Source organism: Rhodococcus sp. WY5, from assembly GCF_018588185.1.
Taxonomy (GTDB): domain Bacteria; phylum Actinomycetota; class Actinomycetes; order Mycobacteriales; family Mycobacteriaceae; genus Rhodococcus_F; species Rhodococcus_F qingshengii.
In genome coordinates, this window is the sequence record NZ_JAAMPR010000001.1 from 562501 (window position 1) to 793186 (window position 230686).

General features: G+C 62.0%; 209 protein-coding genes, 4 tRNA genes, 3 rRNA genes, 1 other RNA gene and 1 pseudogene (2 of these 218 running past the window's edge). 84 read left to right on the forward strand and 134 right to left on the reverse strand.

Going from position 1 to position 230686, the window contains the following annotated elements; genetic code table 11:
* Window positions 1-2147 carry the 5' portion of a 4-hydroxythreonine-4-phosphate dehydrogenase PdxA gene (pdxA, locus tag G4D79_RS02520; protein ID WP_099699070.1) on the reverse strand. It extends 106 nt beyond the left edge of the window, so 2147 of the gene's 2253 nt are visible here — the first part of the coding sequence; it begins with the start codon at window positions 2145-2147; the stop codon falls past the left edge of the window.
* Between the two features lie 212 nt (window positions 2148-2359).
* On the opposite strand from pdxA, the gene G4D79_RS02525 reads away from it, so the two are divergent.
* Genes G4D79_RS02525 through G4D79_RS02555 form a run of 7 tightly spaced genes read left to right on the forward strand, consistent with a single transcriptional unit; the run spans window position 2360 to window position 9348 of the window.
* On the forward strand, window positions 2360-3937 hold the full coding sequence (locus G4D79_RS02525) for an ABC transporter substrate-binding protein (protein ID WP_007732494.1): 1578 nt from the start codon (window positions 2360-2362) through the stop codon (window positions 3935-3937).
* Between the two features lie 4 nt (window positions 3938-3941).
* On the forward strand, window positions 3942-4946 hold the full coding sequence (locus G4D79_RS02530; protein WP_180279729.1) for an ABC transporter permease: 1005 nt from the start codon (window positions 3942-3944) through the stop codon (window positions 4944-4946).
* Window positions 4946-5893, forward strand: coding sequence for an ABC transporter permease (locus G4D79_RS02535; protein WP_003941426.1), 948 nt, complete (start codon window positions 4946-4948; stop codon window positions 5891-5893). Before G4D79_RS02530 ends, G4D79_RS02535 begins: the two co-directional genes overlap by 1 nt.
* Window positions 5894-5896: 3 nt before the next feature.
* Complete coding sequence (locus G4D79_RS02540; protein WP_053062092.1) at window positions 5897-6730, forward strand: ABC transporter ATP-binding protein; 834 nt, start codon at window positions 5897-5899, stop codon at window positions 6728-6730.
* Complete coding sequence (locus G4D79_RS02545; RefSeq protein WP_099699071.1) at window positions 6727-7593, forward strand: ATP-binding cassette domain-containing protein; 867 nt, start codon at window positions 6727-6729, stop codon at window positions 7591-7593. The genes G4D79_RS02540 and G4D79_RS02545 overlap by 4 nt, the downstream gene beginning before the upstream one ends.
* On the forward strand, window positions 7593-8552 hold the full coding sequence (locus G4D79_RS02550; RefSeq protein WP_214514218.1) for an aldo/keto reductase: 960 nt from the start codon (window positions 7593-7595) through the stop codon (window positions 8550-8552). Before G4D79_RS02545 ends, G4D79_RS02550 begins: the two co-directional genes overlap by 1 nt.
* 34 nt (window positions 8553-8586) lie before the next feature.
* Window positions 8587-9348, forward strand: a complete 762-nt coding sequence (locus G4D79_RS02555) for an HpcH/HpaI aldolase/citrate lyase family protein (RefSeq protein WP_007732505.1) — start codon at window positions 8587-8589, stop codon at window positions 9346-9348.
* A gap of 63 nt (window positions 9349-9411) precedes the next feature.
* On the opposite strand, the gene G4D79_RS02560 is transcribed toward G4D79_RS02555, so the two are convergent.
* The 12 genes from G4D79_RS02560 to G4D79_RS02615 form a co-directional block, all read right to left on the reverse strand.
* On the reverse strand, window positions 9412-10836 hold the full coding sequence (locus G4D79_RS02560; RefSeq protein ID WP_007732506.1) for an aldehyde dehydrogenase family protein: 1425 nt from the start codon (window positions 10834-10836) through the stop codon (window positions 9412-9414).
* A gap of 377 nt (window positions 10837-11213) precedes the next feature.
* Window positions 11214-11330 (reverse strand): 5S ribosomal RNA (gene rrf, locus G4D79_RS02565).
* Window positions 11331-11483: 153 nt separating this feature from the next.
* Window positions 11484-14617 (reverse strand): 23S ribosomal RNA (locus G4D79_RS02570).
* A gap of 326 nt (window positions 14618-14943) precedes the next feature.
* Window positions 14944-16461 (reverse strand): 16S ribosomal RNA (locus tag G4D79_RS02575).
* The 16S, 23S and 5S rRNA genes sit together here, the layout of an rRNA operon.
* Window positions 16462-16975: 514 nt before the next feature.
* On the reverse strand, window positions 16976-17173 hold the full coding sequence (locus tag G4D79_RS02580; protein ID WP_003946112.1) for a hypothetical protein: 198 nt from the start codon (window positions 17171-17173) through the stop codon (window positions 16976-16978).
* Window positions 17174-17325: 152 nt separating this feature from the next.
* Window positions 17326-17748, reverse strand: coding sequence for a DUF2752 domain-containing protein (locus tag G4D79_RS02585; protein WP_007732476.1), 423 nt, complete (start codon window positions 17746-17748; stop codon window positions 17326-17328).
* A gap of 30 nt (window positions 17749-17778) precedes the next feature.
* Window positions 17779-18348 (reverse strand): RDD family protein, encoded by a 570-nt coding sequence (locus G4D79_RS02590; RefSeq protein WP_021342696.1) that lies wholly within the window; start codon window positions 18346-18348, stop codon window positions 17779-17781.
* Window positions 18349-18469: 121 nt separating this feature from the next.
* Window positions 18470-18542 (reverse strand) — tRNA-Thr (locus G4D79_RS02595).
* Between the two features lie 30 nt (window positions 18543-18572).
* Entirely contained in the window at window positions 18573-19802 is a 1230-nt protein-coding gene (locus G4D79_RS02600; RefSeq protein WP_214514219.1) for a DNA polymerase III subunit delta', read from the reverse strand.
* 33 nt (window positions 19803-19835) lie between these two features.
* The gene (gene topA, locus G4D79_RS02605) at window positions 19836-22772 is read right to left on the reverse strand and encodes a type I DNA topoisomerase (protein ID WP_003946104.1); all 2937 of its coding nucleotides are present in this window, start codon (window positions 22770-22772) and stop codon (window positions 19836-19838) included.
* A 169-nt stretch (window positions 22773-22941) separates the two neighbouring features.
* Window positions 22942-23526: a hypothetical protein gene (locus G4D79_RS02610; RefSeq protein WP_180279538.1), complete on the reverse strand. Its 585-nt coding sequence runs from the start codon at window positions 23524-23526 to the stop codon at window positions 22942-22944.
* Window positions 23527-23709: 183 nt separating this feature from the next.
* Entirely contained in the window at window positions 23710-23913 is a 204-nt protein-coding gene (locus tag G4D79_RS02615; RefSeq protein WP_003946117.1) for a cold-shock protein, read from the reverse strand.
* Window positions 23914-24369: 456 nt separating this feature from the next.
* On the opposite strand from G4D79_RS02615, the gene G4D79_RS02620 reads away from it, so the two are divergent.
* Complete coding sequence (locus tag G4D79_RS02620; protein ID WP_030535671.1) at window positions 24370-26658, forward strand: DEAD/DEAH box helicase; 2289 nt, start codon at window positions 24370-24372, stop codon at window positions 26656-26658.
* Here G4D79_RS02620 and G4D79_RS02625 read toward each other — a convergent pair.
* The 7 genes from G4D79_RS02625 to ssd all read right to left on the reverse strand — a co-directional run bounded on the left by G4D79_RS02625 (window position 26651) and on the right by ssd (window position 31264).
* Window positions 26651-27001 (reverse strand): Rv3654c family TadE-like protein, encoded by a 351-nt coding sequence (locus G4D79_RS02625; RefSeq protein ID WP_099696741.1) that lies wholly within the window; start codon window positions 26999-27001, stop codon window positions 26651-26653. The genes G4D79_RS02620 and G4D79_RS02625 overlap by 8 nt on opposite strands.
* Entirely contained in the window at window positions 26998-27357 is a 360-nt protein-coding gene (locus G4D79_RS02630) for a TadE family type IV pilus minor pilin (protein ID WP_099696742.1), read from the reverse strand. The genes G4D79_RS02625 and G4D79_RS02630 overlap by 4 nt, the downstream gene beginning before the upstream one ends.
* Complete coding sequence (locus G4D79_RS02635; RefSeq protein WP_007732448.1) at window positions 27357-27560, reverse strand: DUF4244 domain-containing protein; 204 nt, start codon at window positions 27558-27560, stop codon at window positions 27357-27359. The genes G4D79_RS02630 and G4D79_RS02635 overlap by 1 nt, the downstream gene beginning before the upstream one ends.
* Before the next feature lie 65 nt (window positions 27561-27625).
* Entirely contained in the window at window positions 27626-28210 is a 585-nt protein-coding gene (locus G4D79_RS02640) for a type II secretion system F family protein (protein WP_064689114.1), read from the reverse strand.
* Window positions 28207-28995 carry a type II secretion system F family protein gene (locus G4D79_RS02645; protein WP_099696743.1) on the reverse strand — a complete coding sequence of 263 codons (789 nt, stop codon included), beginning with the start codon at window positions 28993-28995 and terminating at the stop codon, window positions 28207-28209. Before G4D79_RS02645 ends, G4D79_RS02640 begins: the two co-directional genes overlap by 4 nt.
* Window positions 28992-30173, reverse strand: coding sequence for a TadA family conjugal transfer-associated ATPase (locus tag G4D79_RS02650; protein ID WP_003946116.1), 1182 nt, complete (start codon window positions 30171-30173; stop codon window positions 28992-28994). Before G4D79_RS02650 ends, G4D79_RS02645 begins: the two co-directional genes overlap by 4 nt.
* Window positions 30170-31264 carry a septum site-determining protein Ssd gene (ssd, locus tag G4D79_RS02655; RefSeq protein WP_099696744.1) on the reverse strand — a complete coding sequence of 365 codons (1095 nt, stop codon included), beginning with the start codon at window positions 31262-31264 and terminating at the stop codon, window positions 30170-30172. The genes G4D79_RS02650 and ssd overlap by 4 nt, the downstream gene beginning before the upstream one ends.
* A 312-nt stretch (window positions 31265-31576) precedes the next feature.
* Between ssd and G4D79_RS02660 the strand changes: the two genes are divergently transcribed.
* Window positions 31577-32395, forward strand: a complete 819-nt coding sequence (locus tag G4D79_RS02660; protein WP_003946123.1) for an HAD-IB family hydrolase — start codon at window positions 31577-31579, stop codon at window positions 32393-32395.
* Window positions 32396-32786: 391 nt separating this feature from the next.
* Here the strand turns inward: G4D79_RS02660 and G4D79_RS02665 are convergent, their stop codons facing one another.
* From G4D79_RS02665 to G4D79_RS02685, 5 genes are all read right to left on the reverse strand, one after another.
* Complete coding sequence (locus G4D79_RS02665; protein WP_003946100.1) at window positions 32787-33536, reverse strand: hypothetical protein; 750 nt, start codon at window positions 33534-33536, stop codon at window positions 32787-32789.
* A 56-nt stretch (window positions 33537-33592) separates the two neighbouring features.
* On the reverse strand, window positions 33593-35317 hold the full coding sequence (locus G4D79_RS02670; protein WP_099696931.1) for an ABC transporter ATP-binding protein: 1725 nt from the start codon (window positions 35315-35317) through the stop codon (window positions 33593-33595).
* A gap of 5 nt (window positions 35318-35322) precedes the next feature.
* Window positions 35323-36279, reverse strand: coding sequence for an ABC transporter permease (locus G4D79_RS02675; protein ID WP_019746638.1), 957 nt, complete (start codon window positions 36277-36279; stop codon window positions 35323-35325).
* Window positions 36272-37198, reverse strand: a complete 927-nt coding sequence (locus G4D79_RS02680) for an ABC transporter permease (protein WP_007732434.1) — start codon at window positions 37196-37198, stop codon at window positions 36272-36274. The genes G4D79_RS02675 and G4D79_RS02680 overlap by 8 nt, the downstream gene beginning before the upstream one ends.
* A 125-nt stretch (window positions 37199-37323) precedes the next feature.
* Complete coding sequence (locus G4D79_RS02685; RefSeq protein WP_007732431.1) at window positions 37324-38940, reverse strand: ABC transporter substrate-binding protein; 1617 nt, start codon at window positions 38938-38940, stop codon at window positions 37324-37326.
* Between the two features lie 364 nt (window positions 38941-39304).
* Between G4D79_RS02685 and acs the strand changes: the two genes are divergently transcribed.
* Window positions 39305-41236, forward strand: a complete 1932-nt coding sequence (acs, locus tag G4D79_RS02690) for an acetate--CoA ligase (RefSeq protein WP_007732429.1) — start codon at window positions 39305-39307, stop codon at window positions 41234-41236.
* Window positions 41237-41273: 37 nt separating this feature from the next.
* Here the strand turns inward: acs and G4D79_RS02695 are convergent, their stop codons facing one another.
* Window positions 41274-41699 carry a MarR family transcriptional regulator gene (locus G4D79_RS02695; RefSeq protein WP_042446697.1) on the reverse strand — a complete coding sequence of 142 codons (426 nt, stop codon included), beginning with the start codon at window positions 41697-41699 and terminating at the stop codon, window positions 41274-41276.
* 107 nt (window positions 41700-41806) lie between these two features.
* Between G4D79_RS02695 and G4D79_RS02700 the strand changes: the two genes are divergently transcribed.
* The 5 genes from G4D79_RS02700 to G4D79_RS02720 all read left to right on the forward strand — a co-directional run bounded on the left by G4D79_RS02700 (window position 41807) and on the right by G4D79_RS02720 (window position 47583).
* Entirely contained in the window at window positions 41807-42886 is a 1080-nt protein-coding gene (locus tag G4D79_RS02700; RefSeq protein WP_075831971.1) for a substrate-binding domain-containing protein, read from the forward strand.
* Window positions 42887-43008: 122 nt separating this feature from the next.
* Entirely contained in the window at window positions 43009-43629 is a 621-nt protein-coding gene (locus G4D79_RS02705) for an AmiS/UreI family transporter (RefSeq protein ID WP_003946099.1), read from the forward strand.
* 26 nt (window positions 43630-43655) lie between these two features.
* Complete coding sequence (locus G4D79_RS02710; protein ID WP_003946093.1) at window positions 43656-44693, forward strand: aliphatic amidase; 1038 nt, start codon at window positions 43656-43658, stop codon at window positions 44691-44693.
* Between the two features lie 10 nt (window positions 44694-44703).
* Window positions 44704-45762 (forward strand): AAA family ATPase, encoded by a 1059-nt coding sequence (locus G4D79_RS02715; RefSeq protein WP_063315185.1) that lies wholly within the window; start codon window positions 44704-44706, stop codon window positions 45760-45762.
* Between the two features lie 135 nt (window positions 45763-45897).
* Complete coding sequence (locus tag G4D79_RS02720; protein WP_003946122.1) at window positions 45898-47583, forward strand: cytosine permease; 1686 nt, start codon at window positions 45898-45900, stop codon at window positions 47581-47583.
* 55 nt (window positions 47584-47638) lie between these two features.
* Here the strand turns inward: G4D79_RS02720 and G4D79_RS02725 are convergent, their stop codons facing one another.
* Window positions 47639-49030: an MFS transporter gene (locus tag G4D79_RS02725; protein ID WP_063315960.1), complete on the reverse strand. Its 1392-nt coding sequence runs from the start codon at window positions 49028-49030 to the stop codon at window positions 47639-47641.
* A 173-nt stretch (window positions 49031-49203) separates the two neighbouring features.
* Here G4D79_RS02725 and nhaA point away from each other — a divergent pair, with 173 nt between their 5' ends.
* Genes nhaA through G4D79_RS02740 form a run of 3 tightly spaced genes read left to right on the forward strand, consistent with a single transcriptional unit; the run spans window position 49204 to window position 51995 of the window.
* Window positions 49204-50538, forward strand: a complete 1335-nt coding sequence (gene nhaA, locus G4D79_RS02730; protein WP_007732414.1) for a Na+/H+ antiporter NhaA — start codon at window positions 49204-49206, stop codon at window positions 50536-50538.
* A complete protein-coding gene (locus G4D79_RS02735) occupies window positions 50535-51044 on the forward strand; it encodes a phage holin family protein (RefSeq protein WP_007732413.1) in 510 nt (169 codons plus the stop codon). Before nhaA ends, G4D79_RS02735 begins: the two co-directional genes overlap by 4 nt.
* Window positions 51045-51059: 15 nt before the next feature.
* The gene (locus G4D79_RS02740; RefSeq protein WP_007732412.1) at window positions 51060-51995 is read left to right on the forward strand and encodes an alpha/beta fold hydrolase; all 936 of its coding nucleotides are present in this window, start codon (window positions 51060-51062) and stop codon (window positions 51993-51995) included.
* Window positions 51996-51998: 3 nt separating this feature from the next.
* Here the strand turns inward: G4D79_RS02740 and G4D79_RS02745 are convergent, their stop codons facing one another.
* Genes G4D79_RS02745 through nth form a run of 4 tightly spaced genes read right to left on the reverse strand, consistent with a single transcriptional unit; the run spans window position 51999 to window position 55347 of the window.
* Entirely contained in the window at window positions 51999-53189 is a 1191-nt protein-coding gene (locus G4D79_RS02745) for a MarP family serine protease (protein WP_003946095.1), read from the reverse strand.
* Entirely contained in the window at window positions 53186-53905 is a 720-nt protein-coding gene (locus G4D79_RS02750) for a CoA pyrophosphatase (RefSeq protein ID WP_058038253.1), read from the reverse strand. Before G4D79_RS02750 ends, G4D79_RS02745 begins: the two co-directional genes overlap by 4 nt.
* Window positions 53902-54555 carry a TlpA disulfide reductase family protein gene (locus G4D79_RS02755; protein ID WP_003943500.1) on the reverse strand — a complete coding sequence of 218 codons (654 nt, stop codon included), beginning with the start codon at window positions 54553-54555 and terminating at the stop codon, window positions 53902-53904. The genes G4D79_RS02750 and G4D79_RS02755 overlap by 4 nt, the downstream gene beginning before the upstream one ends.
* A gap of 6 nt (window positions 54556-54561) precedes the next feature.
* Window positions 54562-55347 (reverse strand): endonuclease III, encoded by a 786-nt coding sequence (gene nth / locus G4D79_RS02760; protein ID WP_003943471.1) that lies wholly within the window; start codon window positions 55345-55347, stop codon window positions 54562-54564.
* A gap of 80 nt (window positions 55348-55427) precedes the next feature.
* Here nth and G4D79_RS02765 point away from each other — a divergent pair, with 80 nt between their 5' ends.
* The 6 genes from G4D79_RS02765 (at window position 55428) to G4D79_RS02790 (ending at window position 60161) form a co-directional block, all read left to right on the forward strand.
* Complete coding sequence (locus G4D79_RS02765) at window positions 55428-55700, forward strand: hypothetical protein (protein WP_019746620.1); 273 nt, start codon at window positions 55428-55430, stop codon at window positions 55698-55700.
* Between the two features lie 255 nt (window positions 55701-55955).
* Window positions 55956-56630 (forward strand): Crp/Fnr family transcriptional regulator, encoded by a 675-nt coding sequence (locus G4D79_RS02770; protein WP_003943506.1) that lies wholly within the window; start codon window positions 55956-55958, stop codon window positions 56628-56630.
* A gap of 129 nt (window positions 56631-56759) precedes the next feature.
* Entirely contained in the window at window positions 56760-57230 is a 471-nt protein-coding gene (locus G4D79_RS02775) for a nuclear transport factor 2 family protein (protein ID WP_007732407.1), read from the forward strand.
* Between the two features lie 15 nt (window positions 57231-57245).
* Window positions 57246-57806, forward strand: a complete 561-nt coding sequence (locus tag G4D79_RS02780) for a TetR/AcrR family transcriptional regulator (protein WP_003943459.1) — start codon at window positions 57246-57248, stop codon at window positions 57804-57806.
* A gap of 85 nt (window positions 57807-57891) precedes the next feature.
* Complete coding sequence (locus tag G4D79_RS02785) at window positions 57892-59184, forward strand: carboxylesterase family protein (RefSeq protein ID WP_063315189.1); 1293 nt, start codon at window positions 57892-57894, stop codon at window positions 59182-59184.
* A 50-nt stretch (window positions 59185-59234) separates the two neighbouring features.
* The gene (locus G4D79_RS02790) at window positions 59235-60161 is read left to right on the forward strand and encodes a LysR substrate-binding domain-containing protein (RefSeq protein WP_003943516.1); all 927 of its coding nucleotides are present in this window, start codon (window positions 59235-59237) and stop codon (window positions 60159-60161) included.
* 58 nt (window positions 60162-60219) lie between these two features.
* On the opposite strand, the gene G4D79_RS02795 is transcribed toward G4D79_RS02790, so the two are convergent.
* The 9 genes from G4D79_RS02795 to G4D79_RS02835 all read right to left on the reverse strand — a co-directional run bounded on the left by G4D79_RS02795 (window position 60220) and on the right by G4D79_RS02835 (window position 67572).
* Complete coding sequence (locus G4D79_RS02795; protein WP_042446679.1) at window positions 60220-61578, reverse strand: MFS transporter; 1359 nt, start codon at window positions 61576-61578, stop codon at window positions 60220-60222.
* A gap of 184 nt (window positions 61579-61762) precedes the next feature.
* Complete coding sequence (locus G4D79_RS02800) at window positions 61763-62758, reverse strand: amidohydrolase family protein (RefSeq protein WP_042922846.1); 996 nt, start codon at window positions 62756-62758, stop codon at window positions 61763-61765.
* A gap of 3 nt (window positions 62759-62761) precedes the next feature.
* Window positions 62762-63283, reverse strand: coding sequence for a 3-hydroxyanthranilate 3,4-dioxygenase (locus G4D79_RS02805; protein WP_003943511.1), 522 nt, complete (start codon window positions 63281-63283; stop codon window positions 62762-62764).
* Complete coding sequence (locus tag G4D79_RS02810; RefSeq protein ID WP_007732394.1) at window positions 63280-63732, reverse strand: RidA family protein; 453 nt, start codon at window positions 63730-63732, stop codon at window positions 63280-63282. Before G4D79_RS02810 ends, G4D79_RS02805 begins: the two co-directional genes overlap by 4 nt.
* Window positions 63729-64502 (reverse strand): 2-keto-4-pentenoate hydratase, encoded by a 774-nt coding sequence (locus tag G4D79_RS02815; protein WP_099696932.1) that lies wholly within the window; start codon window positions 64500-64502, stop codon window positions 63729-63731. Before G4D79_RS02815 ends, G4D79_RS02810 begins: the two co-directional genes overlap by 4 nt.
* A 42-nt stretch (window positions 64503-64544) precedes the next feature.
* Entirely contained in the window at window positions 64545-66020 is a 1476-nt protein-coding gene (locus G4D79_RS02820; RefSeq protein WP_054781769.1) for a 2-hydroxymuconic semialdehyde dehydrogenase, read from the reverse strand.
* A gap of 126 nt (window positions 66021-66146) precedes the next feature.
* Window positions 66147-66932 carry an MBL fold metallo-hydrolase gene (locus G4D79_RS02825; protein ID WP_099696745.1) on the reverse strand — a complete coding sequence of 262 codons (786 nt, stop codon included), beginning with the start codon at window positions 66930-66932 and terminating at the stop codon, window positions 66147-66149.
* Window positions 66932-67402 carry a RidA family protein gene (locus G4D79_RS02830; protein ID WP_003943508.1) on the reverse strand — a complete coding sequence of 157 codons (471 nt, stop codon included), beginning with the start codon at window positions 67400-67402 and terminating at the stop codon, window positions 66932-66934. Before G4D79_RS02830 ends, G4D79_RS02825 begins: the two co-directional genes overlap by 1 nt.
* 5 nt (window positions 67403-67407) lie before the next feature.
* Window positions 67408-67572, reverse strand: coding sequence for a hypothetical protein (locus tag G4D79_RS02835; protein ID WP_003943454.1), 165 nt, complete (start codon window positions 67570-67572; stop codon window positions 67408-67410).
* Between the two features lie 53 nt (window positions 67573-67625).
* Here G4D79_RS02835 and G4D79_RS02840 point away from each other — a divergent pair, with 53 nt between their 5' ends.
* Together G4D79_RS02840 and G4D79_RS02845 are read left to right on the forward strand one after the other, a co-directional pair.
* Window positions 67626-68639 (forward strand): ArsA-related P-loop ATPase, encoded by a 1014-nt coding sequence (locus tag G4D79_RS02840; protein ID WP_037130910.1) that lies wholly within the window; start codon window positions 67626-67628, stop codon window positions 68637-68639.
* Window positions 68639-69817 carry an ArsA family ATPase gene (locus G4D79_RS02845; RefSeq protein ID WP_007732380.1) on the forward strand — a complete coding sequence of 393 codons (1179 nt, stop codon included), beginning with the start codon at window positions 68639-68641 and terminating at the stop codon, window positions 69815-69817. The genes G4D79_RS02840 and G4D79_RS02845 overlap by 1 nt, the downstream gene beginning before the upstream one ends.
* A gap of 18 nt (window positions 69818-69835) precedes the next feature.
* On the opposite strand, the gene G4D79_RS02850 is transcribed toward G4D79_RS02845, so the two are convergent.
* Entirely contained in the window at window positions 69836-70159 is a 324-nt protein-coding gene (locus G4D79_RS02850) for a WhiB family transcriptional regulator (protein ID WP_007732375.1), read from the reverse strand.
* 291 nt (window positions 70160-70450) lie between these two features.
* Here G4D79_RS02850 and G4D79_RS02855 point away from each other — a divergent pair, with 291 nt between their 5' ends.
* Window positions 70451-72820: a transglycosylase domain-containing protein gene (locus G4D79_RS02855; RefSeq protein ID WP_003943525.1), complete on the forward strand. Its 2370-nt coding sequence runs from the start codon at window positions 70451-70453 to the stop codon at window positions 72818-72820.
* Between the two features lie 79 nt (window positions 72821-72899).
* Here the strand turns inward: G4D79_RS02855 and G4D79_RS02860 are convergent, their stop codons facing one another.
* Window positions 72900-73376: a GatB/YqeY domain-containing protein gene (locus G4D79_RS02860; protein WP_003943491.1), complete on the reverse strand. Its 477-nt coding sequence runs from the start codon at window positions 73374-73376 to the stop codon at window positions 72900-72902.
* A 132-nt stretch (window positions 73377-73508) separates the two neighbouring features.
* On the opposite strand from G4D79_RS02860, the gene G4D79_RS02865 reads away from it, so the two are divergent.
* The 4 genes from G4D79_RS02865 (at window position 73509) to G4D79_RS02880 (ending at window position 75433) form a co-directional block, all read left to right on the forward strand.
* Entirely contained in the window at window positions 73509-74477 is a 969-nt protein-coding gene (locus G4D79_RS02865; RefSeq protein WP_003943461.1) for a metallophosphoesterase, read from the forward strand.
* A gap of 54 nt (window positions 74478-74531) precedes the next feature.
* A tRNA-Pro gene (locus tag G4D79_RS02870) sits at window positions 74532-74605 on the forward strand.
* A gap of 74 nt (window positions 74606-74679) precedes the next feature.
* On the forward strand, window positions 74680-75003 hold the full coding sequence (locus tag G4D79_RS02875; RefSeq protein ID WP_003943496.1) for a hypothetical protein: 324 nt from the start codon (window positions 74680-74682) through the stop codon (window positions 75001-75003).
* A 76-nt stretch (window positions 75004-75079) separates the two neighbouring features.
* A complete protein-coding gene (locus G4D79_RS02880) occupies window positions 75080-75433 on the forward strand; it encodes a VOC family protein (RefSeq protein WP_083059329.1) in 354 nt (117 codons plus the stop codon).
* Window position 75434: 1 nt separating this feature from the next.
* Here the strand turns inward: G4D79_RS02880 and G4D79_RS02885 are convergent, their stop codons facing one another.
* Window positions 75435-76991 (reverse strand): acyl-CoA synthetase, encoded by a 1557-nt coding sequence (locus G4D79_RS02885; RefSeq protein ID WP_099696933.1) that lies wholly within the window; start codon window positions 76989-76991, stop codon window positions 75435-75437.
* Window positions 76992-77180: 189 nt separating this feature from the next.
* Here G4D79_RS02885 and G4D79_RS02890 point away from each other — a divergent pair, with 189 nt between their 5' ends.
* Complete coding sequence (locus tag G4D79_RS02890) at window positions 77181-78212, forward strand: ABC transporter substrate-binding protein (RefSeq protein WP_099696746.1); 1032 nt, start codon at window positions 77181-77183, stop codon at window positions 78210-78212.
* A 57-nt stretch (window positions 78213-78269) separates the two neighbouring features.
* Here the strand turns inward: G4D79_RS02890 and G4D79_RS02895 are convergent, their stop codons facing one another.
* Complete coding sequence (locus G4D79_RS02895) at window positions 78270-78746, reverse strand: MarR family winged helix-turn-helix transcriptional regulator (RefSeq protein WP_003943458.1); 477 nt, start codon at window positions 78744-78746, stop codon at window positions 78270-78272.
* 120 nt (window positions 78747-78866) lie between these two features.
* Here G4D79_RS02895 and G4D79_RS02900 point away from each other — a divergent pair, with 120 nt between their 5' ends.
* Entirely contained in the window at window positions 78867-80483 is a 1617-nt protein-coding gene (locus tag G4D79_RS02900; protein ID WP_099696747.1) for a DHA2 family efflux MFS transporter permease subunit, read from the forward strand.
* 104 nt (window positions 80484-80587) lie between these two features.
* Window positions 80588-81256 carry a hypothetical protein gene (locus G4D79_RS02905; RefSeq protein ID WP_063315195.1) on the forward strand — a complete coding sequence of 223 codons (669 nt, stop codon included), beginning with the start codon at window positions 80588-80590 and terminating at the stop codon, window positions 81254-81256.
* A 5-nt stretch (window positions 81257-81261) separates the two neighbouring features.
* Here G4D79_RS02905 and G4D79_RS02910 read toward each other — a convergent pair whose 3' ends face one another.
* From G4D79_RS02910 to G4D79_RS02920, 3 genes are all read right to left on the reverse strand, one after another.
* Window positions 81262-83007, reverse strand: coding sequence for a cholesterol oxidase substrate-binding domain-containing protein (locus G4D79_RS02910; RefSeq protein ID WP_180279539.1), 1746 nt, complete (start codon window positions 83005-83007; stop codon window positions 81262-81264).
* Window positions 83008-83125: 118 nt separating this feature from the next.
* On the reverse strand, window positions 83126-83929 hold the full coding sequence (locus tag G4D79_RS02915) for a metal-dependent hydrolase (RefSeq protein WP_054187031.1): 804 nt from the start codon (window positions 83927-83929) through the stop codon (window positions 83126-83128).
* A 219-nt stretch (window positions 83930-84148) separates the two neighbouring features.
* A complete protein-coding gene (locus tag G4D79_RS02920) occupies window positions 84149-84613 on the reverse strand; it encodes a hypothetical protein (RefSeq protein ID WP_050656940.1) in 465 nt (154 codons plus the stop codon).
* A gap of 167 nt (window positions 84614-84780) precedes the next feature.
* Between G4D79_RS02920 and G4D79_RS02925 the strand changes: the two genes are divergently transcribed.
* Together G4D79_RS02925 and G4D79_RS02930 are read left to right on the forward strand one after the other, a co-directional pair.
* Complete coding sequence (locus G4D79_RS02925; protein ID WP_042922831.1) at window positions 84781-85485, forward strand: response regulator transcription factor; 705 nt, start codon at window positions 84781-84783, stop codon at window positions 85483-85485.
* Complete coding sequence (locus G4D79_RS02930) at window positions 85482-86861, forward strand: sensor histidine kinase KdpD (protein ID WP_099696749.1); 1380 nt, start codon at window positions 85482-85484, stop codon at window positions 86859-86861. The genes G4D79_RS02925 and G4D79_RS02930 overlap by 4 nt, the downstream gene beginning before the upstream one ends.
* On the opposite strand, the gene G4D79_RS02935 is transcribed toward G4D79_RS02930, so the two are convergent.
* The 8 genes from G4D79_RS02935 to G4D79_RS02970 form a co-directional block, all read right to left on the reverse strand.
* The gene (locus tag G4D79_RS02935; RefSeq protein WP_007732341.1) at window positions 86758-87747 is read right to left on the reverse strand and encodes an LLM class F420-dependent oxidoreductase; all 990 of its coding nucleotides are present in this window, start codon (window positions 87745-87747) and stop codon (window positions 86758-86760) included. The two genes, G4D79_RS02930 and G4D79_RS02935, sit on opposite strands and share 104 nt — an antisense overlap.
* A gap of 6 nt (window positions 87748-87753) precedes the next feature.
* Complete coding sequence (locus tag G4D79_RS02940) at window positions 87754-88440, reverse strand: HAD family hydrolase (protein ID WP_003943463.1); 687 nt, start codon at window positions 88438-88440, stop codon at window positions 87754-87756.
* Between the two features lie 269 nt (window positions 88441-88709).
* Window positions 88710-90161 (reverse strand): catalase, encoded by a 1452-nt coding sequence (locus G4D79_RS02945; RefSeq protein WP_003943483.1) that lies wholly within the window; start codon window positions 90159-90161, stop codon window positions 88710-88712.
* A gap of 31 nt (window positions 90162-90192) precedes the next feature.
* On the reverse strand, window positions 90193-90747 hold the full coding sequence (locus G4D79_RS02950; protein ID WP_003943517.1) for a Fur family transcriptional regulator: 555 nt from the start codon (window positions 90745-90747) through the stop codon (window positions 90193-90195).
* 285 nt (window positions 90748-91032) lie between these two features.
* Window positions 91033-91680, reverse strand: coding sequence for a hypothetical protein (locus G4D79_RS02955; RefSeq protein WP_007732330.1), 648 nt, complete (start codon window positions 91678-91680; stop codon window positions 91033-91035).
* Window positions 91664-93379: a GMC oxidoreductase gene (locus G4D79_RS02960; protein WP_099696750.1), complete on the reverse strand. Its 1716-nt coding sequence runs from the start codon at window positions 93377-93379 to the stop codon at window positions 91664-91666. Before G4D79_RS02960 ends, G4D79_RS02955 begins: the two co-directional genes overlap by 17 nt.
* A complete protein-coding gene (locus G4D79_RS02965; protein ID WP_099696751.1) occupies window positions 93376-94860 on the reverse strand; it encodes an NAD(P)/FAD-dependent oxidoreductase in 1485 nt (494 codons plus the stop codon). Before G4D79_RS02965 ends, G4D79_RS02960 begins: the two co-directional genes overlap by 4 nt.
* Window positions 94857-95381 (reverse strand): TetR/AcrR family transcriptional regulator, encoded by a 525-nt coding sequence (locus G4D79_RS02970; protein WP_202427151.1) that lies wholly within the window; start codon window positions 95379-95381, stop codon window positions 94857-94859. Before G4D79_RS02970 ends, G4D79_RS02965 begins: the two co-directional genes overlap by 4 nt.
* Before the next feature lie 183 nt (window positions 95382-95564).
* Here G4D79_RS02970 and G4D79_RS02975 point away from each other — a divergent pair, with 183 nt between their 5' ends.
* From G4D79_RS02975 to G4D79_RS02995, 5 genes are all read left to right on the forward strand, one after another.
* Window positions 95565-96275, forward strand: coding sequence for a LuxR C-terminal-related transcriptional regulator (locus tag G4D79_RS02975; RefSeq protein ID WP_007732315.1), 711 nt, complete (start codon window positions 95565-95567; stop codon window positions 96273-96275).
* Between the two features lie 167 nt (window positions 96276-96442).
* Complete coding sequence (locus G4D79_RS02980) at window positions 96443-96685, forward strand: LuxR C-terminal-related transcriptional regulator (protein WP_003943509.1); 243 nt, start codon at window positions 96443-96445, stop codon at window positions 96683-96685.
* A gap of 20 nt (window positions 96686-96705) precedes the next feature.
* Window positions 96706-97920 carry a sensor histidine kinase gene (locus G4D79_RS02985; protein ID WP_099696752.1) on the forward strand — a complete coding sequence of 405 codons (1215 nt, stop codon included), beginning with the start codon at window positions 96706-96708 and terminating at the stop codon, window positions 97918-97920.
* Window positions 97917-99029 (forward strand): hypothetical protein, encoded by a 1113-nt coding sequence (locus G4D79_RS02990; RefSeq protein WP_099696753.1) that lies wholly within the window; start codon window positions 97917-97919, stop codon window positions 99027-99029. Before G4D79_RS02985 ends, G4D79_RS02990 begins: the two co-directional genes overlap by 4 nt.
* A 47-nt stretch (window positions 99030-99076) precedes the next feature.
* A complete protein-coding gene (locus G4D79_RS02995; protein WP_099696754.1) occupies window positions 99077-99382 on the forward strand; it encodes a hypothetical protein in 306 nt (101 codons plus the stop codon).
* 6 nt (window positions 99383-99388) lie between these two features.
* Here G4D79_RS02995 and G4D79_RS03000 read toward each other — a convergent pair whose 3' ends face one another.
* The 3 genes from G4D79_RS03000 to G4D79_RS03010 are packed head-to-tail and all read right to left on the reverse strand — an operon-like array spanning window position 99389 to window position 103319.
* A complete protein-coding gene (locus tag G4D79_RS03000) occupies window positions 99389-100285 on the reverse strand; it encodes a hydroxymethylglutaryl-CoA lyase (protein ID WP_374223440.1) in 897 nt (298 codons plus the stop codon).
* 16 nt (window positions 100286-100301) lie between these two features.
* Window positions 100302-101516: a CaiB/BaiF CoA-transferase family protein gene (locus G4D79_RS03005; RefSeq protein ID WP_099696756.1), complete on the reverse strand. Its 1215-nt coding sequence runs from the start codon at window positions 101514-101516 to the stop codon at window positions 100302-100304.
* A gap of 36 nt (window positions 101517-101552) precedes the next feature.
* Window positions 101553-103319, reverse strand: coding sequence for a multicopper oxidase family protein (locus G4D79_RS03010; RefSeq protein WP_099696757.1), 1767 nt, complete (start codon window positions 103317-103319; stop codon window positions 101553-101555).
* A gap of 272 nt (window positions 103320-103591) precedes the next feature.
* On the opposite strand from G4D79_RS03010, the gene G4D79_RS03015 reads away from it, so the two are divergent.
* Window positions 103592-104908, forward strand: coding sequence for an HNH endonuclease signature motif containing protein (locus tag G4D79_RS03015; RefSeq protein ID WP_099696758.1), 1317 nt, complete (start codon window positions 103592-103594; stop codon window positions 104906-104908).
* Window positions 104909-104996: 88 nt separating this feature from the next.
* Here G4D79_RS03015 and G4D79_RS03020 read toward each other — a convergent pair whose 3' ends face one another.
* A complete protein-coding gene (locus G4D79_RS03020) occupies window positions 104997-105929 on the reverse strand; it encodes an oxygenase MpaB family protein (protein ID WP_080961232.1) in 933 nt (310 codons plus the stop codon).
* 1 nt (window position 105930) lies between these two features.
* Window positions 105931-107713 (reverse strand): annotated as a pseudogene (locus G4D79_RS03025) (acyl-CoA dehydrogenase).
* 149 nt (window positions 107714-107862) lie between these two features.
* Here G4D79_RS03025 and G4D79_RS03030 point away from each other — a divergent pair.
* Both G4D79_RS03030 and G4D79_RS03035 read left to right on the forward strand, forming a co-directional pair.
* The gene (locus tag G4D79_RS03030; protein WP_007731498.1) at window positions 107863-108513 is read left to right on the forward strand and encodes a TetR/AcrR family transcriptional regulator; all 651 of its coding nucleotides are present in this window, start codon (window positions 107863-107865) and stop codon (window positions 108511-108513) included.
* 43 nt (window positions 108514-108556) lie between these two features.
* Window positions 108557-108898, forward strand: a complete 342-nt coding sequence (locus G4D79_RS03035; RefSeq protein WP_003943507.1) for an Imm51 family immunity protein — start codon at window positions 108557-108559, stop codon at window positions 108896-108898.
* Window positions 108899-108960: 62 nt separating this feature from the next.
* On the opposite strand, the gene G4D79_RS03040 is transcribed toward G4D79_RS03035, so the two are convergent.
* Genes G4D79_RS03040 through G4D79_RS03055 form a run of 4 tightly spaced genes read right to left on the reverse strand, consistent with a single transcriptional unit; the run spans window position 108961 to window position 112635 of the window.
* Window positions 108961-109995, reverse strand: coding sequence for an aspartate-semialdehyde dehydrogenase (locus tag G4D79_RS03040; RefSeq protein WP_042447794.1), 1035 nt, complete (start codon window positions 109993-109995; stop codon window positions 108961-108963).
* Window positions 109996-110001: 6 nt separating this feature from the next.
* Window positions 110002-111267 (reverse strand): aspartate kinase, encoded by a 1266-nt coding sequence (locus tag G4D79_RS03045; RefSeq protein ID WP_003943494.1) that lies wholly within the window; start codon window positions 111265-111267, stop codon window positions 110002-110004.
* A gap of 49 nt (window positions 111268-111316) precedes the next feature.
* On the reverse strand, window positions 111317-112270 hold the full coding sequence (locus tag G4D79_RS03050) for a hypothetical protein (protein WP_054825738.1): 954 nt from the start codon (window positions 112268-112270) through the stop codon (window positions 111317-111319).
* Complete coding sequence (locus G4D79_RS03055) at window positions 112270-112635, reverse strand: hypothetical protein (RefSeq protein WP_099696759.1); 366 nt, start codon at window positions 112633-112635, stop codon at window positions 112270-112272. Before G4D79_RS03055 ends, G4D79_RS03050 begins: the two co-directional genes overlap by 1 nt.
* A 270-nt stretch (window positions 112636-112905) precedes the next feature.
* Here G4D79_RS03055 and leuA point away from each other — a divergent pair, with 270 nt between their 5' ends.
* Entirely contained in the window at window positions 112906-114714 is a 1809-nt protein-coding gene (leuA, locus tag G4D79_RS03060) for a 2-isopropylmalate synthase (protein WP_003943488.1), read from the forward strand.
* 240 nt (window positions 114715-114954) lie between these two features.
* Window positions 114955-115332, forward strand: a complete 378-nt coding sequence (locus tag G4D79_RS03065) for an SHOCT domain-containing protein (RefSeq protein ID WP_003943489.1) — start codon at window positions 114955-114957, stop codon at window positions 115330-115332.
* Between the two features lie 162 nt (window positions 115333-115494).
* On the opposite strand, the gene G4D79_RS03070 is transcribed toward G4D79_RS03065, so the two are convergent.
* Window positions 115495-116388, reverse strand: a complete 894-nt coding sequence (locus G4D79_RS03070) for a LysR family transcriptional regulator (protein ID WP_003943476.1) — start codon at window positions 116386-116388, stop codon at window positions 115495-115497.
* A gap of 89 nt (window positions 116389-116477) precedes the next feature.
* On the opposite strand from G4D79_RS03070, the gene G4D79_RS03075 reads away from it, so the two are divergent.
* Genes G4D79_RS03075 through G4D79_RS03085 form a run of 3 tightly spaced genes read left to right on the forward strand, consistent with a single transcriptional unit; the run spans window position 116478 to window position 119404 of the window.
* Window positions 116478-117419 carry an EamA family transporter gene (locus tag G4D79_RS03075; RefSeq protein WP_003943484.1) on the forward strand — a complete coding sequence of 314 codons (942 nt, stop codon included), beginning with the start codon at window positions 116478-116480 and terminating at the stop codon, window positions 117417-117419.
* Between the two features lie 25 nt (window positions 117420-117444).
* Window positions 117445-118698 (forward strand): MurT ligase domain-containing protein, encoded by a 1254-nt coding sequence (locus G4D79_RS03080; protein ID WP_003943457.1) that lies wholly within the window; start codon window positions 117445-117447, stop codon window positions 118696-118698.
* Window positions 118691-119404, forward strand: a complete 714-nt coding sequence (locus G4D79_RS03085; RefSeq protein WP_007731510.1) for a type 1 glutamine amidotransferase — start codon at window positions 118691-118693, stop codon at window positions 119402-119404. Before G4D79_RS03080 ends, G4D79_RS03085 begins: the two co-directional genes overlap by 8 nt.
* A gap of 6 nt (window positions 119405-119410) precedes the next feature.
* On the opposite strand, the gene G4D79_RS03090 is transcribed toward G4D79_RS03085, so the two are convergent.
* The 11 genes from G4D79_RS03090 to G4D79_RS03140 all read right to left on the reverse strand — a co-directional run bounded on the left by G4D79_RS03090 (window position 119411) and on the right by G4D79_RS03140 (window position 131046).
* Entirely contained in the window at window positions 119411-120574 is a 1164-nt protein-coding gene (locus G4D79_RS03090; RefSeq protein ID WP_099696760.1) for a low temperature requirement protein A, read from the reverse strand.
* Window positions 120575-120640: 66 nt separating this feature from the next.
* Entirely contained in the window at window positions 120641-121768 is a 1128-nt protein-coding gene (locus G4D79_RS03095; RefSeq protein ID WP_099696761.1) for an acyl-CoA dehydrogenase family protein, read from the reverse strand.
* 1 nt (window position 121769) lies between these two features.
* Entirely contained in the window at window positions 121770-122975 is a 1206-nt protein-coding gene (locus tag G4D79_RS03100; RefSeq protein WP_058038230.1) for an acyl-CoA dehydrogenase family protein, read from the reverse strand.
* Between the two features lie 17 nt (window positions 122976-122992).
* Window positions 122993-125203, reverse strand: a complete 2211-nt coding sequence (locus tag G4D79_RS03105) for an acyl-CoA dehydrogenase (protein WP_099696762.1) — start codon at window positions 125201-125203, stop codon at window positions 122993-122995.
* 27 nt (window positions 125204-125230) lie between these two features.
* Window positions 125231-126361, reverse strand: coding sequence for a steroid 3-ketoacyl-CoA thiolase (locus G4D79_RS03110; protein WP_099696763.1), 1131 nt, complete (start codon window positions 126359-126361; stop codon window positions 125231-125233).
* On the reverse strand, window positions 126358-127212 hold the full coding sequence (locus G4D79_RS03115) for an SDR family NAD(P)-dependent oxidoreductase (RefSeq protein ID WP_042447783.1): 855 nt from the start codon (window positions 127210-127212) through the stop codon (window positions 126358-126360). The genes G4D79_RS03110 and G4D79_RS03115 overlap by 4 nt, the downstream gene beginning before the upstream one ends.
* A gap of 1 nt (window position 127213) precedes the next feature.
* Entirely contained in the window at window positions 127214-128422 is a 1209-nt protein-coding gene (locus tag G4D79_RS03120) for a DegT/DnrJ/EryC1/StrS aminotransferase family protein (RefSeq protein ID WP_042922800.1), read from the reverse strand.
* Between the two features lie 32 nt (window positions 128423-128454).
* Window positions 128455-129636, reverse strand: coding sequence for a lipid-transfer protein (locus tag G4D79_RS03125; protein ID WP_099696764.1), 1182 nt, complete (start codon window positions 129634-129636; stop codon window positions 128455-128457).
* The gene (locus G4D79_RS03130) at window positions 129633-130046 is read right to left on the reverse strand and encodes an acyl dehydratase (RefSeq protein WP_030535712.1); all 414 of its coding nucleotides are present in this window, start codon (window positions 130044-130046) and stop codon (window positions 129633-129635) included. The genes G4D79_RS03125 and G4D79_RS03130 overlap by 4 nt, the downstream gene beginning before the upstream one ends.
* Window positions 130043-130471 carry a Zn-ribbon domain-containing OB-fold protein gene (locus G4D79_RS03135; RefSeq protein ID WP_099696765.1) on the reverse strand — a complete coding sequence of 143 codons (429 nt, stop codon included), beginning with the start codon at window positions 130469-130471 and terminating at the stop codon, window positions 130043-130045. Before G4D79_RS03135 ends, G4D79_RS03130 begins: the two co-directional genes overlap by 4 nt.
* Window positions 130468-131046 carry a MaoC family dehydratase N-terminal domain-containing protein gene (locus tag G4D79_RS03140; protein ID WP_099696766.1) on the reverse strand — a complete coding sequence of 193 codons (579 nt, stop codon included), beginning with the start codon at window positions 131044-131046 and terminating at the stop codon, window positions 130468-130470. The genes G4D79_RS03135 and G4D79_RS03140 overlap by 4 nt, the downstream gene beginning before the upstream one ends.
* A 65-nt stretch (window positions 131047-131111) precedes the next feature.
* Between G4D79_RS03140 and G4D79_RS03145 the strand changes: the two genes are divergently transcribed.
* Window positions 131112-131825, forward strand: a complete 714-nt coding sequence (locus G4D79_RS03145; RefSeq protein WP_175280092.1) for a TetR/AcrR family transcriptional regulator — start codon at window positions 131112-131114, stop codon at window positions 131823-131825.
* On the opposite strand, the gene G4D79_RS03150 is transcribed toward G4D79_RS03145, so the two are convergent.
* The 4 genes from G4D79_RS03150 to G4D79_RS03165 form a co-directional block, all read right to left on the reverse strand.
* Entirely contained in the window at window positions 131812-133284 is a 1473-nt protein-coding gene (locus G4D79_RS03150) for an MFS transporter (RefSeq protein ID WP_099696767.1), read from the reverse strand. The genes G4D79_RS03145 and G4D79_RS03150 overlap by 14 nt on opposite strands.
* A gap of 86 nt (window positions 133285-133370) precedes the next feature.
* On the reverse strand, window positions 133371-133940 hold the full coding sequence (locus G4D79_RS03155; RefSeq protein WP_099696768.1) for a TetR/AcrR family transcriptional regulator: 570 nt from the start codon (window positions 133938-133940) through the stop codon (window positions 133371-133373).
* On the reverse strand, window positions 133940-134560 hold the full coding sequence (recR, locus tag G4D79_RS03160; RefSeq protein WP_003943917.1) for a recombination mediator RecR: 621 nt from the start codon (window positions 134558-134560) through the stop codon (window positions 133940-133942). The genes G4D79_RS03155 and recR overlap by 1 nt, the downstream gene beginning before the upstream one ends.
* 12 nt (window positions 134561-134572) lie before the next feature.
* On the reverse strand, window positions 134573-134911 hold the full coding sequence (locus G4D79_RS03165; protein WP_003943929.1) for a YbaB/EbfC family nucleoid-associated protein: 339 nt from the start codon (window positions 134909-134911) through the stop codon (window positions 134573-134575).
* Between the two features lie 109 nt (window positions 134912-135020).
* On the opposite strand from G4D79_RS03165, the gene G4D79_RS03170 reads away from it, so the two are divergent.
* The 3 genes from G4D79_RS03170 to G4D79_RS03180 all read left to right on the forward strand — a co-directional run bounded on the left by G4D79_RS03170 (window position 135021) and on the right by G4D79_RS03180 (window position 137713).
* Complete coding sequence (locus G4D79_RS03170) at window positions 135021-135821, forward strand: Rv3717 family N-acetylmuramoyl-L-alanine amidase (RefSeq protein ID WP_099696769.1); 801 nt, start codon at window positions 135021-135023, stop codon at window positions 135819-135821.
* Between the two features lie 84 nt (window positions 135822-135905).
* Window positions 135906-136202, forward strand: a complete 297-nt coding sequence (locus G4D79_RS03175; protein ID WP_099696770.1) for a hypothetical protein — start codon at window positions 135906-135908, stop codon at window positions 136200-136202.
* Window positions 136202-137713, forward strand: coding sequence for an alpha/beta hydrolase (locus G4D79_RS03180; RefSeq protein ID WP_099696771.1), 1512 nt, complete (start codon window positions 136202-136204; stop codon window positions 137711-137713). Before G4D79_RS03175 ends, G4D79_RS03180 begins: the two co-directional genes overlap by 1 nt.
* A gap of 54 nt (window positions 137714-137767) precedes the next feature.
* Here G4D79_RS03180 and G4D79_RS03185 read toward each other — a convergent pair whose 3' ends face one another.
* Entirely contained in the window at window positions 137768-138202 is a 435-nt protein-coding gene (locus G4D79_RS03185; protein ID WP_003943959.1) for an SRPBCC family protein, read from the reverse strand.
* 338 nt (window positions 138203-138540) lie between these two features.
* On the opposite strand from G4D79_RS03185, the gene G4D79_RS03190 reads away from it, so the two are divergent.
* Together G4D79_RS03190 and G4D79_RS03195 are read left to right on the forward strand one after the other, a co-directional pair.
* Window positions 138541-139944, forward strand: coding sequence for an FAD-binding oxidoreductase (locus G4D79_RS03190; RefSeq protein WP_042447764.1), 1404 nt, complete (start codon window positions 138541-138543; stop codon window positions 139942-139944).
* A complete protein-coding gene (locus tag G4D79_RS03195) occupies window positions 139941-141242 on the forward strand; it encodes a class I SAM-dependent methyltransferase (RefSeq protein WP_003943932.1) in 1302 nt (433 codons plus the stop codon). Before G4D79_RS03190 ends, G4D79_RS03195 begins: the two co-directional genes overlap by 4 nt.
* 36 nt (window positions 141243-141278) lie before the next feature.
* Here the strand turns inward: G4D79_RS03195 and G4D79_RS03200 are convergent, their stop codons facing one another.
* From G4D79_RS03200 to G4D79_RS03230, 7 genes are all read right to left on the reverse strand, one after another.
* Window positions 141279-142316, reverse strand: a complete 1038-nt coding sequence (locus G4D79_RS03200) for a type IV toxin-antitoxin system AbiEi family antitoxin domain-containing protein (protein ID WP_099696772.1) — start codon at window positions 142314-142316, stop codon at window positions 141279-141281.
* Window positions 142317-142456: 140 nt separating this feature from the next.
* A complete protein-coding gene (locus G4D79_RS03205; protein WP_030535720.1) occupies window positions 142457-144598 on the reverse strand; it encodes a 3-hydroxyacyl-CoA dehydrogenase NAD-binding domain-containing protein in 2142 nt (713 codons plus the stop codon).
* 45 nt (window positions 144599-144643) lie between these two features.
* Complete coding sequence (locus G4D79_RS03210) at window positions 144644-145858, reverse strand: acetyl-CoA C-acetyltransferase (protein WP_214514220.1); 1215 nt, start codon at window positions 145856-145858, stop codon at window positions 144644-144646.
* Window positions 145859-146080: 222 nt separating this feature from the next.
* Window positions 146081-147922, reverse strand: coding sequence for a multicopper oxidase family protein (locus tag G4D79_RS03215; protein WP_099696773.1), 1842 nt, complete (start codon window positions 147920-147922; stop codon window positions 146081-146083).
* 88 nt (window positions 147923-148010) lie between these two features.
* Window positions 148011-149567, reverse strand: a complete 1557-nt coding sequence (locus G4D79_RS03220) for a hypothetical protein (protein WP_099696774.1) — start codon at window positions 149565-149567, stop codon at window positions 148011-148013.
* Window positions 149564-155674: a type I polyketide synthase gene (locus G4D79_RS03225; protein WP_099696775.1), complete on the reverse strand. Its 6111-nt coding sequence runs from the start codon at window positions 155672-155674 to the stop codon at window positions 149564-149566. Before G4D79_RS03225 ends, G4D79_RS03220 begins: the two co-directional genes overlap by 4 nt.
* A 677-nt stretch (window positions 155675-156351) precedes the next feature.
* Entirely contained in the window at window positions 156352-158565 is a 2214-nt protein-coding gene (locus G4D79_RS03230) for a DNA polymerase III subunit gamma and tau (protein WP_030535724.1), read from the reverse strand.
* Between the two features lie 162 nt (window positions 158566-158727).
* Here G4D79_RS03230 and G4D79_RS03235 point away from each other — a divergent pair, with 162 nt between their 5' ends.
* Window positions 158728-160041: an ammonium transporter gene (locus G4D79_RS03235; protein WP_003943791.1), complete on the forward strand. Its 1314-nt coding sequence runs from the start codon at window positions 158728-158730 to the stop codon at window positions 160039-160041.
* A gap of 6 nt (window positions 160042-160047) precedes the next feature.
* Here G4D79_RS03235 and G4D79_RS03240 read toward each other — a convergent pair whose 3' ends face one another.
* The 7 genes from G4D79_RS03240 to G4D79_RS03270 form a co-directional block, all read right to left on the reverse strand.
* Window positions 160048-160419, reverse strand: a complete 372-nt coding sequence (locus G4D79_RS03240) for a carboxymuconolactone decarboxylase family protein (protein ID WP_099696776.1) — start codon at window positions 160417-160419, stop codon at window positions 160048-160050.
* An 8-nt stretch (window positions 160420-160427) separates the two neighbouring features.
* Complete coding sequence (locus G4D79_RS03245) at window positions 160428-162017, reverse strand: long-chain fatty acid--CoA ligase (protein WP_099696777.1); 1590 nt, start codon at window positions 162015-162017, stop codon at window positions 160428-160430.
* Complete coding sequence (locus tag G4D79_RS03250; protein ID WP_081557243.1) at window positions 162010-162633, reverse strand: alpha/beta hydrolase; 624 nt, start codon at window positions 162631-162633, stop codon at window positions 162010-162012. Before G4D79_RS03250 ends, G4D79_RS03245 begins: the two co-directional genes overlap by 8 nt.
* The gene (locus tag G4D79_RS03255; RefSeq protein WP_099696778.1) at window positions 162633-163994 is read right to left on the reverse strand and encodes an MFS transporter; all 1362 of its coding nucleotides are present in this window, start codon (window positions 163992-163994) and stop codon (window positions 162633-162635) included. The genes G4D79_RS03250 and G4D79_RS03255 overlap by 1 nt, the downstream gene beginning before the upstream one ends.
* Before the next feature lie 95 nt (window positions 163995-164089).
* Window positions 164090-165142: a 3-keto-5-aminohexanoate cleavage protein gene (locus G4D79_RS03260; RefSeq protein ID WP_099696779.1), complete on the reverse strand. Its 1053-nt coding sequence runs from the start codon at window positions 165140-165142 to the stop codon at window positions 164090-164092.
* A gap of 51 nt (window positions 165143-165193) precedes the next feature.
* On the reverse strand, window positions 165194-166093 hold the full coding sequence (locus G4D79_RS03265; RefSeq protein WP_054780791.1) for a TauD/TfdA family dioxygenase: 900 nt from the start codon (window positions 166091-166093) through the stop codon (window positions 165194-165196).
* Window positions 166094-166123: 30 nt separating this feature from the next.
* Entirely contained in the window at window positions 166124-167098 is a 975-nt protein-coding gene (locus G4D79_RS03270) for a quinone oxidoreductase (protein WP_054780790.1), read from the reverse strand.
* 200 nt (window positions 167099-167298) lie between these two features.
* On the opposite strand from G4D79_RS03270, the gene G4D79_RS03275 reads away from it, so the two are divergent.
* Window positions 167299-168303, forward strand: a complete 1005-nt coding sequence (locus tag G4D79_RS03275; protein WP_007731570.1) for an AraC family transcriptional regulator — start codon at window positions 167299-167301, stop codon at window positions 168301-168303.
* Here the strand turns inward: G4D79_RS03275 and G4D79_RS03280 are convergent.
* Complete coding sequence (locus G4D79_RS03280; RefSeq protein ID WP_081557240.1) at window positions 168296-169342, reverse strand: YeiH family protein; 1047 nt, start codon at window positions 169340-169342, stop codon at window positions 168296-168298. The two genes, G4D79_RS03275 and G4D79_RS03280, sit on opposite strands and share 8 nt — an antisense overlap.
* Before the next feature lie 101 nt (window positions 169343-169443).
* Between G4D79_RS03280 and G4D79_RS03285 the strand changes: the two genes are divergently transcribed.
* Window positions 169444-170352: a LysR family transcriptional regulator gene (locus G4D79_RS03285; protein ID WP_007731572.1), complete on the forward strand. Its 909-nt coding sequence runs from the start codon at window positions 169444-169446 to the stop codon at window positions 170350-170352.
* 7 nt (window positions 170353-170359) lie between these two features.
* On the opposite strand, the gene G4D79_RS03290 is transcribed toward G4D79_RS03285, so the two are convergent.
* The 4 genes from G4D79_RS03290 to ffs all read right to left on the reverse strand — a co-directional run bounded on the left by G4D79_RS03290 (window position 170360) and on the right by ffs (window position 173847).
* Window positions 170360-170941, reverse strand: coding sequence for an HhH-GPD-type base excision DNA repair protein (locus G4D79_RS03290; protein ID WP_003943868.1), 582 nt, complete (start codon window positions 170939-170941; stop codon window positions 170360-170362).
* An 18-nt stretch (window positions 170942-170959) separates the two neighbouring features.
* Window positions 170960-172315 (reverse strand): glycosyltransferase 87 family protein, encoded by a 1356-nt coding sequence (locus G4D79_RS03295; protein WP_058227079.1) that lies wholly within the window; start codon window positions 172313-172315, stop codon window positions 170960-170962.
* Between the two features lie 98 nt (window positions 172316-172413).
* On the reverse strand, window positions 172414-173706 hold the full coding sequence (locus tag G4D79_RS03300; protein WP_003943985.1) for an aminotransferase class I/II-fold pyridoxal phosphate-dependent enzyme: 1293 nt from the start codon (window positions 173704-173706) through the stop codon (window positions 172414-172416).
* Window positions 173707-173747: 41 nt separating this feature from the next.
* An RNA gene (gene ffs / locus G4D79_RS03305) (signal recognition particle sRNA small type) lies at window positions 173748-173847 on the reverse strand.
* Window positions 173848-173983: 136 nt separating this feature from the next.
* Between ffs and G4D79_RS03310 the strand changes: the two genes are divergently transcribed.
* From G4D79_RS03310 to G4D79_RS03320, 3 genes are all read left to right on the forward strand, one after another.
* Window positions 173984-174071: transfer RNA gene (locus G4D79_RS03310), tRNA-Ser, on the forward strand.
* 532 nt (window positions 174072-174603) lie between these two features.
* Window positions 174604-175695 carry a Fic family protein gene (locus tag G4D79_RS03315; RefSeq protein ID WP_233272360.1) on the forward strand — a complete coding sequence of 364 codons (1092 nt, stop codon included), beginning with the start codon at window positions 174604-174606 and terminating at the stop codon, window positions 175693-175695.
* A 228-nt stretch (window positions 175696-175923) separates the two neighbouring features.
* Window positions 175924-176742: a pentapeptide repeat-containing protein gene (locus tag G4D79_RS03320; protein WP_099696780.1), complete on the forward strand. Its 819-nt coding sequence runs from the start codon at window positions 175924-175926 to the stop codon at window positions 176740-176742.
* Between the two features lie 22 nt (window positions 176743-176764).
* Here G4D79_RS03320 and G4D79_RS03325 read toward each other — a convergent pair whose 3' ends face one another.
* Window positions 176765-177073 carry a DUF6191 domain-containing protein gene (locus G4D79_RS03325; protein WP_007731580.1) on the reverse strand — a complete coding sequence of 103 codons (309 nt, stop codon included), beginning with the start codon at window positions 177071-177073 and terminating at the stop codon, window positions 176765-176767.
* Window positions 177074-177206: 133 nt separating this feature from the next.
* Between G4D79_RS03325 and G4D79_RS03330 the strand changes: the two genes are divergently transcribed.
* Together G4D79_RS03330 and G4D79_RS03335 are read left to right on the forward strand one after the other, a co-directional pair.
* A complete protein-coding gene (locus G4D79_RS03330; protein ID WP_054825629.1) occupies window positions 177207-177878 on the forward strand; it encodes a response regulator transcription factor in 672 nt (223 codons plus the stop codon).
* Between the two features lie 39 nt (window positions 177879-177917).
* Complete coding sequence (locus tag G4D79_RS03335) at window positions 177918-178697, forward strand: helix-turn-helix domain-containing protein (protein WP_099696781.1); 780 nt, start codon at window positions 177918-177920, stop codon at window positions 178695-178697.
* A gap of 22 nt (window positions 178698-178719) precedes the next feature.
* Here the strand turns inward: G4D79_RS03335 and G4D79_RS03340 are convergent, their stop codons facing one another.
* Complete coding sequence (locus G4D79_RS03340) at window positions 178720-180009, reverse strand: MFS transporter (protein ID WP_064073550.1); 1290 nt, start codon at window positions 180007-180009, stop codon at window positions 178720-178722.
* A 26-nt stretch (window positions 180010-180035) separates the two neighbouring features.
* Window positions 180036-181223 carry an acetylornithine deacetylase gene (argE, locus tag G4D79_RS03345; protein WP_099696782.1) on the reverse strand — a complete coding sequence of 396 codons (1188 nt, stop codon included), beginning with the start codon at window positions 181221-181223 and terminating at the stop codon, window positions 180036-180038.
* Window positions 181224-181334: 111 nt separating this feature from the next.
* On the opposite strand from argE, the gene G4D79_RS03350 reads away from it, so the two are divergent.
* From G4D79_RS03350 to G4D79_RS03370, 5 genes are all read left to right on the forward strand, one after another.
* Window positions 181335-182402: an Lrp/AsnC family transcriptional regulator gene (locus tag G4D79_RS03350; RefSeq protein ID WP_064073653.1), complete on the forward strand. Its 1068-nt coding sequence runs from the start codon at window positions 181335-181337 to the stop codon at window positions 182400-182402.
* A 51-nt stretch (window positions 182403-182453) separates the two neighbouring features.
* A complete protein-coding gene (locus G4D79_RS03355; protein WP_007731584.1) occupies window positions 182454-183014 on the forward strand; it encodes a TIGR03086 family metal-binding protein in 561 nt (186 codons plus the stop codon).
* A gap of 51 nt (window positions 183015-183065) precedes the next feature.
* The gene (locus G4D79_RS03360; RefSeq protein WP_019746515.1) at window positions 183066-183674 is read left to right on the forward strand and encodes a TetR/AcrR family transcriptional regulator; all 609 of its coding nucleotides are present in this window, start codon (window positions 183066-183068) and stop codon (window positions 183672-183674) included.
* Window position 183675: 1 nt separating this feature from the next.
* A complete protein-coding gene (gene gluQRS, locus G4D79_RS03365) occupies window positions 183676-184572 on the forward strand; it encodes a tRNA glutamyl-Q(34) synthetase GluQRS (RefSeq protein ID WP_099696783.1) in 897 nt (298 codons plus the stop codon).
* A gap of 255 nt (window positions 184573-184827) precedes the next feature.
* Entirely contained in the window at window positions 184828-185568 is a 741-nt protein-coding gene (locus G4D79_RS03370) for an EAL domain-containing protein (RefSeq protein WP_003943863.1), read from the forward strand.
* A gap of 44 nt (window positions 185569-185612) precedes the next feature.
* Here G4D79_RS03370 and G4D79_RS03375 read toward each other — a convergent pair whose 3' ends face one another.
* On the reverse strand, window positions 185613-186266 hold the full coding sequence (locus G4D79_RS03375) for a DUF4190 domain-containing protein (RefSeq protein WP_030535740.1): 654 nt from the start codon (window positions 186264-186266) through the stop codon (window positions 185613-185615).
* Window positions 186267-186396: 130 nt separating this feature from the next.
* Between G4D79_RS03375 and G4D79_RS35200 the strand changes: the two genes are divergently transcribed.
* From G4D79_RS35200 to G4D79_RS03390, 3 genes are all read left to right on the forward strand, one after another.
* The gene (locus G4D79_RS35200) at window positions 186397-187119 is read left to right on the forward strand and encodes an RDD family protein (RefSeq protein ID WP_064073552.1); all 723 of its coding nucleotides are present in this window, start codon (window positions 186397-186399) and stop codon (window positions 187117-187119) included.
* Window positions 187120-187127: 8 nt separating this feature from the next.
* A complete protein-coding gene (locus G4D79_RS34435) occupies window positions 187128-188093 on the forward strand; it encodes a hypothetical protein (protein WP_207624207.1) in 966 nt (321 codons plus the stop codon).
* 117 nt (window positions 188094-188210) lie between these two features.
* Entirely contained in the window at window positions 188211-188945 is a 735-nt protein-coding gene (locus G4D79_RS03390) for a queuosine precursor transporter (protein WP_030535741.1), read from the forward strand.
* Here G4D79_RS03390 and tgt read toward each other — a convergent pair.
* Entirely contained in the window at window positions 188936-190225 is a 1290-nt protein-coding gene (tgt, locus tag G4D79_RS03395; RefSeq protein ID WP_054188626.1) for a tRNA guanosine(34) transglycosylase Tgt, read from the reverse strand. The two genes, G4D79_RS03390 and tgt, sit on opposite strands and share 10 nt — an antisense overlap.
* A 192-nt stretch (window positions 190226-190417) precedes the next feature.
* Here tgt and G4D79_RS03400 point away from each other — a divergent pair, with 192 nt between their 5' ends.
* From G4D79_RS03400 to G4D79_RS03420, 5 genes are all read left to right on the forward strand, one after another.
* A complete protein-coding gene (locus G4D79_RS03400) occupies window positions 190418-191209 on the forward strand; it encodes an enoyl-CoA hydratase/isomerase family protein (protein ID WP_020723626.1) in 792 nt (263 codons plus the stop codon).
* A 26-nt stretch (window positions 191210-191235) separates the two neighbouring features.
* Window positions 191236-192207: an ABC transporter substrate-binding protein gene (locus G4D79_RS03405; RefSeq protein ID WP_007731596.1), complete on the forward strand. Its 972-nt coding sequence runs from the start codon at window positions 191236-191238 to the stop codon at window positions 192205-192207.
* A gap of 119 nt (window positions 192208-192326) precedes the next feature.
* Entirely contained in the window at window positions 192327-194663 is a 2337-nt protein-coding gene (locus tag G4D79_RS35205) for a CoA transferase (RefSeq protein ID WP_231917435.1), read from the forward strand.
* Between the two features lie 50 nt (window positions 194664-194713).
* Window positions 194714-195661, forward strand: a complete 948-nt coding sequence (locus G4D79_RS03415) for a zinc-binding alcohol dehydrogenase family protein (protein ID WP_007731598.1) — start codon at window positions 194714-194716, stop codon at window positions 195659-195661.
* 15 nt (window positions 195662-195676) lie between these two features.
* Window positions 195677-197200 (forward strand): AMP-binding protein, encoded by a 1524-nt coding sequence (locus tag G4D79_RS03420; protein WP_019746505.1) that lies wholly within the window; start codon window positions 195677-195679, stop codon window positions 197198-197200.
* A gap of 11 nt (window positions 197201-197211) precedes the next feature.
* Here G4D79_RS03420 and G4D79_RS03425 read toward each other — a convergent pair whose 3' ends face one another.
* The 15 genes from G4D79_RS03425 to G4D79_RS03495 form a co-directional block, all read right to left on the reverse strand.
* Window positions 197212-198114, reverse strand: coding sequence for an IclR family transcriptional regulator (locus G4D79_RS03425; RefSeq protein ID WP_007731601.1), 903 nt, complete (start codon window positions 198112-198114; stop codon window positions 197212-197214).
* A 167-nt stretch (window positions 198115-198281) separates the two neighbouring features.
* Complete coding sequence (locus G4D79_RS03430; RefSeq protein ID WP_007731603.1) at window positions 198282-199106, reverse strand: alpha/beta fold hydrolase; 825 nt, start codon at window positions 199104-199106, stop codon at window positions 198282-198284.
* Window positions 199106-199426 (reverse strand): DUF362 domain-containing protein, encoded by a 321-nt coding sequence (locus tag G4D79_RS03435; RefSeq protein WP_007731605.1) that lies wholly within the window; start codon window positions 199424-199426, stop codon window positions 199106-199108. The genes G4D79_RS03430 and G4D79_RS03435 overlap by 1 nt, the downstream gene beginning before the upstream one ends.
* Window positions 199427-199429: 3 nt before the next feature.
* Entirely contained in the window at window positions 199430-200440 is a 1011-nt protein-coding gene (locus G4D79_RS03440; RefSeq protein WP_099696784.1) for an NAD(P)/FAD-dependent oxidoreductase, read from the reverse strand.
* A gap of 182 nt (window positions 200441-200622) precedes the next feature.
* A complete protein-coding gene (locus G4D79_RS03445) occupies window positions 200623-201408 on the reverse strand; it encodes a class II aldolase/adducin family protein (RefSeq protein ID WP_083059282.1) in 786 nt (261 codons plus the stop codon).
* A 13-nt stretch (window positions 201409-201421) separates the two neighbouring features.
* On the reverse strand, window positions 201422-202258 hold the full coding sequence (locus G4D79_RS34440) for an ABC transporter permease (RefSeq protein ID WP_019746502.1): 837 nt from the start codon (window positions 202256-202258) through the stop codon (window positions 201422-201424).
* The gene (locus tag G4D79_RS03455; RefSeq protein WP_007731623.1) at window positions 202255-203118 is read right to left on the reverse strand and encodes an ABC transporter ATP-binding protein; all 864 of its coding nucleotides are present in this window, start codon (window positions 203116-203118) and stop codon (window positions 202255-202257) included. Before G4D79_RS03455 ends, G4D79_RS34440 begins: the two co-directional genes overlap by 4 nt.
* Window positions 203115-204098, reverse strand: a complete 984-nt coding sequence (locus G4D79_RS03460; RefSeq protein WP_007731624.1) for an ABC transporter substrate-binding protein — start codon at window positions 204096-204098, stop codon at window positions 203115-203117. The genes G4D79_RS03455 and G4D79_RS03460 overlap by 4 nt, the downstream gene beginning before the upstream one ends.
* Before the next feature lie 204 nt (window positions 204099-204302).
* A complete protein-coding gene (locus tag G4D79_RS03465; RefSeq protein WP_064443000.1) occupies window positions 204303-205259 on the reverse strand; it encodes an NAD(P)-dependent oxidoreductase in 957 nt (318 codons plus the stop codon).
* A gap of 109 nt (window positions 205260-205368) precedes the next feature.
* Window positions 205369-206241 carry an alpha/beta fold hydrolase gene (locus tag G4D79_RS03470; protein WP_099696785.1) on the reverse strand — a complete coding sequence of 291 codons (873 nt, stop codon included), beginning with the start codon at window positions 206239-206241 and terminating at the stop codon, window positions 205369-205371.
* Between the two features lie 30 nt (window positions 206242-206271).
* Window positions 206272-207228, reverse strand: a complete 957-nt coding sequence (locus tag G4D79_RS03475) for a catechol 1,2-dioxygenase (protein WP_054188629.1) — start codon at window positions 207226-207228, stop codon at window positions 206272-206274.
* The gene (locus G4D79_RS03480) at window positions 207228-208571 is read right to left on the reverse strand and encodes a M20 family metallopeptidase (RefSeq protein ID WP_007731632.1); all 1344 of its coding nucleotides are present in this window, start codon (window positions 208569-208571) and stop codon (window positions 207228-207230) included. Before G4D79_RS03480 ends, G4D79_RS03475 begins: the two co-directional genes overlap by 1 nt.
* 122 nt (window positions 208572-208693) lie before the next feature.
* Complete coding sequence (locus tag G4D79_RS03485; protein WP_007731634.1) at window positions 208694-209983, reverse strand: Rieske 2Fe-2S domain-containing protein; 1290 nt, start codon at window positions 209981-209983, stop codon at window positions 208694-208696.
* Window positions 209984-210064: 81 nt separating this feature from the next.
* Window positions 210065-210463 carry an acyl dehydratase gene (locus G4D79_RS03490; protein ID WP_099696786.1) on the reverse strand — a complete coding sequence of 133 codons (399 nt, stop codon included), beginning with the start codon at window positions 210461-210463 and terminating at the stop codon, window positions 210065-210067.
* Window positions 210460-210945, reverse strand: a complete 486-nt coding sequence (locus G4D79_RS03495) for a MaoC family dehydratase N-terminal domain-containing protein (protein WP_007731639.1) — start codon at window positions 210943-210945, stop codon at window positions 210460-210462. Before G4D79_RS03495 ends, G4D79_RS03490 begins: the two co-directional genes overlap by 4 nt.
* A 101-nt stretch (window positions 210946-211046) precedes the next feature.
* Here G4D79_RS03495 and G4D79_RS03500 point away from each other — a divergent pair, with 101 nt between their 5' ends.
* Both G4D79_RS03500 and G4D79_RS03505 read left to right on the forward strand, forming a co-directional pair.
* Window positions 211047-211898 (forward strand): alpha/beta fold hydrolase, encoded by an 852-nt coding sequence (locus G4D79_RS03500; protein ID WP_007731641.1) that lies wholly within the window; start codon window positions 211047-211049, stop codon window positions 211896-211898.
* A gap of 7 nt (window positions 211899-211905) precedes the next feature.
* On the forward strand, window positions 211906-213087 hold the full coding sequence (locus tag G4D79_RS03505) for a multidrug effflux MFS transporter (protein WP_099696787.1): 1182 nt from the start codon (window positions 211906-211908) through the stop codon (window positions 213085-213087).
* Between the two features lie 5 nt (window positions 213088-213092).
* On the opposite strand, the gene G4D79_RS03510 is transcribed toward G4D79_RS03505, so the two are convergent.
* The 5 genes from G4D79_RS03510 to G4D79_RS03530 form a co-directional block, all read right to left on the reverse strand.
* The gene (locus tag G4D79_RS03510; protein ID WP_007731643.1) at window positions 213093-213836 is read right to left on the reverse strand and encodes an IclR family transcriptional regulator; all 744 of its coding nucleotides are present in this window, start codon (window positions 213834-213836) and stop codon (window positions 213093-213095) included.
* 70 nt (window positions 213837-213906) lie between these two features.
* Window positions 213907-215838, reverse strand: a complete 1932-nt coding sequence (locus G4D79_RS03515; RefSeq protein WP_003943946.1) for an ABC transporter ATP-binding protein — start codon at window positions 215836-215838, stop codon at window positions 213907-213909.
* Window positions 215835-217568 (reverse strand): ABC transporter ATP-binding protein, encoded by a 1734-nt coding sequence (locus tag G4D79_RS03520; RefSeq protein ID WP_003943950.1) that lies wholly within the window; start codon window positions 217566-217568, stop codon window positions 215835-215837. Before G4D79_RS03520 ends, G4D79_RS03515 begins: the two co-directional genes overlap by 4 nt.
* A 114-nt stretch (window positions 217569-217682) precedes the next feature.
* Window positions 217683-220037, reverse strand: a complete 2355-nt coding sequence (locus G4D79_RS03525) for an MMPL family transporter (RefSeq protein ID WP_099696788.1) — start codon at window positions 220035-220037, stop codon at window positions 217683-217685.
* A 71-nt stretch (window positions 220038-220108) separates the two neighbouring features.
* On the reverse strand, window positions 220109-220738 hold the full coding sequence (locus tag G4D79_RS03530) for a TetR/AcrR family transcriptional regulator (protein WP_081557229.1): 630 nt from the start codon (window positions 220736-220738) through the stop codon (window positions 220109-220111).
* Between the two features lie 250 nt (window positions 220739-220988).
* Here G4D79_RS03530 and G4D79_RS03535 point away from each other — a divergent pair, with 250 nt between their 5' ends.
* Complete coding sequence (locus tag G4D79_RS03535; protein WP_020968182.1) at window positions 220989-222098, forward strand: GGDEF domain-containing protein; 1110 nt, start codon at window positions 220989-220991, stop codon at window positions 222096-222098.
* A gap of 12 nt (window positions 222099-222110) precedes the next feature.
* Here G4D79_RS03535 and G4D79_RS03540 read toward each other — a convergent pair whose 3' ends face one another.
* Window positions 222111-222566: an Rrf2 family transcriptional regulator gene (locus G4D79_RS03540; RefSeq protein WP_003943908.1), complete on the reverse strand. Its 456-nt coding sequence runs from the start codon at window positions 222564-222566 to the stop codon at window positions 222111-222113.
* A gap of 128 nt (window positions 222567-222694) precedes the next feature.
* Between G4D79_RS03540 and G4D79_RS03545 the strand changes: the two genes are divergently transcribed.
* Window positions 222695-223636, forward strand: coding sequence for a sterol desaturase family protein (locus G4D79_RS03545; protein WP_047271543.1), 942 nt, complete (start codon window positions 222695-222697; stop codon window positions 223634-223636).
* Here G4D79_RS03545 and G4D79_RS03550 read toward each other — a convergent pair.
* The 3 genes from G4D79_RS03550 to G4D79_RS03560 all read right to left on the reverse strand — a co-directional run bounded on the left by G4D79_RS03550 (window position 223602) and on the right by G4D79_RS03560 (window position 225098).
* Window positions 223602-223940: a DUF202 domain-containing protein gene (locus G4D79_RS03550; RefSeq protein ID WP_003943794.1), complete on the reverse strand. Its 339-nt coding sequence runs from the start codon at window positions 223938-223940 to the stop codon at window positions 223602-223604. The genes G4D79_RS03545 and G4D79_RS03550 overlap by 35 nt on opposite strands.
* Window positions 223941-224291, reverse strand: coding sequence for a YidH family protein (locus G4D79_RS03555; RefSeq protein ID WP_003943804.1), 351 nt, complete (start codon window positions 224289-224291; stop codon window positions 223941-223943).
* A 123-nt stretch (window positions 224292-224414) separates the two neighbouring features.
* Window positions 224415-225098: a YceI family protein gene (locus G4D79_RS03560; protein ID WP_003943876.1), complete on the reverse strand. Its 684-nt coding sequence runs from the start codon at window positions 225096-225098 to the stop codon at window positions 224415-224417.
* Window positions 225099-225344: 246 nt separating this feature from the next.
* Between G4D79_RS03560 and G4D79_RS03565 the strand changes: the two genes are divergently transcribed.
* Window positions 225345-225518, forward strand: coding sequence for a hypothetical protein (locus G4D79_RS03565; RefSeq protein ID WP_003943953.1), 174 nt, complete (start codon window positions 225345-225347; stop codon window positions 225516-225518).
* Between the two features lie 349 nt (window positions 225519-225867).
* Here the strand turns inward: G4D79_RS03565 and G4D79_RS03570 are convergent.
* The 4 genes from G4D79_RS03570 to G4D79_RS03585 form a co-directional block, all read right to left on the reverse strand.
* Window positions 225868-225958 (reverse strand) — tRNA-Ser (locus tag G4D79_RS03570).
* Between the two features lie 56 nt (window positions 225959-226014).
* Window positions 226015-226206: a CsbD family protein gene (locus G4D79_RS03575; protein WP_003943869.1), complete on the reverse strand. Its 192-nt coding sequence runs from the start codon at window positions 226204-226206 to the stop codon at window positions 226015-226017.
* Between the two features lie 138 nt (window positions 226207-226344).
* Entirely contained in the window at window positions 226345-226806 is a 462-nt protein-coding gene (locus G4D79_RS03580; RefSeq protein WP_003943976.1) for a nucleoside deaminase, read from the reverse strand.
* Window positions 226807-227346 carry a tRNA adenosine deaminase-associated protein gene (locus G4D79_RS03585; RefSeq protein WP_003943823.1) on the reverse strand — a complete coding sequence of 180 codons (540 nt, stop codon included), beginning with the start codon at window positions 227344-227346 and terminating at the stop codon, window positions 226807-226809.
* 48 nt (window positions 227347-227394) lie between these two features.
* Here G4D79_RS03585 and G4D79_RS03590 point away from each other — a divergent pair, with 48 nt between their 5' ends.
* Window positions 227395-228369 (forward strand): prephenate dehydrogenase, encoded by a 975-nt coding sequence (locus G4D79_RS03590; protein WP_030535747.1) that lies wholly within the window; start codon window positions 227395-227397, stop codon window positions 228367-228369.
* A 26-nt stretch (window positions 228370-228395) separates the two neighbouring features.
* Here the strand turns inward: G4D79_RS03590 and G4D79_RS03595 are convergent, their stop codons facing one another.
* Complete coding sequence (locus tag G4D79_RS03595) at window positions 228396-228983, reverse strand: putative glycolipid-binding domain-containing protein (protein WP_080712702.1); 588 nt, start codon at window positions 228981-228983, stop codon at window positions 228396-228398.
* A gap of 238 nt (window positions 228984-229221) precedes the next feature.
* On the opposite strand from G4D79_RS03595, the gene G4D79_RS03600 reads away from it, so the two are divergent.
* Both G4D79_RS03600 and G4D79_RS03605 read left to right on the forward strand, forming a co-directional pair.
* Window positions 229222-230367, forward strand: coding sequence for a DNA cytosine methyltransferase (locus tag G4D79_RS03600; protein WP_178377331.1), 1146 nt, complete (start codon window positions 229222-229224; stop codon window positions 230365-230367).
* Window positions 230364-230686, forward strand: the 5' portion of a protein-coding gene (locus G4D79_RS03605) for a hypothetical protein (protein WP_003943911.1). Its footprint extends 538 nt past the window's final position; 323 of the gene's 861 nt are visible here — the first part of the coding sequence; the start codon lies at window positions 230364-230366; its stop codon lies beyond the right edge, outside the window. Before G4D79_RS03600 ends, G4D79_RS03605 begins: the two co-directional genes overlap by 4 nt.

A 230686-nucleotide genomic window follows, 5' to 3' on the forward strand; every position in this document is an offset into this window, starting at 1 on the left:
CCGTGATCGACGGAGGTACGGATGACAGGTAACCCGACGGTGATGTTGACGCCGGCCTCGATCCCGAGAACCTTGACCGGGCCGTGCCCCTGATCGTGGTACATCGCAACGATCAAGTCGTAGTCCCCACGTCCAGCGAGGAAGAATGCCGTGTCCGCCGGCAGTGGGCCGTGGACGTCGATTCCTTCTGCCTTCAAGAGTTCGACGGCGGGAATGATCTTCTGCTCTTCCTCTCCGTACCCGAAAAGCCCGTTCTCCCCCGCATGCGGGTTGATCCCGCACACGCCGATTTTCGGAGATGGATTGCCCGTGCGCACCAAAGCTTCGTGACCTCGACGAATGGTCCTCTCGACCAGGCCGGGCTCGATCCTGGCAACTGCATCGAGCAGTCCGATGTGAGTGGTCACGTGAATCACCTTGAGCTTGGGGGTCGACAACATCATCGACACCTCCTCGGTACCGGTCAGGTGCGCAAGCAATTCCGTGTGTCCGGGATAGATGTGTCCTGCCGCATGCAGCGCTTCCTTGTTCAGCGGCGCCGTGCAGATCGACTGGACTTCACCGTGTACGGCGAGTTCGCTTGCGACGCGGATATATTGATAGGCCGCATCCCCCGCGACTGCCGACAGTTCACCCCAGGCGAGATCCTCGGGTAGCAAGTCCAGGTCGATGACGTTGATCCGTCCATCGATGAATTCAGCATCCTTGATCTCCTCGATCGCGACCACGTCGACGTCGATTCCGAGCACCGTGGCAGCCGATCGCAAACGCTTCGCGTCGCCGACAACAACAGGGCGGCAACGCTTTCTCGTTTCGGCGTCGAGGAGTGCGGGGACGATCACTTCCGGTCCGACGCCGGCGCCGTCGCCCATCGTGACAGCAATCAGCGGCAGTGGAGTGGATTCGATTGACATGGGATTGACCTCGTTGTCTGAAGGAGTAACTGAAGGTGGACTGTCCGGAGCGGCGACCGGGGTGGGGTGCGCGAGAAACTTCGTTATGGAGAAAAGACTGTGTGCATTCCCGAAACTGCCTGGCCGCGTGACGATGTACCGTCCGGTGCGATCGACGGAAAGTACGGCGCCGTGTTCGATTTCGTAAATCGGTGACAGCGTGTCGATCCGCAGGCGGTCGAGAACGCTGCGCGCGGTTTCGCCACCGGTAAGTACCAGGTCGATCGGGTACTCGTCGTGGGAGAATCCTGCATCGACGGCAGCGATCAGATCGGCGAGAGCCGAAACGAGGTGGACGGATTCTGCAGGCACGACAGGTCCACTTACCGAAACCACGACGTTTCCGCGATCCAGTGCGTTCAGAATCGGAAGCGGATCGACCGAATGCGCCAGCAGCTCAGCACTGTTCACTTCGATATGATGCGCCCCTGAATCCCGAAGCAATGCCACTTGGTCCCCGGCAGACGCATCCGCCGTCCCCACGACGACCAAGGTAAATCGAGAATCACGAAGAGATGGGCACGCGACGGGTGACTGCACGGTTCTTCGTCGTGCCACTGCCATCGCGAGCGCCGAGGTTCCTACCAATCGAGAACCCCGAACCTCCTGTGCTGCAGCCACAATCAGTTCCAGATCACTCTCGGTCTCGACGTCGCAGATCGCCACCGACCCGGCTTCTGAGATCGACGCAAGAACCTGGATCAAACGACCGGAGCGAATGTCATCCAGCGATACGCCAGAAGTGATTGCCGACGGGCCGAGCGCCTCTGCAATCGACCGAGGAGTCGGCTTCGACTCCGCGCGCCACAGGTCGGTGGAGTGCAACGCAACCCCATCGACCAACACCACGCCGTCTTGCACCGTGCGCCCTTGTCTGGGCAGTCCGGCGGCGACGATGACCGGGGATCCGTCGCGGGAGAGTTCTCCAACCTCCGCTGCTATGTTGCCCCTGAGCAGGGAATCGATCTTCTTGACGATCTCGGAGCCGTCAGACGATTGCAGAACTGATCTCACGTCCCGAGAGGCTCTGGCGGGGTCGGATCGCCGTGAGTGCAGATCGAAAACCGTCACTCCTGATCCGTCAGGCGCATCTGGGCCGAGCCGAAGCGATATGCCCGAACTGCGGAGCAGAAATCCTGAGGCCGACTCCGCTGCTCCGGAAAGATCATCAGCGATGATTACCAGTGGTTTCATCGAATTCCTCGACCCCCTTTCGGTCTGAATCGAGTATGCACAGCATCGCAACCGATGCGCGAAGTACGCAATCGAAGTTACGGGACTTGCGCGAAGTGCGCAACAGTGCCATTGTGAGCTGAGTTACAAGCGAGAGCCCGACGCGATTGTTCACCAACAGTCCGCTCGGAGCGTCGCCCCCACGCTGCCCCGTCAGGATCGAAAGGTCACCGATGACCAATACTCGTTTGCGAACACCACAGCTCTCCCGGCGATCCTTTCTGCAGTTCACCGGGCTGATCGGTGGCGCAACGCTTCTGGGCACGACTGCCGCGTGCGCCGGCCCTACCGGGAAACCGACACAGGACACCCTGGTGCTCGGGCTCAACCGCTCGCTCGTCAGCCTCGACAACAAACTCAATCAATTCGACGCAGCAGTCACGGCTCAACGTGGCGTCAGACAAGGTCTCACCCGGATCGGCGACAATCTGACACCGCAACTCGTTCTCGCTGACAGGTTCGAATCGACCGGCCCGACCGAGTGGACGGTTCGACTCCGCGAGGGCATCCGTTACTCCGACGGCACACCTGTGCTGATCGACGACGTCACGACGGCAATGCAGATGTACCAGCAGGTCAGCGGATCGTTTGTCGCACCGCAGTTCCCCGAGTGGCCGACGGTCGTCCCCATCGACGATCGCACCTTCATCCTTCGGACGAATTCCCCGGTGCCGGTTCTGGACTCGCTCATGTCCAACATCTTGATCACCCCGGCCGCTGCCAACGAACCCAACGAACTGCAGAGCGGAATCGGGTCGGGACCGTTCGTCGTCAGCGAATCGAACCGGGGCACCGGCGATTACACACTTGTCGCCAATGACAACTACTGGGGCCCGGCCCCCGGCGTTCGTCGTGTTCAGGTCCGCTTCATTCCCGAAGAGGCCGGCCGCGTCGTCGCGCTTCGGAGCGGCGAGGTCGACGTCATCGACTCGATCAGTCCCGATTCCGCCGAACAACTCGCCGATCTGCCTGGTGTCCAGGTGGACACAGTACCGAGCACACGCATCAACCAACTGTTCTTCAACTTCCGCAAGCCCGCCGATCACCCACTGTCCAATCCGCGTGTCCGAGAAGCTCTCACGTATGCCATCGACGGTGAGTCACTCGCTCGGGACGTGCTGATCGGTTCCGCAGTCCCGGCCACCGGCCCCGCACCGTCGACCTTGGACGGAGCCGTGAAAACCGGTACTTACCAATATGATCCACGGAAAGCGCGGCAAATGCTCGAGGCCGAAGGTGCCGACGACCTCGAACTCACCTTCATCTGGGAAACCGGAGAGTTCACCAACGACGTCTCGGTGATGGAATCGGTACTCGAAATGATGAAGGCCGTGGGAGTACGCGTCAAACTCCAGCAGTTCGAACCGGGCGGTGACATCTCGTCCTGGCGCCAGGGCAAGACCGGCGACTGGGATGTGCTGGGCAACGGCTACGGCAACCAGACCGGACTTGCACTGACCACGTTGCAGGGGATGTACGCCGGCACAGCGGAGAAGGAAGCAACTCGCGACACCTATCACGGGTACGTCTTCCCCGAAATCACCGCGAAGATCCAAGCCGCATCCAGTGAACCAGACCCGACCAAGCGCGCCGCTCTACTCGACGCCGCACAACAAGACATCTGGAACACCTGGCCTTGCCTGTGGAGCTTCGTACCCAACGCACTCCTTGCGAAACGCACTCGTGTACAAAATGTTTCACTGACCCCAATCAACTCCTACGACCTCGGCGCCGTCCGATTGGAGGCCTGAGGCGATGACTCTCACCGCTCCGAAACCGCAAACCGCTCTCGGAATCTCTCCGCGTCGACGCACAAGGATCAGCCCGACCGTCAAATACGTGCTCAAACGTCTGGCACAGAGCGCCTTGACGATCTTCCTCACGCTCACAACAGTGTTCGTCCTGATCCGAATGGCACCCGGCGATCCTGCCTACGCCCTGGCCGGACCTCTGGCCAGCACCGAGGATCTCGCACAGATCCGTGCTGACATGGGCTTGGACAAGTCGGTGTTCTCCCAATACCTGATCTACCTGTGGGACCTCGTCCACCTGAATCTCGGCACGTCGTACTCGTTCCAGGCGCCGGCCATGGACGTTGTCCTCGGCCGACTCCCGTACACCATCACCCTTGCCGTCAGCTCCATTCTGTTGACCGCCGTGCTCTCGATTCCGCTGGGCGTGTGGATGGCCCGTCACGCGGACACCAGACGTGAACTCGGTGCGAACGTCGTAGCCGTCGGCGGGCAGTCCATGCCGGAGTTCTGGAGCGGCCTGATGCTGGTGACGATCTTCGCGGTCTTGATCCCAGTACTCCCGGCAGCCGGTTTCACCACATGGCCGTCGTTGATCCTGCCCACCGTCACCATCGCCATCCTTCAGATCGCGTTGATCTCCCGGATGGTTCGACGCGAAATGGTCTCGGCCTTCGCTTCTCCGTACATCACGGTCGCACGTTCTCGCGGAGTATCGGAACGCGAACTCACCTGGCGATATGCGATGCGTAATTCGGCGATTCCGATCGTCACCGCGCTGGGCACCAGATTCGCCGGAATGCTGAACGGCGTCGTGGTGGTCGAGGTCGTGTTCGCCTGGCCTGGTGTCGGCTCGCTGGTGGTCCGCGCACTCGAGACTCGCGACTACCCGCTCATCCAGGCCACCGTGCTTGTCACCGCGGTTCTCGCAGTGCTCGTGCAACTGGCAGTGGACCTCCTCTACCCCCTCCTGGATCCACGCGTGCGACTCGGAAAGGGCGCCAACTGATGACTACCGTCTTGGAACCTCCAACAACTCCGCGCGCCAGCGCGGTCACCGAGGCAGACTTCGCACGCGCCGGAGCCACGCGCCGTAAGCGAGACAGCCGAGTCAAGATCTGGGCCGGCTCGATCTGCGCGCTCCTGGTGATTCTTCCTGTTGCATTGGCCGGGCTGCTCCCCCTTGCAGATCCGAACCAGACCAACCTGAGCAGTCGACGGCTACCGCCCCTCACCGACGGCCATCTGTTCGGCACCGATCAGTTGGGACGAGATCTGCTCTCACGGATCCTGCACGGCGGCCAGGTGTCTCTGACGATCGGTATTCTCGCCGTGATCGTCTCCGGCGTCATCGGCATCGTCGCCGGATCCGCCGCGGGGTACTTCGGTGGTTGGGTCGACACCGTGATCTCCCGCCTACTCGAAGCACAGCTTTCTCTGCCTCTGCTGATGATGCTGCTTCTCGTTGTTGCGCTGTTCGGCCCGTCCATTCCCGTCATCACGTTTGTCATCGCGATCGCACAGTGGCCCGAAGTCGCACGGTTGACTCGCTCATTGGTACTCGTCGAACGCGAAAAGCCTTACGTAGCTGCAGCTCGAGTCCTCGGACTTACCCGCATGGCCATCCTGCTTCGTCACGTCATTCCCAACATCGTCAAGCAGGCATCGCTCGTCGTCCTGCTGCTGCTCGCGCAGGCCGTACTGCTGGAAAGTTCGTTGAGCTACCTCGGCGCCGGACCGCAACGTCCATTCGCTACCTGGGGACGAATCATCGCCGACGGCCAGGACTACATCACCACGTCATGGTGGATCGTCACGTTGACCGGTCTGATGATCGTGCTGCTGGTCGTCGGAGTGAACCTACTCGGCGATGGTCTGCGCGATCGTCCTGCAGGTTCGAAACGACTGGGCGCAAGCCTGTTCGGGCGTGGCAGCGCCCAGAAAGCGAAGGCGTGAGACATGGGAAATCTACTACGGGTCGACGATCTCCAGATCGAACTTGTCACGGCGAACGGCGTCATCCGAGCCGTCGACGGGGTGTCCTTCTGCATCGACGCCGGTGAAACCGTCACCATCATCGGTGAATCCGGCTCCGGAAAGTCGACGACAGCCATGGGGATTCTCGGACTGCTTCCGGACGATCTTGCGGTTCTTTCCGGGAAAGCCGTGTTCAAGGGTCAGGACATTCTCGGAAACACGAAGATCCTGAACGATATTCGCGGAAAACACATCGCGCTCATCCCCCAGGACCCGATGACGGCTCTGAGTCCCGTCCACACCATCGGCAGCCAACTTCGAGAAGCAGTGCGCCACAGCGGTGTGACCGCGAAGAAGCAACAAATCGAGCGGGCAGTGCAACTGCTCGAGCAGGTACGCATTCCGTATCCGGATCAGCAACTCGACAAGTACCCGCATCAACTGTCGGGTGGAATGTTGCAGCGCGTCCTGATCGCCGGCGCTCTTGCTGCCGGCCCCGAACTGATCGTGGCCGACGAACCCACCAGCGCACTGGACGTAACCGTTCAGGCCGGGATTCTGGATCTATTGCTCGAATTGCAGGAACGCACCGGGATCGGAATGCTGGTCATCACCCACGACCTCGGAGTCGCCCGACTCGTATCCGATCGCATCTACGTGATGAAGGACGGACGTTTTGTCGAGACCGGTAACGCCGACGTTCTCGTCGACTCACCGCAAAGCGCCTACACACAAAAGCTTCTCGACGCCATACCGCACCTGGGGCCTTGGGATGGCGACCCCGCCCGTTCAACACAGATCGGAGCCTCGGCATGAACCCCCACGAAACGCCACTTCTCGCCGTCGAAGATCTCGTTGTCGAGTATCCGGTTCCCGACGGAGTTTTCCGAGCCGTGGATGCTGTGAGCTTCTCGGTGGAAAAGGGCAAGACCCTGGCCATCGTCGGCGAATCCGGATGTGGCAAGTCGACAATCGCTCGATCTATCGTCCGACTCCTCACACCGACCAGTGGACGCATTCTCGTCGACGGCAATGACATCGCGCAGATGTCGGAGAAGTCACTGCGCCCCTACCGCTCTCGCGTTCAAATGGTGTTCCAAGATCCGTACGGATCGCTGGACCCCCATCTGACTGCCGAGGACATCATCGGAGAACCACTGCGCCTCAAAGGTGTTCGGAGCAAGTCTGAACGCGCCAAGGCAGCAGCAGAACTCGTCGATCGCGTTGGCCTTCCCAGCTCGGCATTACACCGGCGTCCGGCGGAGTTCTCAGGAGGCCAACGTCAGCGCATCGGAATTGCTCGTGCACTTGCCAGCGGACCCGAGATCCTGGTCTGCGACGAAGCGACCAGCGCTCTCGACGTGTCGGTGCAAGCGCAGGTACTCGAGCTCCTACGTGAAATTCAGGCCGATACCGGTCTGACGTACGTTTTCATCTCACACAACTTGGGCGTCGTCCGAGAAATCAGCGAAACCGTAGTCGTGATGTCGAAAGGAACCATCGTCGAATCCGGTTCCACAGAAACAGTTCTCGCCAGCCCCCGCGAGCCGTACACCCGCGCACTACGTGGCGCGGCCCTCGACCCCACAACGATGGTGGGGATCAAACCACGCCACGTAGTGGCCGCACTGTCCAAAAACTTGCTAGCCAAGCAGACCGAATCACGAGGAGTTGCCTGATGACCGCCCCACTCAAGCTTCCGAAACTGGTGCTCGGCACTATGACCTTCGGAGATACGGTCGACATATCGGGTGCCGGATCGGTGCTCGACGCAGCACTGGACGCCGGAATCTCACACATCGACACGGCGAACGGCTATGCGGGCGGCGAGTCCGAGCGCATGCTGGCAAAACTGCTCCACGGCCGACGCGATTCCGTCACTCTGGCCACCAAGGCGGGAATGCCACACCCCGATGCCGGTGACAACAGCCCACTCTCGGCAAAGGGACTCCGAGCAAGCATCGAAGGAAGTCTGCGCAGACTCGACTCGGACTACGTCGACCTGTTCTATCTCCATCAGCCGGACCGAACCGTCACGCTGACCGAAACTCTCACCACCGTCGCGGAACTGGTTGCCGAGGGCAAGATCCGCACACTCGGCGTATCCAACTTCGCAGCGTGGCAAATCAGTGAAATCAACTACACCGCAGACACAGTCGGAGCTCCCCGACCGATCGTCGCACAGCAGCTCTACAACTTGCTCGCACGTCGCATCGAAGAAGAATACGCAGAATTCGCGGACGTGACCGGACTGACCACCATGGTCTACAACCCACTCGGTGGGGGCCTGCTCACGGGGCGCCACACCTTCGAGGAAAGTCCCGCCGACGGCCGATTCGGCGACTCACGTCTTGCGTCGATGTACAAGGAGCGATACTGGAACACACAGATATTCGACGCGATCGCTCAACTGACGGCAATCGCAGAGCAGTCGGGCATCTCCCTGACCGAGCTTGCGTTGCGCTGGCTGGTCAGCAAGCCCGTCGCCGGATCGCTGCTCCTCGGAGGATCCAAAGTAACGCACCTCGAATCCAATATCGCGGCCATCGGGCGAGGTCCACTCGACGCCTCGACCGTCGAAGAGTGTGATCTCGTCGGTGCCGCCCTACGAGGCCCCATGCCCAACTACAACCGCTGAAACACCCGACCTTCATCAGGAAGAGTTCTTCACTATGTCAGCACAGGAATTCGCCGCACGCATCCGAGGACGCGAACGCATACTCGGATATTGGTCCGTCATCGACAGCCCGATCTCGACCGAATGGATCGCGCACGTCGGCTGGGACTACATTGCCCTCGACATGCAGCACGGCCTGATCGGCTATTCGGGGATGGTCGCCGGGCTCACCGCCATCGACTCGTCACCGTCCACCGTCGGGATGGTGCGCGTCGAGGCAAACAATCCGACGCCCATCGGCCGTGCACTCGACGCGGGCGCTGTGGGCGTCATCGTTCCGCTGATCAACAACGCCGAAGAGGCAGCGGCCGCCGTGGCAGCCGCCAAGTATCCGCCTTTCGGCATCCGCTCCTACGGACCCATGCGCTCGCAACTCCGTATCGGCCCCGTTCCCGCCGACGCGAACCGCGACACCGTTGTATTTGCGATGATCGAGACCCCACAGGGTCTGGCGAACGTCGAAGAGATCTGCGCAGTGCCCGGATTGGACGGCGTGTACGTCGGGCCGTCCGACCTACGAATCGCCGTCGGAGGTAAGCACTCCAACGATCCGGACGTCGCCGAGGAATTCGAATCAGCGCTCACCAGGGTGCGCGAAGCTGCCGCCGTCAGCGGAGTCGCTGCGGGAATCCACACACCTTCCGGTCAGGTTGCGGCACAACGGCTCGGGGAGGGCTACACGTTCGCGACCGTGGCCTCGGACCTGACACATCTGGCGAACATCTCGGCTCAGCATTTGGATGCCGCCAAGTCCTGATCCGGGTACAAAAATGGCGATGCTCCCGCACTTGGTACGGGAGCATCGCCATTCTCGAACAAACTATCTCTGAATCGCCTTGATCTCGAGGAACTCTTCGAGCCCGAACGTGCCGGCCTCGCGCCCGACGCCCGACTGCTTGTACCCACCGAACGGAGCATTCGTGTTGAAGGCGCCGCCGTTCACCTCGACCTGCCCGGCACGCAGTTGCCGTGCGACGCGATCCGCGCGATCGGGGTCACCTGACCAAACGCCACCGGCCAGTCCGTACTCGGTGCCGTTAGCGATCCGCACTGCGTCGGCCTCGTCTTTGTAGCCCATGATCGAGAGGACCGGTCCGAAGATCTCCTCGCGCGCAATGGTCATGTCTTCGGTCACGTTCGCGAACACCGTCGGACCGACGAAATATCCACTGGCCAGACCGGTTTCGCGACCGTCGACAACCGCGGTGGCACCTTCCGACACACCCTTCTCGATGTATCCGCGAACGCGTCCCAGCTGATTCGCGTTCACCAGAGGACCAAGCACCGAAGTCGGCTGAGTCGGATCACCTACCGGGAAATGAGCGGCGACCGCAGCAGCAATTGCCGCTGCCTCATCCACCTTCTCCGCGGGAACCAACATACGCGTCAGCGCCGAACAGGTCTGGCCCGAGTTGATGAAGCACTTTGCGACGCCGTCCGTGACAGCCTTTTCGAGATCGGCGTCGTCGAGAATGACGTTCGCCGACTTGCCACCCAGCTCGAGCGAGACCTTCTTGATGGTGTCCGCGGCGACGATGGCCACTCGCTTGCCTGCCCGAGTCGACCCGGTGAAGGAGACCATGTCGACTTCCGGGTGGCCGGCGATGGCTTCACCCACTACCGGGCCGTAGCCACTTACCAGGTTGAATACACCTGCAGGCAAACCAATTTCGTCGAAGATGTCAGCGAGAGCGTACGTGATGAGTGGCGCAACCTCGGTGGGCTTGAGAACCACGGTGCAGCCCGCCGCGAGCGCACCGCCAACCTTCAAGACAACTTGGTGGAGCGGGAAGTTCCAGGGAGTGATAGCGCCGACAACACCCGCAGGTTCGCGAACAATCAGCGAATTCCCGACCTCGTGAGCGTCGAAATCATAAGTGCGAGCCAATTCGGCAAATGCATTCAAATTCGCGAGCGGCATTCCGATTTGCACGGGCTTCGCGAATCCGATCGGCATGCCCATATCCTGCGAAACCAGCGCCGCAAGATCATCGGTACGTTCGGCAATAATCGCCGCGGCTTTGGAAAGATATTCGGCTCGCTCGCCGCCGGATAGTGCAGACCAAGCGGGGAAAGCCTTTCGTGCTGCCTTCGCGGCCGCATCGACATCTTCGACAGTGCCTTCGGCGACAGTTCCTATCAGCTCTTCGGTAGCCGGATTGAGAACGTCGATCCGACCGCTGCCAGTGGATTCGATCCAGGCGCCATCAACATAGATTTTGGTGCGGTCGAGAATATCGGTCATCGAAGCCTCCGTAGTCATCACGCGTGCACAGGTGAGGTGGGCCCGATCACACGGGGCACCTCTTCCGAGCCTAGCCACGCTCGACGGGTTCCGTGGCAGGTTGGTGTCGAGATTGACCTTCGACTGACGAGACCTGTGGTGAGCGCACGCTTTTCAGTGATGGTGTGAACGTACCGTTCCCCTCGCCTAAGAGGGTGAGAGTGCCGTTCACTCGATGCGGGGGTGCCGGCGGGGGTGCTCCCCCTTTGATCGTGCGAACGGTACGTTCGGTCGATCTGAGGCGACGGACGTGCCGTTCGCTCGAAGTGAGGGTGGGGGTGTTTTGGGTACGAGAAAGCCCCCCAACCAGTACTGGTTGGGGGGATTCTCTAATGTGTGTTCGGCGGTGTCCTACTCTCCCACACCCTGTCGAGTGCAGTACCATCGGCGCTGAAGGGCTTAGCTTCCGGGTTCGGAATGGGACCGGGCGTTTCCCCTTCGCTATGACCGCCGTAACTCTATGAAACTGTCACAGTAACCTTCTTCTGATCACCTGGTTTCACCACCCGTCAACACCAGTTTCTGGTGTTGGGGGATGGAGAAAACAGGGTTTCTCATCAGTATCTGTGTGTTGTTTCAGATACCGCACAGTGGACGCGTAGCTTCTTTGTGGTAAGTCCTCGGCCTATTAGTACCAGTCACCTGCATGCATTACTGCACTTCCAGTTCTGGCCTATCAACCCGGTGGTCTGCCGGGGGCCTTACCCCCTCGAGGGGGTGAGAAACCTCATCTTGGAACAGGCTTCCCGCTTAGATGCTTTCAGCGGTTATCCCTTCCGAACGTAGCTAACCAGCGGTGCTCCTGGCGGAACAACTGGCACACCAGAGGTTCGTCCGTCCCGGTCCTCTCGTACTAGGGACAGCCTTCCTCAAGTTTCTAACGCGCGCGGCGGATAGAGACCGAACTGTCTCACGACGTTCTAAACCCAGCTCGCGTGCCGCTTTAATGGGCGAACAGCCCAACCCTTGGGACCTACTCCAGCCCCAGGATGCGACGAGCCGACATCGAGGTGCCAAACCATCCCGTCGATATGGACTCTTGGGGAAGATCAGCCTGTTATCCCCGGGGTACCTTTTATCCGTTGAGCGACACCGCTTCCACTTGCCGGTGCCGGATCACTAGTCCCGACTTTCGTCCCTGCTCGACCTGTCAGTCTCACAGTCAAGCTCCCTTGTGCACTTGCACTCGACACCTGATTGCCAACCAGGCTGAGGGAACCTTTGGGCGCCTCCGTTACATTTTGGGAGGCAACCGCCCCAGTTAAACTACCCACCAGGCACTGTCCCTGAACCAGATCATGGTCCGAGGTTAGAGGTTCAATTCGATCAGAGTGGTATTTCAACAACGACTCCACGATAACTGGCGTCACCGCTTCACAGTCTCCCACCTATCCTACACAAACCGAACCGAACACCAATACCAAGCTGTAGTGAAGGTCCCGGGGTCTTTTCGTCCTGCCGCGCGTAACGAGCATCTTTACTCGTAATGCAATTTCGCCGAGTCTACGGTTGAGACAGCTGAGAAGTCGTTACGCCATTCGTGCAGGTCGGAACTTACCCGACAAGGAATTTCGCTACCTTAGGATGGTTATAGTTACCACCGCCGTTTACTGGGGCTTAAATTCTCAGCTTCGCTCCCGAAGGAACTAACCGGTCCTCTTAACCTTCCAGCACCGGGCAGGCGTCAGTCCGTATACATCGTCTTACGACTTCGCACGGACCTGTGTTTTTAGTAAACAGTCGCTTCTCACTGGTCTCTGCGGCCCCACCCAGCTCAGACAGTAAATGTCGTCACCAGACAGGGCCCCCCTTCTCCCGAAGTTACGGGGGCATTTTGCCGAGTTCCTTAACCATAGTTATCTCGATCGCCTTAGTATTCTCTACCTGACCACCTGTGTCGGTTTGGGGTACGGGCCGTGTGAAAGCTCGCTAGAGGCTTTTCTCGGCAGCATAGGATCACTGAATTCGCCTCAATCGGCTACGCATCACGTCTCAGGCTATGTGCGACCCGGATTTGCCTAGGTCACGCCCTACACGCTTACACCAGTATTACCACTGACTGGCTCAGCTACCTTCCTGCGTCACCCCATCGCTTGGCTACTACCAGATCAGGTCCCATGCATCCACCAACTCGAGACCCGAAGGTCTTCTCGTGGCTTCAGGATGGTTAGTATCACTGATTCACCATGGGCGCGTTCACACGGGTACGGGAATATCAACCCGTTGTCCATCGGCTACGCCTGTCGGCCTCGTCTTAGGTCCCGACTCACCCTGGGCGGATTAACCTGGCCCAGGAACCCTTGGTCATTCGGCGGACGAGTTTCTCACTCGTCTTTCGCTACTCATGCCTGCATTCTCACTCGTGTGGCCTCCACGGCTAGGTCACCCTGCCGCTTCCATGGCCACACGACGCTCCCCTACCCATCCACACACCTGCCCAACACTCCGCAGAGTGAAGGGGGGCTATTGCGTGAATGCCGCAGCTTCGGTGGTGTACTTGAGCCCCGCTACATTGTCGGCGCAGGATCACTTGACCAGTGAGCTATTACGCACTCTTTCAAGGGTGGCTGCTTCTAAGCCAACCTCCTGGTTGTCTTCGCGACCCCACATCCTTTTCCACTTAGTACACGCTTAGGGACCTTAGCTGGCGATCTGGGCTGTTTCCCTCTCGACTACGAACCTTATCGCCCGCAGTCTCACTGCCGCGCTCTCACTCACCGGCATTCGGAGTTTGGCTGATTTCGGTAAGCTTGTGGGCCCCCTAGACCATCCAGTAGCTCTACCTCCGGTGAGAAACACGCGACGCTGCACCTAAATGCATTTCGGGGAGAACCAGCTATCACGGAGTTTGATTGGCCTTTCACCCCTACCCACAACTCATCCCCTCAGTTTTCAACCTAAGTGGGTTCGGTCCTCCACGACGTCTTACCGTCGCTTCAACCTGGCCATGGGTAGATCACTCCGCTTCGGGTCTAGAGCATGCCACTGACTCGCCCTATTCGGACTCGCTTTCGCTACGGCTACCCCACACGGGTTAACCTCGCGACATGCCACTAACTCGCAGGCTCATTCTTCAAAAGGCACGCCATCACCCCCAGCAGTAAACTGCTCGAAGGCTCTGACGGATTGTAAGCGCACGGTTTCAGGTACTATTTCACTCCCCTCCCGGGGTACTTTTCACCTTTCCCTCACGGTACTAGTCCGCTATCGGTCACCAGGGAGTATTCAGGCTTATCGGGTGGTCCCGACAGATTCACACCAGATTTCACGGGCCCGGTGCTACTTGGGTTTCCATTACAACAGTCACAAAGTTTTCGTGTACGGGATTCTCACCCTCTACGACAGGCCGTTCCAGACCACTTCCACTAACCCTGTGATTTCTTACTGTTGGCCAACACGGCAGTATTGACAAAATGAACCCCACAACCCCACGAATGCAACACCTGCCGGCTATCACACACCCATGGTTTAGCCTCTTCCGCTTTCGCTCGCCACTACTCACGGAATCACGGTTGTTTTCTCTTCCTGTGGGTACTGAGATGTTTCACTTCCCCACGTTCCCTCCACACGCCCTATATATTCAGGCGCGGGTAACACGACATCACTCGTGCTGGGTTTCCCCATTCGGACATCCTCGGATCACAGCTCGGTTGACAGCTCCCCGAGGCTTATCGCAGCCTCCTACGTCCTTCATCGGCTCCTGGTGCCAAGGCATCCACCGTACGCTCTTCATTACTTACAACAAAGATGCTCGCGTCCACTGTGCAGTTCTCAAACAACACACAAACAACCACCTCACGCAGACACCAACAAGAAAAAAATCTTGCGGTATGACTGCAGCAGTCATTTGTCGTTACTTCCTAGAGAGGAAACACTCGCGTGTTCTCTCAGGACCCAACAGTATGTCGATATATTGTTCGTCGGTTTCCCACAGAGGAGAAACCGTACGACGATCAAGTTTGTCAGCGATCCACCCATGAGCAACCGCCGGACAACATCGTGTCCGAAACGGTCTCTGCCAACCAGTAATTCACCTGTGTGAACCCTGACATTGGAGAAGCTCCTTAGAAAGGAGGTGATCCAGCCGCACCTTCCGGTACGGCTACCTTGTTACGACTTCGTCCCAATCGCCGATCCCACCTTCGACGGCTCCCTCCCACAAGGGGTTAAGCCACCGGCTTCGGGTGTTACCGACTTTCATGACGTGACGGGCGGTGTGTACAAGGCCCGGGAACGTATTCACCGCAGCGTTGCTGATCTGCGATTACTAGCGACTCCGACTTCACGGGGTCGAGTTGCAGACCCCGATCCGAACTGAGACCAGCTTTAAGGGATTCGCTCCACCTCACGGTCTCGCAGCCCTCTGTACTGGCCATTGTAGCATGTGTGAAGCCCTGGACATAAGGGGCATGATGACTTGACGTCGTCCCCACCTTCCTCCGAGTTGACCCCGGCAGTCTCTTACGAGTCCCCACCATAACGTGCTGGCAACATAAGATAGGGGTTGCGCTCGTTGCGGGACTTAACCCAACATCTCACGACACGAGCTGACGACAGCCATGCACCACCTGTATACCGACCACAAGGGGGGCCACATCTCTGCAGCTTTCCGGTATATGTCAAACCCAGGTAAGGTTCTTCGCGTTGCATCGAATTAATCCACATGCTCCGCCGCTTGTGCGGGCCCCCGTCAATTCCTTTGAGTTTTAGCCTTGCGGCCGTACTCCCCAGGCGGGGCGCTTAATGCGTTAGCTACGGCACGGATTCCGTGGAAGGAACCCACACCTAGCGCCCACCGTTTACGGCGTGGACTACCAGGGTATCTAATCCTGTTCGCTACCCACGCTTTCGTTCCTCAGCGTCAGTTACTGCCCAGAGACCCGCCTTCGCCACCGGTGTTCCTCCTGATATCTGCGCATTTCACCGCTACACCAGGAATTCCAGTCTCCCCTGCAGTACTCAAGTCTGCCCGTATCGCCTGCAAGCCAGCAGTTGAGCTGCTGGTTTTCACAAACGACGCGACAAACCGCCTACGAACTCTTTACGCCCAGTAATTCCGGACAACGCTTGCACCCTACGTATTACCGCGGCTGCTGGCACGTAGTTAGCCGGTGCTTCTTCTGCAGGTACCGTCACTTGCGCTTCGTCCCTGCTGAAAGAGGTTTACAACCCGAAGGCCGTCATCCCTCACGCGGCGTCGCTGCATCAGGCTTTCGCCCATTGTGCAATATTCCCCACTGCTGCCTCCCGTAGGAGTCTGGGCCGTGTCTCAGTCCCAGTGTGGCCGGTCACCCTCTCAGGTCGGCTACCCGTCGTCGCCTTGGTAGGCCATTACCCCACCAACAAGCTGATAGGCCGCGGGCCCATCCTGCACCGATAAATCTTTCCACCACCCACCATGCGATAGGAGGTCATATCCGGTATTAGACCCAGTTTCCCAGGCTTATCCCGAAGTGCAGGGCAGATCACCCACGTGTTACTCACCCGTTCGCCGCTCGTGTACCCCGAAAGGCCTTACCGCTCGACTTGCATGTGTTAAGCACGCCGCCAGCGTTCGTCCTGAGCCAGGATCAAACTCTCCGTTGAAGACTCTAGATATCACCAACCCGAAGGCCGGCTAATCAGTCATAGACAAAAAGAGTCAAATCACTAGCAAAAAAACTCAACTAGCAAAAAAGTGTCGGCAACCATTCAGACGGAAGAATGAACAATCACCGACGAAAAATACTCACACCACACACAAACCAACCAAACCCCAAGAGGCGGTTGATCATTCGCGGATGTGAAGTACCAAAAAAAATTTGGCACTGACATTCATCGACACACTGTTGAGTTCTCAAAGAACACGCACACACCATCACCACGACCCTATGGCCGCCGCTCCGGGGCAACTTTTCCAGCCTATCCCAACCAAGTCACCGGCGCAAACCGGAACCCCGTGAGAAAAACTGGATTGTGTTCGCCAGGCACTTCGTACAACCTCGTGTCACTCACCCTCGCAGGTGGGAGTCGGTGTCCGTGTCGCTCTGACCTGGACAAAGTTACGCGAAGATCAACACAACACCAAATCGCCAGGTCAGAGCACTGCGGTCGGTTAACTTCACGGAACCCAGTACCTCTCGGCCAGTTCTTCGACGATCGGATCGCCTTCCTCGGCCTGCTCCAACGCTTCGAGATCATCGTTGATCGACACCAACCGCGGATCGTCACCCTCAGCTTCCTGAATCGGGTGCCGACCGTCCTCGGCGAGTTGCCTCAGCAACTTTTCCTTGACGCGGGCTTTCAACGAATCAGCCATACCGCCAGCATGTGCCGCGCGGGCCCAGTTGTCGAGGCCTACTCGTCGTCCTTCTTGCCGAAGACACGTCGTGCCGTCGGAATCAGGATGATCAGCGCGCCGAGCAGAACGATGAGCGAAAAAACCTGCAGTGCCATGTCGACCTCTTACCGTCACGCCGGCGCGAGCCAGCTCCCCCACGGGGTGTTTCGAACAACCGTAAATGCAACGAGAACTCCGAGCACCACGATCGTCACAGTCGGCCGAAGCACGATCATGCGATCCCGCGTGCCTTTCCAACGGCGCACTGTCCAACCGATCCACGCGATCACCAACACCGCGATAAACGGCACGATCAAGGCATTGCTGGACACTGCGGCGCCAATATCCAGATTAGTCAGGTCATTGACCGCACGAAGGCCACCACACGCCGGGCACCACAATCCCGTCAACGCGTACATCGGACAAACGCCGTAACTACCCGCGCTGTGGGGATCACGGAAGTGGAGTACCGCGGCGGCCGTCACGGCCACTGCAGCAACACCGACGGGTGCGGCCAGCGAGCGTCTTCGACTTGTGACCGCTTCCAACTCCATGGCACCCACTGTAAGAGACCCCGGCCGCGACTAGCGGGCGCGAACGACTACCGACCGGACCACCATGTCGTGCCAGCACTGGTGCTTCGAGTCCCAGAGCGGCCAGAGATAGTTGAGGAAGCATGCCCCACCCAGGATCGCCATCATGATCCAACGAAGCAGCGCCATCACCGGGCCGAGCGGTACACCGTCGGACTCCCGAATCACCGAAATTCCCAGCCACTTCTTGCCGAGCGTCTGTCCGGTGTTCCCTTGTCTGAAGACGAGGTTCCATACCTCGATCAAGAAGATCGCCAGTATGCCGACGACCATGACGATCACCCCGACCGGATTACCGCCTTCAGCGCTCACGCTGCCGTCGTCGTATGTGGTCACTTCGGATCCGGAGAACGCGATCACTGCTCCGATGCCCGCGAGGATGACGCCGGGGAGCGGAACGACAAAGCCGTCGAGGATTGACGCAAACACCCGAGAGATCCAGCTTGCGTACGGATAGGCGGGCGTCGGCGGCTGATAACCCTGCGGCGGCATCGGCGGCATCTGCCCGTACGGCGGCTGATTCTGCGATGGTTGGCCTGGTCCCCAGTTCTGATCCGACATCGAGGTCTCTCCTGTTCAGGCACGTGTTCGCCGAACTCAGGATAAACCGCACATACGCAAGAATTGGGAACTAACGACAAGAGCCCCACATCCGGATTTCCGGGTGTGGGGCTTTTGGCTGAGCTGCCTGAGAGAATCGAACTCTCGACCTTTTCATTACGAGTGAAATGCTCTACCGACTGAGCTAAGGCAGCGTGCCTTTCGGCGGTGGCGAGTCTATCTGGTCAACCCCCGGATCGCGAAAACGGGGGTCGGAAAGCGGCTCCGATGGAGGCAACCATCGCATCGAGCGCCCACTGCAACTTGACGTTGAAGTCGACGGCCTCGCGGCATTCGAGCACCGCTTCGATGCACTTGAGCAACCCCTCCGGGGACGTTCGTGCAGCCAACTCGGCGGCCTGCCGAGCCATGTCGGGATGGGTCGCCGTCGACGTCGACCCCAGCGAATAGGAAAGCGCGTCCCGGTACATGCCGGCCAGGTCGATCAGCGTCCGGTCGAGAAGATCGCGGCGGGCCCGGGTGTCGCGCGATTTCTGACGCGCTTCGAGGTCCTTGATCAGACCAGCCGATCCGCGCAGAGTCCCGGCTGTTCCCTTGCCGGTTCCACCACCACCCAAGGAAACCTTGAGCTCCTCGAGCTCCTGTTCCTTGAGTTCGGCGTAGAACGCCTTGGTGTCAGCCTCGATCGACTTCACCAAGTTCTCTGCGGCCTTGTACGCCGTCGAAGCCCCGATCGCGTCTGCGGCAAGTCGAAGCGAACGCTGACGCTCGTCGCGCGCGCTCTCGTCGGTGGCGAGACGCCGAGCCCGGCCGACATGTCCGCCGCTGATCGATGCGGCGATTCTCGCCCGTTCCGGATCCAGCCCGTCGCGGTCGATCAGCACCTGAGCGATCGATTCGACGGACGGCGTCACCAACGGCATGTGCCTACACCGCGATCGGAGGGTGACAGACATGTCTTCCGGATCGGTCGTCGGCGCGCAGAGCAGGATGACCGTGCGGTCCGGCGGCTCCTCGACAACCTTCAGGAGGGCGTTGGCTGCGCCTTCGGTCAAACGATCGGCATCCTCGACCACGATCACCTGCCACCGCCCCGTCGTCGGTCGACGCGAAGCGATGTTGACTATCTCGCGCATGCCTTTGACGCTGATGCTCAGGCCGTCGGGGATGATCCGTCGTACGTCACCATGGGTTCCACCCATCGTCGTCGAACACGCATGACACTCACCGCACCCTGGTGCACCGTCGGAGGTGCATTGCAGGGCAGCGGCGAAGCAGAGAGCAGCCACCGAACGACCAGAGCCGGGTGGCCCGGTGAAGAGCCACGCGTGGGTCATCTCCGAGCCGCTGGAATCGCCACGAGCCGACAGTGCAGCATCACGCAGGCTCTGCTCGACGTCGTGCTGACCCACCAGCCGACCGAACACACCTCGTTCGGCCACTTCAGTACTCATGCAAAAACCCTAACCGTCGGCACCGACGAAGCCTTACGAGTCCTTCTTCGCCGGAGCCTTCTTGGCGGCGGCCTTCTTTGCCGGGGCCTTCTTTGCGGCTGTTTTCTTGGCAGCGGCCTTCTTTGCCGGAGCCTTCTTGGCCGCTGCCTTCTTCTTGACCGGGCCGCGCGCACGACGATCAGCCAGCAACTCCGATGCACGAGCATCGGAAATGGATTCGACGTCGTCGTCCTTACGAAGGCTGGCGTTGGTCTCGCCGTCGGTGACGTACGGACCGAAACGGCCGTCCTTGATCACCATCGGCTTCTCGCTGACCGGATCGACGCCCAACTCACGCAGCGGAGGCGTTGCCGACGCCTGACGCCCACGACGCTTCGGCTCGGCGTAGATCTTGAGCGCCTCGTCGAGCGTGACGGTGAACATCTGCTCTTCGTTGGCGAGCGAGCGTGAGTCCGTGCCCTTCTTCAGGTACGGACCGTAACGGCCGTTCTGCGCGGTGATCTCTTCCTTCGATTCGGGGTCGACACCCACGACGCGCGGAAGCGACAGCAGACGCAGCGCATCTTCCAAGGTGATCGTCGCCAAATCCATGGACTTGAGCAGCGATCCCGTCCGCGGCTTGGGGCCCGCGACCTTCTTGGCAGCCTTCTTCGCGGGTGCCTTCTTGGCTGCGGCCTTCTTCACCGCAGTCTTGGTACTGCCCGAACTGATTTCTTCCGGCTCGGGAGCGGTGACGGGAACGATGTCCGGTTCCGGCTCGGCCGGCGGTTCGGGCAGGATCTCGGTCACGTAGGGACCGAAGCGGCCTTCCTTCGCGACGATCTCGTGGCCCGTCAGTGGGTCGACGCCCAGCTTGCGGCCCTCTTGAGGTGTCGAGAACAACTTCTCGGCGTACTCGGGAGTGAGCTCGTCCGGTGGCAGGTCATCGGGAAGATTTGCCCGCTGCGAGATCAGATCGCCTTCGGGATCGTCCGGGTTCTGAACCATGCGCTCGAGATACGGGCCGAACCGGCCGACGCGCACGTGAACCTCGCGACCCTCGGCGTCGTCGAAGAGACGGATGGAGTTGACCTCGCGAGCGTCGATCTCCTCGAGATTGACACCGACCATCTTCTTCAGCCCGCCCTCGCGGGCGACCGAACCTTCAGCGCCTGTCTCGCCGCCGAAGTAGAAGCTGCTCAGCCAGTTGCCACGCTGCTCACGGCCGCCGGCGATCGCGTCGAGATCGTCTTCCATTCCTGCCGTGAAATCGAAGTCGACCAGCCGGCCGAAATGCACCTCGAGCAGCCCGATGACGGCAAACGCCACCCAGGACGGAACCAGCGCGCTGCCACGCTTGTAGACGTATCCGCGATCGAGAATGGTCTTGATGATCGACGAGTAGGTCGAAGGACGGCCGATGCCGAGTTCTTCGAGCGTCTTGATCAGGCTGGCTTCTGTGTAGCGAGCGGGCGGGTTGGTGCTGTGTCCGTCCGGATCGAGCTTGGTGGCCGTGACTTCCTGACCCTTGACCAGCACCGGAAGCCTGGATTCGGCGTCGTCGGACTGACCGCCGGCCTCTTCGTCGACGCTCTCGACGTAAGCCTTGAGGAAGCCGGCGAACACGATGGTGCGACCCGAAGCGGAGAACGTGCAGTCCTCGCCGGTGCCTGCCGTGCCGGAGATGCGAAGCGTCAACGTCGTACCGCGGGCGTCGGCCATCTGCGAAGCGACGGTCCGCTGCCAGATCAGTTCGTACAGCTTGAACTCGTCGGAATCGAGCTTGGAGTGCAGCTGACCCGGGGTCTGGAACACGTCGCCGGCGGGGCGGATCGCCTCGTGGGCTTCCTGCGCGTTCTTGACCTTGCGGGTGTACTGACGCGGCGTCGGATGGACGTACTCCGGACCGTACAACTCGGTGGCCTGCGCACGAGCGGCAGCGATCGCCGACTCCGAGAGAGTCGTCGAGTCGGTACGCATGTAGGTGATGTAGCCGTTTTCGTACAGACGCTGTGCGATGCGCATTGCACGCTCGGACGTGAAACGAAGTTTGCGTCCGGCTTCCTGCTGGAGCGTCGACGTCATGAACGGCGGGTAAGGCTTGCGCGTGTACGGCTTGTCCTCGGCGGAGGAAACCGTGAGGTCGACGCCCTGCAACGCTTCCGCGAGACGACGCGCGTACGCCTCGTCGAGCACGGTGACCGCGCTGCCCTTGAGCTTTCCGTCAGCTCCGAAATCGCGACCGGAGGCGACACGCGAACCGTCGACGGAGACCAGGCGAGCACCGAAACTACGCGGGCTGGCCTCTGCACCGGCGTCGAGCGTCGCGGAAATGTCCCAGTACGACGCCGACTTGAACGCCATGCGCTCGCGTTCACGCTGGACGATGACGCGAGTGGCCACCGATTGGACGCGGCCGGCCGAGAGCTTCGGCATGACCTTCTTCCAGAGAACCGGGCTGACCTCGTAACCGTAGAGACGGTCGAGGATGCGGCGGGTTTCCTGAGCATCGACGAGGTCGGTGTCGAGTTCGCGGGTGTCTTCGGCGGCAGCACGGATTGCCGGCTCGGTGATCTCGTGGAAGACCATTCGACGAACCGGAATCTTGGGCTTGAGAGTCTCGAGGAGATGCCAGGCGATTGCCTCGCCCTCGCGGTCGGGGTCAGTTGCGAGGAAGAGCTCGTCGGCGTCCTTCAACAGAGACTTGAGTTCGGCGACCTTGCCCTTCTTTTCCGGGCTCACGACATAGAGCGGCTCGAAGTCGTGATCGACGTTGACGCCGAGACGGGCCCATGACTCGCCCTTGTACTTGGCCGGAACGTCTGCTGCGCCTCGTGGCAGGTCGCGAATGTGACCGACCGATGCCTCGACGACGTAGTCCTTACCGAGGTAGGGGGCGATTTTGCGCGCCTTGGTCGGTGACTCGACGATCACGAGGCGACGAGGGTTACCGGACGCTCCCTGACCGCTGCCGTTGTCCGCTTTAGCCACCTGCTGCCCGAGCCTTCCTTTGGACGTTCACTGCCGTCGGCAGATCTTCAGAACTAGACGTGTGGAGCAAGTTATACCCCGTGTCTCTCTTTACAGAGTGACATACCCGCAAGACATTCGTGCAGATCAGTACAGTATGGGCTCCGTCGGACACGCGGCATGAGCACTGTCAGACGTGTGGCCAGGCGACCGAGGTGTCGACGTGTCTCGGCGCCTCACCGAGGTATTCGACGAGCTTTGTCAGTCTCTTCTTTCCCGACACACGGAGCCCCGGACCCGGTGTCCGGTTACCCAGTTGAGTCGGCGCGATACCAACCCTCATCAAGGCCTGAGCCAGCGGTGCGTGTGTCTCCTTCGCATGGGGGTCGAGGCCGAACACGAATCGTTCACCGCCTTCTTCGAGTCGGCCGGCGGCGACGGCCCACACTCGGAGTTGGCGAGAATTAGGAACCCACCCGACCGGCACCGCCTTCACTGCTCCCTTGGTCCATTGCACGGACAGCGGAAGGAGTGCGGGCGTCGACTGAGTTCGGACCAATGGGCTGCCTTCTTCACTACGCGTCACCTCGGCCCCGAGTCCGCACTGCGCGATCAACTCGGCAACGGCCTGCGCTCTCCAGTCCCGATCCACGACGATCGAGATCCGGGCACGGTCCTCCGAGGTCACGACCTGACCCGGTCCGGCCAGCATTCCGGCGAGGTCCGTCACGGCAGGTGGAATCGACTCGGCAGAGAAAAAGGACAGTTGGCTCACAGAGTGAAACGTAAGCCACGAAGGTACTGACGGCATAGACGACCGGCCGTGGTCGGACAGCTGCGTGCATTACCTCGGACAGAGAAAGACTGGCTCAGCCCGAAAAGATTTGTCCCCCACCGCACGGATGCGATGGGGGACAAATACTGTCCGAACTAATCGCTCAGCGAGTGAGCGGAAAAATCAGACCGCGCGAACGCCGGTAGCCTGGGGACCCTTGGTGCCCTGGCCGACCTCGAACTCCACACGCTGGTTCTCCTCGAGGGTACGGAAGCCGTTGCCCTGAATTTCGGAGTAGTGAACGAAGACGTCTGCGGAACCGTCTTCGGGAGCGATGAAGCCGAAGCCCTTTTCAGCGTTGAACCACTTCACAGTGCCCTGTGCCATGCTTTTCCTTCTCTTTCTAACACCGGATTCGGTGAACAGCCCTTACAGTCCACCGGGCCGGTTCCGACCGCTGTACGTCTTTATTTCCCCCTCAGGAAAGGCAGAGCACCGCGCCCGCAACAACGATCCTGCGAGCGTGCACTTTCTCAAGCCTACGAACACAGAAGCTGCGACCGATTGTCAGTCAACCATGTTCTCCGCGTGCACAACAGTCGAAAAGGGAACTAAAAACGTTAAAAGTTCGCTACGAGAAAAACAGCCCACGATCGTGGTTTCCCGCGCGCGCGCCGAGCACCCGGTTCCACCAAGACCGCCGACCGTTGCGTATCATCAAAACTGCAGGTAGCGACAGTTTCCGATTGCCGCCACACCCCAACGCCGAGCCCGGAGAGTCACGTGAACGCACCTTCCCCGATCCCCGCCCCGGGAGGGAAGCCTGGCGAGACCTACGGGCAGATGCTGCTCGATCGGGTCGTCGCCGGGGTCAGTGGAAGCGAAAAACCACTGATGTTCACCGCGCAGTTACCTGCTCGCGTAGCCGAGTTCACCGAATGGCCGGAGTGGGTGCACCCCAGCGTCGTACGTGCGCTCGCCGAGCACAGCGTGCGGTCCCCGTGGATCCACCAGAGTGAGGCCGCCGACCTCGCTCACGAGGGAAAACACGTGGTCGTGGCCACCGGTACGGCGTCGGGTAAGTCACTGGCGTACCAACTCCCGGTGCTGACGGCCATGGCGACCGATCCGCTCGCAACTGCCCTGTACCTCTCCCCCACCAAAGCGCTGGGCTCGGATCAACTGCGAGCAGTGCTGTCCCTCACCGACTTCGACGTCGAACTTCGCAGCACGAACGCCAGTGCGTACGACGGCGACACCTCGCAGGAACTCCGCACTTGGGCACGTGAGAACTCACGCTGGCTCTTCACCAACCCCGACATGATCCACATTTCTCTGCTCAGAACCCATCAGCGATGGGCACACTTCTTCCGCAACCTGAAATACGTGATCATCGACGAATGCCACTCCTACAGGGGAGTCTTCGGATCCAACGTCGCGCTCGTGATCCGGCGATTACGCAGAATTGCAGCCCGTTACGGCGCCGAACCCACCTTCATTCTGGCCAGCGCGACCACAGCAGATCCCGGCGCGGCGGCCTCGCGGCTCATAGGCGCACACTGCACCGAGGTCACGGAAGACGGATCGCCGCACGGCCCACGCACCGTCGCACTGTGGGAACCACCGCTACTGGAGGCATTGACCGGCGAAAACGGTAGCCCGGTACGACGTCCCGCGGGCGCGGAAGCCGCGCGGATCATGGCCGACCTCATGATCGAAGGCGCCCGCACTCTCACCTTCGTCCGCTCCCGCCGCGGCGCCGAACTGACCGCGATGGCCACCAAACGTCTACTCGCCGAGGTGGACCCGGACCTCGCCGAGCGAGTCGCGTCGTATCGCGCCGGATATCTGGCCGAGGACCGACGCGAACTGGAAGCTGCACTCGCCGACGGCACACTGCTGGGCGCAGCCACCACCAACGCACTGGAGCTCGGCGTCGACATCGCAGGCCTCGACGCCGTTGTCGTGGCAGGCTTCCCGGGCACCGTCGCCTCGTTCTGGCAGCAAGCGGGTCGCTCCGGGCGACGCGGTGAGGGTTCACTCGTCGTGTTGATCGCCCGCGACGATCCACTCGACACCTACCTCGTTCACCATCCGTCAGCGGTACTCGACAAACCAGTCGAGGCGACGGTGACAGATCCCGGAAATCCGTACGTCCTGGGACCACAACTTCTCTGCGCTGCAATGGAACTCCCACTTTCCGATGCCGAGGTGGACGCGTTCGGGGCTCTCGAGGTTCTGACGAGACTGTCCGAGGAAGGCAAGATCCGGCGCCGAAAGCACGGATGGTTCGTCACCGCCGATTCGAACCCCCACGGCTCTTTGGACATTCGCGGCGGCATCGGAACTCAGGTGGCCATTGTCGACGGTGAATCCGGCCGGATGCTGGGCACTGTCGACGCGGGCCGCGCTCCGGCCACAGTTCATCCCGGCGCCGTGCACATCCATCAAGGCGAGACCTACGTCGTCGACGAACTGGACCTCGACGTCGGACTCGCACTGGTGCACACCGAGAATCCGGACTGGACCACCTCGGCTCGCGAGACCACCGAAATCACGATCACCGAACAACTCGAGCACAAGAACTACGGCGACATCGCCGTCGCTCTCGTCCAGGTCGAGGTGACACATCAAGTCGTCGGGTACCTACGACGGTTGACTTCGGGTGAAGTCCTCGACTCGATCGAACTCGACATGCCCGCACACACTTTGCCCACCAGGGCAGTGATGTACACGGTCACGCCGGAACTCCTCGAATCCATCGGGGTCCCGCCCGAACGGTTCCCCGGATCACTGCATGCCGCCGAACATGCCGCAATCGGCCTGCTGCCACTGGTGGCGATCTGCGACCGCGGAGACATCGGCGGAGTGTCCACCGCGATGCACGCGGACACCGGACTCCCGACCGTCTTCGTCTACGACGGTCATGCCGGCGGCGCCGGGTTCGCCGACCGAGGGCACAGCGAACTGTCCCGATGGCTCACCGCGACGCGCGACGCCATACTCTCCTGCGAATGCGCTCACGGTTGCCCGTCCTGCGTCTATTCACCCAAGTGCGGCAACGGAAACGACCCACTCGACAAAGACGGCGCGGTCAAGGTTCTGACCGCCGTCATCGACACCATCAGCTGACCGGACCCGCACGCGCGTAAGCCTGCGCATCCCCGATCCCGAAGCCCGACAACAACACCGGTGCGCGTATCTCGACCAATACATCCCAACCCTGCACCTCGCACTCCTCGAGCACCGTGCGCATCCGCTCCGCGATCACCGCGGACATCTCACACGCCGACTCGTCGCCGCCGTCCAAGGCGCCCGCACCGCCGAGAGCCGAAAGATCAGCGGCCGACTGAGCCGTGTGCCGAGCCACCACTGCGGAACCGACATGCAGCATCCCACCGGTCAACATCACGATCGCTGCCAGACCGCAGCACGCCAGAACCGTGGCAACACCTTCGTCGTCACGTAGGTTCACCCCTCCTCCACTTCCGACTCCACAGCTGCCACCGCCTCGGAAGAGATGTCGACCAACGGCAGCAACGCACTCTCGGCGCTGACAACGGCAACGGCAAAACCGTCCACGATCTCCACCGAGATCGACGCATCTTCGGGTGCGATCCGGCGGGCCGTGGCGACCGCAGACTCACGATCACCACGTGCCACCAACCGCGCGGCCTCACGAGCGGCGTCGACACACCGAACCTGCATCGACACCGCCAGGACTCCACCGACACACAGCACGACCACCGTGACGATCGAAGCCAGAGCAATCGCGGCCTCCACCGTCACGGCGCCGTCGTCGGCTTGCCGAATACCTCTCGTGGACAACATCACACAGCTGTCTTGAGCGCCTTGTCGATGATGCCTGTCAGCGCCGAGACAATGGAGTCGCCAGTGACAACCGTGTACAGGACGGCACCGAATGCGGCAGCCGCAATCGTGCCGATCGCATACTCCGCGGTGGACATGCCGTCGTCCTCGGCAACCAACAGCGCAAATCTGGCCGACACCGTCCTCAACGTCTTCGAAATCATTTCTCCCCCTTCAATCGAAACCTGTGGCAGCACTTCTGCCGCAGGAGCTTTCACTCGGATCCGGCTCACAGCAGGCCGTTACCGAGCACAGTCGTGGCAAGCCCGATCACCACCGGGACGATGCCCAAGGCGATGAACGCCGGCAGGAAACACAGCCCGAGTGGACCGCTGATCAGCACTCCCGCGCGTTCGGCTGCGGCAGCAGCAAGATCCTCGGCGTCACCTCGACTGCGCTCGGCGAGTTCGGCCATGGACGAGGACAGCGACGAACCCGAACGGGCGGAACGCCGAGCCATTCTGGCGAGCGCCTCGGTATCGGGATCGAGAGCGGCTTCGCTCCACGCGGCGTCGGGATCGGCACCGAGCGCCAGAAGGTCGGCGACGCGACGAAGCGAGTCGGCCATCGGTTTCGGTGCCGTCGACGCCATCGCTGTGATCGCGGCGGAGACGGGAAGCCCCGCTCGTAGGCAGGCCCCGAGAAGGTCGAGACTTGCGGCAACTGCGAGTGGATCCGGCTTGTCCGGGACTGGAACCGAATCTTCTGATGTTGTGTCCGCGAAGAGAATTTCTGCCGCCCTGGCCGAAGCACCGCGACGAGCGGGAATGATCGCGAACGCCAACGCCATCATCGCCACGGATGCCCAACTCACGACGTGACCTTCGCAGTTATCCGGTCGGTCCAGAGCAGACCAGCTGAGACACAAGCGGTTCCGATCACCAGGAGCACGCCGCCGAGCCCACCTCCGAACAGCACGCGCAGCGGCGAAGCACCCATCAATTGCCCGAGACCGATCCCCAACAGCGGGAGAAAGGCCAACACCGCAGCGGTCGCCCGAGCGCCCGCCAACCCGGCCTCGGTACGCTGACGAAAGCGTCTACGTCCCAACATGTCCGTCCGGACGGCGCCGAGTAGTTCCGCCAGTGCCAGCCCGTGTTGGTCGGCGACCCGCCAGACGGATCCGATGCGGGAGAACTCACGCTCGATGCACGAATCCGGTACCGCGAAGGCCGCTGCGGCAGAACCACCGAGACGCGCCCTGGCCCCAGCGGAACGGAATACGGCACTCACTTCTCCGGTACATTCCTCGCCTGCAACAGAACTGGCCGCTGCAGGATGCGCGCCGACGCTCAGCTCGGCGATCAGCACCTCCAGACCGAAGAGCAGCATCTTCTGTGAGAGATCCCGGGTTTCGGCTGCATTCGCGCGTCGGCCACGGAGGATCAGGGTCCCGGCGAGGACGACAGCCGCACACCCTGCCGGAAGACCTCCGAGGATCCACGCGGCCGAAATCGCGAGAAATGCGGCGACGAACTGCCACGGAATCTGCCGGGAGGACTTGCGGACGCTCGGGGTGTACGTAGCGAGCCGAGCACGTGAATCCCGCACCGGCGCAATCGAGACCGCCAACGCGAAGGCCAAGAGGGAAACCGTCACGTCCCGACCTCTCGATTGCGAAGCCGGAACATCCGCTCGAGCCGCTCACGACCCGAACCGCCGTCCGGCCACGCCTGCATGATTCGTACATACCCGTCCGCACCGCGGTCGATGACACCGATCTGTTCGAGACGCCTCGATCCGTCAGCCAATCTGTGCACGTGCAGGATCACTTGAACTGCCGCGGCAAGTTGACTGTGCAACGCGTGGCGATCCATCCCGCCGAGCGCCGCCAACGCCTCGAGTCTGGCCGGCACCTCTTCGGGAGAATTGGCGTGAACGGTGCCGGCGCCGCCGTCGTGGCCGGTGTTCATCGCCGTGAGCAGATCAGTCACCTCTGCGCCGCGGACCTCACCGACGACGATGCGATCGGGACGCATTCGTAGTGCCTGCCGAACCAGATCGCGCACCGTCACCTCTCCGACGCCCTCGACGTTGGGAGCTCTGGCGACGAGGCGGACGACGTGCGGATGCGGCGGCGCCAGTTCGGCCGCGTCCTCGACACAGACGATTCGCTCGCGCGGGTCGACCGCGCCGAGCATGGCGGACAACAACGTGGTCTTTCCCGCACCGGTCCCGCCGATCACCAGAAAAGCCAAGCGACAAGAAATGATGCGATTGAGGAGCTCCCGCGCGTCCGGTTCCACGGCGCCGTGGGCGGACAGGGCGTCGAGACCCTGGGTCGCGGGCCGCAACACTCGCAGTGACACGCAGGTTCCACCCTGGGCCACGGGTGCGAGTACGGCATGAAGTCGTACCCCGAAGTGCCCGTCGCCGACGCCCCGCAGGCGGCCGTCGACCCACGGTTGGGCGTCGTCGAGGCGTCGACCTGCCGACAGTGCCAACCGCTGCGCCAGTCGACGCACGGCTGCCTCGTCGGTGAACCGGACCCCCGACCTTTCGAGGCCGACCCCGCGGTCCACCCAGACCTGATCCGGCGCGGTCACCAGTACGTCGGCGACCCCGGGTTCGTGCAGTAGAGGTTCGAGCGGCCCCGCGCCTGTCAGTTCCGTCTGGAGCACCCTGACGACCTCCAACAGATCCGTGTCCGCCAGAACGCCGGAGGACTCGGCTCGCACGGCATCGGCAACGGTGGCCGCCGTCGGCTCGGCGACCGACGACGCCGTCAATCGCTCGCGAACTCGGTCGAGCAGTTCGGCCGTGACCAACGCACTCATGCCGCAGCCCTGCGCGGGCGTGTGCCGGATTCGACGGCGTCGAGTACCGCTGTTGCCGCCACACTCAACGGACAACCGCGGGTCAATTCGAGGCCACCACGCTCGAGCATCGGCGCCAGCGATCGGTGGCCGCGCATCACGGCCGTCAGGGGCAGGCCGAGCATGTCTGCCACATCGGCGCCGCGTAGGCCTCCCGGTGCCGGCCCACGCACGACGAGCCCGACGTTGGAGTTGTGTCGCACCACCCAGGCTCCGACCTTCTCGGCCGCGACGCATGCGGCCACGGTGGCCGGAACCACCACGAGCACCGAATCCGACATCTCCAACACGGCCTGACCTACCTCGCTGGGATGACGTGGCACGTCGCAGACCACGAGCCCGCCGGAACTGCGACCTGCGTCAAGCACGGCGCGAACGGCGGTCACTGTCGGACCGTCGATCTCCCGGCGACTGCTCGCCAGAACCCTCAGAAACTTTCCCTTTGCCGGCAGTGCATCGCGCAGCGCCTCCGGGGACAACCGCCCGCACTCGACGGTCAGTGCACCCCAACGTAATCCGGGAGCAGTCTCGATACCCAACAGCACGTCGGCGCCGGAACCGAGTGCGTCGACGTCCACCAACAGCGTCGGGACGTGACGTGCCGCCGACGTCAACGCGACAGCCGCAGCAGTTGCCGAGGCTCCGCCGCCGCCACAACCACCCACCACGCTCACGACGGTGCCGTCACCACTGACGTCTACGTGATCGGCCAGAACTGCGACCAGCGCGTTCTCTTCCTCGGGCAAGGACAGAACGCTGTCGGCTCCGATCGCGGTGGCGCTCTTCCAATCGTCGACGGTCGGTGTGCCGTCGCATACGAGGAACACTCGCGTTCGTTTGGGGGAACGAGCCAGAGCATCTCGCGCCGCCGACGCGTCCAGTACCACCGCCGAGGCCCGGTTCCACTGTTGCCGGGACACGGGATGTTCGGCCTCGTCCAGCCGGCGGTCCACCGCGGCAGCGACGCGTCGCACGCTCGCGAGGATTTTCGCGTCGTCGACGAGAACCAGAATGGGAGCCCCGGTTTCCTGAGAGCTGATCGTCGTGTTCATGACTGCAGAGCCTGAACGAGCACCGGCACCGAAAACAGTGGGCCGAACAACCCTGTGGACAACTGGGAGGTTGGGGAGAAACAGGCCTGAGACAGAGGACGGCCCCCGCCAATGGGGGGAGGAGGCGGGGGCCGTCTGAGTTCAGCCCCGGGGGGTCGGGCTGAACTAGTTCGAACGAATCGAACAGCAACGATCTTACACCCGCCATCGGCGAGAAATGCAAGCCTGAGCTGCACTGAACTGCTGTTTTTCGCCGAAAGAGGACGCTTGCCGAAGAGCACACGAACCGCCTGTCGGACTATCCTCAATCCTGTGACCGACAAGCCTGCGAACGGACTGAATACCGGGCGGACAGCCGCTTTCTTCGATTTGGACAAAACGATCATCGCGAAGTCGAGCACCCTGGCGTTCAGCAAGCCATTCTTCGCACAGGGTCTGATCAATCGACGCTCGGTTCTCAAGAGCAGCTATGCGCAATTCCTGTTTCTACTGTCCGGCGCCGATCACGATCAGATGGAGCGCATGCGCGAGCATCTGACGGCGATGTGTGCGGGCTGGGACGTGGAACAGGTGAAGGCCGTCGTCGCGGAGACTCTGCACGACATCGTCGATCCACTCGTCTTCGCCGAGGCGGCCGATCTGATCGCAGATCACAAGCTGCGTGGACACGACGTCATCGTCGTGTCTGCTTCGGGTGAAGAGATCGTCGCACCGATCGCCCGCGCCCTCGGCGCCACCCATTCCGTCGCGACGTCGATGAGGGAGGAAGACGGCCACTACACCGGCGAGGTGGACTTCTACTGCTACGGCCCCGGCAAGGTCGAAGCCATGGAAAAACTCGCCGCGGAGTACGGTTACGACCTCGCCGCCAGTTACGCCTACTCCGACTCGGTGACGGATTTACCCATGCTCGAGGCTGTCGGACATCCGACCGCAGTCAACCCCGATCGAGCGTTGCGCAAGGAAGCAGCCGTAAACGGTTGGCCCATACTGACTTTCTCGAATCCGGTCTCACTTCGTGCCCGATTGTCGGCCCAGTCCACGACCACGGTGGCCACTACCGCTGCGGTGGGAATCGCAGCTCTGGTGGCCGGCGCCATGACCTTCGGGCTACTGCGCCGGAAACGCTGAAATCCAAGGCCCACAAACAAAAATTGGTACTTGCTGTGAGCCCGGACACAGGGTACAAAGGAGTTACGGAAGAACGGAAGGCCAGGAACGGCTCGGAAGAGAAGGACCGTTTCCCCAACCGAAATTCCTAGCACGGGCACTAGGGCACCCACGCGGAGCACAAGCCACTATAAGGGCAGAAGCGTTGTGGGCCTGCGAGATTCGTTCAATTTGAGCGAGGACCCCGCACAGGTTGCGGGGACGACCTCAGAAAGCGCGATCCCTCGCCGAGGCCACCCACACAACCCACCGAGCACGCTTGGTAACGAGTAGTCCGTGCTGACGGGCGGCGAAGTCGATTTATCGGCAGCGCCGCCCGTTCGTTATGTTCCGACAGGCGGAATTTGCCGGACTATCCGGTAGCGGCGTCGGCAATCGAAGTCGCCTCTCGCGCACCGGCTTCGAGAGCACCACAGCACAGAATCACCCAGCTGCCGACGCCCGCCGGATTTCCCGAAGCAAACCCTGCCGCGCCGTCCGTGTACGCCTGTGGCCGCCGAAGCCAACTGACCTCGGGTACCCCGAGATTGTGCGGATCCAGCCCCGACGAGACCGCAACCAGACGCGAGGCCGCGCGGGCGACGATGCCGTCAGCGGTGCCGAACGGGCTCAGCGCCAAGAGTTCTCCGTGAACGACGGCCGCCAGAACAGGTGCCGGTGCACTGGTTCCGCCTGTAACGAGTTGGGCGAGAGCGTCCAACCGCTCCCCCACTCCGCGATCCGACCGTGGCCGCCCCAGTTGATCCGCGTCCTCGACGAGATCCGCCGCGGCCAACAGGTGCAGCCGGGCCAGAGCCTGAAGTGGGGCGCGCTTCCACGTCGACTCCATGAGCGGAAGGCTGTCGCCGTCGAGAGCCTGAGCCACGCGCAGAGCACCCGCGAGAATCGGGTCACCGGCCATGCCCTCGGTCGGCAATTCGGTGGTGCCACCGGCGAGCGATGCGGAAGCGCGCGCGGCACGAACCGCGGCTTCGGCGGCAGTGGTGGGCCAACCGCGACGGTTGGTCTTGTGCCGATGAACCTCACCCAGAGCGTCGCGCGCATGATCGGCGGCGGCGCGTACGCCTGGAAGATCGACGAGGGGCTGCAAGGGGTCCGTCACGATCAACGACGGTACCCTTGCAGCCCCTCTGCGGACTTGCCTACCTACCTGTTGCGTCAGCTTCCCAGCTTGATGGACCCACCGGGAATCGCGTCGAGCAACTTGCGGGTGTAGTCCTGTTGCGGATTACCGAACACGTCGTCGATCGGTGCCGATTCGACGATCGAGCCACGCGACATCACCAACACGTTGTCCGCGATCTGACGAACCACGGCCAGGTCGTGCGTGATGAAGAGGTACGTCAACCCGAACTCTGCCTGCAGGTCGTTGAGCAGGGTCAAGATCTGATCCTGCACGAGCACGTCGAGAGCGGAGACCGCCTCGTCGCAGATCACGACCTCCGGTTGCAAGGCCAGTGCTCGCGCGATCGCGACGCGCTGACGCTGTCCACCGGAGAGTTCGTTCGGGAACCGACGCATGACCGACTGCGGTAGACCCACCTTGTCGAGAAGTTCGCGGACGCGAGCCTCACGCTCGGCTTTGGTCCCGACCTTGTGGGTACGCAGCGGCTCCTCGATCGTGCGGTAGATCGAGTACATCGGGTCGAGCGTGCCGTAAGGGTTCTGGAAGATCGGCTGCACTCGGCGACGGAATGCAAAGGTTTCCTTCGCACCGAGTTTCGCCACGTCCTGACCGTCGAAGACCACGTTGCCTGCGGTGGGCTCGAGCAGACCGAGGACCATCTGCGCGACCGTCGACTTACCGGAACCTGATTCCCCGACGATCGCCGTTGTGGTTCCGCGGCGGACCTTGAAGGACACGTCGTTCACGGCTGTGAAGTCGGTGGTCTTGCGGAAACCCTTGCGCAGCTTGAACACCTTGGTCAGATGATCGACGACAAGAACGTCGTCGGTCGCCTTGCCGAAGGACTCTGCCGTACTTTCCTCGGCCTTCACCGCTTCGGCGACCTCTTCCGCCTGTTCGCGAATCTCGGCGCGTGCCACCGACGAGCTGAGCCGCTTCGATGCCAACGACGGCGCAGCAGCGACCAGCTTCTGCGTGTACGGATGCTGCGGGCGCTTCAGAATCTCCAGTGCCGGACCGGATTCGACGATACGACCCTTGCTCATCACGATCAGATGCTCGGCACGCTCGGCGGCCAACCCCAGATCGTGGGTGATGAGCAGAACGGCGGTGCCGAGTTCCGTAGTCAGACCGTCGAGGTGGTCGAGGATCTGACGCTGGACGGTGACGTCGAGCGCCGACGTCGGCTCGTCCGCGATCAGGAGCTTCGGACGAGCGGACAACCCGATCGCGATGAGTGCGCGCTGACGCATACCGCCCGAGAACTCGTGCGGGTACTGCCCCAACCGGCTCTCGGCTTCGGCGAGTCCTGCCTCCTCGAGCAGTTCGGCGGCCCGAACCTTGGCTGCCTTGCCCTTGGCGATCCCGTTGGCGGCCAGAGCTTCCTCGATCTGGAAGCCCACTTTCCACACGGGATTCAGATTCGACATCGGGTCCTGCGGAACCAAACCGATCTGGCTGCCCCGGATGTGGACGAAGTCCTTCTCCGAAAGTTTCGAGATGTCCTTGCCGTCGAAGATGATCTCGCCTGCCGTCACCTTGCCGGTGCCGGGAAGCAGATTGATGATCGAGTGCGCGGTGGTGGATTTACCGGAACCCGATTCGCCCACGATGGCGACCGTCTGACCCGGATACACGGTCAGGCTGACGCCTCGAACTGCCGGGACCGGACCGGAATTGGACTGGAACGACACCTCGAGATCACGAATCTCGAGCAACGGAGTTTCCTCCGAGGTGAGAGTTTCCTTGGTGGTCATCGTGCTCACCGCTTCCGCGACTTGGGATCGAGGGCGTCGCGCAGAGCGTCACCCATCATGATGAATCCGAGGACGGTGATCGCCAAAGCCGTTGCCGGGTAGAACAGAATGGTCGATCCCTGACGCAGCGTCACCTGAGCGTTGCTGATGTCGCCGCCCCACGAAACCTCGGTGGACGGAAGTCCGATACCGAGGAAGGACAGCGTCGCCTCGGCGACGATGTACGTGCCGAGCGAGATGGTGGCCACCACGATGATGGGCGCCAACGAGTTCGGGATGACGTGGCGGATCAGTGTCTTGAGCTTCGAGACACCCAACGCTTCCGAAGCCATGACGTAGTCGTTGTTCTTCGCCGAGATCACCGCGCCTCGAGCAATTCGTGCCATCTGCGGCCAACCGAACAGTGCCAGGACGCCGACGACGGTCCAGATGGTGCGATCGGTGAACAGCTGCATCAGGACGATGGCAGCCAGGATCAGCGGGATGCCGAAGAAGATGTCGGCGACACGGGAGAGGATCGAATCGGTCCATCCGCCGTAGAAACCGGACAGCGCACCGAAGATCACGCCGATCACCAGCACCGACGCAGTGACACCGACGCCCACGAGTACGGATGCGCGAGCACCGTAGATGGTGCGCGAGTACACGTCACAGCCCTGGCGGTCGAAACCGAACCAGTGCCCTGAGGTCGGCCCCTGCATGCTGTAGGTCAGGTCGCAGAACCGCGGATCGGTGCTCGTGAACAAGCTCGGAAACGCTGCGATGACGATGACCGCGAGGATGATGATCGTCGAGATGATGAACAGGGGGCGCTTGCGTAGGTCGCGCCACGCATCGGTCCACATGCTGGTCGGCGCCTGATCGAGTTTGACGGCGTCCGTCTCCCCGGGTGCCGCAACTTCGGGCGGTGCCACGAAATGACTTTGCCGGACGGCGCGTCCGGTCTTCACGGTCTCAGACATAGCGGATCCTCGGATCGAGCGCGGCGTACAAGAGGTCGACGAGCAGATTTGCGATCAGGTAGATCACGATGAGAATGGTGACGAACGAAACCACCGTCGGCGCTTCACCTCTGGTCACGGCCTGGTAGATCGTGCCGCCGACGCCGTTGATGTTGAAGATGCCCTCGGTGACGATGGCGCCGCCCATCAACGTTGCGAGGTCGGCGCCCAGGAACGTGACCACGGGGATCAGCGAGTTGCGCAACACGTGCACGCGAACCACTCGTCCACGGGAAAGTCCCTTGGCGGTGGCAGTGCGCACGTAGTCGGCACTCAGGTTCTCCGCCACGGACGTTCGGGTCAGTCGCAGTACGTAGGCGAACGAGACCGAACCCAGAACCAGGGCGGGGAGCAGGAGATTGGTGAAGCTGGTGTTGCCACCGACCGTCGGCGGGACGATGCCCCATTTGACGCCGATGAAGAACTGAGCCAGGAAGCCGATCACGAAGATCGGGATGGCGATGAGAACGAGGCTGAACAGCAGGACGGTGCTGTCGAAGAATCCGCCCTTACGCAGGCCGGCGATGAGGCCGAAGCCGACACCGAAGACGGTCTCGACGATCAGTGCCATGAAGGCAAGTTTCATCGTGATCGGAAATGCCTGTGCCAGAACTTCACTGACAGGTCGTCCGGAGAACGATGTGCCGAAGTCCAGCGTGAAGATGCCCTTCAGGTACAGCAGGTACTGCTGATAGAAGGGGAGATCGAGGTGGTAGCGCTCCCGAAGCTGTGCTGCCACAGCCGGACTGAGCGCCTTGTCGCCCGCCAACGCGGCAATCGGATCACCGGGAAGCAGGAAGACCATGGCGTAGATCAGAAGAGTGGCCCCGAGAAAAACCGGGATCATTTGAAGCACTCGGCGACCGATGTACCAGAGCATCGGATCACCTCCTTGTCGATGATCGTGTACGTCAGCGGACAGTCCGGTGTGAACACGAGTTCGGGACGGCAGGCAGGGCGCCTGCCGCCCCGAACTCACGTTTCAGATGCGGATCGTTCTACGCGTCAGTTCTTTTCGATGTCTTCGTAGACCGGAACACCGTTCCAGCTGATGGTCACGTTGGAAACGTTCTCCGACCATCCACTGGCAGCGTTGCGGTACCACGTCGGAACTGCGGGCAGGTCCTTGAGCAGGACTTCCTGGGCCTGATCGAGCAGTTCCTGAGCCTTCGCCTGATCGGTCTGGCCGGCCGATTCGCGCAGGAGGCGGTCGAACTCGGGGTTGGAGTACTCACCGTCGTTGGAGCTGCCGCCGGTCTGGTAGTTCTGCGCCAGGAAGCCGTACTGCTGCGGGTAGTCGCCCTGCCAACCGGAGCGGAAAGAGCTCTGGATGGTGCGGTCGGTGGCTTCGGTGCGGATCTGAGCGAAGGTGGCGTACTGCTTGCCCTTTGCGTCGATACCGAGGGTGTTGCGGATGCTGTTCGCCGTGGCATCGACCCATTCCTGGTGTCCGCCGTCGGAGTTGTAGGCGATCTCGAAGCTGCCGGACCACGGTGCGATGGCGTCGGCCTTGGCCCAAGCAGCCTTGGCCGCCTCGGGATCGAACTTCACGTTGCTGTTACCGGTCAGCGAGTCGTTCCAGCCCTTGATTGCGGGGCTGGTGAAGTCGAGTGCAGGCGTCCTGGTCTTGTTGAAGATCTGCTGGGTGATCTGATCGCGGTTGATCGCCATCGAGATCGCCTGACGGCGGAGCATGCCCTCTTCGCCGCTGAAGTGCGGCAGGCGACCCGGGATCGTGAACGTCTCGATGGTTGCCGACGGCTGGTTGACGGTGCGTCCGGGCAGGTCCGACTCGAAGGTCGTGACGGCGCTCGGCGGAACCTGGTCGAGAACGTCGACGTTGTTGGCCAGGAGATCGGTGTACGCCGTGTCGAGGCTGTTGTACATGATGAAGTCGACGCCGGCGTTCTTCGGCTTACGGTTGCCGTTGTAGTCCGGGTTCACGACGGTGTCGATGCGGACGTTGTGCTGCCACGCGCCGGTTCCGTCGAGCTTGTACGGGCCGTTGCCGATCGGGTTCTCACCGAAGGCGGTCATGTCCTTGAACGCGACCTCGGGCAGCGGGTAGTACGCCGTGAAGCCGAGGCGATCGGGGAACGCCGACTCGGGCTGCTTGAGTTCGATGGTGAAGGTGGAGTCGTCCACAACCTTCAGACCCGACATGGTCTGTGCCGTCGGAACCTCGGCGGCAACTTCGTCGTAGCCCTTGATCGGATCGAAGAACGATGCCTGAAGCTGAGCGTTGGTGGAGAGGGCGCCGTAGTTCCACGCGTCGACGAACGACTTCGCGGTGACGGGGGTGCCGTCCGTGAAGGTCCAACCGTCCTTGAGCTTGACGGTGAAGTTCTGACCGTCGGTGCTCTCGATGGACTCGGCAACCTCGTTCTCCGTACCGCCGTCTGCGGTGTACGAAACGAGACCGGAGAACAGCGAGTCGAGGACGCGGCCGCCCATGTTCTCACTCGTGTTCGTGGGGATCAACGGGTTCTGAGGCTCGCCCGCCCAGGCGTTGACGACGCCACTGGACGATCCGCCCGACGAATCGCCGGACGAACATGCCGTGATCAGCACTGCCGTCATTCCGAGCGCGACCGCGCCCGTCGCTATGCGTGAGATACGCAAAGGAATTCCTTCCACATCTAAGTGACCCCGAGCATGCTCGCGGCCTGCCGACAGCCGTAACTGCCGGCGTCGTGTCGCCTACAACTGAAAGTGAACGTGACTTCGAGTTGTGGTCGAATAATGGTTTGACAATAGACACATCCGACGCGGGGCGCGCATCGCACCCATTGTCCGCAATTCCGAGGGAAATCTGTCCGCGCCCATTCACTCGTCGGCGGAAGCGACCACCCGTCGCATCAATTCGACCGATCGTCGCAGGACAACGGGTTGCAACGTGATGCAACGGTGCGTTTACGCGAGCTTGTGACTACCCTCACACGGAGTCAGAAAAGTGTCGATCAAAGTGGAAAGAAGGCCGTCAGCCATGACAAGCGCAGCCGAAACAGACGTCCCCCAGGCATATCCGCCGAGCGCAGAGTTCGCTGCGGCCGCCAACGCGGGACCGGAGTTGCAGGCTGCCGCAGATACCGACCGCCTCGCTTTCTGGGCGAATCAGGCTGAGCGCCTTCACTGGCACGAGAAATGGACCGACGTCCTCGACTGGACCGACGCCCCCGTCGCCAAGTGGTTCGTCGGCGGAAAACTCAACGTCGCCTACAACTGCGTCGACCGCCACGTCCTCGCCGGCAACGGCGACCGCGTCGCCATCCACTTCGAAGGCGAACCAGGCGATTCCCGCGACCTGACCTACAACGACCTCCTCGCCGAAGTCAGCCGCGCCGCAAACACTTTCACTGACCTCGGCCTCGTCGCCGGTGACCGCGTCGCGATCTACATGCCGATGATCCCCGAAGCGATCGTCACCATGCTCGCCTGCGCCCGCCTCGGCCTGACCCACTCGGTCGTCTTCGCCGGATTCTCCGCCACCGCCCTACGCTCGCGCATCGACGACGCCCAAGCCAAACTCGTCGTCACCGTCGACGGGCAGTGGCGACGCGGCGCAGCAGCACCCATCAAAACAGCGGTCGACGAATCCGTCGCCGGCGCCGAATCCGTCCAGAACGTGTTGGTGGTCAACCGGACCGGCATCGACGTCGACTGGACCGACGGCCGCGACCTGTGGTGGCACGAAACCGTCGCACAGGCCTCACCCGAGCACGAGGCGCAGGCCTTCGACGCCGAACATCCCCTGTTCATTCTCTACACCTCCGGCACCACCGGAAAGCCCAAGGGCATCATCCACACCTCCGGCGGCTACCTCACCCAGGCCTCGTACACCCACCACAACGTCTTCGATCACAAAGCGGGACAAGACGTCTACTGGTGCACCGCCGACATCGGCTGGGTCACCGGACACTCCTACATCGTCTACGGACCCCTCTCGAACGGCGTCACCCAGGTCGTCTACGAAGGCACCCCCAACTCCCCGAACGAGCACCGCCACTTCGACATCATCGAGAAGTACGGCGTCTCCATCTACTACACCGCACCCACCCTCGTGCGGACGTTCATGAAGTGGGGCCGCGAGATCCCCGACGCCCATGACCTGTCCTCGATCCGCCTCCTCGGATCTGTGGGCGAGCCCATCAACCCCGAAGCGTGGCGCTGGTTCCGAGAGGTCATCGGCGGCAACAAAGCCCCCATCGTCGACACCTGGTGGCAGACCGAGACCGGCGCGATCATGATCTCCCCACTCCCCGGTATCACCGCCACCAAACCCGGATCCGCCATGGCACCACTGCCCGGCATCTCCGCGAAGATCGTCGACGACGACGCCAAGCCCCTCGGCCCCGGCGGCAACGGCTACCTCGTCCTCGACGAGCCGTGGCCGGCGATGCTCCGCGGCATCTGGGGCGACATGGACCGCTACCGCGACACCTACTGGTCCCGCTACGCCGAAGAAGGCTGGTACTTCGCCGGTGACGGCGCCAAGTACGACGACGACGGCGCACTCTGGGTCCTCGGCCGCGTCGACGACGTCATGAACGTCTCCGGTCACCGCATCTCCACCTCCGAAGTGGAATCAGCACTGGTGAACCATCACGGAGTCGCCGAAGCCGCCGTCGTCGGTGCCGCCGACGAGACCACCGGACAGGGCATCGTCGCGTTCGTCATCCTCCGTGAAGGCGTCGAGAACACCGGCGACGTCCTCATCGCCGAACTCAAGGCTCAGGTCTCCACCGACATCAGCCCCATCGCCAAACCGCGTCAGATCACGATCGTGCCGGAACTGCCGAAGACCCGATCCGGCAAGATCATGCGCCGCCTCCTGCGCGACGTCGCCGAAGGCCGCGACCTCGGAGACACCTCGACCCTGGTCGACCCCAAGGTATTCGACGCCATCCGCGGCAAGTAGGGCCTTCGGCCCCTGTGCGCCTTTTTGGTAGTCCCCACTACCGGAAAGGCACACAGGGGCGAAGCCCCTCTCGCAACTTCACTTCCTCTTTCGACGTCAGCCAGGACTCCTCGGCTACGCGGATGTCTGCGGCAACCCTCTTGTGCAAGGACTTTCCGCGCGAGGAGAGAAACACGCGTACCTTCCGACGGTCGTCCTCACCGACCTCGCGGTAGATGAGCGCCAGCGAGACCAACTTGTCCGCAACTCGCGTCAGCGTCGGAGCCGGTGTTCCCGTTCGATCGCGCAGCTCAGCCATCGTCAGCCCCTCGGTCGACGCCAGGGCTTCGAGCGTCATCCAGTGATCAAGAGTGAGATTCTCTGCCGCCAGCGCCTTCTCCGCCGCTGCCGCGGCCATTCGAGCTGCTCGGACCAGCGCAGTCGTCAGCGACGCATCAAGAATTCCGGAGTCACTTTTTCCCACTGATCGCTCCCCCGCTGTTGCGCAGTTCACACTTCTCGGGCAATACTTTCAAATGAAATGATAGTAACCCAGGCCAGGCCGCTGACTCCCGATTCCGGCGGCGACGCATGAGCGCTACCGGCGCGCTCGAACGCGCGCGTAGCGCGGTGTGGCGCCTGGGCATGGTGGTTCCCCTTCAGGGGCCGGCCGGACTGTTCGGCCCCTCCTGCGAAGCAATCAGCGAGTTGGCCGCCCGCGACCTCAACAACTCCGGTGGCGTGCTGGGACGCGAAGTCCAGATCGAAGTGATCGACGGCGGCGCTTCGCCGAGCGTCGTCGCCGCCAGCGTGGGACAACTACTCGACGCAGGCGACATCGACGCCGTCAGCGGTTGGCACATCTCCTCTGTCCGCCACGCTCTTGCACCCGTGGTCGCGGACCGCATTCCGTACTCGTACACCTCGCTCTACGAGGGCGGCGAGGTCAGGTCCGGCATCTACTGCTCCGGCGAAACACCACGGCAGCAGATCGCGCCGGCGCTGAAGTGGCTGCGCGACAACGTCGGAGCGCGTAAGTGGTTTGTCGTCGGGGACGACTACATCTGGCCGCACAGCTCTCTCGGAGCCGTGAGGCAATTCGCCACCGAACTCGATCTCAGCCTTGTCGGCGGTTCGTTTGTCGACCTGGGGCGCGGCAACATGAAACAACTGGTCGAGACCGTCTCGAACTCCGGTTGCGACGGCGTGATCATGCTCCTCGTCGGCCAGGACGCCGTCGATTTCAACCGCGCCTTCGCCCGCCGCGGCCTCGACGAGTCGATGATCCGGTTCAGCCCGTTGATGGAAGAGAACATGCTGCTCGCGAGCGGGCCGAGGGCAACCCGCAACCTGTTTGCCTCCGCCGCGTACTTCCGTTCGATGGTCGACGGCAACTCCATGGATCTTCTCGGGCGCTACGTTGCACTGCACGGCGCGCACGCTCCGGCGCTGAACAATGCCGCCGAATCGTGTTACGAAGGGATACATACCCTTTCGGCCCTGGTGCGGCGCGCCGACAGCACTCATCCGCGTGACCTGGACGCCGTCGTCGAGGGTGCCGCGTACGACGGGCCTCGCGGAACCGTCGAGTTTCGTGATCGTGTTGCACGGCAGAAGATTCAGCTCGCCGTCGCCGACGGACTCGACTTCTCGATCATCGCAACGCTCTGAGATTTTCCCTGAGATCTCCCTCTTGACTTCTGTGGCGCGCATCACTTAGTTTCATTTGGAATCATTTCATTTGAAAGTAACCCGTTCCGCAGTAACCGTCCCGAAGTAACCGGAGGTGCCCGATGGGCAGTGTTGGTTTGCTTTACGTGGGAGCCGTCCTCTTCGTCAACGGACTGATGCTGCTCGGCACAGTTCCCGTTCGATCCGCCTCGGTCCTCAACCTCTTCGTCGGCGCACTTCAATGCGTCGTCCCCACCGTCATGTTGATTCAGGCTCAGGGAGATTCGAGTGCCGTCCTGGCGGCCTCAGGGCTCTATCTGTTCGGATTCACCTATCTCTACGTGGGCATCAGCAATCTCGCCGGCTTCGAGCCGGAAGGAATCGGGTGGTTCTCGCTGTTCGTCGCGTGCGCCGCGCTCGTGTACTCCTTCCTCTCTTTCACCGTGAGCAACGACCCCGTCTTCGGGGTCATCTGGCTCGCATGGGCAGCGCTGTGGACGCTGTTCTTCCTGGTACTCGGGCTCGGCCGCGAGAATCTCAGTCGCTTCACCGGCTGGGCAGCGGTCCTCCTGAGCCAGCCCACGTGCACGGTCCCCGCATTTCTGATCCTGACCGACAACTTCCACACCACACCCGCCGTCGCGGCCGGTTGGGCCGGAGCGCTTCTGGTTCTCCTGGGCCTGGCCAAGATCCTCGCTGCACCCAAAACCGCAGTACCCCAATCCCGTCCAGTCTTCAACTGATCGACACAACCAAGGAGTGAAAGACAATGCGACACGGTGACATCTCCTCGAGCAACGACACGGTCGGCGTAGCAGTGGTCAACTACAAGATGCCCCGCCTGCACGATCGCGCCGGCGTCCTCGAGAACGCGCGCAAGATCGCCGACATGATGATCGGCATGAAGACCGGCCTCCCCGGAATGGATCTGGTGGTCTTCCCCGAATACTCCACGCAGGGAATCATGTACAACGAAGAGGAGATGTACGCGACAGCAGCCACCATCCCGGGCGACGAGACCGCGATCTTCTCCGCAGCGTGCCGCGAAGCCGACACGTGGGGAATCTTCTCCATCACCGGCGAACAGCACGAAGACCACCCGAATAAGCCCCCGTACAACACGTTGATCCTCATCGACAACAAGGGCGAGATCGTTCAGAGGTACCGAAAGATCCTGCCCTGGTGCCCCATCGAAGGGTGGTACCCGGGAGACACGACGTATGTCACCGAAGGCCCGAAGGGGCTGAAGATCTCGCTCATCATCTGCGACGACGGCAACTACCCGGAGATCTGGCGCGACTGCGCGATGAAGGGTGCGGAACTGATCGTCCGTTGCCAGGGATACATGTACCCCGCCAAGGACCAGCAGGTAATGATGTCCAAGGCAATGGCCTGGGCCAACAATTGTTATGTGGCAGTTGCCAATGCGGCCGGATTCGACGGCGTCTACTCCTACTTCGGACACTCCGCGATCATCGGATTCGACGGCCGGACGCTGGGTGAAACCGGCGAAGAAGAATACGGAATCCAGTACGCGCAGCTTTCCGTCTCAGCCATTCGCGACGCACGCGAGAACGATCAGTCCCAGAACCACATCTTCAAACTCCTCCATCGCGGCTACTCCGGTGTCCACGCAGCAGGTGACGGAGACAAGGGCGTCGCGGACTGCCCGTTCGAGTTCTACAAGCTGTGGGTCACCGACGCCCAGAAGGCTCAGGAACGCGTCGAGGCCATCACCCGAGACACAGTGGGTGTAGCGGATTGTCGCGTCGGAAACCTGCCGGTCGAGAAGACAATCGAAGCGTAAGGATCTCACTGTGCCTTATATCACCGACATGCTCCATGACCGGAACAGTGCAGCAGCACCACCGCCGGCCGAGGAACGAACCGAACCCGTACCGGTCGGGGCCTTCGACGCTCGCAAGCTCTCGAAAGCCCTGAGTTCCAAGATCGTCGGACAACAGGCCGCCGTCGACGCAGTGGTTCGTGCGATTTCGATCGCGCATGTCGGTGCCACGGATCCGACGCGTCCGCTCGCAAACATCCTTCTCGTTGGCCCGACCGGCGTCGGAAAGACGGAATTGGTGCGGCGCGTGGCCGCAGAACTACGGTCAGGACCCGATGATCTGTGCCGCATCGACATGAATGCTCTTGCGCAAGAGCATTATGCGGCGTCATTCTCCGGGGCTCCACCTGGATATGCCGGTAGCAAGGAGTCCTTCACGCTGTTCGACAAGAACACCGTCGAGGGCGATCCGTACACCCCCGGAATCGTCCTGTTCGACGAAGTGGAGAAGGCCGACCCCACCGTGCTGCGTGCGCTCCTGCAGGTCCTCGACAACGGCGAACTCCGGTTGGCGAACGGTCAGCAGAAGATCTCGTTCCGCAACAGCTACGTGTTCCTGACCTCGAATCTCGGCTCTGCTGCGGTGGCAGAACGTCGGCGCTCTCACCTGCGGCAGCTCGCCGATCGCGTCCGGATCGATCGACCGCGCCATGGTCATCATCTGGTGCAACGCGCGTTGGAGAAGTTCTTCGACCCCGAATTCTTCAACCGCATCGACGAAACCGTGATCCTCGACGAGTTCGACGAACAGACCGCGGAACAAGTGACCCGTCTCGAGATCGAACTGATCACGACTCGGTTGGCCAGGAGAGGCATCGACGTCGAGGTGGAGGACTGCGCCGTCGCCCTGTTGCAACGGCGCGGGTTCGACCCGGTGTACGGAGCACGTGGCCTGCGCCGCACCATCCGGAACGTCTTGGCCGACCCGGTGGCCGCCGCCGTTCTCGACCTTCGGCCGGTCGGGACGCAACCACTCGCCTTGCAGGCGCGGGCAGTTGGTGATCAGATACAGGTAAAGAAAGTCCCATGAGTGCTCGCTCACGTTGCGGATCGAATCCGCAACGTGGGCGACACATTTCAAACATGTCCGCGTAACGCCACCTCCCTAGGTTGGGTGCCTGCACCACAAAGTGCACATGCACAGGCACCCAGGGGAAGTGACGTCATGACAGCAGTGAACGAGCAGGTGTCCGCCGGCGCACCGGACAGGGCAGATCTCGGTGAGAATGCCGCACTGAAGGAGACTCTGGAGGACTACACCCTCCGATTTGCGCCACGCAGCTACCGCAAATGGGGAACCGGCGTCGTCGCGACCTCCGCGCTCGGCGGAATCGCGTATCTCGCAGACTTCTCGATCGGCGCCAACATCGGCATCTCGTACGGCACCGGTAACGCATTGCTGGGCATCGCCGTGTTTGCCGTCGTCATCATGGCGACCGGCTTCCCACTTGCCTACTATGCCGCGCGATACAATATCGACCTCGATTTGATCACTCGCGGAAGCGGTTTCGGCTACTACGGCTCGGTGGTCACCAACGTCATCTTCGCGACGTTCACCTTCATCTTCTTCGCGCTCGAAGGTTCCATCATGGCCCAGGGTTTGAAACTGGGGCTCGGGATCCCACTCTCGATCGGCTACGCGGTCTCGACCCTGATGGTCATTCCACTGGTCATCTACGGAATGAAGGCTCTGGCAAAGCTCCAAGTGTGGACGACGCCTCTGTGGCTCGTCATGATGGTGCTGCCGTTCCTGTATCTGCTGTTCAAGCACCCTGATTCGGTGAGCGCGTTCTTCGCCTTCGGCGGTGAGGACGGCGCAAACGGCAAGGGCGTCAACTTCGGATCGGTGATGCTGGCCGCGGGTGTCTGCTTGTCGCTGATCGCACAGATCGCCGAGCAGATCGACTACCTACGCTTCATGCCGCCCAAGACGCCGGAAAACACCCGCCGTTGGTGGGCTGCAGTAATTCTCGCCGGCCCCGGCTGGGTGATCTTCGGCGCGTTCAAGCAGATCGTCGGACTGTTCCTCGCCGTGTACATCATCGCGAACGTCGTCGACGGATCCTCGATCGCCAACCAGCCCGTGCACCAGTTCCTCGAGATCTACCAGGACATGATGCCGCACTGGCTGGCCATGACGCTGGCCGTGATCCTCGTGGTCATCAGCCAGATCAAGATCAACGTCACCAACGCGTACTCCGGCTCACTGGCCTGGACCAACTCGTACACCCGCGTCACCAAGACCTACCCCGGACGCATGGTCTTCGTTCTGGTCAACCTGGCGATCGCACTGATCTTGATGGAAGCCAACATGTTCGACTTCCTCAACACGATCCTGGGCTTCTACGCCAACTGCGGTATCGCCTGGGTCGTGGTCGTCGCCTCGGACATCGCGATCAACAAGTACTGGTTGAAGCTCTCCCCGAAAGTCCCCGAGTTCCGACGCGGGATGCTCTACGACGTCAACCCCGTCGGCTTCGTGTCGATGCTGCTGGCCGCGGGAGTGTCGATCCTGGTGTTCTTCGGCGCTTTCGGTTCGACGATCAAACCGTTCTCCCCGATCGTCGCGATCGTCATCGCACTGGTGATGCCGCCGGTCCTGGCCGTCGCCACCAAGGGAAAGTACTACCTACGACGCACCGACGACGGCATCGATCTGCCGATGTTCGACGAGTACGGGAACCCCTCCGGTGAAACGCTTCTGTGCTGCGTCAGCGGAATCGAATTCGAGCGTCCCGACATGCTCGCGTCGAACGTGCCCGGCCCGAACGGCGAGAAGCAGTACATCAGCTCCCTGGCCTTGAGCACCGACAAGACCGGTGAGCACGTCCTGCCTGCTCAGCTTCCCTGACAACTGCTGTGCGCCTTTATTAACCGCCGGGGGTTAATAAAGGCGCACAGCAGGGTTATGCCCCTACATCGTCGAGCGACTCACCCTTCGTCTCACGCATGACCAGCAGCGCGACAAAAGTCAGCGTCGCCGCTACGAGAAGATAGATGCCGACCCAACCGACGCCGTAGTTCTTCGCGAGGTAGACGGCGATGAACGGCGCCACCGCTGCGCCCAGAATACTGGCCGTGTTGTACGCGATTCCCGAGCCCGTGTAGCGGACGTTGGTCGGGAAGAGTTCCGGGAGAACGGCACTCATTGGGCCGAAGGTCAGGCCCATGAGCAGCATGCCCACGATGAGGAACGCCAACATGCGACCGTCGTTCATTCCGTCCGGTTCGAGGAAGACACCGAAGGTCAAGCCGAACACCATGATCAGACCGGTGATGATCAGCAAGGTGATACGACGCCCGTAACGGTCGGCGAGCCAACCCGAGACCGGCACGGCGGCAGCGAAGAACACGACTGCGATCAACTGCAGGACAAGGAAATCGGTGTACTTGAAGCCCGCACCGGTTCCACCGTCGGCCGGCGTCTTGCCGGTTCCGTGGCTGAGAACCCAGGTGGTCATGATGTAGAACAGCGTGTACGTCGCGAGCATCACGAACGTACCGACGATCAGCTGACGCCAGCTGGTCTTGAATACCTCGGCGACCGGAGTCTTGACCTTCTCGCCGCGCTCGACTGCACGCGCGAACACCGGGGTTTCCTCGAGCTTGAGCCGGACGTACAGGCCGATCATCACCATGATTGCGCTGAGCAGGAACGGAATTCGCCATCCCCAGCTCAGGAAGGCGCCCTCGAGGTCCGGGCTGGAATTGTCGTGGTTCATGAACAACGTGATGATCAGGAACAGTCCGTTGGCCATGAAGAAGCCGATGGGCGCACCGAGTTGCGGCCACATCGCCGCCCAGGCCCGCTTGCCTTCCTTGGCTGTCTCGGTCGCGAGCAGCGCCGCACCCGACCATTCGCCGCCGAGCCCGAGACCCTGGCAGAAACGCATGAGCGCCAACAACGCCGGGGCCAGCAGTCCGATCTGGTGATAAGTGGGCAGCAGTCCGATGAGGAAGGTCGCGATGCCCATCGTCAGCAGCGAGCCGACCAGCGTTGCCTTGCGTCCGACGCGGTCACCGAAGTGTCCGAAGAGAATCGAACCGAGGGGACGGGCGACGAACGCGAGTCCGAACGTCGCCAACGACGCGAGAAGCGCGGTGGTGTCGTTGCCCTTCGGGAAGAACAGGTGCGGGAACACCGATACTGCCGCTGTTGCATAGATGTAGAAGTCGTAGAACTCGATGGACGTACCCACCATGCTGGCGACCACGATTCGGCTGCGCGGCACTCCGGCGACGGTATCTGCGTCGCCGCCCTCCGGCTTGGGTGGATTCTCACTGACTGACGTGCTCAAAACATGCTCCTGCGCCGTTATACGAAAGATGTCCAATTGGTGGGATAGTGTCCCAATCAGTAGGAATTGAACACCCGCGGGGTTTTCCGACGCAAATTCGGTTCGCGAATTCGGCTCAGCGGGCAATCCGCGATAAAATTCCGTAAAGGTGAGCCGGGAAGTCTGGTCGGCACGTGCATTCGATGCGTCACAACGTCGATCACGTTCATGTCTGTTGCATCCGAATTCGGTTGCACGAACAAAGGTCGTCCCCACGCGTGATCTCCACCCTGCGTTCCGAACTGTCCCGCTACCTCCGCACCGAAACGGTGGGCGGATCGATCCTCCTGATCGCTGCCGCCCTCGCTCTGATCTGGGTGAACTCTCCTTTCGGTGAGAGTTACATCGCACTACGTGACTTCCAGATCGGTCCGTCCGCACTCCATCTCGACCTCAGCTTGGGCACGTGGGCGCAGGACGGACTGCTTGCCGTCTTCTTCTTCGTCGCCGGCCTCGAACTCAAACGTGAACTGGTGGTCGGCGAACTCGCGGACCGCAAAGCCGCGATGCTCCCGATCATCGCGGCGTGCGGCGGCGTCCTGGTTCCCGCGATCATCGCGGCGTCCATCGGTTTCGGCACGCCCGGCATGGACAAGGGCTGGGCCATTCCCGTCGCGACGGACATCGCTTTTGCCCTCGGCGTGCTCGCGCTGACCGGCTCGAAGATCCCGGCGAGCGCCCGAGTTTTCCTGCTCAGCCTGGCCGTCGTCGACGATCTGCTCGCGATCATCCTCATCGCCGTACTGTTCACCGGTTCCCTCGCGATGTTGTGGCTGCTGACCGCGGCCGCAGCCCTGGCTGCCTACGCCTACGCCCAACACAAACGCATCACGACGCCGTTCCTCTACGTCCCGCTGGCACTACTGACCTGGTACGCGATGCACGAAGCGGGGATACACGCCACACTCGCGGGCGTCGCGCTCGGCTTACTCACCCGGGTGAGGCGCGATCCGGACGAGGAGTACGCGCCCGGTAGCCGTCTCGAGCACCGCATTCAGCCTTACTCCGCAGGCTTCTGTGTCCCCGTCTTCGCACTGTTCGCCTCCGGTGTTCCGATCAACGCGGCGGTACTCGGCGACATTTTCACCGACCCAGTAGGGCAATCGGTCGTCGTCGGTCTTCTGGTCGGCAAAACCGTCGGAATCTTCGGAATTTCCCTGCTCGCGATCAAATTGGGGATAGCAACCAAACCCAAGACACTGGAATTGAGAGACATGTTTGCCCTCTCAGTTCTCGGTGGCATCGGGTTCACCGTTAGCCTGCTTGTAGCAGACCTCGCATTGGACGGGGTCGGCGATGGCAGCGAGGCCGAGATAGCGAAGGCCGCAGTTCTCGTGACATCGTTGGTGGCATCGCTGATCGGATCAGCGCTGCTGTGGCGACGTGGACGAGTTCATGCGGCTCGAGACGACGCTTCCACCGCCATTGCCACGGACGCGAGAGAACTACCTGGAGAGGTCGACAAGTGAGCTTGACCAACGGAGAGAGCCAGCGCTTCACCGGAGATGGAGTACCGAACACGGTCTCTTCCATCCCTCTCACCGATGTGGACGCCCGCACGCCGGGCGAGGCCACCATCGGGGCCCTCGTCAAGGACGCGACCGCACAGGTCTCCACCCTCGTGCGCGCCGAGGTCGAACTTGCCAAGGCCGAGGTGACGGGCGAGGTCAAGAAGGGTCTGCAGGGCAGCGTCTTCTTCATCCTGGCCTTCACGGTTCTGCTGTTCAGCTCGTTCTTCTTCTTTTTCTTCCTGGCCGAGATGCTCGACACCTGGGTGCCGCGCTGGCTGGCGTTCCTCATCGTCTTCCTGATCATGGTGGTGACCACCGCGATTCTGGCGCTGCTCGGTTATCTGCGCGTGCGCAAGTTGAGGGCTCCGGAGAAGACGATCGAATCGCTCAAGCAGGCCAAGAACGTCATCCCCGGCAGCCATGACGACGCAAAGCCGTCGGTCGATTTCAACGCGCGCCGGTAGCGAGTCTGATCGAAAGTGGCAGCCCCAGATCCATCCACCGTCAGGTTCGACGGCCCCTGGATTCACCGGGACATTCACGCCAACGGCATCCGGTTTCACGTCGTCGAGGTAGGCGACGCGGAGCCGGATGCTCCGTTGGTGGTGCTTCTGCACGGATTCGCCGACTTCTGGTGGTCCTGGCGCCATCAATTGACGGCACTGTCCGAGCAGGGCTTCCGCGTCGTCGCGATGGACCTTCGTGGGTACGGCGACTCCGACAAGCCCCCTCGTGGCTACGACGGTTGGACGCTCGCCGGTGACGTAGCCGGCCTCATTCGTGCGATGGGTTACGGCAAGGCCACGCTGATCGGTCATGCCGACGGCGGGTTGGTGTGCTGGGCGACCGCGCTCCTGCATCCACGCCTGGTGCGGTCGATAGCGCTGATCTCGTCTCCACACCCGATGGCGCTCAAGAAAGCAGTCGTCCGCGACCCCTATCAGCGCCGCGCGCTTTTGCCCTCGTTCCTGGCCTATCAGGTACCGCTACGCCCGGAACGTCGGTTGACGGCCGACAACGGCGCCGAAGTGGAGCGTCTGGTTCGCTCGCGGTCGGGCCCCACCTGGCCGCAGCAACCCGAATTCGCAGACGTCATGAGCAAGATGCGGTCCGCGATCCGGATCCCGGGCGTCGCGCATTCCACCTTGGAGTACCAGCGTTGGGCCTTCCGCAGCCAGCTCCGCCCCGAGGGCCGACGTTTCATGCGTTTGATGGATCAGGTTCTTCGCATTCCGATCGTCCAGATTCACGGCGAACTCGACCCGTACGTGCTCACCCGTACCGTGCGTCGCGACAAGCACTGGGCTCCCGGCGAGAAACTGCGCACCATTGCCGGAGTCGGTCATTACGCGCATCAGGAAGCCCCCGAGCGCGTCAATCGCGAACTCGGGGACTTCCTCCTTACGGAGAAGTGACCGCTACAGGATGCACGCGCCCGTCGGTACGGGCGTCGATGCCGAGGCAGCCGCGTTCAACTGGCGCGAGACTTCCTGCGCGGTGAGGACGAATCCGGTGTCACTGTCGTCGACGGCAGCACCGAACACGACGCCGAGGACCCGCCCCTGATCATCGACCATCGGTCCACCCGAGTTGCCCTGCCGGATGGATCCGCGCACGGTGTAGACCTCACGCTGGGTGGTTCCGGCCTTGTAGATGTCCGGCCCGTTCAGGTTCAGGACCTCACGAACGCGGGCTGCGCTGGCCGTGTACGGACCACCGCCGGGGTAACCGAGCACCAACGCGTTGTCACCGGTCCGAGCCTGCTCCGGAGCGAACGGCAGCACCGGCGCGTCCAATCCGGGAACCGCCAGAATCGCGATGTCCACGGCGGAGTCGAAGAGCACCACCTGCGCGGGCAGTGCGCCCTCCATGGTGTCCACGGTGATGCTCTCGGTTCCGGCAACCACGTGGGCGTTGGTCATGACGCGTTCGGGGGCGACGATGAATCCGGATCCCTCGAGCGCGCGCTGGCAACTCGGTGCGACGCCGTTGATGCGGAGAACACTCGGACGCAACTGCGCCGCCAACGGACTGGCGAGAACGCTCGCGTCGGGTGCTTCGACCTCGGTGATGGGCGTGCGCCCGAACGGGCCGATGACGTCAGGCAGGCCGGAGGTGTCGAGCAGCGCCGAGAACTCGGTCGGGATGCGGCGCAGCCACTGCGGCGCCACTTCGTCCACGCTGGCGAGAACGTCCGAACCACGAACAGCGGCGGCAATATTCGGCTGCGACGAGGAAGTGAGCGGAATCGCGAGCAACCACGCCGCGACCACGACAGCCACCGCCTGTAGACCCGCACCGATGACGCTGTCGACGGATCGCGCCGTCGGACTGTGCATTCCGCTGCGCGCCGCGCGTCCGAGCACCATGCCGGCGACCTCGCCGATGATGACCAACACGACGATCAGCGAGATGCCCGCGAGGATGCGCAGCTTGCCTTCGGTGACGTGCACGAGCAGGTGCGGCGCCAACAGAATCCCGGCGACGGCACCGAGGATCACGCCGACGAACGCCAGCGCCGACGCCACCGCGCCCTGACGCCATCCGGACGTGGCCGCGATGAGGGCGACCAGAACGATGGCGATGTCCACCCAACGAGAACCTGTCATCGCGGCACCGCCGAATCCTCGACACCTTCACCGAACTCGGACAGCGCTGTGTCCAGGTCTCTCACGTCCTCGTAATTCCACGGAATCTCCCAGCCCGACACCGTGAACAGCGCCGCGAGGATTCCTGCTGTGAACCCCCAGACCAGCATGCCGTCGGCGCGGAACGCCGGGCCCTGGTATCCGAGGGGATGTCGAACCTGAAACCGGTTGTCTGGGTCGAGCAACGTGCGCAGCGGCACCCGGGCCACCCGTCCGACCTCGCCCTCGTCCTGAATGCCCACCGTCGTCGGCTGCTCCCAGTAGCCGAGCACCGGCGTCACGTCGAAACCCGACGGCGGGATGAAGATCTCCGGCAGCACGGTGAGCGGCTGAACTCCGCTCGGATCGAGCCCGGTCTCCTCCTGCGCTTCACGCAGCGCGGTGCCGATGGGGCCGTCGTCGCCCGGATCGGCGGCACCGCCGGGGAATGCGACCTGTCCGCTGTGCTGACGCATCGTCGACGCCCGTTGGGTCAGCAGGACGTCTGCGCCCTCCGGCAAGCCGCCGACGGCGAGAGGGTCGGCCTCACGCGGTCCGCCGAAGAGCACGAGCACCGCGGCCGGACGCGTCACGGTGCCGCGCGGCGCGCGACGCTCGAGGACGGGGTTGATCCGATGGGGATCGGTGGGCTGGGTGCTGGCGACAGCGCGCAACCACTCGGGAACCGGTGTGCTCATACGACGACTCCCAGATATTGCGCCGCAGCGGCGGCGATCTCGTCCGCACTGCGGAAGGGTTGGGGCAAGACCTTGGCGACTGTTCCATCCGCGCGCACGAGCACCGACACCGGCAGCACCGGCGGTGCGCCCACTGCGATCCGTACCTTGCCGTCACCGTCCTGGACGCCGGGCAAACGCACCGAGTAGTCGATGAGTCGCGTCAAAGCGTTCTCCTGATTCGGATCCGAATGCACGGTCAGCACGTTGATGCTGCCGTCGGCGCGCTCCGCGAATTCCTGAAGGTACGGAAGCTCTTCGGCGCATGGCGCGCACCAGTACGCCCACAGATTGAGCAGAGTCGGCTTTCCGCCCACCGCTGCGGCAAGGTCGACGGGCGCTCCGTCGGAGACGCAGTCGAGGGTGATTCCGGCGAGAGCCGAGCCGGCAGGCGCTTCGCCGGTCGGAGTCGGGCAGGAGGCCAGAGCCGCCTGGCTACGGAGTTGATCGAGCGATTCCGACGACGGAGTGAACGTCGGCGGCTGATACGCGGACGAGGACGGGCCCGTCGAGGTGGGCGTCGTGTCGTCTCCTCCGCGCGGCCAGATCGCCACGACGAGAGCCGCGACGACCACGAGCGCAGCGAGAGACCATCTTCCGGCACTTGTCATCGGTGATCACAACCCTGCCAGGGCGAGCAGATGATCGGTCTCGGGGCCTTTCACCAGGGCCGCGGCCTCGGTTTTGTCGGTCGGGCCGAGACCGTACGACGGGCAGTCCTTGGCCAGAACACACACACCGCATGCGGGCTTGCGCGCGTGGCAGACCCGTCGGCCGTGAAAGATCACGCGATGCGAGAGCAGAGTCCATTCCTTACGTTCGATCAGTGCCCCGACGGCGTGTTCCACCTTGACGGCATCTTCTTCCTCGGTCCACTTCCACCGACGCACGAGCCGACCGAAGTGGGTGTCGACGGTGATTCCCGGAATGTCGAAGGCATTGCCCAGCACGACGTTCGCGGTCTTGCGTCCGATGCCTGGGAGTTTCACCAGATCTTCGAGCTTGTTCGGGACCTGCCCGTCGTGGCGTTCGAGTAGCGCCTGACCGAGTCCGATCAGCGACGTCGTCTTGTTCCGGTAGAAGCCGGTGGAGCGGATGTACTCCTCGAGTTCGGTCCGATCGGCTTCCGCGTATGCCTTTGCGTCGGGATAACGGGCGAAGAGTGCCGGCGTGACCATGTTGACGCGGACGTCGGTGCATTGCGCCGACAGGATTGTCGCCACTGCCAGTTCCAACGGAGTCGTGAAGTCGAGTTCGCAGTACACGTGTGGGAAAGCCACAGCGAGCTCACGATTCATCCGACGCGCCCGGCGTACCAATCCGAGGTGTGATTCTTCCTTCCGCGCACCCCCCGAACGCGGTTTCTTCCGCTGCTCTGAACTGCCTGTCGGGGTGGTCTGCACTCAGACAACTGTACGGATACGACATGAGTGGAGACTCCGTCGTGTCGATTCTGAGACCTTCGACGTGTTTACTTCCCCCTATGCAAGGACTCGCAGTAATTCTCTTTCCGCTACTGCTTATGCTCTTTGCCCTGGCGATGGAACGAGTCGAAGGGCGATTGCGTCGGCTCTCGGTCCAAGAGCATGAAGTAGAAGACTTCCTCGACCAGGCAAGTCACGACGACGTCGCCCGCCTGGCAAGCGATGGGTTTCCCCATGCGTTCGCCCGCTTCCACCGGAAGCGTAAGGGCCGTCAGTCGGAGGCTCCCGAGAGCGCCAGCCTGGGCGAAATCCGGACACAACGGGCAAGTTGACGGCCATACAAAGTAGTCACCGCAGCGGATTCCGGAAGAATTTTCGGCTCTTACGTGGCATCAATCACTCGTCGCGAGCTAACGGGACGTAGACTTCGATGCCGTACCTGTTGCATTGAACACAGATTGCATTGGACACAGTGTCTCACTCATGAGGGCTGAGCCTGTGTACGACGGTTTGTGCACAGCGAGGGTACAAAGATAGATAGCGCAAAAATGACACCACAAACGAACAAATCCCAACAAGGAGCGCACGTGGACGACGTCCTGGCAAGAGCCGGCATCTTCCAAGGAGTCGAGCCCTCAGCGGTAGCGGCGCTGACAAAGCAGCTGCAGCCCGTCGACTTCCCCCGTGGACATGTCATCTTCAACGAAGGTGAACCCGGTGACCGCCTGTACATCATCGTGTCCGGCAAGGTGAAGATCGGTCGACGCTCACCCGACGGTCGCGAGAATCTGCTGACGATCATGGGCCCGTCCGACATGTTCGGCGAACTGTCCATCTTCGACCCCGGCCCCCGCACCTCGACGGCTACGACCGTCACCGAGGTTCGCGCCGTGAGCATGGACCGCGACGCTCTCAAGGCATGGATCCAGCAGCGCCCCGAGATCGCCGAGCAGCTTCTGCGCGTTCTCGCCCGCCGTCTGCGTCGTACCAACAACACCCTGGCCGACCTGATCTTCACGGACGTTCCCGGCCGTGTCGCCAAGGCGCTCCTGCAGCTCGCGCAGCGCTTCGGCACTCAGGAAGGTGGCGCCCTGCGCGTCACTCACGACCTCACGCAGGAAGAGATCGCCCAGCTCGTCGGCGCTTCCCGCGAGACCGTCAACAAGGCGCTCGCCGATTTCGCACACCGCGGATGGCTTCGCCTCGAAGGCAAGAGCGTCCTGATCTCGGATTCCGAGCGCCTCGCTCGTCGCGCGCGCTAGCTCTTCCTGTTCGACTCTTTCGGCCGCTCCCGCTTCTGTGGGGGCGGCCGAAGTCGTTCACTGGACTCTTGTTGTACCTATCGGTAAAGTCTGTACCGATAGGTACATATCTGATCGAGAGGCCCCGCAATGACCGTCCGAGCACCGATTCCGCCCTTCACTCACGAAACTGCCGTCCAGAAGGTCCGCCTCGCCGAGGACGGATGGAACTCCCGCGACCCGCACAAGGTGTCACTGGCCTACACGCCGGACAGTTGGTGGCGTAATCGGTCGACGTTCGTGACCGGCCGATCCGAGATCGTCGAACTTCTGACCGAGAAGTGGACCCGCGAACTGGACTACCGGTTGATCAAAGAGTTGTGGGCACACAGCGACGACCGCATCGCAGTGCGATTCGCGTACGAGTGGCACGATCACGACGGGCAGTGGTTCCGCTCCTACGGCAACGAGAACTGGGAATTCGACGCCGACGGACTCATGCACCACCGTCATGCCAGCATCAACGACGTTCCCATCGAGGAGTCCGAGCGAAAGTTCTTCTGGGATCCGACCGGACCACGCCCGCACGATCATCCGGGCCTGAGCGAGTTGGGTCTGTGATGAAAGGATGAATCCATGGCCAGACAGGTAGCTGAACGCTCGGACACGATTCCCGCTCTCGCGAACGTGTTTCGAACCTACGGGTTCGACGGAGCAAGCCTGGCCGTCATCACCGAACACACCGGTTTGGGCAAAGGCAGTCTCTACAACTTCTTTCCGCGCGGGAAGGAAGAGATGGCCGAGGCGGTGCTCGACGAGGTCGACGGATGGTTTCGCAGCGAAGTCTTCGAACCTCTTCGAGCAGAATCGGTTCCACCGAGGCAGCGCATCCAGAGTATGTTCGCTACCGCGGGCGACTACTTTCGGTCAGGGCAACGCATTTGCCTGTTCGGCGCATTTGCACTCGGTGAAGAGCGAAACCGCTTCGGCGCCAGGGTGCGAACATACTTCGACGAATGGACAGCGGCTCTCGAGGCGGCACTCGTCGGTGCCGAAGATTCCATCGGACTCGCCGAAGAAGCCGTGGCCGGGATCCAAGGGGCGATCGTGATGTCCCGGGCCCTGGACGACGGTTCCGTATACAGCCGAGTGACGACGCGACTCGAAGATCGACTGGTACAGGCACTCACGCCGTAACGCATACCGCACGACCACAAAGGCATTTGTGCCGCGGCATCCACCTGGCATGCTCGAAAAAGCATGCACAAGAAGAAAGGAACCCATGCCCTCGTTCGAGACGGTGATCGCATCCACCCCTTCGGGGAAGGTCCGCGGCCGAAAGCGTGACGGTTCCTACTACTTCGGTGCGATCCCCTACGCCAGCGCACCGCGCTTCGAGAAGCCGCGACCGGTGGAACCGTTCTCCGACGTCTTCGACGCCACAGCGCTTGGAACGGTCTTCCCCCAACCACCTTCACGACTCGAACGCATCATGGGGCCACCGCTCCCCGAACCGGGGCACAGCGAGGACAGCTTCACCGTCACCGTCACAACCCCGTCGCTGACCGGTCATCGCCCGGTGATGGTGTGGCTTCACGGTGGCGGGTACTCCAGTGGCGGCGGCTCACTCCCCTGGTACGACGGCGGCGCTTTGTCAGCCGAGGGCGACGTCGTCGTGGTGTCGGTCAACTATCGCGTCGGCGTGCTCGGATACCTCCTCCTCGACGGCGTCAGCGAAGGCAATCTCGGGGTACACGATCAGATCGCGGCGCTCGAGTGGGTGCGCGAGAACATCGAGGCATTCGGCGGCGACCCAGACTCGGTCACCGTATTCGGGCAGTCGGCCGGCGCCCATTCCATTGTGAATCTGTTGAGCAGTAACAACTCTCGAACCCTGTTCCATCGAGCAATTCTGCAGAGCACCCCACGGCCGGACCTCAACTTCACGCAGGCTGCCGCGATCGAGAACGGGGAGACGTTTGCCCGACTGCTCGACGGAGATCCTCGGACCGCACCGCTCTCCCACATTCTCGACGCATTCCGCGGCACGGCTGTCGAGTTCAGCCGGCGGTCCCCCAATGTCGTGCAACCGCCCTTCGCGCCGATCTCCGAACTGGAACCGGTGATCCGAACTTTCGAAACAGCGCCTGACGTCATCGTGGGATACACCCGAGAGGAGGGATCTGCTTTCGTGCGCGACGTAGCGGGAGTACCCGATCCCGAACACGTCGCCGAAAAGGCACTGACACAGAACATGTTTGCCGAACCGGCAATGGAGCTGGCCGAGACCTTCACAGCGGCCGGCGCGTCGGTGTACACGTACCGCTTCGACTGGGCACCGACGGACGACGTCTTCGGAGCAACTCACTGCATAGAACTACCCTTCGTGTTGGGAACCGAGCAGTCCTGGCAGGGCTCACCGATGCTGGGCAGCAGCGACTGGCAGAGCATCGACGCACTGGGCCGTCGGATACGCCGGCACTGGACGTCGTTTGCGCACACGGGAAGTCCGGACAGCAGCGAAACCTGGGAGAAGTACACCTCGTCCCAATCGATCGGAATCACCTTCTCCTGAGCAACTTCGGGCGCCTACCCACCCGGAGAAATCCCGTCTAGGATTGCTCCATGGACATGCCCAAGCTCCTCGACGGGCGACTCAAACTCCGCCATCTCCTGCTCGTCGACGCATTGAGCCGTCAGGGCAGTGTGGTCGGCGCCGCTGCCGCACTTCACATCACGCAACCTGTCGCGACTCGGAGTCTGCACGACATCGAGTCCATTCTCGGCGTCTCGCTCTTCGACCGCGGCCCTCGCGGCATCACCCCGACCATTTTCGGCGAGGCCTTCACAACTCATGCACGGGCCGTGATCGCGCAGCTGACCGAAGCCGGGCGACACGTCGTCGAACTTGCCGACGCCAATCGCGGAACCGTCATCGTGGGAACACATCTCGCCGGATCCAACGTGCTGCTTCCCGGCGCTATCGCGCGCCTGAAGGTTCACCACCCGTTGCTCACCGTCGTCGTGCGCGAAGGTACGCCAGAGCAGTTGCTCACCGATCTGGAAGCGGGCCGAATCGACCTGATCGTCGGCCGGCTCACCTCACCTACCGATGACACCGCGACAAGACGGAACCTCTACGCCGAATCCGTCGAACTCGTCACCCGCGTAGATCACCCGCTCGCTCACCGCGAGGACGTCCAACTCGAAGAACTACGCGGCTTCCCCTGGATCCTTCCCGGGGTCGAGACAGTGCTCCGCCGCGAACTCGAGGAGTTCTTCGCCCGCAACGGCTTGCCGTTGCCCGAAAATCGGGTCGAGGCAACCTCTTTCCTCACCGTGCGTCAGCTACTGGTCGAGACCGACATGATCGCGGTACTACCGAGCCTCATCCCCCGCGACGATGCGCGCTTGACCACCCTGTCCATCACACTCGATCCGATCGGGCACAGCGTCGGCATCACCTCGTCGGCGACTCGCACGTCGAGTCCGTCCGCGCAGGCCCTGATCGCGACGCTGGAGTCCTTTGCAACTGAGCTCATGCGACCGTGAAACGCCGATCGGCCCGTTCCCTCCAGAGGGAACGGGCCGATGTCGGATCAACCAGGACTCAGGCGTTTTCGGAGACGCGAATCTCCTCGTGCTCCAAGCCCCGCGACGAATCGGGGACAATCTTGAACAGTGCGATGGCGCCGACCAGGCTGATCGTGCACACCCCGGCGAGATACCAGGTCACACCGACCGAAGATCCGGTGGCGTCGAGCAGAGCCGTGGCGATCATCGGTGCCAGTCCACCGCCGAGAATTGCACCGCTCTGGAGGATCAGAGACGAGCCGGAATAGCGGACCTTGGCCGGGAAGGTATCGGCGATGATGCTGCCCTGGACACAATGTGTGACCGGAACGATCAGGCCCATGCCCAGGAACGCGATGACGGCGACCATTTTGTTCTCGGTGTTGAGGAGCGGGAAGAACACGATGCACCACAACAGGATTGCGGCAGATCCGCCGATGAACATGTGCCGACGCCCGTACTTGTCGGCGATCTTTGTCCAGAACGGGATGGAAAGGAACCACAGGACTGCTGCCGCGGTCACGCTGAGCACCAGGAATTGCTTGTCGTAGCCCAGATGTTGAGTTCCGTACGACAGGGTGAACACCATGAAGGCGTACGCCACGGCGGAGTTCGCCAAGCACGCGGCAAGCGTGAGAGACAAACGGGGGAAGCCGACCTTGAGCGACTCACGCAGCGGGAAGCGGACTATTTCGCCCTTCTCCATGATCCCGGCGAATGACGGCGACTCGGTGACGCGCAGGCGAATCACCAGACCGATCGCCACCAGAACGAAGCTGAGCAGGAACGGGATTCGCCAACCCCACGAAGCGAATGCCGAGTCCGACATCACGGCGTTGGTCGTCAGGAAGATGCCGTTGGCGAGAACCAGTCCGGCGGGTGTGCCCATCTGAGGGAAACCTGCATAGAGATTCTTCTGCCCCGCCGGCGCGTGCTCCATCGACATAAGTGTCGCGCCGGCGCCTTCACCGCCCAGACCGATGCCCTGAACGACGCGCATCGCCACCAGGAGGACGGGCGCCCAGAAACCGATGGAGTCGTAGTTCGGGATGAGGCCGATGAGTGTGGACCCGATGCCCATCATCACCAATGAGACCACGAGCGTGGCCTTGCGCCCGATCCGGTCACCGAAGTGCCCGAACACGAGTCCACCCACCGGCCGTGCAATGAACCCGACGGCGAAGGTGCTGAAGGCAGCCAGCGTGCCGGCCGTGGGGCTCAGGCTCGGGAAGAATTGTTTGTTGAAGATCAACGCGGCGGCTGTGCCGTAGAGGAAGAAGTCGTACCATTCGAGAGTTGTGCCGGCCAGGGTTGCCATGGCAACTCGGCTACGGGCCGCTTTCTCCGGCAACGGCTTTCCGTCGCTCGTAGTGCTGTTGGATATCTTGTCTGACATCGCGGAACCTATCGATTGGATGGGGCAGGCGGACGATGAAGTCTGTAGTCACCGACCCCGTCTTCGGGATTGTCGGTATCACGAGCGTCGTCGATCGTTGTGTTTGGAATTGTGCTCGCTCGAGACATGACTCACAAATGCCGAATTCACCGTCCGCCATACCGGAAAAGGTATAGCCGGGGCCTCAGACGAGACCCAGGAAGCGTTCGGCATTCCCCCGCGAAATCAGTTGGCGCGCAGTATCGTCCAAGAACTCACTCTTGCGAACCACCTCACCGACCGGACGCTCCCCCAAGGGGTACGGGTAATCACTACCCACCATCACACGGTCCACCCCCACCGTGTCCACCAACAGTCGCAGCGCACGCTCGTCGAAGACGACGGAATCCACGTAGAACCTTCCCAGGTAGTGCGACGGCGGGAACTGCGACGTACCGATGATGTCGTTGCGGCCGTGCCAGGCGTTTTCCATCCGTCCCAACCAGAACGCGAAAGATCCACCACCGTGCGCAAATCCGATCTTGAGACGATCGTCGATCTTGTCGAACACCCCACCGAGAATCAGTGCGAGTATCGACAGGTGCGTTTCGGCCGGCATCGCAGTGAGCCACTGCGCCATCCAGCGATCGAGGCGCGGAGAGTTGGCCATGTCCCACGGGTGCACGAATACCGGCACGTCCAGCGACGCGCAGTGCTGCAGGAACGTCACCACGCCCTCGCTGTCGAGGTCCAGATCGCCGACATGATTGCCGATCTCGACACCGCGGTGCCCGTTCGCGATGCACCGCTCCAACTCACGGCACGCCGCGTCGGTGTCTTGCAGAGGCACCTGGCAGAAGGGAATCAACCGATCCTTCGCCGGCTCCACGATCTCGAGTGCGAGGTCGTTGAAGATCCGTGCAATGCGACTTGCCTGCTCACCGCTCCGGCCGTAGTTGAAGAACGCCGGAGTAGGTGAGACGACCTGCGTCTGCACGCCGTCGGCATCCATGTCCCGAAGCCGCACCTCGGCGTCCCAGGCATCGGACTGGATGCGACGGAACTCCTTGGTGCCCATCATGATCATTGCTTCGGTTTCCGACTCGACCTTCAGCCACGGCGCTTGCGGCCCCGCGTCTTCGGTCAGATCCGGCCACCCGTTGGGCACGTAGTGGGTGTGGATGTCGATCAGGTTGCTCATAGCTCAGCCCTTGCCGGGATGGAGCGTGCCGCACTTGTCACACGTGCGGGCTTCTTCGCTCTCGTAGAACTTGACGAACACCGGCGGAAGGTCGGCCACGATGTCGCGCACCTGAAGTTCGACCTCGTGAATCTTGTGATCACATTCGAGGCAGTACCACTGGAACTTCTCGAGCGTGCCTTCCTTGCGGACGCGTTCGATGACCAGGCCGATCGAGCCCGCGGTGGGACGCTGCGGCGAATGCGGAATGTCTCCTGGCAGCAACCAAGTTTCACCCTCGCGAATGTCGACGCGCTGAGGACCGTCTTCGGTCATGACATTGACGTGGATGTCGCCTTCGAGCTGGTAGAACCACTCCTCGTACGGATCGAGGTGGTAGTCGGTCCGCTGGTTGGGGCCGCCGACGACCTGCACGATGAAATCGTCTCCGAGCGCCATCGTCTGATTGTTGACGGGCGGCTGCAGGAGGTGGCGGTTGTCGTCGATCCACTTCTTGAAGTCGATGACGGGAGGAATCGTGGTCATGATGCATTCTCCGTATCTTCGGACGCCGAGCGTCGGGAGGCGGGCACGTACGCCACGCCGGAAATTTCGATGAGCAGGTGAGGGTGGGGCAGCTGGTGAACAGCCACAGTCGTTCTCGTCGGACCGTTTTCGTCGAACAGTTCGGCGTACACCTCGTTGTATCCGCCGAAGTCGTTCATCGACACCAGGTAGGAGGTGACCTGAACCAGATCACTCAGTTCTCCGCCCACTTCGGCGAGAATCGCCGTGATGTTCTCGATGACGGCACGCGTCTGCGCCCGAATGTCGAGCGCCGTGGTCCCCATCTCGTCGACCTCGACGCCGACAAACGTGTTGTCGGGTCGACGCGAACTGGTCCCGGAGACATAGACGAAATCGCCGACCACCTTGACGTGGGGGAACTTTCCGCGCGGCTTCGCCAGCTTCTCGATGACCTGCGCCCCACTCATCGCTTCACACCTTTCACCGTGACGGTTCCGAGTCCGTCGATCGTGCACTGTGCGACGCCCTCGTCGAGTCGCACAGCTGCTGTGGCGGCACCGGCCAGAATTACCTGCCCGGCGCGCAACGGGATTCGGCGTCGACGAGCGATGTCGAGCAGTGCATGCAGAGCTCGCACCGGATCGCCGAGAATGGCCGACGTGGAACCGACTACCGTCTCGCCGCCGACTTCCATACGTACGGAACGGTCTTCGACGTTCTGTAGCGGCAGCCACCTCCCGATCACGTACCCGGCAGCGCTGGTGTTGTCAGCGACGACGTCGGTGTAGGTGAAGCGGAAGTCGCGATAGCGCGAGTCGATGATCTCCATTGCGGGAGCCAGCGCGTCGACGCAGGTTTCGATGTCGACGTTCGGATCGTCGAGATCGACGTCCTTCGACAGGCGGTATGCCACTTCGGGTTCGATCTTGGGATGAATGAACGTCCTCAGGTCGACTTCGCCGCCGTTGCTCACGCACATCGCGTCGGTCAACTGACCGACGATCACTTCGGAGACACCCATCTGCGCCATCTTCGCTTGGCTTGTGAAACCGAGCTTGATACCCACAATCGATTCGCCACGGCTGGTCCGCCGTTCGAGGAGTTCGTTCTGGATCCGGTAGGCCTGGTCGATGTCGATGGTGTGTTCGTCGGCGAGGCTCGGGGTGTCGGTGCGAGTCTGCGCAGCGTCGTCGAGGCGACGCGCGAGCGCGGATACGGTGTCTTCGGGGGCTGTCATCACGCCTCGCTCATTTCTGGAAAACTTTTGCGGTTTCGATGTTCACAGTTGCACACATACATTCGTCGGTTCGGTGTAGAAGTGCAGCGAGGACTCGCCGCCCTCACGTCCGATGCCGGACAGGCCCATGCCGCCGAAGGGAGATCGCAGTTCGCGGGTGAACCACGTGTTGACCCAGGAGATTCCGACGTTCATCTTCTGCGCGACGCGGTGTCCGCGGCGCAGGTCGTTGGTCCACACGGAGGCAGCAAGGCCGTACTCGGTGTCGTTTGCGAGGGCGATTGCCTCGGCTTCGGTCTCGAACGGAATGAGTGCTGCGACGGGTCCGAAGATCTCCTCACGCACGACGCGATCCTTGTTGGTCAAGCCAGTCCACAGGGTGGGTTCGATCCAGGATCCGCCCGACAGTTCCTGTCCGAGGTCCGGAATACCGCCGCCGGTCAGCACTTTCGCGCCTTCCTGCTCGGCGATCTCGAAGTAGTCGAGTACCTTCTTCCGGTGTGCCTGCGAAATGAGCGGTCCGGTCGTCGTTGCATCGAGCGTCGGGTCGCCCAGACGCAGTCCTGCTGCCCGCTCGACGAGTCCACCGGCGATGTTTTCGAAAATGCTGCGGTGCACGTACACCCGCTCGGTGCACAGGCAGACCTGGCCGGTGTTGGTGAACACCGACTTGGTCAGACCCGTCAGAGCCTCGTCGATGTCGACGTCGTCGAACACGATCGCGGCGTTCTTGCCGCCGAGCTCGAACGAGACCGGACGGACCCGCGGGGCAACGGTTTTCATGACATGCGAACCCGTTGCCGAAGATCCGGTGAAGGTGACGCCGTCGATACCGGGGTGCGTGGTGAGGAACTCGCCGGCCGAGTTCGCACCGAATCCATGGACGACGTTGTAGACGCCGGCAGGCAGGCCGACCTCTTCGAGCACCTCGGCCAGCAACGACGCAGTCGCCGGGGTTTCCTCGGAAGGTTTGACCACCACGGAGTTTCCGCACGCGAGCGCGGGCGCAACCTTCCAGGTCAGGAGAAGCAGCGGCAGGTTCCACGGAACGATCACGGCGACGACGCCGAGCGGCTTGCGGATCGCGTAGTTCAGCGCCTGCTTGCCGCCCGCGAGGTCCGTGACAAACGATTCCTGTCCCGCCGCGGCGACGATGTCGGCGAAGGTGCGGAAGTTCGTCAGGGCGCGCGCGACGTCGAGTTCGCGTGCCTGCGTGATCGGCTTGCCGGTGTCCGCCATCTCTGCGGCGACGAACTCTTCGAATCGCTCCTCGATCCGGTCGGCGGCGCGTCGCAGCAGAGCCGTCCGCTCTCGAACCGGCGTATCGGCCCAACCGTTGTCCAGAGCACGTCTGGCAGAGGTCACGGCCCGATCGACCAGGGCCTTGTCGGCCTCGTGGACCCGGGCGAGAACACGGCCCGTTGCTGGGTCGACCTGATCGAAGCTCGACGACTCGTCGGGTTCGACATAGGAGCCGTCCACGTAATTGCGGATCCATCCGTCGCATTGTGAGGTCATGGACTAACTATTGGCCCGTGACCCATATCAAACAAATGCAAAAACTGCCGCCAGCTATACCTCGATCGGCATAGACGGCGGCAGTTCGGCCACACAACTCAGCTCTGCATGTCGGCGCCGAGCGCCTCAGCGTCGCAGATACGCCAACTGCACGTTGACGGATTTCTCCGCGACCGGCCACAACTTCGGGTCCACGTCGGAGTAGACGTGTTCGACTACGTCGCGCACCGAGGCCGACTCGCCCAACGTCGACAGAGCGGCCCGCACCTGATCCAGACGCTCCTCGCGGTGGGCGAGGTACTGCTGCGAAATCGCCTGCAGATCGGGTAGGTCCGGACCGTGCCCGGGAAGAACCGTCAGTCCTTCGCCGAGTGCGGCCAGCGATCGCAGCGAGGTGAGGTAGTCCCCCAGATCGCCGTCGGAGTCGTCGAGAACTGCCGTGCCGCGGCCCAGAATGGTGTCGCCCGTCAGCACGCTCGCATCGTTCTCGATGACTATCGACACCGAGTCCGCGGTATGGCCCGGCGTCGCGAGGATCCGCAACTTCAGGCCCGCTACCACGATCACTTCACCGTCGACAAGCGCCGAAGCGCCCCCGCGAAGAAAAGTTGGGTCGACGGAACGCACTGGAGCCGAAGTCAATTCGTGGAAACGGTCCACCCCGCCGGTGTGGTCGTAGTGCCGGTGCGTGATCAAGGTCAGCGCTACCGGACCGATACCAGCGACACGTTGCAGGTGTTCCTCGTCGTTGTCGCCTGGATCGACGACAACACACTCGACGCTGCCCGGAGCATGCAGAATCCAAGTGTTCGTACCGTCCAGCGTCATCATGCCCGGATTGTTCTCGAGCAAGACCGAAGCGATGTCGGTGACGCGGCGAAGCTGCGCGTAGGCGGGATGGACCGTCGACATCAGCGAACTTCGACGATCAGTTCCACCTCGACCGGAGAGCCGAGGGGAAGTTCTGCCACGCCGACTGCCGAACGGGCGTGAATACCGGCGTCGCCGAGCACCTCACCGAGGAATTCGGACGCGCCGTTGATCACGCCGGGCTGACCGGTGAATCCTTCGGCGGATGCCACGAAGCCGACAACCTTGACAACGCGAACGACGTTGTCGATGCCGACCAGGGCGTCGATGGCAGCGAGAGCGTTGAGCGCGCAGGTGCGAGCCGCGGCCTTGGCGTCCTCATCCGACACGCCCGCGCCGAGCTTGCCGGTCAGCGCCAGTTTTCCGTCGACGAACGGGAGCTGACCCGACGTGTACACGTGGTTGCCGCTGCGAACCGCGGGAACGTACGCAGCGACGGGTGCCGCGACGGCGGGAAGTGCAATGCCCAGTTCGGCGAGACGCTCCGACCAGGTCTGTGTTGCCTCTGCCATGTGATTCAGCCCTTCGGACGCTTCATGTACGCGACGTGCTGCTCGCCCGACGCGCTCGGCAGGACGGCGACGAGTTCCCAGCCGTCGACACCCCAGTTGTCGAGAATTGCCTTCGGATTGTGGACCAGCAACGGAGTCACGGTGTATTCCCAGGAAGTTATTTCGCTCATGCGGTGAGCCTATCCCGCGTACATCTTCGGCCCCAGACTTATAGGCTCGCGGTGTGGTTGCATCCCAAGATGAGCTGAGCAGGACCTGGCCCGAGTCTGCGACGAAGGCCCGCCTGCACTTTGTGTCAGGTAAAGGCGGAACCGGTAAGTCCACGGTTGCCGCCGCGTTGGCGCTCGCGTTGGCCGAAGGCGGCAAGCGCGTTCTCCTCGTGGAGGTCGAGGGCCGCCAGGGAATCGCGCAGCTCTTCGACGTACCACCGCTTCCACCGCAGGAGACCAAGGTCGCGGCCGCCGAAGGTGGCGGTGAAGTGATGGCTCTGGCCGTCGACATCGAGACCGCGTTCCTCGAATACCTCGAAATGTTCTACAACCTCGGCTTCGCCGGCCGGGCGATGCGTAAGTTCGGCGCCATCGAATTCGCCACCACAATCGCTCCAGGCCTTCGCGACGTTCTGCTCACCGGCAAGATCAAGGAGTGCGTCATCCGCACCGATCGAACCGGCAAACGCGTGTACGACGCCGTTGTCGTCGATGCTCCCCCGACCGGGCGGATCGGAAGCTTCCTCGACGTCACCAAGGCGATGGCCGACCTCGCCAAGGGCGGCCCGGTGCATTCGCAGAGTGAAGGCGTCGTTCGGCTGCTGCACTCGCCGGAGACCGTCGTACATCTTGTTGCGCTTCTCGAAGCGCTGCCCGTTCAGGAAACCGCCGACGCCGCCGCAGAACTGGCGCGTGACGACCTCAACCTCGGTGCCATCATCGTCAACCGCGCCAGCCCGAGGTTCTTGCCCGAAGACCAACTCTCCGGTGCTGCAGCCGGCAACATCGATGCAGCTTCGATCCGGTCGACGCTCTCCGATGTCGGCATCGATCTGTCCGACGACGACTTCGCCGGCCTGCTCACCGAGACGATCGAGCACGCGTCGGTGCTCGAAGCTCAAGAATCCAGTGCGGAGAAGCTCCGCGAGATCGACGGCGCGCGGGTGCAACTTCCCGCACTCGCCGACGGCGTCGATCTCGGTGGGCTCTACGAGCTGGCCGAATACCTCACGGAACAGGGCGTGTGATGACCGAGACCACCGAGAACGTGACGGTCGGCAGTTCCAGGACCGGCCGACGCGCAGCTCCTGCCCTCGATATTTCGGCGATCATCAAGGACCCGACGGCCCGGATCGTGGTGTGTTGCGGCGCAGGTGGCGTCGGCAAGACCACGACGGCTGCGTCGCTGGCGTTGCGGGCAGCCGAAGAGGGCCGACGCGTAGTCGTCCTCACCATCGATCCGGCCCGTCGCCTCGCACAGGCCTTGGGTGTGGCCGAACTCGACAACACTCCGCAGCCGGTGAAGCTGGGTCCCGAGGCCACGGGCGAACTCCACGCGATGATGCTGAACATGCGTCGGACTTTCGACGAGATGGTCATCGAGCATTCGAGCCCTGAGAAGGCCGAGCAGATCCTGGCGAATCCCTTTTACCAAACCGTTGCCACATCGTTCTCCGGAACGCAGGAGTACATGGCGATGGAGAAGTTGGGGCAGCTGGCGTCGAACGACGCGTGGGATCTGGTGATCGTCGATACCCCGCCGTCGCGCAATGCGCTCGACTTCCTCGACGCTCCACAGAGGCTCGGAACATTCCTCGACGGACGGATGATCCGGCTGCTCTCGGCACCCGGCCGTGGCCTGACCAGGCTCGTGGCCGGCGCGATGGGATTGGCCCTGAAGGGTGTCTCGACCATCGTGGGAAGCCAAATGCTTTCGGATGCATCGGCATTCGTGCAGTCGCTCGACTCGATGTTCGGCGGTTTCCGTGAACGCGCCACGAAGACCTACGAGTTGCTGCGTCAGCCGGGGACTCATTTCCTGGTGATCGCAGCGGCCGAGCCCGACGCTCTCCGTGAGGCGGCGTTCTTCGTCGATCGCCTTGCGGGTGACTCGATGCCGTTGGCCGGTCTGGTTCTCAACCGCACTCACCCGACGTTGACGGCTCTGCCTGCCGATCATGCGGTGACCGCCGCCGACAAACTGGAAGCGAAGGAAAATGCGACCGAGGCCGAGGCCCTCACCGCAGCCGTTCTCCGCATCCATGCCCATCGGGCAGTGATCGCGAAGCGAGAAATCGCCTTGCTGAGTCGATTCACCGCAGCTCACCCGAGGGTGCCGCTGATCGGTGTTCCGTCGCTACCGTTCGAGGTCTCGGACCTCGAGGCGCTGCGCGCGGTGGGAGATCAGCTCACTCGTAAGGGCTGATCCCCCGATCGACCTGGATCAGACTGCTGAGTGATGCTGGCGCTGGTCTTCGAAGAACTCGGACCAGGAGTCGACGTCGGGGTGCTGCTTGAGCAGTGCACGGCGCTGACGTTCGGTCATTCCGCCCCACACACCGAACTCGACACGGTTGTCGAGAGCATCTGCTCCGCACTGCATGAGGACCGGGCAGTGACGGCAGATGGTGGCTGCCTTGCGCTGTGCGGCGCCACGAACAAAAAGTTGGTCGGGATCGACCTCGCGGCATCGCGCCTGAGTTACCCAGGCAATTCGTGCCTCGGCCTGCTCGATGTCCAAACGGCTACTCGGGGTGGCTGTGTACATTCTGGGTCCCCTCTACAAAGTCTGACCGTCGCCATGAGGCGAGCAGCGCACCATCTCAGCCGTCTCGCGGTAGCACGTGAAAGCTGAGACACATTCGTGATCGAGTGTTACGTCGATCACACTGATCACAATTTAGGTAAAGAACGCCCCTAACGCAAGACGGTCGGGAGCATTTTTTGGTACGGCAGTACAAAGCGCGTGTTCAGGAGGTTTTGAACACCCGCAAAACACTGAAACCGGTTCCAATGGGTGGGCACACGTACTCTGTAGATCGTGTCGATTGCAAAAACAGTGGCGAAGCTCGCCGGAAGCTCCGCATTGGCGGGTGTCCTGGTCGCAGGGGTGATGTTCCCGGTGGCCGGCGGATTCGGATTCGCGTCCAATCGCGCTGCCGATACCGTCGACAACGTCTCGGCCGAACTGGTCGAAGGCACGGTCCCCGCGGTGTCCACCATGGTCGATGCGGCAGGCAATCCCATTGCCTGGCTGTACGACCAACGACGCTTCGAAGTCCCGAGCGAGAAGATCTCCAACAACATGAAGTTGGCGATCGTCTCCATCGAGGACCGCCGGTTCCCCGACCACAAGGGCGTCGACTGGCAGGGAACGCTGCGCGCCTTCCTCACCAACACGACGACCGGTGAAGTGCAGCAGGGCGCGTCGACACTCGATCAGCAGTATGTGAAGAACTACCAACTGTTGGTCGTGGCCAAGACGGATGCCGAGCGCCGCGCTGCCATCGAGACCACCCCGGCCCGAAAGATCCGCGAGATCCGGATGGCGCTGACGCTGGACAAGGAACTCACGAAAGACGAGATCCTCACCCGGTACCTCAACCTCGTACCGTTCGGCAACGGATCCTTCGGCATTCAGGACGCGGCTCAGACCTACTTCGGCGTCGACGCCGCAGATCTGACCGTTCCGCAGTCCGCGATGCTGGCCGGCATGGTTCAGTCCAGCTCCGCGCTGAACCCGTACACGAACGTCGAGGGCGTGACCGAGCGTCGTAACACCGTGCTCGACACCATGATCACGAACATTCCGGATCGTGCCGACGAGTTCCGTGCAGCCAAGGAAGAGCCCCTCGGCGTCCTCGAAACCCCCAACAACTTGCCGCGCGGCTGCATCGCTGCAGGCGATCGCGGATTCTTCTGTGATTACGCACTGAAGTACCTCTCGGATGCCGGAATCACCCGCGACCAGATCAACGAGGGTGGTTACCTCATCAAGACCACTCTCGATCCGCAGGTCCAGGCGTCCACCAAGGCCGGACTGAACGCGAACGCGAGCGCCAACCTCGACGGCATCGCGAACGTGATGAACGTGATCAGGCCGGGCCAGGATTCACACAAGGTCATCGCGATGGCCAGCAGTCGCACGTACGGACTCAATGCCGACGCCGACGAAACCGTCCAGGCGCAGCCGTACTCCCTTGCCGGTGACGGTGCGGGTTCCGTCTTCAAGATCTTCACGACCGCTGCGGCGATGGAGAAGGGCCTCGGCATCAACGCGACCCTCGACGTGCCCAAGCGCTTCGAAGCCAAGGGCATGGGTAGCGGTGGTGCGGCAGGCTGCCCGGTCTCGACGTACTGCGTGGAGAACGCCGGCAACTATCCGCCGACGCTGTCCGTGACCGACGCCCTGGCACAGTCCCCAAACACCGCTTTCGTCAAGCTCATCGAGGCGACCGGCGTCACGCCGACCGTCGACATGGCTGTCCGTCTCGGCATGCGCTCGTACGCCGATCCCAACACCTCGGGCTTCGACGAGCGCAGCATGGCCGACTTCCAGAAGGAACAGAACCTCGGTTCGTTCACCCTCGGCCCCACCTGGATCAACCCGCTCGAACTCTCCAACGTCGCGGCCACTCTCGCCTCGCACGGCAAGTGGTGCCCGCCGAGTCCCATCGATTCGGTCTTCGACCGCTACGGCAAGCCCGTGGCCGTCACCGAGCAGGGCTGTGAGCAGGTCGTCGAGCCCGGCTTGGCAGACACACTCGCCAACGCCATGAGCCGTGACGACGTCGGCGCCGGTACGTCTGCCGGTGCCGCGAGCAGCGCCGGATGGAGCCTGCCGATGTCGGGCAAGACGGGTACCACCGAGACCCACAAGTCCTCGGCGTTCCTCGGTTTCACCAACAACCTCGCTGCGGCCGTCTACATCTTCGGCGACTCCCCGACACCCGGCGAGATCTGCTCGAGCCCGCTACGCCCCTGCTACAGCGGCAACCTGTACGGCGGTACCGAACCGGCGAGATCCTGGTTCGCGGCAATGAACCCGGTCGCCAACAACTTCGGGCCCACCTCGCTGCCCCCGATCGACGAGAAGTACGCACGGGGATCACAGAACGGCCAGGTTCCCGAGGTTGTCGGCCTGAGCCAGTCGGCGGCGACGTCGAGGTTGCAGGCGTCCGGCTTCACGGTCAATTCCGTGACCACGGCATCCGGAGCACGGGCGGGAACGGTCACCGGAGTTTCGCCGTCCGGGTCCGCGATCCCGGGTTCGACCGTCACGATCTACATCAGTGACGGGTCCGTAAGGGCTCCGGCAGCACCCGCATCCCCGGCAGCTCCAGCAGCTCCGGCACCGGGCGCGACTCCCCCGGATGCGACTCCGCCGGGAGGCGAACCCGCACCGCCTGCGGGGACCCCACCGAACTGACGGCCCTGAAAACAAGAACGGCCGCGATCTCCGAGTGACTCGGAGTTCGCGGCCGTTTTCGGTTTCCGGTGGCGCGCTTCTACAGGCGGGACTTCACTGCTGCAGAGATACGTGCGCCATCGGCCTTGCCCTTGGCCAGCGCGCTGGCGGCCTTGATGACCTGGCCCATCTGACGCATACCCGGACGCTCACCGAGCTCCTCGGACACCTGAGCGAGGGCGGTGTCGACGACGTCGACGAGTTCGGCGTCGGTCAACGGCGTCGGCAGGTACTCGTCGATGATCTGAGCTTCGGCGCGCTCTTTCGCGGCAAGTTCACCGCGGCCGTTCTCGGTGTAGATCTCGGCCGATTCGCCGCGCTTCTTCGATTCCTTTGCAAGGACTTTGATGATTTCTTCGTCGGTGAGGACCCGTGCTTCCTTACCGGCAACCTCTTCGGTCTGGATGGCTGCCATGAGCATCCGAAGGGTGGCTGTACGTAGCGGATCCTTCGCCTTCATGGATGCAACCATGTCGGTTCGGAGGGTGGCTTTGAGCGATGGTGTCGTGTCGGACATGGTGGAAACGCTACGCGCTCGGCGTTTCGAGCGTGCCGATAGTTACCTCCGCCCGGACACAATTCTCTGTGGAATAGCTGTAAAAGGCAGCGAGAGCGACGCAGAAGAACGCCACACCCGTATCCTTGAGAGGTGTCTTCCCAGTTCCGCACCAATCTGACCCGCACCGCACTTGGTGCCGCGGGCGCCGCTGCACTAGGGATCGGGTACGCATCCGGCATCGAACGCAATGCATTTGCACTGCGTGAGGTGACGATGCCAGTCCTGGCGCCCGGTTCGTCGTCGCTGCGGGTCCTCCATCTCAGCGACCTGCACATGATGCCGAACCAACGGTTGAAACAGAATTGGTTGCGTGAACTCGAAGGCCTCGACCCCGACCTCGTGGTCAACACCGGCGACAACTTGTCGCATCAGCGCAGCGTCCCGGCAGTGGTCCAGGCGCTCGGCGATCTGTTGGCTCGGCCGGGTCTGTTCGTCTTCGGCAGCAACGACTACTTCGCTCCGAAACCGAAGAATCCACTGAGCTACATCTTCAACAAGGACAAGCGCATCACCGGCGATCCCCTCCCCTGGGGCGATCTGCGGGCCGCGTTCACCGAACGTGGATGGCTGGACATGACCCACGTGCGCCGCGAACTCGAAGTGGCCGGTATTCGCATTGCTGCCGCCGGCGTCGATGATCCGCACCTGAAGCGCGATCGCTACGACACCGTCGCCGGAACACCCAATCCCGTCGCCCAGCTCAAGCTCGGCCTGACGCACTCACCCGAACCTCGAGTTCTCGACCGGTTCGCCGACGACGGCTACGACCTGGTGCTCGCCGGCCACACGCACGGTGGTCAGCTGTGCCTTCCGTTCTACGGCGCGCTGGTCACCAACTGCCAGATCGACCGATCCCGGGTCAAGGGACCGTCGAAGTGGGGCGCGCACACCCAGCTGCACGTCTCAGCGGGCATCGGCACTTCGCCGTGGGCTCCGGCACGCTTCTGCTGCCGCCCCGAGGCAACTCTGCTGACTTTGGTTCCGGCGACCAGGCGCGAACCGGAGCATGTCTCCGCACACAGTTCCGCAGAGTCTCCAGCGTCGGTTCTACGCAACTGACCTGCGGATTTAATGTCAGTCGACTCGGTAATGTAAGCTAACCGAGGTTCGACACGGGGTGTGGCGCAGCTTGGTAGCGCGCTTCGTTCGGGACGAAGAGGTCGTGGGTTCAAATCCCGCCACCCCGACAGTGAAGAACAGAAATCGAGGCCCTTCCGCTTACGCGGGAGGGCCTCGATTTCGTTGACGATAAGGTGAAGCCGTGGCATCCGAACCAGACTTCGCGCACAACGACATGGCGAGCCGTAGCCGACGTGAGAAAGCTGTCGGTCTTGCCAAGTTCGCCTGGGATCGCGATATCAGTAGTGCAGAGTTGCTCGACATGCCCGACGATCGGCTGCGCAAGCTTGCGCGGGCGGCGGGCGCCAATCCGCCGAGCACGCGGGAGACCTGGACGATCGCGGCCGGACTGCTCGACGAGAAAGCCGTGTGGGCAGCAGCCAACCCAGACCGTCCCGAAGCTCGGCGTGAGCATCCGGACGAGAAGATCATGTGGGTGAAGAAGCCGATCGAGCCCTGGCTGTGACAGCCGAATTCAGCGCAGGTGTGACAGCCGAATTGAGTGCAGCTGTGACAGCCGAATTCAGCGGAGCTGTGAAGCGGTGATCGGGCAGGTCGATGAAGTAGTTGTGGATTGCTCCGCACCAGCCCAGTTGGCGACCTTCTGGGCCGGAATCCTCGGTGGGCAGCCGGTGGAGCGGAGCGCGGAGTGGGCGTTTGTCGACCCTCCAGGATGGACTCGCCTCACCTTCCAGCGTGTACCGGAATCCAAGCTGACGAAGAATCGTCTACACATCGACGTCAGTGTGGATGACGTCGTCGCTGCGACCGAAGCTGCCGAGCGCCTCGGCGCAACTCGGGTCGGTACTGTCCAGCAGGACCCGGCCGGCACCTTTCAGGTGCTACTGGATCCCGAGGGAAACGAGTGGTGCGTCGTCCGAAGTGCCGGAAGGTGAATTACGCTCCGGCTACGGTTTCGCGAGCCCAACGGTAGTCGGCCTTACCGCTGGGCGAGCGGAGGATGGTTGGTACGAGCACGATCGAGCGGGGGATCTTGTACCCGGCGACGTGGGTGCGGCAATGCTCCGACAATGATTCCGTCGCAACATCTTCGAATCCCGGTCGAACCTGCACCACCGCGGCGACCTTCTCACCGAATCGAGTGTCGGGCGCACCCGCCACCAAAGCGTCGAAAATTGCCGGGTGAGTTTTGAGTGCCTGCTCCACTTCTTCGGGGTAGACCTTCTCGCCGCCGGAGTTGATGCACATCGAACCGCGCCCGAGCAGCACGATGGTTCCGTCGGCTTCCATCGTGCCCATGTCCCCGAGTACCGCCAGACGCACCCCGTCGACGACAGGAAAAGTTGCAGCAGTCTTGGCAGGGTCGCCGAAGTAGGCAACGGGAACATGGCCGGCCCGGGCGATGAAACCGACTGTGTCCGAGCCTGGTTCGATGCGACGGAATTCGTCGTCGACAAGAATCATGTTGGGGTTGGATCGAATTCGCTTGGAACCGTCCTCACCGAATTCGACGACGCCGTCGTTGCCGGATTCCGAAGCACCGAATGCATCCTTGATCACCAACCCCGGTAGTCGGGTTGTCAGTTCTGCTTTCAGGTTCGGGGAGAACAACGCGCCACCCGACCCGATCAGTTGGAGAGTCGAAAGGTCGTAGCGCCCTTCGCTTGCGGTAATGGCGTCGGCGATCGGCCGAGCAATTGCGTCGCCGACGACGGTGATTCCGGTGATCTTCTCGGCCTCGACCAGTCGCAACACTTCCATCGGATCGAAGCTGCGGGTCAGCACTCGGGGAGCTCCCATGAGGAATGCCGTGAGCAGTGAATAGATTGCGGCTCCATGCATGAGCGGCGGGATGAGTAGCAGCACAGTTGGATTGGTGTTCGCTACAGCTGCATCCACAACCTCTTCGAGGCTACGACGCGGCGGCCCGCTGAGGTTCGCTCCGGACAGGGCGGCAAAGAAGAAGTCCTCGTGCCGCCACACCACACCCTTGGGCATTCCGGTTGTGCCGCCGGTGTAGATGATGAAATGGTCGTCGTTGCTGCGAGGGCCGAAGTCGCGGGTATCAGTCTGCGCGGCAAGGGCGTTCTCGTAGTCTTCGCCGACGATCAGCACGTGGGTGATCTCCGGACACTGCGGAACCACGGCCAATGCCGTCGGCGCGAATTCCTCTTCGACCAGCAGTGCCACCATTTGAGAGTTGGTGTAGATGTACAGGAGTTCTGCATCGGTATAGCGGAAGTTGACGTTGATCGGTACCGCTCTGATCTTCAAGCAAGCCAGGAGCGCTTCGACGTACTCGACGCAGTTACGCATGTGAATACCGACGTGCTGCCCAGGCTCGACGCCCACCGACTGCAGGTGATGAGCGAGTCGGTTCGATCGCAGTTCGAGTTCGGCGTAGCTCAATCGCACGTCTTCCAGAATCAAGGGAACTCGATCGGGGATCGCATCGGCAACGGCCTCGAACAGATCGGCAATGTTCAGGGTCATCGAAATCCTCACTACACGCGTCTTCGCTTACCAGTACAGGTCTTTCGCGAAGCTAACACGTTGGTCGCACCCTGTAGTCCGAATTGCGTAGCGGTCCCGCTGAGCGAGACCTGACGCGCCGCTCACCTGGCATCAACGGTGCGGATACCTCCCTGACCAAGCCCGATAGCCGAAAGGTAGGGTAGCCTAATGCACTCACGCACCACTCTCCGGAGCCGCACGTCGGTCCGGGTCGCCATGGTTGCCCTGGCGACTGTTTTTGCCGCTACGGCCTGCGGCTCTTCCGACGCCGGCGGCAACGCAAACGGCAACACCGATGTCGCGACCGGCGGCAAGCTGTTCAGCACCGCCGACACGGAAACCGCGAAGCTCGGCAGCGATGCCGCGCCAGGCGAGTTCCCTCGCACCATCACCCATGCCCTGGGCGAGACCACCCTCGAGGCCAAGCCGACCCGCGTCGTCGTCCTCGACAGCGGTGAACTCGACGAGGTTCTCTCGCTCGGGATCACCCCGGTCGGCATCGCCAGCCCGGAAAGCGCCGCCGGTCAGCCGTCGTACCTGGCGGACAAGTTGGTCGGTGTCCCCGACGTCGGCACGACCAACAACCTCAACCTCGAGGCGATCACCGCACTGCAGCCCGATCTGATCCTCGGCAGCAAGCTGCGCCAGGACAAGCTTTACCCGCAACTCGCGGCAATCGCTCCGACGGTCTTCAGCATCCGCCCCGGCTTTCCGTGGAAGGAGAACTTCCTCCTTGCCGGTGACGCACTCGGCGAGGAGACCAAGGCTGAGCAGGTTCTCAACGACTACCAAGAGCACGCCGACAAGGTACGTGAGTCGATCGACGGCTCCCCGACCGTTTCACTGGTTCGTTTCATGTCCGGGAAGCTGCGCCTGTACGGCAATTTGTCGTTCATCGGCGTCATCTTGAAGGACGTCGGCCTGCCCCGCCCGGCGATCCAGGACATCGACGAACTGGCCGTCGAGGTCAGCCCCGAAACGATCACCGAGGCGGAGGGTGACCGAATCTTCTACTCCAGCTACGGAAATCCCGCCGACACGGGCCAGACCACGGTTGTTGCCGGACCACTGTGGGCCAGCATGGGCGCAGTCAAGGAAGGACGCGCCACCGAGGTGAGCGACGAGACCTGGTTCCTGGGCCTCGGCCCGACAGGTGCCGGCCTGGTTCTCGACGACCTGCAGGCCAAGCTCGGCAAGTAGCCGTCACCGGCACAAAGAACGCCGCCCGACTCTCCGGAGTCGAGCGGCGTTCTTTGTTCAGCGGTTGTCCTGCTCGAGATGTTCGTTCATCGTCGAGTGAAGGTCGACGAGAAATTCCTCGAATCGACTGAGCAGTTCGGGCGGGTACTTCGCCATCATGGCGTCGAGTCGCACGGCAAGGGGCCCGAAGAACTCGTCCGCCAGGTCCTGCACATGCGCACTGCTGTGCAGCGTGACCACTCGCCGGTCGGCATTCTCTCGGGTCCGGACGATATGTCCCGCCTTCTCCAGGCGGTTGAGCAACGCGGTGGTTGCACCCGACGTCAGCGAGATCCGCTCTCCGAGGCGGGCGGGTGAGAGCGGCGTCCCCTTCTCCTCGGCAGCGGTGATTTCCATCAAGGCAGTCGCGTCGGTGGAATGCAGGCCGAGCCACGACGCGAATCGATGGCTGAATTCGGTGAACGTGCCACCGTACGCGCGGAATTCGTCCATCAGCCGCTCCCGCTCCACGGAGATGTCGCGCGGTGCCTCCACCTCGGTGATCCCACCTTTCCTGTGCCAGACGGCGGCCGGTCGAACCCAGCGCGCACGTTGACAACTTACCGCCTCAAATATACCTTCATAATGAAGTTACTTCACAATGGAGGTTTATTCGTGAACATCTCACCCACCACCCGCAAGTGGTTGGGCCTGATCGCCATTGCACTCGGTGTGGCACTGATCGTCGTCGACACCACGATCGTCAACGTCATAGTTCCCTCGATCATCGAAGATCTCGGGATCAATTCCGTTCAGGCTCAATGGATCCAAGAGTCCTACGCAATCGTGTTCGCGGCACTCCTGCTTCTGGTCGGCAGAGTTGCCGACCTGGTCGGCGCCCGTCGCATCTTCATCGCCGGTGTCGTCGTGTTCGGCGCAACGAGCCTGCTGGCCGGACTGGCGCCGAACGGCGGTCTGCTCATCCTGGCGCGCTTCCTGCAGGGCGCCGGCGCGGCCATGATCCTGCCCACGTCACTGTCGCTTCTGAACGCGATGTTCACCGGAAAGGCGCGCGGCCAGGCCTTCGCGGTCTGGGGCTCCACCATCGGCGCTGCATCCGCCCTCGGCCCATTGCTCGGCGGCTGGCTTGCCGAACATGCCTCATGGCGTTGGGCATTCGGGATCAACATTCCGCTTGCTGCGCTCATTCTCATCGGCGCAGTGCTGTTCATCGCACCCTCGACGCGCACCGCAGGGCGCGTCGACGCCACCGGAGCGGCACTGTCCATCGCCGGCCTGGGCCTGCTGGCCTTCGGACTCGTCGAGGGACGAACGTACGGGTGGCTGACCACGAAGGAACCCTTCGATCTGTTCGGTCTGTCATGGTCCAGCGGCCCGTCGCCGGTTCTGGTGGCGCTGGTTCTCGCCGTTCTGTCGCTCGGTGCGTTCGCCTACCGTCAAACCATGCTCACCCGCAGCGCCGATCCGTCGCGGGCACTGATGGACGTACGGTTGTTCTCCATCTCGTCGTTCCGCAACGGCAACATCGCGACGCTGATCATCGGACTCGGCGAGTTCGGAATCGTTGCGGTGCTTCCTCTCTGGCTCCAGTTCACGCTCGGATACAGCGCCCTCCAGGCAGGGCTCGCGCTGGTTCCCATTGCCATCGGCAGCTTTGTCGCCAGTGGTGCGAGCTTCGGGCTGGCATCGAAGGTCTCGCCGTTGGGCTTGGTCCGTATCGGCCTGGCTCTCGAAGCGCTCGGTCTCGCCGGTCTCGGATTCATCGCTGCGACAGACAGCCCCTGGTGGACTATCGCCGCAGTGCTGTTCTTCTACGGAATCGGCGTCGGTTTTGCGACTGCCCAGGTGACCAACGTCGTGCTCGAGGAGATTCCCGAGCAGAGCGCCGGTCAAGGCTCCGGCATTCAGAGCGCGTTCCGCCAACTCGGATCCGCACTGGGCATCGCTGTCCTCACCACGGTCTTCTTCAGCAGTCTCAATTCGACGCTGAACAACGACCTCACCGGATCCGGTATCGACCAAGCTCAGGCTGATCAGTTGACGCGGGCAGTCACCGACAGCGCAGGCGCCGCCATCGACTCGCTGGCCGGTTCACCGAACACTGCCTTCGTCGCCGACGCTGCCCAATCTGCGATGACTCACGGCATCACACTCGGCGGATACCTTGCGGCCGGATTTGTCGTGGTGGGCCTGATCGCCACGGCGCTCATCCCGAACAAGCCGGCCCCGTCAAACGAGGAGGAAACGAAAGCAGCAGCCGACGTCGCCTGACGGTCGGATCGGTGCAGTACGGTGCCGGTATGCGATTGCCCTGGTCACGGTCAGCACAGTCACGGTCAGCACAGTCACGGTCTGCACAGTCACGGTCAGCACCGGTGCTCAGTGAGGCCGACATCGTCGCCGTACGTGAGCAAGCACGCGAACTGGTAGTCCCAGGTTTCGCTACGTTCGACGAAATCTGCGAAGCCGCCCGAGACTGTGTCGAGGGCGGCTTCGAGAACGACGAACTCGGCAGACAGATCGACGCAGTAGTGCGTGAGGTCTGGGACCGAAGAGTCGAGGAGCAGACCCAGTGGACGGCTCCCGGAGACTTCGAGCGCCTCTCCGCAGCCTTCGCCGAACTCGAACGCAACGGCATCGTGGCCCGGATGAACTTCACCTGCTGCATGCAGTGCGGCACTACCGAAATCGACGACGAACGCACGCCGTCCGAACCCGACGAGAACGGGTATCCCTTTGCTCAGTGGGCGTACACGTTCTTCCACATGCAAGATGCGGAGCGTCTCGGCGACGAGCCGTCCGATCTCTACTTGTCCTACAGTGCGTTTCGTCCGGCCCACGATCTCGATCCCGCGCTGGTCGCCGCTGCCTTCGGCGGCGACGAAACCGCCAAGGCACATATGATTGCGCACACCGATCAGACCGTCGGGCGCCAGGTAGCCGACGCACTCCGAACTCAGGGACTGAGCGTCGATTGGAACGGTGACAACAATCAGCGTATCCGTGTCACCGACGTATGTTGGCGCAAACCGCTTCCGCAGTAGGAGATTCAGCTGGGTGGCAATACGCGGTCGAGGAACGTATTGCTGAAGACGCGGTGCGGGTCGTGTTCGTCGAGAGTGGCGAGAGCGAAGTCCCAATTCCCGTCGCCACCGGCACGAAAGGTGGCAGGCACTGTGCTGGTGAGGAATTCGTCGTCCTGGTACGCCGCCTGATCGGTGAATGCCCACCCCTTGGACCACTCCGGACGGAAGGTCGCGTAATCGCCGGAGTAGTTCGCGACCATCCACCGTTCCATTTCGCGAAGGAAGGCAGGCAATCCCGCGGTGCCGGGAATCGAGACTACGTTCATCCAGATCGCTGTGTCCCAGTCCTGACGATCCGCCCGCGGCCGCACCGCTGACAGGTCCGGCGCTCCGGCGCTGTCGACCAACACCTCGCCGTCATCGTCGACACCGCAGAGACGCACTTCGAACGGCATGTTGACGGGATACTGCCCCAGCGACGCGTAGTGCGTCATTCGTTCGTTCAGCCAACTCGTCATCTCGTGGACGACTCGGCCGATGTTGGACCGCTTGGTGATCACGGCCCCGCCCCCGGCTACGACGCGCAAGGTCGTGTGCCGGAGGTAGAACAGAACGTCTTTCGACCAACCCCAGAGATCGTCGGTGTCGGTCAGCACCAATCCTGCTGCTACAGCGCCGAACTGAGAGGCGCCGAACAGCGGCGTCGCAGCTTGGAGACCCTGTGCCACCATCCCCAACGGGGTGGTGACTTCTTCGGGAATCGCGTCGGAGAAGAAGTAGTTGTACGGCCCGCTCACCTCTCGGGACTCCGGCGGTTTGACCGGGGTCGGTGTCCAGACCTTGAGCCACGGTGTTTGCGTGAACGGGAACCAGATTGCTTCCACCCGTCCGGATTTCTCGACGAAACTCTCGTAGGTACGCCCTGGCGACCCGGGAGCAGCAAAGAGTTCTTGCCACGGAATGTCGGTGAAACTCTGGCACCGCAGCCGATAATTCTCCCCGGCTTGCAGCGTCACGGAGGTGACGAAGGTTCGACCCAGATGGGTCAGGAAGGCGGTGCTCTCGACGTCCGATCGGTGAAATGTCTTCAGTGCGTATCGATTGATGCCTTCGTCCCACGCCACCACCGTGATCTCGGTGATCAGGTTGCTCAGCGAACCATACGATTGACCAGGGGTGATCGTCTCCCCCACAGCCGGATAGGTTGCCCCGTGAGCACCGATCGCCAGCGCGCCGGCGATGGACAGCTCACCGATCGCCGGAGAGTTGGCCCAGCCGAGCCCTTCTCGCTCGAGCGCTGTCAGAATCGCTTCGATACTGGCGCCGGCGCCCGCCGTGACCGTTGCGGGCGTGCCGTGCTGCACCACAACCGAATTCAAGTTGGCCATCGTATCGACCAGCAGAACTCGATCCGAAGGCGCGCCGGGCACCACCGTCAACGGGCTCCACCCGTGCATCGTTCCCTTCGCACGCACTGTGTACCCGTTGTCGAACGCCCAGTTGGCGAGGGTGACGACGTCGTCGCTGTGACGTGCCGTGGCCGTCCACACGCTGTCGAGCATGATTTCTCGCGACCAGTTCGCGTACGCCTGCTGTGACAACGGAATGTCCGACGGAAATCCGGGCGGTGGCGCGATGGTCGATGCCGAACCCCAGGGAACTGCTCCAGCCGGCGCCCAGGAAATGCCCGCGAGAGCAGCTGCGCCGGCACTCGCTGCGAGAAATCCGCGCCGGCTCACACCGTCTTCGCTCGAGCTGTGCTCTGCCATGCGCTCTGCTTGATGCACCACTGCTCACTCCGTCAGCCGACTCGGTTCATGTCAGGGACGAACGTAGAACAAATATGATTACGATGCCAGTGGTTCCGTAATAAAAGTTTTCCGAAGCTCACTGCACCATCGGAGCGAAGACCGCGTAGATCGCTTCCGGGGCACCGTCGAACGCACTGATGATCAACCAGGCAGTCAGAACCGTCAACGCCGGCCCGATCAGGATCTTCTCGAGGTTCCCACCTGCACGGATGGACAGGAATGACGGCAGCCGTTGTTCCCACCATCGTTTGCCGCCGAGCGGAATCAGGGGCGCGAGAAACGGCACCCCTTCCTTGGTGATCGCATCGCCGAGACAGTGCGTGGCGCAGCCCAAGGCCACCGCAACACCTAGCCCCGTGGATCCAGCCTCACTCGGATACCACTGCCAGGTGAGGGCAGAGAGCACCAACGCAACGGCGGAGACCGCGAGCCAACCCTTCTCCTTGGCCAATTCACCCGCCAATCCACGGATGGCCAACCCGAGGCAGAAGAACAGGGTGATGATGATGGCTGGCTTCCCGAACTGAACAACCAGCGCCGAGACCCCGGCACCCAACCCGGCGGCGAACAGCGCGGTGTGCGTGAGCGTCCGATGCCCACCACGACGCTTGCCGTCCTTCTTGCCTTTGGTGATGCGGTAGAAGGTCACCGAAAGTGCGTCGATGCCTTTGGCCAGAGCCTTGCTGAGCGGACCGAATGATCGCGAAACCGTCGACTGACCGGTATCGAGGTCGGGAAGCAAGGCGGCTCCGGCGCACACCCCGGCAAAGGTCAAAGTTTCCGCAGTGGATGTGGGCCCTCCCCAGTCGAGAGGCAACAACTCCGCAACCACCAACCCCACAGCAGCACCGGACATCGCGTGGGTGGGGCCCATGACCATGAAACACAACACCTTTCGAAACGCGCCCCGCATCAGGCCGTACCGCACCTCTGCAAGACACCACACACATGACGCCGTCGGCGACGGCCCCGGCATGCTCGCCGAGACCGCCCCGAACGTAGCAAGTGCTACCGACAGGCTTGACCAACCTCCAGACCCAGTTGAGTACGGCCGTACCGTTCCAGGTCAAAGCGGTTCATGCGGAGCTTTTTTCGCTCGTCAGCCCGCGGCAACCGTGCATGACAGGGCAACGCCTTCCTCCAGCGGAGCGACACCGGCCATGTCGAGCACCTCTGCCGGAACACCTTCGGTGGTCGGAGCCCACTCGACGGTCGGCAACGCCGGCACCCCTTCACGCGCAACGAATGTCGCAGCTTCGCTCGGCACTTCGATAGTGACTGCGGCCGTACCGGCCTCCTCCGCGCGCACGACCTTCCCCTCGTCGATGAGCTTCTGCAGCTCCTCGTCGGAAATCGGCGCCGCGACACCACACGCTACTTCGGGAGCCACACCCAACTCGGACGGAGCGGTCGCGATCGACCGCACCGCCACCGGTGACCCGTCGGAAATCGGGTTGGAAGCCCAGGCGATTCCCGGCGCCACTGCCATACCGAGGACCGCCACGGACGCCACCACCACACCGGTCCGGCGGGCCCGCTTGCCGTTCACTTTCAATCGCGTCATCGTAGTTCTCCTTGATCGAACGTTCTCGAGTTCTCGGCGCGGTCGCATCCGAGAAACCCGAGGTTATGAAGCCAACACTGCAGATCTGTTGTCGGTTTCTTAGGAGTTGATGAGAATGCGACGGCCCTCGCTCCGAGCGAGGCCCCAGGCCTTGATCCGATGGCACCATGGCTGGGGTGAGTACACGCGAGCGCATCCTGATCGTTGACGACGACGCGAAGGTTCTGAATTCGCTCGAACGTGGACTCCGATTGTCGGGCTTCGACACGGCAACTGCCGTCGACGGACGATCGGCCTTGTCATCGGTGAACAAGCAATGCCCGGCCGCGCTCGTTCTCGACGTCAACATGCCCGGCCTCGACGGCGTCGGGGTGGTGACCGCCCTGCGCGCGATCGGCAACGAGGTTCCGATCTGCGTGCTCAGCGCCCGAAGTTCCGTGGGTGATCGCATCGCGGGGCTGGAGGCGGGCGCCGACGACTACCTCACCAAGCCCTTCGAGTTGGCCGAGCTCGTCGCCAGACTCCGCGCATTGCTTCGACGCACGACGCGAGCCACCCCGTCGGTCGACCATCCGATCACGGTGGGACCGCTGACGGTCGATCTCCGTGGCCATCGAGCGCACATCGACGGTAGACGAATCGAACTCACCAAAAGAGAATTCGACCTGTTGTCGGTACTCGCCGAGCACGCCGGTGTCGTACTCAGTCGCGCACAACTCCTGCGACTCGTCTGGGGTTACGACTTCGCTGCCGACACCAATGTCGTCGACGTCTTTGTCACCTATCTACGCAAGAAACTCGAAGTCGACGGGACTCCCCGCGTGATCCACACAGTGCGTGGGGTGGGCTTCGTCCTGAGGGCCGAACGATGAAGCGGCCGCTGTCACTTCAGACTCGCGTAGCCATCGCCTCGGGCCTGGCCGCCGGAATCGTGATTGCCGCGATCGGAATTGCGTTCGCGGTCTTTCTGCGTGTCAACGGATCCGAACAACTCGAACGCACTCTCGATTCCGTCACCCTGGGCGTCGCGGCGAGTGCGCCGAGCCCGCTATTCATCGAGACACCAACTGCAACAACAGAACCATCCGTGGTCAGCCCCGGATTCAACGCCGCGACCGTCAGCGCCTTGGCTACCACCGATGTTCGCAGTCGTGATGTTCTGGTGCCCGGCGACAGCGGCGCCGCACTGGCCGTCAGCATCCCCGAAGACCCGCTGACCCAGGCAATCCGTGAGCAGCAGTTCCAAGTGGCCGCTGCAGCAGTGGTCGCCATCCTTGCCGCGGCCGGGCTCGGTTGGTTCCTCACCGGCCGAGCCGTCCGGCCACTACAGCAATTGACCGAGACCACCAGTTCGATCGGCAACAACCTCGACGTCGACGGACTCTCGCGCCGGGCGCCGTCGGTACGTGGAACGCGAGAAGCCGAAGAACTGTCGGAGGCAATCCACAGCATGCTCAGTCGCATCGAAAGCGATCGAAGCCGCACCGAGGAGGCGTTGGAGTCGGCACGCGATTTCGCTCGCGTCTCCGCCCACGAACTGCGCACACCTCTCACGTCGATGCGTACCGATCTCGAAGTTCTCGCAACACTCGATCTCACGGAAAGCCAACGGCGCGAACTGTCCGGCGAATTGTTGGAAGCGCAGCGCCAGATCGAGCGCACCCTGACCGACCTCGAGACTCTAGCCCTGGGTGACGTGGCCGATCCCGAGGATTGTGCCGACGTCGATCTCGTCGAGGTTGCCGATCGCGCCGTCGCTGACGCCGGCCGTCTGCACCCGCAGGTCGACGTTCGTTTGAAAGCACCGGAAGAACTTTCGGTTCAGGCCTTTCCCGCGGGTATCCGTCTGGTGCTGACCAACGCCGTCACCAATTCCGTTCGGCACGGCAATGCCGACGAAGTCGAGATCACCGTCCGATCAGGGGCTGCGACGGGTTCGGCGACGGTATTCGTCGACGACAACGGCACCGTGATCGCGCCTTCGGAACGCGAAGCGATGTTCGAGAGATTCGTTCGTGGTACCGGTGCGGGCGACGACGGAAGCGGTTTGGGACTGGCCCTCGTCGCGCAGCAGGCGAGGCTGCACGGCGGTAGCGCGCGACTCGACAAGAGCCCACTCGGCGGAACTCGATTGATCTTCTCGATCAACCCAATTCGACGTGCAGAGCCTCGAGCAGCGGCTTGGCCGCCTCGTCGAAGAATCGGTCTTGGGTATCTCCACCGATCTGTACCAGTGCCACATCGGTGAATCCGGCGTCCGTGTATGCCTTGACCGCTTCGACGATCACATCGAGATCGGGACCACACGGAATGCTTTCAGCTACATCCTCTTTGCGCACGAACTGAGTCGCACCCGAGAAGCTCGCCGGCGTCGGCAGTTCGGAGTTCACGGACCACCCTCCGCCGAACCACCGGAACTGCTGATGAGCTCGTGCAATTGCCGTGTCGCGATCAGGGTCCCACGAGATCGGAATCTGACCGATGGTCCGGCCTGCGGGAGCCAATCCGTATGCTCGGCCGTGCACGTGCTTCCACAAGTGCACTAGCTCCGAATCCGGTTGCACGGCAATCAGATCGTCGGCCATCGGACCGAAACGCTCGACGGACTTGTCTCCGGACATGGCCAGCGCCAGCGGAACCGGGTTCTCGGGGAGATCCCAGATCCTGGCGGACTGGACGTCGAAGTACTCCCCCTTCCAGCTCACCAGATCTCCGGCGAGCAGTGCGCGAATGATGCTCACCGCCTCCTGCAGCATGTCCTGGCGGGTGTCGATGGACGGCCAACCCTCGCCGACCACATGCTCGTTCAGGCTCTCGCCACTTCCCAATCCCAGGGTGAAGCGTCCGTCCGCGAGGATCTGGATCGTCGCAGCTTTCTGAGCGACGACGGCGGGGTGGTACCTCACGGTCGGACAAGTCACGTACGTCATCAAACCGACTCGCTCGGTGGCGTGGGCGACTGCCCCCAACACCGACCAGGCGTAGGGCGCATGCCCCTGCTCGGTCAGCCACGGCGAGTAGTGATCACTCATCACTTCGAAGTCGAAGCCGACTTCTTCGGCCCGAACTGCATGGCGAACCAGTTCTTTCGGACCTGCCTGCTCCGTCATCAAGGTGTAGCCGAATCGTGCCATCACTGATCAACTCCCGGTATCTAGGCCTGAAACGAGTTCGGAAATCACACTGCCGTCGAGGTGGTCGAGGAGGTCGCGGGCGTCGTCGTACACGGCAGCCGCACCCGCACCTTCGAGTTCGTCGGTCGACATGCCGCCGCTGCGCACTCCCACAGCCACAACGCCCGCCCATGTCGCCGCCTTCATGTCCCAGACGGCATCCCCGACCATGACCGCATTGCCCGCGTCGACACCTGCCTTCGCGAGCGCGACCTCGATCAGGTCCGGATCAGGTTTGGCCTCGTCGACGGATTCCGAAGAGGTGGCGGCGTAGATCATTTCGTCGATGTCGAGCGTCCGGCGTAGCAACTTCAGTTCGTCGTCCGGCGCCGAGGTAGCGAGCACCACGTGCAGTCCGAGCGAGTGAACTCGGCGGATCAACTCGCGCGCTCCCGGCAGTACTCGGAGACGGTCGGCCGACTGCCGGTAGTACGTGGTGTGAAGTTCTTTGGCTCGCGGTCCGCACCCGTCGATGTCTTCGCCGAGCAAGGACTCCAGTAGTTGGTCTCCGTCCATGCCGATGCTGCGGTGTACCCGCCACGCGTCGACCGGGCGACCTACCTCGAAGAAAGCTCGCGACCACGCTTCTACGTGCAGATAGTTGGAATCGACGAGCGTTCCGTCGATGTCGAAGAGAACCGCACCTATTGCCATGGGAATTGACTGCCCAACACCTCGGTTCGCGAAACTTGTGCCCCGAGCATTCTCAGCTCGAGAAGCGGATCATGGAGAGTGCGAACAGCAGAAGTGCACGTCGAACAGGGGTGTCGTCATGGAGTCAGTCGTTGTATTCCTTCTCGCATGCTTCGTCTATTGGTTTGCGCTTCTGTAGTTGGGTAGACGGAAACGGACCGCTGCCGGGAAGTGATTTCCCTTGCAGCGGTCCGCATTCGGTAGACCTAGGCGATGCTCATGTCAGCGGGTCACTGACCTGCGCGTACACCTTCTTCGACGCGCTTGCCCAAATCTGCGTCGACGTTCTTCCAGTACTCGAAGACACGCAACAGAACTTCCTCACTGACGCCGGCAAGGGCGTGGCCGACGATGTTGCTCACCAGGCGCTCACGAGCTGCGTCGTCGAGAACTTCACGGACCAGCGTTCCGGCCTGCGTGAAGTCGCCGTCCTCGGCGTGCTCGATGTATCCGGCGCGCACTGCCTTGCCGTCGAACGCCCACAGTCCTTCGTCACCGGCAACCGACGGATCGGCATGCGGTCCGCCGTACGAGTTCGGTGCGTACACCGGCGTCGACGGGGAATTGAAGCTGTAACGCATGGCGCCCTCCTTGGAGTAGGAGTTCACCTCGTTCTTCGGGGCATTGACCGGCAGGTCGGCGTAGTTGGTGCCGATGCGGTAACGATGTGCGTCGGCGTAGGAGAAGACGCGGCCGAGAAGCATCTTGTCCGGGCTGAATCCGATGCCGGGCACCACGTTCGACGGCTCGAACGAAGCCTGCTCGATCTGCGCGAAGAAGTTCTCCGGGTTGCGGTTCAGCGTCCACTTGCCGACCTCGATCAGTGGGTAGTCCTTCTGGGACCAGACCTTGGTGAGGTCGAACGGGTTGAAGCGGTATCCTTCGGCCTCGTCGACCGGCATGATCTGAACCTTGAGTGTCCAACTCGGGAAATTACCGGCCTCGATGGCGTTGTACAGATCCGCGCGGTGGTAGTCGGGATCGCTACCGGCGAGGCTGTCTGCTTCGGCCTGCGTCAGGAACTCGATGCCCTGATCGGTCTTGAAGTGGTACTTCACCCAGAAGCGTTCACCCGCAGCGTTGACCCACTGGTAGGTGTGCGATCCGAAGCCGTCCATGTTGCGCCAGGTCTTCGGGATACCGCGGTCACCCATCAGCCAGGTCACCTGGTGAGCGGTCTCGGGACGCAGAGTCCAGAAGTCCCACTGCATGTCGTGGTCACGAAGACCGGAGCCGGGCAGTCGCTTCTGCGAACGAATGAAGTCGGGGAACTTGATGGCGTCCTTGATGAAGAACACCGGGGTGTTGTTGCCGACGAGGTCGTAGTTTCCCTCTTCGGTGTAGAACTTCATCGCGAAACCGCGCGGATCGCGCCAGGTGTCCGGGCTGCCCTGCTCACCGGCGACGGTGGAGAAGCGGACGAGTGACTCGGTCTTCTTACCCGGCTGCAGGAACGCGGCCTTGGTGTACTTGCTGACGTCGTGTGTGATGACGAGTTCACCGAAAGCGCCGCCGCCCTTGGCGTGGACGATGCGCTCCGGGACACGCTCGCGGTTGAACTGCGCGAGCTTCTCGATCAGGTAGTGGTCGTGAAGGAGCACCGGCCCCTGAATACCCGCGGTCAGCGATTCGTCATCACTTGCGACCGCGATACCGAAATTGTTGGTGGTGGGCTTGGTCATGGCGAAGCCTCCTAGCGTTGTGGGCTGGGCGTCAGAGGAGCGGGGCTGCATCCGAGTCGAACGCATGGGCTGCATGCGAGGTGGCTGACTCGGAGGTTCTGGACGCATCAATTCGATTCTGCGAGACCGCGTCCGACTCGGTGTCGGATTCGGCAGAATTCTTCAGGCAATCTTCGCAACGGCCCCAGAACACGACCTCGGCTTCGTCGATTTCGAAGCCGTGATTATCGGAAGGTTCGAGGCAGGGAGCTTGGCCGACAACACAATCGACGTCGACGACCTTGCCGCAGCCGCGACAGACGAGGTGATGGTGGTTGTCACCAGTCCTCGTCTCGAACCGTGCGGGCGAACCCGCCGGCTCGATGCGTCGCAGCAATCCTGCGTTCACGCATGCCTTCAGCACGTCGTAAACGGCCTGTGTGGATACCGATCCGAGCTGCTGCCGCACGAGTGCTGCAACAGAATCGGCGTCTGAATGCGGTTGGGCTGTAACCGCATCCAGCACGGCGAGGCGCGGAGCAGTGACCCTCAACCCGACGGCGCGCAATTGCGCTCGGGGGTCGAAGTCATGCTCTCCGTCTCGCATGTTTCCCAGTATGCCGCTTTTCTGGAATTAGTCAAGAAAAGGATTGCCTAAGTTGAATCGAGACCGGTGTCACATATCAAGGACGGGAACAAATCCGGGGAGACCGCCGTTGAACACCCTGTCGGCGTCCGAACAAGCCCCGGGCCCCACCCCTTTTGTCGCTGCGAGCGACCACCCGCCGAGAGGCGCCTGTGGGACGTCGACACCTGACTTTCACACCACACGACCAAGGCCGCCCGGTCACTGACGGGCGGCCTTGGTCGCTTTTCGCAGGTCAAACCCCCGTTACCGACGCCTGGCCGCTCCCGTAGTCATTTTTCCGCCCAGAATCACGACGCCGTGATGGGTGCCCGCAGCCAACCAGTCCGGCAGGGTCTGCCCCTCTGCCTCGACGCTCACGCGCGCGTATCGGAACGATCCCGTCAGCCTTGCCGACGCGATCGCCAGACCTCCACCGGACTCCGGCTGCGCAAATCCCAACGCCCCGGCAATCGGCAGACGCGGCCCGAGCATCCGCGTATCCGAACGCACCCGCCATCCGTCGCCGGTCGCAGTGAATTTCTGCTGCACGTCTCCGTCGAACTCGGCCAGAACCTTGGGTAGTTGCCAGTGGACTCGCCCACCGTGCACCGACGGTTCCGAATCCACCGCGATGAAAGGGACCGCCATCCGCGGCATAGGCCCGATCCGTTTCCCTGGCGCATGCAAGACCGGACTGGCGAGGATCTCGCGATACGGGCCGACCGGCGAATCGAGGTAGTCCACCATCATGGCCACCGTCATCGGAATCGTTCGACCATCCGGGCCGAGCTCCCGCGCCGCCGACGTACTGCGGTGCCACCACAGTGTCGCGCGAACGCGAGCCGGCCACGGCGGCGGATCACTCACCGGCCAGTCGACGCGGTCACTTGTCGATTCAGGCACGCTCCACATCGGACACCTTCTCAGCTCGAATGGTCAGGGGAAGCCGCAAAGCGCCTGGTGCATGCGTCGGCACCACCGGATCGGACGGCAAAGTCGGATCGATACGTACGTATGGCTCGCCGGTCTTCGGGCGGGAGTCCGCGCCACCCTTGTTCGGCCACATCGCGCACGCTCGTTCCGCCTGCGCAGTGATGGTCAGGGAAGGATTCACTCCGAGATTTGCGCTCACCACCGAACCGTCCATGACGTGCAGTCCCTCATGACCGTATGCACGCAGATACGGATCGACGACGCCACTCGACGCGCTGTCACCGATCGCGCAGCCACCCAGAAAGTGTGCCGTCATCGGGATGTTCACGATCTCGGCGATGGAACCACCCGGGTCGCCGTCGATCTTCTCGGCGACCTTGCGAATGGCTGTATGACCCTGCGGAATCCACTGAGGAGGTGGATCGCCCGGTCCCGGTCTACTGGTGAGGGAGCGCCCGAATCGTTTGGTGTTCTTGGAAAGTTCGAGGGAGTTGTCGTCGGTCTGCATCACCAGCGCGATGACGGTTCGCTCGGACCAGTTCCGTACCGACAACGATCGCAAGAACGCTCCTGGGTGCCGGGCCGCGACTGCCAGAGTCTTCAGCACCCGGGGAGTTCGCCCACCGCCGTCACTCAGGACGGTCTGCAGAAGTCCTATTGCATTGCTGCCCTTGCCGTATCGCACCGGCTCGATGTGCGTGTGATCATCCGGGTGAAAGGACGACGTGATGGCTACGCCCTGCGTGAAGTTCCGTCGACGCGACTTCGACGTTGCGGCCAGTACGGCTTCGGAATTGGTACGTACGACGGTGCCGAGAGTGTCCGACAGGCCCGGCAGGGCACCGGATTCCTTCATACCGAGCAGCAGTCTCGCCGTTCCGTACGTTCCGGCGGCAACCACCACCTGATCGGCGGTGAACCGAACTTCTCGCCGGCGGACGCCGTCCGTTCGCCTCGCGAGCAGGCGGTAACCACCGCTTGCCGCCGGCCGAAGGTCGGTGACGGTCGTGAGCGGATGAACCCTGGCGCCCGCTTGCTCGGCGAGATGGAGGTAGTTCTTGACCAGCGTGTTCTTCGCACCGACTCGGCAGCCGGTCATACATCCCCCGCATTCCGTGCAACCTGTGCGTTCGGGTCCTTTTCCGCCGAAGAACGGGTCCGGCACGGAAACTCCTGCCTCCCCGAAGAAAACACCGACGGGGGTGGACGTGAAGGTCTCCCCCACGCCCATCTCTTCGGCTACGTCCTTCATCACCGCATCGGCAGGAGTGAAGGACGGATTGGTGCGAACACCCAACATCCGTTTGGCCTGGTCGTAGTACGGCGCCAGTTCGTCGTGCCAGTCAGTGATGTGCGCCCACTGACGGTCTTCGAAGAACCGATTGGGTGGCTGATACAACGTGTTGGCGTAGTTCAACGACCCACCTCCGACGCCGGCCCCCGCCATCACGAGCACATCCGGAAGAAGATGGATGCGCTGAACCCCATAACATCCGATCCACGGCGCCCACAGGTACTTTCGAAGTCTCCAACTGGTTTCAGGCAACTCGTCGTCGGCAAACCGTCGACCGGCTTCGAGCACCCCGACGCGGTAGCCCTTCTCCGTCAGGCGAAGAGCGGCGACACTGCCACCGAATCCCGAACCGATAACCACCACGTCGTAGTGCGTCGCGGTCATGCCTCGACGCTTTCGATCTTGCGAGCGGAGTAGTTCTCCCGATCGAAATGCTCCAGCAGCGAACGGAATTTGAAAGTGAACGTCGGCCACTGCACCGAGTTGCGCCCCTCCGGATCGATGTACCAACTCGAGCATCCGCCCTTGTTCCACACCGTGTGCTGCAACTCGTGCTGAATTCCCTTGTTGTAGTGCACCTGCACCGTCTCGTTCACGTCGAGGGCATCGATCCGCTCTCGCTTCATGGTGTTCAAGGCGTCGTTGACGTACTCGGCCTGGGACTCGAGCATGTACACGATCGAACTGTGTCCGAGGTTGGTGTTCGGACCGTACATGAGGAACAGATTCGGGAACCCGCTGACCGCAGTACCCTTGTACGCGTTGGGACTACCGTTCCAATGTGCGGCCAGCGTCTCGCCACGTTTTCCGGTGATCAGATGCGCAACAGGCGGTTCCGTCGGCGTGAACCCCGTGGCGAAGATGATGGTGTCGACCTTGTGCTCGACTCCGCGTCCGTCGACCACTCCGTTTTCGGTGACCGAGACGAGCCCACTGTCGACCAGACTCACGTCCGCGCGGTCAAGGGTGCGCAACCAGTCGTTGGACAGAAGCATGCGCTTGCAACCGATCGTGAAATCGGGAGTCAGTTTCCGGCGCAACTCCGGATCTTTCACCTGTCTGCGCAGATGAAGGCGCGCGGCCGCCTCGAAGGCATGCAGCACCCACGTCGCGTGCGACATCGCGGCACCGAGTAGCTCGCGGAAGCCGTAAACCCACCCTCGAATCACCTTCTGTGTAACGGGAATCCGCGAGTACACGGCCTTCTGTGCAGCAGGCAGGGTGCGATCCATCCGCGGAATCACCCAAGCCGGAGTTCGCTGGAACACGGTGACATGGGCAGCAGGGTCGGCAATTTCGGGAACGAACTGAACCGCCGACGCTCCCGTTCCGATCACGGCTACGCGCTCACCACGCAGTTCGTGTTCGTGGTTCCACGTCGCCGAATGGAAAGTGGTCCCCGAGAATTGGTCGAGACCGGGGAAATCCGGGATCTTGGGCGTCGACAACGCTCCGGTCGCGGCGACCAGAGCTTTGGCCGTCAACGACCCTCGAGATGTCCGAATACGCCACAGCGCCGCATCCTCGTCCCACACAGCAGCTTCGAGTTCGCAGTTCAGGACTACGCGTTCCACGACGCCGGTGTCTGCGGCCACCTTCTTCAGATAGTTGTAGATCTCGGGTTGACGAGCAAAGGTATGACTCCAATCGGCGCTCGGCGCAAAAGAATACGAGTACAACGCCGTCGGCACGTCACAGGCACAGCCTGGATAGGTGTTGTCGCGCCAAGTGCCGCCGATGTCAGCTCCACGCTCGATCAACACGACGTCTGCAGCGCGGTTGTCGCGAAGCATTCTGGCGGCCAAGCCCATACCGGCAAATCCGGCACCGACGATCAGCGTTTCGACATGTTCGGGAAGCTTCACTTCTTCTCCACTCGGGATTGCCAGGCCGGCAACAGTCGCGCTCTGAGCGCGTCGTCGGCTTCGGATGTACGAAACAGGGCTGAGACGGCAAGCCCACGAACGAGTTCGATGGTGAGTTCGACCGACTCGGAATCGAACCGATCACCGAACAACTCGGCGCTGCCGAACTCGAGCGCCTCACTCACCTTGCGTTCGAGGGGCACCGTCGCCGCATGCAGAACGGGATCGGTCCGCGCCGCGACCCACAATTCGAGGGCGGCATAGAACAGCGGCCCGGAGAACGCGTCCGACAGGACCTCGAGGCCTCGACCACGATCCACTTCAGCGGTGAGGATTTCTTCCAGCCGCTTGTCGACCAGATACTCGACGGCCGCGACGACCAGCGATTCCTTGGTCGGAAAATGATGCAGTTGCGTACCCCGCGAGACGCCTGCGCGGCGGGCGATCTCTTGCGTGCTGGTCCGTGCGTAGCCCAGCTCGACCAACGATTCGACGGCGGCGTCGAGGAGGCGCCCACGCATCGCCGCTGTACGTTCGGCCTGGGTACGGCTTACTTTCGCATCGGAAGTGGTCTCGGTCACAAGATAACTGTAGAGCCGAAACGTAAAACAGTCCAGGCTGACTTCAAATCTTGACACGTAACATACCGGTCAGTCAGCTCTGCCTGATAACGTCCTCGCATCGAGCGGAGGGAAACAATCGCTATGCCAGAGCAAACAGCATTTCCACACCGCCGTGTCGGGTTGGTGGAAGACCACGAGTCGGTAGCAATCGGCGTGTCCGTGATGCTCGAGGACGAGCCGGACCTCGAATTGGTGTGCATCGCGACCACTGTGTCCGAGATGCTCGCTCAGAACGTCGCCTTGGATCTGGCAATCCTCGACCTCCGGCTGGCCGACGGTTCATCGCCCAAGAGCAATGTCGAGCAACTGCGGGCCGCCGGGCTCGAGACATTGATCTTCACCGGGGCGGAAAACCCGTACCTCGTTCGCTCGGCCGCCCGTGCCGGCGTACTGGGTGTTGTACGCAAGTCCGAACCGACTGCCGTCGTGGTTGATGCGATACGCGCCGCCGCGTCGGGAAGGCAGGTGGTGACGACAGAGTGGGCTGCCGCAATCGACGGGGATCCAGGTCTCGACGAAGTGGGTCTGAGCCCTCGACAACTCGAGGTCCTCGAACTTTACGCATCCGGAGAGAAGGCGGATCGAGTTGCGCGACTCACCGGTTTGGCGCCGCAGACGGTTAACGACTACCTCCAGCGCATCAGGCAGAAATATGCGGCTGTCGGACGACCCGCACCGACAAAAACGGATTTGTACAAACGCGCGGTCGAAGACGGGGTGTTACCAATTCCTGAACGGCCTACTTCCGGAAAAAAGCTGACTTTGACTAACAATGAGGTTCGGCAACAATAACTCTCTTAGCGCTGCCCCTGAAAATATGGGCAGAGGAATTGATGTCTGGGAAAAATTTCCCTCTTCGAATTACATTCATCTGACAAGAAGACGGCACTGTCGGGGGTCTGTCATTCCGCTACAGAGAAGTAAGGACGAAACTCATGACAGTCACTGTGGAAAACTGCATGGCACAGGATCCCGTAGGACCGCACCTTTCGGAGCGCGAAATCGAGGTTCTCAGGGAATGGCTACTGAGTGATTCGAAGTCACGCGTTGCTCAAAACCTCTACATCAGCGTGGGAACGGTGGGGACCCACCTGTCGCGGATTCGCGAGAAGTACGCCGACGTTGGAAGGAACGCACCGACGAAATGCGAATTACTCGTGCGAGCGATACAAGATCAGATAGTGACGATCGACGAACTCTGATCAGACTGCCTCACCCATCCTTGGCGAATGATTCAGCAGAGAGTCAATCAAGTACTACCGATTCCACCTTCACCGACAAGATCCTTCGTCTGTTCGGTAGATTCGTGTGCGCCGGCTACCTGTTCTACCTGCTCATCCTGATTCCGAATATCAGAGACGCAGCGGCAACCACCGCGGCCTGGTGGACACCTGTGGCCATCTTCGCGATATTCGGAACAGCCATGGTGTTGGGACTTTCGACGTTCCTGCCCCAGACAATCTGGATTCGTCGAGCTGCCGCAATTAATGCGATTGCCTATATTCTCGTTGCGTGCGCGTGGTGGCCTGCCTGGACCGGTGAACATGTCCAAGGCTTCGGGACGTGGCTCGCCAACATCCCTGGTGTCGCCGGGCTAGCAGCCGCAGCTGCATGGCAGCCTGCCTGGGCTCTGCTATACCTCGGGGTGGGAGTCACGCTCGTCCAACTGATCAATCACGCCATCCGCGAAGCACCCCTGTTCTATCTTCTGATTCCGGATCTCAGTGCTGCGCTGATGTTCTGCACAGTTTTTGTTGCAGCATCTGTTGTCGCACTTCGCACCGGGCAAACCCTTGACGCCACCATCGCGAGTACCCACGCTGCGGCCGCCGGAGCCGCGGCTGCAGCTGCAAAAGACGTCGAACGCGAACGCTTCAACGCCCTGATCCACGACACCGTGATGTCGACCTTGTTGGCTGCTGCACGAACGGACTCCGACTCCACCGTCGCCGGACAGTCACGGCGCACACTGGCCCGCCTGGACCATCTTCGTTCGGGAGTCGAGACCGCAGAGCGATTGGACCCGGATGCGGTTCTTGCTCAACTCCGTTCGGCAGCCTCGGAAGTCGATGAGAATGTCACCTTCACATCACACGTGGAGTCAAACGCCAACACTGCCGAGTTCCCGTCGGAACCGGTGAGTGCTCTCGCAGGAGCCTTGAGTGAAGCACTGCGTAACAGTAAGAAACACGCCGGGCCGGACGCACGTCGTTCGGTCGACGCAATTGTCGAAGAAACTCGAATGGAGGTGACGGTTTGTGACAACGGAATCGGTTTCGATCCTCGCACCGTACCGACGCATCGACTCGGCATCGCCGTGAGCATTCATGCCAGGGTACGCAGTATCTCCGGAGGGGCAGCAGACGTCGCGTCTTCTCCAGGAGCAGGAACCAAAGTCACTCTGTCCTGGCAACGAGCTGAGAAGGCTCCTCGATGAACTTCGATGCGGGAAACATCGCCGTAGGCAAAGACATCCGCGACCTACTCGGAATGCGTAGTAGATCCGCTCTCCTTCTCGTTGCCTGCTTCACCGTCACGTACTCGATTTCCGCCGCGTACGGGACAAGCGGAGTCAGGTCCTCGTGGCCGCTGGCAGTCGCGGTACTCGTTGGGTCAGCAGCTGCTTTCTCCATCGTCCTGACTGACGGGGACCCCATGCCCCTTCACCAGAGCATCCTGCTCAGTGCTACCGGCTTAGTCGCCTGCGGCGCGGTGTTCATGGTATTGCCGGTACCTGTGCATAATCCGGCCCAACTCTGGCCTTTCGGAATGTGTACTGTCGTCTTCACCTTCATGTGTGTGCGGGGAAGGACGGGCTACGCCTGGCTTGGCGTGATTCTTTTGATTGCCTCCTCGGTTGCCTGGGCGACTGTGACAGGTCAAGGACCGTTGTACGGCTTCGCCGAGTCCTTCGCCAACGTCGGACCAGTTCTAATGTCGACGGTCTTCGCACTTACGATTCGGCCACGAGCCAAGACGATCTTCGAACTACGCCAAGCGTCTACCGAACGCATCGCCGCAGGAGCAGCCACGTCGGCAGTCATCGAAGAAAGAGACGCCCAACTCGACAGACTCAACATACTGGCCCGGCCTCTGCTCGAGCGGATTGCTTCAGGCGTGCCAATGGATTCCACCGAGAAATTGGCATGTGAATTACTCGAAGCTCAACTACGTGACTCGCTCCGAGCGCCGGGATTTCAGAAGAATCACGTGATCGATGCTGTGCGTGCCGCTCGAAACCGCGGCGTCGAAGTAGTCTTGCTCGACGACCACGGAATGGATGGCGCGAACCCCGACGTGCGCGACCGAATCCACTCGAGCATCGTCCGGGAACTCACCGCGATCACGCGAGGAAAAGTGACCATACGGATCCTTCCACCTCGGCGTACCGCTATGGCCACGATGCTGGTCGACACTGAAGACGTTCGACGAATCGAGTTCGATCACAACGGAATGCAGCTGCTACGGCAGGGAGACCGGGAGGAACTCGGCACCTCGTCCATGTCCGTCGATCCGACTACAGACAGCGCCGTCGAACCCGAATAGCTTTCGAGGAGAGTGAGATTCACCGCGTCGATCACCAGGAGAAATGAATGATCTTCGAACTGCGTCCAGCGCATGTCGCACGTGCCCTCGCCGCACTGTGCGCCCTTCCGATTCTGTGGACCTTCGCAGTAGAGGGAATCACCACGACAACGGAATACGACTACAGCACGGGCGAAGTGTCCTCGTCGAGCGACCTGGGCTCTCAGATCGGAAGCGTCGCGATCTGGATCGTCCTCGCGATCGCATTTGCCGCCGGTGCATGGTATCTGGAGAAGCAGCGCATCGGTTGGCCGGCCGCGGCGCACGAGCAGCTGGTTAAACTGCAGCTGGCATCACCCAACCGAGAAAAGTAAAGGTCCCTACCGCTTCCGATCGCCGGCGCGGAGAAGATTACTGGGAACCGTATGGCCCACTATCTCCTCTGCAACGGCAGCGGCACGAATGCTCGCATCCAGGTCGATACCTGTCGCGATGCCCATGTCTTCGAGCATGTAGACCAGTTCCTCCGTCGCGATATTGCCACTGGCACCGGGAGCGAACGGACAACCACCGAGACCTCCGGTGGACGCGTCGAGGTTTCGAACACCGTGCTGCACAGCCGCAAACGCGCACGCAAGACCAGCGCCACGCGTGTTGTGGAAGTGCGCACCCAAGCCGAAGTCACCTACTCTTTCGCCCACAGCGTCGATCAATCGTCCGACACGTCCCGGCGTGGCAGTGCCGATGGTATCTGCGATCGAGAATTGATCAGCACCGAACTCCTTGGCCTGCTCCGCAATCCGCAGAACACGATCCGGGTCGGTTGGACCGTCGAACGGACAGTCCCAGGCTGTGGCCACGATGACCTCCACCCGTCCTCCGGCGTCGTGGACGATCCGGACGACCTCTCCGATACGTTCGGTCGCTTGCTCCGTCGTCGACCGAGTGTTGGCCTCGCTGTGGCCATTCGATGCCGACACAACATATTCGACGGTTTTCATTCCTGCCTCGACGGCCCGTTTCGCTCCACCGATTCCGGCGACCAATGCCGAGAACTCGATGCCGGGCCACTGGTGCAGTTCTGCGGCCAACAATTCCGCGTCGGCCAACGCCGGCACAGCGCGCGGTGAGACGAACGACGTCGCCTCGATACGCGAAACACCCGTCGCAGCCAGAGCGTCGACAAGACGAAGTTTCTCCGCCAGCGACACCGGGTCTTCGATCTGCAACCCGTCCCGTGGTCCGACTTCACGAATACTGACTGCTGGAATACCCACGCCAGGTACCGACATGTCAGATCACGCCCTTCATCTTCAGTTCTGCCTGCTCGCCGTCCGAGAGTCCGAGGAGCCCGCCCCACACCGAGGAGTTGTCGTGACCCGGCGCCGACGCTCCCGCGTTGCGCACGGATCCGGGTGTCTCACTGAAGGTAGGCACGACGCCCAAGCCGAGGACGTTTTCACCGATCCGCTCGTCGTAGTGGTCGACGAGCATCCCCCGCTCGATCAGCTGCGGATCCTTGACGACATCTTCAACCGTATTGATCGGCCCGGCAACAACTCCCACTTCGGTGAGGCGTTCCACCAGGCTGGTGGGATCTTGGAGCGCGACCCAGGCGCTGATCAGTTCGTCGAGCTCGTCCTGATGTTTGCCACGGGCAACATGATTGGAGAAGCGGTCGTCATGCGCTAGTTCCGGTCGCCCCATGATGGTGCACAGACGCACGAAGAGCGTATCCTGATTGGCTGCGATCACCACCCAGTTTCCTTCAGAGGTCTGATAGATGTTGGACGGCGCAATACCCTCCAATCTCGTTCCCGAGGGCTGCCGGATGATCCCGCCCCGATCGTAATCCGGGATCGTGGATTCCTGCACCGCCAGACAGGATTCCGTGAGGGCAACGTCGACCACCTGACCACGGCCGGTCCGCTCTCGTGAGAGCAACGCCGCCAGCACTCCCTGAACGGCGAACATCCCGCCGAGAGAATCTCCGAGCGAAAGGGCAATACGCGGAGGCGCCTGCCCTGGATAACCGTTCAGATGCCGAAATCCGCTGACCGCTTCGGCAACCGAGGCGTAGCCGGCGCTCTTGGCTTGCGGTCCGCTCTGCCCGTAACCGGATACCCTGGCCAACACCAACTTCGGATTGCGCGCACTGAGAACGTCGAATCCCAGGCCCCACTTCTCGAGGGTGCCCGGCCGGAAGTTCTCGACCACCACATCGGCATGTTCGATCAGATTCAGAAACAGGTCTCGTCCCGCGTCGACGCGAAGGTCCAACGTCACACACCGCTTGTTGCGGGCGTGAACCGTCCAGAAGAATCGATGACCGTCCTGCTCGGCCTGACCCCAGGTACGAAGCGGGTCCGGGCGGTCCGGCGATTCGATCTTGATCACGTCGGCGCCCATGTCGCCGAGCAGTTTCCCGGCGAAGGGCCCGGCGATCAAGGTTCCGAGTTCAATCACCCGATATCCGTCCAGGGGCCCGGTGGGCGCACCTTCCGACACAGCTGCCTCCTCTGGGAACTTTTCTCCCCTTGAAGGCTACGTCACCACCCGATATCGCAACATCATGTCGTGGTCTTCGTGATCGAGCATGTGGCAGTGCCAGACGTACCCCTGCAGGTCCCCCATACCGGCTTCTCCGTGTGCCGAGTGGTCTGCCATGGAACCTCTCGCGAAAGTTGCATCCGGATCGAAGCCCAACTCGTCGGCCGTCGGAAAGCGCACGATCACGCGGGTGATCGAGTTGGCATCCACGATGACAGTGTCCTTCTCCCCCGTTTCCCACACTTCGGGAGGCCGCAGCGAAGAGGTCACGAATTCCTCTGCCGACGGCGTCCACCGGACCCCCAAGTCAGGCACCGGATACCGCTGCATCAGTGCTGCAGTGTCGAGGCTTTGGCGTCCCACAACGCGGAACGCCACCAGGTGCAGATGAATCGGATGTGGTTCCGTGGTGATGTTGATCAGATTCCATTGCTCGATGGTTCCCTGACGCGGCAGTTCGATATCTGAATCAGTGAACCTCAAATTGTTGAGCGACATGGTGATCGACGGGTAATCCGAGGGACGCGACAGCTGCATGATCGTGAGATTTCGCACCATATCCGGGGACGCCGGTTCGGCAGCAACGGAATTCAGCTGCTGCGGGATCGAGCCGGTGAATCCCTTTGCGCTGCCCACGTCGAACCGACAGAAGACCGGCATCACCTGTGTGCCGCGTTGCGCCACCGCAAGGGGTACCGGTTCGTCGTTGCGCAATTCCACCGTCGTGCCCGGCTCGAGCATGCTGAAGTCGACCAGCAGATCAGCGCGTTCACCCGGACTCAGCCGGACGTGATCCGTCGGCGCCGGAGCGGCCAAAAAACCGCCTTCGGAACCGATCACCCAGAACCGCATACGATTTGCGAAGTGCAGATTCCACACCGAATAGGTTGCGGCATTGAGCAGTCGCAATCGATACAGGCCGCGGGCAACCTCCACTTTCGGCCACACGACGCCGTTCACCACGCCAACGTCACCGGGGGTCGCCGGATCCCAGGAACCTTGCGGAGTGAGCCACGTGGAACGGACACTCTGTTGACCGTCGGAGGTGAAGACCTTGTCCTGCAGAATCATCGGAAGCTCGAATTCGCCGGACGGCAAGCCGAGAGAATTCCCGGTGGTGCCTGTATCTGCGTCGTCACGGAGAAAATACATCCCGACCAGCCCGGCGTAGACGTTGAGGCGCGTCATTCCCATGGCGTGATCGTGATACCAAAGATTGCCGGCGGCACGACCATTCGTGTACTCGTGAACCAAACCTTCGCCCGGACGCTGAATCAGCTCCGGATGCCCGTCGAACTGCGGTGCAGTAACTCCTCCGTGCAGGTGAAGCGAGGTGGGGACCTGTGTGCGGTCGAGGTCGCTGACGCCGTGCAGACCCGGATCGACATCCGCGGCAAGCGGATACGCAGAAATGTCATTGGCATATCGGACTGTGACGAGCTGATCGACGTGAGCTTCGATGGTGGGGCCCAGATAATCCATTCCGCCGTAACCCAGCGACGGCGACGACGGTAGGTCCGGATGGAATCGGTGCATCGACGATGCCGCACGAAGCTCCAGGTTGCCACCCGAAATGCCCGGCAGGACAGGAAGGGTCTCCCGAAACGGTTCCAGACGGGGCGACGGAAGTTGGAACGGGCGCAGTGGATCGACATCAGGTGGTCGAGCCGTCGCTGATCCAGCCGACAACGCGCTCAGACCGGCCAGCAGGCCAAGCCCTTGAACAAACGATCGGCGACGGATCTTGTGTGACTCGTCCACTCACGGCCCCCTCACGCTGACGGCATCCGGAGCGGGTTACCCGTGTGCCCGCACGGTCAAACACCGACCACCTTCTCCAACCAAAGCTCGAAAATCGGCGACCTTACCCCACCGCACCGGTCGCCGTACTCGACGACCTCCTCCGTCCCGACGAAACACGTTTGCGGACAACGGATGCACTCTTGCAGCTTTGCGAGAAGCCGAAGATTCGAAAACGCTCTTGACTCGAACGCATGTTCGAGTATGATTTGGGGAGGGGATCGGGGGATTCAATGAGTGTCTTGTTGTCGGACGTGGTGTCTGGTTCTGCGGTGGGGTTACGCGGACGCCTGTGGCGGTTGACTGCTGCCGAGTTGCGTGAGGCTGCTGTCGAGGCGAGTGCGGAGATTCTGCGCCTGGAAGCCGTTCGAGTGGCAGTGGTCGACGAGTTGTCGTTGCGCCCGGATGATCAGGTGATCGCCAGCCGCGGAGTGGGTGCGTGGTTGGCGGCCAACACGATGCTGCAGGTTCGGGACGGGAAGAAGATCGCCGCTCTCGGTGCAGCGTTGCGGCCATTTCCGGCGGTGGCTGCTCGGTTCGATTGCGGGGATTGCTCGTTCGAGCATGCCGTGTTGATCGTGGCGTTCTGCGAATCACCACCGAAAGGCATGCCGGACGCCGCGCTCCCTCGCTGTATCGACCTACTGCTTGCGGCTGCGTCGGGCGTGGAAGCGACGACCACGAAAGTGCGGAACGTGATCGCGACCTTGGAGCGGTTGTTCGAGTCGGATGAAATTCCACCCGCCGAAGACGTCGACCGGAATGAGCTGCGGATCGCGTCGACATTGAACGGTCGAGTGGTGGTGCGCGGCGATTTCGATGCCCTGACCGGTGAAATGTTGTTGTCGGCGTTGTCGAATCTGACGATGCCCACCCCGGCACCCGATGGAACCCCGGATTCTCGGTCGGCAGCGAAACGAACTGCCGACGGGTTCACCGAACTGATCCGCCGCTATCTCGACTGCGCCAAAACAGGCACAGACGGTGGTCAACGCCCGCACGTGAACGTGCACATCAATGCTCGTGATTTGGCTGAGCATCGGGATTGCGCCGCGTCGCCTTCTGATGTGGACGACGAAGGCTCACCCGATCTGGACTTGTCGGATCTTGATGTCGGGCACATGCCCTGGCTCGGGCCACTGTCGGTGTCGCAGACCCGACTTCTCGGGTGTGATTGTTTCCTGTCGACCGTTCTGCTCGACGATCACGGCGCGCCCTTGGATGCGCAACCAGGGAAGAGGTTGGTCACCGCCGAACAACGCGTCGCCCTCATCGCCCGAGACAAAGGCTGCGCCTTCCCGGGCTGCACATGCGTGCCCGCCTGGACGGATGCGCACCATATCCGGCACTGGGCAAACGGTGGCCCGACGGTGATGAACAACCTGGTCCTGCTGTGCCGTTCACATCACCGGCTGATGCACCGCAAATCCGGGTTCGTCGGGAAATGGGAAATCCGAATAGGAGTCGACAACAAACCCTGGTTCATCCCGCCGCCCTCGATCGACCCCGGGCAGCAACCGCGCCCAGCGAACACCACATTCAAAACCTGAGAACGAACCTCAGGCACAACAGAACACGGCCGAGCACCGCATCGAAGGGATCCCCCCGATGCGGTGCCAACAGGCCGTGGCGAACCCGTCAGACGGCCTGCGCAACCTTGGCGGCTCGCGGGAATCGCTCCCGAATCTCCGCTGGCGTGACAACTCTCGGGTCCAGGGGTTGCTCGTCACGCAGGTGGCGCTCCAACACCTTGCCCGTCATCGGCGCAATGACTTTCAGAGCAGTGGTCATGTTCTTCGGTGAACTACCCAACCGGACTGCCGTTCGCACCGCGGGCGCAATTGCTCTGTCCAACAACGCTGGCTGATCGAACCCACCCATCGTTCGCATCCAGCCGGGCAAAGTCGCGATAGTGGCCGGCGCGACCAATCGGCTGAATGTCGCGAACTTCGTCTTCCCCTGCGCTCTCGGTGTTCTCAACAAGTAGTGCATCGCCCGGTTGGCACGCTCGGAGGTACACAATCTGGGCCTGACTTCAGCGAAGTACTCACGTACCTCGTCTCGGGAGCGTGGAACGTCGGAGGTCTTGCATGTCTGTAGTTCGGCAGCGATCACGCATTCTTCCCAGTACCGCTGCTCTTCGACAGCTGAAAGCGGGCCCGGCCCATACATCTCGTAGCACTTGAGCACCGAATGCCAACCCGTCACGTGGATCCAGAGTTGTGACGCCGGATTGTTTGCGCTGTAACGAGTTCCGGTGATCGGTTCGATGCCCGTAGCCTGAGCATGAACTGTCATGAGGTGGTCGGACAAGGCCAATGCCGTCCGCCCGTCGGCAGTGGCGACGGTCAGGAAGTACGCCAAGGTTCGGTCGAGTCGCCCGGCCGGATCGCTGTAAATCCCGCTCATGTCTGCCACTGCGGCAGCCAAGAAGGGGTCGAAGTGCTCGAGCACCACCGACCGCTGGAACCCGATCAGCGCTGTCGGCGCGGCCCAGATCTTCCAACTGGGTGATCCTGGGCCGAAGAAGCCGTAATCCTCACGCGGTCGATTCATCGTCAGTTCAGACATTTCATTCCTCCCCGTTCGTTGAGCCTGCACCGTTCATTTCGTAGGCACCAGACAATGCGACTACTTGCTGCCAGACGTACTCGAATCGCTCCGCCGCAAACGTGGGGCGCCGGATAGATGCCAGTGCCAACCGTTGCTGATCTTCACTGGCGCTGGGTTTTCCGTACAACTCCACCGCTGCAGCACTGAAGTCGCGGACCAGGACATCGAAGATCTGATCCAGCACCCCACCGTTCCGCTGCCCCTCGTCCAATCCCAAGATCTCGGCTTGTTCGAGGATCAACTGGCCGTAGACGACGAGGGTGAAGAGTTCGGTGATCGCCAGGCCGAAGTCCAAGTCGACCTGCTGCGCCGCATCCGGTGCAGCTTCGGCCAAAAGGGTCACGAGCGCTTCTGCCTGCTCCACGAACAACGCGACGTTGGGAACATCCGCGAACTTCGCGTACACCGCTCGCCAGTCGTCGAATCGAACCTTGGACAACCCCCGTGCCGGGCCCTGACGGAACAGGAACTCGTCGTCGGCTGCGTCGTTACGCGTCGGAATCGCCGGAAACGACTCGGGGGGCAAAGAGGTACGCCGGCATGAACTTGGCGATCAGGGCGAGATTGACGGCGACGGTCCCCTCGAGCTTGGGCAGCCCGTCGACATCCATCTTGGCCACCGCGAGGTAGCTGTCCTTCTCGAAGCCCTTTGCCGCAGCGATGTCGGAGAGCAGTCCGATCACCTTCTGTGCCTCGGTTGTCACCTTCATCTTGGTGACAGGATTGAACAAGAGGTAGCGGCGGTCCTCGGGCGATGCGGTGCGGAAGTAGTCCACCGCACGATCCGAGAAGAGCCTCATCGCCAGCAGGCGCGCGTACGCGTCGACGAATTCACGTCGTACGTGTGGGAACGCCGTGACGGGATTGCCGAACAGGATTCGATTGTGCGCGTGGGTAATCGTCTCGTACAAGGCATGAGTCGACATACCGATTCCGCCGAAACACAGGTTGAATTTTCCGATGTTCACGGTGTTGAGTGCGGCACTGAATGCTGCCTCGCCGGTATGCAGGATATCCTCTGCCGCAACGGGATAGTCGACGAGTGAGAACTCCGCTACGTACATCTGCGCCGGGACGATGTTCTTCACCACGGTGAATGCCGGATGGTCCGAGTCGGCGTAGAAGAAGACGTACTGATCAGTGCCCTCCACTCCGTCGACACGACCGAAGACAGAGACCGTGTTGGCGCAGTTGCCATTTCCGATGTAGTACTTCGAACCGCTGGCCAGGTACCCGCCGCTGCCGTTGGGCGTCAAGACCATGTCGGTGGAGTAGACGTCCGCGCCATGCTCTTTCTCGGACAGTCCGAATGCCGCAACGCCTCCGGAAGCCAAAGCGGAAGCTGCTCGCGCCCTTGCCGTCTCGTTGTCGCTCTGCCACACCGGCCCGAGACCGAGGATGGTCACCTGCCACGGGTACCAGTAGTTGAGTCCGTAGAAGCCGAGGATCTCGGACAGCGCGGCGATACGGCTGGTATCCCAGCGCTTGTCGGAGTCACCGCCGCTGTCGCGGGCGGGCGTCAGAAATGTGGCGAACAGACCTTCCTTCGCCGCGAAATCGAGGAAATCGGAGTAGAAGATCTTGTCGTGATAGTCGGCCAGGAGTCGGTTCTTTCCACGCGCCTCGAACCAGTCGACGGTCGCGCCCAGCAGTCTCCGCGTGGTCGCGTCGAACTCCGGCCGATCGTACGTGGAGGGATGGAGCAGCAGATCATTCGGCACTAAAGAGGTCGACGCTGTCATAGCGGTTGTTCTCCTCGATATCTCGGCAGAGGCGCCTCACTGAGCACCATTCGAATACAACGCCACCGTAACAATTGCAGACGATGAATACAACGGTTGCGTATTATTCACGAAGAAGTGGCAGGCAGATTAGGGTGAGAGCGGAGGTGATGCACACGATGACCAGGTCACAAGCTGACGCAACGGATACACCGCGGCGCAAGTACGCCCCTCGCATGGCGCCGGAGCAACGTCGCGAGCAGCTCCTCGACGCAGCATTCGAGGTCACCGGCCGCGTTGGCCTGCACAACCTCAGCATGGAATCCGTCGCTGCCGAAGCCGGTGTCGGCAAGCCCGTCCTCTACACGATTTTCGATACCAGGACCGATCTCGTCGCTGCACTGCTGCGCCGCGAGCACGAGCGAGCCATCGCTCAGGTGCTCGAAACCATGCCGACAGATCTGAGCGAACTCGGCCCAGCGGCGTCGTACACCGGGACCGTCGGCGCCTTCGTCGACGCCGTACTGGAGAACCCGACGCGCTGGCGCCTGATTCTGACGTCTGTCGAGAACGCCCCCAGCGAGTATCACGGCTTGTTGAAGCTCTCTCGCGGAGCTGTCTTCGCCCGCGCCGAAGAACTGGCCCGCGCCGGGATTGCCCTCGAGTCGAAGCTCGAAGGCCTTGATCCGGTTCTCCTCGCACACACCATGATGTCGTTCGCCGAAATGCTCGGACGACTGGCCGTCAGTGATCCCGAAACCTATACCCGAGAACGACTTTCCAGTTTTGCCGTGGCTCTCGCACAATCGGTCGGGCGTTAGCGGCCGACTGAAACCTGTCGGTCGGATCTGCTTCAATACACGCATGACATCACCATCGATCGAACCGCTACAGCTTTTCGAAACGTCTCCGGGCAACTGGTCACTGATGCTCACCGACCAGCATTTCGGCAAGGTGGCATCGATATTCGAGCAGGTAGAGGGTTTCGAAGGCTCCGGTTACGACTGGGCGTCGGTCGCCCACGCAGTGGTAGGCCGCGATGCACCGCATCTGGAGGGCCGCTTCGGCACCGATCCCGAAGCGGGCATGTTTGTTGCGTACGGCAGCGACAACGGAGCTCTCGGTGAGCTCGGAGCGCTACTCGCCAAAGCGTATTCGGATGCCGAGTACCTCGGTGGCCTGGTCGCCATTTCCGAACTCGACTAGAGCGCCTGTCGAAACGACACCGGCCCCACACCTAGGTGCGGGGCCGGTACCGAACGAAAGATCTAGCCGACCAACAGCTCGGCAATCTGAATCGTGTTGAGCGCGGCACCCTTACGCAGGTTGTCGCCCGAAACGAAGAGCGCGAGTCCGCGTCCCTCCGGGACACCCGGATCCTGACGGATACGACCGACCAGCGACGCGTTGCCACCGGCAGCGGCCAGCGGCGTCGGAACCTCGACCAGCTCGACGCCCGGAGCGTCGGCGAGGATCTCCTTGGCGCGAGCAACCGAGAGCGGGTTGGCGAACTCTGCGTTGATCGCGAGCGAGTGCCCGGTCACGACGGGAACGCGCACGCACGTACCCGAAACCAACAGATCGGGAAGTCCGAGGATCTTGCGGCTCTCGTTGCGGAGCTTCTGATCCTCGTCGGTCTCGCCGCTTCCGTCGTCGACCAGCGAACCTGCGAGAGGCAGGACGTTGAACGCGATGGGGGCGACGTAGTTGTTCGGGGCCGGGAAGTCGACGGCACTGCCGTCGTGAACCAGCTTCTCCGCGTCTCCGACTACGGCGCGCACCTGGCCGAGGAGTTCCTCGACGCCGGCGATGCCGCTACCGGACACGGCCTGGTAGCTGGAGACGATCAGACGCTGCAGACCGGCTTCGTCGTGCAGAACCTTCAGCACCGGCATCGCTGCCATGGTGGTGCAGTTGGGGTTCGCGATAATGCCCTTGACCAGGTTCTTCGTGTCCTGCGGGTTGACCTCGCTGACCACGAGGGGAACCTCGGGATCCTTGCGCCATGCCGAAGAGTTGTCGACAACGGTCGCGCCGGCAGCAGCGAAGCGCGGAGCCTGGGCGCGCGAGAGCGTCGCACCGGCTGAGAACAGGGCGATGTCGATGCCCTTCAGGTCCTCATCCGATGTGGCGGCCGCATCCTCGACGATGATCTCTTCGCCGCGGAAGGGCAGCTTCTTACCGGCGGAGCGTGCAGATGCGAAGAACCGCACCTTGTCCGCGGGAAAGTTCCGCTCTTCGAGCAAAGTGCGCATGACGATGCCGACCTGACCGGTCGCACCGACAACAGCGATAGTCGTCATGAGAAATTACCGTCCCGTTCCAGCGTGTACTACTGCTTCTTCTTCGCCACCGAGCCCGAAAGCGTCGTGGATGACACGTACAGCGTCGTCCAATTCGGTGTCCTTGACCAGCACTGAGATGCGGATCTCAGAGGTCGAGATGAGGTCGATGTTGATGTCTGCCTTGGCCAGCGCCTCGCAGAACGTAGCGGTGACGCCCGGGTGGCTCCGCATTCCGGCGCCGACCAGGGAAACCTTGCCGATGTGGTCGTCGAACAAGATCTGCGTGAAACCGATGTCTTCCTGACGCTTGGTCAGGATCTCGACGGCACGGGGGCCGTCGGCCGTCGGAAGCGTGAAGGTGATGTCCGTCTTGTTGGTCTCCACCTTGGAGATGTTCTGCAGCACCATGTCGATGTTGATCTCGGCATCGGAGACTGCGCGGAACACCTTGGCAGCGTGTCCCGGTGTGTCCGGCAATCCGACAACGGTGATCTTGGCTTCGCCGCGATCGTGCGCGACTCCGGTGATCAGGGCCTCTTCCACAGGAATGTCCTCCATCGATCCGGACACGATTGTTCCGGGCTTGGTGGTGTATGACGAACGGACGTGCACAGGCACGTTGTAACGACGGGCGTACTCGACGCACCGGAGCATGAGCACCTTCGCACCACACGCTGCGAGTTCGAGCATTTCCTCGAAGGAAACCGTCTCGAGGCGGTGAGCGTCGGGGACGATGCGCGGATCGGCGGAGAAAACGCCGTCGACGTCGGTGTAGATCTCGCAGACGTCAGCGTTGAGTGCAGCTGCCAACGCCACGGCAGTGGTGTCCGAGCCACCGCGTCCGAGCGTCGTGATGTCCTTGCTGTCCTGGCTGACGCCTTGGAATCCGGCGACCAGAACGATCGAGCCTTCGTCCAGCGCAGTGCGAACACGGCCCGGCGTGACGTCGATGATCTTGGCGTTTCCGTGGCTGCCGGTCGTGATGACTCCGGCTTGTGAGCCCGAGAACGAACGAGCTTCGGCGCCGAGGGAGTGAATTGCCATCGCTACCAAGGAGTTGGAGATGCGCTCACCCGAGGTCAGCAGCATGTCCATTTCACGGGCCGGCGGGGAAGGGCACACCTGCTGAGCCAGATCGAGCAGCTCATCGGTGGTATCGCCCATCGCTGACACCACGACGACGACATCATTGCCGGCCTTCTTGGTCTCGACGATCCGTTCAGCGACTCGTCGGATGCGCTCGGCGGTTGCCACCGAGGATCCGCCGTACTTCTGGACGACGAGAGCCACGCGTTTCTACCTCCAGGTCGAAATTGTTTACAGATACCAGAGGTCGAGCTTACCGAGGTGGTCCTGGGACTTCCCGATGCGTACTGCTGTTCGCCTCAGATCCGCGCGGGATCAGTTGCGAGATCCGCGCTCGCATCAACGTCGCAGAACGCGAGCCACCGGCAACGTAACCGACCACCGCGACGGCAACTCCGCAGGCGAGAAGCACGCGGATACTGCTGACCAGCGAAACTGCCAGCGCGTCGTACACCGCGACTGCCGCCTCGGATGACGGTATGTCTGAATTCTGTAAATAGACCCGCCGCACGACGGCCAGCGCCACCAACAGGGCGATCATCGCCACCGCCGTCGCCAGCCCGACCAGGGACAGTGCGCGCATTCGCCTCGGCGCAACTGCGACGGCCGCGATCGCACAGGCCAGCGACACCCACGGCAGCCAGGCCGCTGCCCGGTCGAGAGTGTTCGAGAGGTCCTGGGCCCGCACCAGCTCGTCGGATTGCAGGATCTCGAACTGCGGATCGAACGTCGGGAGACGATCGACGACGGTGAATCCGCGATCGCGGAGGTTCGTCCGCAGTTCTGTCATGATCGGCTCGAGGGACAAGGTGACTGTTCCGCTGTCGTCGGACCGAACGATGCCGTCGGTGGCTCTGCCGGTCACCATCGCAGCAAGTTGCGCGTGCGCCTGACGGTTGGCCGCGGTCCAGAGCGTCGCGAACTGGTCGCTGGAGACCAACGACTGAGCCGCCTCCCGAACAAGTTTCTCGGCTTGTCTCGTCACCACCTGCGGAAACCGGTCCAACCGCTGCGTCAGTTCCTCGGTCAGCCGATCAACGACAGCCGCTTGGACAGCAGGTTCGGAAGCCAACGGGGCAACCGTCTCGACGTAACTGTCGGTGTCGTTCACCTGGGTGTGGACGAACAGCGCGAGCACCGAGCCGGCAGCACCGAGACCAGCGAGAACGATCAGCAGTGAACAGACGATCCAGCGGATCGAGCGCATCACGTGTGCTTGGCGCGCGCCGGTCGAATCTTCGCGGTGATGTGGTGAATGCGGTGATCGTCAGCGGGTATCCGGAAGGTCTCGGTAACCCGAACGGTCATCAGGTTCCGCCCGAACAACCCGGCGTCGAGGAGGTAGTCAGCCGTCAGGTCGTCCCCGTCGACCGTCCACTCCACCTCACGAATTTCGCGGATCACGCGATACTGAGGACCTCCGGAAAGGCTGCGCCGCAAATGATTCCCCGAAAATCCGGTCTTGAGCCCGACCTCGTGGCGTACCGCGTCCGGAGCCAGCGGTACGGAACTGCCATCGTGACTGCGGAGCGCGTCGAGGTACGTGCTCGCCACGGCGATTCGGGGATCCATGGACGACAGTCCACCATTTTCGGGGCCGAAACGGCAGCACAATTCGGCGACAAATTGGACATGAGGGCGAACCCCACCGATTTCTCGCGAAATCCAGGAGTAGAGTGCTGTGCATGCAGCGCGCACTCCTTCTTGGTTGCCGCGACGGGGTCTGATCCAGACTGGCCTCCCGCCGCGGGGTTTTTGTGCGCCGGTCGACCAAGCCTTCCGGACTCATGGTCTTGACCAACAGGTCAACAGGCCGGGTCCACAATCCTGGAGATCACACCCATGTCCCCCGCTGACGCATTCACCACCGGCACTCGCACCATCACCCCGCCCACGAAGCCGGCACCGTCCGACCAGCCTGCGTGGAACACGCAGAAGAACTCGTCGATGCCGACGTTCCGCTACCGCCCGTTCGCCGAAGAGGTCGAGACGGTCACGCTGCCCGACCGCACCTGGCCGGACAAGATCATCGACCGAGCACCCCAGTGGTGTGCCGTTGACCTGCGCGACGGCAACCAGGCGCTGATCGATCCGATGAGCCCGGCGCGCAAGCGTCGTATGTTCGATCTCCTGGTTCGTATGGGCTACAAGGAGATCGAGGTCGGCTTCCCGTCCGCGAGCCAGACGGACTTCGATTTCGTTCGCGAGATCATCGAGGACGGCGCCATCCCGTCCGACGTCACCATCCAGGTGCTGACGCAGTCGCGTCCCGAGCTGATCAAGCGCACGTTCGAGGCCTGTGAAGGTGCCGAGAACGCGATCGTGCACTTCTACAACTCCACCTCGATTCTGCAGCGCCGCGTCGTGTTCCGCGCCGACAAGGACACGATCAAGAAGATCGCCACCGACGCCGCCGAACTGGTCCTCGCCGAGTCGAAGAAGTACCCGGACACGAACTGGCGCTGGGAATACTCGCCCGAGTCCTACACCGGCACCGAGCTCGAGTACGCCAAGGAAGTATGTGACGCCGTCACCGAAACCCTGGGTGCGACGCCGGCCAACCCGGTCATCCTGAACCTGCCCGCCACCGTCGAGATGGCTACACCCAACGTGTATGCCGACTCCATCGAGTGGATGCACCGCAACCTGGCCCGCCGCGATTCGGTCATCCTGTCGCTGCACCCCCACAACGACCGCGGCACGGGTGTCGCTGCAGCCGAGCTGGGCTACCAGGCCGGCGCGGACCGCATCGAAGGCTGCCTGTTCGGCAACGGTGAGCGCACCGGCAACGTCTGCCTGGTCACTCTCGCTCTGAACATGTTCACGCGCGGCGTCGACCCGCAGATCGATTTCTCGAACATCGACGAGATCCGTCGCACGGTCGAGTACTGCAACCAGCTTCCCGTCCACGAGCGTCATCCGTACGGCGGCGACCTGGTCTACACCGCGTTCTCCGGCAGCCACCAGGACGCGATCAACAAGGGCCTCGACGCCATGAAGGTCGACGCCGACAGCCAGAACTCCGACGTCGACGACATTCTCTGGCAGGTCCCCTACCTGCCGATCGACCCGAAGGACGTCGGCCGCAGCTACGAGGCCGTCATCCGTGTGAACTCGCAGTCCGGCAAGGGCGGCGTCGCATACATCATGAAGGCCGATCACGGTCTGGTGCTGCCGCGTCGTCTGCAGGTCGAGTTCTCGCAGTCGGTCCAGAAGATCACCGACGGCGAGGGCGGCGAGGTCTCGCCGAAGGAAATGTGGGATGTCTTCCACGAGGAGTACCTCGCTCCCATCACCCCGCTCGAGCGCATGAAGCAGAAGGTCACCGCGTCCGAGGAGGACGGCGGCACCGATGCGATCACCGCGATCGTCAAGGTGAACGGCAAGGAGCAGGAGATCTCGGGTACCGGCAACGGCCCACTCGCTGCCTTCGTCGACGCGCTGGGAAGCATCAACTTCGACGTTCGTGTCCTCGACTACTCCGAGCACGCGATGTCCGCCGGTGACGACGCCCAGGCCGCGGCCTACGTCGAGTGCGCCGTGACGGGCCCGGAGGGTCAGAGCACCGTCGTCTGGGGTGTGGGTATCGCCACGTCGATCACGACGGCCTCGCTGCGCGCTGTGGTCTCGGCAGTGAACCGCGCCAGCTGACACTCAGCTCCTGACTCGTGAACAATCCCTGGTCTCACCCGATTTTCGGGTGGGGCCAGGGTCGTTTTCAGAGCACTGAAGATTTTCGGTCGATGTTTTCGATTCGGCATGACATTGGTCCCGAAAGAGTCGGTTAGCGAAGTTAACAAAAAGAATTCACCCATCGAGGATGATGCAGACGCCACGTGCGCGTGAGATAGTCAGCTCAGACAAATCCGACTTGTGAAATGGAGCTCGACAATGGATTCCTTTTGGGACTTCCTCTGGCTGATCATCATCAGCTTCGCGTTCATCGCGTACTTGATCCTGCTCTTCTCGATCATCACCGACCTGTTCCGCGATCACAAGACCTCCGGCTGGGTGAAGGCAATCTGGATCGTCTTCCTGTTCTTCATTCCGCTGCTCACCTCGCTCGTCTACCTGATCGTTCGCAGTGACGGAATGGCACAGCGGTCCCTCGAGGCTGCGCAGCAGGTCAAGAACGCACAGGACAGCTACATCCGTGAGGTTGCCGGAAAGTCCCCGGCCGAATCCATCGCAGATGCAAAGGCACTTCTCGACGCCGGCACCATCAGTGAAGAAGAATTCGCAGCACTGAAGGCCAAGGCTCTCGCCTGATACCGGCCCTCACTAAGCGACCCTCACTAAACCGTGAGGATTGCACTACCGAAACGGGAGCGACACTAATCGTGTCGCTCCCGTTTTGTGTTCATTCACCAACAGCTGCTCATTCACCGACAGCCGTTCATTCACCAACGGCCCTTCATTCACCGACAGCCTTCATTCACCGACAGCACGCGCGACGTCACGAAAGGCGTCGAGCACGACTCCGATAGCCGGACTGCGGTTGGCGTGTAACCGAGTTGCCAATTCATAAACTCGTGCAGCGCGCACTCCCGCCACCGGTTTCCTCGACACTCCGGGATGCGTGATCGCGTATCGCGGCATCAAAGCCACGCCGTGGCCCGCCGCCACCAGTTCTTCGATGACGCGGAAATCGTTTATCCGATGAGCGACGCGAGGCTGGACGCCGGTTACCGACGCAACCGACAGCAGAACGTCGTCGACCGGAAACCCGCCGCGCACGCTTATCCAGTTCTCGTCGGCCAATTGTTCCAGCCGGACCGAATCCTGCTCGGCGAGTGGATGATCAGGCCGCAGCACCAGATCGATCGGTTCACGCATCAGCGGTTGCACGCTTACCCGGGGAAACGACGTCTCGGCTCCGCGTTCGTCACGGTGAGTGAGGATCACATCGTGATCGGCCAACAGCCCAGGGACGGCGGACGCCGGTTTGTCGACGTCGTAGGCGTCGATGTCCACGTCCGAGTTCTTCAGCGCCGTCAGGACACCGGGCAGCAGGAGCGCCGCGCCGGAGGGAAAGAACGCGACTCGCACCTTTCCCCGCGGCGAGCCTCGGTACGACGCCATCTCGTCCGCCGCCCGGTCTAGCGCCGCCACCACGTCGTCGGCGCGAAGCACCAGCGCTCGACCCGCGTCGGTGAGGCGCAGCGTGCGCCCGTCCGGTTCGAGGAGCGAGACCCCCGCTTCTCGTCCGAGGATCTTGAGTTGTTGCGAGACGGCGGACGGCGTCATCGAGAGGGCGAGAGCAGTAGCGCCGACGGTTCCTCGGTCGGCGAGCTCGCGGAGGATTCGCAAGCGCGTGGCATCCATACGGTGACGAATATCCATGTAGCAAAACTACATGGATAGTGCATCTATATTCGCTTGTTCTGATGCTTCGTAAGGCTCACGATTAACGCATGACTCCCCGCGACCGTCTCCTCGGCCTGACCGTGATCGTCTTGTGGGGTCTGAACTTCCTGGCCATTCGCGTCGGCCTGGATCATTTCCCGCCGTTCTTCTTCGCAGCGCTGCGGTTTCTGATCATCGCGATTCCGGTGGTCATCTTCGTGCCGCGTCCACAGGTGCCGCTCCGCTGGCTGCTGCTCTACGGATTCGGTTTCGGATTCGGCCAGTTCGTCTTCCTCTTCTGGGCGATGCATTCGGGGATGCCGACGGGCCTTGCATCACTTGTCCTGCAGTCGTCAGCACCGTTCACCGTCCTACTCGGCGCTTTCCTGCTCCGCGAGAAGCTCAGCGTCTGGCAAGTCTCCGGTATCGCCGTCGCCGTTGGCGGGATGTCCTTGATCGGCTGGGACCGCTCGCACCACGCGGCACTGCTGCCCGTCGTCCTCACACTCCTCGGCGGCCTGTCCTGGGCGTTCGGCAATCTCGGCAGCCGCTTGGCTGCGGCAAACACCGTCGGCGAGCCTGCACCGATGCGCTTGATGTTGTGGATGTGTGTCATCCCGCCGTTACCGATGCTCGCACTGTCAGCCGTGGTCGAAGGCCCCACAGTCGGCTGGCACGCACTCGGCACCGCATTCAGCGCCGACGCCTGGCCGTCGCTGGTCGGACTGGCCTACATCATTCTGCTCGGCACCATCGCCGGATCCGGGCTCTGGACGATGCTCATGGGCCGCTATCCCGCCGGCATGGTGGCGCCGCTCTCCTTGCTGGTGCCAGTCGTGGGAATCGGCGCGTCCTGGCTGTTCCTGCACGAGGATCCGAGCCCGTTGTCACTGGTCGGGGCGGTCATCGTGATCGCCGGAGCGAGCGCCGCACAGATGAGGCGTAAGCCCGCGAACACTGTTTTCTCGGACACACCTGCAGCCTCACCACCGGCGCGACTCGGCGTCTGACGACGCCCTGTGCCAAACTCGGGCCGTGGGAACTGGACTATCGATCACAGCGCGCGGAAAGCTCGCCATGCGAGCTGCCGCAGCAGCATCTTGGGCATCGCAGAAGGCCGGTCGCGGCAAGGGTTCGATGATCGGCGGGCTGATCGCCCTCAAGATCGACCCGACGCTCATGACTCAGCTCGGACGCGGCAAGCGCACCGTCGTGGTCACCGGCACCAACGGCAAGTCGACGACCACGCGTATGACCGCCGCAGCGCTCGCGACACTCGGTGACGTCGCCACGCAGGCCGACGGCGCCAACATGGATGCCGGGATCGTGGCCGCCCTGGCCGCGCGTACCGATGCGACGCTGGCGGCACTCGAGGTCGACGAACTGCACGTCCCCCACGTAGCCGACGCCGTGAACCCGGAAGTGATCGTGCTGCTCAACCTCAGCCGCGATCAACTCGACCGGGTCGGCGAGATCAACATGATCGAACGGAAACTGCGCGCGTGCGTCAACGCGCATCCGAATGCGGTGATCGTCGCCAACTGCGACGACGTACTGGTCACCTCCGTGGCATACGACGCCACCAACGTCGTGTGGGTTGCTGCCGGCGGCGGTTGGGCCGGCGATTCCGTCAGCTGCCCGCGCACCGGCGAACCCATCGTGTGGGAGGGAAAGCACTGGCGCAGTACCGGTTCCGACTTCGCGCGGCCCGAGCCGACCTGGTGGCTCGACGACGACAATCTCTACGGCCCCGACGGCCTGAAGATTCCGATGACGTTGACCCTCCCCGGAAAAGCCAACCGCGGCAACGCAGCTCAGGCCGTAGCGGCTGCAGCGGCTTTGGGTGCAGATCCGGTCGGGGCAGTTGCCGCCGCATCGACGGTTCAAGAAGTCGCAGGTCGATACAGCACCGTCGAGGTCGGACCGCACTCCGTTCACATGCTGCTCGCGAAGAATCCCGCCGGCTGGCAGGAAGCGCTGTCGATGATCGATCCCACGGTGGACGGTCTGGTCATCGCGGTGAACGGTCAGGTGCCGGACGGCGAGGACCTCTCCTGGCTGTGGGACGTGAAGTTCGAGCACTTCGAAGGTGTCAAGGTAGTGGCCGCCGGTGAACGCGGAACAGATCTGGCAGTTCGCCTCACGTACGCGGGCGTCGAGCACACTCTCGACCCGGACCCGTTGCGCGCCATCGCTTCCTGCCCTCCCGGACGTGTGGAGGTACTGGCGAACTACACGGCCTTCCGTGACCTCAACACTGCCATCGCGAAGGAGTCTCGCAATGTCTGACTCGACAGTTCGCATCGGTCTGGTACTCCCCGACGTCATGGGCACCTACGGCGACGGCGGCAATGCCCTGATCCTGCGTCAGCGTCTACGGATGCGCGGCTACGACGCCGAAATCGTGGACATCACCCTCAGCGATCCGGTCCCCGATTCGCTCGACGTGTACACGTTGGGTGGCGCCGAGGATTCCGCTCAGCGCCTCGCAACGCGTCACCTCGCGAAATACCCTGGTCTGCAACGCGCCGCAGAGCGTGGCGCACCGGTTCTGGCGATCTGCGCTGCCATTCAGGTGCTCGGCAACTGGTACGAAACCTCCAGCGGCGAACGCGTCGACGGTGTCTCGATGCTCGACGTCACAACCTCGCCGCAGGAGAAGCGTTCCATCGGCGAAGTCATCACGAAGCCGCTGATCGACGGACTCACCGCGCCCCTCTCAGGTTTCGAGAATCACCGCGGCGGAACAACTCTGGGTAGCTCAGCCTCTGGATTCGCACGTGTCACCCATGGTGTCGGAAACGGCGTCGGCGACGGATTCGAAGGCGTCGTGCAGGGTTCGGTGATCGGGACGTACATGCACGGACCCGCTTTGGCTCGCAACCCCGAACTCGCGGACCTCCTGCTCATGCGCGCCTTGGGTGTGAACGAGCTTGAACCCCTGCATCTGCCCGAGGTCGACAAGCTCCGCAAGGAGCGACTCGCGATTCGCTGACCCGGTTCAGGCGGTTTCGGATTTGCCCTCGGTCAGAATCAGTTCCACGGCCAACAGCGCGGCGCAGGCCAGTCCCGCGACCAGTTCGGGCACCGCGGTGTAGGTACCACCGAGCACGACGACTATCGCGACCGAGAACGGCACGAGGGTGCGTACCGAGGAGTCGTGTAGTCGAATGTGGATGAACCACAAGGCGGCAAGGATGACCGCGACCGGAACGGTGACGGCAGCACCCGTCACCAACGCGCTGCCGTCACCGTGATGAGTCCAGAAGTCGACGCGCGAGGCCAACCCCGCACCGATGGCGGCAGCGGCGGCGAAGATGAAGTAGTGACCGAACCCCCAGACGAAGGGTGAGACGTTGTCACCGCCGATCACTTCGCCTGCATTGCGTTGGAAGTACAACCACCACAGGCTGAAGACAATCAGAATGCCGCCGATCACGACGTAGGTGACCTGCGCTGCCGGATGCTCACCGTCGACCGCGTCCTGAATCGCGATGGTGGTCGAAAGGATCGTCTCGCCCAGAACGATGATGAAGAACAACGAGTACCGCTCCGCGATGTGATGCGGGTGCCACGGCGTCATGCCCGGCTTCTCCGACCAGATCGGTACCGCGAATTCGCACAGAACCAACACCAGGAACGTCGGGACGTAAACGGCGGACGGCACGAAGTAGAAACCGATCCAACCGATCTGGACCAACACTATTCCGAGAGCGTATCGACGCGCCGTGAGCGCATGTTCGGGGTCGTTCCGCGAGACCCTGAGCCATTGGATGACCAGGGCTATTCGCATGATGACGTAGCCGACGATGATCAGCAGGGCGTCGTCGTTGAAGAAGCGGACGATGCCGGCTGCAAGGACCAGCGATCCGAGGATCTGGAAGATGGTCAGCAGCCGGGCGATTCCGTCGTCGTTGTCGTACGCCGAGGTGAACCACGTGAAATTCAGCCACGTCCACCAGATCGCGAAGAAAGCCATCGCGAAGTGCCCGACGCCCGAAGCCGCATGCCCTTCGCTGATCGCGTGGTGCAGACCGGTGGCCGCTTGAGCGACCGCCACGACGAAGCAGAGGTCGGTGAGCAGTTCGAGCGGCGTCGCCACCCGGTGCGGCTCGTGCGGGTCCCGCGGAACCAACGGCCTGATGAACGAACTAGTGCGATTCACGAAGGGCAGAGTAGCGCGATGATTGCCGACGCGCTGCCCGTGACTGGAACCTGTCGTCTCAGATATTCACGCCGACGCCCCGATCTGGGCTCGGATCTCCAACTGATCGGCGAGTTCGGCGCCTATCGCCCCCGCGCTCCCCAAAGTGAAGGCGATCTGCCGTCCCCACAGGAAATAGCGGTGAATCGGATAGTCGACATCCGCGCCGATTCCGCCGTGCATGTGCTGGGTCGCGTGCACCACGCGCAAACCGCCGCGCGACGCCCACCATTTGGCGACCAGCGCAGCCGCTTCCGCTTCACTCTCGACTCCGCTGTCCATCAGCCAGGCAGCGCGGTGGGTGGTCAATCTTGTGCTCTCGGTGTCGAGGTACGCGTCGGCGGCCCGGACGGCAACTGCCTGGTTGGTCGAGAGTGGACGTCCGAATTGCACTCGCTCGGAGGTGTATTTCGCCGTCATCGCCAGCGCTTCCTCGCAGACGCCGGTAGCCAGGGCCGCCAGAGCGACCCGCGCACGTCGTAACGTCCAGTCTCGAACCACCGCGCCGTCCGCGGGAAGTGCGTCAGCTGCAGTAACCGCAACCCCGTCGAACTGCACAGCGCTGTTGCTCTCGCGGTTCGTCACCGCAAGCGGTGTACGCACCAGCGCATCCCGGTCCGTCGGCACGATCATGACGCTGACACTGCCGTCCGGCATCGTCACCGGAACCACCAGCGCGGCCGCGAACTCGGCGGCCGGTACGGAGTCGACGCGGCCTGACAGAACCCAACCGTCAGGCGCCGGCTCGGCGCGAACCGCCGTCTCGGCGTTGTAGCCGGTGTCGAAGGCGCCGGTGACGATCACCGAGCCGTCGAGCAGTCCCGGAAGCCACGACGCTTTCTGCTCCTCACTGCCGAACTCGGCAATCGGCAGCGCTGCCGTCGAAATCACCGACCAGAGCGGCACCTGGGCGACCCGGCGGCCTTGTTGTTCGAGCACCGCTGCCAGGCCTAGCATTCCGAGTCCCGCTCCCCCGACTTCCTCTGGCAGAGGAATTCCCAGAACGTCGGAGTCGGCGAGGAGCTTCCACAGTTCGGCGTCGAAACCGCCGGCGCCCTCCACTTCCCGCAGGCGGTCCACTCCGGACTTCGCCGAGAAGATCGATTCACTCAGATCCCGCACGGCGGACAAGTTGTCGTCGAATTCGAATTCCATGTCAGCTCTTTTCGTTCTGTGCAGCGGGCCGGCGACGCGCAGCAAGCGCCATGCCCAGACATTTTGCGGCGACAATTTCACGCATCACTTCGTTGGTACCACCGCCGAAGGTGTTGTTCTGGGCGCGTCGACCCAGGTTCTCGACCCGCCCTTCCAATACCGCTCCGGGTGTGCCGGGGCGCAGTAAGCCCTTGGCGCCCAGCACTTCCTGCAGCATGCCGTACGCACTGACGACGGCTTCGGTACCGAAGATCTTGGCCGCGGCCGAATCCCCGCCGCCCAAGGTGTTGGCGGCGACGTCCGCCACCAGTCGCAGGTTCATCAGGTCGGCAGCACTGAGCAGCGCGTAGACTTCCGCCAATTTCTCACGTACCCAACCGATGTCGTAGACGTGGCCGTCACCGGCGGGTTCGGTCTTTGCCCATTCGACCACCTCGGCAAAGAGCTCGTTGGCTATACCACCGCGTGCGGCCAGGGCAACACGTTCGTGGTTGAGCTGGTTGGTGATGAGCTTCCACCCTTGATTGAGCTCACCGACGACATTGGTGATCGGCACCCGAACATCTTCGTAATAGGTTGCCGAAGTGCTGATTCCGCCCACGGTGTGAATTTCGGTGACCGAGAACCCCGGCGAATTGGTCGGTACCAGGACCACGGAAATGCCCTGATGCGTAGGCGCGTCAGGATCAGTACGAACGGCAAGCCAGACCCAGTCGGCAAACACACCGGCGCTGGTGAAGATCTTGTTGCCGTTGATGACAAGCTCGTCACCCTCGATGCGGGCGCGTGTTTCGAGGGCCGCGAGATCGGTGCCCGCATTGGGTTCGGTGTAGCCGATGGCAAAGATCAACTCGCCCGCCAGGATCGGACGCAGGAAGAAGTCCTTCTGAGCTTGCGTCCCGTGCTTGATCAGAGCGGGTCCGACGGTGTTCAGCGTGACCAGCGACAGCGGCGCATTGGCGCGAATCACCTCGTCGTAGAACACGTACAGAGCTTCGGGGTTCTCACCCCGACCGCCGAATTCCTCCGGCCACCCCAAGCCCAGCCAACCGTCTTTACCCATTCGGCGCAGAATGCGATCGAAGACGGGGCCGCCTTCGGTCTGATCCACGAGAGCACGGCGGTCTTCGTCGTTGATGATCTCCGCGAAGTACGCCCGCAATTCCTTGCGCAGAGTCTTCGACTCCTCCGACAAATCCAAGTACATGGTGAAACTCCTAAGATCTACGAACGCGGCAGGCCGAGTACGCGCTGCGCGATGACGTTGAGTTGAATTTCGACGGTTCCGCCGCCGAACAGAATCGAGGGAAGTCCGATGTGGTCTATCGCGTAATTCGCCGACGGGTCGACAACGGCGGCACGAGGTCCGAGCAGTCGCAACAGATCCCGCGAGCCCTCACGCTGCGCCAGGGCGTTGTACACCTTCGACACGCTGATCTCGGAGCCCGGTTCCTGACCCGCCAGTCGCGCCGACACCCCGCGTAGATTCATCGCGGACAGTGCCAACTCACGAGAGATACTGCGGCCGAGGCCCTCCACTGCGTCTTCGCGAGGGCAGTCGTGGCTCGCGTCGGCAATAACCTGACGGAACAGCCGACTCGAACCGTGGTGCAGCGTGCTGCCCATACTCAGGCGTTCGTTGGACAGCGTTGTCGCAGCAAGCTTCCACCCTTGCCCCGGCTCCGCCACCAGGCAGTCGTCCGGGACGAAGACGTCGTCGAGGAATACCTCGTTGAACTCCGACTTACCGGTGGCTTGTTTCAGCGGACGTACGTCGATACCTTTCGAGGTCATGTCGACCAGGAAGTACGACAGCCCACGATGTTTCGGAGCGTCGGCGTCCGAACGCGCCAGGCATACTCCCCAATCGGCCTCGTGCGCGCCCGAGTTCCACACTTTCTGACCCGACAGGACCCAGCCACCGTCGACCTTGCGCGCTTTCGTGCTCAGACCGGCCAGGTCTGATCCCGCGCCCGGCTCACTGAACAGCTGGCACCAGATGATGTCGGCGCGCAGCGAAGGCTCGACGAACCTGTCCTGCTGCTCGGCGTTGCCGTGTTCGAGAATCGTGGGCAGCACCCATTCCCCGATCACCGTGGACGGTTGAGCCCAACCTCGCATCGCGAATTCGTGTGCGATGACGGCCTGTTCTCTCGGTCCTGCTCCCAGCCCGTACGGCGCCCGATAGTGCGGGGCTACCAGTTTGGCGTCGGCAAATCGGGCGCGTCGAGCGCTCCCCTTGGCCGGCGCCCAACTGGCGCTGGTGGTTCCGTCGTCGGGCAGCAGCGCAACCTCGTCCAGAACCCTGCGAACCTGCTCTCGTAGTTCAGGCAGCATGTCCGGGTCGACAAAGGAGAAATCCCGTTCCGAATCGGCGGACCGGTCTCCCAACGTGTGTGCCCACTTCACCTCGGAACCCGCCACCGCAGCGATACTGATTGCCCGGCGCCAGTACAGATGCGCGTCATGCTCCCAAGTGAATCCGATTCCGCCGAGCAACGTGACACATTCGAGGGCGTTCTCGATGCCGACGGGCAAAGCGGCCAACGCAGCTTGAGCCGAGACAAGTCTGTGCTGATCCTCGCCGTGCTCTTCGGACCGAGCTGCGTCCCACGCTGCGGCACAGGCAATCTCGGAGCGGACCAGCATCATGGCCGCCTTGTGCTGAACTGCCTGGAAGCTTCCGACCGGACGGCCGAACTGCTGCCGGGACTTCACGTAGTCGACCGCGGTGCGTAGCGCCCACCCGGCGATACCGCTCGCCTCCGCAGCCAACACCGTGTTGACGATCAGTTCGACTCGGTGCGCCTGGAGACCCTCGACGATCAGCCCAGCGTCGACCTTGTGGTCGGTCAACGTCAGTGTCCCGATCGAGCGTGTCAGATCCACTCCGTCTTCGACCTCCACCGCAGCGGAAGACGACTGCTCGAGCCGGAACCACAACTCGCCGTCTTCGCTGTTCGCTTGCACGAGAACGACATCGGCTCCGGGCAGACCTAGAGCCGGGTCGGCAGAACCGCTCACGGTCCACCCTGCATCGCTGCGAGCCGCGCGCAATCCCACGCCGGTGCAGACTGCTCCGGTTGCGCCGGCAGCCAATTCGATCAACATTGATTCCGCAGCCGGGCCGGCAGCTGTTGCGAGGATCCCACTGGCGATGACCGTCGGAACGTACGGTCCCGGGTAAAGCGCATCACCCAATTGCTCGACTACCACCGCCAGTTCGGCAAGACCTGCCCCGTCACCGCCGTACTGCTCCGGCAGGTGCACTGCGTGCAGTCCCTGACGGACCAATCCATCCCACGAGTCCGGCCGATCACCGGCGGCGTACCGCTTGACGTTGCTGCGCGTGTCGGCGATTCCACCGAAGCGGTTCGCGAATGCGGCTACCGCTTCCGCCAGGTCACGGTGATCTTCGAGCAGGGGCAGTGCCATGGCAGGTTCCTCAATCTTCGGTTCTTGTCAGATGCGTTCGAGAATCAGGCAGGTTGTTGCGGCGGACGCGCAGATCGCGATCAGTGCGATGGACTTGTCCCGACGCTCCAGTTCGTCGATGACATTGGCCAACAGTCTGATTCCGGTTGCACCGGCCGGGTGGCCCAGCGCGATTGCACCACCGTTGACGTTCAGCAATTCGGGATCGACGCCGTGAACCTGCGCGAACGACATCGGTACCGAAGCAAATGCCTCGTTGACCTCGAACAGGTCGATGTCGTCGATCGTCAGACCGGTGCGGCCGAGCACGATGTTTGCCGCGTCCACGGGACCGTCGAGCATGAACTCGATGTCTCCGCCAATGACGCACTGCGCCAATATCTTTGCCCGCGGCCGCACCCCGAGCATCCTGGCTCGATCCTCGGACATCAGCAGAGCGGCACTCGCACCGTCCGAGACCTGCGAAGACGCTCCAGCGGTGTGCAATCCGCCCTCTTGAACGGTGCGCAGCTTTGCGAGCCCTTCGAGACTCGATTCGCGCAGACCCTGATCCCGATGAACCGGAACGTCAGAGCCCGGAGCGACCACATCGATGATGTGCGAGTCGAAGCGTCCTGCCTCCCATGCTGCTGCGGCTCGCTGCTGCGAGCGCAGCCCGAAGGAGTCGAGATCCTCGCGGCTGAAACCGCGCTTGACAGCAATCCGATCGGCCGCGGTGTACTGGTCGACGGTATCGAGTGACCACGACTCCGGACGTGGTGTTCCGAGGCCGGTACCCACCTTGTAGGTGAGTGGTGCCCGCGACATCAGTTCCACACCGCACGCCACACCCACGTCGACTGCACCGATGGCAATCTGCCCGGCAATCAACTGCACCGATTGCTGCGCGGTTCCGCACTGCGCGTCGATCGTGGTGCAGCCCGCTTCCAACGGAAGGCCCGCATGCATCCAGGACGTACGCACGATGTTTCCGAACTGCTCACCGAGAGGCGTCACACAGCCGCCGATGACCTGGTCGACCGCGCCAGGATCCACGCCCACCCGATCCAGCACGCCTTTCTGCGCATAACCCAACAGTTCCGCCGCGTGGACTCCGGACAGCCAACCCTCACGCTTGCCGAACGGCGTTCGTGCTGCGTCCACGATGACGGGCTTCATGCCAACTCCTCGGTTCGTAATGCCGGGTTCTCCGGTAATGCTGCGCCGTCCAGACCACGCACGGTCAGGGACCACTCGTCGATCAGGTCCAAGCTGACGCTCGAGCGCGCGGTGAACTCGGTGTCGCAATCACACAGCGCTGTGACCGCTTCCACCATTTCTTCCATAGATTCGACCTGATCCGGCCGGATAGTCTCACCGACCAGGACTCTGGCGCCCTCACTGAGCACCGCTGCCCGCGGTTGAACCGTGTTGACGCGAACCCCCTGGCCGTAGAGTTCCACGCCCATGCCGTTGCTCATCCTGTTGAGCGCTGCTTTGGACGCGCCGTACACGGTCATGGCAGTTCCCGGTTCGACCCACGTGAACGGCGGGCCATGCCACGGTTTGACGGTGCCACTGGACACGTTCACGATCCAGCCGTATCCGTTTGCCACCATCCCCGGCACCACGGCTTGCATCAGATCGAGCGGTGCATGGACATTTGCCTCGAACATCAACCGTCGCCGCCGCAGTGGGTAATCCGAGAGCGGCTGATAGATCGCCGCTGCCGCGTTGTTCACCAGGATGTCGATCGTCCCGCCAAGCTTCTCGATCGCCAGCGGCACAACGGTGTCGCGCTGCTGCTCGTCCGTCAGATCTGCGACAACTATCTCGACTTTGTTTCCGTACTTGGCAATTCGAGCCGCAGTCTCTTCGAGACTGCCCGGCAGGGTTGCGTGTGCACCGAGCGTCCGGGCCACGAGAGCGACGTCAGCGCCTTCCGCTGCCAGCCTCTCTGCGACGCCTGCACCGATTCCGCGGCTGGAACCGGTGACAAGCGCTCGGCGTCCTTCGAAGCGATCGGTCATGCTACTTCCACTTCGCGGCGAAGCGATTGATGCTCTCCGCAATCCGAGCAACTTCGTCGTCACGCAAACCGTGGCTCATGCCGAGTGTCATGCCGCGGGCAAAAACTGCGTCCGCTTCCGGCAAACCTTCGGCCGGCTGGCGAAATTCGATGTTGTTCATCATGGGGTGACGAGTGACGTTGCCGCTCCACACGGTTCGGGTGTCGATGCCGTCGGCCTCGATGGCTTCCTGCAGGTCGCTGCGCGTGAAGGGGGCGTTCTCGTTGATCATCACCGGGTAACACAGCCACGCCGTGTCGAGACCGTCGAGTTCTACCGGCGTCGTGAAGAATTCGGGGTGGGCGCCGTATGCCGTCGTGAAGGCCGCAAATGTGGCCTTACGCGTCTTGTAGTTCTGTTCCAGCTTGTCGAGCTGCACGACGCCGTAAGCTGCGCCGAGTTCGGAGGGCTCGAAGTTCCACGACATGAGCTCGAAGATGAAGTCGTTGTCGTAGTCGACGCCGTCGAGTTCTTCACGGAAGACTCGGCCGGACTTGGTACTGCCGAACAGGTTCGGCTCGCTACGACGGCCCCAGCGGCGAAGCAGCAAAGCCTTGTCACGGCTGGCTTCGTCGTCGACGCACACCATTCCACCGGTTCCCGCGCACGTGATGATGTGTGCCATCGAGAAACTGGTGACGACGATGTCCGCCCGAGACCCGGTGGGAGTACCGCGGAGCGTGGCGCCGATCGCGTCACACGAATCCTCGATCACCTTGAGTCCATGGCGATCAGCGATATCACGAATGACGTCCCAGTCCGGGCAGTTGCCGGCGAGGTTCGGCATCAGGATGGCACCGGTCTTCTCGGTGACCATTGCCTCGATCTTGGTGACGTCGACGTTGAACGTGTTGGGTTCCACGTCCACGAACACCGGCACCAGACCGGCACGCACGATCGGTGCGATATCGGTGGAGAACGTCAACGGCGACGTGATGATCTCGCTTCCCGCAGGCAGTCCGAGCAGCTCGACTGCCAAGTACAAACCCGAGGATCCCGAGTTGCACATGACGCCGAACTTCTTGCCGGCCAAGGCCGCGATACGTTCTTCCATCTCGAAGACGTTCTTGCCGATGCGCAATCCTTGATGCCCGCTGCGCAAGACGTCGACAACAGCCTGTATTTCTTCCTCGCCGTGGGTGGCCCTGGCGTAGGTGATCCGCTCGCTCATCTTGTTCCTGCTTTCTCGAATAGGCGGCAGATTCAGCGATCTGCCGAGAGGACGAGCGCACTGTGCGGGACGGGAGAGCCGCCGGTCACGAGCACGTTGTCCAGAGTCTTGGTCGGTTGATTGGTGGAGGTGCCGCGGATCAGGCGAACACCTTCGGCAATACCGTTGACGCCGTGGATGTATCCCTCACCGAGTTGACCGCCGTGGGTGTTGATCGGCAGGCGACCGTCCAGCTCGAGATTGCCGTCGGCGATGAAGTCTTTTGCCTCGCCCCGACCGCAGAATCCGTACTCCTCGAGTTGAAGCAGAACCATCGGGGTGAAAGCGTCGTAGAGAATTGCGGCATCGATGTCGTCCGGCCCGATACCGGCCTGGTCCCACAGTTGGCGCGCCACGAGTTCGACTTCCGGCATGCTGTCGATGTCGTCGCGGTAGTAGCTGCTCATCGAAATCTGTTGCGGACCTACACCTTGCGCAGCGCCACTGATGACCGCAGGTTTGTGCGGCAGGTCGCGGGCGCGCTCCGCACTGACGATCACCAGCGCCTGTCCGCCGTCACTTTCCTGGCAGCAGTCGAGCAAGCGGATGGGATCGGCGATCATGCGTGAGTTCTGATGGTCCTCGATAGTGATCGGGCGTTCGTAGAACCAGGCCTTGGGGTTGTTCGCCGCATGCTTGCGTGAGAGGACCGAGATCTGGCCGAAGTCGGCGCTTGTTGCCCCGTACTTGTGCATGTACAGCTTGGCGAGGAAGGCTTCCTGCTGCGCCGGGGTCAGAAGCCCGTACGGGTTGATCCAGTTCCGATACTCCTGGTCCGTCGACGCGTTGTACGCAAAAGGTGGCGGGCCGGCGCCGAATCGGTGACCTGATCTTTCGTTGAAGGCACGATAGACGACCACGACGTCTGCGACACCACTGGCGACGGCAAGCGCTGCTTGTTGAACCGGTGCGCAGGCACCGCCGCCACCGTGTGGAATACGACTGAAGAACGTCAGTTCCGGGATCCCGAGGGCGCGTGCGACCGCAATCTCGGGGTTGTTCTCCATGGTGAACAGCGCAAATCCGTTCACCTCTTCTGCCTCGATGTGAGCGTCGTCGAGCGCGGCGATCACGGATTCGCACGCCAACTGCCATTCACTGCGGCCGGAGTTCTTGGAGAACTCGGTGGCGCCGATTCCGGCGATGGCTGCTTGCCTCGAAAATCCTCGTGTCATGCGATTACCCTTTCCACCGGTTCGAGAGTCACGTCGGCCGTCACGTGTGTTCCGCGGGCGTTTTTCCCGAGAACCGTCACGGTGAGCGCCCGGCCGTCTGTGGCGGTGACCTTGCCGGTGAATGTCATGGTGTCTCCGGGGAAGTTCGGAACACCAAGCCGTAGTGATGTTTTGACGATCCGTGACGCCGGACCGGACCAGTCGGTGATGTAGCGGTCGATGAGCCCGTTGGTGGTGTTGATACTCATGAAGATGTCGGGAGTTCCGCGATCCTGTGCCTTGCCCGGATCGTGATGCACGTCCTCGAAATCCTGAGAAGAGATCGCGGTGGCGACGATCAGCGTTCGATCCAACGGCAATTCGAGGCTGGGGAGGACCGAACCCACTTCGCAGTCAATCAGTTTCGTCATTGCACCGAACCCCGTCGCCTCAGTTGCGGCAGCATCTCGCCGTGAGCGTGCTCGGAGAAGGTCACTTCGAGTTCCATGCCGAATTCGAGTTCCTCGTGATCGATCCCCGCGATGTCGGCAACCAGACGCGTGCCTTCTTCGAGATCGACGAGTCCGACGGCGAGTGGGTACTCGAAAGCAGGATCCTTCGGGTGATGGATGACCGTGAAGCTGTGCAACGTGCATCGCCGCGTGGATTCGACTGTGTCCCAACTGAACGAGCGACATTCCGGGCACGCGGGTGCGGGTGGGTGGCGCAGTGTCTTGCAATCCCCACACCGTTGGATCTCGAGGCGACCCTCTTTGGCCGCGGAGAAGAAGAAATCGTTGTCGTCGGTGACGGTCAGTCTCGGAACAGCGGTGTTGCGGGAGCCAGTCTCGCTCATGCGATTACCTCCTGGACTTCGAGTTGAGTATCTGTCTGGGCATCTGGTTTGAACCTGAGCAATCGAAAGCGCTCTTCGACCAACGTCTTTCCGTCCTGGTCGACGTACTCCTTGAACAGAGTGATGAAGCACCCGTGACCGAGGGCAGTCTGTTTGAACGGCGAGATCGCTTCGATGGTGAAATGCGCGGTGATGTGGTCTCCGGGGCTCAGCTCCGCGAAATACTCCTGCTCGACGTTGGTCGCGACAACGGAGGTGTATCCGGCCTCGTCCAACAGCGCCAGCAGTCGTGAATAGGCGAAGCCCTCGGAGACTCCGTCGGCACGAAGTTGCTGGACCTGCCGATAACGTCGGTAACCCGCCATCACCCAGGTCGAGATCATGGCGGGCGGACAGACGACGTCTCGACGGCCGGTACTGCGGGCGGCCTCGGCGTCGACGTAGATCGGGTTGCGGTCGTCGTGCGCCTCGACCCAGTTGCGGATCATCGCCTCGTTGACGGCGTAGCGGGCGACGCGGGGTGGTTCGGCCTCTGCGCCGATGAAATTCGGAAACTGCGTCTGCAGGCTCTGCACTGAAATCCTCCGTGAACGAAAGTTGAGCAAGCGCTTGATTCTGAAGCTAGCATAGGAATCCGGAAGTGGAAACACGCGATCTCACCGACGAATTGGTTCGAGCCGGAGCTATCGGGCAGGATTGCGCTACGTTCGACGCCGGCAGCCCGGCACCCCCGAAACCCTGCCCTGAGCAGGACCGACAACCAGTGGAGATTTCAGTGGCATCACCAGATCGTCGGGAGAAGATCCTGGAGAGCTCAGCCGAGCTGTTTGCCAGAAAGGGTGTCGCCACCACGACCGTTCGCGAGATCGGCGACGCCGCCGGTGTGTTCTCGGGCAGCCTCTACCACTACTTCAAGTCGAAGAATGCGATAGTTGCCGAGCTCATGCGCGGCTTCATCACCGACATTCAGCTCCGCTTCGATCAGGTGGAGAAGACGGCAAACGACCCCGAGGAAGTCCTGCGCGGCTTGATCCGCGAGACGCTGGTCGTCATCGAACTACACCCGCACCCGACGGCGATCTACCAGAACGATCGGGCTTATCTTCGCGACAACGATCTCCTGCAATCCGTCGACGGGCCTTCCCGCCAAGTCCGCGAGCATTGGATGAAAGCGATTGCCGAAGGCGTCGATCAGGGAATCTTCCGCAAGGACGTGGCACCGGAAATTTTCTATCGATCGGTACGAGACACCTTGTGGTCGACAACGCATTGGCCGGATCGCCAGAAGTACACCACCGACGAGTTCGCGGATCTGATGATCACGCTCTTCCTCTCGGGATTCAGGGTCGCCTGACCAGATCCGGCAAATCCAGATGTTTCGGGGTTCGTCCCTGCGGCAACAGGATCGACACCGCGAACACGACCACCGCGCAGCCCGCGCACACCAGGTAGGCGACGGAGAATCCGGTCCACGACGTGGAATGTTCCGAACCGCTGATCACGAATGCAGCGAGAATGGTTGCCACCGTCGCACTGCAGATCGTGCTTCCGGACGTCCGCAGAAGTGAGTTCACCCCGTTGGCAGCCGCCAGTCGCTGACGAGGTACGGCAACCAGAATCAGCAGCGAGAGCGTGCTGTACACGATGGCAGTCCCGACCGCTGTGATACCCAGTGCTGCAACCACTCCCCACAGCGGCTTACCGGCAACGGCGTGAATCCCGTACCCGCCGGCGAGGAACACGGCGCCGGTCAACATCGCGGTCCGTGAACCGAAGCGGTCGGTGATACGCACCGCAACCGGTGAGAACAGCACCATCGCGATACTCGCCGGAATCTGGCAGAGCGCTGCCGCGATGATCGACAGGCCGTACCCGGCACCCGGCCCCTTCATCCCCTGCAGCAGTTGTGTCGTGATCAGCGTGTTCCCGAAAAACGCGAACCCGACCAGCAGAGCCGCCAGATGCGGGATCAACACCGCACGTTTCACGAGAGCACGGACGTCGACCAGCGGATTGACGTTGCGCCGCTGTTGAATTACCCAGAGCGTGAACAGCACCGCCGACGCGGCCAGCATGGAGATCACCGCTCCACTGGTCCACCCCCAACTCGACCCCTGAGTGATCGGCACAAGCAGAGCAATCATCGCGGCGCTCAGACCAACCGCCCCGACGCCGTCGAATCTTCCCGACGGATTCGGCTCGGACTCTCGAATGAACAGCACCGCAGCAAGAGTCACGGACAGCCCGATGGCGGTGGTTACCCAGAACAGGACGTGCCAGTTCGAGTACTGCGCGATCATCGCGGAAAACGGTATGCCCAAAGCGGTTCCGACGCCGAGCGTCGAACTCATCGTGGCCACTGCGCCGTTGACCTTGTTGCGTGGCAATTCGTCACGGAGCATGGAGATTCCGATGGGGATGACTGCCGACCCGGCCCCCTGCAACGCTCTCGCGAAGATGAGGACAGCGATGTCCGACGACAGCGCACACAACATCGAGCCGAGAGTCATCATCGAGAAAGCAACCAGAAGCATCTTCTTCTTGCCGAACATGTCGGCGAGTCGACCGAAGATGGGAGTGACGACAGCGCCGACCAGCAGCGTGACGGTCACCAGCCAGGACACGGCCGTGCGTCCAGCGCCGGTGAAGTGCGGCAACTCCGGCAGCAGTGGAACGATGACCGTCTGCAGAACAGCCTGGAACACTGCGGCGGCGACAACGATGGGGAACAGGAAGCGGGAGCGCGGCTGCGCGAGTCCCGCGTCGGAGGTGGTGACTGCAGGCGTGCCCGGCGGACGGTCGAGCGTCGTCACCCCACACCGCCTGTTCTCACTAGGTAAATATCCGTTCACCTACATTAGGTGAACGGATATTTACCTAGCAAGAATTGTGACGCCGCTCACCCGTCGAGCAGCTTTTGCACCAGCGGTGCGTACAGCGCAACCACCTCGTCCTGGGTGCCGGTGGCATGGCCGGCCATCATCCGTCGGCGCATGATCGCCACTCCGACCACCATCGACATCGCCAGTTCCGCGCGCAATCTCGTGTCGGGGCCGGACAGGCGAGCGGCGAGGGTGTCGATCATCTGCGTCGAATAGTTCTCGCGCAGCTTGCGGTTGCTCTCTTCACTGACGCCGCTCATGAACAACAAGCTCATGGACAGCGGCTTGTACGACTCCAGCGGCTTGGTGAACAGCGAGACCATGCGCTCGCCGAGCGAATCGTTCGGGGCGTCGAAGACCGTGACCGCCGCTGCCCGGAAGTCGACCAACTCGTCGTACAACTGCTCTTTGGAACCGAAGTACTTGATGATCAGAGGCGCGCTGACGCCTGCGTCTTCGGCGATGTCCTTGAGCGTGATTTCGCGGTACGGCCGAGTCGCGAATGCTTTCCCGGCCGACGCGATGATCTGCGCACGCGTCTGCTCGGACGTACGACGCACCTGCTGACCTTGCTCCGTGCCGCTCATCAAGCGTTCCGCGACAATTCACGACGGCCGGACAATGCGCGACCCAGCGTCAACTCGTCTGCGAATTCGAGATCGCCACCCATCGGAAGACCCGAAGCCAACCGAGACACCGTGAGCCCCGGAATGTCTCGCATCATGCGAACGAGATAGGTAGCTGTCGCCTCACCCTCGGTGTTGGGGTCAGTGGCGATGATGACCTCGGACACGTCGACGCCGTCCTCCTGATTTGCGATGCGAGCCAACAACTCCCGGATACGCAACTGGTCAGGCCCGATCCCCGAGAGCGGATTGAGCGCACCGCCGAGCACGTGATAGCGACCCTTGAACTCACGGGTGCGCTCGACGGCCTGGACGTCCTTCGGTTCCTCCACGACGCAGATCACCGTGCGATCGCGACGTGCGTCGGCGCAGATGCGGCACTTCTCCTGATCGGAGACAGTTCCGCACACCGTGCAGAACTGAACGCCGTCACGGATGCGCTGCAATGCATTTTTCAAACGGTCGATCTCGGGAGGCTCCACGGAGAGCAGGTGAAAAGCGATGCGTTGAGCGCTCTTCGGCCCGACTCCGGGAAGCTTCCCGAGTTCGTCGATCAGATCCTGAACCGGACCTTCGTACACGCGTTCTCGTTTCTAGAAGCCGGGGAGACCGGGAAGGCCTCCGCCGAGTCCGCCGGCCAACGGGCCGAGCTTCTCAGCAGCGACTTCCTGTGCTTTGCGCGAAGCGTCCTCGATCGCGCCGATCACCAGATCCTGCAGCGTCTCGACATCTTCGGGGTCGACGACCTTGGGATCGATCTGCAGACCGACAACCTCGCCGGTGCCCTTGACCGTGGCGACAACCAGTCCTCCACCGGCCTGACCGGTCACTTCGGCCTGAGCCATTTCCTGCTGCGCCGCCATCAATTGCTGCTGCATCTGCTGAGCCTGAGCCAACAGAGCAGACATGTCGGGTGCTCCACCTGGTTGCACGAGCGGTCCTTTCTACAGAGTTATCCCCACCAGCGTAGTCGGTGCGCGCTACCGTGAGCGGGTGCGCCGGAACCAGTCAGACACCGTAAAACCGTCAAGAGGGTCAAACATGGCATCACGTGTGTTCCGCTCCACTGCCCTGATCGCCATGGTCGGGGCCGGGCTTCTGAGCGCTGCGTGCACGATTCCGACCGAGACTGCCGAGGCCACGACTTCGGTCGAGGTGTCTCCGCTGAGCACTGTCGCCGCTGACGTCCCCGCTGCGCTCACCGGCAAGGTCGTCTTCCTCGATCCCGGGCACAGCGGGGCGAACGACGACAGCATCAACACCCAGGTCCCCACGGGCCGCGGCGGCACCAAGAACTGCCAGACCACCGGCACCAACACCGATGCCGGGTTCCCCGAGCACACCTTCAACTGGGAAGTCGCGAGCCTGGTCAAGAGCGAACTCGAAGGCCAAGGCGCCACAGTGGTCCTGAGTCGACCCGATGACGTTAGCGTCGGATCATGCGTCGACGCACGTGCCGAAGCCGCCAATTCCTCCGGCGCCGACGTAGTGGTGAGCATTCACGCGGACGGCGCAGCGGCCGGGGCCGAGGGCTTCCACGTCTGCTACTCCGCGCCCCCGCTGAATACGGTGCAGGCCGGCCCGTCCGTCACCTTTGCCGAAACCATGCGCGACTCACTCGTCACAGCCGGACTCACCCCGTCGACCTACATCGGTGACGACGGGCTGGCACCACGCGCCGATCTGACGGGACTCAATCTGTCGCAGCGGCCGTCGATTCTGGTCGAACTCGGCAACATGCGAAATGCCGACGAGGCAGCGCGCATGACGAGCCCGGACGGTCAGCAGGAATATGCGTCCGCCGTCACCAGCGGAGTCACCGCCTTCCTCACAACCCCCTGACCTGTCTTCTGTGGAGAAATTCCACTTGTCCACAGGTATGTCGGCACCGCCGAGGTAGCCCGCTCACCTGGATACGGTTCTGCCATGGGGCCGATACTTCAGGTAAATTTCGCTGCTCTGCAGCAACTTTCAGCTGATCTGTCGCGAATTGCGGATCAGATCTCGGGGATCGATTCCGCCGGCCCGATTTTCGAAGCCGCGGCGGCCCTGAACTCGTCCGCCGTCGCGGCTGTGTCGACTGGGAATGCAGGCGTCATCGCCGACGCGTACCGGCACCTGGCTACGCAGTTGGGACTCATGGCGTCGGGAACCGCTGCCGCAGCACGTCTGTACGACGCTGCCGAGGGCGAAGTGGTGTCCGAACTGCGCGGAGCCTACTGATGCAGCCCACCGTCTCTCAGCTTCGAACGTGGTCACCGGAGAAATTGCGCACAAGCGCTTCGGAATTGATCGACATCGACCGGCAGATCGAAGTCCTCGGCAATGACGCCGGACGCAGCATCGACGCCGTCCGCGAATTCTGGCAGGGACAAGCGTCGAGCGCGGCGGCAGCGCAATGGTCTGGTATCTCGCTTTCCTCGTCGCGGCTGTCGGTTGCGGTTCGCGTAGTTGCGGATCTGTATGCCGGAGCGTCCAATACGATCGGTGCGGCGCGAAAATCAGTTCTGGACCTGGTCGAGGAGGCGACTCTCGAACACGGCTTGACGGTGTCAGACAGTGGAGCGGTATCGGCACCTGAGACGAAGCAGCCGTGGAATCTGGCCGACGCCATGCAAGATTCCGAAAACGACACGGCTGCACAGGTTTTTCAGCAGAAGATCTCCACTGCATTGACGGCACTCGACGACGAAGACAACCGGGCCGCGACTGCTCTGGGTGCGGCATTCCGAGAGATCGGATCACTCCTTGGCAATCAGCCTGATCGCCTCGACCGCACTGTCCTCGACATCCTCGACGGGAGGTCGACACTCCCCGGGACACCAACGGAGCTACACCGACTCTGGGAATCGCTCACGCCCAACGAGAAAGACGCGTTGGCGAGGTGGGATCCGTCCATCGGTAGCCGGGACGGCCTTCCCGCTCTGGACCGGGACTACTACAACCGGCGGTACCTCTCTGCGCTCGAGCAGTTACCGGATCGAACGGTAGCTGCCGGATACACGGCCGTGCGCGGCGAACTTCGACCGGACACGTTCCTTCTCTCGGTCACGGATGGGCATGCCGTCGTGGCAGTCGGTAATCCCGATGCCGCCGGCAACGTCGCAACACTGGTTCCCGGAACCGGCTCCGGGCTGTCGGGCGTCGGCGGAGACCTGCAACGAACCAAGGCCATGTACGACGCGGCGGTCAGGGCGGCGCCAACGGAAGCCGCATCAGTGATCCTGTGGTCCGGATACGACGCTCCCCCAGGCATTCCCGACGCAGCCTCGGATCGGTACGCCAACTCCGCAGCGCCGAGGCTCGACAGCTTCCAGGACGGGTTACGAGCCTCGCATGACGGCCCGCCTTCGCACAACGTGGTGATCGGTCATTCCTACGGCAGCACCGTCGTCGGTGCCGCGACTACCCGTGGCGCTTCTCTCGACGTCGATGAACTGGTTTTTGTCGCAAGCCCCGGCGTCGATGCCGAGCGCGTGAACGAACTGAGCCTGGACGGCGTCGACTCCGCCGAGATGGCTCACCATGTTCATTCGACGACGGCCTTCTGGGATCCGGTCCAATTGATCCCCAAGATCCTCGGAGTCCACGGGTTCGACCCGTCGGATCCGGAATTCGGCGCGCAGGTATTCACCGGATCTCCCGGGGAGCCTGGGTTCGGAGTTCACAGCGATTACTGGGAAAGCGGAAACCCCGCACTCACCGAATTCGGACGGATCATTACCGGCCCATGAAAGAAGGCGCCGTACCGGTGAAGGTACGACGCCATCTCAGTGATGCAGGATCGGTTAGACGAGTTCGCGCTTGAGGTTGTCCAGGACCTGGGCCTGGATGCGCTGCAGACCCTTCGGAGCGAACGTGCGCTCGAAGAAGCCGCCGATACCGGTGGCACCCTGCCACTGGGTGAGCGTCGTCACCGTCGTTCCGGTGCCGTTGGGGGCAACGGTCCAGGTGGTGACGAGGCTGGAGTTCGCGTCCTTCTCGGTGATGACGTTGCCGTCGACCGTCACTGTCGCCTTGACGTTGCGCGAGCGCTTTTCCGTCGCCTTGAGCGTCCACTGCGCGACGGTTCCGTCACCCTGGCCACCTTCGACGACCTTGTAGTCGAGGTACTGCTCGGACAGGATTCGCGGGCGAACCGTCTCGTAGTCCGAGAGCGCCGCGAGCACCTTGTCGGGTGCTGCTGTGACGACTGTCGAACTCATTGCATTGACCTGACCCATATGCCCTACGTCTCCTTGCTCGACCAACGCGGCTCGATACCGCGAATGACTACCCGAATCCGCACCTCGAACTGCGCAGATATTCCTTTCCATACTGCCTGCTGCGCCCGGGTATCTCGACCATCTACCCATTCCGTGTGAGCTGGTTCACCACTCGGAGCATTTACCGAGTTCGATTGCAACAACTCGATCAAATTCGGGCATTAATACCCCTCCGGATAGCTTGCACACGCAACTACCGATAGCGTCAGGGTGTGACTCTCTCGTTCAATGGGGTAGTTCAGAAGTTAGATCGAATCCGGACAAAGCAAGGCCCGGGTTCCGATGCTGCGCGTGAAATGGGGTTCGAGCAGCACAGAGAAGGCGTCGAACGCCTACTCGCGTCATACCGCGCCATTCCCGCCGATGCTTCTGTACGCCTGGCAAAGAAGACATCCAATCTGTTCCGCGCTCGCGCCAAGACGTCGGCCCCCGGCCTCGACGTCAGCGGTCTAGCAGGTGTCATCGCCGTCGATGCGCAGGCGCGCACAGCCGACGTCGCCGGCATGTGCACGTACGAGGACCTCGTCGACGCGACGCTGCCCTACGGGCTGGCGCCCCTGGTCGTGCCTCAACTCAAGACCATCACCCTGGGCGGTGCGGTGACCGGCCTGGGCATCGAGTCCACCTCGTTCCGTAACGGCCTGCCGCACGAGTCGGTACTCGAAATCGACGTACTGACCGGAAGCGGCGAGATCATCACCGCAACACCGGACGGCGAACACGCCGAACTGTTCTTCGGTTTCCCCAATTCCTACGGCACCCTTGGCTATTCGACGCGATTGAAGATCGCACTCGAACCCGTCAAGAAGTACGTCGCCTTGCGCCACGTGCGCTTCGATTCGTTGAAGAAACTCGAAGAAACGATGGATCGCATCGTCACCGAGCGCGAGTACGACGGGATCGCCGTCGACTATCTCGACGGGGTGGTCTTCACCGATTCCGAGAGCTACCTCACACTCGGCGCGCAAACCGACGAGGAAGGCCCGGTCAGCGATTACACCGACCAGGACATCTTCTACCGGTCGATCCAGCATTCGTCACTCACCCAGCCCAAGACGGATCGCTTGACCATTCGCGACTACCTGTGGCGCTGGGACACCGACTGGTTCTGGTGCTCACGAGCTTTCGGTGCACAGAACCCGAAGATCCGGCGCTTCTGGCCCAAGCAGTACCTGCGCAGCAGCTTCTACTGGAAGCTGATCGCCCTCGACCACAAGTACGACATCGGAGATCGCCTCGAAAAGCGCAAGGGCAAGCCCCCGCGCGAACGCGTCGTCCAGGACGTCGAGGTACCCATCGAACGAACCGCGGACTTCGTCTCGTGGTTCCTCGAGGAAATCCCGATCGAACCACTGTGGTTGTGCCCGTTGCGTCTTCGTGAGCCAAGCCCGGCCGCCGCTTCTGCATCACGGCCGTGGCCCCTCTACCCCCTCGAACCCAAGCGCACCTACGTCAACATCGGCTTCTGGTCTTCGGTGCCGATCGTTCCCGGTGAGCGCGAGGGGGCAGCAAATCGACTGATCGAAGAAAAGGTCAGCGATTTCGACGGACACAAATCGCTCTACTCCGACTCCTACTACTCGAAGGAAGACTTCGAGGAGCTGTACTACGGCGGCGACCGGTACATCGGACTCAAGGAACGCTACGACCCGAAATCCCGTTTATTGGATCTATTCTCTAAGGCGGTGCAACGTAAATGACCACGTTCAAAGACTCCAAAAGCCAGGACAAGCTCTCTATTGCCGAGATTCTCGAGACGCTTTCCGACGGCATGCTGCCGCTTCGATTCACCGCGTACGACGGCAGCACCGCCGGCCCCGAAGATGCCGACTACGGACTGCACCTCAAGTCGACTCGCGGAACCACTTATCTCGCAACAGCTCCCGGTGACCTCGGCATGGCCCGCGCGTACGTCTCCGGCGATCTCGAAGCCGAGGGCGTCCACCCCGGTGATCCGTACGAGATCCTGCGCATCATGGGTGACGAACTCCACCTCAAGCGCCCGTCCGCACTGACGCTCGCCAGCATCACGCGCTCCCTGGGCTGGGATCTGTTGCGGCCCATCGCCCCGCCGCCCCAGGAACATCTCCCTCGCTGGCGTCGCGTCGCAGAAGGACTGCGTCACTCCAAGACTCGTGACGCCGAAGTCATCCATCACCACTACGACGTCTCCAACACCTTCTACGAGTACGTCCTCGGCCCGTCCATGACGTACACCTGTGCCGCTTACGACAATGCGGAACAGACGCTCGAAGAAGCCCAGGAGAACAAGTACCGCCTGGTGTTCGAGAAGCTCGGACTCCAGAAGGGTGATCGACTTCTCGACATCGGCTGCGGCTGGGGCTCGATGGTCCGCTACGCGGCCAGACGCGGCGTCAAGGTGATCGGCGTGACTCTCTCTCGCGAGCAAGCGGATTGGGCACAGAAGGCCATCGAGGACGAGGGCCTCGCCGATCTCGCCCAGGTCCGTTTCTCCGACTACCGCGACGTGGCCGAGACCGGATTCGACGCAGTGTCCTCCATCGGCCTGACCGAGCACATCGGCGTCGGAAACTACCCGGCGTACTTCGAGTTTCTCAAGGGCAAGCTGCGTGAGGGTGGGCGTCTGCTCAACCACTGCATCACCCGTCCGGACAATCGAAGCAGCGCCAAGGCAGGCGGATTCATCGACCGGTACGTCTTCCCCGACGGGGAGCTCACCGGTTCGGGTCGCATCATCTCCGAGATCCAGAACGTCGGCCTCGAAGTGCGTCACGAAGAGAACCTTCGCGAGCATTACGCACTGACGCTCGCCGGATGGTGCCAGAATCTCGTCGACAACTGGGACGCGTGCGTCGCCGAGGTCGGCGAAGGAACCGCCCGCGTCTGGGGCCTGTACATGGCCGGCTCACGACTCGGGTTCGAGCGCAATGTCGTTCAGCTGCACCAGGTTCTGGCCGTGAAGCTCGGCCCCAAGGGTGAGGCGCATGTGCCGCTTCGCCCGTGGTGGAAGGCCTAGGGGCAAAGCCCCTGTGCGCCTTTTTGGTAGTCGGCACTACCAAAAAGGCGCACAGGTGCCGCAGGCACCCGACTGCGTCCTCACCCAGCCTCCCCGCCGCAAGACCGTCTCCACCTCGTGCGCAACCTGGCACGGGGTCTTCATCACCTCGTCGAATCCGTAGACCAACCGCGGACGACCTGCCAGCTCTGCCGCATTGTCACGGCGGCGATCACGAAATGCCACTTCTGCCATGGAATGCGCCCACCGACCGTCGAGACGCACGATCAGCGGCACACTGACTTCGCTGTAGTCGCAATCCTCGTACAGCGTGCGGCCGTCGACGCGGACCGGAGACTGGCGTCTGGCCGACGGCAACCCGTGCGCCTGCTCCACGTCGACCGCATAGTGGTATTCGAGCGTTGACTGCACCCCGTCTGCCAGGAGTCGTACCGCATCGGAAAGCGCACCCTTGAATCGATGTGGTGTTCGTTCGTCAATCCGACGACGCACATCGTTCAACGGAATTCGCGCATTTGTCACTGTGGTGATGAGTGAAACGTAGGCGCTTCGCGCTGTGGATTCGGCGGTCGCAAGATCAATCGCGGTATCCGCCCGCGACGTTCGAGGTATGACTGACGGCACGCCGATGTATCGGTGGGCTCGGGATCGGTGGACGACTACCCCGGGGTGAACCACGCCACCCACTCTGACAAGTGCACCCGACGTTCGCGCTGGAACTCGGCGGATTGTCGCGGACTGACAGCGAGCGGACTTGCCGTAGGGCACGGTGACATGGACTGGCTTGTCTGCGTCGATGCGACGCATCCCCCATTCCTCAGCTGCAGTGTCGTGGCTCAGAATCGCTTGCGGGCCACCATAAAGCCAAGCGGCGTTCAAGATCATTTCTCTGGTGAGCGGGCCAGCGGTCACTGCATACACGCCTTGTAGAACGCGCTGCCATTCGCCGCGGTCCAGAAAGTTCCGCAGCATCCCTCGGTTGTATCCGAATGACGAGAGTTGCTGTTGCCGTACCAGACCGGATTGCGCATCGAGAATCCGGAGAAACTCGCTTCCAACATGAGACGTAGTCATGGCACCAAGCGTCAGGCCGAACTCCGACAGGACTGACGTGAAATTCGCTGTCGGAGTTCGTCTGTGGATAACTCACCAGCTGGGGATAAACCCCTGTGCGCCTTTTTGGTAGCCGTAACTACCAAAAAGGCGCACGGGGGCTATGCCCCTAGCGAAGCCGGCGGGGTGAACCGCGGGCCGTACTGCGCAGCGAGTTCCTTTGCACGAGCGACGAAGCCGGCCGTGCCGCCCTCGTAACCGACGATGAACTGGTGAACGCCACCGGTCCAGGCCGGGAATCCGATGCCCATGATGGAGCCGATGTTGGCGTCCGCCGTGGTGATCAGGACGTTCTCGTCGAAGCACTTCTGCGTCTCGATCGCCTCGATGAACAGCATGCGGTCGATGAGGTCCTGGATCGGGGCGTCGGAGGTTCCGGAGTTGAAGTTCTCGCGGAGTCCGGACCACAGGCCGGTGCGCTTGCCCTCGGCGTAATCGTAGAAGCCGGCTCCACCGAGCTTGCCCTTACGATCGAACTTCTCGACGAGGGTGTTGATGACCTCGCCGGCCGGATCTGCCGGCAGTTCCTTGCCTTCGGCCTTGGCGGCGTCGGCAGATTCCTTGCGGATCTTCTGCATGAGGGTGAGGTTGAGCTCATCCGAAAGCTGAAGCGGCGCAGCCGGGTAACCGGCCTGCATACCGGCCTGCTCGATGGTGGCAGGCTCGACGCCCTCGGCGAGCATGCCGATGGCCTCGTTGATGAAGGTGCCGATGACACGCGAGGTGAAGAAGCCACGCGAGTCGTTGACCACGATCGGCGTCTTGCGGATCGCCTGGACGTAGTCGAACACGCGAGCCAGAGTCTCGTCGGAGGTCTTCTCACCGCGGATGATCTCCACCAGCGGCATCTTGTCGACGGGCGAGAAGAAGTGGATGCCGATGAAGTCTTCCTGACGCTTCACGCCGGTGGCGAGACCCGTGATGGGCAGCGTCGAGGTGTTCGAGCCCAGCAGTGCCTTGGGATCGACGATGTCCTCGATCTCCTGGAACACCTTGTGCTTGAGTTCCTGGCTCTCGAAAACTGCTTCGATGACGAAGTCGACGCCGGCGAAATCTGCCGGGTCAGCCGTCGGGGTGATCTTGGCGAGGAGTGCGTCGGACTTCTCCTGCGTGGTCTTGCCGCGCGAGAGCGCCTTGGCCTCAATGCCTTCGGAGTACGCCTTGCCCTTGTTCGCAGCCTCGATGGTGACGTCCTTGAGCACGACGTCGAAGCCTGCCTTGGCGGAGACGTACGCGATGCCCGCGCCCATCATGCCCGCGCCGAGGACACCGACCTTCTTGATGGTGGACTTCTCGATGCCTGCCGGACGTGAACCGCCGCCGTTGATCGACTGCAGGTCGAAGAAGAACGCCTGGATCATGTTCTTCGCGACGCGGCCGGTCACCAGCGAGGTGAAGTAGCGAGCCTCGATGAGCAGCGCGTTGTCGATGTCGACCTGCGAACCCTCGACGGCTGCGGCCATGATGGCGCGCGGAGCCGGCATCGGAGCGCCCTTGAGCTGCTTACGCAGGTTCGCGGGGAACGCCGGAAGGTTGGCAGCGAATGCCGGAGTGGACGGAGTTCCGCCAGGGATCTTGTAGCCCTTGACATCCCACGGCTGAACGCCGCCTTCGGGGTTGGCCTTGATCCATGCCTTCGCAGCCGGAACCAGCTCCTCTACCGAGCCGACGACCTCGTCGATGAGGCCGACTTCCTTGGCCTGAACGGGTCCACGCTGCTGCCCCTGGAGCAGGACGCCCATGAGCGCGTTCTGCAGGCCGAGCATCCGCACGGTACGCACGACGCCGCCGCCGCCGGGCAGCAGGCCGAGGGTGACCTCGGGCAGGCCGATCTTGACTCCCTTGACGTCTGCCGCGATGCGGTGGTGGGTCGCGAGAGCGATCTCGAGGCCGCCGCCGAGTGCCGCGCCGTTGATGGCGGCGACGACCGGCTTGCCGAGAGTTTCGAGGCGACGCAGGTCTGCCTTGATCTCGACGCTGTGGTTGTAGATCTCCTCGGCCTGCTCGGGGCCGACCTTGATCATGTTCTTGAGGTCGCCACCGGCGAAGAAGGTCTTCTTGCCGGAAGTGATGACGGCACCGGTGATGGAGTCCTTCTCGGCGACCAGACGGTCGACGGTGGCCTTCATCGACGCGATGTACGCGTCGTTCATGGTGTTTGCGCCCTGGTTGGGATCGTTGATGGTGAGCACGACGATGCCGTCGGCGTCCTGGTCCCAGTTGATGATGTTCTGATCAGTCACTTTGCTTGACTCCTGGTAAGCCTCGTTGGAAGGACGGACGCCGCGTCAGACGCGCTCGATGATGGTGGCAACGCCCATACCGCCGCCGATGCACAGGGTGATGAGGGCGCGCTTGCCGCCACGACGCTCGAGCTCGTCGACCATCGTTCCGGTGATCATCGCGCCGGTTGCACCGAGTGGGTGACCCATGGCGATCGCGCCACCGTTGACGTTGAGCTTCTCGTCCGGGATGTTCAGGTCCTTCTGGAACTTCAGGACGACGGAAGCGAATGCCTCGTTGATCTCGAAGAGGTCGATGTCGTCGACCGTCAGGCCGGCAGCTGCCAGAACCTTCTTCGACGCCGGCGTCGGGCCGGTGAGCATGATGGTGGAGTCGGCGCCGCTGGTGGCGGTGGCGACGACGCGAGCGCGCGGCGTCAGACCCATGTCCTTGCCGGCCTGCTCGCTACCGACGAGCACGAGGGCAGCGCCGTCGACGATCCCCGAGCTGTTGCCGCCGTGGTGAACGTGTTTGATCTTCTCGACCCAGTGGTACTTCTGCAGCGACACGGCGTCGAATCCGCCGATTTCACCGATCACACCGAACGCGGGAGCCAAGCCGGCGAGGTTCTCTGCCGTGGTGCCCGGACGCATGTGCTCGTCGTTGTCGAGGATGGTGATGCCGTTGATGTCCTTGACCGGCACTACCGACTTGGCGAAGTATCCGCCGGTCCACGCCTTGGCGGCGAGGTCCTGCGAGCGCACGGCGTATGCGTCGACGTCGTCACGCGAGAAGCCCTCGATGGTGGCGATGAGGTCTGCGCCGACGCCCTGCGGCACGAAGTAGTTGTCGTAGTTGGTGGCGGGGTCGAGTGCCCACGGTCCACCGTCGGATCCCATCGGAACGCGGGACATCGACTCGACGCCACCGGCGATCACCAGTTCGTCCCAGCCGGACCGAACCTTCTGAGCAGCCATGTTCACGGCCTCGAGGCCGGAAGCGCAAAAACGGTTGAGCTGAACGCCGCCGACGGTGTCGGGCAGTCCCGCATCGTTGACTGCAACGCGGGCGATGTCCATTCCCTGATCGCCAACGGGGGTGACGACGCCCAGGATGAGGTCGGAGATCCGGTCCTCGTCGAGGTCGGGAAAGCGCACGCGCAGTTCCTGGATCAGACCCGTGACCAGCGAGATCGGCTTGACCGAGTGCAACGACCCGGTCTTCTTGCCGCGGCCTCGCGGGGTACGGATGGCTTCATAAATGAATGCCTCTGTGGTCACTGTGAGGTGTTCCTTCCGTGTAATTCGTCGAACCGGTCTGCAGATCGTCCGCGCCACCTTCGGTGGTGGCGCATGGCCGAGGTACAGACCTCAGCCCTTTCACTGTAGAACGTGTTCCAAATTCATGGGAAGGACCGAAGCGATCCTGCTAGGTGACCGAGGTGATCAGGTGCGCGAACGCCTGCCCGCTTCGGTTCATTTCGGGTGCGCCCCCGGAAGCACTCACGGCACGATGCGATACGGCAACATCATGTCGTGATCTTCGTGATCGAGTAGATGGCAATGCCACACATATCCCTGGAGTCGACCAGAATCAGCCATATCGTGGCGCCCGCCGCCCGTCATCCCGCCGCCCGTCATCCCACCGCCCGTCATCCCACTGCCCGTCATCCCACCGCTCGGAAGACGATCGAACATCGCGTCGGGATCGAAACCCAGCTCATCCGCGGTGGGGAATCGCACGATGATCCGGGTGACGGTGCCGCCGTCCACCCTGACGGTGTCCTTCATTCCCGCTTCCCACGGCGCCGGCGCGATCATCGGCCCCGCCTCGAACCCTTCGGGCGACGGAGTCCACTTGTTGCCGATCACCGGCTGCGGATGTCGGATCAAGTACTCCAGCGTCCGCATCGGTGTTCTGCCGAGAATCCGGAAATTCACCAGGTGCAGGTGTATCGGATGCGGGTCCGGCGTGGTGTTGACGATGTTCCACTGCTCGACGGTGCCTTGCCGCGGCCTCTCGACGTCCGTGGTGCTGAACGTCAGGTTGTTCAACGTCATCTGAGCCGGTGGATTCCGCAGTTCCAGTTGCTGGCTCACCGTCACCGTGCGAATTACCGTCGGCTGCTCCAACGGGGCGAGAACGTCACGTTGCCGGCGCCCACCGCGCAGTTGCGACGGAACACCACCGGTGAATCCGCGCCTGGCGTCACCGCGGAACCGGCAGAACAGCGGCATAGTCACTTCACCGATGACAGCGGCGGGTAGCGGGGGCGCCTCGTCGTTGCGAAGCTCCACCGTCGATCCCTCCGACAGTCCGGTGAAATCGACGAGGAGGTCGTACCGCTCCCCCGGTGCGCAGCGGAAGGCATTGACCGCGACGGGCGCGTCGAGCATTCCGGCGTCGTTGCCGATGACCCAGAACGTCATCATGTTCGAGAAGTGAAGATTCCACACACTTGCCGACGACGCATTGACGATGCGGAGGCGGTAAAGGCCCCGAGCCACGGACAGTTCCGGCCACACCTTGCCGTTGACCAAGCCGACGTCGCCCACCGCGCCGCCTTCCCACGATCCTTCCGGGATCAAGATGGTGGATCGGCCGTTCTGGGCGCCTGTCGGCGTGAAGATCTTCTCCTGCAGGATCAACGGGATCTCGAATTCCTCGGCCGGCAACCCCAACGGATTTCCCAGTTCGCCGGTGTCGAATTCATCCCTGATCAGATAGTTGCCGATCAGACCGGCGTAGACGTTGAGCCGGGTGATGCCCATCGCGTGATCGTGATACCAGAGGTGGGCGGCTTCCTGACCGTGCAAAAAGTGATGCATCGCAGCCTGTCCCGGCATCACCAGCAGCTCCGGATGGCCGTCGCTCTCAGGTGAAGTGACTCCACCGTGCAAGTGCAACGACGTCGGCGGGTTAGCGCGAAAGTCTGCCTGCATTCCGTGCAACGTCATATCGATGTCCGCGGCCAACGGATGTCCGGTCAGATCGTTCTCGAACGTCAACATGATCGGCTCGCCGGAATGCGCCTCGACGGTAGGGCCCAGATAACCGCCACCGATCTCTCCGCTGCGGTACGACAGTGCTGGGGACGAGGGAAAATCCCGATGAAAGGCATGTTGCCCCACTTGCGCTGTCAGTGTGATCTCGTTTCCGGAAAGCGTTGACAACGAATGTAGTTCGTCACAGAACGGCTCGAACTCCGGCGAATGAAAAATCAACGGAGACTCGATATCCACACTCCCCGCCGGAGCAGCACCTGCCTTTGCACCCAAAGCAACAGCCGCTGTGCCGACTACCGACCCTTTCAGAACCGATCTTCTGGAGACCCCGATACCCATACATTCCCCTCCCCATCGAAACGGGTTGCGTTCTCCCGCAAGGAAAACGCAACCCGTCTCTCCACTTCGATCTCGGAAAATCCCCCGTCTACTTTCCGTCGATCGCCTCCAGCACCGAATCGATCAGCGACTGTGGAAGTTTCGACGGCGGAGAGATTTCCAGTTCTCCCGGAGCGCCCGGCATCGTCCAGACAGTTCTGTGCCGAGCGATCGCGAGCTTCTCCCGTGATCCGTCCTCATTGACCTTGAAGTACTCGAACTCGAGGTCGATCCCCCTCTCGTAGAGGGCAGACAGGGACATCGTGACCAGGACGTCGTCGAACGGCATGACCTCGCGCAGATGCTCAACCCTGGTGTGCACACAACGAAGTTCCCCGAGGGCGCCTCTGGCCGCCATGGCCTCACGCTGAGAACGGACCAGGAACTTGTCCCGAACCCTCGACTGCCAGATGTAATAGTTGCCGAAGTAGATGTTGCCCACGACGTTTCCGTCCTGCAACGTCGTCGAGAACACCTCGGATTCGAGCAGGTACGGATTGCGCGGCACCATCGGAGCCGAGCGGATCACGGAACCACGATCGACGTTCTTCGGTTCGGTGGGAACAGCGATGTTCTTCGTCCCCGTCGGAATCGTCATCGGCTCGATGAAATCGTGGAAGTACTGCGGCATCGGCCGTGCCGCCACCACACCGTGGGAGAGGATTTCCACCCACGTCGTCTGCATCGCACTCCACCCGATGTGAGTGCGCGTCTCGCCGTCGACCCGGCACCATTCGACATGCAGATTGGTGGTTGCCCGATCCGGACCGGTGAGCTCGGTGATCCAGATCGTCCCCTCGACAATGTCGTCGGTGTACAGGTTCGCATCGATGAACACCTCGGAGTTGTTGGTCACCATGCCCCAACGACCCGTCGCCATGTCCTCCACGATCTGCTTCGAGATCGGTCCGGTTCCCCTCTCTCGCAAAGCGCCCAACCACAGCGCGAAGCTCGCGAACCCCACTGATCCACCGACGTTGCACGCGTCCCGGAACCCGACGGGGAACCGGATCGTCACCGCCGGATAGCCGCTCCGGGCCACCACATGCACGTCGGAGCCGTAGGCCATCGGATCGAACTGCGCGAGAGACTTCGCCGACAACGGGCCGGAGTCGAACTGTGGTGCCGAGTCCTGCGCCGGTTCTTCCGCATCCTCCTCATGAGTCACAAACGCGAGAATCCGCTCCTCGTTGTCCGTCAACAGAGCTGGAAAAGTCAAAACCACCACGCTTCCGTCTGCGCCGCCGTGGAAGGTCACTGCGTCGTCCTCCCTGGCGCCCATCGCCAGAGAAACCGACCTCTGCCCCGTGGCCTTTCGGATCGCCTCGGCCGCCGCCCACAGCCTGGTTCCCGCACGATCGAGTGATTCGCCGCCCGCGATCAACTCGTCCAGCAGCGGAATCCGCGCCGAACCCAGAAGCGCCTTCCACTGCATGACGGTTCGGGCGCGAATCGGTTCGATGTCACATCCCTGAGGCCAGTCGCCGGCCGAACTGAGTGACTTACTGCCGTCGTGCGAGAGCGAGACATCCACAGAGGGCGGAATATCACCGACGACGACGGGCTTTCCGGTTTCCTGCCATTCGATGGCAAAGGCATTACTCATTTGATCACCACATCCTCATCGAGATGAATGTTCACGGCCGCCTCGGCGATCGGTTTCTCCTGCTCGTGGCGTTCCGACTTGGTCAACTCGTGAATCCCCGGGGTATGCGCGACCACAACCCGCGGGCTCTTCACTCCCAACGCCCGGCTGTGTTGCGCGAGCTTGTCGAGAATGATCTGTGCGTCGCGCGCAGTCGGATCCGCGATTTCCTCAGCCGTAGGACGGCTTTCGTCGTGGGAGAGAATCTGGGAGCGATATCCCTCGAGCTGCATCACCACTCGTCCGTCCTTCACCACCGCCACGTCGGCTTGCATGTGGGTCTCTGTCTGCACCTTGTCGTAGGCGTACGCGGTGAACGAACGAGCCTCGAATCGTCCGTCGTACATGTCGATTCGCGCAATGTTGACCGGAAGACAGATCTCCCGCGGAACCATGATCTGACCCGATTGGAGCAGGGAATCGAGGAAGTAGGGATCACCGAGGAGGTGCTGCTTACGGTCGGCTCGCGAAATAGCGCTGAAGAGAATGTGCTCGGAATCGAGGCTCGAGATCTCTTCGAGTCGGCGGAAATCGCCCTCCTGGAACAGCAACCACGAGTAGAGATCGTCCAACGGATCGATGTCGAGCACCGGTCGCGGCAACTCCTTCTCGAACTCCGGCAGTGTTTCGTCCAGCCCGAAGATGAAGTCGGCCGAGAAATGGGGCCGTCCGTACCCGGTCCGTTCGGTGCCGATCGTGACATGCACCCGCGTTCCTGCAGCATCACGATCCTGCTCCACGACGCTTGCCTTGATCTCGACTCTGGTGCCCTCGACCGTGTCGACGACGATCGGTCGATCCAGCTTGATGTCGTCGATGCGGACGCGGCCCAGAGTCACGCGTCCGGTGACATAGGCCGCCGCCTGCGACATCGCCTCGAGCCCGAACACCGTCGGAAGCAGCGCCGATCCCTTCCAGACATGATCGAGGACAAAGGGATCCGCCGAGGTGGACAACGTCGTCCGGGTCACCAGTTCTACCTGCGGCTCGATGGTCACCACTTGGTCGATGTACCGCGACACCGCCGGCAGAGCCGGTGCTGCCGGCGCCCAGGTGTCCAGACCGCCGAGTCGACTGGTCACGACGATACGACTCGCCTCGGGTCCGCTGTCGACCAGACGAAGGAAATGATCCACTCCCGCAGCCGTGGAAATCGGCATGACACCCATCTTCGCGAGGTGGTTGACACTGCCCATGCGGGCGCCCATGCCGGTCTCCCCCCACACGCTGTACGCGAGCGAGAACGTCCGAGTCTTCGGGTGCCCGGCGGCATACCGCATCACCATTTCGTCGAGAAGCTCGTTTCCGTATGCATACCAGCTGTTTCCGGGCATACCTGTGAATCCGATGATGGAGGAGAAGCCCACGAACAGCTTCAAGTCGCGATCAGCGAGCGCTTCGACGAAGTTGGCTGCGCCCAGGACTTTAGGTGCAACCTCCTTGAAAGCCGCAGCGCTGTCGACTCTCTCGAACCGCCGCGGAACATTCGCCCCCGCACCGTGGACAAACCCGGTGATCGGCCCAACCTCGACCTCGATCTGGGCGACGACGCCGGCCACCGCCGCAGCATCCGTGACGTTGCAGCGATAGTAGTGAGCGCTCAAACCGGCAGACGTGAAGTCCGCAAGAGTGGAAGCGATTTCGTCACCCGCTTGTCGCTGAGAGCTTCCGATCAGCACTAGTTCGGCGCCTGTCTTTCGGCCGAGAGCCAGAGCGCATTGCGCCATGATGCCTTTCGCGCCACCGGTCACGACCACTACATCCGAACTTCCCAACCCGCTCTCGCGGACGGTGTAGTCGCTCGAGGCGAGAACCCGCGGTTGCAGTGCCGTGCGTCCCATCTCGGTGCCGTAAGTCGCGAACACATAGGATGCAACCGAATCCAACTCGGAGACGACGGTGGTTGCCACCACCGCGTCCGCAGTCGAGCCGTCGAATCCTATGACGCGGACATCCAGTTCGGGGCGCTCGTGATGCACCGAAGCGGCAAAAGCCGCCGCACTCGGTACCGGCGCCGGATTGCCCAACTCGACATCGGTGAACTGAATCACTGCCAATGTGGTTCGTGCGCCTCCACTTTGCTGCGCCGGAACCATCTTGTGCATGTGTTCGATCCCACGGCGCAAGCCGATTTCGGTGACGGAATCATCGGTCATGCGTGGCATTACGGCAACCACGTGCTGCGCATTCGCAGGAGCGCCGTCGGAGAATGTGCGAATGTCGACCTGAGCACCACGCCCTCGCAGTTCGGATTCCAACCTTCCGACCAAACCGGCGTCGTCACCGATGACGACAAACGTCGTGTCCGTGAGGTCTCGGACTCCGTGCAACGCTGTCTCGCTCCGAACCTTTTCCAGGGTGTAATCGCGAACCCAGGTGAAGCTGTCGGCTGATAGACCCTTTGCCTTCACCGGCAGCGCCCGCGCAACCGGCTGCTGCTGCCCCGACTTCTCTTTCGCGGATCGATCGAGCACTTCGATGAGTTCACCCAGGCTGACGTTGACGAGTTCGGCCGGATCCAGATCACCCTGAACACCCAATCGCGTTGCCACAGTTGCTATCGCATCGGCAGCCTTGATCGAGTCCATGTTCAGGTCGTCGAGCAGGTGGAGATCCACATCGAGAGACTCCACCGGAAATCCGGTGTCCTCCGCGATTACCTCGAGCAGTATTCGCGACACGTCCGACTGCACCGAACTCGCTGCTGGAACGGCAGAACCGGGATTCGGTGATGCCGCAAGGATCAGCGATGCTGCTTCTCCGATGGTGGCGTTGGCCAACTCGGCAGGGTCGAGGTCGACAACCTCGAACTGATGCGCAACCTTCGAAATAGCCTCTGCCGCACTGATCGAGTCGAGATTCAGATCATCGAGCAGACGCAGATCCGTCGTGATCGACTCGGCGGGGAATCCCGTCGTATCGGCGAGGATCCTGATCAGCTCACTTTCCACGGACCCAGCGCCCGCGTCAGCCGGCTCTTCGACTACCGGAGCCGAAACCGGCGAAGGAGCTTTCGCTGCCACGGATTCGTGGCCGTTGGTGACTGCCCGCGAAGTCGGAGCAGATGGAGAAGACGGAGAAGTCGCTCCACTGCCTACATCAGCACGAATCACGTCGACGAGGAAGGTCCCGCGTCGGCTCAGGTAATCGGCCAGCGCCGCAGCCGGATCCCCGCCGGACGTACCAAGTGCGAGCGGTTCGGGAGCAGAGGTTACCGTCAGCTTCGCCTCGGCCAGGTTCTCGATGAACACCTTCTGATCGGCAGGAACGAATTCGCGCACGAACCGGCCGTCGAAAAGTTCGTTCCATCGGACCTGAGCGCCGTGTACGTACATCGCGGCCAGTGCGACATTGAAGTCCTCGTCGCGTCCGGACTTGGACGCAACGGGGAAGCAGCGCACGCCGTCGGTCCCATTGATCGCCTTGGTGAGCCCGGTCAGCACACGGCCGGGACCGACCTCGACGAGCAGGTCCACGTCCTGCGAGATTCCACTTACCGTCTTGACCCAGTCGACCGGTGAGACAACCTGTTTGGTGACCAATTCGCGAAGTGCCAGTGGCGTCTGTACGCGTTTCCCTTCGACGCAGGAATACACGGGGCAAGTCAGCGAATCGACTTGCTCGTCAACGGGCGCAGTGGACATCAGCTCCCGCTCGGCCTCGTTCATCATCTCGGAGTGGAAAGCATTCGACACGGCAAGCGCCTGAGCCGACACTCCGCGCGTCTTCGCGATGGCAACCACATCGTCGACCGCGTCTTTGGTGCCCGAAACCACGGTCTGTGTAGGCGTATTCAGATTCGCGACGGTCGCGTAACCCTTTGTTTCCGCGATGATCGCCTCAGCCGTCGATCGGTCGCAGGTCAGGCTCGCCATCGCGCCGTTTCCACCACCACTGACAGCCATGGCCGCACCCTTCGCCGCAGCCAAGGTGATCAGCGTCTTCTGGTCGTAAGCTCCTGCCGCGTAGAGCGCGGTCAACTCGCCGAGACTGTGGCCGGCGACAGCACTGGGTGTGACACCCAATCGGCGGAGGTACTCGAACCAGAGCAGCGAAGCCAAAGCGACGGCAGGCTGGGTGAACTGCGTCTGGGCGAGATCCCGCTTCCACTTCGCCAATTCCGCAGCGTCAGCGCTCTTGACCGGGTTCCGCAGAATTCGAGGCGTGATCGCCTCCGCTCCAACTCCCTCCAACCAGCCGTCCGCCTCGGTCGCCAGTTCGCGTGCCCACTCGAAGCGCTCGATCAGCACGCGCGCCATCTCTAGTTGTTGGGATCCCTGTCCCGGGAACAGGAATCCGATGTCGTGGTGGACGGCGTTCGAGATCGAGATCTCGTTGCTCACGACCTTCACCTGACCGGATGCAGGAGCGGAGTTCTCGCAGATCACGGCAAGCTGACGCATGCGTTCGGCCAACTGCGCGGGACGTCCGGCCACCACTGCGGCACGGAAGGGCGCGGTCGGCGAGATCACTCGAGAGAGTTTCGCCGAAAAGTCCAGCAGCTCGGCAACACTCAACGGAACCGCCAGATCTGCAACATCCCGCGCTCGGGTCGCCAAGTCCACCGCGGAATCTGCAGAAAGTACGAAAACCTCGGTGTCCTGATACGACGCCATCATCGTGCGGACGTCTTGCGAGGGTGTCAGCTTGCTGGATGGTGCATCAGCCGATTCGATCGCGACGTGGCAGTTGATACCGCCGAAACCCATGGCTTGCGCACCGGCACGCATCTTCTCGGACGGATCTCTGATCTCACCGTTGACGAGCGGAAAGAGTGCCGGCGCTTCGGTTCCGAACGCCGGGTTCGGGTCGGTGCAACCGGCGAGCGGCGGAAGGATTCGTTGATTGACGGCCATGGTCGCCTTGATCAGCGCAAGGATGCCCGACGCCGCCTTCGTGTGCCCGATCAACGACTTCAGTGACGTCATGCCGATGCTACGAGCCTCGACGGGCCCGTCCGTCTGAGCGGCCTGCTGGACGCCGGCCAGTTCGACGGGGTCTCCGACGGGAGTACCAGTTCCGTGTCCTTCGACGAAGGCAACCTCGCTGGCCGCGAATCCCGCTCGCGAGTATGCGCGACGGATCATCTCGGCCTGAGTTTCGGCGCGGGGCTTGGTGATTCCACCCTTGCCATCGGTGGAGATGCCCCAGCCGCGAATCGTCGCGTACACGTAGTCGCCGTCCGCCCTGGCGTCCTCGAGTCGTTTCAAGGCCACGAATCCGCAACCTTCACCCGGGATGAATCCGCTTCGGCTTGCGTCGTACACGTTCATGTCGCCACGGGTCAGTGCACCCAAACGGGCGAATCCCACCAGTTCCAAAGGATCCAAGCTGACGTCGACTCCCCCTGCCAAGACGAAGTCGGCCGCGCCGGACGCCAGCTTTTCGGCTGCAGTCGCCACCGCGAGCATTCCGGACGCGCACGCACCGTCCACGACGTACCCGCCGCCGTTGAAGTCGAGATAATTGCAGATCCGGCCGGCAATCGTATTCGACAACATGCCGGCGAGAGTGTCTTCACTCGGCTCCACCAATGGGCCCTTGTAGACCTCTTCCATCGTCTCGGCGAGAGCATCGGCGACGGAACTGTCCAACTGGCGCGCTTCGGCTGCGACAGCGAGTGCGCGCTTGACGTAAGGCCAACGCAAACGCATCGACCACATCCGGGATTCTTCACCGGTGAGGGAGTTGCCGACGATTGCGGCGCTGCGTCCAGTGGGTACCGATCCTCGGCTGTAGCCCGCGTCGGTCAAAGCCCCGAGTGCTGTTTCCAGAGCCAACCAGTGTGTGAGATCTGTCGACTTGAAGGTCCGCTCCGGTATCCGGCGACCGACCCAGTCGAATTCGAAACCATCCATGAACGCGCCGCGATCGGCGTATGTCTTGTCGACGTCTTCAGGGCTCGCGCTCCAGTAGTCGTCGAGGGACATCCGTGACTCCGGAAACTTTCGGAATTGCATCCGACGCGCGAGGACGTTCTCCCAAAATCCTTGCAGATCATGCGCACCGGGGGACCACATGCTCATCCCGACTATCGCAATCGCAGGATTAGTTGAATCTTCAGTCATCTTACACTTCCTATTTTCGCGCGCATCCACGGGAGACTCAATCGACCGAAGACTAACCACGCCCTCATCGGTGTGTAAAACGCAGATTCACCTCAAGGCATAAACAAATAACGAAGGTCGTTCGGCGCAATGAACGTGTTTCAGCAATTTGACAGCAATCGAGAGTTAGCTGTTACTCGGAGTTACTTATTTGCTTCGCAACCGGTCATGCTCCTGCTTGGACATCCGTACCGGATCCCGGTTTCACGGCCGCCATTTACTCGAGATCGGCAAATATTCAGTTGAATATGCACCGAAATGCCGCAATGCCGAATATGTGGCCAATTCGCCGAATGTCCCAAATTGGTCGATCCCCGCAAAACAAACATCCGACAACTATCAATCTGAACATTCGTGACACACCGAAATTTAACAGCAGCACTCGAATGCCCATCAGACAACGAGAACTTCCAGATATTCTTCGGCGACCATCGTCCGAATCGACGTTTCGTTACACCGGAACTGAGCGAACGAATGTGCCAGCAAACCAGCCACATACAATTCAGCTTTGCGAGGCCGAACCGGCGCGCTTTCGAGACGCGCGCGCACAAAGGGAACGGCACTTATAACAATTCGATCACACAGTGGTGCAGCTGGATTCCGACAGCTGTTTCACGCACACGGACCGACTCGGCAACTCAGCTTTCGAGGCGGCGAGCTCCGAGGACGTCCTTGAGGAGTTCCTTTGCAACATCCTCGGGATCACGTCTGGCAGTCGGATCAGCGGGCTCAGCCGCCTCCGCAAACATCTCGTCCTCGTCCTCCGGCGTTGCAGGCGGAGGAGTTGCCTCGTAGTCGACCTCAGGAGCAGGGGCCGGTCCAGGGTCTTCCGGATAGTCGGGGGCCTCGGGCGGCGGAATGTCGTCCGAATCTCCGCGCTGGGGCTGCGGGGCCTTGGGCTGCTGCGCTGCGCGCTCCTGACTGGGCCGCGAGAAGCGGGGCGCAGCGGCAGGGCGGCTCGGAGCTTCTGTCGCCTTGGTTGCGCTCGATACTGTCGGCGCTGTGGGCGCACCTTCTTGATACTCGACTTGCCAAGTGCCACCGAACATTTCGGCAAGGACCTCGCAAATGACCGCCGCGTTGTGCGGTTGCGTCACACGAGCACCCAGGACCGGTGAGCCGTGAGCGATGACAACGACATGTCCACGCACGTCGTGAACCGTCGCAGCGGACAGCATGGCCGGAAGAACCTTGTTTCGTTCACCGACCTTGTTGCGCAAGGTGTTCCACGATTCACGGAGAGTCTCGACTGTGGGGCCTGCCGAGACCGGCGCAGCTTCGGCAACCGCCGGCTCGTCGAACTCGGGCTCGGGCTCGTAGTCGGGTTCCGGCTCGGCAAGCCCGATCAGCTCTTCCGCCTCGACAGAAGCAGTAACCGGTGGTTCAACCACAGGAGCTTCAACTATTGGAGCTTCGGCAACCGGAGCTTCAACCACCGGAGCTTCGGCAACCGGCGGTTCCACGATCTCGACAGTGGGAGTCTCGACGACGGGAACTGCCGCTACCGGAGGTTCGACGACAGGAGCCTCCACAACCGGCGGCGCCGCAGCTGGAGCAGGCGCGGCTGGTTCCGGCCGTGCCTCAGGCTCGGCCTTGCGTTGAGAGGGCCGTTGGAACTTGGAAGCAATCTCCGGTTCGAGCGGCGGCACGGTGGGTGCCGGCGTTGCTGCCGCGCGAGGAGCAGCCGCGACTCCGGCAGCCGGAATACCTTGTTCCAGGCGCTCCAGCCGCTGCAATACAGCTGACTCGGTGTCGGAGGCCGACGGCAGCAGCATTCGCGCGCACATCACTTCGAGCAGCAGCCGCGGCGCCGTCGCACCACGCATTTCGCTGAGTCCGGCATGGACAGTCTCGGCGAAGCGGGTGAGCGTGGCCGGGCCGACTCGTTGAATCTGCTCACGCATCGTGACCAGCTCCGCTTCCGGAGCGTCGACCAATCCTCGTTCGCTGGCGTCGGAAACAGCCTGCATCAAGATGAGATCACGCAGGCGCTCGAGAAGATCGAGCGCGAATCGGCGTGGATCGTGACCGGCGTCCATCACGCGATCGACAGTGCCGAACAACGCGGCCCCGTCACTGGCAGACAGGGCGTCTACTGCTTCGTCGATGAGCGCGACGTCGGTGACTCCGAGAAGAGAGAGCGCGCGCGGATACGTGACACCTTCTTCTCCTGCGCCCGCGAGCAGCTGATCGAGGACACTCAACGAGTCACGAGGGGAACCGCCGCCGGCCTTGATGACCAGTGGATACACCGCAGGCTCGACCGGTACGCCCTCCTGGGCGCAGATCTTTTCCAGGAGTCCGCGCATGGTCGACGGCGCCAACAGGCGGAACGGGTAATGGTGTGTACGCGAACGGATGGTCGGGAGAACCTTTTCCGGTTCCGTCGTCGCAAAGATGAAGATGAGGTGTTCCGGCGGCTCTTCGACGATCTTGAGCAGCGCATTGAAACCCGCCGCCGTCACCATGTGTGCCTCGTCGATGATGAAGACGCGGTAGCGAGATGCGGCGGGTGCGTGGAACGCCTTGTCCCGGAGTTCTCGGGTGTCGTCGACGCCACCGTGACTTGCGGCGTCGAGTTCCGTCACATCCAGGTTGCCTGTGCCGCCCGGGCCCAGCGAAACGCACGAGTCGCACACGTCGCACGGCGTCGACGTCGGTCCCTGCTCACAGTTCAGCGAACGCGCCAGGATTCGCGCCGACGACGTCTTTCCGCAGCCGCGCGGGCCGGAAAACAGGTAGGCATGGTTGATGCGTCCGGTGTCGAGGGCCGTGCTGAGCGGTGCGGTGACATGCTCCTGCCCCACCACCTCGGCGAAGGACGCGGGTCGATACTTCCGGTACAGGGCCACGCGCAAAGACTACCGGCGACCCACGACAGGTGGTCCGGTGCGGGTGCAACGCCGACTTCTCCCGAAACATGTTCGCAACACAATCGCAGTGCGGAGGAAACCGCACGCACCCATCGTGGGTTCCGTGCACGCGGGCTGGTCCGCGTGCGTGAGGAGAAAACTGTGCCCGCCACCATCGATGCCGGAGCAACTGCCTGGTTGCTCGTCAGTACTGCACTCGTACTTCTGATGACGCCAGGACTCGCACTGTTCTACGGCGGCATGGTCCGCTCGACGGGCGTACTCAACATGATCATGATGAGTTTCGTCTCGATCGCACTCGTCACGGTTGCGTGGTTGTTCGTGGGCTACAGCCTCGTGTTCGGCGACGATCACGGTGGCATCATCGGCGGACTCGAGCACATCGGCATGGCGGGCATCGACCCGTCGACGGTGCACGGGAATGTCCCGGAAGTGTTGTTCGCAACCTTCCAATTGACGTTCGCAATCCTTACTGCAGCGCTCATCAGTGGTGCGATCGCCGACCGCGCGAAGTTCTCCGCCTGGATGATCTTCGTCCCCATCTGGTCCTTGCTCGTCTATGTCCCCGTCGCTCACTGGGTGTGGAATCCGCAGGGATGGCTCGCACAGATGGGCGCACTCGACTACGCCGGTGGCCTCGTGGTCGAAATCGTGTCCGGAGCGTCGGGTCTGGCATTGGCACTGGTCCTCGGCCAGCGGATGGGTTTCAAGGCCGAGTCGATGCGTCCGCACAATCTGCCGTTCGTCCTGCTCGGCGTAGGCCTGCTCTGGTTCGGTTGGTTCGGATTCAACGCCGGCTCGGCCCTTGCGGCCGACGGTATGGCCTCGCAGATCTTCCTCAACACACTCGTCGCCGGTTGCACCGGACTACTCGGCTGGCTGTTCGTCGAGCAGAATCGTGACGGACACCCCACGACGTTCGGCGCAGCTTCGGGCGTCGTCGCCGGTCTGGTCGCGATCACCCCGTCGTGCGGAACGGTGAACATGTTCGGTGCGCTCGTCATCGGTCTGATCGCCGGCATCGTCTGCTCGTACGCCGTGGGATGGAAGCACAAGCTCGGCTACGACGACTCCCTCGACGTCGTCGGCGTGCACCTCGTCGGTGGAATCGTCGGCTCGTTGCTGATCGGACTCCTCGCGACGGCCGTGATGACGGGCGGTCCGGAAGGTCTGTTCTTCGGCGGTGGATTCGCGCAGTTGGGCAAGCAGTTCGTCGGCGTCGTCGTGGTCGCGCTCTATGCCTTCGGTGTGACCTACGGTCTCGGAAAGCTCATCGACAAGACCTTCGGCTTCCGCATTTCGCGTGAAGACGAGGCCCGCGGAATCGACGTTGCCCTGCACGCGGAGTCGGCCTACGAGCACGGAGTCCTCGGCCACGGTCCGATCGGCGGACAGAACCCGAGCCCGTTCCTCCAGCGTCAGCGGGAGGAACGGGAGAACCGCGAGCGGGACTGACCGCCCTCACCGGTTCGCGATTTCCTCCATCAGGATCGGAACGCCGACATTGCAGGAATGAATCCCGACGACGGTGGTCAGTTTCAGCACCTCGAGAATCTCCTTCGGGGTCACTCCCATGTCGAGCGCGGCGCGAATATGGCGTCGTACGCCGGGTGCGTACATGTGTGTGCTCGCCGCATCGACGGCTATGCACAGCAACTGGATCACCTGAGGTGACAGCACCCCGCTGTTCCAGGGCTGCATCGCTGTCTTCATGTACAGCTCGGTCCACTCGGGACCCAGCTCCGAAAGTCCGTCCCACAACGGATTCCAGCCACCCGAATCCTTCATGGCCTGGGTCACGGGAAAAGCTTCACTTGCTCGAACGTCAGTCATCGATCTCCTCAGACCATCGAAAATGCTTGATTCAGTTCACGTTTGAGAATCTTTCCGGTTGCCGTCATCGGCAGCGACGGCACGAACTCGATGCGACGCGGATATTTGTAGGCGGCCATCTGTTCCCGCGTCCATTCCACGAGATCCGATTCGGAGATCTCTTCACTCGGCTCTCGGATCACGAACGCGACAACTTCTTCGCCGAGGCTCGAATCCGGCACCCCGACGACGGCGACGAGTGAGACGGCTGGGTGAGTGAGCAGAACCTCTTCGATTTCGCGTGGGTAGACGTTGAATCCGCCCCGCACGATCATGTCCTTCGCGCGATCGACGATGTAGTAATTTCCGTCGGTATCGACCCGTGCCAAATCCCCGGTGCGAAACCATCCGTCGCGCATGACTTCCGCCGTCGCCTCGGGTCGGTTGAAATAGCCCTTCATGACGTTGTGCCCGCGAATGGCCAACTCACCCACTTCATCGGGGCCGGTGATCGTGTGCCAAGAGTCGTCGACAAGCCGCGCTTCGACGCCCCAGATCGGCACGCCGATCGAACCGGGCCGGGGGTCGCTCTCCGGGTCACTGAACAAGGCCAGCGGAGAGGTCTCGGACAACCCGTACCCTTCGAGGATCTGAACACCGAAGCGTTCCCTGAACTGTGTCAAGATTTCGACGGGAAGCGCTGCGCCACCGGAGATCGCGCACCGCATGTTCTGTGCAACGGTCTCGATATCCACCCCGGATTTCACTACCTCCTCCAGCACGCCGAGCAGTCCCCAATACATGGTCGGGACGCCCGCGAAGACCGAGATCTTTTCGCGTTCCATGATCTCGAGTGCCGCGGTCGCATCGAAGCGCGGCATCAACACCAAAGTGGCACCGACGCAGATTCCCGCATTCATGGTCACTGTCTGGCCGAACGAGTGGAACAACGGCAAAGTCAGGAGATAACGCTCATGCATGGACGGAACGCTCTCGAACAACCGGTTGGTCGACAGTGCATTCAAGACCATGTTGCAGTGAGTGAGTTCGGCACCCTTGGGCTTTCCGGTCGTGCCGCTGGTGTAGAGAATGACCGCGGTGTCCGTCGGTTCACGAACAACCGCGACTGCAGGCGTTTCCGTGCCGGACACGGATGCCAGTGCTTCGCCTAGAGTCTCGACTCCGAGGATCGACGACGGTGCACCCGACTCGGCGCTGATCACGATCAGGGCCGAACAGGTCTCGCTCTGCTCGAACCCGGCGATGGCGTACTCAGCGATCGGCAATTCGGGACTTCCCTCGAAACAGAAGTACAGCTTTGCTTCCGAATCAGCCAGGTGATAGGCGATTTCGCGCCCTTTGAGCAGAATGTTCAGAGGAACGACGACGCCGCCGGCCTTGAGAATGCCGTAGTAGACGATCGGGAACTCGAGAACGTTCGGGCAGGACAACGCCACCTTGTCACCTGGCTCGACACCCCGCGAGACGAGCAGATGGGCGATGCGATTCGCGTAGGCGTCGAACTGCGCATACGTCAGCCTCGCTTCCCCGAGAACCAGCGCATCCCGTTCCGGGTACCGCCGGGCCGAGTCTTCCAGCAGAGCAGCAAGATCAAGCACGACTGTGTTCCTCCTGCGCATCGGAATCCGTGGCATGAGACGAGGCAGCGCGCGACACCGACTCGAGCAGTTCCCGCACCAACGACTCCGCCCGCGGCCAATACCCGTATCCGGACGCCGGATTGAGGTGTCCGACCTCACCCAGATCCAGCAACCGACTCCCCCATCCTTCAGCCAAACCCACAACTCGGCGATACCCGGCGAGCGGATCGTTCCGACTCGCCGCGACCGTGCTCGGAAAAGGCAGACGCTGACGCGGTATCGGTAGCCACCCGTGTCGGTCGAGATCTTCGAGAGACGGATAAGACTCGGGCAGCGGAAGTTCGAGATCCGCCGGCGTGACCAGAAGTGCGCCCGCAACCTCTCGATGATGCGCCCTCGCCCAGTGAGCAACTGTCATGACTCCGGCGCTGTGCCCGACCAGGACCACCGGCCCGCAGACACTTGTCAGCACCTCGTTCAATGCCGCAACCCGCGCATCGCGGCTGAGCTTGTCGGTCTCGAGGGGAGGAACCGTCAGAACGTTGTCGAGCCTGCGCGCGAGGTGAGTCTGCCAATGATCTTCGACATGATCCCGCAGACCGGGAACCATTACTACCGTAGTTGATTCATCCATCAGGAACTCCGAACTTCTGCTACTTCAGTGGCGCCGGGTATCTCGGGCCGATTCTGCAACGTCGCCAACCGCCTCATCCCGGCGGGATAGGCACGCTTGCCGGCTACCAACGCGAGGGCCGCGACGACATAGACGAAGGGCGAAAGCTGTAGAGCGCCGAGAAGACCCAGGTGATCGGCGAGGATGCCGACAACGAAGGGACCGAGCGCCAGCCCGAGAAGGTTGTTGGCGACGGTGAGCGTTCCCATGGCCGACGCTCGAATCGAGTGATGGGTAAGGTTCGCGACCATCGCTGCCGTCGGCCCCGACGAACCGGCGGAGAAGAATGCACCGATACCGAGCAACACGAGTTGTGCTGTCCCCGTGGCCAACCGGAGCCCGATGCTCAGCGTCACCAACGAGATGGCGCAGTAGACGATGGCAGTGGTCCATTTTCGCGCCGAATCGTCGCGGCTGAATCTGTCTGTGATGAAACCGCAGACCACCATCCCGCTTCCGACAAGGAGGACGAATACGGAAGCCGTGACGCCGGCCTTGTCCGGGGCCAAATCGTAGTAGCGATTGAAAAAGCTCGGCAACCACGCCAGAAGTACAGCGGCGGTGAACATCTGGAGACCACCACCGATGTAGGCGAACAATACGGCCGGATTGGTGAACAACGATGACACCGGCGCGCGAAAGCCGTCGCGCCCGAGCGCTTCCCCGGCAGCATCCGGCGCGGCCTCGACGGCGTAGGCCGTGAGCTTCTTCTCGGTGACGAGGGCACGGAAGAGCGCAACCAGAATCAGACCGAAGATCGCCATGGCGGCAAAAGACCACCGCCAACTGAACTGAACTGCGATGAACCCACCGATTGCCACACCGATGACCGAACCGAACGATCCACCGGCCATGAACGCACCGGCAAGAGCTGCGTGCACACGGGGCGCAAACACACTGAGCACCACGGCGATACCCACGCTGCCGTACGCCGCTTCACCGACACCGACCAAGAACCGAGCACCCAGCATCTGTTCGTAGGTCTGAGCGATAGCGCACAGCAACGTCGCGACACTCCACAACACGGCCATCAGGATCAAGCTCTTGACGCGCCCCCAACGGTCCGCGAGCAGCGACAACGGGAACGTCAACAGCCCGACCATCAATGCCACCACGCTGCTCAGGGAGGCAAGGTGCGAATCGGACAGATCCCAGTCGGCTTTCAGGATCGGGAAGACCGCACTGAGTACCTGCCGCGACATGTAGTCCGAGAGAAGTAGACCGAAAGCCAGGGCAAAAACGATCCACGGGTATAACTTTCGTCGTCCGCCGATTCCGAGCGCGGTGTCCACACGTGGTGTGGCGGGAGCTTGCAGTCCCATGACTCTCCTAGGAGTACTCGAGGTAGATCGGGGGCTTCGGGGTGCGAACCGTCACGGTTCGCACCCCCGGAGCTGTTGTACGAGACGGGGTGGACTCAGGCGTGCTGCGTGAATCCCAGCTGGCCGATCCGGCGGTTGGGTGCATAACCCAACTTCGTCAACGTCTCGTCGGTGTCGACATACGTCTCACCGATCCGGTAGATGTCGCGAGCTTCCTTCGCGGTAGCCACCTCGCGGCCCAATTCGCCTGCAATGCGCACCAACTGCTCGATCTGCTGCACCGATGTCATCTTCTCGCCCTTGCGGCCCCAGATGGTGTCCTCGTTGCCGCAACGAGCGTGCAAGCCCATCGCGATCGCCATCGTGTTCACCGGCAGGACGCTACGCATCAGCGTTTCCAGGGTCAGGCACGCACCGTCGGGAACACGCTGGACGAAGTTCATCATGTTGTACGGGTTTGGGCCGTCGAAGCCGCCGCCGATTGCGACCCACGTGAGGTTGACCGGACCCGTGTAGATGCCGCGTCGGATCAACCGCTCCACCGTTTCGAGCTGCGGAATGCTCGACAACTGGAAATGCGGCTGGATTCCGGCGGCCTGCAGCCGGCGCAGGTGCTCTGCCACCCATTCCGGACCGGCGGGCACGGTCATCTCCCGATACGTATCGGCCAATTCCGGACGCTGCATCGACGTACCCGCGATGTCGTCGTCGGTCATCAGTTCCATGATGTTCATCTGGCTGGTGTTGATCGCGATCGTCACCTGATCAGGAGCGGGCTCCAATTCCGCAAGCATGTGACGCACGTCGTCGGACAACCACTTCGCATCGGCACCTTCCCCTTCCGGAGCGAACGAAATCGAACCGCCGACCTGCAGGATCATCTCGGGAACGGCCTCACGCAAGCGACCGAGAAGTTCGTTGAACTTCGACAGACGCTTCGAACCCTTGCCGTCGAGTTCACGCACGTGGATGTGGAGAACGGTGGCACCGGCGTTGAAGCAGTCGACGGCTTGCTGGACGTGCTCGTCCATCGACAGCGGTAGGTCTTCTGCAAAATCGTCCGGTTCCCACTCCGGTCCGTAGGGAGCAACGGTGATGACAAGCTTGTCCTGGGTTTCGGGGAACAGTGAATCGTCGTGGAAATGCATAGCGTGACTCCGATCGAGTGAATGAATTATCTTCGGGGCTGGGAAGAGAGATCAGAACGGTGCGTCGCCGATGATTCCGGCGCGCTCCATCTTTCGAACTGCGGGCCAGTAGTCCTGCACCGCGTAATGCTGTGTCGAACGGTTGTCCCAGATCGCGACGCTGTTCTCGGTCCAGCGCCACCGAACCTGATACTCGGGAATCTGGGCCTGACTGGCCAGGTAGGTGAGCAGGTTTCCGGCGCCGGGGGCGTAATCGATTCCGTAGCGGACATTCTCGGGCGTGTGATAGTTCACGAGGTGCGTGGCAAACGAGTTGACGAAAAGAATCTTCTCGCCGGTCTCCGGATGTGTTCGTACCACGGGATGTTCGGCGTCGGGAAAGCGTTCCCTCAGTTGGTGGCGCTGTTCGATCGGCATCCGAGCGCCGAAGGTCGACTCGATACTGTGCCTGGCACGCAGGTCCTTGATCTGCTCCTTGACCCGCGCCGGCAGATTCTCGTAGGCGAGTGCCATGTTCACCCAAATCGTGTCGCCGCCGACAGGAGGTGTTTCCACACAACGCAATACACATCCCATGGGCGGGTTGACGCGCCAGGTGGCGTCGCAGTGATACGCATTCTCGAAGTGCTCCGGCGGGCTGTCCAGGTCTTTGTAGATGCGGACCAGGCCCGGATGGTCGGGATCACTGCCCAGAGCTGGATGATCCTCCAGTTCACCGAATCGCTGGGCAAGTTCTACGTGCTCGGCTTTGGAGAAGTTCTGGTCGCGAAAAAACAGGACCTTGTGCTCGAGTAACAATGCCTTGATTTCGGCGAAGAGTGCATCGTCTCGCGCGACCTCTCCGAGATCCACCCCGGACAACTCTGCCCCGATCGAACAGGTCAATTTCTCGACGTGGATCGTGCTGGTCGACGGGAGCAGGTTTTCTGTCAGCGTTGCAGTATTGGTCATGACAATTCCTCTGGGAAGTGCTGTTTCGGTTCAGACGGAGAAGACGGAGGAACCGATACTGCGACCGGACTCCATGTCGTGGTGCGCGCGCACCGCATCTTCGAGGGGATATCGCTGGTTGATCTCGATCTTGATTCGCCCGGACTCGACGTGTGAGAACAGTTCGCCCGCCAATTCGGCACGTTCTGCGGGATCCGCGATGTAGTCAGCAAGTGCCGGACGGGTGACGAAGAGAGATCCCTTGACTGCCAACTGCATTGCCTGAATCGGCGGAGTCGGTCCGGACGCCGTTCCGAAGCACACCAGCAGCCCGCGCCTGGCAAGGCAATCGAGTGAGATGTCGAAGGTGGACTGCCCGATGCTGTCGTACACAACCGGCACGCCGACGCCCCCGGTGATCTCCTTGACACGCGCGACGACGTCCTCGCGGGTGTAGATGACGACTTCATCGCAACCGTGAGCTCGGGCAACGCTCGCCTTCTCGTCGCTCGACACCGTTCCGATCACTTTGATTCCCAACAGTTTTGCCCACTGGGTGAAGATCAGTCCAACCCCGCCCGCCGCAGCATGTAGCAACACGGTGTCTCCCGCTTTCAACGGGTAGATGCGACGCAGAAGGTAGGCGGCAGTCAGTCCTCGCATGGTCATGGCGGCCGCGGTGTCGAAGGCGATGCCGTCGGGTAGCGCGATCAGGTCGGACGACGCCATGATCCGCTCGGTGGCGTACGCACCCAGCGGACTGCCGGTGTAGGTCACACGGTCCCCCACTGCAAAATCGACTACTCCCTCGCCGATCTCTTCGACCACACCGGCGCCCTCGACGCCCATCCCGGCAGGCAATTGCGCAGGATAGAGGCCACTTCGAAAGTAGGTGTCGGCGAAGTTCAACCCCACCGCTTCATGACGAACCCGAACCTCTCCGGCGCCTGGTCGTCCTACCTCGATCTCTTCCCAACGCATGACGGACGGTGTGCCGATCTCGTGGAACCGAATGGCGTTTGCCATCAATGCTCTCCAATTCTGTGGGCGGGCTCGACTCGATTACGGTCGAGCTGTATTCGTACGCAACAACTTCCAGAAGTCGGTGCTCGGCTTCCTGGTCGTGCCGAACTGATGTGAACAAAACTATGTGAGATCCGGCTCACATGCTTAACTTGACGAGACACACAACACAACATTTCGGGACATCGAGTAAAGGGGGCCCCATGAAGCCACTCGCCCGCTACGCGTCACTGAACCGATACGTCGACCTGTGCCGAACAGTGGACGTGGACGCTGTGGCCCTCATGAGAAGTGTCGGCCTGAGCCCGGCAAGCCTGGCGAACCCCGACCAATGGGTACCGGCCGCCTCCATCGCATCGCTCCTGGAGCGATCGGCAGCGGAGTCCGGACACGAAGACTTCGGGCTTCTACTCGCCGGCCTGCGTCGACTGTCCAATCTCGGTCCCCTCAGCTTGGTCATCAGGGAAGAACCAGACGTCAGGAGCGCACTCGACGTGTTGATGCGATACGAGCACACGTACAACGAGTCATTACGCATTCGATTGAACGAGGTCAACGGACTCGCCACCCTGCGAATCTCGCTCGAGGTCGGCGAACCGGTCGACACCAGACAGAGCGTCGAACTCGCAGTCGGCGCGACACTGCAGATCCTGCGGAGTTTCCTAGGTTCTCGATGGCAACCGGTCAGCGTGGGATTCACGCACAATGCCCCGAAAGACACGAGCACGCATCGGCGAATCCTCGGCGAGACGGTGGAATTCGATCACGAGTTCACCGGTATCGTTTTCTTCGCCGCCGACCTGGATGCGGCTAACCAACTTTCCGACGAGTTACTCCGGCCGTACGCTCGCCAGTTCCTCGACTCGCTTCCCGCCTCGGAAACCTCCGATACCCTCAGCCGCACCAAGGAATTGATCGAAGTTCTGCTTCCGACCGGCCGCTGCTCTGTCGAGCAGGTGGCACGCAGTCTCGGATTCGACCGGCGGACACTGCACCGTCATCTCGCCGAATCCGGAGATACGTTCACGGCCGTTCTCAATTCGGTTCGAAGCTCCCTCGCGGAACGATTTGTCTCCAACCCTCGCTATTCGTTGACCGAAGTGGCTGTGCACCTCGGGTTTTCGACGCAGGGTAGTTTCTCGCGCTGGTTTCGCACTCAGTTCTCGATGAGCCCGAGCGCGTGGCGGACTCAGCGCTCGATCAGCTGACCAGCACGACTCCGACGTAGGCGATCGTTGCCACCCACACAGTGGAAATCGCGGCCAGCACGAATGGCCGGGCGCCAACTCCACGAATGACGCTCAACCGCACCCCCAGCCCGAGTGCGAACATCGCGGCCGCCAACAGCGCCGTCTGCACCGTCTTCGCCAGCCCCAGAAGCTCATCCGGCAAGATGCCCGTGGAGCGCAAGCCCATGCAGCAGATGAATGCCACGACGAACAACGGAATCAGCGGGGGACGCTTGGCGGCAGTGCTGTCGACCATCCTGCGTTGCCGGATACTCAGAAACGCCATGACCGGCGCCAACATCAACACGCGCGCAAGTTTCACCACGGTCGCGACACCCAACGCGGTGGCGCCGAGAGCGCTGCCGGCAGCCACCACTTGCGCCACTTCGTGGATCGACCCACCGGCCCACATGCCTGCACCGACCTCGTTCATACCGAAAGCGTTGGCCAACAGTGGGATTGTCGGAATCATCAGAGTTCCGAAGATCACCACCAACGCAACAGCGGTGAGCAACTCTTCCTCTCGCGCATTCACCACACCGTCCGCAGCAGCCACGGCGGCAGCGCCACAGATCGAGAAGCCGCAGGCAATCAGAATTCTCTGCGACCAACCCAATCCGAGAAGTTTTCCGGCATACATGGTCCCGGCGATACCGAGGAACACAATCGCAACCACAACGGCGATCACTCCCCAGCCCAAACCGACGATGTCGGAGAACATCAATTGCAGCCCGAGCAGAGCGATACCCACCCGAAGTAGCCGTTTCGCCGAGAATGCCAGGCCAGGTTGGAATTTCGCCGGCAAAGAGACGGTATTCGCCAACACCGCACCCGCCACGATCGCAATCAGCAACGGACTCACGGCGGAGGTGAACCGACCGGCTATCAGCGCGACCGTGGCCCCCAAGGCGCACAACGCAACTCCGGGCACCAATGCAGCCACACTGGACCACCGTCGTACTTCTGACGAAGGGGCGACTGCGGGTTTCTCGGCCACGGACTTCACATCACGGTTCACTCATCCAGCGTCCTTGAGCCACCATCGCTCCGGTAGGGCGATTTCTACCATCACGGCATATCAAATCGATATGAACGTGAAGTTCGGTATAGCCTGTTTGCATGACCAGACGGTGGCCCGACCTCACCACTCTCGAGCTACTCATCGGCATCGATGATCACGGAAGTCTCAGTGCGGCAAGCCGTTCAGCAAACATTGCGCAGCCGAATGCCAGCCGCGCCGTCAAAGCACTCGAGCGGCAGCTCGGGATGCCACTCATACACCGAAGGTCGACGGGGGCGGCTTTGACTCCGCAGGGGACCGTAATCGTCCACTGGGCGCGCCGCGTCCTCGCCAACTCGAGGCAGCTTCTCGACGTCGCCGAAGGGATGCGGACCGAACGATCCGCGGAATTGACCGTGTGTGCCAGCATGACCGTCGCCGAACATCTGATTCCGGCCTGGCTCGGTATCTTTCGGTCACTACATCCTGGTGTCACCGTCCACCTTCAGGTCTACAACTCGACCCGCGTCCTCGAGGCTGTCGAGGTGGGAATGTGCGACCTCGGATTCGTCGAGTCACCGACCGTTCCGAAGAGCCTGTCCAGCGTCACCGTCGCGCGTGACTCGCTGGTCGTGGTCGTTCATCCGGATCATCCATGGGCGCGTCGACGAAAGCCGCTGACCGTCGCCGAACTGGCAGCGACGCCGCTGCTGGTGCGCGAGCCCGGATCGGGAACCAGAACGACTCTCGACCTGGCGTTACACGAATACGAGCGCGGTGCACCGTTGTTGGAACTGGGTAGTTCGGCCGCGATTCGAACCAGCGTGCTCGGTGGCGTCGGCCCGGCGGTACTGAGCACGCTGGCCGTCGAGGACCAGGTGAAGCAGGGAGAACTTCGGGTCGTAGCCGTCGAAGGCTTGGAACTCGACCGATCCCTGCGTGCAGTGTGGCGCCCGCCGCGTCAGCTCGAGGGCCCCGCAGGCGACCTGATGAAAGTAGTGCGTGCCAGCGGGTCCCGGAAGTCCTGAAAGCGGCTTACTTCTTGTCGGCCTTCGCTGCTGCCTTTGCGGCCTTCTTGAACTCGCGGACCTCGAGCAAAGACTGTTCGTCGACCACGTCTGCAATCGAGCGCCTCGAACCTTCGAGCCCGTAGTCGCCGGCCGCTTGGCGCCAACCTTTCGGCTCGACGCCGATCTGTTTTCCGAGCAACGCCAGGAAGATCCGGGCTTTCTGATCCCCGTAACCGGGTAGGGCTTTGAGCCGCTTCAGCACTTCCTTGCCGTCGGGATTTCCCGAAGTCCAGATCGCCGCGGTGTCGCCGTCGTAGTTCTCGACGATGAACTGGCACATGAGCTGGATACGCTCACCCATCGACTTGGGGAATCGGTGCACAGCCGGAGGCTCGGCACAGACGGCGATGAACTCGTCGGTGTCCATGTCGGCGATACGCCTGACGTCGATACCGCTGAGCCGATCCGCCAGCTTCTTCGGACCGAGGAAGGCCGTTTCCATCGGAACCTGTTGATCGAGAAGCATTCCGATCAACAACGCCAACGGGTCCTCGGCGAGGAGAGCATCAGCTTCGGGGTCACCGACAAGGTTCAGTTGAAGTGCCATGAGTCCGATACTGCCACGTCAGACGGCAGTTGTGACCGGCGCCGACGCATCCGGGGCCGGAATCTTCCACTTCTTCCAGCCGAACAGAACCAACGTCGAGACCGCGGCAAGCGTGAAGACCCAGAGGTAGACGCCGACGGTCGGAATCCGCAGATACTCGGGCGGCACGAACATGAACAGGCCCATTCCGATGAAGCGATCCGTACCCGGAATGACCGACGGGTCCCACCAGGTGTGAGACCAGTTCAAGACCGGGAGCAGGAAAACGAACGGCGCCACCCACGCCCAGCGCTTCTTCGACACCATCGCGTAGTGCGCGGCGAGGACGACCAGCGGGACGAACCACACCCAGTGATGGCCCCACGAGAACGGCGAGACAGTGGTCGCAGTCAACCCCGTCATGGTGAGGCCGAGCAATTTCTGGCCGTGCCGGTGAGCAATCCACGCGGCACCGAGTCCGAGGCATACCGCCAGCGCACTGAAGACTAGAACCAGGACCCGCGACGGCGTCGGAGTGTGAGTGAGCTGAGCGATCAGACCGGACACGGACTGGTTGCTCGGAGCATCCGTCGGTCCGACGCGTTCGCTGTCGACAAGAGTGCCGGTCCAGTACTTGTACGCATCGTTGTAGATCACGACGAAGCCGATCGCAACGGTCGCAGCGAACGTCACGACGGCCGTCACCAACGCACGCCATTGACGAGTGATGAAAAGGTACGCCCAGAAGAAGGCCGGAGTGAGCTTCACGCCGGCGGCGATGCCTGCCCCGATTCCTCGGAGCCGACTCTTCTCGTCCCGACCGAGGTCCCACACGATCAAGAGCAGCAGGAAGATGTTGATCTGCCCGAGCCAGAGCGTCGTACGTATCGGTTCCATGAACAGAAAGATCGTCGTCGCCAACGCACTCACGGCGTACGCCTTCACGTCGAGCCGATAACCGAGGTACTTCCAGCACAACAAGATCACTGCGAACAACGCAGCGATGTTCAAACCCGTCCACACAACAATCGCCTGTTTGAACGAGAGCACCGCCCACACCGTGAACAGCAAAGCCGCAAACGGGGTGTACGTGAACATCATTCCGTCCAGGACTGGCCCGTCGTACAACGGAAGGCCCTGAACCACAACGCTGCCGCCGTGGCGGTAGACGTCGAGATCGAGGAAATTTTCGAAGATCCCCCAGTACCGCGTATTCATCGGCACGGCGAAAAGAACCATCAGCACGGACGCGACTGCCAGAACACCGAGTACAGAGAATCCGAGAACACCGACACGGAGGGTGCGTCGCGGTATGTCAGCTTCGATGACCGACTCTGATTTCGCGGTGTGCGCCTCGAAAGAAGGCCCATCCGAAGCGTTGATCGCGCCCGTCACTACAACCTCCGGGATTTACACCCTATGTCGGGAATTGATGCTCCGAACGGTACAAGACAAGACCGAAAAGTACCGACCGGGCACGCCGCTTCGAGAACTCAGATCTCGGAGAGACGCGATTCGGTAGCTGCGAGCAGAACACACGTAGCCACGCCGTCCATGGCAACTTCGAGTTCAGCCTTGGACGGGAAGCTCGGGGCCAACCGGATGTTCCGGTCATCCGGATCCGTGCTGTACGGGAAAGCCGACCCGGCAGCGGTGAGCGCGATACCCGCGTTCTTCGCCAGTTCGATGACCCGCTTGGCCGTGCCGTCGACCACGTCGAGGCTGATGAAGTATCCGCCCTTCGGCTCGGTCCAAGACGCGACCTTCGATGCACCGAGACGATCCTCGAGGATCCGCAGTACGAGCTCGAACTTGGGCGCGAGGAACGCGCGATGCTTCTCCATGTGCGCACGAACGCCGTCGGCATTGCCGAAGAAACGCAGGTGGCGAAGCTGATTGACCTTGTCCGGTCCGATGCTCTTCTTGCCCAGGAACTTCTGGTACCAGGCAAGGTTTTCCGCCGAGCTACCGAAGAAGCTCACACCAGCGCCGGCGAAAGTGATCTTGGACGTCGACGCGAACACGAGCGGACGGTTGGGGTGTCCGGCCTCCGCTGCCATCGAGAGAATGTCGTAGGAAGGCGCAGTCTCGCCGACAAGCGGATGTACGGCGTACGCGTTGTCCCAGTACAGGCGGAAGTCGGGCGCGGCCGTCGGCATCGACGCGAGCGTACGGACAATTTCTTCGGAGTACACGGCACCGGTGGGGTTCGCGTAAACCGGAACCGCCCACATGCCCTTGATCTGCGGATCTGACGCAACAAGTTCGGCGATCTTGACGACATCCGGGCCGTCGTGGTTCATCGGCACCGCGATCATCTCGATGCCGAGGGACTCGGTGATCGCGAAGTGGCGGTCGTAGCCCGGTGCCGGGCAGAGAAACTTGATCTTCTCTTCCTGTGCCCACGGCCGGGCCGAATCCGGTGTGCCATGAAGCAGTGAGAACACGACGTTGTCGTGCATGATCTCGAGGCTCGCGTTGTTTCCGGCGAGAAGGTTCGCAACGGGGATACCCAGCAGCTCGCCGAAGATGGCGCGCAGTTCCGGCAGACCGGTGAGTCCGCCGTAGTTACGGCAGTCGGTGCCGCTTCCGTCACGGAAATCACCGTCGCCGGGCAGCGTCAGCAGCTCTGCGGAAAGGTCGAGTTGTTCCGGGGAAGGCTTACCGCGGGTCAGATCGAGTGCGAGCTTCTGCGCCTGGAGCTGCGTGTACTTCGCGCTCTGGCTCTCATGCTCGGAGGTGAGTTCTTCATGGCTCATCAACCCGATCTGGGTTTGGATAGGCATCCGGAGCGGCCTTTCACCGACGAGGCGGGGTCGGGTATGTGAAAAAATAGAGGACCCCGCGCACCCGGCAGAGCCCGTTGACCCTTGCTGCCTTCCGGCCCTGGGGGAGTTCACAGGATGCGCGCCGCGCGGGATCCAATGAACAGTGTAGACGGCTTTCTCCGGCCGCTGCACACCACCTACCGGGGCCGAGATGCAAACCTCGAGTTCCACCGGTTCTTCGCAGGTCAGGTACCCGTTTAACGCTTCGCGCCCGCAATTGGGTATGCTGCTCCACGGAGGATTCGCCTAGTGGCCTATGGCGCTCGCCTGGAACGCGGGTTGGGTTAACGCCCTCAGGGGTTCAAATCCCCTATCCTCCGCCAAAGGAACCCCTGTGAACTGCTGAGAAGCGGTTCACAGGGGTTCTTTTCTGTCCTCATGCAACGAGTAATGCAACAGGGTCTCGGTTCAGCTCGATGTTCTGCGAGCTCAGACGGTCTGCCGACTCGTGGTGGTTTCGATCCCGCAGCGCGCCGAATCGGAATGCTGCTGCGTGATTTCGAGTGGCCCGCCGATGGCCCGAACCCGATTCGGGAAGCTATGGCCACATCTGCTCCTGCAGCCCGCGTTGGTCATGAAATGACACCCGCGCCGCAAGTCTTATTTATCCAGATCCCATTCTGGATAAGATAGGCATGGAAAGCAAGGCGGCAATATAGCGTGGATACAGGGAGAGACCAGATGGCGTACAGGACGTTGAAATCGATCTTTCACCAACGAGATCGTGCTGGTGCCGATGCTGAGGAGCGAGCGCGACGCGATTCTCCCGCCGCCGTCCACTGGGACCTACTGATCGGCGAACACTCGACGTTCGCACTGATGACACCCGAAGTCGCAGCGCTGATCGAACGGATCATGAGCTTCGAGCCGAAGATCCGGGCTGAGTGGAACGGGCTGCCGGCCCTCGCGCGCACCCACTACCTGCATCGCATGGTGATCGACGAGATCCAGGCAACGAACGAGATCGAACAGGTCCGCTCAACCCGGAAGGAGATCAGCGAGGCAATCGAGATGGTGTGGGCGGAGCAACCCCTCGCGAACAAGCGGTTCGCCGAGATGGCGCGGCTCTATCTCAATATCGGCAACGACCAGGCCGAGAGTCCGCAGACGCTCGACGACATCCGAGACGTCTACGACGCGGTAACTCGGGGCGAGATTCGCGACGAGGACGCCCCCGATGGGAAGCGGTTCCGGCAAGGGCCAGTATCGATCACGTCAGGAATCAAGGTCGTGCACACCGGTGTGGTACCCGAGTCAGCGATCGACGACGCGCTGACCCTCATGCTGAGCCAGGGGGGCGACGACTCGATTCCACGACTGATCAGGGCAGTGGTCGCGCACTTCATCTTCGAGTACACGCACCCGTTCTACGACGGCAACGGCCGAACCGGACGCTACCTTCTCGCGCTGGACCTTCGACAGGTGTTGGCTCCGTATGCGAGCCTGGCATTGTCGGCGACCGTCGCCGACAACAAGGATCGTTACTACAAAGCATTCTCTGACGCGGAGAATCCATTGAACCGCGGAGATCTGACGCCCTACCTGATCGATATGCTGGAGATCATCGCCGAGGCGCAACATCGACTGCTGCTCGACCTCTCCGAGAGGCGGCATAAGATCGACACACTCGAGGCGCGTATCCGCGTTCTGGTGGAGGATGAGGAATTTCCGCTGAACTTGGGACTCGATCGCGAGTCGACGCCGCCGGTTGATAGCAACCACATCGGCGCAGTCCTGTTCACCCTGGGTCAGGCCCACTGCTTCGAGGCGAACCGCGCCATCAAGTTGAACACCCTGGTCGAGGTGGTGGGTCGATCCAGCCAGTTCGCCCGCCCGCGACTTCAGCGCCTGGACGATGCCGGGATCATTGAGACGGTTACGAAGAGACCGCTGCGCTTCCGGCTCACGGCACGGGGGGTATCGCTCCTCGATCTGGATGGGGAGTGATTTTCGCCAGGTCGCAGATGGGCTAGGCGAGCTGGGCCGTCCACCCGATTTTCGACCTACTTCACGAGCGTGGTCCAGAATCACGTCTGCCGGATTGGTACCCCGCAATTGCGCGGGATACGACCTCGGAGCCGCTGGACTTCTTGCTGCCGAACCACGCAATTTCGTTTGACAGACTCACAAACCCGAGGACAGACTTTCCGTCCAACCCAACCATCGGGAGTACGCGTGATTGCCGGCCAGACCAATCTGCTCGCAGATTGCAGCAGTTGCTTCGGTCTGTGCTGCGTCGCACTCCCCTTTTCCAAGTCCTCCGACTTCGCGACCAACAAGAATGCCGGCGACCCCTGCAAGAACCTGCAGCAGGATTTCCGTTGCGGCATTCACACCGGATTGCGAAAGAAGGGCTTCACCGGTTGCACCGTCTACGACTGTTTCGGTGCGGGACAGAAGGTTTCACAGCAGACCTACGACGGCGTCAGCTGGCGTGATGCCCCGGAGACCGCGTCAGACATGTTCGAAACCTTCCCTGTCATACGCCAGTTGCACGAACTGCTCTGGTATCTCGCCGAAGCCCGCTCGCTGAAGCAAACCCACTCGATACGAAAGGAACTCGACGCTGCACTCGCAGAGACGGAAAGCCTGACCAACGGCACACCTTCGCAGATTCAAACCGTCGACGTCTCAGCACACCGAGCGGCAGTCAACACACTGCTCTTGCAGACGAGTAACCTTGTGCGCTCACCGATCTCAACCAAGAAGGGTCGAAAACTCGACCACCGCGGCGCAGACCTCATCGGCGCCAAATTTCGTGGTTCCGATCTACGTGGGGCCAACTTTCGCGGGAGTTACCTGATCGGTGCAGACCTCCGCGACTGCGAACTCGATCGAGCCGATCTGATCGGTGCAGACTTACGCGGCACCGACATTCGCGGCGCAAAACTCCGCGGCAGTATCTTTCTCACTCAGTTCCAGATCAACGCGGCGATCGGCGATTCGGCTACCACGCTGCCCGATTCACTGACCCGCCCCGGCCACTGGGCCTGAGCCAGACGACTGTTCGCGACTGTCAACTCCGTCGACGGAGAACGACCTTGTTAGCTTCCGGATCGACAGACACCCACGGCGGGTCACCGTCCGTTCCGTCCTCACGATGCATCAATGCGCTCTGACGCTGTTCGAATTCATGATGCTTGGACCCCTGAAACAGGGCAGCAACCTCTTCGAAGCCCGCGGCCGAGACCGGACGAGTCGTACGTCCCCGAGTCCACGGCAGTGCCCGGCCGCCGGTGAGCCGGTTCCAGAGAGTCTCGGCGAAAGCGAACAGGACCAGCAGCACGAGCAAGCCTGGCAGCGTCAACGCGAACAGAGTGCCCATGAAAGAAGTCTAGCGACGAACGCCCCCGGTTCCCTCAACTTTTGATCAGCCACCTTGTTGTGGCCATGCGGTGGATGATCTGCCAGAATGCAAGCTGTTACGACTAGTAACACCTTCGGGGGGAGGATTTCACGTGAGCTTGATACTTGCAGCTACCGACCGTTCGGAGCTTGCCCAGACACTCGGTACCGAATTAGTACATTTTGGTCATCAAACACAGCTCGTCCGCACCGGGCGCCGCCTACTCGACGACCTGGACACCGACAGTTTCGATATCGCCGTGATCGATCTCCTTCTGCCGGACATCGACGGCTACGAGATCGCACGGCAGATCCGCTTGCGCAGTTCGATGCCGATCATGATGCTGGTGGATACCTACGAGGACATCGACGAAGCACCACATCGCGCTGTCTCGGACTTTGTGCTGAACCCGATCGATTCTCACGCGCTCGATCTTCGGGTCACCGCAATCCTTCGTGAAACCGCACATCCCGCCCCCGGCAAACACCAACGTCACGGTGACCTGCTCCTCGATCGACGTGCGATGACGGCGACGATGGGCGGAAAGCTGCTGGTCCTCAGTCGGACCGAATGGCGGGTACTCCTGGAGCTGTCGACCGAGCCTGGGCGCGTGTACTCACGTGATCACCTGATCCGAAACGTGTGGGGTTCCGACCACGAAAGGACGCGTGTAGTCGACGCAACCATTCTCAGCCTGCGGTCCAAACTCGAATCCGATCCCGCGAAACCGAAGTACATCAAAACCATCAGGGGATTCGGATACCGCTTCGGCCCGGTCGACTGAAGTCGCCTTCGTGTCGGTGCCGCTCGATAAGCTCTTGTCATGGGTTGGTACACACCACAATCGGTCGCCCCGGATCTCTCCGACATCCTGGTGTGTGGCTGGACGGCGTGCGCAGAAGGAGAACACCTCCTCGTGCCCGATGCTTGCATGGACGTGCTGTGGATACGCGGCGTCGGCATACGCGTCTGTGGCCCCGAAACCGCTGCATGGTCATTCACTCTTCCGCCCGGAACACGCTCCGTGGGTGTTCGATTCCGCCCTGGATCGGCATCGCCGATGTTGCGAACCTCGGCGTCCGAGCTTCGGGATTCTCGCGCCGATCTCAGCGATGTAACCGACGCACGCACGGAACGAATACTGTTGAACCGCTTGGAAAATTCCGAAGACCACGAACAGGTCTCCATCCTCGAAAGCGCTGTTCGGAGTTGGGTAAGTTCGAGTTTCCGTCACGATCCGGTGATCAACCACGTTCGCACCGCACTGTCCGAACATTCGTGGAATGTCAGCTCTCTCGCCGACGCGGCGGCGCTGACTTCGCGCCAACTCCAACGTCGATGCAACGACGCCTTCGGATATGGCCCGGCAACGCTGCGCTCGATCCTGCGCCTCCAGCGCTTCATGGCGCTCGCTCGCAGTCGACCCGCGCTGGGACTCGCTGAATCCGCAGCGCACTGCGGATTCAGCGATCAGGCCCACTTGACCCGTGAATGCCGCCGAATCTCGTCGCTGACCCCGGCGGCTCTACTCCGCACCCAAGCCCCCGACTGGCACGGGTCGGATACCGTTGTCACGCTGGCGGAGGGAGACGCGGTCGCGTAATCCCGACCGCGCTCCCCCGCCGTCACTTCTGCCTGAAAAGCGTCCTTGCCGACCACAGCCCACCGAGGGAAAGAACTGCGACCGTCATGTAGTAGTAACTGGGGGCGTCGAGCGAGCCTGTTGTACTGATCAACCAGGTCAAGACCAACGGCGCGATTCCGCCGAGCAAAGTCACTCCGAGGTTGTACGACAATGACATGCCGGTAGCCCGGATCTCTGCCGGGAACAGCGAACTCATCAGGGCGGGCAAGGGACCGAAGGCAAACGCCATGATGACACCCAGGACCGAAACAACCAGGACGAGCGTCAGAGTCGACGGGTGATCGACCATCAATTTGAAGAGCGGCCAGGCCAAGACGATTGCCGCAACGGCGGCCCAGGTCATAACTCTCGCCGGTCCGACCCGGTCTGCAAGATGCCCGATCAACGGCACGGTGATCAAGGTGACCAGTCCGGCGACGATGCCGCCGAGATAGCCGGCAGAGGCGGAAACTCCGAGGTTCTTCACGGCAAACGTCGGCATGTACAAGATGAGGTAGATCGAGATAGTCGCGACGCCCACTACGGCGGCACCGGTCAGCACCCGGCCGAGATGCCTGGTCAGCGTCGTCTTCAGCGGAGCCTTTTCCGGAACGCTCGTCTTGAAATCGTCCGTTTCGTCAAGCTTGGCACGGATGTAGAGTCCGACCGGCCCGACGATGATGCCGAAGAAGAACGGAACGCGCCAGCCCCACGAGTAGAGCGCTTCATGCGAAAGGTGAGTGTTGAGCACGTATCCGAACAGCGATGCCAGGAAAACCGAGGCACCTTGGCTGGCAACTTGCCAGGAAGAGTAGAACGCCTTCTTGTGTGGCGCAGTCTCCACGAGGAAGGTTGTAGCAGTACCGAATTCACCGCCGGCGGAGAATCCTTGAATGAGACGTGAGACAAGGATGACGACGCCGGCCCACGGTCCGATCATCGAGGTCGTCGGCGCCACGGCCATGATGAGCGTGCCGATCATCATCAGCATCATCGTCAACGTCAAGGCGTTCTTGCGCCCGCGACGATCGGCGTAGCTACCGAGAACCATCCCGCCAAGCGGCCGGATGACGTACGAGATCGCGAACGTCGCGAACGTCAGTATCAAACCGAGCGTGTTGTCGCCGCCGGGAAAGAAATTATGGGCGATCACCACTGCGAATGATGCGTAGACGATGACGTCGAACCATTCGAGCGCAGCGCCGAGCGAACTGCTGATCACCGCCTTGCGAGCAGCGGCCAGGCGTTCCGGGGTGACTGTTCCGGAGGTTGGCGTAGTTGCCGTGGACATGGTTTTCCTTAGGGGGTCAGGGTGGGTCAGGCGCGGGCGTGAGCGATGACGTTCCGAACGAATTGCTCGCACTGTGCCAATTGGTCAAGTGTCACGTACTCGTCAGGTGCATGCGCCTGAGTGATGCTTCCCGGCCCACACACGACAGTGGGGATACCGATAGTCGCGAACATCCCGGCCTCGGTGGCGTACGCGACCTTTTCGTCCGATGCCCGACCACCCCATTGTTCGACCAGTGCGGCCGCCGAAGCATTCGCATCCGTCTCCAGGGGAGGGACCGAGGCCGACACGTGCATCGTCACGGAGGCTGACGGGTTTTCTTCCTGCATCAGGTTCTCGATCCGATTCGTCTCGGCGGCAAAGCGTTCGAGCAAATCTGCGGCGCCAGCTGAGCTGATGCTCCTGAATTCGAAAGTGATGGAGCAATCCTCGGGGACAGTGTTCACTGCGATCCCGCCGGATACGAGATTGACCGAACACGTCGTCCAGGCCACGTCGAATGCGTCGTCGTACGGGCCGGACGCACGGAGCTCGTCGGCCGCGCTTCTGACGAATCGAATCAACTCCGCGCCGTATTCGATCGCGTTGACTCCTTGCGGAGTAAGCGACGAGTGCGCCGAAACACCATGCAGATCAACACGTATGACGTTCATCGACTTGTGTGCGCGAATGACCCGCATCTCCGACGGCTCTCCGACGACGCACACATCAGGGCACAGGTTCCGGGAAACAACCTCCTCGACCAACCCGGCCGCACCGATGCAGCCGACTTCCTCGTCGTAGGAGAATGCAAAGTGAATAGGCTTCGCCAGCGGCCGCGCAACGATGTCGGGGATCGCAGCGACGACGATCCCGATGAACGACTTCATGTCGCACGTGCCACGTCCGTACAGGCTTCCGTCGCGAACGTCGGGCGTGAAAGGGTCGCTACTCCAGTCTTGATCGTCGACCGGCACCACGTCCGTATGGCCGGAGAACATCACACCGCCGGCAGTACTTCCGTCAGGAGGAGTGAACGTTGCCAACAAGTTGAGCTTCGTTCCCTCGTCATCGGCAACAAGTACCGGCTCGACCCCATGGCGACGTAGTTCCGCCGCAATGAGATCGATCAACGGTCGATTGCTCACGGCACTCGTCGTATCGATTCCGATGAGGCGTTGCACCCACTCGAGGCTTCTCTCGGTCGGAACAGCGGGCAACGTGGTCGATGACATCTGGTTTCTCCTTTCACAGCATGAACGCGGTGGGCACTCGCCACCGCGTTCTGCCCTTCGAGCATGAATGAAGTGATCCCAGACACAGTGAAGATGCACGATACTTGCACCATGATCGAAGAAACGCAGGATTCCGCCGTACTGGACGACGTCGACCTCGCCCTGATCAATTGCCTGCAACTCGACCCGCGAGCGTCGTGGCGCACGGTTGGCGACGCGCTCAAAGTGGATCCGGTTACCGTGGCTCGCCGCTGGCAGCGGTTACAGGATTCCGGCACCGCCTGGGTCTCTGCCAGGGCAACCGGCCATGGCCGTCCGGAATCGTGTCTGGCTTTTGTCGAAGTCGACTGCACGACTTCGAACGCGTTGACGATTGCAGAACGACTTGCCCGCTGGCCGCACGTGCTGAGCGTCGAACACACAAGCGGCCCAGGCGACTTGACACTTCTCGTCGAGGTCAGAGACATGGCTTTCCTGTCGCGCTTCCTGCTTCGGTCGCTCGCGTCGGTACCCGGGATCGTCAGTTCGCGTGCACACCTCGTCACCGAGGTCTTCGCGATCGGAGACGATTGGAAATTGCAGGTACTCGATGCCGCGCAGCGGGCGACGATGACAGACCGGCCTGTGCGATACAAATACGCGCCGACGGATCAGCGCCATCACGGGAAGACGTTCGACGCTGTCGACCGACAATTGATATTGAAGCTGGGCGAGGACGGTCGATCCTCGATTGCCGAGCTCACGGTCGGTACCGGCCTCAGCGAAAGTACGGTCAGGCGGCGACTTGCCGAATTGACGTCGCGCAACCAGATCGTGTTCCGCTGCGACGTGTCTCTGCCACTGTCCGGCTGGCCCCTCGTGACCTGGGTGTGGGGATATGTCGATCCCACGGACCGGTCGACGATTCGTGCCCTGGTGGAGCGAGTGCCGGGAACGCGGGTGTGCATGCGGATATCCGGTGGACGCGCCAACACACTGCTCGCGATCGCCGCACACTCCCTTCGCGAAACTCCCATTACCGAAGTACAACTCGCACAAGAGGCACCGGGCCTGGTGGTGCTGAACAGGTCAGTGGTGCTGCGATCGATGAAGAGGGTGGGCCGACTTCTCGACGACGAGGGCAAGAGTGCCGGGGTCGTACCGATGGACATCTGGGCGGAGGCCCCGGAGATCGAGTGAATGTCCGAAATAATCAATCATGACGCGCCGCGGTGGAGAAGGATTGCTGTCATGACTTCAACAGAGATCTCCCCCGCCCAGCGTTATCGGGATCTGGCCGCCGGATTCACGGCGCGGATCGATGCCGTACCCGCCGACCGCTGGGACGACGATTCCCCCTGCGAGGGCTGGACCGCCCGCGACGTGGTGAGACACGTACTCGACAGCGAACGAGACATGGTCAAGGTAGTCGGCCTGGAATTGGCACCCGGTCCGTCGGTCGACGACGACCCGTCGGCAGCCTGGGCGGCCGTCCGCGATTCGATGCAGGAAATTCTGGACGATCCGGCAAAGTCCACCCTGGAATACGACGGGCACTTCGGCAGGACCAACCTCGGGGCCACGGTCGAAGGGTTCTTGTGTTTCGATCTGGTCATCCACGGTTGGGACCTCGCGGCCGCAACCGGCACCGATACGACGATGCGAGACGCGGACGTGGAGTGGGTGTCGGAGATCGCCGCGGGCCTGGGCGAGTCGATCCGCATGAGCGGTGTGTGCGGCCCGGAAATACAGGTTCCGGACAACGCTGACAAAGCGACGAAACTCCTTGCCTTCCTCGGCCGGAAGGCGTGAAAAAGCACCCCTGACGTGGGCATTACTTCCATACGCATGTAATGTCGCGGTATGCCGGAACGCCGAAAATCCTCCACGAGTCCAGACCTGCTTGCGGCGGCATTGTTCGATGTCGCCGCGGAATCCGGACTGGAAAATGCCAGCGTTCGCGAGGTCGCAAAACGGGCGGGTGTCTCGATCGGCGCAGTGCAACATCATTTCTCGACCAAGGACGAGATGTTCGCATTCGCACTGCGAACACTCGTCGATCGATTGTTGACGCGACTGGCCGAATCGTCCGCCGACGCAGACCCGCATACCGCCCTGTTCCAGGCGCTCTCGCAACTCCTGCCCCTCGACGAGCAACGCACGCGTGAGGCGCATGTGCTCGCCGCGTTTGCCGTGCGCGCCGCAACCAGTGAGTCACTCTCCGAAATTCGCCGGACAACCCTGTTCACAATCCGCACCGGCATCTCGACAGTTCTGATCGGCATCGGAACTCCGGAAGCGGAAACCAGAGCGGCACTTCTGCTTTCAACCGTCAATGGATTGGCACTCGACGCACTCGGAAGCCCCGCCATGTATCCGCCGCAGTACCTCGATCACGCTTTGGAAACCCAGATCCGCCTCACCCTGCACGACGCCGAGAACCCGCTCGCCTCCGTCGGGCTCGCCAGCTGACGTGGAAGGAGCAGGACGCTTCGCGCCGAGCCCGTCCGGCGATCTCCATCTGGGAAACCTCCGAACCGCCCTCTTGGCTTGGCTTTTCGCCCGCACCAGCGGGCGCGACTTCCTCATTCGGGTAGAGGATCTCGACCGTGTCCGCCCCGGCGCGATGGAACGACAACTCGACGATCTGCGCAGGCTCGGCCTCACGTGGGACGGCCCAGTCGTATTGCAGTCACACCGTCTTCCCTTGTACCACAAGGCTATCGACCAATTGCGCGAGCGTGACCTGACCTATCCCTGCTTCTGCACACGCAAGGAGATCCTGCAGGCACCGTCAGCGCCCCATGCTCCAGACGGCGCCTACCCCGGCACGTGTCGGAACCTTTCGGAGGCCGAACGCGCCGAGAAATCGGCAAGTGGCCGATCTCCCGCGCTGAGGCTACGGGCCGGCATCGACTCGTTCACCGTCCATGACGAACTGTTCGGCGAGGTGACGGGACCAGTCGACGACGTCGTCCTGCTCCGCGGAGACGGGGTGCCCGCTTACAACCTTGCCGTTGTCGTCGACGACGGTGCACAGAACATCGACCAGGTGGTTCGCGGCGACGACCTCCTGACCTCGGCTCCACGTCAGGCATACCTTGCCCGGCTGCTCGACATCGAACCACCGTCGTACGCCCACGTTCCTCTTGCCTTGAACATTGAAGGCAAGCGACTCGCGAAGCGCGACGGCGCAGTGACTCTGGCAGATCAACTCGAGGCCGGACGCAGTGCCGAGCAGGTTCTGACGATGATCGCGTCGAGCATCGGTCTCGCCGAACCCGGCGAGGTTGTCACACCACCCCAATTGGCGGATCGATTCGACTCTCGCAAGATCCCCCGGACCCCGTGGATTTTCCCGGCGAAGTAAGTGACGTATCAATCGGTGCCTCGTCGGAACAAAACTACGATTGTCCGATATGACAAAGCCGTCCGCAATAGCTATTCGTTGGCAATTCTCGAATAGTGAAGTACGGTCGAGACTGGCGAAGGAAATTCAGGGCGAGTTGTTCCTGCAAAACCACGCCCGGGATCTGAACCTGGAATCCGACCACAGTACCCACTTGCAGCATCCACGCTGACACGCACGTGCGGCACGGGCGACTCAGGACGAAAAGGAATACGCATGGTCCGCGAGCTTCGCGAGGCACTCGACGACCATCAATTCGAGGTGTTGTATCAACCCCAGGTCAATCTGAACTCGTCAGCAATTATCAGCTATGAAGCTCTTTTGCGTTGGCGCCATCCGCTGCGAGGGTTGATCGAACCTCAAGATTTCATGCGCTCCGCCGAATCCTCTGGGCTCATCATTCCCATCGGGCTACAAGCTCTGGAAATGATTTGTGCCCAAACAGCGTCGTGGCCTGAGCACATGATGGTCGCGGTCAACTTTTCGCCTCGCCAACTCGCTACCCCGCACGCCGCTCACGAGATCCTCGGAGCGCTCGACAGTTCACAAACGCCACTGAGCAGAATAATCGTGGAAGTCACCGAACTCGGCGTCGTAGGCCGGCATGCCGCCGAGACTCTTCATGTCTTGCACAACGAGGGAATTCGAATCGCGCTGGATGATTTCGGGGCGGGCTTCGCGTCCTTCTCCGCATTGTCGGAATTGCCGCTCGACATTCTCAAGATCGACCAATCCTTGACCTGGGCCGTCAGCGCAGCGGGTCGTGCTGGAGACCGCGCCTTCATGGTCATGGAGTCCATCGCCGACATCGCTCGGAAGCTAGGGCTTGATTCGATCGCAGAGGGCGTCGAAACCGCGGAACACGCAGCCAACGTCTTGCGGGCCGGCTGCGACATGGGCCAGGGCTATTACTTCGGCAAGCCACTTCCTGCGTCGTCCGTCGTCACTCCCGTGTGAGCGCTCGCCACTTCAGCACGACGGCACTTCAGCACGACGACACTTCAGTACGACGACGATGCACTCGCTATGAGTGCGACTACGAGAATCACGGCAAAAATTGCCAAGAAGGCCGCGCCGACCGCAATTCCGGCTATCGCAAGCCCGCGCCCCTGTTGACCTGTCTGCTTGATCTGATTGAGCGCGACAATTCCCAGAATGATTCCGACGATTCCGCCGAGACTGTAGAAGCAACCACCCGCAAGCGATACAACCAGCGATGCAATTGCGAGACCATTGGTGCCGACCGGCTGCATCGGCGGTGCGTACCCACCCGCGAATTGATTCGGTTGACCGTACGGGTTCGGAGGTTGGCCGTACTGAGGCTGTCCGTATTGAGCCTGTCCGTATTGTCCGGGTTGCTGATATTGATTCTGCTGATATTGATTCTGCGGTCCGAAATTCTGCGGCGGCAGGTACGGGTTCGGTTCACCGATTCCGCCCGGCTGGGGGTTATTACCGGGCGGGTTGTACGACGGCGGTGGATAACCCGGGTACTGCTCGTTGGGAGTGGTATATCCGGGAACTTCAGGTGAAGACTGCGTTTCGGACGGGGACACGCCGTACCCCTCAGGAGGCAGGCTCGGAAATTCTCCGTACCCAGGTTTTGCCTGGTAATCGCTCGAAGAATCGTCGTTGTTGCCCCCGGAACTCGTCATACAACGCAGCCTAAACCACAGGTGACCTCCGAATCCAAGTGAGCAGATGTCATCCACATCGCTCTTTGATCCCAGTAGGGTCATATCCACTGTCACACTCGAGCGCGATATTTACGACTGAGGGGAACACATGACAACCGGTGGGTACGACCCCAACCAGAATCCAGAAGGCGGGAAGCAATTCCCACCCCAGGATCCATATGGCCAGCAGGGAACACCTCCTCCCGGAAGTTACCCACCACCCGCAGGCCCCCCGCAAGGAGGTAGCTACCCGCCGCCTCCACAGGGCGGAAACTTCCCGCCCCCTCAAGGTGGCAACTACCCGCCTCCCGGTGGATACCCGCCGCCGCCTCAGGGAGGAAACTTCCCGCCGCCTCCGCAGTTCAACGACCAAGGTGCGTACGGCGGAGGAAACCGGCTGCCTTCGGGTGCTCAGCCGGGCGATCTGTGGATTCGACTCGGTGCCCGCATCATCGACGGCATCATCGTCGGCGTCATCGCCGCGATTCTGGCTCTATTGGTCAGTGACTCCGACAGCTTGATTCTGGTCTCGGGACTGTTCTCGGGAATTCTGACCTTCGCTTACTTCATCGCAATGGAAGTAACGCAGGGTCGGACTTTGGGAAAGATGATTCTGGGCCTTTCAGTACACGGTCCGGGTGGCGCACCTCGCCCCTCCGTCCAGCAGTCTGCGATTCGCAACGCCTTCACGTTGCTCTCGATCATTCCGATCATCGGCGGAATCCTCGCGTTGGTCGCCTACATCGTCATCGCGGTCACGATCAACAACAGCCCCACCAAGCAGGGCAAGCATGACGAGCTCGCTGGTGGAACTCAGGTAGTCAAGGGTTAGGTGCGCATATGACAACCGGTGGGCACGACCCCAACCAGAATCCCGAGGACGGAAAGCAATTCCCGCCCCAGGATCCCTACGGCCAGCAGGGAACGCCTCCTCCTGGGAGCTATCCCCCGCCGGCGGGGCCTCCGCAGGGCGGAAGCTACCCGCCGCCCGGTGGATACCCCCCACCTCCTCAAGGTGGCAATTACCCGCCGCCAGGTGGATATCCGCCGCCGCCGCAGGGGGGAAGCTATCCCCCTCCCGGTGGCAACTACCCACCGCCCGGTGGATACCCGCCACCTCCCGGAGGCGGCAACTTCCCACCGCCGCCCGCCAATGACTACGGCGCAGGATTCGGTGGACCGCAGCTTTCCGTGGGCGCGGCAATTACCTACGGCTGGAACAAGTTCAAAGACAACGCATTGGTTTGGATCGGAATCTCGATCATCGCGTTCTTGATCGCCGGACTGATCCAGGGCGCTTTCAACGGTTTCGACTACACCAATACCGAATTCAGCGCGCTGTCGATCGTGGGTGGATTGGTCACCGCTATCGTCGGCTACATCATCCAAGCCGCATTCCTTCGTGGAGCGTTGAGCGAATTGGATGGAATCAAGCCGGCTTTCGGCACCTTCTTCCAATTCACCAACATCGGCGCAGTTGTTCTCGGCGGTTTCCTGGTAGCAGTGGCAACTTACGTCGGTTTGGCTCTCTGCATCATTCCCGGCATCATCGCGGCGTTCCTGCTCTACTACACGCTGACCTTCATCGTGGACAAGAACCAGGATGCGATTTCGGGAATCAAATCGAGTTACGCGTTGACCTCGTCGAACGTCGGAACGTTGGTCCTGCTGGCGCTCGCTCTGATCGGTATCAACATCATCGGCGCGCTGCTGTGTGGAATCGGTCTTCTGGTGACGGCGCCCGTCGCACTGATCGCCAGCACCTACGCATACCGCGTGCTGACCGGCGGTCATGTAGCTGCCTGATCAGTTCGTTTGCATCACCGAAGGCCCTGCGGTTCCACGTGAAACCGCAGGGCCTTCGGTGTGTTCTGCGCAACTGGACGGTCGCCAACTCGCATCCGAGCGCCTTGTGGTGCTTGGATGACGGACGTGACAGCTCAGGATCAGCAAGACGAATCGACCCACGAAACCAAATTTGCGCACGTCAGCCGGGGTTATTACCCGACGATCGTCGCGCTCTTCACCGCAACGCTGCTGATCTCGAACGTGGCGGCGACCAAGGGGGTCGCCTTCTTTGCGGATTCCGACTTCTCGCTCGGTCCCCTGCAGATTCTGCCCATCATCACCGATGGTGGATTCTTCTTGTTCCCGCTCGCCTACGTCCTCGGTGACGTGCTCAGCGAGGTCTACGGCTTCAAAGCGACCCGACGCGCGATCTACCTGGGCTTCGGCGCACTGATTCTCGCCGCTGCGTGCTTCTGGATTGCAGTGCAACTCCCGTCGGCAGAGTTCTACGAGAACCAGGCCGCCCTCGAAACCGTGGTCGGTGTCATTCCCCGGCTACTGGTCGCGGGCTTGGCCGCCTACCTCGTCGGACAGCTACTGAACTCACTGGTTCTGGTCATGATGAAAAAGCGCATGCAGGAGAAGCATCTGTGGGCGCGACTGATCGGCTCGACCGTCGTCGGCGAATTCGCCGATACCCTCATCTTCTGTTCCATCGCGGCCGGTGTCATCGGCATCAGCACATGGGAAGACTTCATCAACTACGTGCTGGTCGGCTTCCTGTGGAAGACGCTTGTCGAGGTTCTGGTCATGCCGATCACCTACCGCGTCATCGCATACGTGAAGAAGCGCGAACCGACCTACGCCTGAGGTGCAGGCGTCTTCGCCGCGTAGAACTTTCCGAGCATGTCTGCCTTGAAGTCGTGGAAGTACCCACCTTCGATGCTGGCTCGGATATCGTCGACCAACTTCACGGTGAATCGCTCGTTGTGGATGGTGCAAAGCGTCGACGCGAGCATTTCCTTCGCCTTGAAGAGGTGATGGATGTACGCGCGGGTGTAATTGGCGCACGTGTAGCAGTCGCACTCGTCGTCGATAGGCGTGAAGTCACGACGGAATCGGCTGGTGTTGATGTTGAACCTGCCGGAGCGGACGTAAATCGCAGCATTGCGAGCAACACGCGACGGGTTGACGCAGTCGAAAGTGTCCGCGCCGTTCTCGATTGCGACGAAGAAGTCGTCCGGTTCACTGATGCCGAGCATATGACGCGGCTTGTTCTCGGGTAGTTCCTCGTTACACCAACGCACGATCGTTCCGAGGTTCTGCTTCTCGAGGGCGCCGCCGATGCCGTAGCCGTCGAAGCCGTATCCGTTCTCGCCTTCGATCGACTCGAGTCCGCGGCAGGCTTGACGTCGCAGATCTTCGTACTGCGCGCCTTGGATCACGCCGAAGAGAGCCTGATAGGGCTTGTCAACGCGTTCGGCGGTGAGCTTCTCGTGTTCATTGATACAGCGGATCGCCCACGCCTGCGTGCGCTCGACCGATCGCTCCTGGTAGCCGCGGGTGTTGAGCAGCGTTGTGAGCTCGTCGAACGCGAACATGATGTCGGCGCCGAGCTGATGCTGGATCTGCATCGACACCTCGGGGGTGAAGCGATGCTTACTGCCGTCGAGGTGCGATTTGAACGTCACGCCCTCGTCGTCGACTGTCGCGAGACGCTCCTTGCCCTTCGCGATGACGTCGTCGGACTGCACGCCGACGGCCTCCATCGCGAGCACCTTCTTGAACCCGACGCCAAGAGACATCACCTGGAAGCCACCGCTGTCGGTGAAGGTGGGGCCGTCCCAGTTCATGAACTTGCCCAGCCCGCCGGCCTCGTCGACGATGTCGGGTCCCGGCTGCAAGTACAGGTGGTACGCATTGGCGAGCAACGACTGCGCACCGAGTTCCTTCATGGACTCGGGCAGCACGGCCTTGACCGTGGCCTTGGTTCCGACGGCCACGAACGACGGCGTCGCGATATCACCGTGCGGTGTGTGGATGGTGCCGGTGCGTCCGAGCCGGTCCTCGAGCCTGGTCCCAATGGTGAAAATCGACTCGGGACGCTTGTCGACGGAGGGCGCGGGCGGTGTCGGTACTGCAGAAGTCACGGGCTCAATCCTGTCACAGGAGCAAATATCGCCGTGATCACAGCGAAGAAAGTTCCTACGCGATCAGCATCCGACATTGGTCTACTGACCGAACCCGAGCGGTACCGCCGCGTGAGGGTCCCCACCATACTTCCCACTACACATCCCCCGGCTCGACCGGTTTACCCCGCCAACCCGCTGACAGGAGCTCACTTGACGAGACAGACCGGCCAGACCTACAACTTCGTCACCGTCGACGTCACAGACTCGATTGCCACCGTGACTATCGACAAACCTCCAGCCAACGCATTCAACCCCAGCATGATCGCCGAGCTTCTGGAGATACTGCCGGTACTCGCGTCGGACCAGACCGTCCGCGTCATTGTCGTGACGGGCACTGGACGGTTCTTCGTCGCCGGTGCGGACATCACCGTGATGCGCGAGCTGACGGAAGAAACTCAGCGCGCGATGCGCCCGTGGGTCGACGTACAGCGGATCCTCGAGTCGGCTCCCAAACCTGTCGTCGCGAAGATCAACGGGCACGCACTCGGCGGCGGAGCAGAACTGACGTTGGCCTGCGACTTCCGCATCATGGCGCAGTCGGCGACCATCGGCTTCCCCGAGATCGGACTTGGGCTTTTTCCGGGTGCCGGTGGCAGCCAGCGACTTCCACGCCTCATCGGGGCTCACCGAGCCAAAGTGCTCATGATCGAAGGCAAGCGCCTCAGCGCCGAGCATGCACTCGATATCGGCCTGGTCGACACCGTCGTTGCGGACGCCGACCTCGATGCGCATTGCGCTGACCTCGCACGCGAACTCGCGACGAAACCCACTGCCACCATCGGAATGATCAAACGCATTGTCGACGAGGGCATGTCGTTGCCGCTCGATCAAGCGCTGGATCTCGAATTCGAGGCAGTGCTCGACCTGATCAAGACGGACGACGCTGCTGAGGGACTTCAGTCATTCCTCGACAAGCGGTCCCCCACCTTCACGGGACGCTGACAGCTCCCATTTACCGAGAGGCCATCATGCTCAACAAATTTCAGAAGAAATGGGTGGGCGCAGTCGCTTCTCTCGCCGCCCTGACGATCGCCGTCAGCGGATGCACCCGCCCCGCTACCGACAACTCCGCCGAAAGTGGTGGCCTGGTACGGATCGCGGTAGGTGTAGACCCGTCGTACGCCCCGATTTTCCTCGCCGACCACGAGGGCATGTTCGAGGCCGCCGGCCTCGACGTCCAGGTCATCCAGACCGAAGGCGGGGCAGCAGGCGCCCAGAACGTCGTAGCCGGAACTTCGGAACTCTCCGGCAATGCCGACTCGACGGCACTGTCCGTCATGGCCGCCAATCCGAGCCTGCGGGCGCTGGGCGTATTTCAGGAATCCGACCGATACTTCCAGGTTGTACTGAGGAATGGCGTCGAGCCGAAGTCGATCAAGACCATGGGCGTCTTCCCCGGCATCGGCCTCTACTTCACGAACCAATACCTGGCCAGTCTCGGCATCGACCCCACGACGGTCACACTCGTGAGCACAAGCCCGCCCGAACAGCCTGCTTTGCTGGCGCGCGGTGACATCGACGGCTTCCTGTCCTTCGACCCCTGGGTGACGCAGAGTGTCAATACCGGCGGGCGCGTTGTTGCCACGACCGGCGACTTCGGCGCCAAGTACGCCCAATGGATCATCGCTTCGGACAACTGGTTGTCCGCGAACGAAGAAACCGCAGGCAAGGTGTTCAAGGTGATCTCGGAAGCGTCGGCAATCGTGAACTCGGATCCGGATCGGGCTGCAACCGCAATTGCCGCGTCTATCCAGATGGACCCGGCCGAGGCCGCAGACCGGGTGACCCAAATCGATTTCGGTGGACGCGGATTCACCGAGGACGACGTGGAGCGCGCAAACGAACTTGTTGCATTCTTCCGCGAGCAGGGCAAGATCTCCGCGGACATCGATCCGTCCGCTGTCCTCCTCTCGGGATGGTTCGAGCAGAACGCCGCCTGAGCGGAGAGTGAGAACGGGTCCGGTGGGCAGACCGAAATCATGTCGCCCACCGGCCCGCAGAACTACGTTCGACTCCAGTCGGTTCGGCGATATCTTTCGATTGAAACGGAGTAGTTGTGGTGCATCCCCCGGTACGGGTCGTAGAGATTTCCAGTCCGTTTGCGCGATTCGCCGGGCGCATCCTGGTCGGGCTGGGTTTCGAGGTCATTCTGGTAGAACCACCCACCGGTGACCCCAGTCGCACCGAGTCCCAGGGTGATTCGTACTTGCATTGGCATGCGGGCAAGAAGTCCGTTGTCCTCGATATCGACGACAGCAACGATCGCCTCGCTTTCGAAGCACTGCTGCGCAGTGCCGACGTCCTGCTCGACGGCAGCGCGACCGGCGCTCTACGCGACAACCGAGGATCTCTCGTTCACGTACGAGTGACACCCTTCGGCACAACCGGACCGCGAAGTGACTGGAAGGCAACAAATCTGACCGTCGCGGCACTCGGCGGGATGATGGCCCAGGTCGGCGATCCCGAGCACCCTCCACTGCTGCTCCCCGAACTCCAGGCTGAGCAGCTCGCCGGAATCAATGCCGCAATCGGCGTGCTTCTCGGACTGCGTTCGCGATCCAAGGGCCACAACCCGTTGCTGGAGATCAGCGCTCAGGAATGTGTTGCCGCCGCGCTGGAAGCGGGCACTCTTGCCTACATTCACGAGGACCGCGTACCACCGCGTCCGGGCCGGGTACATCCGCTCGTTCCGCACGGACTGTTCCAGGCCGCCGACGGTTATGTCGGTGGCGGCCTCGGCGGTAGCCCCCGCATGTGGGACGGCATGTTGGCCTGGCTGATCGACAACGATGCTCAGGACGATCTCGATCAACCGGAGTGGTCCGACGCGGTCTACCGAAAGACGCATCAGGAACACATTTTCGACGTTCTGTCCGCCTTCATCGCGAAGTGGCCGAAGGAAGAATTCGCGGTCAGCGCGCAGTCACGCAAGTTGCCGTGGGCAGCGGTCGACCGGCCCGAAGAACTGCTGCGTAACCCGCAACTCAACGACCGGGACTTCTTCACCGACGTGACCGGAGATCACGGTACCTACCGCGATCTCGGGTTCGGCTTCGCTTTCCCCGAAGGCCGGCGCATCGGAACGCTCGAGGCTGCCCGGTTGGGCCAGCATCAGGAACTCTTGAAGGCCACCTCGCCTGTGGCAGTGAACGAAACCCACGAGTTCAGCGGTGGCAGCACGCCCAGCCTCGAAGGTGTCCGCGTCCTGGATCTCACGTGGGTGTTGGCGGGCCCGTACGGCACCAGAATCCTTGCCGACCACGGTGCCGATGTCATCAAGGTCGAATCGATCGGACGCCCGGACCCGACTCGCTTTGCACCGTTCATGCATCTCTCGCGAGGACCGCACGACAATCCGAACACCAGCGGGTACTTCAACGACGTCAACCGCAACAAGCGCAGCATCACACTCGATACCCGATCCGCAGAGGGCCTTTCGGTACTGCGCGACCTGATCAGGAACTCCGACGTCGTGGTCGAGAATTTCAGCTCGTCGGTCATGGACAAGATGGGGCTCGGCTACGAACAACTCCGGGAGCTCAACCCGGACATCATCTACGTGTCGATGTCCGGGATGGGTCACACCGGTCCTCGCAAGGACTGGGTGTCGTATGCCGACATCGTTTCGGCAAGTACCGGTTTGACCGCACTGACCGGCTGGAACGCCGATGACGTTGTCGGAGTCATCTACGGCCATGGCGACATCGTCGCCGGACTGCAAGCCGGCGTCGCGATGCTGGCAGCCCTCGACTACCGCGACCGGACCGGCCGGGGACAGCACGTAGACCTGTCACAACTCGAAGCCATGGCAGCGCACATGGGTACCAGCGTTCTCCGAGCCGCCCGGTCACAGTCCCCCGATCCGATCGGCAACAGCCATCACGAACTGGCACCACACGGCGTGTACCCGTGCCTCGGCAGCGACCGGTGGTGCTCGATTGCCATTCGCGATACCACGGAATGGAATGCATTGTGCCGCATCATCGAAGCAGAGAAATGGATCGGCAATCCTGACTTCGCGAGTGCAGAAAGCCGCCAAGCCGATCACGAACGTATCGACGACGCCATCGCCGACTGGACCAGGACTCTGTCACCCGAAACCGTCATGGAACGCTTGCAATCGGCGGGTATCGCGGCCGGCACCGTCCAGGACGGACGCGACCTGGTCGAGAGCGATCCACATCTTCGGGCACGCAGTTTCTATTCGGCACAGGAACATCCCCTCGCCGGAACATTCCTCCACGAAGGCATCCCCGTTCGCCGGAACTCCGAACCCGGCTCGATCCGACGCGCTGCGCCGGTGCTGGGCGCGGACACCGACGACGTCCTCGAGTCGGTGCTCGGATACAGCGACGAACTGATCGCCGGACTTCGCGACCAGTCGATCCTGTCCTGACCGCACTCATATTCAGTACATCCATTCACAGATCGCTACTAGGAGACACAATGCGCGCGGCCCGACTCCATCAGTTCGGCACTTCACCGGTCATCGACGACATCGACATTCCCACACGTGAATCCGGTCAGACGCTCGTGCGCATCGACGCTGCCGCGCTCGGCCATCTCGACATCACCGTCGCGAGCGGAAACTTCGGAGTCAAGCCGAACCTGCCACATATCGGTGGAACAGACGGAGCGGCGACGGTAATCGAATCCGACACCTATGAGCCTGGCACCCGCCTTCTGGTCCGAGGCGGCGGAGTCGGCCTGTTCAAGAACGGTTGCTGGGCTGAGTATCTGGTAGCGGCAGACAAGGCGTTCACACCCTTTGATCCCGCACTGTCGCCGGCCGTCGCCGCAACCTTCTTCCTGCCCAGCACAACCGGCTATGTTGCCGTCAACGACATTGCAGCCGTCGCTCCCGGCGAACGAGTTGTTGTCGCCGGAGCATCCGGCGCTGTCGGATCGATGGCAGCACAGTTCGCTCTGCTTGCCGGAGCGTCCGAGGTAATCGGTGTTGTACCGCGCGAAGATCAGGCTGCCTTGCTTCCGGAGGGTGTGCGTCCCGTCGTCGGGCAAGGCGACGAACTTGCCGGAGTGGTGGGATCCGAGCCTTCCGTCGACGCCGTGATCGACACGCTTGGCGGCGACGGCTTGCCGCACCTTCTGGCGAGTGTTGTCCCCGGTGGCCGGGCTGCCCTGATCGGATATACCTTGGGTAAGAGCCTCACCCTGGACTTACCGAACTGGTTGCTCAGCGATGTCCGGATCCTGCCCGTCAACATGATTCGCAAGACTGCCCGGCAAGCCGAACTGGCACCTGAAATGATCCGGCTGCTCATCGAAGGCAAGATTTCCGTTGCAGTGCAGGAGTTTCCGCTGGATGACATCGCAACGGCACTGCAGTTGATGGGTGAGGGCAAGGTTGCCGGCCGGGCCGTCGTCGTACCCTGAGGGATACAATTACCCATGCACCACGACGCACATGCCATTCCGCGCTCGCTTCCGGATTTGATCCGGAGGCGAGCTTTGGAGCGTCCGGAGCACCCGGCGCTCGTCGTCGACGGGATCACGGTCACCTACCGCGAATTGCGGGATCGTGCAGCGTCGATGGGGGCGGATCTCCGTAATCACGGTGTCGGCCGTGGGGAGCGCGTGGCGGCACTGTCCGGCAACAGGATCGAACTGGCAGACCTTGTTCTCGGATGCGCGTGGATCGGTGCGGTTGTCGTCCCACTCAATACGGCCCTCCGAGCCGACAGTGTTGCCGGCGCACTCGAACAGGCTGGTGTACAACGGATCCTGGTTTCACCCGAATACTCAGGCGCTGTAGCCGGATTCGACGGCACCGTGTGGGTCATGGGTGAACAGTGCGTCCCCACTGCCGGTTCGCATCCGGGCTGTGAGCCCGAGACCCTCGATCCGCTCGACCTGGCCGCGATACTCTTCACCTCCGGCACCACCGGTCTGCCCCGAGGCGTCCGATGCCCGCACGCGCAGTTCCTGCAGTGGGGCAAAGGCGTCGGCGCCTCACTCGGGCTCACCGGGGACGATGTGCTGTACAACTGCCTGCCGCTGTTTCACACCAATGCTCTCAATGCCTTTGTTCAGTCCCTTTGGGCCGGGTCTACTTTTTTCCTGGGACAACGCTTTTCGGTCCGCAATCATTGGCGCGAAGTTCGCGAGATCGGCGCAACTGTCGACTACCTGCTGGGTGCGATGGTGGCCATGTTGATGAACGCGGACCCATCGCCGCAAGACCGACAGCACAGCGTCCACGTGGCACTTGCCCCCGCAACGCCGGCTCATCTGATCGAACCGTTTGCCCAGAGATTCGGTGTAGAACTCGTGGACGGATTCGGAAGTACCGAAACCAATCTCGTGATCGGCACACTTCCGGGAGATCGGCGGGCCGGGTACATGGGGCGGGTGATGAGTGGCTACGACGCCGCAGTCGTCAACGACGGTACTGCGGCCGCAGACGGGGAGCCCGGCGAACTGGTGGTCCGCAGCACGATCCCCGGCGCCTGTTCACTGGGCTATCTGGGCGAGGAGATTCCGGCGACGGAGAGTTGGATACAGACCGGTGACAGGGTGATTCGGGAAGCAGACGGCTGGTTCCGATTTGTCGATCGCATCAAAGACGTGATTCGGCGCCGCGGTGAAAATATTTCCGGGGCCGAAGTGGAAACCGTTCTGGCGTTGCATCCGTCGGTCGGTCAGGTTGCCGTCTTCCCGGTACCGTCGGATCTGGCCGAGGACGACGTCATGGCAACTGTAATACTGCGCCCCGGAGTATCTTTCGACCCCATTTCGATTCTGGAGTTCTCCCAGCAACAGCTGCCGTACTTTGCACTTCCCCGGTACATCGACGTCGTGGACACGTTGCCACTCACCGAAACCGGCAAGGTACAGAAAGCAGTGCTACGTGAGAGGGGCGTCGGCCCACACACCTGGGACTGCGAGAAGAGCGTGTTCCGCGCCCGGCGATAGACCGCGCCTCGCTACTTGCCGCAACCGTTGAACGAACACATCACCGGACTGCAGATCGTGCGCAGAGCCAGCGGGTCGCTCGGCGAATGTGTGCACTTCATGGCATGAAGTTTTCGGGTGATTCCGGCGCCGGCAGTGCGCAGGGCCCCGGTGATGCGGCTGACGTTGAGGCGAGCCGTCGGCGCTGTCACAGACAACGCGCCGGCCAGAGTGCGCGGGCCGCTGAACACCGGCACTGCGACGCTCATGTACCCGAGCCGTGTCTCCTCGACCTCCACCGCGAGTTGTTCCTTACGCATCCGCTCGGTTTGCTGGCGCAGCACGCTGACGGACATCGTCGTTCGACTGGTCAAGGCGGTGAAACCCTGCTCGACTACCTCGTCGAAGACCGATTGCGGGGAGAAGGCAAGGATGATCTTGCCGGTGGCGGTGCAGTACAGCGGGAGCCGACCGGCCACCCGCGACTGCTGATTGAGCCCGCGGTGTCCGATGATCTTCTCGATGTAGAGGACGTCGATGCCGTCACGAACCGCAAAGTGAACCGTCTCCTGCGTCGCCAGCAGTAGGTCCTCCATGTACGGCAGCGCCGCGTCGCGCAGAATCCGCTGACGCGGCACCAATTGGCCCAGCTCGAACAATCGCAGGCCGAGCCGGTACTTGGTACCCGCGCGCTCGAGCAATCCCCACTCGACCAGCTCGCCGGCCAACCGGTGAACCGTCGCTTTCGCGACCCCACTGCGCCGGGTGAGCTCCGTCAGAGACAGGTCACTGTGGTCGGTGTCGAAAGCGTCCAAGATCATTCGAGCCTTGCCCAGGACCGAGGACAGTTCACCTGCAGGCTGCGATGCAGCGGTCGTTTCCGACGCGATGGGTAGTACGGATCCGAACCCGACGGATTGTTGTGGAGCGGCCATGAGTGTCCTCCTGAACGATCTGTGACAGCCTGCCGAGACCGAGTGCCACAACGACCGAGATCGGTCGGGGTCCTCGTTAGGTGCAGGTGCTTCGAGACTGACACTATGGTGACGACACGATGAGACGCACGCCACACGGTCCGCTCAGTGAACCCGTCCCGCAGAGTTTACACGGGGCGCCTACCTGCGTAATTCTCCAGAAACATGCGGACGGCGGATGCAATCTGCGGAGCGTGCTCCTCGACGAGTGCGACGGTCCCCGATTCGACGATCTCCGTTTCCACCACTGCCGCACCCGTCAGGTGTGCACGCAACGGCGCAATGTTAGGCATCGAGAAGGGATCCTTCTGCGCGCCGATCAGCAAAACCGGCGCAGTCACCGAACCGACTCTCGCCTCCATGACGTAGCGGGCGCAGGCTTTGTGCCCCTCCGCCGGATCTACCCGGTAGGCAAGCGCGTCTCGGATGAACCTGTCGAGCAGTGCGGTGCCTGGTTCGGGGTAGTAGGGGCGACGCATCTCCCACAGCCTGGTGAGATGGCTACCGTCTGCGGCCCGGTCGACGCAGTCGATCCCACCGGGTCCCGAGTGCCCCTCGCGGTAGTTGCGGTCGGTCCACGGGCACGACGAGAGCACGGCAGCGTGCACCCTCTCGGGGCGTGATGCCGCCATCTCGAGCGCCACTGCCGCACCGGTGTGGTGACCGATGACCGTGACTCGATCGACGCCCAGGGTGTCGAGCAATTCCCACGCGCCTCGCGCATAGGTCTCGATGGTCTGCGGGCCGGGCACCGGAGCACTGTTGCCGTACCCCGGCATGTCCATCGCGACAACGCGGAAGTCGTCGGCAAGGAGTGGAATGAACTCGCGGAACTCGTCCCACGACCGGGGCGCCTGATGAAGCAGGAGAATCGCCTCACCCGAACCTTGCTGCGCGTAATGCAATTGCCCGAAAGACGAATCAACGTATCCGAGTTGCAGGCCGCCAGCCATCAGAACGCCGCAACCATCGGGGTATCGACGCCGACGATGTCGATCTTTGCCGAACCACCCGGATTTCCGACGGGCTCGCTACGGGTAGGCAAGACCTCGAGGAAGAAGCGCTTGTTGTCTTCCTTGAAATCCGGGTCTGCTTTCCGGTCGACGGTGATCGCCTCCACCGGGCAGGCCAATTCGCAAGCGCCGCAATCGATGCATTCGTTCGGGTTGATGTAGAGCTTGCGATCACCCTCGTAGATGCAATCCACGGGGCATTCTTCCATGCACGATCGGTCCGTGTAGTCGATGCATGCTTCACCGATGACAAATGCCATTGCCTAGCTCTCCTGTTCGGTGGAGTGTCCAGGGAAGATTTCTGCTTCCGGATCCAGCACTGCCGCAGCGTTGTTCACCGCAGTCGCGGCCTCGCCGAAACCGACGGCGATCAAGCGGACCTTGCCGGGATAGTCCGTGATGTCCCCGGCGGCATACACACGCGGAACATTCGTCTCCATCCGTGTGTTCACCTCGATGTGGCGATTGTCGATCTCGATTCCCCACTCCATCATCGGACCGAGGTCGGCCGTGAATCCCAATGCAGCGATGACGGATTGAGCGGGCAGCGTGGACGTGCTCTTGTCTTGTTTGTGGGTGATGTCGACCTCGCCGATCCACCCGTTTCCACGTACCGCCGAGACATCGGCGTTGACGAGAACCTGGACACTGCTTTCCTGCACCTTGGCGACTGTGGATTTGTGCGCGCGGAAACGATCTCGCCGGTGAACCAGGGTGACGGACTTGGCAATCGGTTCCAGGTGAACGGCCCAGTCGAACGCGCTGTCGCCGCCACCGACGATGACAACGTCTTTCCCGGTGTGCGCCGACAAATCCGGGACGAAGTAACTCAGCCCCCGATCCATGAACTCCGAACCCTTCGCCAACGGACGCGGGGTGAAGGTTCCGATGCCGCCGGTGATGACAACCGCGCCGGCCACCACGACCTGGCCCCTGCTGGTGGTGATCCGCACCCGGCCGTCGTCGTCATGCGACAGCTCACGAGCCTGCATGCCCAGAAGGTACACCGGATCGAACGGGGCAGCCTGCGCCATCAAACCCTCGATGAGGTTGCGTCCCTTGACCGAAGGGAATCCCGCGATGTCGAGGATCGCCTTCTCCGGGTACATCGCACTGACCTGTCCCCCCGGTTCCGCAAGGGCATCGATCACGGCAACCGAGAGGCCGCGGAAGCCTGCGTAGTACGCGCCGTACAGCCCGGCGGGGCCGGCACCAATGATCAGAATATCGACGCCGATCTCGTTGTCGGTCGCCGTGGAAGACGTTTTGTTCACACTCGATACGGTATTGCGCCGACGGACTCACGCAAATGAAACCGGTCCGCTCAACAGACCTCGGTAACAGTTGCGGGACAGCACGAAAAGGGCCCGCCGACCTCTCGGTCGACGGGCCCAATGCTCGCAGGAATTCAGTGCGCGAAGAATTCAGTGCGCGAAGAATTCAGTGCGCGAAGAATTCAGTGCGCGAATACCTCGGGTTCGTCTGCTGCGATCTTCTGGATGATGGTCGAGTACGCAAACCACCCCACCTTCTCGGTGCCGACTGCTTCGTAGGTCTGCGCCGCGATCTTCTCGTGCAGGACAACCGGATCACCGGCGGCTCGCGCCGTCAACTCCGCCTGCATCGACCGCTCCATCGACACATACCACCACACTGCGCTCTCCACGGAAGTTCCGACGGTCAGATGACCGTGGTTGGTGAGGATCACAGCCTTGTTCGATCCGAGGGCATCCGCGATGCGAATCCCCTCCTCTTCGTCCAGCGCCACCCCGTGATACTCCTTGTAGATCGAGTGATCCTCGTGAAAGGCGCACGCGTCCTGAGTGATCGGCGTTAGGCGGGTGTGCAGCGAGGAGAACGCCTTACCGTTCAAACCGTGAGCGTGAACAGCTCCGATGACGTCGGGACGAGCCTCGTGAACCTTGCTGTGGATGACAAACGCTGCTCGGTTGAGCGGTCCGTCTCCGGAAATGACCGCGCCGTCCGACGCCACATGCAGCAATTCCTCCGGCTGAACCTGGGAGAAGTGCCGCCCGAACGGCGCAGTCCAGAAAGTCTCCGGATCTTCTGGGTCTCGGGCGGTGATATGTCCCGAGATTCCCTCGTCCAAACCGAATTTCGACAAAATCCGATACCCGCCGATGACAGCGGTCTTGCGACGACGCCGCTCACTCTCGATATCGGTGAACTCGGGCGGTCCCGGAATTCCGGCCTGCTCGGCAATGCTCAGCGGGTGATTCATGCTGCGCTCCTGACTATTTGACGCCGTAACGGGCGAGGTACCGCGAGGACAGAATGCGGAGAATCCGGTCGAAGATGAAGCCCATGATGCCCAGGACGATGATGCCGACGAACGTCCAGTCGATCCGGCCGTAGTTTCGAGCCTGCCAGATCATCGAACCGATACCCTGGTCGGCGGCGACGATCTCCGCCGACACGATGGTGAGGAAGCTGTTGCCCATCGCCAGGCGAGCGCCCGTGACGATGCCGGGGATCGACGACGGCAAGACCACCGTCTTCATGATCTGAAGTTTGTTGGCACCAAGATTTGCCGCTGCCTGCAGTTTGTTCTCGCTGATCGCTACAGTCGCGGCAATCGTGCTGACCGTGACGATGAATACCGAGGTGTAGAAGATCAGAACAACCTTCGACGTCTCACCGATGCCGAACCAGACGACGGCGAGAGTGACAAACGCAATAGGCGGAATGAACCGGAAGAACTCGATGTACGGATCGAGGAGCTGTCGCACGATGGAAATGCGGCCCATCAGAATTCCGACGGGAGCACCGATCACGACACCCAGGAACCAGCCGATGAGAATTCGCTGACCCGATGCGGTGATCGACGACCACAGAACGCCGCTCTCCCACAGTTCCTGTGCCGCCGACCATACTTCGGCCGGTGATGCAATGGTGGTCGGCCCGTACCACCACGCCAGGAACGACCAGATGCCCAAACCGATTGCCGCTGAGGCTGCATACATCAGCGTCGCTTTGACAATCTTGGATCGCCGCGCCGACGAACGCTTTTTTGTCTCCGCCACCTTCGCTGTTCTCACACCGGCTGAACCACCGGTCACTACAGCCGTCACAGCTCGTCCTCCTCAATGCCTTGGTTCCGCAGCGACGCAACCACTTCTGCCCGAATGTCGTCCCGCAGCTTCTCGTAGAGCTCGATCACCTCGGGATCGTTGCGGTCTCGCGGACGAGCCGCATTGACCTCGTAGACGCTCTTGATCCGGGCCCGCGGGCCGGCCGACATCACGATCACACGGTCAGCCAACGTCAGTGCCTCGTCGATATCGTGAGTCACGAATACCACGGTGCAGCGGGTGTGCCGCCAGATACGGTCGAGTTCGGTCTGCAGAACCTGACGAGTCTGAGCGTCCAACGCACCGAACGGCTCGTCCATGAGAACCAACGACGGCTGGTTGGCAAGAACTCGTGCGATCTGAACACGTTGCCGCATACCGCCGGACAGCTGCGAGGGGAACTTCGCACCCGCGTGGGGCAAGCCGACCATCGCGAGGTACTCGGCCGCGATACTCGCCTGCTCGCTGCGGTTCGCTCCACGCATCCTGGGGCCGTAGGCCACGTTCTGGCTCACGGTCATCCATTCGAACAACGCTTCGGAGCTCTGAAACACCATGCCGGCGTGGCGGTTACTGCCGGCGACGACATCTCCGTCGCACACGATCTCGCCGGCGCTGGGTTCCACGAAGCCGGCCATGGACGACAGCAGCGTCGACTTGCCGCAGCCACTCGGACCGAGCAGACAGACGAATTCACCTGGCTGCACGTGCATGTCGATTCCGGCGACGATCTCCGCCGCGCCGAAGCTGATTCCGAGGTCGACCACGTCGATGGCAACACCGGTGTTCTTCTTGCCGGGGCCGGCTGTCCCCGCGCTATTCGTCGAGCTGGTCGTTGAACCACTTGTTGCGATACTCACTGTGCACCATCCTTGTACCAATCCAGAAGCATTGCCGATTCGAGATCCGGCTGGTCGCTGAGAACACCGATCGACTTGTAGAAATCTACGATCGACTGAGCCGACTCGACATCCGCAGCTTCGAGATTCACCACGGCGAAGTCGATCTCGTCCACCGCGGCAATAGTCTGATCCTCGCTGACGTTCACAGCCGCCTTGGTCGCGGACGCTGCCACGCCCGGATCCGACTCGACCTTGCGCGTTGCCTCGTCGAGCACCTTCGCGACGGTTCGCGCTGTCTCTTCGTTGGCCGACAACCACGGAGCCGTCGTGATCGCCCAATGATGATAGAACCAGCCGTAGTCTCCGGTTACTGCCACCACGTGGCCGGTTCCCTGATCCAGGGCGGTGGCCGGCCACGGCTCCCACAGGACAAACCCGTCGATGTCGCCGCGACTGAGCAGTGCGGGCATGTCCGTCGGGGTCGCCGAGATCATCTCGACCGAACCGGGGGCAATGGAGTTGGCAGCGAGGTACTTGTCCGTCGAAATCTGGCTGAGACCCGGGACGATGCCCATCTTCTTGATCGCAGCCGGTGAGTCGACACCGTTACGCAGCACGACCTTGATGTAGTCACCCGACGCCTCGTACGAGTACATCGCGCGCAACGACGGATTCTGACGCAACTGGGCGATCGTTGTCGTATCGGAGCTACCGGCGATCTGGACCTGCCCGGTCGAGAGTGCGTCGACGGCCTCGCCACCACGACCGAACTGGACGAGTTCGACGTCCAAACCGGCAGCGTCGAACATGCCTTCCTGATCCGCTACGAAGAACGGAGCGTAGGAAGCATCGATTCCGACTGCGATACGCAGTGGTCCACTTCCGGCAGAATCAGCTGTGCTTTGCGTCGCCGGGCGGCTGCATGCGCCGGTTGCAACGGTCAGCAGCAGCGCAGCCGAAACAAGAGCAGTCCTTCCAAACTTTGACAGCGAGGCCATCTACTCACACCTTTGTTTGTGATCTGTGCCGCAGTTGCGGGTCGTGGAGAGCAAACCTAGCTGTGTGTACCTACACCCGAGAACCAACCGGGTCCACCGTGCGGACCGGGGACAGGAACTTACCTCGGCGAAACACTGCACCTGGAGGAACGTGCGGACCGAAATACTTCGGTAACACGGCCCTCGATCACAATGTCCACCGAATCACAATGTCCACCGAATTGTCTGCGAGCGCAGCGCACTGGCGACATTCTGCGCCGTCATCGAATAGATCGACGCACGCGCTCCGGCGCTGCCGCCGGCGACGTGCGGGCTCAGGAGGGTCGAATCGAATCCACGGAGCGGGCTCGAAATCGGTAGTGGTTCAACGTCGAACACATCGAGGGCAGCGCCGCCGACATGCCTGGAACGCAAGGCACGCGCCAATGCCGCGTCGTCGACGACAGCGCCGCGCGCCACATTGACCACGATCGCTCCGGTGGGCAACTGCGCAACTCGATGGGAATTGATCAGTCCCCGAGTTGATTCCGTAAGCGGGACGGCCAGCACCAGGACATCCGCGAGAGGCAGTAACTCGTCGAGTGACACAAACGTCGCAGCCACAGTGTCACGCGGTCTCGAACGCGCGGTGACGTAGACGTCGCAACCGAAGGCGGCAAACAATTCTGCACACCGGCGGCCGATCGAACCGACACCTACGACGCCGACCCGGCGCTGCGCCAGATCGCGGCAATCGCGCGTCAGGATGGATTCCTGTGGCCATCGACCATCGGTAACCGCGTTGTGCGCCCAGAACATGGAGCGGCACAACACACCTGCCGCCAGCACTGCCCACTCCGCAACCGAATTCGCGTTTGCACCGGGAGTATTCGCCACCGGAACTCCGGCGGCGCGCCAGGCTTCGGCATCGATGAAATTGGTTCCGGCACCAGGCTGTTGGACGAGGAGCACATTCCGGCCGAGCTCTGCTTCCTCCTTGCCCAGTGGCAGATCACCACTCCAGTCCCCCACCACGACGTCGCATGTCGGCAACTCCGCACGGAGCGCCCCCGTGGTGCGCTCAGGTAATCGAACTACCTCCGCCTCACCCCTGACGGCGTCACGGATTGCGGTACCGAGTCCGTTGTCGGCGTCGGCCGTCAGCAGAAGTACTTTCTTCACGAGAACTCCTTCGCTGTAAGACGATGACTGTACTTTCGAAAACGCGGAAGCCGGCCTCCCAATCGAGAGACCGGCTCCATTACGCAGCAGCATATTTGGCAGGAACTTCTCAGATAGCTGCCTTCGCGCTGGCTGATGCCTTTGCCAAGAACTCGAGGCTCAGCGGGTTGTACTTCGCTGCCTGCTCGTGCTGCGGCCAGTGACCGCACTCCGAGTAGAGTTCGAGCTGAGCGCCCGGAATATCCTCGGCCATCTTCTTCGCTTCCGGAACATCACCGAACGGATTTTCCTGACCCCAGACCACAAGAGTCGGCGCCTTGATGAGTGCCATTCGATCCGGGCGCAGCAGGTTCCGCTGGCGAACCTCCATCTCCTGCAAGGAAAGGAGGTTGTGGATGTTGGCGACAAAATCAGGCTGATGGTAGATCCGGTGACGAGCCTGAACCAATTCCTCGGTTGCATCGGCGGGATCATGCATGAGCAACTGCATACGTGCGCGGGTCAATTCGATGTCGTCGCTCTGGACGGCCTTCGCGGTCGACGTCTTGATGCGCTCCATGACTACCGGGTTCGCGACTGTTCCGCCTGCTGCCAGCAACTGCAGCGACAGAACACGTTCGGGCTGCTCGCTGGCCAGGTAGGCAGCGACCCAACCACCGAGGCTTTCACCCACCAAGTGCACACGGTCCAGCCCGACCGCGTCGAGGTAGTTCACCAAATGCTCGACGTAGCGCGGAATCTCGTACGGGTAGTCAGGCTTGCCGGTGTAACCATGGCCGAGCATGTCGATCGCGTGAACCCGGTAAGACTCGGCGTGCGGTGCAATATTGCGTGCAAATGCCTCGAGGTGTCCGCTGGTGCCGTGCAGGAAGATCACGGCCTCGCCACCGGATCCTGCCTGCAGAGAGCGCGTGGGCACATCGCCGGCGTCGACGGTCGTCAACTCGAAATCGAGCCCGGCAAGTTCGTTCCAGATTGTCATCAGAGAAACTTCCTTTACTGAAGGTACAGATTATGTTGTTGCGCTGTCTGTTCCAGCTGGATCGAGAATCGTGACACCCATACCGGTGAGCCACTCGGGAATCGCTTCGTAGGCAAGGCGTTCACCCGGAACGTAGTCGAGCATCGCGGCCATCATGAGCCAGGTCCGCAACTCCTGCGCACCGTTGCCCGCCTCGTCTTCGATCTGCTGCGTCGTGAACTCGGCAAGCTCACTTGCCTTGCCGCTGGCAAACAGATCAAGAATTCGGTCATCGAACTCCGGAGTGATCGCGGCATCGGCTGCGCGGATGATCTGGCGTCGCCGGACGTCGTAGTCGGACCAGTTCTCCCGGCCGTCCAGCCAGGCTTGAACCATGAAATCCTCGTCCTCACCGTGCGGATCCCGCCAGTCCGGCCAGGGCAGACGATGAGACAATCCACCGGACGCGATCACCACGACCCGGGTATCCGCCGGATACGACGCAACGGCATCCCGCAGGGCCTTCGCCACTTCCTCACATCGCTTGAACGTCGGGAGGGGCGGCGCGAATACGTTGACCACCAACGGAACTATCGGAACATCGATTCCGTCGAGAAGGTACTGAATCGCGTGAGACTGACCATGATCGATCTGCAATCGCGCCGAGTAGGCAAGATCGAACCGGCCACCTTCGATCAGCTCGTTTGCAAGGTGCCTGGCGAACTCCACGTCGACCCGTTGCGGCCCCTTGGGTGTTCCTGACTCGCCACTGGAAATGCACTCTCCGACGCCGAGAGTGAACGCCGGAATCAGATCCAGCCAGAAACCGCGAAAGTGGTTGGAGCCGAAAATCAAGACAACATCGGGTTTCGACGCCGCGATCTTCTCCCGGCTCAGATACAGCGCGTCCCGGAAGCGTTCGGCCTCCGCCTTGTGCGTCGTCTCTTCCCAATGGGTGTTCATCAAGGTGCTGTGGGAGGCACCGATACCCAGAACTATCTTCGCCATCAGTCGATTCCTACTTCCTCGAGCGAGCGGGTGACGGTGTCGAGGGCCACTCGGATCAGATACTTCGTAAATCTCTCCGCCGCAGCCAGGTCCACAGTGTTCATCCCCATCGCGAAGTCCACCTCGAACGGTGCGTCGACCACCTTGGGCATACCCACCCGAATCGTCGGGATGCCGCGGCTGCGCAGGATGTTTGCGTCGGTGGCTCCACTCGCGTCGAAGAAGTCCTGATGCGGCTCTCCTTCGGCAGCTTCCCACGCGTGGACTGCGGCGCGGCGCAACCACATTCGAGGGTCGGAACCCTCACCGGGGATGGCAAGAACCTGTTCGACGTCGATCTGCAGATCCAGCGATTGTGCGATCTCCGCAACGACGGCTTTGAGTTCGCGCTTGGCCGCGGTGGGCGTCGTCCGCGGGCTGAGCCGTAGATCAACGGTAAGGCGCACCTGCTCGGGGGTGAACGACGCTGTTCGCTCCCACCCGCCGCGGATGTTGGCAACGATCCCCTGAGGCGCAACCAAACCGTCCTGATGCGCCGCCGAGTACTTCGGGAACCATTCCTCCAACTTGGCGACCACCTCGCCGGCTGCGGTAATCGCGTTGCGGTACGGCAACCGGTGGCGCGAGCCGACGTAGGTGTGCAGACCGTGCACCGTGATCTCGAACCAGGCCAGTCCCACTTCTTCCCAGGAGACCGTCCAGCCGGGCTTGGCGATCAACGCGCAGTCCGCCCACACTCCCTGTTCCAGGAGGAACGAGCAGCCGACGCCCTGGCCGGTGTTGCGTCGGGGGTTTCCGACACCGGGGCGGGCATTGGTCGGCATACCACCGGCGCCGAATCCGAGCACCAGGTCACCGCGGAGCGGAATACCGGCTGCGGCAATTGCTTCGGCCGCCGCGACAATGCAGACGGCGTGGCCTTTGGGGTTCGACGCACCCAATCCGATCACGTAGTTCTCGTCGAACTGGGCGTGCGGCGTCAGATCCGCTCGCAGCTCATTTCCCACCCACGGCAGGTCTTCCGCCGGATCGCCGGTCGTGACGGTGTCGATCGGCGCATACAGCAACAGGTCCGGTCCGGACCCGTCACCGCGGAGCCTTCCCCACGAGTTCGCTTGCCGATCATCGAGATCCATTGTGTGGGCCTCGATGCCCGACGCTGCCAGGACCGCCGTGATGTGGCGGGCCAGCGGTGCTTCGTCACCCGTCGGACTGGGAATGTTGACCACCGAAGTGGCGAGATCCCGCAATCGCGCACGATCGACATGGGCGTAGGCTCGCTCGACCCATTCCCGGCGCTCGTCGCCTAGGCCTGCGAGAGCATCGGCCCTCGCAGTGGTCATGGATTGACCTGATGTACCTGAGTATTGCTGCGCTCGCCGGCCAGCTGCCACAGCTTGGGAACTGCCACTGCAACAGCGGCACCGATAGCGACAGCCGTCAGAATCTTGAACATGTATCTCTCCTATTCGCTGGTGCCGGTGGGAATCTGAGCGTCGGCGACAGGGGCCGAGCGGGGCGTTGGCGTCCGGCGCTCTCGGGTGGGCCTGACCGGCGCCTTGGGGGTGTGCTTGGCCGCGTCGGCGATCTTCTCGGCGTACTCTTCCTCTGCCAGATTTCGCCACGTCGTCAGCGACACGTCCGGTCGGTACAGCTTCTCCGGCGGTGCGTCGGTGACCTCGACCATCCACGCATCCTGACCCGAGAACTGACCGTGGAACAGCCAGCGGATCGCGCCGAGGTACTTGGCGTAGAAGCCCAATTTTGCTGCGCCGGAGACGAAGTTGACCATGAGGCCGACGTACTTGTGGTTGTCTTCGTCCACCGGGACGTAGAACTCGTAGTGAATGAACTTGGGGTACGCGATGCGCAGGACACCCGGCATGGACAGTGAAGCAAAACCGGGGAAGTTCTGAGCTGCGATCACAGGATTGACGTCCAGACCGGCGCCGACGTTTCCGATCTGCGAAATCTGGGTCTCGTCCGGCTTCTTCTTCCACCACCGCTTGTTCGTCCAGGTTCCCACGCCCGGGAATTCCGCCTCCCAGTACACCTCTTCCTGCACGCGGTAGATCCAGCGTCCCTCCGGAACGATGCTCGTGATGTTCCACGTCGGCATCGGCTTGAACAGACGCCACAATGCGGTGCGGTGCAGGTACTTCGCATGTCCCTCGTCGAAACCGTTCTCACATGCGAAGCGCCAGTTGCCTTCTCGGGGCTGAATCCGACCACCGACGATACCCTTGTTCTCCACCAGCTCACGCGGCAACTGGTCGTCGATGGACGGCGCCGGCTCGTTGGCGATCGGGATGTACACCCACACCAGACCGAGTCGCTCCTCGATCGCATAGGTCTGGACGTTCAGCTTGCCGCAGATCTTGGAATCCGGACCGTCGGTGATGACCGCGGCCAGCTTGCCGTCAGTGAGCCGGTACGTCCAGCCGTGGTACGGGCAGCTGACAGTTCCCGGGAACTGCTGATCGCCCTCGGACAACGGAACGCCGCGGTGCGGGCACCGATCGTGCAGGGCATATGCCTTGCCTGCGTCGCGGATGATCGCCAGCTTTTCACCACAGATGGTGAAGCTCTTGGGGTCTTTGGTGATGTGGTTCGACCACGTGACCGGGTACCAGTAACCGCGGTATCCGCTGCCGGCTGCGTTGTAACCCGGCCATGCCGTCCAATCCTGCCGACCGGCCGCTCGTGGCCGCTCGGGCAGCGCGAACGTGGCTTCCGACGCCTCGACACCAGTCATGTGAAGTCCTCTCGACACTGAACGTTTGAATGAAACAGATCTTGGGTGAGATTGCGGTCTACGCCAATGGATTCGGTTCGCTCAGCAGACCCGGACCACCACAGCGGTTCCGACGGCACACAGCACGCCATTGTCCGAATGCTCCCGCAATGCCAAAGTTAGTTGTTCACTGTCGATTTGGGACACTTCACCCGACACCTCGAGTGTGGTTCCGACGGGCGCGGGCGCACGATTCTGCCAGGAGACGGACACAACTCCTTCGTATCCACCGGCAAAGTGTGACGCGGCACGAAAGAACAGCGTGCCCTGCAACTGGGCCATGACCACCGGTGCGGACAACCCCTCCGTCTGCGCATAGGAGGCGTCGTAGTGAATACGGTGCGAATTGTGCGTCGACGCCCCGAATCGAAGGATCCGAACCGGATCGCAGACCAAGGTCACCGATTCGATCGGCGTGCCCACGACTACTGTTTCGGTCATCGGACGATGAACTTCTCGACGACCTCGGCGAATGCGCCGGACTGCGCACCCCGGTAAGTCTTGGTGACCGAGAGCAGCAGAAACTCGTCCGGAGCCCGGCCCTTGGTCGTCACGGTATCGAGTACTCGCCCTACGACGACAGCCTCACCCAGCGGGGCCGGTCGCAAGAAAGTCACACTCTGCCCGCCGGCCATCAAGCGCACGTCGATACCGTCTGTGCCCGGCACTTCGTCACGGAACATGCCGTCTGCTCGGTACTCTCGATCGGAGCCACCTTGCGGTCCTCGCAAAAGCGAAGGCAGATACATCGGATGGACGGCAAATGCCGGGTGCTCCGGGTCGAGAAACCGGGGGTCCGTCTCGGCGGTGGCAACCGCAAACGCAACCGACTCCGCCGGACGCACCGTTCCCAACTCTCGCGTTTCCCGCGTACCGATCATCGCCTCCGCGCGATCACGCGCGTGCTCGAGTTCTGTTCTCATGCCAGCACGCTAGGCATTCGGAAGTCTCACAGCCACGAACCGGGTTCGCCTGCCGGACCGCGATACTTCCCATACCGCTCACCTCGAGGTCAGGTATAGCCATGGCTGATCAACCGAAGAGCTTGTACGCCAAAGCAGATGGCGTCACATTCCATTACTACGACCTCGGCGAGGGCGACCCCACGATTTTCCTGCACGGAGGCGGCCCCGGCTGCACTGCGTGGTCCGACTTCGGGCCAGTGGCACCGCTCTTCGCCTCGGATCGACGAGCGATTCTCGTTGATCTGCTGCAATACGGTCGGTCCGACAAGTGCACCATCGCCGGCCCAATGTGGGACTTCCACGCCGCCAAGGTGGTTGCCCTGCTCGACGAACTCGGAATCGAACGCGCAGACTTCGTCTGCAACTCGTGGGGCGGCACCATAGCGCTCAATCTTGCGGCAAAGTACCCGGAACGCGTTCGCTCCCTGGTGATCACGGGCAGCATGCCCGTCTTCTACGGTCCACTCGCGCCGCTCCCCGAGGATGGCCGTCGTGGCCGCAACGCCCGCGACGTCTACTACGGCGGCACCGGCCCCACCCTCGAAAAACTCCGCACCTTGATCACCAGTCTCGAATGGTTCGACGGATCGAAGTTGCCCGCCGAAACCCTCCAGATGCGATACGAGCAAAGTCTCGACCCCGAAGAAATGGCCCTGGCTGCCTCGGCGGACTCACCTCGTGGCGATTGGCAGGATCTCACAGCTGAACTCGGCCAGATCCAGGCGCCGACGCTCTTCGCCTGGGGCATGCACGACGCATTCCTCACCCCGGACTACCCGCTCATGCTTGCGCGGATGATTCCCCATGGCCATCTCTACATCATGGACAAGGCGTCGCATCATCTTCAGGAAGAACGACCATACGACTACTACAGTGTAGTTTCGGGTTTCCTTGACCAACAGCACAACTGAACGAACGGTGATCGCCCCGACGGGCGGTGCACGGATCCGATTGGTACTGCTTCTCGGAATTCTCACCGCCCTCGGGCCGTTCACCGTCGACATGTATCTTCCTGCGCTGCCACAGATCACGCAGGAATTCGGCACGTCGGACACGATGGTTCAGCTGACCCTGACGGGCACACTGCTGGGTCTGGCTTTAGGCCAGTTGCTCATCGGCCCACTGTCCGACATCTACGGACGTCGACGTCCCCTGCTCGTGGGCACAGTAATTCACGTCGGCGCGTCGTTGGCCTGCTTCTTTGCTCCGTCCATCGAAGTCCTCACTGCGCTGCGAACCCTTCAAGGTTTCGGCGCCGCCGCGACAGGCGTGATCGCGATGGCAATCGTTCGTGATCTATTCACCGGACACGATGCGGCAGTTGTACTTTCGCGGCTGATGTTGGTCATGGGCGTAGCGCCCATCCTGGCCCCCTCCATCGGCGGGGCACTGATGTCCGTAACACAGTGGCGCGGAGTCTTTCTCGCTCTCTTCATCCTGGGCATCGCGATGATCGCACTCGCGGCAGTATCGCTGCCGGAAACACTTCCACCCGAGAATCGGTCGGGCAAGGGCATCGGCGCCATCGCGCGAAACTACATTGCGCTCGGCAAGGATGCCCACTTCATGGTGTTGGTGCTCGTGTGCGGTCTCGGCCGCGGCGTTTTGTGGTCGTACATCGCCGCGTCGTCCTACGTGATGCAGGAACAGTTCGGACTGAGCCCCACCGCATACGGATTTGCCTTTGCCGGCGGCGCCGTCGTTCTGATCGGTTCGTCCCAGCTCAACGTCGTGCTTCTCGGCCGGTGGTCGCCGAATTCCATCACGATCTGGGCAATGTGGGGCAGTAGTGCCGTCGGCGCTGCATTTGTTGTTGTTGCCGCCACCAACTCGTGGGGATTCGTCGGGTTTGCCGTCCCCATCCTGCTGATGCTCTGCGCAACGGGTTTTGTCATGCCCAACGCACCGGCGGTTGCACTGTCCCGTCACGGAGAAGCCGCAGGCTCAGCAGCCGCGCTGATCGGATTTGCGCAGTTCGGCGCTGCCGCTGTGGTTGCGCCCGTCGTCGGCCTTCTCGGCAACACCAGTCTTGCCGTGGCCATCTCCATGACCGGGGCTTCGGTTCTCGGCGTGATCGCGCTGCTCTGCGTGCGTCGATAAAACGGTTATGCCGAGCGTTCGAGAACCGATACCTTCCGGCTGATCCCTTCGGCCGCCGCGCGCAACGGTTCGGCAAAACGCTCGGTGTCCATTCGATACCGCGGACTCGACACACCGATCGCGGCAACTGCTTCACCAAGTCCACCGAAGATCGGGGCAGCGATACTCGATGTTCCCAGGCGAACCTCCTCGGTCTCGACCGCCAACTGCTGCGAACGAACAGCGTCGAGTTGCCTACGTAACCCGTCTTCCGAGTTCACCGTCCGATCGGTGAACTCGACAAATCCGTTGCCTGTCACCGCTCGAAAAACGGAATCCGGTGAGTACGCGAGTATCGCTTTGCCGGTTGCCGTGGCATACATCGGCAGCCGGCCAGCCACCCGCGACGGCAGGTCCACCCCGTGATGACCGGAGATCTTGTCGATGTACAGAACATCGAGGCCGTCGCGAATCGCGAGGTGAACCGTCTCCCGGGTCGCCGCGTGAAGATCCTGCACATACGTCAAGGACACCTCGCGCAGAATACGTTGACGAGGAACCAACTGCCCCAGTTCGAAGAGCCGTAACCCCAACCTGTACTTGGTTCCGACCCGTTCCAGTAGACCAAGAGACACCAGTTCACCGGCTATTCGATGCACCGTCGCCTTCGCAACGCCACTCCGATTCGCAAGTTCGGTCAGCGACAGCGCACCCGAATCCGCATCGAAGGAATCGAGTATCAGGCGCGCTTTCCCCAGCAACGAATGCATCGCCGAGCGCCTCCAGTACACAGAATGTGGTCCACCCAGCGGACCAAGTCTGCTCCAGTCTACTGAGGCATCAGATCTCCGCGCCCACGAATTGGCTGTTGTACAGACGGAAGTACGCGCCGCGGGATTCGAGCAGAGCCTCATGGCTCCCCTGCTCCACGATCCGGCCTTCCTCCATCACCACGATCAGGTTCGCATCACGAATTGTCGAAAGACGGTGCGCGATGACAAAGCTGGTTCGGTCGTTGCGCAGAACCGCGGTGGCGCTCTGGACCAGCAGTTCGGTGCGCGTGTCCACCGAACTGGTCGCCTCGTCGAGGATCAGGATGGACGGCTGCGAGATGAAGGCGCGGGCGATGGTGATGAGCTGCTTCTCGCCGGCACTGACGTTGCTGCCTTCCTCGTCGATGACCGTGTCGTAACCCTCAGGCAGAGAGTGCACGAACTTGTCGACGTAGCTCATCTCGGCCGCGCGACGAATCTCCTCGTCGGTGGCACCAGGCTTGCCGTAGGCGATGTTCTCGCGGATGGTTCCACCGAACAGCCATGCGTCCTGCAGAACCATGCCGATCCGTGAGCGCAGATCGTCTCGCGTCATGTCGGCGATGTCGATGCCGTCCAAAGTGATTCGGCCCGAATTGAGTTCGTAGAACCGCAGGATGAGGTTGACGAGGGTGGTCTTGCCGGCGCCGGTGGGTCCGACGATCGCAACCATCTGACCCGGCTCGGCAGTCAGGGACAGATCCTCGATCAGCGGCTGTTCCGGCTTGTAACTGAAGGTGACGTTTTCGAACTTGACGCGACCCTTGTCGACCGTGGGCGACTTCGCACTCTTCGGGTCCTCCGACTGCTCCTCTTGGTCGAGCAGCGCGAAGACCCGCTCGGCCGAAGCGACGCCGGACTGCAGCAGATTGGTCATCGACGCTATCTGCGTGAGCGGCTGGGTGAACTGCCGCGAGTACTGGATGAACGCTTGCACATCGCCGAGCGTCATCGTTCCGGATGCGACGCGCATGCCACCCACCACTGCGATGGCGACGTAGTTGAGGTTGCCGAGGAACATCACGGCCGGCATGACCAGACCGGAGATGAACTGCGCCTTGAAACTCGACTCGTACAGATCCTCGTTCTGCTTGCGGAAGCGCTCCTCGACCTCCTGCTGGCGACCGAACACCTTGACCAACTCGTGGCCGCTGAATGCTTCCTCGACCTGCGCGTTGATTCCGCCGGTGCTCTTCCACTGCGCCACGAAGTGCTTCTGTGAACGCTTCGCGATAAACGCCGTCACCATGATCGACAGCGGAACAGTTGCCACCGCGATCAAGGCGAGCAGCGGTGAGATCCACAGCATCATCACCAGAATGCCCAGGACGGTCATCACCGACATGACCAACTGGCTGAGCGTCTGCTGCAAGCTCTGCGCGACGTTGTCGATATCATTGGTCACGCGTGAGAGAACATCACCGCGGGCATGGGTATCGAAGTACCGCAAGGGAAGTCGGTGAATCTTCTGCTCGACGTCCTCACGCAGACGACGAACGGTTCGCTGGACCACGATGTTGAGCAGATACGCCTGCAGCCAACTGAACAGCGACGCGCAGACGAACAGCAGCAGCACGATCATCAAGACCTTGCCGACTGCGTCGAAATCGATTCCGGTTCCAGGCACAACTGCCATGCCGGACACCATGTCGGCGAGCTGACCCTGCCCCGAAGCGCGCAATCCTTCGACAGCCTGTTCCTTGGTCGTCCCCGGCTGGAGTTGCTTGCTGACGATGCCGTCGAAGATCAGGTTGGTGGCGTTTCCCAGGATCTTCGGCGCGATCGAGGAAAGTACGACGCTTGCGGTCACCAAAGCGAAGATCAGGACGACGATCGGCTTGTCGGGGCTCAAGCGACCGAGGAGACGTTTGAGCGAAGGGCCGAAGTTCATGGCCTTCTTTGTGGGATCGCCGCCGCCGGGCGGGCCGATGGGAGGCGAGGAAGTCGGTCGATTGCTCATGATGCGTCCTGTACGGCTAGCTGAGAGGCGACGATTTCGCCGTAGGTGGGACAACTGACCACGAGTTCGTCGTGCGTGCCGATCCCCACGATGGCGCCGTCGTCGAGCACGATGATCTGATCGGCTTCCACGATGGTGGAAATACGCTGCGCGACAACGACGATGCAGGCGTCTTGCGTGACCGGCCGGAGCGCCGCACGCAGCCTCGCATCAGTAGTGAGGTCGAGTGCCGAGAAGGAATCGTCGAACAGATAGATCTGTGGCTTACGCACCAACGCTCTGGCGATGGCGAGTCTCTGACGCTGACCGCCCGATACCGTCGTACCGCCTTGTGCCACCGGTGTGTCCAAGCCTTCGGGCATGGCGCGGACGAAGTCGGCAGCTTGGGCGATCTCGAGGCACTCCCACAGCCATTCGTCGGTAGCTTCGGGGTTTCCGTAGCGGAGATTGGTGGCGACAGTGCCCGAGAACAGATACGGCTTCTGCGGGACGAGACCGATCACCGAGCAGAGCAGTTCCGTGTCGATGTCGCGGACGTCGACTCCTCCCACCGATACCGATCCGGAGGTGGAGTCGATCAAACGCGGAATCAGGTTAAGCAGAGTGGTCTTTCCCGATCCGGTGCCGCCGATGATCGCCGTCGTCTTGCCGGGTTCGGCACGGAACGTGATGTCGCGCAATACAGGTTCCTCGGCTCCGGGGAACTGGAACTGAGCGCCACGAAGTTCGACGACTCCCGGGTCCTTCAGTTCTCGGACCGGGTTCTCGGGCGGAATCACCGACGAATCCGTGTCGAGCACCTCGGAGATACGTTCGGCGCACACCGACGCACGCGGCAGCATCACCGCCATGAAGGTGGCCATCATGACGGCCATCAGGATCTGCATGATGTAGCTGAGCATCGCGGTGAGCGAGCCGATCTGCATCGAGCCCTCGTTGATCTGATGGCCACCGAACCAGATGACCGCGACGCTGGTGACATTGCTGATCAGCATCACGAGCGGGAACATCAGTGCCATGAGGCGGCCGACGCCGAGTGCAGTCTCCGTCAGCTCACGGTTGGCATCGCCGAAACGCTCTACCTCGTACGGTTCCCGTACAAACGCTCGGACGACGCGGATGCCCGTGATCTGTTCGCGAAGAACACGGTTGACGGCGTCGAGGCGGCCCTGCATGACCCTGAATCCGGGGACCATCCGGGCAATCAGGAAACCCATCGAGACTACGAGAAGCGGGACGCTGATCCCCAGGATCCAGGACAGATTCAGGTCCTGACGCAGAGCCATGATGATGCCGCCGACGCACATGATCGGCGCCATGACGAGGATGGTGCAACTCATCACGACCATCATCTGCACTTGCTGGACGTCGTTGGTGTTGCGGGTGATCAGCGAAGGCGCACCGAAGTGCCCGACCTCTCGGGCCGAAAACGTCCCGACCTGATGCAGCACCGAAGCCCGGAGATCGCGTCCGACGCCCATGGCGACTCGCGCACCGAAGAAGACGGCACCCACCGAGCACAGGATCTGCGTGAGCGTGACCATCAGCATCATCCCGCCGGTGGAGAGGATGTAGCCGGTGTCGCCTTTCGTCACGCCGTTGTCGATGATGTCGGCGTTGAGACTCGGAAGGTAAAGGGCCGCCATAGTCGAAATAAACTGCAGGACGACAACGCCCGTGAGTTCACCCCGGTACGGCGTCAGATAAGTGCGCAGCAGCCTGATCAGCATAGTGAGCGAAGGTTACCAATCCTGGCCGACATGTGCCGCTGGATATTTCGATACACAAAAACTGCTGTGCGCCTTTATTAACCGCGGGGGGTTAATAAAGGCGCACAGCAGAGATCAAGCAGATGCGGACTGAAGCTCCGCTTCCTTTTCTTCACGGAGGGCCTTGCTGAGCTTCTCGCCCTCGATGTCGACGTTCGGCAGAATCTTGTCCAGCCACTTCGGCAACCACCACGCCTTGTCGCCGAGCAGTGCCATGACGGACGGGATGATCACCATGCGCACGATGAAGGCGTCGAAGAACACCGCCGCGGCAAGCGCGAAGCCGATCGACTTGATGAACGAGTTCGGTTCCGCGATGAAGGCACCGAACACGGAGATCATGATGACCGCAGCCGCACTGACGACCCGGGCGCCATGGTTGAAGCCGATGGTCACGGCCTCCTTCGCGCTCGCGCCGTGGACGTACTCCTCACGCATACGCGTCACGAGGAACACCTGGTAGTCCATCGCGAGTCCGAACACCACACCGATCAGGAAGATCGGCATGAAACTCACGAGTGGTTGCGGGTTCGAGATGATGCCCAACCAACCGTGCTGGAAGATCGCCACCGTCGCACCGAATGTCGCGAGCACGCTGAGCAGGAAGCCGAGCGTCGCCGTCAGCGGAACCAGGATCGAACGGAACACCAAGAGCAACAAGATGAATGCAAGGCCGACGACGACGGCCAGGTAGGGCACCAATGCATCCTTCAGCGTGTCCGAAACGTCGCCTTCGAGTGCGGTCTGACCGGTGATGCCGTAGCTGACGCCGATCGAATCGTTGAGTCCGCCTTCGGCTCCACGAAGGCTGGACACCAGATCCATCGTGGCGGGGTCGGTCGGACCACTCTTCGGAGTGATCAGTACCTGCGCGGTGTCGCCGGCCTCGTTGACCCCGACGACCTGTGCGTTCTGGACGTCATCGAAGCTCGAGATGGTCGAGACGACCTCCGCAAAGGCCTCCCCGGCGGGAACGCTGGCCCCCTTCGCGTCGACAACGGCGATGAGCGGTCCGTTGCGACCGTCACCGAAGCCCTCGTCGATCAGGTCGTATGCCTGACGCGCACTGGTCGCCGGGTCACCGGTGGCCTCCGACGGCAGTGCCAGGCTCAATCCCGTTGCGGGCAGAGCCAATGCGCCCAGAAGCACTACTCCACCGATCAGCGGCACGAGCGGACGACGGACGACGGCACTGATGAAGCGCAGAGCCAACTTCGGCTTGCCCGAATCTTCGTCTTCGGACTCCTCAGCGCGCTTGCTGAGGAAGGGAATCTTGCCGGCAAAAGCCTTGCGTCCGAACATACCCAGGATCGCAGGCAGCAAGGTCAAGGCGATCAGAACCGCGATCAGCACGGTAAAGGCCGCTGCCGCACCCATATCGGAGAGGAACGGGATGCCGACGACGCGCAATGCAACCAGCGCGATGATGACCGTCAAACCAGCGAATACCACTGCGGAACCGGCGGTTCCGACGGCGCGACCTGCTGCTTCGGCACGGTTGTCGGTAAGGGTGAGCTCATGCCTGAACCTGGACATGATGAACAGCGAGTAGTCGATCGCCACGGCCAGACCGATCATGATCGCCAACGTCGGAGTCATCGAACTGAGATCCATGAATCCGGTGGCAACCGTGATTCCGAGGCTGCCGATAGCGATACCGATGATCGCGGTGAGGAGCGGAAGCCCCGCGGCCACAAGCGAACCGAACGTGATGGCCAGAACGACTGCGGCAACGGCGATACCGATCAGCTCGGTGACACCACCGGGCATCTCCGCTTCCTGAGCAGCAGAACCACTGACCTGGACGTTGAGTCCCTCGGCCCGACCGACATCGGCTGCGGAGTTGATCGAATCACGCAACGCCTGATCGAGATCGGCGAAGTCACCGCTGAACGGAACCTCGACGTACCCGACTGTGCCGTCGGCACTGAGCGGCGACAACGCACGCGCGTCGTCCACGGCCTGTGTCTCGGAAGTTCCAGCCGCAGCAGCCTTTTCCTTGAACATCGCAACCATGGAGTCGTTGCCGGTAACCGGATTGACCAACGCCTTCGCGGCCTGTTCCGGAGTGGCAGTCGCCGGGTCCACCTTGGCAGAGTCGGCGACCTTGTCGATGCCACGAATACTCGCGAGCATCTCGTCCATGGCCTTGACGTTCGCCGGATCGGCCAGCGTCGTGCCTGCCGGAGCTTGCACTACGTATCGCGCGCTCAGCGAATCCATTGGATTGGGCGCGTCGGGAAAACGCTCCGCCATCAGGTCTTGCGCCTGCTGCGCCGGGGTTCCCGGAATGGAGAACGAATCCTTGGTGGGGCCGGACAGAGTCGCTGCCCCGACGCCCATCAGGACCAGGATTATCAGCCAAACGCTGAGGACCGCGCCTTTTCGCCGGTAGGCGAACTTGCCGATCCGATAAAGATAGGTGGCCACGACGGGCTCCTTGCTGTTTCGGTGCGTGTACGTGGACAGGTATTACGTGTGGGGCTCAGAGACGAGACATCTCAGGGACGCGACATCTCAGGGGTAGGCGGCGGCGCGGGCAGCCCGGCACGAATCTGCCGAAAAGCGTCGTGAACCAACTCTTCCGGACTGGAAGCCTCCGACTTTCCGCCAGTCCAGACGTCGATCACCGATTTCGCGGCTCCGCCCACCGCTCCCAGGAGGAGCGTCGGGTACAGGTCCTTCTCGGCGTCGGTACCGGTGCGTTCCGCCAATGCCTGAACGACTGCACGGTTGATCCGCTGATGCATGTCTGCGGCATCCCGGTAGAGCGCGGGACTCGAATCCGACAGCAGCCAGATACTTGCCTTCTCACTCCCACTCGGACCTGAGTCGTTCACGATTTCGACCACAAGTTCTTCGAGGACGTCGAGAATTGGTTCGTCCGCGGGCCGTGACGCAAGCGCCTCGATCCACAAAGTCACCGATTCCTCGAAACTGGCGAGCACTGCCTCCTCCTTGCTGGAGAAGTAGTTGTGGAACGTCCTCGTCGACACTCCGGCCTCGGAGGCGATTGCGTCAGCGGTGACGCATTCGATCCCCAGCGCACGAGCGAGCCGTGCTGCCGCGCCGCTGAGTGCGGCACGGGTTGCTGCCTTCTTGCGGTCACGAAGGCCTTGTTCGATGATCACCCCAACACGGTACCGAACTTGCAGAGCTCTGCAACTTTGCAGAGGTCTGCAATATTGTGCGATCGAACACACGGCACGGAAACTCGAGGCGTACCTCACACTCACGCACGGCAAATGCCTGAACAGCGCGACAGAGAGAGTTGCGAGCAACTCCGCCGCCTGACGCCGCCTGCCAAGTTGACGCGTGAATCAACATGGCCTGACATACTTTGCGGTGAATTAACCGTAATTTGCTCGGCGAAGGAATCTGATGGACCCGCTCCTGCACACCTGGCCGGTTTCGTCCACGGTGATGCTGTGGGGATCGAAGTCCGGACGAGGCTCCGTACTACGTCTCGTCCGTCTCACCATCGGGTTCTGCTCACTCAATTTCTCGATCGTGGCGTTCCTGTTTCTCCTCAGCGGAGAGGGCCCGGACGGACCGTTTGCGCGCAGTTGGCTCGTCGGCATTGCGGCCGTCAACCTGATCCCTACGATTCTCTGGTTTGTCGGCCGAATCAGAGGTTCACGCATGCTCAAGCTCTACGGACTGTGGGCGGATCTCGGAACTGCCTCGGTTCTCATCACCTTCACCAGCCATAACGCCGCCCTCTTCGGCGCGGCACTCTTTGTCGCCACCGGCGCCTACTTCACCTATTTTCTCGATTACCGCTGGTTGGCCTTCCATCTCGCCTTTGCCACGACATTTGTCATCGCCCTGACGGTGCTCGGCCTGACGAACGGCGACTACTCGACAACCAGCGTGATCGCACGCACGGACGTCGTCCTGTGTGCCGTGATCTTCATTCCGGCCACGATTCAGTTCACCTGGCGGCAATTACTCGCGCGCGCAACGGGATCCAAAGTGGATGCGCTTACCGGCCTGTTGAACCGACGAGGACTGTGGGACATGTCGGAGCGCATCTGGTCGGTCGCGTCGGCAAATCGTGCCGACATTGCTGTTGCCGTCGTCGACATCGACAAGTTCAAGGCGGTGAACGACACGTTCGGCCACGAAGTCGGTGACGCCGTCATCATCCGGACCGGAACGCGCCTGCAGGCGCATGTGAACGGTTTCGGTTACGCCGCGCGCACCGGCGGCGAGGAGTTCACCGTTGTGATGATCGGTACTCCGTACGGACTTCGCAAACGAATCGCGACGCTCCCCAAAGCCGTGGTGAACGCCTCCGACGACCCCCTGGCCACGGTCAGCGTCGGCGCAGCGACGCTACCTTTCATCCCACATCAGGAAGAGTTCGACTACAACGAGTTCTCCCGAGCAATCGTTGCGGCCGATCATCTGATGTACGACGCAAAATCCGCGGGAGGCAACACCGCGAACACTGCTCCTATGGCAGTTCCGCGTCGACGGGCACACTGAAACCGGGCTGTATCAGCGCCGATTCCACGCCTCGGGATCTGCCGTCAGTTCGTGAATGAACTCGGGCAACTCTCCACCTGCAACATCGGTGAGTGTGACATTTTCGAGCACAGCACGGAGGTTGACTCGCACTGCAATCCACACCTCCTTGAGGGGCGTTGCCGGTCCCCCGTAGTCGACGTCTTCCGGTCGCTGACCCCGAATCGAAGCCAGCGGTCCCTCGACAGCTCGTATGACGTCGGCAATCGTGATCTCGTCCGCGGACCGAGCGAGCCAGTATCCCCCGTCCGGGCCTCGACGGCTGTTGACCAAGCCGCCGCGCCGCAGGTCCGAGAGCACCGCTTCCAGGAACTTGTGGGGTATTACCTGGGATTTGGCGAGAAACTCGGCCTTGGCCGGGTCAGGACCAACTGCCGCGAGCTCGACCAGAGTCCGCACGGCGTAGTCCACCTTCGCGGTGATATGCACCGGCAATTCCTACCATCGTTCTATGAATAGTCGCAACAAACCTGCGAGTTCTTCGCCGCAAAGGGTTCCCTGACGTTACATTTTGATGCATGATGTAACGATCAGAGCTAGAGAACAGGACAAATCGCGTGTGGGAAACCCTTCTCGAATCATGGAAGTCACTGCTCGAACCGCTCCATGATCCCGTTACGCTCGCAATCCCCGCGTTTGTCATCTTCCTCGCAATCGAATGGTTCGCGGCCCGTGCGCTCGAAGATCATCCCGACGACGCCGACGGACGCGCACGGCCGGCACAGGGCGGCTACCGAAGCGCCGACGCCAGAACCAGCGTTCTACTCGGACTCGTGTCGATCGCAACGAGCACCTTCTGGAAAGTGCTGGCGCTGATCGGCTATTCCGCAATCTGGGTGTATCTCGCTCCGTGGCACCTCTCGCCGACTGCCTGGTACACCTGGGTGATCCTGCTGCTCGGAATCGACGTCCTCTATTACGCGTATCACCGCATCGCACACCGAGTTCGAGTCATCTGGGCCACACACCAGGCTCACCATTCGAGCGAGTACTTCAATTTCAGCACCGCACTGCGACAGAAGTGGAACAACAGCGGTGAGATCATCATGTGGTTGCCGTTGCCGTTCCTCGGGATCCCGCCGTGGATGGTGTTCGTCGGCTTCTCCGTCAGCCTCGTCTACCAGTTCTTCGTCCACACCGAACGTGTCGGAAAACTCTGGCGGCCCATCGAATTCATCTTCAACACGCCGTCACACCATCGCGTCCACCACGGCTCCGACGCCGAGTACCTCGACCGCAACTACGCCGGAATCCTCATCATCTGGGACCGGATGTTCGGAACCTTCGCAGCCGAAACCCACCGCCCCACCTACGGACTCACGACGCCGGTCGGAACGTACAACATCTGGAAGCTCCAAACGCGCGAATATGCTGCCATTGCTCGCGATTGGAAGGCGTCGACATCGTGGCGGCAGCGAGCCGGCTACGTGTTCGGCCCGCCCGGCTGGGCGCCGAAAGCCGAGGTCACTTCAGCAGAATCCACAGCCCCGTCGCACTGAGCAGGAGCAGAGCGACCGCGAGAGTTGCTCCCATACCCAAAGCGGGCGTTGCCTTTTCGGCCGAAAACTGGGCCAACCGCCTGGGCCGCGACCGACGTTCGTAGACCGTCACCGCGACGACGAGCACGGCAGCGACGGACGGGCCGATCAGGGCCACCGACCCGAACGGCGGCAACCATCTCAGACAGGCGGCAGACAAGCCGAGGATCGACAGACTCGTACGCACGAACGAGAGCGATGTGCGCTCGGACTGCAAGCCCTTGTCCGGAGGCTTGACACCTTCCGACGGTTCCAGCGCGGTCAATCAGTTCACGACCTCGACCACCAGGACGGTCGCGCAGATCACCAGCACGATGCCGACGACCGGCGCCATGAGCGGCACCGGCAACGAGCGCTCAGTTCGCAGTGCACGCTCGGCGCTGATCCAGTGGACAAAGGAAGTGATTGCGATCAGAGCACCGCCGACGAGCAACAACGCGGCCAAGCCGGATCGAACCGTCGGATTGAGAATGTCGCCGCCGAACGCTTCGAGTCCGACGCCCGACGCGACGAAGGCCGTTGCAGTGCGGATCCAAGCCAGATATGTCCGCTCATTGGCGAGCGTGAACCGTGGATCGGGGTCTTCGCCCGTTCGGAACGGTCTCCACCGGGGCATCACCTGTTCATTCCGTCCGGGCAGAGATCGCACACTGCCTTCGGAACGGACAAGAAGAAAGGAAGGTCATGTCCTTAATCTTCCCTGCCCGCCCCGAAGCAGTGCGAATCGGGTGGACGTAATTCAGCTCGCGGCGAGTGAGACCAGGAAGTCCACCGAACCGCTGCCGTCGACGGTGACGAAACCGAGGGACGGAGGCTCGACTCCGAAATCGGTCCAGGTGACCGGAATCGAGCCCGATGCGATCAGCGAATCACCCGAATGCAGCACGGTCATGTCGACCGACACCGGCTTGGACTGACCCTTGAGCGTCAGCGTTCCTGACACCGTGACCGTCGCCGTTGTTCCGTCCGTCGGTACAGCAGACAAGTCCACCGGCGAGTCGATCGTGAACGTCGCCGTCGGATACGTGCTGGTATCCATCACATTGCCCGTGAACTGGCCGTCGCGCCGATCCGAGTCGGTCTTGATGCTTGCCACCTGCACCGTTACTTCGCCGGAAGTGAGCTTTTCACCCTCGACAACCGCGTTTCCGCTCACCTCGCCAGTGGTTCCGACGACGGTCACACTCGATCCGTTGAGAATCTCGTGCACGGTGTACCCAGCTGCCGTCTGGTTGTCCCCCTGCCCGGCGACGACGGTCCATTGCCCGTCGATCGATCCGGACGCCGCCTCCGCGCCCTCAGTGGACACCACGGCCGCCGGTGCATCGTCTTCAGCGATGAACTTCCCGTACGCCCACGGCCCCACGAGCAGGGCGAGTACGACCACAACTACTGCTCCGCCGATCCACCAGATCTTTTTCATGGGCTCGACGATAGTTGCAGCTTCAACAGTTGTCAGGACTTACGACCTGGGAGAACCCTGTGAAAGTGCTCCACGAACACCGAAGGGTGAGCCGCGCCTACAGCCATTAGTAATCATTTGGTAAAGTCGACTGTGCATTCCGGCCCCCAGCCTGGAATGCCTGGGCCGTGCGCATCGAATCATGCATCGATCCCGATGCGCACGGTCTGCCCGAAACACGAATCACACCGATCGAGGGAGCTCGCGATGGCGGACCTGACGCTCCTGACCGACGACGAGTTACGCGAGCGTCGGATCGCCCTCAGTCGATCCCTCACTACCGCAGCAGATTTGATCCCCACCCCGCCACCCTCGTTCTTCGAGAAGCTGAAGCAGGACATCGATGCCGCCGCTGCAGAGTGGATCGCCCGCCGCTCCTGAACTTCGTCAACCTGGGAATGTCCACCGGAGGACGGCCCCTCCCCCATAAGACTGAGTGCGGCTTCCGGTCTCCTCCGAAGTCCAGCGCTGTCCTCGTCCGAATGACGGATTTCTGCTCAATCCGAACGATTGTTTCTCGATTGCGGAATAGGTTCACGACGACGGATCCGCCCGGCGGCCGATCAGGTCTGTGTGTCGAACCCTCTCAGCCTCGACATGCATGGACGCGGGCTTCGACCTGGCCGGTCGTCCGATGGTCCAGTCGGAGCGTGTCCGTCCCCGACAGTCGGCAGCATCCGGGACCCATCCACAAAAAAGCTCCCCACCTGCGTGAACAGGTGGGGAGCTTTGGCGGTGGCGGAGGGATTTGAACCCTCGGACGGGGGTTACCCGTCACACGCTTTCGAGGCGTGCTCCTTAGGCCGCTCGGACACGCCACCGCTGGTGACTTTACCGGATGGAGTGCCCGTGGCTGAAATCGCCAGGTGGAGCGGTATTACGTGAGCTTGTCCTTGATGCTGGAAGCGGCGTCCTTGACCTTCTCGCCTGCATCCTTGACGGCCGATTTCACCTGGTCGCCCTTGCCTTCGTTTTCGAGGTCCCGGTCACCGGTAGCGCTGCCAGCAGCTTCCTTGGCCTTGCCCCCGAGGTCTTCGGCCTTGTTCTGAGCCTTGTCTGCGATTCCCATGAGTACTCCTCTGTGAACGCGAACGAATCGCCTTCCGACGATCCGCCGATGCCCTGACGGCATCTGCCTCCACCATGCCCTCGATTGATGGATCCGGCTACCCGAGTGTGCGATCACTCTCGATGGGGAATACCGAATTCAGGCCCGCTGCTCGCGGAAGAAATCTTCCAAAAGCCCAGCGCATTCGTCCTCGAGGACCCCGCCGCGCACCTGCGGCCGATAGGTCAATCTTTTATCTCGAACTACGTCCCATAATGATCCGACGGCTCCGGTTTTCGGCTCCCACGCCCCGAAAACGACCCGAGAAACCCGGGCGAGGACCAGAGCGCCCGCACACATCGTGCATGGCTCGAGGGTCACGGCAAGCGTCGCACCTTCCAGGCGCCAGCCGTCACCGTAGGTTTTTGCGGCAGCACGCAACGCGAGGATTTCGGCGTGCGCGGTCGGATCGGACGACGCTTCCCTGGCATTGGAGGCCCGAGCAACTTCGACGCCGTCTGCGTCGAACACCACTGCCCCGACCGGGACGTCTGCGTCGGAGGCGGAACGTGCGGCCACGATGGCCGCACGGATCATGCGCTGATCGTCAGCGAGAGTCATCTAGCGCGGGAGCTTGTCGAGCGCTGCGCCGAACTCGGATGCGAACCCGAGTCGCTGCGCGATCATCCCCAACTGCTCGTCCGGATAGAGATCGGTCTCGGCCGCGATGACGGCGAGCACGGGTTCCGGCAGGCCCAGATCGGCCAGCACGGACAGATCGCCCTCTTCCCAGGGTTCGACATCGTCGAGGTCGTCCGGGTCGATGTCGGGGATCTCGATGTGCAAGGCGTCGAGGACGTCGGCTGCGATGTCGTAGTCGATGGCGGCGGTCGCGTCGGAAATCAGCAACTGCGTGCCCGACGGCGCCGGACGCAACACGATGAAGAACTCGTCGTCGACGTCGAGAAGACCGAAGACGGCACCCGAACTTCGCAGCTCACGCAGCTGCGTTTCGGCGGCCGAGAGCGAGGTCAACGCGTCGGGCGTCAGTGCCTTGACCGTCCAACGCCCCTCTTCACGGACCACCGCGACACCGAAGCCTTCAAGCTCCTCCGACTGGTTCGAAGAGGCGCTCTTGTTACCCGCGCGCTGTGCACCCATGGCGCAACGGTAGCCCGCCTGGTGCCAGTGAGTGAAGTCCGAGCATCGATGTGCCAACCTGAACTCGTGTCTGCGATCGATTCCGCCCCACCAGTCTGCGTTCTCGGCCTCGGATTGATCGGCGGTTCGCTACTTCGCGCCGCCGTCCGATCCGGCCGCCGGGCGTGGGGTTACAACCGTTCCAGCGAGTCCGCCGACGCGGCCCGAGCCGACGGTTTCGACGCCGACACCGATCTGGTTTCAGTGCTGCAGAGAGCAAGCGAAAGCGGCGCGATCATTGTGATCGCCGTGCCGATGCCTGCCGTCGACGCCACCTTGGAGGCAATCGCCGCGCATGCGCCCGACAATCCGATCACGGACGTCGTCAGCGTCAAGGGTGAAGTGAAGGCCGCGGTCGAACGAGCGGGCTTGAGCGCCAAGTTCGTGGGCGGTCATCCGATGGCGGGGACGTCAGCTTCGGGTTGGGCGGTCGGGGATGCCGATCTGTTCGTCGACGCGGTGTGGGTCGTTGCCACCGACGAGGGCGTCGACGCAGACGTGTGGTCGCAGGTCGCCGACCTTGCACTCGACTGCGGCTCGGTCGTCGTGCCGGCCGAATCTCTGGAACACGATCGAGCAGTCGCGCGAATCTCGCATCTGCCTCACCTGCTCGCGGAAACGCTTGCGATCACCGGAGCTGCCGGAGGCGAACTGGCTCTCGGGCTGGCTGCCGGATCATTTCGCGACGGCACTCGCGTGGCCGGGAGCGCTCCTGGCCTGGTGCGGGCGATGTGCGAGGGCAACCGCGACGCCCTGCTGGTCGCGCTGGACGAGGCGCTCGACCTTTTGCAGGGTGCACGTACCGATCTGCTCGACAACGGCTCGACGGCACGATTGGTGGACGCAGGGTTCGCGGCGCGCGGCGCCTACGAGTCGCACGAGCGGTGGGACATCGAAGACGTTCAGGCCGGAGAACCCGACTGGATCAACCGGATGCGAGACGCCGGTCGACGCGGCGGCGTCATCCGGCGATCCGCAACCTAGAACTACGAAACCTGGAGATACGAAACCTAGATACGAGTTGCCAGACCCGGGTAGTCGAGGACAAAGCCTTCGGCATCGACGGACAACGTCGAGCTGGACACCGGGGACAGCACACTGATTCCGTCGGCGCCGGAGCTGTAGGTGATGGTCGCACCCTCGACGCGCAGGTCGAGAAGGTTTACGTAGACGACCGGCACCTCGGCGTCTTCGATGTCGTTCTGCAAGCCGACGCGGCGGATGGGCAGCGTGTTGAAGAACGGGCTGAGGATCACGTCGACATCGAGTGCGCCATCGAACGCAGAGCGCTGGTGACTGGCGCCGTTCTCGACCATCCAGGTGCCTTCTTCGTCCCGGCTGATCGACATCTGACGCTCACCGGCGGCCAGGGCGGTCCGCACGGACAACCGGCGGGTGATGCCGGCCTCGTCGGTGACCAGGTCGTACGACGCGCTGAATGCCGGGTGCTCACTGCAGGCTCCACCGATGATCCGGCCGGAAGCCTTGATGCGATTTCCGTTCAGCTGCACACGAACAGACTCCATACGAGGAGCGTTGTGGGCCTGCCAGGTCAATACCGCGGGCCAGGACGCGTCACCGGAAGGTTGGATGCTCACCCGACCACGGTAATGGACGAACGGGCACGGAGCACCGCTGGTTCGGGTTATTGCTTCGATCAGGGACCTTTTCGGGACTTCGATCGGCCCCGAAGATCTCGATGTAAGGCGTTTCACAACGGTTCTTCCGTAAGGAGCACGCCGCGGACCGAATAGTTGGCAAACGGTGTCGGAGTTCTCGAGTACCGTGCTTCTAGGTCGGTTCGTGAGGAAGGGTGCTGTGACGTCGTCGCGGAGCATGGTGGGTTTGTTTGCCGGTATCGGTGGTCTCGAGTTGGGGCTCTCGGAACATGGGTGGAACACCGAACTGCTGTGTGAAATCGATCCGGGCGCGCAGGCAGTTCTCCGTTCGCGTTTCGCCGACGTGCCGTTGCACGGTGACGTCACCAAACTTCGCGCGCTGCCCAGTGACATCGAATTGGTGGCCGCCGGTTTCCCCTGCCAGGACCTCTCTCAGGCCGGCAAAACGGCAGGCATCACCGGCGCACGCTCAGGCCTGGTGGACGAGGTGTTCCGTCTGGTCAAGCGTAAGAGGGGCCCGCGCTGGCTGTTGATCGAGAACGTTCCGTTCATGCTCCAGCTCGGCAAGGGCGCCGCCATGCGGCACATCACCGACGCCCTCGAAGACCTCGGATACACCTGGGCGTACCGGGTGGTCGACGCCCGCGCCTTCGGACTCCCCCAGCGTCGCCAGCGAGTCATCATGCTTGCCTCGCGCACAGATGATCCCCGCGAAATCCTGTTCGGCCAGGACGCCGGCGAGCGCCTGGGTGGCGATCCCGCGGACTACCCCTGCGGCTTCTACTGGACCGAAGGCACTCGCGGTCTCGGATGGGCCGTCAATGCCGTGCCGACGCTCAAGGGCGGCTCGTCCGTCGGCATCCCCAGTCAGCCGGCAGTCCGGTTGCCGTCAGGTGAGATCGTCACTCCCGGTCTAGTCGATGCCGAGCGACTGCAGGGTTTCGATCCCGACTGGACGCTGCCGTCCGTCGAGGTTCCCGGCCTACGCCACAGCCATCGCTGGAAGCTCGTCGGCAATGCCGTGAGCGTGCGGATGGCGTCGTGGGTCGGTGGCCGGTTGAGCGATCCCATCGAATACGACGCCGCGGGCGAGACGCCACTCGAACCGGGCGACGCCTGGCCGAGTGCGGCCTGGGGCCGTAACCGCCAGGCCTTCCGCGTCCATACCTCGACCTGGCCGGTCCAGTACGACTACGAGGATCTGAGCGGCTTCCTCGAAGACACGCGGTTGCTGTCGGCTCGGGCCACCGCCGGCTTCCTCAAGCGCGCACGCATGGGTAATCTTCGGTTCATCCCCGGTTTCATCGAGGACGTCGAAAGCCATCTCGAGCGGATGGGCGGATACCCCGAGGCCGCAGCATGACGGACTCGCTGTTCCCCGAACCTGAAACGCTGTTTTCCGAACCGGAACACGAACCACTGTGGAGTGCACTGCAACTCGCGGGCGACAAGCCCCCGGCCGACGCCGATCGCGGCGAGAAGAAGAACTACGCCCAGCGACTGTCCAATCAACTGGCACAGACGGTGGCCGACGCTCTGCGTCCGCTGTATCCCAACATCACCCCGACGGCGTCCGGTGAAGGCCAGGAGGCAACAGTCGATGTCGCCAAGGGCCGAAAGCGCTTGGACGTCAAGGCACTCGACCCCACTCTCGGCCTGATCCTCTGCGTCTCCATCAAGAC

What these genes read in the sequence shown, in the direction of transcription:
- G4D79_RS02810 (WP_007732394.1), bottom strand. Translation starts at nt 63,732, where the DNA reads ATGAGTGGGGCGCAGGTCATCGAGAAGCTGGCGAAGCCGCGCGGAAAG.
- G4D79_RS03050 (WP_054825738.1), bottom strand. Translation starts at nt 112,270, where the DNA reads ATGCGCTCGATCCGCTGGATCGTCTGTTCACTGCTGATCGTTCTCGCT.
- G4D79_RS02835 (WP_003943454.1), bottom strand. Translation starts at nt 67,572, where the DNA reads ATGAGCGAAATAACTTCCTGGGAATACACCGTGACTCCGTTGCTGGTC.
- G4D79_RS02990 (WP_099696753.1), top strand. Translation starts at nt 97,917, where the DNA reads ATGAACTTCGATGCGGGAAACATCGCCGTAGGCAAAGACATCCGCGAC.
- G4D79_RS03390 (WP_030535741.1), top strand. Translation starts at nt 188,211, where the DNA reads ATGACGGACGTGACAGCTCAGGATCAGCAAGACGAATCGACCCACGAA.
- G4D79_RS02600 (WP_214514219.1), bottom strand. Translation starts at nt 19,802, where the DNA reads ATGAGTACTGAAGTGGCCGAACGAGGTGTGTTCGGTCGGCTGGTGGGT.
- G4D79_RS03335 (WP_099696781.1), top strand. Translation starts at nt 177,918, where the DNA reads ATGGGTTGGTACACACCACAATCGGTCGCCCCGGATCTCTCCGACATC.
- G4D79_RS03270 (WP_054780790.1), bottom strand. Translation starts at nt 167,098, where the DNA reads ATGGCAAACGCCATTCGGTTCCACGAGATCGGCACACCGTCCGTCATG.
- G4D79_RS03155 (WP_099696768.1), bottom strand. Translation starts at nt 133,940, where the DNA reads ATGAGCGGCACGGAGCAAGGTCAGCAGGTGCGTCGTACGTCCGAGCAG.
- G4D79_RS02925 (WP_042922831.1), top strand. Translation starts at nt 84,781, where the DNA reads ATGGCTGGGGTGAGTACACGCGAGCGCATCCTGATCGTTGACGACGAC.
- G4D79_RS03240 (WP_099696776.1), bottom strand. Translation starts at nt 160,419, where the DNA reads ATGACTGACGTTCGAGCAAGTGAAGCTTTTCCCGTGACCCAGGCCATG.
- G4D79_RS02800 (WP_042922846.1), bottom strand. Translation starts at nt 62,758, where the DNA reads ATGAGCAACCTGATCGACATCCACACCCACTACGTGCCCAACGGGTGG.
- G4D79_RS02530 (WP_180279729.1), top strand. Translation starts at nt 3,942, where the DNA reads ATGACTCTCACCGCTCCGAAACCGCAAACCGCTCTCGGAATCTCTCCG.
- G4D79_RS02860 (WP_003943491.1), bottom strand. Translation starts at nt 73,376, where the DNA reads ATGTCCGACACGACACCATCGCTCAAAGCCACCCTCCGAACCGACATG.
- G4D79_RS03180 (WP_099696771.1), top strand. Translation starts at nt 136,202, where the DNA reads ATGCAGCCCACCGTCTCTCAGCTTCGAACGTGGTCACCGGAGAAATTG.
- G4D79_RS02850 (WP_007732375.1), bottom strand. Translation starts at nt 70,159, where the DNA reads ATGTACACAGCCACCCCGAGTAGCCGTTTGGACATCGAGCAGGCCGAG.
- G4D79_RS03515 (WP_003943946.1), bottom strand. Translation starts at nt 215,838, where the DNA reads ATGAGCAATCGACCGACTTCCTCGCCTCCCATCGGCCCGCCCGGCGGC.
- G4D79_RS03480 (WP_007731632.1), bottom strand. Translation starts at nt 208,571, where the DNA reads ATGACCACTGCGAGGGCCGATGCTCTCGCAGGCCTAGGCGACGAGCGC.
- G4D79_RS02750 (WP_058038253.1), bottom strand. Translation starts at nt 53,905, where the DNA reads ATGAGCACACCGGTTCCCGAGTGGTTGCGCGCTGTCGCCAGCACCCAG.
- G4D79_RS03175 (WP_099696770.1), top strand. Translation starts at nt 135,906, where the DNA reads ATGGGGCCGATACTTCAGGTAAATTTCGCTGCTCTGCAGCAACTTTCA.
- G4D79_RS03250 (WP_081557243.1), bottom strand. Translation starts at nt 162,633, where the DNA reads ATGGATGAATCAACTACGGTAGTAATGGTTCCCGGTCTGCGGGATCAT.
- G4D79_RS03405 (WP_007731596.1), top strand. Translation starts at nt 191,236, where the DNA reads ATGCTCAACAAATTTCAGAAGAAATGGGTGGGCGCAGTCGCTTCTCTC.
- G4D79_RS03370 (WP_003943863.1), top strand. Translation starts at nt 184,828, where the DNA reads ATGGTCCGCGAGCTTCGCGAGGCACTCGACGACCATCAATTCGAGGTG.
- G4D79_RS03120 (WP_042922800.1), bottom strand. Translation starts at nt 128,422, where the DNA reads ATGAGCGAGCGGATCACCTACGCCAGGGCCACCCACGGCGAGGAAGAA.
- G4D79_RS02820 (WP_054781769.1), bottom strand. Translation starts at nt 66,020, where the DNA reads ATGACCTCACAATGCGACGGATGGATCCGCAATTACGTGGACGGCTCC.
- G4D79_RS03125 (WP_099696764.1), bottom strand. Translation starts at nt 129,636, where the DNA reads ATGACACGAGGATTTTCGAGGCAAGCAGCCATCGCCGGAATCGGCGCC.
- G4D79_RS03095 (WP_099696761.1), bottom strand. Translation starts at nt 121,768, where the DNA reads ATGGAATTCGAATTCGACGACAACTTGTCCGCCGTGCGGGATCTGAGT.
- G4D79_RS02550 (WP_214514218.1), top strand. Translation starts at nt 7,593, where the DNA reads ATGACCGCCCCACTCAAGCTTCCGAAACTGGTGCTCGGCACTATGACC.
- G4D79_RS02910 (WP_180279539.1), bottom strand. Translation starts at nt 83,007, where the DNA reads ATGGCAGAGCACAGCTCGAGCGAAGACGGTGTGAGCCGGCGCGGATTT.
- G4D79_RS03275 (WP_007731570.1), top strand. Translation starts at nt 167,299, where the DNA reads ATGAAGCCACTCGCCCGCTACGCGTCACTGAACCGATACGTCGACCTG.
- G4D79_RS02975 (WP_007732315.1), top strand. Translation starts at nt 95,565, where the DNA reads ATGCCAGAGCAAACAGCATTTCCACACCGCCGTGTCGGGTTGGTGGAA.
- G4D79_RS02960 (WP_099696750.1), bottom strand. Translation starts at nt 93,379, where the DNA reads ATGACCGCGACGCACTACGACGTGGTGGTTATCGGTTCGGGATTCGGT.
- G4D79_RS03425 (WP_007731601.1), bottom strand. Translation starts at nt 198,114, where the DNA reads ATGGCCGCTCCACAACAATCCGTCGGGTTCGGATCCGTACTACCCATC.
- G4D79_RS03075 (WP_003943484.1), top strand. Translation starts at nt 116,478, where the DNA reads ATGACTCCCCGCGACCGTCTCCTCGGCCTGACCGTGATCGTCTTGTGG.
- G4D79_RS02795 (WP_042446679.1), bottom strand. Translation starts at nt 61,578, where the DNA reads ATGTCAGACAAGATATCCAACAGCACTACGAGCGACGGAAAGCCGTTG.
- G4D79_RS02580 (WP_003946112.1), bottom strand. Translation starts at nt 17,173, where the DNA reads ATGGCTGATTCGTTGAAAGCCCGCGTCAAGGAAAAGTTGCTGAGGCAA.
- G4D79_RS02650 (WP_003946116.1), bottom strand. Translation starts at nt 30,173, where the DNA reads ATGAGTGCGTTGGTCACGGCCGAACTGCTCGACCGAGTTCGCGAGCGA.
- G4D79_RS03065 (WP_003943489.1), top strand. Translation starts at nt 114,955, where the DNA reads ATGGATTCCTTTTGGGACTTCCTCTGGCTGATCATCATCAGCTTCGCG.
- G4D79_RS02940 (WP_003943463.1), bottom strand. Translation starts at nt 88,440, where the DNA reads ATGGCAATAGGTGCGGTTCTCTTCGACATCGACGGAACGCTCGTCGAT.
- G4D79_RS03590 (WP_030535747.1), top strand. Translation starts at nt 227,395, where the DNA reads ATGTGCCAACCTGAACTCGTGTCTGCGATCGATTCCGCCCCACCAGTC.
- G4D79_RS02920 (WP_050656940.1), bottom strand. Translation starts at nt 84,613, where the DNA reads ATGACGCGATTGAAAGTGAACGGCAAGCGGGCCCGCCGGACCGGTGTG.
- G4D79_RS02590 (WP_021342696.1), bottom strand. Translation starts at nt 18,348, where the DNA reads ATGTCGGATCAGAACTGGGGACCAGGCCAACCATCGCAGAATCAGCCG.
- G4D79_RS03195 (WP_003943932.1), top strand. Translation starts at nt 139,941, where the DNA reads ATGACCACGTTCAAAGACTCCAAAAGCCAGGACAAGCTCTCTATTGCC.
- G4D79_RS02845 (WP_007732380.1), top strand. Translation starts at nt 68,639, where the DNA reads ATGACCGAGACCACCGAGAACGTGACGGTCGGCAGTTCCAGGACCGGC.
- G4D79_RS02630 (WP_099696742.1), bottom strand. Translation starts at nt 27,357, where the DNA reads ATGTTGTCCACGAGAGGTATTCGGCAAGCCGACGACGGCGCCGTGACG.
- G4D79_RS03185 (WP_003943959.1), bottom strand. Translation starts at nt 138,202, where the DNA reads ATGGGTCAGGTCAATGCAATGAGTTCGACAGTCGTCACAGCAGCACCC.
- G4D79_RS02775 (WP_007732407.1), top strand. Translation starts at nt 56,760, where the DNA reads ATGACCGTCCGAGCACCGATTCCGCCCTTCACTCACGAAACTGCCGTC.
- G4D79_RS03445 (WP_083059282.1), bottom strand. Translation starts at nt 201,408, where the DNA reads ATGAATCACCCGCTGAGCATTGCCGAGCAGGCCGGAATTCCGGGACCG.
- G4D79_RS02620 (WP_030535671.1), top strand. Translation starts at nt 24,370, where the DNA reads ATGCTGCTCGATCGGGTCGTCGCCGGGGTCAGTGGAAGCGAAAAACCA.
- G4D79_RS03285 (WP_007731572.1), top strand. Translation starts at nt 169,444, where the DNA reads ATGACCAGACGGTGGCCCGACCTCACCACTCTCGAGCTACTCATCGGC.
- G4D79_RS02805 (WP_003943511.1), bottom strand. Translation starts at nt 63,283, where the DNA reads ATGACCACGATTCCTCCCGTCATCGACTTCAAGAAGTGGATCGACGAC.
- G4D79_RS03560 (WP_003943876.1), bottom strand. Translation starts at nt 225,098, where the DNA reads ATGAAAAAGATCTGGTGGATCGGCGGAGCAGTAGTTGTGGTCGTACTC.
- G4D79_RS03225 (WP_099696775.1), bottom strand. Translation starts at nt 155,674, where the DNA reads ATGACTGAAGATTCAACTAATCCTGCGATTGCGATAGTCGGGATGAGC.
- G4D79_RS02670 (WP_099696931.1), bottom strand. Translation starts at nt 35,317, where the DNA reads ATGACCACCAAGGAAACTCTCACCTCGGAGGAAACTCCGTTGCTCGAG.
- G4D79_RS02555 (WP_007732505.1), top strand. Translation starts at nt 8,587, where the DNA reads ATGTCAGCACAGGAATTCGCCGCACGCATCCGAGGACGCGAACGCATA.
- G4D79_RS02830 (WP_003943508.1), bottom strand. Translation starts at nt 67,402, where the DNA reads ATGGCAGAGGCAACACAGACCTGGTCGGAGCGTCTCGCCGAACTGGGC.
- G4D79_RS03115 (WP_042447783.1), bottom strand. Translation starts at nt 127,212, where the DNA reads ATGACCGATCGCTTCGAAGGACGCCGAGCGCTTGTCACCGGTTCCAGC.
- G4D79_RS02790 (WP_003943516.1), top strand. Translation starts at nt 59,235, where the DNA reads ATGGACATGCCCAAGCTCCTCGACGGGCGACTCAAACTCCGCCATCTC.
- G4D79_RS02945 (WP_003943483.1), bottom strand. Translation starts at nt 90,161, where the DNA reads ATGACCAAGCCCACCACCAACAATTTCGGTATCGCGGTCGCAAGTGAT.
- G4D79_RS02535 (WP_003941426.1), top strand. Translation starts at nt 4,946, where the DNA reads ATGACTACCGTCTTGGAACCTCCAACAACTCCGCGCGCCAGCGCGGTC.
- G4D79_RS02710 (WP_003946093.1), top strand. Translation starts at nt 43,656, where the DNA reads ATGCGACACGGTGACATCTCCTCGAGCAACGACACGGTCGGCGTAGCA.
- G4D79_RS03130 (WP_030535712.1), bottom strand. Translation starts at nt 130,046, where the DNA reads ATGACGAAACTGATTGACTGCGAAGTGGGTTCGGTCCTCCCCAGCCTC.
- G4D79_RS03290 (WP_003943868.1), bottom strand. Translation starts at nt 170,941, where the DNA reads ATGGCACTTCAACTGAACCTTGTCGGTGACCCCGAAGCTGATGCTCTC.
- G4D79_RS02995 (WP_099696754.1), top strand. Translation starts at nt 99,077, where the DNA reads ATGATCTTCGAACTGCGTCCAGCGCATGTCGCACGTGCCCTCGCCGCA.
- leuA (WP_003943488.1), top strand. Translation starts at nt 112,906, where the DNA reads ATGTCCCCCGCTGACGCATTCACCACCGGCACTCGCACCATCACCCCG.
- G4D79_RS03585 (WP_003943823.1), bottom strand. Translation starts at nt 227,346, where the DNA reads ATGGGTGCACAGCGCGCGGGTAACAAGAGCGCCTCTTCGAACCAGTCG.
- G4D79_RS03015 (WP_099696758.1), top strand. Translation starts at nt 103,592, where the DNA reads ATGAGTGTCTTGTTGTCGGACGTGGTGTCTGGTTCTGCGGTGGGGTTA.
- G4D79_RS03255 (WP_099696778.1), bottom strand. Translation starts at nt 163,994, where the DNA reads ATGGGACTGCAAGCTCCCGCCACACCACGTGTGGACACCGCGCTCGGA.
- G4D79_RS03340 (WP_064073550.1), bottom strand. Translation starts at nt 180,009, where the DNA reads ATGTCCACGGCAACTACGCCAACCTCCGGAACAGTCACCCCGGAACGC.
- G4D79_RS02705 (WP_003946099.1), top strand. Translation starts at nt 43,009, where the DNA reads ATGGGCAGTGTTGGTTTGCTTTACGTGGGAGCCGTCCTCTTCGTCAAC.
- G4D79_RS03430 (WP_007731603.1), bottom strand. Translation starts at nt 199,106, where the DNA reads ATGGCTGGCGGCCTGCAACTCGGATACGTTGATTCGTCTTTCGGGCAA.
- G4D79_RS03555 (WP_003943804.1), bottom strand. Translation starts at nt 224,291, where the DNA reads ATGCCCCGGTGGAGACCGTTCCGAACGGGCGAAGACCCCGATCCACGG.
- G4D79_RS03420 (WP_019746505.1), top strand. Translation starts at nt 195,677, where the DNA reads ATGCACCACGACGCACATGCCATTCCGCGCTCGCTTCCGGATTTGATC.
- G4D79_RS03170 (WP_099696769.1), top strand. Translation starts at nt 135,021, where the DNA reads ATGGCATCACGTGTGTTCCGCTCCACTGCCCTGATCGCCATGGTCGGG.
- G4D79_RS02755 (WP_003943500.1), bottom strand. Translation starts at nt 54,555, where the DNA reads ATGACAAGTGCCGGAAGATGGTCTCTCGCTGCGCTCGTGGTCGTCGCG.
- G4D79_RS02815 (WP_099696932.1), bottom strand. Translation starts at nt 64,502, where the DNA reads ATGACAGCCCCCGAAGACACCGTATCCGCGCTCGCGCGTCGCCTCGAC.
- G4D79_RS02525 (WP_007732494.1), top strand. Translation starts at nt 2,360, where the DNA reads ATGACCAATACTCGTTTGCGAACACCACAGCTCTCCCGGCGATCCTTT.
- G4D79_RS02950 (WP_003943517.1), bottom strand. Translation starts at nt 90,747, where the DNA reads ATGCGAGACGGAGAGCATGACTTCGACCCCCGAGCGCAATTGCGCGCC.
- G4D79_RS02980 (WP_003943509.1), top strand. Translation starts at nt 96,443, where the DNA reads ATGGCACAGGATCCCGTAGGACCGCACCTTTCGGAGCGCGAAATCGAG.
- G4D79_RS03475 (WP_054188629.1), bottom strand. Translation starts at nt 207,228, where the DNA reads ATGGCGAAGATAGTTCTGGGTATCGGTGCCTCCCACAGCACCTTGATG.
- G4D79_RS03315 (WP_233272360.1), top strand. Translation starts at nt 174,604, where the DNA reads ATGAGCTTCGAGCCGAAGATCCGGGCTGAGTGGAACGGGCTGCCGGCC.
- G4D79_RS02785 (WP_063315189.1), top strand. Translation starts at nt 57,892, where the DNA reads ATGCCCTCGTTCGAGACGGTGATCGCATCCACCCCTTCGGGGAAGGTC.
- G4D79_RS35200 (WP_064073552.1), top strand. Translation starts at nt 186,397, where the DNA reads ATGACAACCGGTGGGTACGACCCCAACCAGAATCCAGAAGGCGGGAAG.
- G4D79_RS03355 (WP_007731584.1), top strand. Translation starts at nt 182,454, where the DNA reads ATGACTTCAACAGAGATCTCCCCCGCCCAGCGTTATCGGGATCTGGCC.
- G4D79_RS02675 (WP_019746638.1), bottom strand. Translation starts at nt 36,279, where the DNA reads ATGTCTGAGACCGTGAAGACCGGACGCGCCGTCCGGCAAAGTCATTTC.
- G4D79_RS03520 (WP_003943950.1), bottom strand. Translation starts at nt 217,568, where the DNA reads ATGCTGATCAGGCTGCTGCGCACTTATCTGACGCCGTACCGGGGTGAA.
- G4D79_RS03260 (WP_099696779.1), bottom strand. Translation starts at nt 165,142, where the DNA reads ATGCATTTCCACGACGATTCACTGTTCCCCGAAACCCAGGACAAGCTT.
- G4D79_RS03575 (WP_003943869.1), bottom strand. Translation starts at nt 226,206, where the DNA reads ATGGGAATCGCAGACAAGGCTCAGAACAAGGCCGAAGACCTCGGGGGC.
- G4D79_RS03460 (WP_007731624.1), bottom strand. Translation starts at nt 204,098, where the DNA reads ATGGCCTCGCTGTCAAAGTTTGGAAGGACTGCTCTTGTTTCGGCTGCG.
- G4D79_RS03360 (WP_019746515.1), top strand. Translation starts at nt 183,066, where the DNA reads ATGCCGGAACGCCGAAAATCCTCCACGAGTCCAGACCTGCTTGCGGCG.
- G4D79_RS02780 (WP_003943459.1), top strand. Translation starts at nt 57,246, where the DNA reads ATGGCCAGACAGGTAGCTGAACGCTCGGACACGATTCCCGCTCTCGCG.
- G4D79_RS02635 (WP_007732448.1), bottom strand. Translation starts at nt 27,560, where the DNA reads ATGATTTCGAAGACGTTGAGGACGGTGTCGGCCAGATTTGCGCTGTTG.
- G4D79_RS03200 (WP_099696772.1), bottom strand. Translation starts at nt 142,316, where the DNA reads ATGACTACGTCTCATGTTGGAAGCGAGTTTCTCCGGATTCTCGATGCG.
- G4D79_RS03580 (WP_003943976.1), bottom strand. Translation starts at nt 226,806, where the DNA reads ATGACTCTCGCTGACGATCAGCGCATGATCCGTGCGGCCATCGTGGCC.
- G4D79_RS03325 (WP_007731580.1), bottom strand. Translation starts at nt 177,073, where the DNA reads ATGGGCACTCTGTTCGCGTTGACGCTGCCAGGCTTGCTCGTGCTGCTG.
- G4D79_RS02935 (WP_007732341.1), bottom strand. Translation starts at nt 87,747, where the DNA reads ATGGCACGATTCGGCTACACCTTGATGACGGAGCAGGCAGGTCCGAAA.
- argE (WP_099696782.1), bottom strand. Translation starts at nt 181,223, where the DNA reads ATGTCATCGACCACGTTGCCCGCTGTTCCGACCGAGAGAAGCCTCGAG.
- G4D79_RS03495 (WP_007731639.1), bottom strand. Translation starts at nt 210,945, where the DNA reads ATGAGAACAGAACTCGAGCACGCGCGTGATCGCGCGGAGGCGATGATC.
- acs (WP_007732429.1), top strand. Translation starts at nt 39,305, where the DNA reads ATGACAAGCGCAGCCGAAACAGACGTCCCCCAGGCATATCCGCCGAGC.
- G4D79_RS02930 (WP_099696749.1), top strand. Translation starts at nt 85,482, where the DNA reads ATGAAGCGGCCGCTGTCACTTCAGACTCGCGTAGCCATCGCCTCGGGC.
- G4D79_RS03070 (WP_003943476.1), bottom strand. Translation starts at nt 116,388, where the DNA reads ATGGATGCCACGCGCTTGCGAATCCTCCGCGAGCTCGCCGACCGAGGA.
- G4D79_RS03565 (WP_003943953.1), top strand. Translation starts at nt 225,345, where the DNA reads ATGGCGGACCTGACGCTCCTGACCGACGACGAGTTACGCGAGCGTCGG.
- G4D79_RS02890 (WP_099696746.1), top strand. Translation starts at nt 77,181, where the DNA reads ATGCACTCACGCACCACTCTCCGGAGCCGCACGTCGGTCCGGGTCGCC.
- G4D79_RS03265 (WP_054780791.1), bottom strand. Translation starts at nt 166,093, where the DNA reads ATGACCAATACTGCAACGCTGACAGAAAACCTGCTCCCGTCGACCAGC.
- G4D79_RS02955 (WP_007732330.1), bottom strand. Translation starts at nt 91,680, where the DNA reads ATGTGGAGCGTGCCTGAATCGACAAGTGACCGCGTCGACTGGCCGGTG.
- G4D79_RS03020 (WP_080961232.1), bottom strand. Translation starts at nt 105,929, where the DNA reads ATGTCTGAACTGACGATGAATCGACCGCGTGAGGATTACGGCTTCTTC.
- G4D79_RS02745 (WP_003946095.1), bottom strand. Translation starts at nt 53,189, where the DNA reads ATGACAGGTTCTCGTTGGGTGGACATCGCCATCGTTCTGGTCGCCCTC.
- G4D79_RS03110 (WP_099696763.1), bottom strand. Translation starts at nt 126,361, where the DNA reads ATGAAGCCCGTCATCGTGGACGCAGCACGAACGCCGTTCGGCAAGCGT.
- G4D79_RS02585 (WP_007732476.1), bottom strand. Translation starts at nt 17,748, where the DNA reads ATGGAGTTGGAAGCGGTCACAAGTCGAAGACGCTCGCTGGCCGCACCC.
- ssd (WP_099696744.1), bottom strand. Translation starts at nt 31,264, where the DNA reads ATGAACACGACGATCAGCTCTCAGGAAACCGGGGCTCCCATTCTGGTT.
- G4D79_RS03300 (WP_003943985.1), bottom strand. Translation starts at nt 173,706, where the DNA reads ATGCCTATCCAAACCCAGATCGGGTTGATGAGCCATGAAGAACTCACC.
- G4D79_RS03215 (WP_099696773.1), bottom strand. Translation starts at nt 147,922, where the DNA reads ATGGGTATCGGGGTCTCCAGAAGATCGGTTCTGAAAGGGTCGGTAGTC.
- G4D79_RS02700 (WP_075831971.1), top strand. Translation starts at nt 41,807, where the DNA reads ATGAGCGCTACCGGCGCGCTCGAACGCGCGCGTAGCGCGGTGTGGCGC.
- G4D79_RS03500 (WP_007731641.1), top strand. Translation starts at nt 211,047, where the DNA reads ATGGCTGATCAACCGAAGAGCTTGTACGCCAAAGCAGATGGCGTCACA.
- G4D79_RS03055 (WP_099696759.1), bottom strand. Translation starts at nt 112,635, where the DNA reads ATGGATCCCCGAATCGCCGTGGCGAGCACGTACCTCGACGCGCTCCGC.
- G4D79_RS03040 (WP_042447794.1), bottom strand. Translation starts at nt 109,995, where the DNA reads ATGACGACTATCGCTGTTGTCGGTGCGACCGGTCAGGTCGGCATCGTC.
- G4D79_RS03350 (WP_064073653.1), top strand. Translation starts at nt 181,335, where the DNA reads ATGATCGAAGAAACGCAGGATTCCGCCGTACTGGACGACGTCGACCTC.
- G4D79_RS03535 (WP_020968182.1), top strand. Translation starts at nt 220,989, where the DNA reads ATGGACCCGCTCCTGCACACCTGGCCGGTTTCGTCCACGGTGATGCTG.
- G4D79_RS03600 (WP_178377331.1), top strand. Translation starts at nt 229,222, where the DNA reads ATGGTGGGTTTGTTTGCCGGTATCGGTGGTCTCGAGTTGGGGCTCTCG.
- G4D79_RS02765 (WP_019746620.1), top strand. Translation starts at nt 55,428, where the DNA reads ATGCAAGGACTCGCAGTAATTCTCTTTCCGCTACTGCTTATGCTCTTT.
- G4D79_RS02545 (WP_099699071.1), top strand. Translation starts at nt 6,727, where the DNA reads ATGAACCCCCACGAAACGCCACTTCTCGCCGTCGAAGATCTCGTTGTC.
- G4D79_RS02720 (WP_003946122.1), top strand. Translation starts at nt 45,898, where the DNA reads ATGACAGCAGTGAACGAGCAGGTGTCCGCCGGCGCACCGGACAGGGCA.
- G4D79_RS02825 (WP_099696745.1), bottom strand. Translation starts at nt 66,932, where the DNA reads ATGTCGACGGTCCATCCCGCCTACGCGCAGCTTCGCCGCGTCACCGAC.
- G4D79_RS03035 (WP_003943507.1), top strand. Translation starts at nt 108,557, where the DNA reads ATGACATCACCATCGATCGAACCGCTACAGCTTTTCGAAACGTCTCCG.
- G4D79_RS03220 (WP_099696774.1), bottom strand. Translation starts at nt 149,567, where the DNA reads ATGAGTAATGCCTTTGCCATCGAATGGCAGGAAACCGGAAAGCCCGTC.
- G4D79_RS02560 (WP_007732506.1), bottom strand. Translation starts at nt 10,836, where the DNA reads ATGACCGATATTCTCGACCGCACCAAAATCTATGTTGATGGCGCCTGG.
- G4D79_RS02540 (WP_053062092.1), top strand. Translation starts at nt 5,897, where the DNA reads ATGGGAAATCTACTACGGGTCGACGATCTCCAGATCGAACTTGTCACG.
- G4D79_RS03030 (WP_007731498.1), top strand. Translation starts at nt 107,863, where the DNA reads ATGCACACGATGACCAGGTCACAAGCTGACGCAACGGATACACCGCGG.
- G4D79_RS03100 (WP_058038230.1), bottom strand. Translation starts at nt 122,975, where the DNA reads ATGTACTTGGATTTGTCGGAGGAGTCGAAGACTCTGCGCAAGGAATTG.
- G4D79_RS03190 (WP_042447764.1), top strand. Translation starts at nt 138,541, where the DNA reads ATGGGGTTCGAGCAGCACAGAGAAGGCGTCGAACGCCTACTCGCGTCA.
- G4D79_RS03470 (WP_099696785.1), bottom strand. Translation starts at nt 206,241, where the DNA reads ATGACAATCTGGAACGAACTTGCCGGGCTCGATTTCGAGTTGACGACC.
- G4D79_RS03105 (WP_099696762.1), bottom strand. Translation starts at nt 125,203, where the DNA reads ATGGCACTGCCCCTGCTCGAAGATCACCGTGACCTGGCGGAAGCGGTA.
- G4D79_RS34435 (WP_207624207.1), top strand. Translation starts at nt 187,128, where the DNA reads ATGACAACCGGTGGGCACGACCCCAACCAGAATCCCGAGGACGGAAAG.
- G4D79_RS03415 (WP_007731598.1), top strand. Translation starts at nt 194,714, where the DNA reads ATGCGCGCGGCCCGACTCCATCAGTTCGGCACTTCACCGGTCATCGAC.
- G4D79_RS03085 (WP_007731510.1), top strand. Translation starts at nt 118,691, where the DNA reads ATGTCTGACTCGACAGTTCGCATCGGTCTGGTACTCCCCGACGTCATG.
- G4D79_RS03485 (WP_007731634.1), bottom strand. Translation starts at nt 209,983, where the DNA reads ATGACTGGTGTCGAGGCGTCGGAAGCCACGTTCGCGCTGCCCGAGCGG.
- G4D79_RS02680 (WP_007732434.1), bottom strand. Translation starts at nt 37,198, where the DNA reads ATGCTCTGGTACATCGGTCGCCGAGTGCTTCAAATGATCCCGGTTTTT.
- G4D79_RS02915 (WP_054187031.1), bottom strand. Translation starts at nt 83,929, where the DNA reads ATGGTCATGGGCCCCACCCACGCGATGTCCGGTGCTGCTGTGGGGTTG.
- G4D79_RS02885 (WP_099696933.1), bottom strand. Translation starts at nt 76,991, where the DNA reads ATGACCCTGAACATTGCCGATCTGTTCGAGGCCGTTGCCGATGCGATC.
- G4D79_RS03135 (WP_099696765.1), bottom strand. Translation starts at nt 130,471, where the DNA reads ATGAGCGAGACTGGCTCCCGCAACACCGCTGTTCCGAGACTGACCGTC.
- G4D79_RS03490 (WP_099696786.1), bottom strand. Translation starts at nt 210,463, where the DNA reads ATGACCGAAACAGTAGTCGTGGGCACGCCGATCGAATCGGTGACCTTG.
- G4D79_RS03435 (WP_007731605.1), bottom strand. Translation starts at nt 199,426, where the DNA reads ATGGCATTTGTCATCGGTGAAGCATGCATCGACTACACGGACCGATCG.
- G4D79_RS02970 (WP_202427151.1), bottom strand. Translation starts at nt 95,381, where the DNA reads ATGCGTGGGCGCCTCCTCGACGCCGCCGTCGAATCGTTGGTCGAGCTG.
- G4D79_RS03510 (WP_007731643.1), bottom strand. Translation starts at nt 213,836, where the DNA reads ATGCATTCGTTGCTGGGGAAAGCGCGCCTGATACTCGATTCCTTCGAT.
- G4D79_RS02615 (WP_003946117.1), bottom strand. Translation starts at nt 23,913, where the DNA reads ATGGCACAGGGCACTGTGAAGTGGTTCAACGCTGAAAAGGGCTTCGGC.
- G4D79_RS03375 (WP_030535740.1), bottom strand. Translation starts at nt 186,266, where the DNA reads ATGACGAGTTCCGGGGGCAACAACGACGATTCTTCGAGCGATTACCAG.